The organism is Aquimarina aquimarini (assembly GCF_900299535.1).
Taxonomy (GTDB): Bacteria; Bacteroidota; Bacteroidia; order Flavobacteriales; family Flavobacteriaceae; genus Aquimarina; species Aquimarina aquimarini.
On sequence record NZ_OMKE01000009.1, the window covers coordinates 1 to 230,686 of the forward strand.

At 32.4% G+C, this 230,686-nt stretch carries 185 protein-coding genes and 9 tRNA genes (1 of these 194 cut by a window edge); 82 read left to right on the top strand and 112 right to left on the bottom strand.

Features of this window, described 5'->3' with window-relative positions; genetic code table 11:
• Positions 1 to 2,330: autotransporter outer membrane beta-barrel domain-containing protein (locus DG508_RS03965; protein WP_464115334.1), on the bottom strand; the 2,330-nt coding region annotated here is incomplete at its 3' end.
• 537 nt (positions 2,331 to 2,867) lie between these two features.
• Positions 2,868 to 4,328 carry an aminoacyl-histidine dipeptidase gene (locus tag DG508_RS03970; RefSeq protein ID WP_108866895.1) on the bottom strand — a complete coding sequence of 487 codons (1,461 nt, stop codon included), beginning with the start codon at positions 4,326 to 4,328 and terminating at the stop codon, positions 2,868 to 2,870.
• Positions 4,329 to 4,483: 155 nt separating this feature from the next.
• Between DG508_RS03970 and DG508_RS03975 the strand changes: the two genes are divergently transcribed.
• Entirely contained in the window at positions 4,484 to 5,548 is a 1,065-nt protein-coding gene (locus DG508_RS03975) for a DUF3810 domain-containing protein (protein ID WP_108866896.1), read from the top strand.
• A 3-nt stretch (positions 5,549 to 5,551) separates the two neighbouring features.
• Here the strand turns inward: DG508_RS03975 and DG508_RS03980 are convergent, their stop codons facing one another.
• Together DG508_RS03980 and DG508_RS03985 are read right to left on the bottom strand one after the other, a co-directional pair.
• Positions 5,552 to 6,262: a hypothetical protein gene (locus tag DG508_RS03980; protein WP_108866897.1), complete on the bottom strand. Its 711-nt coding sequence runs from the start codon at positions 6,260 to 6,262 to the stop codon at positions 5,552 to 5,554.
• A gap of 236 nt (positions 6,263 to 6,498) precedes the next feature.
• On the bottom strand, positions 6,499 to 7,182 hold the full coding sequence (locus tag DG508_RS03985) for a hypothetical protein (RefSeq protein ID WP_108866898.1): 684 nt from the start codon (positions 7,180 to 7,182) through the stop codon (positions 6,499 to 6,501).
• Positions 7,183 to 7,338: 156 nt separating this feature from the next.
• Here DG508_RS03985 and DG508_RS03990 point away from each other — a divergent pair, with 156 nt between their 5' ends.
• Complete coding sequence (locus DG508_RS03990; RefSeq protein ID WP_108866899.1) at positions 7,339 to 10,320, top strand: amidohydrolase family protein; 2,982 nt, start codon at positions 7,339 to 7,341, stop codon at positions 10,318 to 10,320.
• A 62-nt stretch (positions 10,321 to 10,382) separates the two neighbouring features.
• The gene (locus tag DG508_RS03995) at positions 10,383 to 11,678 is read left to right on the top strand and encodes an amidohydrolase family protein (RefSeq protein ID WP_108866900.1); all 1,296 of its coding nucleotides are present in this window, start codon (positions 10,383 to 10,385) and stop codon (positions 11,676 to 11,678) included.
• Positions 11,679 to 11,761: 83 nt separating this feature from the next.
• Here DG508_RS03995 and DG508_RS04000 read toward each other — a convergent pair whose 3' ends face one another.
• Both DG508_RS04000 and DG508_RS04005 read right to left on the bottom strand, forming a co-directional pair.
• Entirely contained in the window at positions 11,762 to 13,150 is a 1,389-nt protein-coding gene (locus tag DG508_RS04000) for a RagB/SusD family nutrient uptake outer membrane protein (RefSeq protein WP_108866901.1), read from the bottom strand.
• Positions 13,151 to 13,159: 9 nt separating this feature from the next.
• A complete protein-coding gene (locus tag DG508_RS04005) occupies positions 13,160 to 16,165 on the bottom strand; it encodes a SusC/RagA family TonB-linked outer membrane protein (RefSeq protein WP_108867117.1) in 3,006 nt (1,001 codons plus the stop codon).
• 772 nt (positions 16,166 to 16,937) lie between these two features.
• Between DG508_RS04005 and DG508_RS04010 the strand changes: the two genes are divergently transcribed.
• Both DG508_RS04010 and DG508_RS04015 read left to right on the top strand, forming a co-directional pair.
• On the top strand, positions 16,938 to 18,326 hold the full coding sequence (locus DG508_RS04010; RefSeq protein WP_159090655.1) for an Ig-like domain-containing protein: 1,389 nt from the start codon (positions 16,938 to 16,940) through the stop codon (positions 18,324 to 18,326).
• 33 nt (positions 18,327 to 18,359) lie between these two features.
• Positions 18,360 to 20,039: a hypothetical protein gene (locus DG508_RS04015; protein WP_108866903.1), complete on the top strand. Its 1,680-nt coding sequence runs from the start codon at positions 18,360 to 18,362 to the stop codon at positions 20,037 to 20,039.
• A gap of 240 nt (positions 20,040 to 20,279) precedes the next feature.
• Here DG508_RS04015 and DG508_RS04020 read toward each other — a convergent pair whose 3' ends face one another.
• The 8 genes from DG508_RS04020 to tgt form a co-directional block, all read right to left on the bottom strand.
• Complete coding sequence (locus DG508_RS04020; RefSeq protein ID WP_108866904.1) at positions 20,280 to 21,077, bottom strand: DUF6503 family protein; 798 nt, start codon at positions 21,075 to 21,077, stop codon at positions 20,280 to 20,282.
• 66 nt (positions 21,078 to 21,143) lie between these two features.
• Positions 21,144 to 22,160, bottom strand: a complete 1,017-nt coding sequence (locus tag DG508_RS04025; RefSeq protein ID WP_108866905.1) for a DKNYY domain-containing protein — start codon at positions 22,158 to 22,160, stop codon at positions 21,144 to 21,146.
• A 114-nt stretch (positions 22,161 to 22,274) separates the two neighbouring features.
• Positions 22,275 to 23,459: an asparagine synthetase B gene (locus DG508_RS04030; protein ID WP_108867118.1), complete on the bottom strand. Its 1,185-nt coding sequence runs from the start codon at positions 23,457 to 23,459 to the stop codon at positions 22,275 to 22,277.
• A 115-nt stretch (positions 23,460 to 23,574) separates the two neighbouring features.
• Positions 23,575 to 25,122 carry a replicative DNA helicase gene (dnaB, locus tag DG508_RS04035; protein WP_108866906.1) on the bottom strand — a complete coding sequence of 516 codons (1,548 nt, stop codon included), beginning with the start codon at positions 25,120 to 25,122 and terminating at the stop codon, positions 23,575 to 23,577.
• A gap of 159 nt (positions 25,123 to 25,281) precedes the next feature.
• Positions 25,282 to 26,235, bottom strand: a complete 954-nt coding sequence (locus DG508_RS04040; protein WP_108866907.1) for an acetyl-CoA carboxylase carboxyltransferase subunit alpha — start codon at positions 26,233 to 26,235, stop codon at positions 25,282 to 25,284.
• 73 nt (positions 26,236 to 26,308) lie between these two features.
• On the bottom strand, positions 26,309 to 27,217 hold the full coding sequence (locus tag DG508_RS04045; RefSeq protein WP_108866908.1) for a DMT family transporter: 909 nt from the start codon (positions 27,215 to 27,217) through the stop codon (positions 26,309 to 26,311).
• On the bottom strand, positions 27,204 to 28,274 hold the full coding sequence (locus DG508_RS04050; protein WP_108866909.1) for an LptF/LptG family permease: 1,071 nt from the start codon (positions 28,272 to 28,274) through the stop codon (positions 27,204 to 27,206). The genes DG508_RS04045 and DG508_RS04050 overlap by 14 nt, the downstream gene beginning before the upstream one ends.
• 122 nt (positions 28,275 to 28,396) lie before the next feature.
• The gene (gene tgt, locus DG508_RS04055) at positions 28,397 to 29,527 is read right to left on the bottom strand and encodes a tRNA guanosine(34) transglycosylase Tgt (RefSeq protein ID WP_108866910.1); all 1,131 of its coding nucleotides are present in this window, start codon (positions 29,525 to 29,527) and stop codon (positions 28,397 to 28,399) included.
• A gap of 176 nt (positions 29,528 to 29,703) precedes the next feature.
• Between tgt and DG508_RS04060 the strand changes: the two genes are divergently transcribed.
• The 4 genes from DG508_RS04060 to DG508_RS04075 all read left to right on the top strand — a co-directional run bounded on the left by DG508_RS04060 (position 29,704) and on the right by DG508_RS04075 (position 33,089).
• The gene (locus DG508_RS04060; RefSeq protein WP_108866911.1) at positions 29,704 to 30,549 is read left to right on the top strand and encodes a transketolase; all 846 of its coding nucleotides are present in this window, start codon (positions 29,704 to 29,706) and stop codon (positions 30,547 to 30,549) included.
• A gap of 10 nt (positions 30,550 to 30,559) precedes the next feature.
• Positions 30,560 to 31,267, top strand: coding sequence for a hypothetical protein (locus DG508_RS04065; protein WP_159090657.1), 708 nt, complete (start codon positions 30,560 to 30,562; stop codon positions 31,265 to 31,267).
• Positions 31,264 to 32,217: a transketolase family protein gene (locus DG508_RS04070; protein WP_108866913.1), complete on the top strand. Its 954-nt coding sequence runs from the start codon at positions 31,264 to 31,266 to the stop codon at positions 32,215 to 32,217. Before DG508_RS04065 ends, DG508_RS04070 begins: the two co-directional genes overlap by 4 nt.
• A gap of 290 nt (positions 32,218 to 32,507) precedes the next feature.
• The gene (locus tag DG508_RS04075; RefSeq protein ID WP_108866914.1) at positions 32,508 to 33,089 is read left to right on the top strand and encodes a porin family protein; all 582 of its coding nucleotides are present in this window, start codon (positions 32,508 to 32,510) and stop codon (positions 33,087 to 33,089) included.
• A gap of 90 nt (positions 33,090 to 33,179) precedes the next feature.
• On the opposite strand, the gene DG508_RS04080 is transcribed toward DG508_RS04075, so the two are convergent.
• Complete coding sequence (locus DG508_RS04080; RefSeq protein WP_108866915.1) at positions 33,180 to 34,160, bottom strand: FKBP-type peptidyl-prolyl cis-trans isomerase; 981 nt, start codon at positions 34,158 to 34,160, stop codon at positions 33,180 to 33,182.
• Positions 34,161 to 34,330: 170 nt separating this feature from the next.
• On the opposite strand from DG508_RS04080, the gene DG508_RS04085 reads away from it, so the two are divergent.
• Positions 34,331 to 34,729: an RNA-binding S4 domain-containing protein gene (locus DG508_RS04085; protein ID WP_108866916.1), complete on the top strand. Its 399-nt coding sequence runs from the start codon at positions 34,331 to 34,333 to the stop codon at positions 34,727 to 34,729.
• Positions 34,730 to 34,904: 175 nt separating this feature from the next.
• Positions 34,905 to 35,405 carry a phosphoribosyltransferase family protein gene (locus tag DG508_RS04090; RefSeq protein ID WP_108866917.1) on the top strand — a complete coding sequence of 167 codons (501 nt, stop codon included), beginning with the start codon at positions 34,905 to 34,907 and terminating at the stop codon, positions 35,403 to 35,405.
• Here DG508_RS04090 and DG508_RS04095 read toward each other — a convergent pair.
• Entirely contained in the window at positions 35,397 to 35,918 is a 522-nt protein-coding gene (locus tag DG508_RS04095) for a shikimate kinase (protein WP_108866918.1), read from the bottom strand. The genes DG508_RS04090 and DG508_RS04095 overlap by 9 nt on opposite strands.
• A gap of 135 nt (positions 35,919 to 36,053) precedes the next feature.
• Between DG508_RS04095 and DG508_RS04100 the strand changes: the two genes are divergently transcribed.
• From DG508_RS04100 to DG508_RS04115, 4 genes are all read left to right on the top strand, one after another.
• A tRNA-Lys gene (locus DG508_RS04100) sits at positions 36,054 to 36,126 on the top strand.
• Positions 36,127 to 36,206: 80 nt separating this feature from the next.
• Positions 36,207 to 36,279, top strand: a tRNA-Lys gene (locus DG508_RS04105).
• A 69-nt stretch (positions 36,280 to 36,348) separates the two neighbouring features.
• Positions 36,349 to 36,432: transfer RNA gene (locus DG508_RS04110), tRNA-Leu, on the top strand.
• 368 nt (positions 36,433 to 36,800) lie between these two features.
• On the top strand, positions 36,801 to 40,040 hold the full coding sequence (locus tag DG508_RS04115; RefSeq protein WP_108866919.1) for a VPS10 domain-containing protein: 3,240 nt from the start codon (positions 36,801 to 36,803) through the stop codon (positions 40,038 to 40,040).
• 138 nt (positions 40,041 to 40,178) lie between these two features.
• On the opposite strand, the gene DG508_RS04120 is transcribed toward DG508_RS04115, so the two are convergent.
• Together DG508_RS04120 and DG508_RS04125 are read right to left on the bottom strand one after the other, a co-directional pair.
• On the bottom strand, positions 40,179 to 43,421 hold the full coding sequence (locus DG508_RS04120) for a TonB-dependent receptor domain-containing protein (protein WP_234418170.1): 3,243 nt from the start codon (positions 43,419 to 43,421) through the stop codon (positions 40,179 to 40,181).
• Positions 43,422 to 43,571: 150 nt separating this feature from the next.
• A complete protein-coding gene (locus DG508_RS04125; protein ID WP_108866921.1) occupies positions 43,572 to 44,747 on the bottom strand; it encodes a FecR family protein in 1,176 nt (391 codons plus the stop codon).
• 88 nt (positions 44,748 to 44,835) lie between these two features.
• On the opposite strand from DG508_RS04125, the gene DG508_RS04130 reads away from it, so the two are divergent.
• The 5 genes from DG508_RS04130 to DG508_RS04150 all read left to right on the top strand — a co-directional run bounded on the left by DG508_RS04130 (position 44,836) and on the right by DG508_RS04150 (position 49,316).
• Complete coding sequence (locus tag DG508_RS04130; RefSeq protein ID WP_159090659.1) at positions 44,836 to 45,393, top strand: RNA polymerase sigma factor; 558 nt, start codon at positions 44,836 to 44,838, stop codon at positions 45,391 to 45,393.
• Between the two features lie 165 nt (positions 45,394 to 45,558).
• Positions 45,559 to 46,455 (top strand): MerR family transcriptional regulator, encoded by an 897-nt coding sequence (locus tag DG508_RS04135; protein ID WP_108866923.1) that lies wholly within the window; start codon positions 45,559 to 45,561, stop codon positions 46,453 to 46,455.
• An 18-nt stretch (positions 46,456 to 46,473) separates the two neighbouring features.
• Positions 46,474 to 47,964 carry a phytoene desaturase family protein gene (locus DG508_RS04140; RefSeq protein WP_108866924.1) on the top strand — a complete coding sequence of 497 codons (1,491 nt, stop codon included), beginning with the start codon at positions 46,474 to 46,476 and terminating at the stop codon, positions 47,962 to 47,964.
• Between the two features lie 35 nt (positions 47,965 to 47,999).
• Entirely contained in the window at positions 48,000 to 48,839 is an 840-nt protein-coding gene (locus DG508_RS04145) for a phytoene/squalene synthase family protein (RefSeq protein WP_108866925.1), read from the top strand.
• Positions 48,840 to 48,914: 75 nt separating this feature from the next.
• Positions 48,915 to 49,316, top strand: coding sequence for a sterol desaturase family protein (locus tag DG508_RS04150; RefSeq protein ID WP_416354241.1), 402 nt, complete (start codon positions 48,915 to 48,917; stop codon positions 49,314 to 49,316).
• Here the strand turns inward: DG508_RS04150 and DG508_RS04155 are convergent, their stop codons facing one another.
• The 10 genes from DG508_RS04155 to DG508_RS04200 all read right to left on the bottom strand — a co-directional run bounded on the left by DG508_RS04155 (position 49,317) and on the right by DG508_RS04200 (position 61,288).
• A complete protein-coding gene (locus DG508_RS04155; RefSeq protein ID WP_108866926.1) occupies positions 49,317 to 49,877 on the bottom strand; it encodes a TlpA family protein disulfide reductase in 561 nt (186 codons plus the stop codon). It abuts the gene before it with no gap.
• Positions 49,878 to 50,204: 327 nt separating this feature from the next.
• The gene (locus tag DG508_RS04160; RefSeq protein WP_108866927.1) at positions 50,205 to 51,116 is read right to left on the bottom strand and encodes a hypothetical protein; all 912 of its coding nucleotides are present in this window, start codon (positions 51,114 to 51,116) and stop codon (positions 50,205 to 50,207) included.
• 74 nt (positions 51,117 to 51,190) lie between these two features.
• The gene (locus DG508_RS04165; RefSeq protein WP_108866928.1) at positions 51,191 to 51,859 is read right to left on the bottom strand and encodes a Crp/Fnr family transcriptional regulator; all 669 of its coding nucleotides are present in this window, start codon (positions 51,857 to 51,859) and stop codon (positions 51,191 to 51,193) included.
• A gap of 137 nt (positions 51,860 to 51,996) precedes the next feature.
• Positions 51,997 to 54,261 (bottom strand): aconitate hydratase, encoded by a 2,265-nt coding sequence (locus DG508_RS04170; RefSeq protein ID WP_108866929.1) that lies wholly within the window; start codon positions 54,259 to 54,261, stop codon positions 51,997 to 51,999.
• Positions 54,262 to 54,609: 348 nt separating this feature from the next.
• Positions 54,610 to 55,029, bottom strand: coding sequence for a hypothetical protein (locus DG508_RS04175; RefSeq protein ID WP_108866930.1), 420 nt, complete (start codon positions 55,027 to 55,029; stop codon positions 54,610 to 54,612).
• Between the two features lie 233 nt (positions 55,030 to 55,262).
• Positions 55,263 to 55,730, bottom strand: coding sequence for a lipocalin family protein (locus DG508_RS04180; protein ID WP_108866931.1), 468 nt, complete (start codon positions 55,728 to 55,730; stop codon positions 55,263 to 55,265).
• 179 nt (positions 55,731 to 55,909) lie between these two features.
• Positions 55,910 to 56,866, bottom strand: a complete 957-nt coding sequence (locus tag DG508_RS04185; protein WP_108866932.1) for an AAA family ATPase — start codon at positions 56,864 to 56,866, stop codon at positions 55,910 to 55,912.
• A gap of 6 nt (positions 56,867 to 56,872) precedes the next feature.
• Positions 56,873 to 58,324, bottom strand: coding sequence for a peptidylprolyl isomerase (locus tag DG508_RS04190; protein WP_234418171.1), 1,452 nt, complete (start codon positions 58,322 to 58,324; stop codon positions 56,873 to 56,875).
• Complete coding sequence (locus DG508_RS04195) at positions 58,317 to 59,168, bottom strand: peptidyl-prolyl cis-trans isomerase (RefSeq protein WP_108866934.1); 852 nt, start codon at positions 59,166 to 59,168, stop codon at positions 58,317 to 58,319. The genes DG508_RS04190 and DG508_RS04195 overlap by 8 nt, the downstream gene beginning before the upstream one ends.
• A gap of 164 nt (positions 59,169 to 59,332) precedes the next feature.
• Positions 59,333 to 61,288: a peptidylprolyl isomerase gene (locus DG508_RS04200; protein WP_108866935.1), complete on the bottom strand. Its 1,956-nt coding sequence runs from the start codon at positions 61,286 to 61,288 to the stop codon at positions 59,333 to 59,335.
• A 161-nt stretch (positions 61,289 to 61,449) separates the two neighbouring features.
• On the opposite strand from DG508_RS04200, the gene DG508_RS04205 reads away from it, so the two are divergent.
• From DG508_RS04205 to DG508_RS04215, 3 genes are all read left to right on the top strand, one after another.
• Positions 61,450 to 61,899, top strand: a complete 450-nt coding sequence (locus DG508_RS04205; protein WP_108866936.1) for an SRPBCC family protein — start codon at positions 61,450 to 61,452, stop codon at positions 61,897 to 61,899.
• Positions 61,900 to 62,068: 169 nt separating this feature from the next.
• Complete coding sequence (locus tag DG508_RS04210; protein WP_108866937.1) at positions 62,069 to 62,314, top strand: hypothetical protein; 246 nt, start codon at positions 62,069 to 62,071, stop codon at positions 62,312 to 62,314.
• A gap of 89 nt (positions 62,315 to 62,403) precedes the next feature.
• The gene (locus DG508_RS04215) at positions 62,404 to 62,922 is read left to right on the top strand and encodes an OmpH/Skp family outer membrane protein (RefSeq protein ID WP_108866938.1); all 519 of its coding nucleotides are present in this window, start codon (positions 62,404 to 62,406) and stop codon (positions 62,920 to 62,922) included.
• Between the two features lie 103 nt (positions 62,923 to 63,025).
• Here DG508_RS04215 and guaB read toward each other — a convergent pair whose 3' ends face one another.
• Complete coding sequence (gene guaB, locus DG508_RS04220) at positions 63,026 to 64,498, bottom strand: IMP dehydrogenase (protein WP_108866939.1); 1,473 nt, start codon at positions 64,496 to 64,498, stop codon at positions 63,026 to 63,028.
• 415 nt (positions 64,499 to 64,913) lie between these two features.
• On the opposite strand from guaB, the gene DG508_RS04225 reads away from it, so the two are divergent.
• Positions 64,914 to 65,681, top strand: coding sequence for a phosphatase PAP2 family protein (locus DG508_RS04225; RefSeq protein WP_108866940.1), 768 nt, complete (start codon positions 64,914 to 64,916; stop codon positions 65,679 to 65,681).
• A gap of 221 nt (positions 65,682 to 65,902) precedes the next feature.
• On the opposite strand, the gene DG508_RS04230 is transcribed toward DG508_RS04225, so the two are convergent.
• The 15 genes from DG508_RS04230 to DG508_RS04300 all read right to left on the bottom strand — a co-directional run bounded on the left by DG508_RS04230 (position 65,903) and on the right by DG508_RS04300 (position 84,005).
• The gene (locus tag DG508_RS04230) at positions 65,903 to 66,376 is read right to left on the bottom strand and encodes a hypothetical protein (RefSeq protein ID WP_108866941.1); all 474 of its coding nucleotides are present in this window, start codon (positions 66,374 to 66,376) and stop codon (positions 65,903 to 65,905) included.
• Between the two features lie 434 nt (positions 66,377 to 66,810).
• Entirely contained in the window at positions 66,811 to 68,061 is a 1,251-nt protein-coding gene (locus tag DG508_RS04235) for a DUF3999 family protein (protein WP_108866942.1), read from the bottom strand.
• Complete coding sequence (locus tag DG508_RS04240) at positions 68,045 to 70,414, bottom strand: DUF2339 domain-containing protein (protein ID WP_108866943.1); 2,370 nt, start codon at positions 70,412 to 70,414, stop codon at positions 68,045 to 68,047. Before DG508_RS04240 ends, DG508_RS04235 begins: the two co-directional genes overlap by 17 nt.
• Positions 70,415 to 71,165: 751 nt before the next feature.
• Positions 71,166 to 71,564 (bottom strand): hypothetical protein, encoded by a 399-nt coding sequence (locus DG508_RS04245; RefSeq protein WP_108866944.1) that lies wholly within the window; start codon positions 71,562 to 71,564, stop codon positions 71,166 to 71,168.
• A 265-nt stretch (positions 71,565 to 71,829) separates the two neighbouring features.
• Positions 71,830 to 73,077 (bottom strand): DUF3570 domain-containing protein, encoded by a 1,248-nt coding sequence (locus DG508_RS04250; protein WP_108866945.1) that lies wholly within the window; start codon positions 73,075 to 73,077, stop codon positions 71,830 to 71,832.
• A 64-nt stretch (positions 73,078 to 73,141) separates the two neighbouring features.
• Positions 73,142 to 73,354 carry a DUF4266 domain-containing protein gene (locus DG508_RS04255; protein ID WP_108866946.1) on the bottom strand — a complete coding sequence of 71 codons (213 nt, stop codon included), beginning with the start codon at positions 73,352 to 73,354 and terminating at the stop codon, positions 73,142 to 73,144.
• 24 nt (positions 73,355 to 73,378) lie between these two features.
• Entirely contained in the window at positions 73,379 to 74,311 is a 933-nt protein-coding gene (locus DG508_RS04260) for an FAD:protein FMN transferase (RefSeq protein WP_234418172.1), read from the bottom strand.
• Positions 74,312 to 74,363: 52 nt separating this feature from the next.
• Positions 74,364 to 74,798 carry a thioredoxin family protein gene (locus tag DG508_RS04265; protein ID WP_108866948.1) on the bottom strand — a complete coding sequence of 145 codons (435 nt, stop codon included), beginning with the start codon at positions 74,796 to 74,798 and terminating at the stop codon, positions 74,364 to 74,366.
• Between the two features lie 393 nt (positions 74,799 to 75,191).
• Entirely contained in the window at positions 75,192 to 75,698 is a 507-nt protein-coding gene (locus tag DG508_RS04270; RefSeq protein ID WP_108866949.1) for a ferritin, read from the bottom strand.
• Positions 75,699 to 76,082: 384 nt separating this feature from the next.
• Positions 76,083 to 76,595 carry a PAS domain-containing protein gene (locus tag DG508_RS04275; protein ID WP_159090661.1) on the bottom strand — a complete coding sequence of 171 codons (513 nt, stop codon included), beginning with the start codon at positions 76,593 to 76,595 and terminating at the stop codon, positions 76,083 to 76,085.
• Positions 76,596 to 76,683: 88 nt separating this feature from the next.
• Complete coding sequence (locus DG508_RS04280; RefSeq protein ID WP_108866951.1) at positions 76,684 to 79,152, bottom strand: TonB-dependent receptor domain-containing protein; 2,469 nt, start codon at positions 79,150 to 79,152, stop codon at positions 76,684 to 76,686.
• Positions 79,133 to 80,494, bottom strand: coding sequence for an HTTM domain-containing protein (locus tag DG508_RS04285; protein WP_108866952.1), 1,362 nt, complete (start codon positions 80,492 to 80,494; stop codon positions 79,133 to 79,135). Before DG508_RS04285 ends, DG508_RS04280 begins: the two co-directional genes overlap by 20 nt.
• Before the next feature lie 8 nt (positions 80,495 to 80,502).
• Positions 80,503 to 81,624, bottom strand: a complete 1,122-nt coding sequence (locus DG508_RS04290) for an imelysin family protein (RefSeq protein WP_108866953.1) — start codon at positions 81,622 to 81,624, stop codon at positions 80,503 to 80,505.
• A 110-nt stretch (positions 81,625 to 81,734) separates the two neighbouring features.
• Positions 81,735 to 82,976 (bottom strand): DUF4856 domain-containing protein, encoded by a 1,242-nt coding sequence (locus DG508_RS04295; protein WP_108866954.1) that lies wholly within the window; start codon positions 82,974 to 82,976, stop codon positions 81,735 to 81,737.
• 162 nt (positions 82,977 to 83,138) lie between these two features.
• Complete coding sequence (locus DG508_RS04300; RefSeq protein ID WP_108866955.1) at positions 83,139 to 84,005, bottom strand: hydroxymethylglutaryl-CoA lyase; 867 nt, start codon at positions 84,003 to 84,005, stop codon at positions 83,139 to 83,141.
• 298 nt (positions 84,006 to 84,303) lie between these two features.
• Between DG508_RS04300 and DG508_RS04305 the strand changes: the two genes are divergently transcribed.
• From DG508_RS04305 to DG508_RS21145, 6 genes are all read left to right on the top strand, one after another.
• Entirely contained in the window at positions 84,304 to 87,105 is a 2,802-nt protein-coding gene (locus DG508_RS04305) for an ATP-binding protein (RefSeq protein WP_108866956.1), read from the top strand.
• 165 nt (positions 87,106 to 87,270) lie between these two features.
• Positions 87,271 to 87,450, top strand: a complete 180-nt coding sequence (locus tag DG508_RS04310) for a hypothetical protein (RefSeq protein WP_108866957.1) — start codon at positions 87,271 to 87,273, stop codon at positions 87,448 to 87,450.
• 82 nt (positions 87,451 to 87,532) lie between these two features.
• Positions 87,533 to 87,886, top strand: a complete 354-nt coding sequence (locus DG508_RS04315) for a hypothetical protein (RefSeq protein WP_108866958.1) — start codon at positions 87,533 to 87,535, stop codon at positions 87,884 to 87,886.
• A gap of 32 nt (positions 87,887 to 87,918) precedes the next feature.
• Entirely contained in the window at positions 87,919 to 89,184 is a 1,266-nt protein-coding gene (locus tag DG508_RS20955) for an OmpA family protein (protein WP_159090662.1), read from the top strand.
• 120 nt (positions 89,185 to 89,304) lie between these two features.
• Positions 89,305 to 89,991: a TapB family protein gene (locus tag DG508_RS04330; RefSeq protein ID WP_108866961.1), complete on the top strand. Its 687-nt coding sequence runs from the start codon at positions 89,305 to 89,307 to the stop codon at positions 89,989 to 89,991.
• Between the two features lie 70 nt (positions 89,992 to 90,061).
• Positions 90,062 to 90,640, top strand: a complete 579-nt coding sequence (locus DG508_RS21145; RefSeq protein WP_108866962.1) for a collagen-like protein — start codon at positions 90,062 to 90,064, stop codon at positions 90,638 to 90,640.
• A 54-nt stretch (positions 90,641 to 90,694) separates the two neighbouring features.
• Here DG508_RS21145 and DG508_RS04340 read toward each other — a convergent pair whose 3' ends face one another.
• Positions 90,695 to 91,318: a LysE family translocator gene (locus DG508_RS04340; protein ID WP_108866963.1), complete on the bottom strand. Its 624-nt coding sequence runs from the start codon at positions 91,316 to 91,318 to the stop codon at positions 90,695 to 90,697.
• A 2-nt stretch (positions 91,319 to 91,320) separates the two neighbouring features.
• A complete protein-coding gene (locus DG508_RS04345; protein WP_108866964.1) occupies positions 91,321 to 92,352 on the bottom strand; it encodes a quinone-dependent dihydroorotate dehydrogenase in 1,032 nt (343 codons plus the stop codon).
• A gap of 92 nt (positions 92,353 to 92,444) precedes the next feature.
• Between DG508_RS04345 and pepT the strand changes: the two genes are divergently transcribed.
• Positions 92,445 to 93,680: a peptidase T gene (gene pepT / locus DG508_RS04350; protein WP_108866965.1), complete on the top strand. Its 1,236-nt coding sequence runs from the start codon at positions 92,445 to 92,447 to the stop codon at positions 93,678 to 93,680.
• 127 nt (positions 93,681 to 93,807) lie between these two features.
• Positions 93,808 to 94,689 carry a mechanosensitive ion channel family protein gene (locus DG508_RS04355; protein WP_108866966.1) on the top strand — a complete coding sequence of 294 codons (882 nt, stop codon included), beginning with the start codon at positions 93,808 to 93,810 and terminating at the stop codon, positions 94,687 to 94,689.
• Positions 94,690 to 94,767: 78 nt separating this feature from the next.
• On the opposite strand, the gene yajC is transcribed toward DG508_RS04355, so the two are convergent.
• From yajC to DG508_RS04375, 4 genes are all read right to left on the bottom strand, one after another.
• Positions 94,768 to 95,058 carry a preprotein translocase subunit YajC gene (yajC, locus tag DG508_RS04360; protein WP_108866967.1) on the bottom strand — a complete coding sequence of 97 codons (291 nt, stop codon included), beginning with the start codon at positions 95,056 to 95,058 and terminating at the stop codon, positions 94,768 to 94,770.
• A 4-nt stretch (positions 95,059 to 95,062) separates the two neighbouring features.
• Complete coding sequence (locus DG508_RS04365; protein ID WP_108866968.1) at positions 95,063 to 95,542, bottom strand: DUF1573 domain-containing protein; 480 nt, start codon at positions 95,540 to 95,542, stop codon at positions 95,063 to 95,065.
• 43 nt (positions 95,543 to 95,585) lie between these two features.
• The gene (gene nusB / locus DG508_RS04370; protein WP_328515267.1) at positions 95,586 to 96,497 is read right to left on the bottom strand and encodes a transcription antitermination factor NusB; all 912 of its coding nucleotides are present in this window, start codon (positions 96,495 to 96,497) and stop codon (positions 95,586 to 95,588) included.
• Between the two features lie 268 nt (positions 96,498 to 96,765).
• The gene (locus DG508_RS04375; protein ID WP_108866970.1) at positions 96,766 to 97,863 is read right to left on the bottom strand and encodes a Glu/Leu/Phe/Val family dehydrogenase; all 1,098 of its coding nucleotides are present in this window, start codon (positions 97,861 to 97,863) and stop codon (positions 96,766 to 96,768) included.
• A gap of 140 nt (positions 97,864 to 98,003) precedes the next feature.
• On the opposite strand from DG508_RS04375, the gene DG508_RS04380 reads away from it, so the two are divergent.
• The 4 genes from DG508_RS04380 to DG508_RS04395 all read left to right on the top strand — a co-directional run bounded on the left by DG508_RS04380 (position 98,004) and on the right by DG508_RS04395 (position 103,558).
• Complete coding sequence (locus DG508_RS04380; RefSeq protein WP_108866971.1) at positions 98,004 to 99,761, top strand: ABC transporter ATP-binding protein; 1,758 nt, start codon at positions 98,004 to 98,006, stop codon at positions 99,759 to 99,761.
• A gap of 78 nt (positions 99,762 to 99,839) precedes the next feature.
• Positions 99,840 to 100,232, top strand: a complete 393-nt coding sequence (locus tag DG508_RS04385) for a PUR family DNA/RNA-binding protein (RefSeq protein ID WP_108866972.1) — start codon at positions 99,840 to 99,842, stop codon at positions 100,230 to 100,232.
• Positions 100,233 to 100,350: 118 nt separating this feature from the next.
• On the top strand, positions 100,351 to 102,864 hold the full coding sequence (locus DG508_RS04390) for a M14 family zinc carboxypeptidase (protein ID WP_108866973.1): 2,514 nt from the start codon (positions 100,351 to 100,353) through the stop codon (positions 102,862 to 102,864).
• Positions 102,865 to 103,000: 136 nt separating this feature from the next.
• Positions 103,001 to 103,558, top strand: a complete 558-nt coding sequence (locus DG508_RS04395) for a thioredoxin family protein (protein ID WP_103864541.1) — start codon at positions 103,001 to 103,003, stop codon at positions 103,556 to 103,558.
• 68 nt (positions 103,559 to 103,626) lie between these two features.
• Here the strand turns inward: DG508_RS04395 and DG508_RS04400 are convergent, their stop codons facing one another.
• From DG508_RS04400 to recQ, 4 genes are all read right to left on the bottom strand, one after another.
• On the bottom strand, positions 103,627 to 104,421 hold the full coding sequence (locus DG508_RS04400; RefSeq protein WP_108866974.1) for a hypothetical protein: 795 nt from the start codon (positions 104,419 to 104,421) through the stop codon (positions 103,627 to 103,629).
• Between the two features lie 342 nt (positions 104,422 to 104,763).
• Entirely contained in the window at positions 104,764 to 105,696 is a 933-nt protein-coding gene (locus DG508_RS04405; protein WP_108866975.1) for a peptidylprolyl isomerase, read from the bottom strand.
• Between the two features lie 94 nt (positions 105,697 to 105,790).
• Entirely contained in the window at positions 105,791 to 106,330 is a 540-nt protein-coding gene (locus tag DG508_RS04410; RefSeq protein WP_159090664.1) for a LytS family sensor histidine kinase, read from the bottom strand.
• A gap of 146 nt (positions 106,331 to 106,476) precedes the next feature.
• A complete protein-coding gene (gene recQ / locus DG508_RS04415; RefSeq protein ID WP_108866977.1) occupies positions 106,477 to 108,681 on the bottom strand; it encodes a DNA helicase RecQ in 2,205 nt (734 codons plus the stop codon).
• A gap of 233 nt (positions 108,682 to 108,914) precedes the next feature.
• On the opposite strand from recQ, the gene DG508_RS04420 reads away from it, so the two are divergent.
• The 4 genes from DG508_RS04420 (at position 108,915) to lptB (ending at position 111,886) form a co-directional block, all read left to right on the top strand.
• Positions 108,915 to 109,880 (top strand): KpsF/GutQ family sugar-phosphate isomerase, encoded by a 966-nt coding sequence (locus DG508_RS04420; protein WP_108866978.1) that lies wholly within the window; start codon positions 108,915 to 108,917, stop codon positions 109,878 to 109,880.
• The gene (gene tatC / locus DG508_RS04425; RefSeq protein ID WP_108866979.1) at positions 109,880 to 110,716 is read left to right on the top strand and encodes a twin-arginine translocase subunit TatC; all 837 of its coding nucleotides are present in this window, start codon (positions 109,880 to 109,882) and stop codon (positions 110,714 to 110,716) included. Before DG508_RS04420 ends, tatC begins: the two co-directional genes overlap by 1 nt.
• The gene (locus tag DG508_RS04430; protein WP_108866980.1) at positions 110,713 to 111,063 is read left to right on the top strand and encodes a carboxymuconolactone decarboxylase family protein; all 351 of its coding nucleotides are present in this window, start codon (positions 110,713 to 110,715) and stop codon (positions 111,061 to 111,063) included. The genes tatC and DG508_RS04430 overlap by 4 nt, the downstream gene beginning before the upstream one ends.
• Before the next feature lie 82 nt (positions 111,064 to 111,145).
• On the top strand, positions 111,146 to 111,886 hold the full coding sequence (gene lptB, locus DG508_RS04435; protein ID WP_103864548.1) for an LPS export ABC transporter ATP-binding protein: 741 nt from the start codon (positions 111,146 to 111,148) through the stop codon (positions 111,884 to 111,886).
• A 507-nt stretch (positions 111,887 to 112,393) separates the two neighbouring features.
• Here the strand turns inward: lptB and DG508_RS04440 are convergent.
• Positions 112,394 to 113,149: a CDP-alcohol phosphatidyltransferase family protein gene (locus tag DG508_RS04440; protein WP_108866981.1), complete on the bottom strand. Its 756-nt coding sequence runs from the start codon at positions 113,147 to 113,149 to the stop codon at positions 112,394 to 112,396.
• Positions 113,150 to 113,291: 142 nt separating this feature from the next.
• On the opposite strand from DG508_RS04440, the gene lnt reads away from it, so the two are divergent.
• Positions 113,292 to 114,893 carry an apolipoprotein N-acyltransferase gene (gene lnt / locus DG508_RS04445; RefSeq protein WP_108866982.1) on the top strand — a complete coding sequence of 534 codons (1,602 nt, stop codon included), beginning with the start codon at positions 113,292 to 113,294 and terminating at the stop codon, positions 114,891 to 114,893.
• 2 nt (positions 114,894 to 114,895) lie between these two features.
• On the opposite strand, the gene DG508_RS04450 is transcribed toward lnt, so the two are convergent.
• Positions 114,896 to 116,329, bottom strand: a complete 1,434-nt coding sequence (locus DG508_RS04450; RefSeq protein ID WP_159090666.1) for a C-type lectin-like domain-containing protein — start codon at positions 116,327 to 116,329, stop codon at positions 114,896 to 114,898.
• Positions 116,330 to 116,438: 109 nt separating this feature from the next.
• Between DG508_RS04450 and DG508_RS04455 the strand changes: the two genes are divergently transcribed.
• Both DG508_RS04455 and DG508_RS04460 read left to right on the top strand, forming a co-directional pair.
• Complete coding sequence (locus DG508_RS04455; protein WP_108866984.1) at positions 116,439 to 118,307, top strand: ABC-F family ATP-binding cassette domain-containing protein; 1,869 nt, start codon at positions 116,439 to 116,441, stop codon at positions 118,305 to 118,307.
• A 54-nt stretch (positions 118,308 to 118,361) separates the two neighbouring features.
• Positions 118,362 to 118,940 carry a hypothetical protein gene (locus DG508_RS04460; RefSeq protein WP_108866985.1) on the top strand — a complete coding sequence of 193 codons (579 nt, stop codon included), beginning with the start codon at positions 118,362 to 118,364 and terminating at the stop codon, positions 118,938 to 118,940.
• Positions 118,941 to 119,079: 139 nt separating this feature from the next.
• On the opposite strand, the gene DG508_RS04465 is transcribed toward DG508_RS04460, so the two are convergent.
• Positions 119,080 to 119,673, bottom strand: coding sequence for a PAS domain-containing protein (locus DG508_RS04465; RefSeq protein ID WP_108866986.1), 594 nt, complete (start codon positions 119,671 to 119,673; stop codon positions 119,080 to 119,082).
• 249 nt (positions 119,674 to 119,922) lie between these two features.
• On the opposite strand from DG508_RS04465, the gene DG508_RS04470 reads away from it, so the two are divergent.
• On the top strand, positions 119,923 to 120,609 hold the full coding sequence (locus DG508_RS04470) for an ABC transporter ATP-binding protein (RefSeq protein WP_103864556.1): 687 nt from the start codon (positions 119,923 to 119,925) through the stop codon (positions 120,607 to 120,609).
• A gap of 242 nt (positions 120,610 to 120,851) precedes the next feature.
• A complete protein-coding gene (locus DG508_RS04475) occupies positions 120,852 to 122,369 on the top strand; it encodes a sodium:solute symporter (protein WP_108866987.1) in 1,518 nt (505 codons plus the stop codon).
• On the opposite strand, the gene DG508_RS04480 is transcribed toward DG508_RS04475, so the two are convergent.
• Both DG508_RS04480 and DG508_RS04485 read right to left on the bottom strand, forming a co-directional pair.
• Positions 122,340 to 122,702, bottom strand: coding sequence for a CoA-binding protein (locus DG508_RS04480; protein ID WP_108866988.1), 363 nt, complete (start codon positions 122,700 to 122,702; stop codon positions 122,340 to 122,342). The genes DG508_RS04475 and DG508_RS04480 overlap by 30 nt on opposite strands.
• A gap of 270 nt (positions 122,703 to 122,972) precedes the next feature.
• Positions 122,973 to 125,150: a tetratricopeptide repeat-containing hybrid sensor histidine kinase/response regulator gene (locus DG508_RS04485; RefSeq protein WP_108866989.1), complete on the bottom strand. Its 2,178-nt coding sequence runs from the start codon at positions 125,148 to 125,150 to the stop codon at positions 122,973 to 122,975.
• A 436-nt stretch (positions 125,151 to 125,586) separates the two neighbouring features.
• Between DG508_RS04485 and DG508_RS04490 the strand changes: the two genes are divergently transcribed.
• Positions 125,587 to 127,956, top strand: a complete 2,370-nt coding sequence (locus DG508_RS04490) for a TonB-dependent receptor (RefSeq protein ID WP_108866990.1) — start codon at positions 125,587 to 125,589, stop codon at positions 127,954 to 127,956.
• Positions 127,957 to 128,232: 276 nt separating this feature from the next.
• Here the strand turns inward: DG508_RS04490 and DG508_RS04495 are convergent, their stop codons facing one another.
• Complete coding sequence (locus DG508_RS04495; RefSeq protein ID WP_108866991.1) at positions 128,233 to 129,240, bottom strand: 3-oxoacyl-ACP synthase III family protein; 1,008 nt, start codon at positions 129,238 to 129,240, stop codon at positions 128,233 to 128,235.
• 785 nt (positions 129,241 to 130,025) lie between these two features.
• Between DG508_RS04495 and htpG the strand changes: the two genes are divergently transcribed.
• The 7 genes from htpG (at position 130,026) to DG508_RS04530 (ending at position 137,815) form a co-directional block, all read left to right on the top strand.
• Entirely contained in the window at positions 130,026 to 131,912 is a 1,887-nt protein-coding gene (gene htpG / locus DG508_RS04500; protein WP_108866992.1) for a molecular chaperone HtpG, read from the top strand.
• 135 nt (positions 131,913 to 132,047) lie between these two features.
• Entirely contained in the window at positions 132,048 to 133,037 is a 990-nt protein-coding gene (locus tag DG508_RS21410; RefSeq protein ID WP_108866993.1) for a helix-turn-helix domain-containing protein, read from the top strand.
• An 85-nt stretch (positions 133,038 to 133,122) separates the two neighbouring features.
• Positions 133,123 to 135,441 carry an outer membrane beta-barrel family protein gene (locus DG508_RS04510; protein WP_108866994.1) on the top strand — a complete coding sequence of 773 codons (2,319 nt, stop codon included), beginning with the start codon at positions 133,123 to 133,125 and terminating at the stop codon, positions 135,439 to 135,441.
• 130 nt (positions 135,442 to 135,571) lie between these two features.
• Positions 135,572 to 135,805, top strand: a complete 234-nt coding sequence (locus tag DG508_RS21250) for a thioredoxin family protein (RefSeq protein ID WP_108866995.1) — start codon at positions 135,572 to 135,574, stop codon at positions 135,803 to 135,805.
• A gap of 60 nt (positions 135,806 to 135,865) precedes the next feature.
• Positions 135,866 to 136,129: a DUF2024 family protein gene (locus DG508_RS04520; protein ID WP_103864565.1), complete on the top strand. Its 264-nt coding sequence runs from the start codon at positions 135,866 to 135,868 to the stop codon at positions 136,127 to 136,129.
• Positions 136,130 to 136,385: 256 nt separating this feature from the next.
• Positions 136,386 to 136,526 (top strand): MarR family transcriptional regulator, encoded by a 141-nt coding sequence (locus tag DG508_RS21255; RefSeq protein WP_234418173.1) that lies wholly within the window; start codon positions 136,386 to 136,388, stop codon positions 136,524 to 136,526.
• 428 nt (positions 136,527 to 136,954) lie between these two features.
• Entirely contained in the window at positions 136,955 to 137,815 is an 861-nt protein-coding gene (locus DG508_RS04530; RefSeq protein WP_108866996.1) for a DUF6503 family protein, read from the top strand.
• Between the two features lie 96 nt (positions 137,816 to 137,911).
• On the opposite strand, the gene DG508_RS04535 is transcribed toward DG508_RS04530, so the two are convergent.
• Entirely contained in the window at positions 137,912 to 138,976 is a 1,065-nt protein-coding gene (locus tag DG508_RS04535; protein ID WP_108866997.1) for a M12 family metallopeptidase, read from the bottom strand.
• Between the two features lie 206 nt (positions 138,977 to 139,182).
• Between DG508_RS04535 and DG508_RS04540 the strand changes: the two genes are divergently transcribed.
• On the top strand, positions 139,183 to 139,647 hold the full coding sequence (locus tag DG508_RS04540; RefSeq protein WP_199912756.1) for a hypothetical protein: 465 nt from the start codon (positions 139,183 to 139,185) through the stop codon (positions 139,645 to 139,647).
• Positions 139,648 to 139,789: 142 nt separating this feature from the next.
• Here the strand turns inward: DG508_RS04540 and DG508_RS04545 are convergent, their stop codons facing one another.
• Positions 139,790 to 140,107, bottom strand: coding sequence for a hypothetical protein (locus DG508_RS04545; RefSeq protein ID WP_159090668.1), 318 nt, complete (start codon positions 140,105 to 140,107; stop codon positions 139,790 to 139,792).
• A 307-nt stretch (positions 140,108 to 140,414) separates the two neighbouring features.
• Between DG508_RS04545 and DG508_RS04550 the strand changes: the two genes are divergently transcribed.
• Complete coding sequence (locus tag DG508_RS04550; RefSeq protein WP_108866999.1) at positions 140,415 to 141,275, top strand: AraC family transcriptional regulator; 861 nt, start codon at positions 140,415 to 140,417, stop codon at positions 141,273 to 141,275.
• Here DG508_RS04550 and DG508_RS04555 read toward each other — a convergent pair whose 3' ends face one another.
• Positions 141,276 to 142,058, bottom strand: coding sequence for a S1/P1 nuclease (locus tag DG508_RS04555; RefSeq protein WP_108867000.1), 783 nt, complete (start codon positions 142,056 to 142,058; stop codon positions 141,276 to 141,278).
• A 242-nt stretch (positions 142,059 to 142,300) separates the two neighbouring features.
• Here DG508_RS04555 and DG508_RS04560 point away from each other — a divergent pair, with 242 nt between their 5' ends.
• The 5 genes from DG508_RS04560 to DG508_RS04580 all read left to right on the top strand — a co-directional run bounded on the left by DG508_RS04560 (position 142,301) and on the right by DG508_RS04580 (position 148,275).
• Entirely contained in the window at positions 142,301 to 143,227 is a 927-nt protein-coding gene (locus tag DG508_RS04560; protein WP_108867001.1) for an alpha/beta hydrolase, read from the top strand.
• A gap of 42 nt (positions 143,228 to 143,269) precedes the next feature.
• Entirely contained in the window at positions 143,270 to 144,076 is an 807-nt protein-coding gene (locus DG508_RS04565; RefSeq protein ID WP_108867002.1) for a Cof-type HAD-IIB family hydrolase, read from the top strand.
• Positions 144,077 to 144,078: 2 nt separating this feature from the next.
• Entirely contained in the window at positions 144,079 to 145,980 is a 1,902-nt protein-coding gene (locus tag DG508_RS04570; protein ID WP_234418174.1) for a M61 family metallopeptidase, read from the top strand.
• A 191-nt stretch (positions 145,981 to 146,171) separates the two neighbouring features.
• The gene (locus DG508_RS04575; RefSeq protein WP_108867003.1) at positions 146,172 to 147,476 is read left to right on the top strand and encodes a DUF819 family protein; all 1,305 of its coding nucleotides are present in this window, start codon (positions 146,172 to 146,174) and stop codon (positions 147,474 to 147,476) included.
• An 88-nt stretch (positions 147,477 to 147,564) separates the two neighbouring features.
• A complete protein-coding gene (locus DG508_RS04580) occupies positions 147,565 to 148,275 on the top strand; it encodes a DUF4369 domain-containing protein (protein WP_108867004.1) in 711 nt (236 codons plus the stop codon).
• Between the two features lie 83 nt (positions 148,276 to 148,358).
• Here the strand turns inward: DG508_RS04580 and DG508_RS04585 are convergent, their stop codons facing one another.
• From DG508_RS04585 to DG508_RS04595, 3 genes are all read right to left on the bottom strand, one after another.
• Complete coding sequence (locus DG508_RS04585) at positions 148,359 to 149,867, bottom strand: T9SS type A sorting domain-containing protein (protein ID WP_108867005.1); 1,509 nt, start codon at positions 149,865 to 149,867, stop codon at positions 148,359 to 148,361.
• 564 nt (positions 149,868 to 150,431) lie between these two features.
• Positions 150,432 to 150,505: transfer RNA gene (locus DG508_RS04590), tRNA-Thr, on the bottom strand.
• A 58-nt stretch (positions 150,506 to 150,563) separates the two neighbouring features.
• Positions 150,564 to 150,830 carry a hypothetical protein gene (locus DG508_RS04595; protein WP_108867006.1) on the bottom strand — a complete coding sequence of 89 codons (267 nt, stop codon included), beginning with the start codon at positions 150,828 to 150,830 and terminating at the stop codon, positions 150,564 to 150,566.
• Between the two features lie 176 nt (positions 150,831 to 151,006).
• Between DG508_RS04595 and idi the strand changes: the two genes are divergently transcribed.
• Both idi and DG508_RS04605 read left to right on the top strand, forming a co-directional pair.
• Positions 151,007 to 151,573 (top strand): isopentenyl-diphosphate Delta-isomerase, encoded by a 567-nt coding sequence (gene idi / locus DG508_RS04600; protein WP_234418175.1) that lies wholly within the window; start codon positions 151,007 to 151,009, stop codon positions 151,571 to 151,573.
• Positions 151,570 to 151,980, top strand: coding sequence for a 6-pyruvoyl trahydropterin synthase family protein (locus DG508_RS04605; RefSeq protein ID WP_108867008.1), 411 nt, complete (start codon positions 151,570 to 151,572; stop codon positions 151,978 to 151,980). The genes idi and DG508_RS04605 overlap by 4 nt, the downstream gene beginning before the upstream one ends.
• A gap of 143 nt (positions 151,981 to 152,123) precedes the next feature.
• Here the strand turns inward: DG508_RS04605 and DG508_RS04610 are convergent, their stop codons facing one another.
• The 3 genes from DG508_RS04610 to DG508_RS04620 are packed head-to-tail and all read right to left on the bottom strand — an operon-like array spanning position 152,124 to position 158,607.
• Positions 152,124 to 154,085: an OmpA family protein gene (locus DG508_RS04610; protein ID WP_108867009.1), complete on the bottom strand. Its 1,962-nt coding sequence runs from the start codon at positions 154,083 to 154,085 to the stop codon at positions 152,124 to 152,126.
• A 26-nt stretch (positions 154,086 to 154,111) separates the two neighbouring features.
• Entirely contained in the window at positions 154,112 to 155,068 is a 957-nt protein-coding gene (locus DG508_RS04615) for a PorP/SprF family type IX secretion system membrane protein (RefSeq protein ID WP_108867010.1), read from the bottom strand.
• Between the two features lie 53 nt (positions 155,069 to 155,121).
• Positions 155,122 to 158,607: a T9SS type B sorting domain-containing protein gene (locus tag DG508_RS04620; RefSeq protein ID WP_108867011.1), complete on the bottom strand. Its 3,486-nt coding sequence runs from the start codon at positions 158,605 to 158,607 to the stop codon at positions 155,122 to 155,124.
• Positions 158,608 to 159,192: 585 nt separating this feature from the next.
• On the opposite strand from DG508_RS04620, the gene DG508_RS04625 reads away from it, so the two are divergent.
• Positions 159,193 to 160,779 (top strand): peptide chain release factor 3, encoded by a 1,587-nt coding sequence (locus DG508_RS04625; protein WP_108867012.1) that lies wholly within the window; start codon positions 159,193 to 159,195, stop codon positions 160,777 to 160,779.
• Between the two features lie 127 nt (positions 160,780 to 160,906).
• Here DG508_RS04625 and DG508_RS04630 read toward each other — a convergent pair whose 3' ends face one another.
• The 25 genes from DG508_RS04630 to DG508_RS04750 form a co-directional block, all read right to left on the bottom strand.
• Positions 160,907 to 161,221: a DUF3467 domain-containing protein gene (locus DG508_RS04630; protein ID WP_108867013.1), complete on the bottom strand. Its 315-nt coding sequence runs from the start codon at positions 161,219 to 161,221 to the stop codon at positions 160,907 to 160,909.
• 78 nt (positions 161,222 to 161,299) lie between these two features.
• Complete coding sequence (gene rpoC, locus DG508_RS04635) at positions 161,300 to 165,601, bottom strand: DNA-directed RNA polymerase subunit beta' (RefSeq protein WP_108867014.1); 4,302 nt, start codon at positions 165,599 to 165,601, stop codon at positions 161,300 to 161,302.
• A 107-nt stretch (positions 165,602 to 165,708) separates the two neighbouring features.
• Positions 165,709 to 169,518, bottom strand: a complete 3,810-nt coding sequence (rpoB, locus tag DG508_RS04640) for a DNA-directed RNA polymerase subunit beta (RefSeq protein ID WP_108867015.1) — start codon at positions 169,516 to 169,518, stop codon at positions 165,709 to 165,711.
• Positions 169,519 to 169,649: 131 nt separating this feature from the next.
• Positions 169,650 to 170,024, bottom strand: coding sequence for a 50S ribosomal protein L7/L12 (gene rplL / locus DG508_RS04645; protein ID WP_103863727.1), 375 nt, complete (start codon positions 170,022 to 170,024; stop codon positions 169,650 to 169,652).
• A gap of 68 nt (positions 170,025 to 170,092) precedes the next feature.
• On the bottom strand, positions 170,093 to 170,614 hold the full coding sequence (gene rplJ, locus DG508_RS04650; RefSeq protein WP_108867016.1) for a 50S ribosomal protein L10: 522 nt from the start codon (positions 170,612 to 170,614) through the stop codon (positions 170,093 to 170,095).
• 11 nt (positions 170,615 to 170,625) lie between these two features.
• Positions 170,626 to 171,324, bottom strand: a complete 699-nt coding sequence (rplA, locus tag DG508_RS04655; RefSeq protein WP_108867017.1) for a 50S ribosomal protein L1 — start codon at positions 171,322 to 171,324, stop codon at positions 170,626 to 170,628.
• An 18-nt stretch (positions 171,325 to 171,342) separates the two neighbouring features.
• The gene (gene rplK, locus DG508_RS04660; protein ID WP_108867018.1) at positions 171,343 to 171,780 is read right to left on the bottom strand and encodes a 50S ribosomal protein L11; all 438 of its coding nucleotides are present in this window, start codon (positions 171,778 to 171,780) and stop codon (positions 171,343 to 171,345) included.
• 77 nt (positions 171,781 to 171,857) lie between these two features.
• On the bottom strand, positions 171,858 to 172,412 hold the full coding sequence (gene nusG, locus DG508_RS04665; RefSeq protein ID WP_108867019.1) for a transcription termination/antitermination protein NusG: 555 nt from the start codon (positions 172,410 to 172,412) through the stop codon (positions 171,858 to 171,860).
• A 9-nt stretch (positions 172,413 to 172,421) separates the two neighbouring features.
• Positions 172,422 to 172,619, bottom strand: coding sequence for a preprotein translocase subunit SecE (secE, locus tag DG508_RS04670; protein WP_103863732.1), 198 nt, complete (start codon positions 172,617 to 172,619; stop codon positions 172,422 to 172,424).
• A 209-nt stretch (positions 172,620 to 172,828) separates the two neighbouring features.
• Positions 172,829 to 172,901, bottom strand: a tRNA-Trp gene (locus DG508_RS04675).
• A gap of 54 nt (positions 172,902 to 172,955) precedes the next feature.
• Positions 172,956 to 174,143, bottom strand: coding sequence for an elongation factor Tu (gene tuf / locus DG508_RS04680; protein ID WP_108867020.1), 1,188 nt, complete (start codon positions 174,141 to 174,143; stop codon positions 172,956 to 172,958).
• A gap of 60 nt (positions 174,144 to 174,203) precedes the next feature.
• Positions 174,204 to 174,275: transfer RNA gene (locus DG508_RS04685), tRNA-Thr, on the bottom strand.
• 243 nt (positions 174,276 to 174,518) lie between these two features.
• Positions 174,519 to 174,591: transfer RNA gene (locus tag DG508_RS04690), tRNA-Gly, on the bottom strand.
• A gap of 59 nt (positions 174,592 to 174,650) precedes the next feature.
• Positions 174,651 to 174,732 (bottom strand) — tRNA-Tyr (locus DG508_RS04695).
• Positions 174,733 to 174,863: 131 nt separating this feature from the next.
• Positions 174,864 to 174,937 (bottom strand) — tRNA-Thr (locus DG508_RS04700).
• Positions 174,938 to 175,039: 102 nt separating this feature from the next.
• Entirely contained in the window at positions 175,040 to 175,342 is a 303-nt protein-coding gene (gene hpf / locus DG508_RS04705) for a ribosome hibernation-promoting factor, HPF/YfiA family (RefSeq protein WP_108867021.1), read from the bottom strand.
• A 68-nt stretch (positions 175,343 to 175,410) separates the two neighbouring features.
• Positions 175,411 to 176,301, bottom strand: coding sequence for a tyrosine-type recombinase/integrase (locus tag DG508_RS04710; protein WP_108867022.1), 891 nt, complete (start codon positions 176,299 to 176,301; stop codon positions 175,411 to 175,413).
• A gap of 126 nt (positions 176,302 to 176,427) precedes the next feature.
• Complete coding sequence (gene rpsU, locus DG508_RS04715; protein ID WP_103863736.1) at positions 176,428 to 176,622, bottom strand: 30S ribosomal protein S21; 195 nt, start codon at positions 176,620 to 176,622, stop codon at positions 176,428 to 176,430.
• A gap of 89 nt (positions 176,623 to 176,711) precedes the next feature.
• Complete coding sequence (locus DG508_RS04720; protein ID WP_108867023.1) at positions 176,712 to 178,082, bottom strand: alpha-amylase; 1,371 nt, start codon at positions 178,080 to 178,082, stop codon at positions 176,712 to 176,714.
• A gap of 206 nt (positions 178,083 to 178,288) precedes the next feature.
• On the bottom strand, positions 178,289 to 179,458 hold the full coding sequence (locus DG508_RS04725; protein WP_108867024.1) for an acyl-CoA dehydrogenase family protein: 1,170 nt from the start codon (positions 179,456 to 179,458) through the stop codon (positions 178,289 to 178,291).
• A 137-nt stretch (positions 179,459 to 179,595) separates the two neighbouring features.
• Positions 179,596 to 180,378 (bottom strand): ComEA family DNA-binding protein, encoded by a 783-nt coding sequence (locus DG508_RS04730; RefSeq protein WP_159090670.1) that lies wholly within the window; start codon positions 180,376 to 180,378, stop codon positions 179,596 to 179,598.
• Between the two features lie 98 nt (positions 180,379 to 180,476).
• Complete coding sequence (locus tag DG508_RS04735) at positions 180,477 to 182,096, bottom strand: alanine/glycine:cation symporter family protein (RefSeq protein WP_108867026.1); 1,620 nt, start codon at positions 182,094 to 182,096, stop codon at positions 180,477 to 180,479.
• A 101-nt stretch (positions 182,097 to 182,197) separates the two neighbouring features.
• A complete protein-coding gene (locus tag DG508_RS04740) occupies positions 182,198 to 183,214 on the bottom strand; it encodes a potassium channel family protein (RefSeq protein WP_108867027.1) in 1,017 nt (338 codons plus the stop codon).
• On the bottom strand, positions 183,211 to 183,432 hold the full coding sequence (locus DG508_RS21260; protein ID WP_103863742.1) for a PspC family transcriptional regulator: 222 nt from the start codon (positions 183,430 to 183,432) through the stop codon (positions 183,211 to 183,213). Before DG508_RS21260 ends, DG508_RS04740 begins: the two co-directional genes overlap by 4 nt.
• A gap of 29 nt (positions 183,433 to 183,461) precedes the next feature.
• Positions 183,462 to 184,742, bottom strand: a complete 1,281-nt coding sequence (locus DG508_RS04750; protein ID WP_108867028.1) for a DUF2851 family protein — start codon at positions 184,740 to 184,742, stop codon at positions 183,462 to 183,464.
• 204 nt (positions 184,743 to 184,946) lie between these two features.
• Between DG508_RS04750 and DG508_RS04755 the strand changes: the two genes are divergently transcribed.
• Entirely contained in the window at positions 184,947 to 185,801 is an 855-nt protein-coding gene (locus DG508_RS04755) for a peroxiredoxin family protein (RefSeq protein WP_108867029.1), read from the top strand.
• A 372-nt stretch (positions 185,802 to 186,173) separates the two neighbouring features.
• Here the strand turns inward: DG508_RS04755 and DG508_RS04760 are convergent, their stop codons facing one another.
• The 3 genes from DG508_RS04760 to DG508_RS04770 all read right to left on the bottom strand — a co-directional run bounded on the left by DG508_RS04760 (position 186,174) and on the right by DG508_RS04770 (position 189,994).
• Positions 186,174 to 187,151, bottom strand: a complete 978-nt coding sequence (locus DG508_RS04760) for a helix-turn-helix domain-containing protein (protein WP_108867030.1) — start codon at positions 187,149 to 187,151, stop codon at positions 186,174 to 186,176.
• Positions 187,152 to 187,289: 138 nt separating this feature from the next.
• The gene (locus tag DG508_RS04765; protein ID WP_108867031.1) at positions 187,290 to 188,651 is read right to left on the bottom strand and encodes a pyridoxal-phosphate dependent enzyme; all 1,362 of its coding nucleotides are present in this window, start codon (positions 188,649 to 188,651) and stop codon (positions 187,290 to 187,292) included.
• Positions 188,652 to 188,752: 101 nt separating this feature from the next.
• Positions 188,753 to 189,994: an ABC transporter permease gene (locus DG508_RS04770; RefSeq protein WP_108867032.1), complete on the bottom strand. Its 1,242-nt coding sequence runs from the start codon at positions 189,992 to 189,994 to the stop codon at positions 188,753 to 188,755.
• 8 nt (positions 189,995 to 190,002) lie between these two features.
• On the opposite strand from DG508_RS04770, the gene DG508_RS04775 reads away from it, so the two are divergent.
• The 3 genes from DG508_RS04775 to DG508_RS04785 all read left to right on the top strand — a co-directional run bounded on the left by DG508_RS04775 (position 190,003) and on the right by DG508_RS04785 (position 194,131).
• Positions 190,003 to 191,283 carry an exo-beta-N-acetylmuramidase NamZ family protein gene (locus tag DG508_RS04775; protein ID WP_108867033.1) on the top strand — a complete coding sequence of 427 codons (1,281 nt, stop codon included), beginning with the start codon at positions 190,003 to 190,005 and terminating at the stop codon, positions 191,281 to 191,283.
• Between the two features lie 69 nt (positions 191,284 to 191,352).
• Positions 191,353 to 193,497 carry a tetratricopeptide repeat-containing sensor histidine kinase gene (locus DG508_RS04780; RefSeq protein WP_108867034.1) on the top strand — a complete coding sequence of 715 codons (2,145 nt, stop codon included), beginning with the start codon at positions 191,353 to 191,355 and terminating at the stop codon, positions 193,495 to 193,497.
• On the top strand, positions 193,487 to 194,131 hold the full coding sequence (locus tag DG508_RS04785; protein WP_103863751.1) for a response regulator transcription factor: 645 nt from the start codon (positions 193,487 to 193,489) through the stop codon (positions 194,129 to 194,131). Before DG508_RS04780 ends, DG508_RS04785 begins: the two co-directional genes overlap by 11 nt.
• A 358-nt stretch (positions 194,132 to 194,489) precedes the next feature.
• On the opposite strand, the gene DG508_RS04790 is transcribed toward DG508_RS04785, so the two are convergent.
• From DG508_RS04790 to DG508_RS04800, 3 genes are all read right to left on the bottom strand, one after another.
• Positions 194,490 to 197,273: a T9SS type B sorting domain-containing protein gene (locus DG508_RS04790; protein ID WP_108867035.1), complete on the bottom strand. Its 2,784-nt coding sequence runs from the start codon at positions 197,271 to 197,273 to the stop codon at positions 194,490 to 194,492.
• A gap of 174 nt (positions 197,274 to 197,447) precedes the next feature.
• The gene (locus DG508_RS04795) at positions 197,448 to 198,365 is read right to left on the bottom strand and encodes a PorP/SprF family type IX secretion system membrane protein (protein WP_108867036.1); all 918 of its coding nucleotides are present in this window, start codon (positions 198,363 to 198,365) and stop codon (positions 197,448 to 197,450) included.
• Positions 198,366 to 198,368: 3 nt separating this feature from the next.
• Positions 198,369 to 203,543 (bottom strand): T9SS type B sorting domain-containing protein, encoded by a 5,175-nt coding sequence (locus DG508_RS04800; protein WP_108867037.1) that lies wholly within the window; start codon positions 203,541 to 203,543, stop codon positions 198,369 to 198,371.
• A gap of 496 nt (positions 203,544 to 204,039) precedes the next feature.
• On the opposite strand from DG508_RS04800, the gene DG508_RS04805 reads away from it, so the two are divergent.
• The 8 genes from DG508_RS04805 to DG508_RS04840 all read left to right on the top strand — a co-directional run bounded on the left by DG508_RS04805 (position 204,040) and on the right by DG508_RS04840 (position 210,259).
• Positions 204,040 to 204,459, top strand: a complete 420-nt coding sequence (locus DG508_RS04805; RefSeq protein ID WP_108867038.1) for a hypothetical protein — start codon at positions 204,040 to 204,042, stop codon at positions 204,457 to 204,459.
• Between the two features lie 10 nt (positions 204,460 to 204,469).
• A complete protein-coding gene (locus tag DG508_RS04810) occupies positions 204,470 to 205,084 on the top strand; it encodes an SIMPL domain-containing protein (protein WP_159090672.1) in 615 nt (204 codons plus the stop codon).
• A 36-nt stretch (positions 205,085 to 205,120) separates the two neighbouring features.
• The gene (locus DG508_RS04815) at positions 205,121 to 205,804 is read left to right on the top strand and encodes a Lipl32 family lipoprotein (protein WP_108867040.1); all 684 of its coding nucleotides are present in this window, start codon (positions 205,121 to 205,123) and stop codon (positions 205,802 to 205,804) included.
• A gap of 103 nt (positions 205,805 to 205,907) precedes the next feature.
• A complete protein-coding gene (locus DG508_RS04820; protein WP_108867041.1) occupies positions 205,908 to 206,117 on the top strand; it encodes a hypothetical protein in 210 nt (69 codons plus the stop codon).
• 22 nt (positions 206,118 to 206,139) lie between these two features.
• A complete protein-coding gene (locus DG508_RS04825) occupies positions 206,140 to 206,898 on the top strand; it encodes a hypothetical protein (protein ID WP_108867042.1) in 759 nt (252 codons plus the stop codon).
• 29 nt (positions 206,899 to 206,927) lie between these two features.
• On the top strand, positions 206,928 to 207,977 hold the full coding sequence (locus DG508_RS04830) for an SPFH domain-containing protein (protein WP_108867043.1): 1,050 nt from the start codon (positions 206,928 to 206,930) through the stop codon (positions 207,975 to 207,977).
• Positions 207,978 to 208,008: 31 nt separating this feature from the next.
• Positions 208,009 to 209,085 carry a DUF6620 family protein gene (locus DG508_RS04835; protein ID WP_159090674.1) on the top strand — a complete coding sequence of 359 codons (1,077 nt, stop codon included), beginning with the start codon at positions 208,009 to 208,011 and terminating at the stop codon, positions 209,083 to 209,085.
• Positions 209,086 to 209,572: 487 nt separating this feature from the next.
• On the top strand, positions 209,573 to 210,259 hold the full coding sequence (locus DG508_RS04840; RefSeq protein WP_108867045.1) for a Lipl32 family lipoprotein: 687 nt from the start codon (positions 209,573 to 209,575) through the stop codon (positions 210,257 to 210,259).
• Positions 210,260 to 210,354: 95 nt separating this feature from the next.
• Here the strand turns inward: DG508_RS04840 and DG508_RS04845 are convergent, their stop codons facing one another.
• Positions 210,355 to 210,846: a YkgJ family cysteine cluster protein gene (locus DG508_RS04845; RefSeq protein WP_108867046.1), complete on the bottom strand. Its 492-nt coding sequence runs from the start codon at positions 210,844 to 210,846 to the stop codon at positions 210,355 to 210,357.
• A 120-nt stretch (positions 210,847 to 210,966) separates the two neighbouring features.
• Between DG508_RS04845 and DG508_RS04850 the strand changes: the two genes are divergently transcribed.
• Both DG508_RS04850 and DG508_RS04855 read left to right on the top strand, forming a co-directional pair.
• Entirely contained in the window at positions 210,967 to 211,683 is a 717-nt protein-coding gene (locus DG508_RS04850; protein WP_108867047.1) for a class I SAM-dependent methyltransferase, read from the top strand.
• Between the two features lie 66 nt (positions 211,684 to 211,749).
• A complete protein-coding gene (locus tag DG508_RS04855; protein WP_234418176.1) occupies positions 211,750 to 212,517 on the top strand; it encodes a hypothetical protein in 768 nt (255 codons plus the stop codon).
• Between the two features lie 90 nt (positions 212,518 to 212,607).
• On the opposite strand, the gene DG508_RS04860 is transcribed toward DG508_RS04855, so the two are convergent.
• Positions 212,608 to 212,988 (bottom strand): hypothetical protein, encoded by a 381-nt coding sequence (locus DG508_RS04860; protein ID WP_108867048.1) that lies wholly within the window; start codon positions 212,986 to 212,988, stop codon positions 212,608 to 212,610.
• 108 nt (positions 212,989 to 213,096) lie between these two features.
• Between DG508_RS04860 and DG508_RS04865 the strand changes: the two genes are divergently transcribed.
• Positions 213,097 to 213,768, top strand: a complete 672-nt coding sequence (locus tag DG508_RS04865) for an RNA polymerase sigma factor (RefSeq protein ID WP_108867049.1) — start codon at positions 213,097 to 213,099, stop codon at positions 213,766 to 213,768.
• Here the strand turns inward: DG508_RS04865 and DG508_RS04870 are convergent.
• The 6 genes from DG508_RS04870 to DG508_RS04895 form a co-directional block, all read right to left on the bottom strand.
• Positions 213,765 to 215,387, bottom strand: coding sequence for an amidohydrolase (locus tag DG508_RS04870; protein WP_108867050.1), 1,623 nt, complete (start codon positions 215,385 to 215,387; stop codon positions 213,765 to 213,767). The two genes, DG508_RS04865 and DG508_RS04870, sit on opposite strands and share 4 nt — an antisense overlap.
• 156 nt (positions 215,388 to 215,543) lie before the next feature.
• On the bottom strand, positions 215,544 to 216,701 hold the full coding sequence (locus DG508_RS04875) for a glycosyl hydrolase family 18 protein (RefSeq protein WP_159090675.1): 1,158 nt from the start codon (positions 216,699 to 216,701) through the stop codon (positions 215,544 to 215,546).
• Positions 216,702 to 217,007: 306 nt separating this feature from the next.
• Positions 217,008 to 217,316, bottom strand: a complete 309-nt coding sequence (locus DG508_RS04880; protein ID WP_108867052.1) for a hypothetical protein — start codon at positions 217,314 to 217,316, stop codon at positions 217,008 to 217,010.
• A gap of 242 nt (positions 217,317 to 217,558) precedes the next feature.
• The gene (locus tag DG508_RS04885; RefSeq protein WP_108867053.1) at positions 217,559 to 218,371 is read right to left on the bottom strand and encodes a M23 family metallopeptidase; all 813 of its coding nucleotides are present in this window, start codon (positions 218,369 to 218,371) and stop codon (positions 217,559 to 217,561) included.
• Between the two features lie 225 nt (positions 218,372 to 218,596).
• Positions 218,597 to 220,381, bottom strand: coding sequence for a TonB-dependent receptor (locus DG508_RS04890; protein WP_234418177.1), 1,785 nt, complete (start codon positions 220,379 to 220,381; stop codon positions 218,597 to 218,599).
• Positions 220,382 to 220,404: 23 nt separating this feature from the next.
• Positions 220,405 to 223,419, bottom strand: a complete 3,015-nt coding sequence (locus tag DG508_RS04895; protein ID WP_108867054.1) for a tetratricopeptide repeat protein — start codon at positions 223,417 to 223,419, stop codon at positions 220,405 to 220,407.
• 448 nt (positions 223,420 to 223,867) lie between these two features.
• Here DG508_RS04895 and DG508_RS04900 point away from each other — a divergent pair, with 448 nt between their 5' ends.
• Positions 223,868 to 224,551, top strand: coding sequence for a cell division ATP-binding protein FtsE (locus DG508_RS04900; RefSeq protein ID WP_108867055.1), 684 nt, complete (start codon positions 223,868 to 223,870; stop codon positions 224,549 to 224,551).
• 7 nt (positions 224,552 to 224,558) lie between these two features.
• Here DG508_RS04900 and DG508_RS04905 read toward each other — a convergent pair whose 3' ends face one another.
• The 3 genes from DG508_RS04905 to DG508_RS04915 form a co-directional block, all read right to left on the bottom strand.
• Positions 224,559 to 224,897, bottom strand: coding sequence for a tRNA-binding protein (locus tag DG508_RS04905; RefSeq protein WP_108867056.1), 339 nt, complete (start codon positions 224,895 to 224,897; stop codon positions 224,559 to 224,561).
• 487 nt (positions 224,898 to 225,384) lie between these two features.
• Positions 225,385 to 227,184: a translational GTPase TypA gene (typA, locus tag DG508_RS04910; RefSeq protein WP_108867057.1), complete on the bottom strand. Its 1,800-nt coding sequence runs from the start codon at positions 227,182 to 227,184 to the stop codon at positions 225,385 to 225,387.
• A 148-nt stretch (positions 227,185 to 227,332) separates the two neighbouring features.
• The gene (locus DG508_RS04915; protein WP_159090677.1) at positions 227,333 to 227,869 is read right to left on the bottom strand and encodes a hypothetical protein; all 537 of its coding nucleotides are present in this window, start codon (positions 227,867 to 227,869) and stop codon (positions 227,333 to 227,335) included.
• A gap of 126 nt (positions 227,870 to 227,995) precedes the next feature.
• Here DG508_RS04915 and kdsA point away from each other — a divergent pair, with 126 nt between their 5' ends.
• Positions 227,996 to 228,814, top strand: coding sequence for a 3-deoxy-8-phosphooctulonate synthase (gene kdsA / locus DG508_RS04920; RefSeq protein ID WP_108867059.1), 819 nt, complete (start codon positions 227,996 to 227,998; stop codon positions 228,812 to 228,814).
• Positions 228,815 to 228,831: 17 nt separating this feature from the next.
• Here kdsA and DG508_RS04925 read toward each other — a convergent pair whose 3' ends face one another.
• Positions 228,832 to 229,188 (bottom strand): DUF1801 domain-containing protein, encoded by a 357-nt coding sequence (locus DG508_RS04925; RefSeq protein WP_108867060.1) that lies wholly within the window; start codon positions 229,186 to 229,188, stop codon positions 228,832 to 228,834.
• Between the two features lie 601 nt (positions 229,189 to 229,789).
• On the opposite strand from DG508_RS04925, the gene DG508_RS04930 reads away from it, so the two are divergent.
• The gene (locus tag DG508_RS04930) at positions 229,790 to 230,395 is read left to right on the top strand and encodes a hypothetical protein (RefSeq protein WP_108867061.1); all 606 of its coding nucleotides are present in this window, start codon (positions 229,790 to 229,792) and stop codon (positions 230,393 to 230,395) included.
• Positions 230,396 to 230,433: 38 nt separating this feature from the next.
• Positions 230,434 to 230,686, top strand: the 5' portion of a protein-coding gene (locus DG508_RS04935; RefSeq protein ID WP_103863773.1) for a winged helix-turn-helix domain-containing protein. Its footprint extends 41 nt past the window's final position; the window shows 253 of its 294 coding nt (coding positions 1-253); the start codon lies at positions 230,434 to 230,436; its stop codon lies off the right edge, out of view.

Genomic DNA, 230,686 nt, shown 5'->3' on the forward strand with positions numbered 1-230,686 from the left:
ACATTAGCTACTACTTGATTAGCAACTGTATAATCACATCCATCAGTAGGGTTAGTAGTATCGGTAATTTCTTGTCCGTTAGTTACTCCATCACCATCACAATCTAGTGCGTTCCATGCTGTACTAACATTAGCTATTACTTGATTAGCAACTGTATAATCACATCCATCAGTAGGATTAGTAGTATCGGTAATTTCTTGACCGTTAGTTACGCCATCGCCATCACAATCTAGTGCGTTCCATGCAATACTTGGCGTAGTATCCTGATTGGCGGCTACTAAACTACAATTACCTGTTGGATCTGTAGTATCGGTTATTTCTTGACCGTTAGTCACTCCATCACCATCACAATCTAGTGCGTTCCATGCTGTACTAACATTAGCTACTACTTGATTAGCAACTGTATAATCACATCCATCAGTAGGATTAGTAGTATCGGTAATTTCTTGACCATTGGTTACACCATCACCATCACAATCCAATGCATTCCAAGCTGTACTCACATTGGCTATTACTTGATTGGCAATTGTATAATCACACCCATCATTTGGATTGGTAGTATCGGTAATTTCTTGACTGTTTGTAACACCATCACCATCTGAGTCTCTATCATCGATTGCATCTCTATAATCTACATCTTGTGTAGCAACATCGCTATCGGTATCAGGAAAATTATCTGCTTGAGTATTATCAAAGCTACCATTTACATCAACATAATCATCTCCATTATCATATGCATTATCCAAACCATTTACTCCTTCTGTCCCTGATAAAGTAAGTCCTGCTTCTGTGGTATCATTTCCCCCTTCATTATCTGAATTTAAATCAAGATAATCAGGATTATCGATCATATCTGTATTTTCTGGTGTTACTCCTCCTAAGTAGGCAGAATTCACTCCATTATTAGTAATATAAGTTGCTGCATTATCTGAATTGGGAGCAATATACCCATTTGTAGTCTGCCCCTCTATATTGTCTGGAATACCATCTCCATCTGCATCTAAATCTTCTGGATCAAAAATTCCATCATTATCAAAATCAGTACATGTCAATAACCTAAAAGACCTCCATGCAATCCCAGAAGAAAGTCCTGTTAAATTTAATATCTCAACTTTTGTAACATCATGTAAATCCATTGCTATATCAAAAGGATTTCCTCCTGCATTTCCATTAGGTACACTTATCGAAGATATGGTTCCTATTAATACATCTGCACTGTTATAAAAATTGATTGTTCCTATCGTATTTATTGCTTGCGGGTCTCCTAATAAACTACCTGCATTATTATATATACGAAGTGCCTGTAATCTTGATGAAGGGTATGTATATGTTAAGTCTGTATATCCTCCTGATGGAGCTGCATCTGCAATAAAAGTCCCTAAATTACCATCAGCTGTATTTGCTAATGCTCCTGGGGGATCAGTACCATTATTTGGGTTGTTAAAATCATTATCTGTACTTGTTACGCCTGTAGGATTTACCTCTACGGATTGACATTCTACACTATCTAAAATACCATCATTATCATTATCTAAATCTATATCGTCTGTTACACCATCTCCATCTGTGTCTATGGTTGTTGGTCCTGAACCTCCTGAAAGCCCTGCAGCTATTCCTTCTGCTTCTCCACAATTTGCTGCTATTGCATCACTCAACCCTGCTGGCCACATTGTACATGTTGCCTGAGTTGCATTGGGTCCGCAAAGTGTTGCTCCTCCTTCATTTAAACTACTGATTGTATTCATTGCAATCCAATTCACACTTGCTGATGTCGTTAATATAGACCCTGCTCCCCCACTAACTTGCGCTTTATCAATAAAATAAGCTTTACAACTTCCGTCTCCAGTATATACTACACTTGGATATGTAGTTGATTGTTGTGTAAATGTAGAACATACTTCGACCACAGAGCAATTATTCATTTCTATTGTAGAGCTATGACCTGGGTTAAGGTTTCCAAAAAAGGTAGGGTCATTTTGTGTTAACGAACCATTGATAGAGAAAAAAGAACCAGCTCCTAATCGTAATAAAGAAGTTATTGCCGTTCCAAAAATTCCTATCTCAGAAGACCCTACATAACTAATTCCTGCTCCATCATTAACAATTACTGTACCTTGAATGGTAAGGACTCCATTACCTTTTAATTCAAATCCTGACTCTATATGTAATTCTCCTCCTCCTTGAATTAGTAGGTTACCATTACCGATATCAAAATCCTGACTCAGGCAATAAACCTGACCAGAAGTTATCGTATTAGTAGGATTACTGGCAAAATCAATTGCCCCAACAGGGCATTGTGCATACATTGTTTCTGAAATAAATAAATTCAAAACAATTCCTATACAAAAAAGGTAAAATATCCTTTTTGTAATCTTCAGTTTTTTTAAAATGGTTAAGTAATAATCATCCATGTGTATCAGGCTTTATTTTTTGGCTTTGGGCATAAAAATCTTTTTGAATACAATAATATCTTTCACAAGTGACTTTCATCAACTGTAAAAAACAACTATTCAAAATTCAGTTCAGTTCAAAGGTATTTATATCCTACAACAACCTCTTCTTTATTTCGGTCAAAGAAACCAAAACTATCGACAAAAAGCAAATTAAGTACGACGAAATACATTTAAAATTAAAAATTCGTACTAAATCAAGTAGTAATCATAAAATTTTAACATAAATGTGTTTATTTGTTAATAATTTAATAAATAAATATATCCTCTACAAAAAAACAAAACCACCAATTAGACTTCTTAACCTGTTTTACAGACACTTAAACACAAAATTTATAGACATAAAATAAAAAAAGCTGTCGTTTTTAGACAGCTTCTTTCCTACAATAAAATATTACTCAAAAATTATTTTTATAGTTACTTCTTAGGGATTCTTTTTAAAATTTCTTTTACAAATTTCCAATATTTCTGCACAGACGAGATGCTTGCTCTTTCATCTGGTGAATGCGCTCCTAATATAGTAGGGCCAAAAGAGATCATATCCATATCAGGGTAATTCTGTCCTAATATACCACATTCTAATCCTGCATGACAAGCAGCTACATGAGCTTTTTCTCCATAAAGATTTTCATATAATTCATCCATTACTTGTAGAATTGGAGAATCCATATTTGGTGCCCAGCCTGGATAATCTCCACCAGTAGTAACCTCACAGCCGATTAATTCAAATGTAGCTCTTAATTTATTTACCAGATCCATTTTTGATGACTCTACACTACTTCTAGTAAGACATTCTATTATAACCTCACCATCTACCAGAGTTACTTTGGCTACATTATTAGAAGTTTCTACCAAATCAGGAATTGACGCACTCATAGTATACACACCATTATGTACTGCATATAATGCTTTTAATAAAGCTTCTTGTGCATCTGGATTTATAACTTCTTTTGGTACATCTATAGTATTAATTTCTATTTCCAAATCTGGATCAACTATAGCTAGTTCTTTTTTAACTGTAGATGACAATTCTTTTATTTCAAATTCAAAAGCTTTTGCGTGTACTGCGTCTACAACTACAATAGCAAAACTTTCTCTAGGAATTGCATTGCGTAAACTTCCTCCTTTTAATTCACTGATTTGAAGACCAAAATCATCAAAACCATCAAACAACAATCTATTCATAATTTTATTGGCATTACCCAATCCTTTATGAATATCCATACCTGAATGTCCTCCACTAAGACCTTTGACCGCAATGGTATACCCCAATTTATTATCTCCAACCTCTTCTTTTACATAAGTAGTTTTTGCTGTAACATCAACTCCTCCAGCGCAACCTACACCTATTTCATCATCTTCTTCTGTATCCAGATTCAATAATATATCTCCTTGCAACCATCCTCCTTCTAACCCCATAGCTCCAGTCATTCCAGTCTCTTCATCTATAGTAAACAAAGCTTCAATTGCTGGGTGTTCTATTTTTGTAGATTCTAGAATAGCCATAATAGTAGCAACTCCTAATCCATTATCAGCTCCAAGTGTAGTACCTCTTGCCCTTACCCAATCTTCATCTATGTACATTTCTATACCTTGAGTGTCAAAATCAAAATCAGTATCTGCGTTTTTTTGATGCACCATATCCAAATGTGATTGCATCACTACAGTTTTACAATCTTCCATTCCTGATGTAGCGTTTTTTTTGATTAAAACATTACCTACTTTATCTACTTCTGTTACTAAACCTAGAGATTCTCCAAAATTTTTCATAAACGCTATTACGCGCTCTTCTTTTTTTGAAGGTCGAGGGACAGCATTAAGATCTGCAAATTTATTCCAAAGGCTATTAGGCTCTAAACCTCTTATTTCTGAGTTCATAGGTATAATTTTATTAATTAATGCAAAATTCTATATTTTAAATTAAGTATCAAAGTTTATATGGTTCAAAGTCATAAACTATAAAGGAAAACTAAAGGATACTAAAAATCTCTTAATTTTTATTCTTAATTAAGAATTGTAAATATCTTTACCCTATGCAATCAAAGACAAAATTATATCTTACTCTATTATTTCCTGTCCAAATAATCTTAATCAAGATTATTTCTTTTTTTCCTGAATATATAGAACGGTTTTATAGTAATGGCCTTTTTATTTATATTTCTAAAGCATTACGCTATGTATTTGGATGGCTACCTTTTTCTTTTGGAGATGTTTTATATTGTTTTCTGATTATCATGTTGATACGCTTTTTATTTAAAAAAGTATTTATAAAGCATATTGTCTGGAAAGAGGTATTATTAGATATCGGGGCAACACTATCTATCGTCTATGCATGCTTTCATATTCTTTGGGGAATAAATTATTATAGATTACCGCTACACGAAATATTACAAATAGAAGATGAATACACAGAGGGTGAATTAATTAAAGTTTCTGAAAAGTTAATTCAAAAAGCGAATTATTTACATACACAGTTAGAACAAAATGATTCTTTACTAATACAGATACCATATTCTAAAAACGAAATATTCAAAAAAACAGTTACTGCATACGATCAACTTCAAAAAACATTACCTTCTTTACATTATCACCCTAAAAGTATTAAAACTTCATTATTAAGCGTTCCCCTTACCTATATGGGTTTTAGCGGATACTTGAATCCGATCACTAATGAAGCACAAGTAAATGGACTCATACTTACTTATAAGACCCCTACAACCAGTTGTCATGAAGAGGCACATCAATTAGGTTTTGCTAAAGAAAATGAAGCCAATTTTATAGCAGCACTAGCTACAATGACCTATAACGATAAATATTTCAATTATAGTGGAACTACCTTTGCTCTAAAATTTTGTTTAAATGATCTATATCTTCGTAATGAAGAAAAAGCAATTTGCCTTATTGAAAAACTAAGACCTGGTATACGTAAAAATTACCAAGAAGTAAATACATTCTGGGAATCTTATGAGAATCCTCTAGAGCCTATATTCAAAAGTACTTATGATAGTTATCTAAAGGCCAACAACCAGCCGGATGGCATGGAAACCTACAGCTATGTAGTAGCCTTATTAGTAAACTATTATAAAACCAGGCTTTAAGATTTATATAGATAATGTGTTATAATAGTCTATAATCTTTACCAAATCTGCTTCTTTTTTGAAACTTAATTTTTTTGAAGACGCAAATTCTTTTACTTCATCCTCCTTATCTTTTAAAACAGCAAGAATATTTTTCTTTTTTAATTTGATTTGCTCTAACCCTCCCTTTTTATTTTTAATGTAATAAACATGATTATTAACAAAACTTGGAGGTATATATTGACTATAGCTAGATTCTGGCTCAGTTGCAGCTCTCACTTTCTTTTTTACTTTTAATGCTAAGGATACATTTTTATTTTTGTTAAAAACGATAATATATCCATTATTATCAGATAGTTTATACTCATAATCATCCAAAACTATTCTTACATTTTCTTTTTTCAAAAGAGCAAAAGTCTTATTGTCTTCTAATACTTCTATTTCATCTGCATATGCATTATACTTTATCGCGTATTTATGAATCATTTTATCATTATCATAAATCTTTGCTATTTTATAATCATCTTCATGATACTTACTTCCTGTAATAGATTTTTCATCATATTTTTTTGCTATCGGTCTAGCATATTCATTTAGTATAACAAAAGTATCATTATCATTAATTCCAATATTTTGATGTCTATTAGGTAAATTTGATTCTTCTGCTTCTTGAGCTACTAATTGTAGATTTAAAAATAGAATTACTATAATAACAACTTTTCTTATAACTGACATAATTATTTTATTTATTGTGTTTATTACTGTGCGTCATAACGGAGCAAATTGTTACCTAACTTCCTTAAGAAATCTGCTCTTCTTCACACGTTTTATTAGAATTAACTCCTTTATAATAAAACAAATATATAAAACTTTTTAATTTACGATCAATCAACCTAAAGGAATAGAAATTTACAGCTATATAGTAATTCTAACAATTAATTATTATAAATCCAGATTTTAACAAATCAAATTTATAGCGTAAGCGTATTGTAATATTTTATAATCTTTACTAAATCTGATTCTTTTTTAAAACTTAATTTTCTTGATTTTGCAAATTTTTCAAGCTCTTCTTTTTTACCTAAGGTTTTTAATATTTCCTTTTTCTTAAGTTTTATATCTGTCACTACTTTATCTTTATTGTTTATTATAAAATATTTGTAGTTTTCAATATATCTAGAAGGAGTACTTGATTCATAACTGCTTGTTGCTTGTTTTCCTTCTCTTATTTTCTTAATAGCTAATAAACCTAAAGAAAACATACCTTTATTATATACTAGAAAAAACTTCTTATCACCTTTATGATCAAACAACCTGTAGCTATACTTATTAAGTTTTACCTCCATATCATCTAACTTTAATAGATTATATCTTTTATCTTTTTCGAGATATTCTATTTCTTCATTAAAACCATTATATTTAACCAAACATTTCTTAACTGGTTTACCCTTAATGTACACAGTTGCGATTTGATCCCTTTCCTCATAATACTGATGTCCTTTAATCACTTCATCTGTACTGTTATTTCTCACAATCATTGTAGAACCAAAAGGGCTAATTACATTATTACTTCCAGGATCAGAAACATTTCCTGTAATTTCTTGTGCTATTAACAGAGTACTGTTTAAAATTAAAAATAGAGTAAAAATAGTTTTCATTAAATTAAGAGTTTGGTTATTAAATTTCGCCCAAAAATCTAAAAATCAGTATAACTGACAACCTTATTAATGTTAAAACAATCCTAATTAACAATACCATTTTATCTCAACTCCTATCTTTAAACCGTATTCTAACACTTTACACTGCTAAACATTATGAAAAAACTTCTATTATCACTTACAGTGATATTTGGAATTATGAATTCTTATAGTCAAGATTATTTCCCAAAAAATGACGGAGTAAATACGACAAATTCTAATTACACTGTATTCAAAAATGCAACTATTCATACGACTCCTGATACTGAGATCAAAAATGGTTTTTTAGTTGTTCAGAAAGGACGAATCATCGAGGTTGGAAATGCTGTTTCTATTCCTACCAATAGTGTAGTTATTGATCTCAAAGGAAAACATATCTATGCTTCCTTTATAGATCCATTCACCAATTTTGGTATCAAAAAACCTAAAAGTAAAGGAGGAAGTCCATTTGCTGGTAATCCTCAATATGGTGCTTCGCGAGAAGGTTATTACTGGAATGATCATATACGGCCAGAAACAAATGCTTTATCTCATTTTAAGTATGATACAAAAAAGGCTGACGAATATATAAAACAAGGATATGGAGTACTTAACACACATATGCCAGATGGTATTGTACGAGGTACTGGACTACTTGTAGCTCTAAATAACAAGGGGCCCGAAGGCAGTCGTTTGGTAAGTGATCGATCTTCTCAATTTTTATCTTTTTCCAAAAGTAACCAAAGTAAACAACTCTACCCTACTTCATTGATGGGAGCTATAGCATTATTAAAACAAATGTACCATGATGCTAATTGGTATGCTACAGGTAATTCTACAAATAAAGACCTAGCACTAGAAGCATTGCAAAGGAATAAAAAATTACCTCAGGTTTTTGAAGCTGGAAGCCGAATAAATAGTTTTAGAGCCGATAAAATTGGTGATCAATTCAATACTCAATATATACTTGTAGGAGGAGGGGATGAATATGCTAGAATTGACAAAGTAAAGACGACCAATGCTCAATATATTATCCCTCTTAATTTTCCTGAAGCATATGATGTCTCTGATCCTTTTATGGCAAACCTAGTAAGTCTAGGAGATATGCGCCACTGGAATCAAGCTCCCACAAATCCATCTGTACTAGCAAAAAACAACATCACTTTTTCTTTGACCACTCATAAACTCAAAAATATAGCAGACTTAAAAAATCGTATTGCAAAAGCAATTGAATATGGTCTAGATAAAAAAACTGCTATTGCAGCTTTGACTACAATACCTGCACAAATGCTTGGAAAAAGTGATCTTCTAGGAAGTCTCAAAAAAGGAAGTTATGCTAATTTCTTGATTACAAAAAGTGAATTGTTTTCAAAAGAAAATATTATTTACGAAAACTGGGTACAAGGATATAAAAATGTAATTCATGATATGAATATTACCGATATCAACGGAGAATATGAGGTTGTTATCACTGGTAAAACCTATGACCTATCTATTTCAGGAGAATCATCAAAACCTAAAGCTGAAATTAAAATCGACGAGATCAAACTTGGAACCAAAATTAATTATAAGGATGATTGGGTAACCATTACGTTTACTGATAAAGATACTACCAAAACACAGTACACTAGATTAAGTACAACTATTGGAGATACTCCAAAATTTTGGAAAGGAAAAGCTATTCTACCCAATGGATCTCATACTGCTTTTACTGCAAAAAGAAAAACTGAAAATACATCTCAAAAAAAGAATGATAAAAAACCAGCTATTGATCAAAACGAAGTCTTACCAGTTACCTATCCAAATATAGCTTATGGTAATTCACAATTACCTACTTCTAAATCTATACTATTCAAAAATGCTACGGTATGGACTAATGAAAAAGATGGTATTTTAAATGAGACTGATGTCCTTATAAAAAATGGAAAAATAGCTGCAATTGGTAAAAATCTAAATTCTGGTAATGCTACAGTAATTGATGCTACTGGAAAACATCTTACTTCTGGAATTATTGATGAGCATTCTCACATTGCCGCTGCAGCAATTAATGAGGCTGGTCATAACTCTTCTGCAGAAGTAACTATTGAAGATGTAATATCACCTGATGATATTAACATATATAGAAATCTTGCAGGCGGTGTTACAACTATTCAGATACTTCATGGCTCTGCTAATCCAATAGGAGGCCGCTCTGCAATCATAAAATTAAAATGGGGAGAAAATGCAGATAATCTTATTTATTCAGACACTCCAAAATTCATCAAGTTTGCATTGGGTGAAAATGTAAAGCAAAGTAATTGGCAAAGCTTTAGTCGTTTTCCTCAATCAAGAATGGGAGTCGAACAATTATATATAGATTATTTCTCTCGTGCAAAAGCATATGAAAAACTTAAAAATAGCGGCAAGCCATATCGCAAGGATATCGAAATGGAAACTATTCTGGAAATTGTAAATGGTAAACGCCATATAAGTTGCCATTCTTATGTACAGAGTGAAATCAATATGCTTATGAAAGTGGCTGAAAAATTTAATTTTAAGATTAACACCTTTACTCATATTCTAGAAGGATATAAAGTTGCAGACAAAATGGCTGCTCACGGTGTTGGAGGATCTACCTTCTCTGATTGGTGGGCTTATAAGTATGAGGTGAATGACGCTATTCCTTACAATGCTGCCATCATGCACAAACAAGGAGTTCTTACAGCCATCAATAGTGATGATGCAGAGATGTCTCGTCGCCTTAATCAGGAAGCTGCAAAATCAGTGAAATATGGTGGAGTTAGTGAGGAAGATGCTTTAAAATTTGTAACTCTTAATCCTGCTAAATTATTACATATTGATGATAAAGTTGGTAGTATTAAAATAGGTAAAGATGCTGACTTGGTATTATGGACAGGTCATCCTCTATCTATCTATTCTAAAGCTGAAAAAACAATAATAGAAGGGGCTGTTTATTTTGATCTTGAAAAAGACAAAGCCAAAAGAAACTCTATTGAAAATGAGAAAAATAAGATTTCTACAATGATGCTTAAAGCAAAAAACAGTGGTCTCAAAACGCAACCTGCCAGAAAAAAAGAAAAGCAACATTTTGAATGTGAAACCTTAGAAACTATTCATTAAAAAATATATTTTGAGCACCAGTAATCTGGTAATATCAAACTTGAAATTACAATAAAATAAACATGAAAAAAATAATCTTTATACTGGTTCTATGTACTGTTTTTATCAGACAAATATCTGCACAGCAAACGCCAGCAAAAGCACAAAATGAAACAATATCTATTACTGGTGCTACTGCTCATATTGGAAATGGTACTATCATTAAAAACAGTACTATTGTTTTTGAAAATGGAAAAATAACTGCAATAGGATCTAATCAAAATACTACTGCAAAAGGAACAATCATCAATGCCACAGGAAAACATATCTACCCTGGTTTTATAGCTCCAAATTCTACATTAGGATTAGTAGAAATAGGGGCTGTTCGTGCTACTGATGACGATAGTGAAATTGGTAATTATAATCCTCACATTCGCAGTATTATTGCTTATAACACTGAGAGTAAAATTGTAGAAAGCATGCGCCCTAATGGTATATTACTGGCTCAAATTACCCCTCGTGGGGGTAGAATATCTGGCACTTCATCTATTGTACAATTAGATGCTTGGAATTGGGAAGATGCAGTGATAAAGATAGATGATGGCATTCATATTAACTGGCCTAGTTCGTTTAGCAGAGGACGTTGGTGGCTTGGTGAAGATTCAGGATATAAGCCTAATAAAAAGTATGTAAAGCAATTGAAAGAATTAAATGATTTTATTGCGCAAGCAAAAGCATCTATACAATCGAATGAGTCTGAAAACAACTTACCTTATCATGCTATGAAAGGAATTTTTGATGGAAAAAAAACTATTTTTATTCATCTAGAAACCGAAAAAGAAATTCTGGATGTCCTCTCTCTTTCAAAAGAACATAATTTAAAAAAAATAGTGCTAGTTGGTGCATATGAAGCACATAAAGTAGCACCACAACTAAAACAAAATAATATTGCAGTCCTAGCAACAAGAACACACTCTACTCCTGACCAAGAGGATGATGACTATGATCAACCATATAAAAATGCTAAATTATTAATGGATGCTGGAGTTTTGGTTGCACTGCAAAATAGCGGACAAATGGAACGAGCAAATGCAAGAAACCTCCCTTTTCAAGCAGGAACGGTAGCTGCACATGGTTTAGATAAGGAAAAAGCGGTACAACTCATTACTGGTAATAGTGCAAAAATTCTTGGTATTGATCATACTACAGGAACACTAGAAGTGGGTAAAGACGCTACTTTATTTATTAGTATTGGAGACGCTTTAGACATGCGTACAAATCAATTAGAAAAAGCTTTTATACAAGGGCGAGATATTAGCCTAGAAAGTCATCAAACCAAATTATGGAAACGGTATCGTGATAAGTATATGAATGAATAAATAAGTAAAAAAAGCAAAGTAAAACCAGATGGTTTTACTTTGCTTTTGTAAACAGAATTCTATACAGTTTTTTTAAATATTATTTAATACCCAGGGTTTTGTGGTAAACCATCTGGATTAACATCTCTTTCTCTTTGAGGAATAGGTAGTACTAAAAAATTATCATCATAATTCAATCCTCCTACAGTACCTTCAAGACGTTTAACATCATGTAATGCAAAACCTTCAAAAGCTAATTCACGTTTTCGTTCATCAATAATATCTTGTAATGTTAGAGCTATTAATGGAATAGCACTTACCCTATCTCTTAGTGCATTTATTTCCTCTAAAGGTGTTAAACCTACATTAGTTCCTAATCTAAAATTAGCTTCAGCTCTTATTAAATGCATCTCGGCAATACGTAAAAAAGGAATATTTGCAAACTGAGATTGCCATTTTAGAGAAACACTATTATCATTATAAAAGAATTGATTTCTCTCATCATTTGGATCGTCAAAAATAGTAAAGAAAGAAGGTTCAACTGATACATCTGCACTAGGAGATCTACCTCCAAACTCTCTAGTTGCCCAAAAGGTATTCATATCATTTCCTCCTGTGCCAATACCAGGAGCTACTTCTCCTGGATCTTGGCTAGTGATTTGCCATGCAAAAATATCTTCATCAGAATCTTCATCATTATTAAACGCTGCAGCATATAACTCAGCAAGAGAATGTCCACTATTCTGTAATACATCATTAGCAGCATCTCTTGCAGCTTCATAATTTCCTTGTTGTAAATATACTCTTGCCAATAAGGCTTGTGCTGCATATTTATCAGCAGAAATACCATTGCTTTCAGGAAGTAGATTATACGCCTCACTAAGATCATTAATAATATGTGTATATACTTCTTCTACAGTTTTTCGTTCAGGAAAAGTAACATCACTTGGATCTAAAACTGCTTTTAATATAATAGGGACTCCTAATTGTGTGTTTCCTCCTCCAGCGCTATAGGGTTGTCCAAAAAACCTTACAAGATCAAAATAAACCAATCCTCTTAAGAATTTTGCTTCACCTTCTACTCTATCGCGATCAGACTCTTCTTCAAAAACAGCTAAATTGGCAAGAACTATGTTTGCTTGGTTACTTACTTCATAAGCATTTAACCAATAGTCTCTAACAAATGTATTATCTGGGACCAATTGCTTTTCAATCAATTGAGCTGGCTGCTCAAAAGTTCCATTCCAAGAAAGGTCAGTATCGTTGGCTAAAAGCTCTGATGCCAAATTTAATCGCCCTCCATATGATACATTTTGCCCTGCTTCATCATAAATCCCTGTCAATATATTTTGCACATTCGCAGGATTAGAAGTGGCTATTTCGGGTAATAAACTTTGTTCTGGTTCTAACTCGAGATTATCTTCGCAACCAATAATAAAAATGGTTAATACAATGATGTATAATTGCTGTGGTATATATTTTAATGTTTTCATAACCGTTGTTTAAAAATCAATATTTATTCCTAAAGTATATGTTTTGGCTGGTGGTGCAGAATAAAAAGCTTCTCCTGCCTGGATATCTGTATTCGCATTAAAATCGGCTGTAGATTCTGGATCATAACCATCATAATCTGTAAAGGTTAGCAAATTAAACCCAGTAAAATAAACTCTAACTCTATCCATTTGGAATTTTCTTGTAACATCACCTGGTATTGTATATCCAAGTGTTAAATTTCTTAATCTTATAAAGTCAGAATCTTGTAAATACCTAGTAGAAGCTTGTTGCCCATTGGTAGAAAACAGCCTTGCTTGAGGTACATTGGTAATATCCCCTGGTCTCTGCCATCTATCTAATTGATCTATTGTTTGATTATCAAAAAACCTTGCATTTCCTGATTGAAATCGACCTCCATTATTGTAAATAGAAGCTCCCCACTCTCCTTGAAAAGTAAATGAAAAATCAATTCCTTTAAACGTAATATTATTTGTTAAACCAGCAGTAAGATCAGGATAAGGACTACCCGCTATAATTCTATCAGCTTCATTAAAATTATTTGTAGTACTTCGATCTATAGACCCATCTGCATTTACGGTATTCTTAATAAATAAAGCATCCCCATTAGCTGGATCTGCCCCAGCATATTCAACTAGATAAAATGAAGAAATAGTTTCTCCTTTTCTTACAATATTTCTACCTGATATAATATCACCTCCAGGAAGCTCTACTATTTCATTATCTAGAGTTGCTAGATTAAACGAAGTACTCCAAGTGAGTTTTTCTGTCGTAATATTTCTTGTGTTTATTACAAACTCAAAACCTTTATTCCTAAGTTCTCCCACATTTCTGGTAATTGTAGAAAATCCCGAAGTCCCTGGTATCGGTTCATCTAATAATAAATCTTCTGTATTTTTAACATAATAATCAATTTCTCCAGATATTCTATTATTTAAAAAACCATAATCTAAACCAATATCAACTTGGTTCGTTCTTTCCCATTTTAAACTTGGGTTTCCTAATTGTGTTGGTGCCAAACCTGCTCGTTGATTATATGGCGACCCTTGAAATAAACTAAGGCTTGCAAAGTTTCCAATACCCGCATTACCAGTAACTCCCCAACTTCCTCTAATCTTTAATAAAGAAAGTACTTCTGAATCTTTAAGAAAATCTTCTTCTGATAGTATCCACCCTGCCGATGCTGCTGGAAACCAACCAAATCTATTATCTTCTCCAAATCTAGAAGAGCCATCATAGCGTAAACTTGCATTCAATAGATATTTTCCTGCAATTGTTAATGAAGTTCTACCAAAATATGATAAAAAATTAAATCGCGTTCTACTAGATCCTCCTGCAGTAATTTCAGCGGCACTATTCAATGTTTCTAAATCATCTGACGGAAACCCCTGACCTTGAACCAGCTGCAATCTCCTCACACTATCTTCATAGCTCATTCCAAAAGTTCCTTCTAAATCAAAAATTTCATTAAATATTTTATTATACGTAAAATAGTTATTTAGATTATATTTTTCGGTCTGTACCGCATTAGCTGTCCCAAAACCACCTACCGAAGCCGATTCTGTTAAGCTTCCTGAAAAACGTTCTGCTACTTGAGATAAGAAGTCATACCCCACTTCGGTTCTGAAATTTAATTCTGGAAATATTTGATATTGTAGATAAGAATTTGCTAGTACTCGCCACACATTAGTTTTAAAACTACCATTAAACTCCTCAGTTAAAAAATTATAATATTCTGTAGAATCATTATTAGGAGTTACGCCATCATCCAAATACGCTGGAGATAGTGGAGATTGTGCAATAGCCTGTAATGGAGTAGCAAATGCATTATCATTTGATATTCTGTCAATAATTGTTTTTGAAACTCCAACATTGGTGCCTATCTTAAATTTTTCAGAAATTGAATGATCCAGGTTGGTTCGAAATGAGTATCGTTCTAGTTCATTCCCCCTTATGATACCATCTGTACTATTGTATGATGTCGAAATGAAAAAACGAGTTTTTTCACCTCCTCCAGATACTGAAACTCCAAAATCTTGAACAGAACCATCTACCAAAGCAAATTCTTGCCAATCGGTATCTACTTCTCCATTCCTCCAATCAGTTCCGTTAGACAAACGTTCAAATTCAGACTCTATTTCCGCCAGCGTGAGGCCACTGTTTAAGGCAGATTCTCTAACCAGTTCTATATATTGTCCAGCATTTAGCCAATCTCTGGTATTTGTTGCTTTACTTAAACCATAAGATGAATTCAAAGATACCTTTGTTTTCCCTCGTTTTCCTTGTTTTGTTGTTATAATAATGACTCCATTTGTCCCTCTAGCCCCATAAATCGCAGCAGAGGATGCATCTTTAAGAATATCAATCGACTCTATATCATTAGGGTTTAACGCTACTAATGGATTAATTGGAGAATTATTGATGGATTCATCATCATTGGTAATAGGAATACCATCTACAACATAGAGAGGTTCCTGAGAAGAAGATATTGTTGAGATACCTCTAACTCGTACTTTAATCCCTCCTTCGACTTTACCGTTTAACTGTGTTACCCTTACACCAGCAGCTTTACCAGTTAAGGAACTCTGCAAACTTGGAGTTGGAATTTCATTTATTTGTTCTGAAGAAATAGAAGCTATATTTGCCGTGATTTTTTTTCTAGATTGAGTCCCAAAACCAACCACAACAACTTCTTCTAAAGCACTTACATCTTCCTTTAGATTTACGTTAATTATATTTTGATTAGCTACTGTTATTTCTTGAGAAATAAAGCCCACATATGAATACACTAGTATTTCTCCTTTTTCAACATTTATTGTGTATTCTCCGTCAAAATCTGTCTGCGCCCCTGTAGATTTTCCCTTTACTAAAATATTTACCCCAGGTAATGGCAGTCCATCTTCTCCCTGAACAGTTCCAGAGATTTTTTGTTGTGCACATATCATGCTTGACACAAAAAAAGCAAGCATAAACAATTTGTAATGATGTAATTTCATAATTCCTCTAAAAGATTTAAAATTAAACAATTAGAATCATCACAAAACAAAACCCTCTTTTTCCATCTCGCAACAACCCATTTAAACTATTATCACTTAAACGCATAAAAAAATAAATATTAACCAATTATACATAGGTTAAATTATGATAATGACAAATATAACGATTATATACTGAATAATATTTAAAACAAAATAAGTCAATAAATTACCTGCATAAAAAGAACTTTATTAGAAGGAAATATTAGCTTAAAAAATCATCAAATCAAATTATAGAATTGATACACTAGATAGCGTGTACCTGCAATAATGTAAGAAAAGAAACTCATGCTTACATTTTTTAATTACGGTAGGAGTTTTTATATCTATTATTCTGTATCAGAATATCATCTTTACCCTTTTTTATGGTTCATTCACCATATAAACAACACTCTTCGCCATGTTAATTAAAAAAGATCGGTAGATATCTATATTTTCGTCTTTCGTTTTAATTTAAATCAGGTGGTATAGCACTTACTAATAAACTAATGATAATTATATCTATTTAATTCTAGTAAACACTTAAAAGCTTTTATCATATCTATAAAAAAGTCTCTTCCAATTTTTAGAGTAATAGTTCACCTCTTATACTGGAAAGAGTTGCACAAGAAAATTTTCTATTTTTCAATAGAACGAAAAGTAATAGCATAGCTTCAAAGAACAGTTTATGTCAAAAAATGATACCTATCAAAATTTATCTTCTCTTAAATCTAATAACAAAAACTTTCATAACATGAAAATCAAATTGTTTTTATCGATTCTTTCTCTCGCCCTTATACTCTCTTGTAATAAGGATGATGATTCAGGGCAATCAAATAAAGAAACAAAATTATATATAACTCATAATAATAAAATCATATACGACGGTGGGTTTCTAATCTCAAAAGCAACTACAACACTAAAAAATGATACCTATCAAAATTCATTTGATTTAAAAATAGATCATGATACTCATATTTTTGATGGCACATTCTCCAAAATACCATACGGTGAATATACTTTGGAAACCAAATTTTATGAAAATGATAAAATTCAATTTTATGCAGATACTATTATAAAATTAGACAACCCTGAAAAAACTATTGATAATCTAATCTTTAAAAAAGTTAACCAATCTGACCCTAATGCTATAATCAAAGATCAATTTCTAAGTGTAAACAAAAATAGAAATCTAACAATAACCCTGGGCCCAGATAAAGATACAGACGGAAATTCTATTACCTATATAGTTACCCCTCAAGAAAATTTTACTTGGGAAGGGACAGCATCTATAGTATATAAAAACAATACTGTAGGTAATTATTCATTAGCAGTTACCGCAAAAGAAACAAATAATAAAGAAACATCAGCTACAATTACCATAGCCGTAAAAGAGCCTGTTTTTTTAGAAGCTCCTTCTGATGTTTTATTTGTTGGAAATAGTTTAACTCATCCTTATGGCCCTCGTTGGGGTGGCGGTAATAGCGATAAAGGTGCTGTAAAATATCATTTACAACAAATTTATAATGAGTTAAACCTAGCCAACAATTTTGTAGAAGCTATTAGAGGAGGAGCCAGTCTAAAAAGACATTATGGATATAATAACCCTCCTAACCCTGACACACCAGGTAACACTTATGAAATAGATAGTATAAAAGCACAACATAATATTACTGTGCTTCAACCTAGTTTGGATGAACCTTTTAACGATCTTGAAGACTTTAAAACATATGGTAAAATATTTATTGATCTAATTCGGGCAGAAAATAGCATCCCTATTCTTTTTCACCCCTGGGCTTTAAAAAATCGTCAAAGAACATACGAAGGGAATCTTAGAGAAACTACAAAACTATGCGATGAGTTAGGGGTTCAATTCGTAGATGTCGGCGCAGTAGTACATCAAATATATCTAGATGATACTACACCAGACAAAGCTCTATATCACAGATTATATGCAGGAGATAGTGACAATACTCATCTTTCTATAGAAGGAATGTATATGGTTGGATTGTCTTTTGCTAAATTTTTTACTGGGGTAAATGCTATTGATATTAACTACAGAGTAGAAGAAGCAGATATAGAATATGCAAATATGATCAAGAGAACAGTAGATCAAGTAATTACAAACAGGTATCAGAATTAATAAACTCTAAACCAATAATCTAACCTATTATTTATGAAATATATACTTCAAATATCAGTATTACTGTTATTTTTTTCTTGTAAATCAGATGATCCAATAGAGAACCCAAGTTCTGATTCATATACATTACAAGATCAAACCATCACGGTAAATCAAAGTGAGACTAAAGTAATTGTTCTTGGAAACGAAAAAAATGCTAGTGGTAATACCTTGACTTATACAGTAAGTCCAGATACTCATACTGCATTTACTACTGAAAAAAATAAAATAGAATACACCTCTGATCAATTAGGTATTGAATCTCTTAACATTAGTGCCACAGATGGAGAAAACACTGAAATAACTGCAAAAATAACAGTTAATGTAATAGATCCTAAAGGAGAAATAACATCCAACTATATTACAAGTAGAGAAATCATACAACCAGATTTGGGAACAGCCCCTCCTACAAAAGGAGAGTCTCGTATAGATCCTGTAACAGGCGTAAAAATTACTAGACTTACTGATGCTAGTGAATTTTCTAACTCTAATGATGCCTTGATTGTCTATTCTCGTTATACTCCAGAAAATTCTGACGGAACATTATTTATAGTTCATGGAGCAAATTCCACTACTAGTTGGATTTTGGAGCGAGAATCAGGTAATATTGTTACAGAATTAAAAAATGCTACAGGCCGCTCTATAGGTGAAGACAACGAAATACGATGGGATATATCTGGTAATCATCCATATCGAGTTTATTTCAGATACGATATGGCACTTTATATGATTGACGATGTTAGAAATCAAGAAGGAACAAGAACACTCATTAAAGATTTTTCTGCTGACATACCTAATGCTACTAAACTCTATAATGATGTAGAAGGAGATAGCTCTAATGATAGTGATCATTGGGCGTGGATGGCAGTTCATTATGATGGTAGAACAAATGTTGTTGATGCTTTTATACATTATCAAATTTCTACAAATACCACACATATATTTAAGCCTTCTGACTTAGCAGGCACAAACCTAGATCATCATAAAAACGATGCTACATTTCCTAGGCCAAATATGGTTGAAATATCACCAACTGGTTCTGGAGTAGTATTACATTATGGTAGGTCTTGGGGAGATGCCAGTTATGGTGTAAGACCAGAAGATATTGGCTCTTGGTTTGACGGACCTCATTTATGGCCTTTAGATTTCAACCATACTGCAAAATCTCCAGTGAAGATATCGATAAGTGAATCTCATTCTGGATGGTCATTTGGAGAAAACGGAGAAGAATTATTCATTAGCCAGAATAACCGTACTGACTGGTTAGATGCAATATCAACTATCTCTGGGTATGATAGTAAAATTGAGATTGCAAGTCATAAAGATTTCGGGTGGTCATGTGGTTTTCATTATGGTAAAATGCCTAATAACAAAAAAGGATGGGTTTTTGTAAACACTTATTCTAATATAAACGAAGCAACACATGACACAGATTGGGCTGCTGATCAGTTATTTATGATCCAAATTAAACCCAGTTCAAGTGAACCTATAGTATGGCGAATCGGACATAATTACAACAACTACAGTGGTGATTATAGAGATGAAGCTCCTGCAGCTATCAACTTACTAGGTAACCGAATTTATTTGTCTAATAATTGGGGAGGACAACTTGACCATAGAGAAGTTTTCTTATATGAATTACCCAACAACTGGAATGAAGTACTAAAAAAATAATAGTTTTATAATTCTCTACTTAAAAGAGGCTGGATTCTTTGTAAATAAACATAGAAATCAGCTTCTTTTTATTTTATACTTGCAAAACAATCTAATACCAACTCTCTCTTGAAATTACCTCTTACGTAATAAGAAGGGGGAAATAACAAAAAACCAATACAATTAATCATATTGGTTTTTTATAAATTATACTATCATATATTCACCTCCTCTTCTTGGGGAGATTAAGAATCTAGCAACTTATAAAGATTTCTCTTTCTCTTCTTCTGGTTTTTTGAATATCGAAGGGGAAGGCTTTTCGATACTTGAACTTGCATTTACAAAACGTACTTCATTTTTAACCTCTCCCACTACTCCATCAGCATATGCTCTCCATTTTAAAGTTTCAGGAAGCAATAAACCATCTACATCACTCCAATCTGCATATTCTACCAAGCTTACTTTTTTACTTGCTTCTTTACTGAAATAGGTAACCGTATACCCCAAGAATTTCATTTTGTTTGAGATCTTATCGAAATACAAAAAGTAGTTATCTTTTGGAGAATCTCCTACGCCCTCACCATAGGATATTTTATATCCAAAATATGCAGTGTCATCTACTGTAAGGTCTTCTATTTTTTCATAAGAAATTCCTTCATCACCTAATACAAAAGGCATTGCATAAAAATAAAACATCAAATTATGGTAGAAACGAGGGTTTCCTTCAAAATAAGTAGAATCTTGTGCTACCCATGCTTCATTACCATCATATCCCAAAGCATATGCATCCGTTTCTATACGTGCATGTCTTGTTTTAAGATCAGTAGTGTGTTTTTCATTCCCGTTAGGTTTTACAATTTCAAAAATCAATGTGTTTCTTTTATCAAAAGTATCAATCCCTCCATGGGCTTTAAAAACAGCTGCAATATCTTCAGGAAAATCTTTAGACCTACTTGGTATAATTTCTTCTTTTACCTGAATTTCTTTTTCAGATTTGACTTCTTTCTTACAAGAAATCATCATTGTACATATTGCTATTGGTATCAGTAACCTTTTCATGATGAGAATGTGTTTTAAAATTTTAAAACACCTTAGTCGATTTTACAGCAAATCCTTACAGAAACATTACCATTTTTTAGATTTACCTACAACTTTCCCTCCTTCGTATGTGTGTTTTTTATCAGAAAACGTATAATTATTATCGTTATACTTGAAGGTTTTAGCATCTGCTCCTTCTACTATTTGCCCTAAAAAAAATACGAAACTAGCATCTTTTGAATACCCATATCCAACTTCTTCAAAAGTTAAAGCATCCGCCTCTTCTATGCGTATTCCTTGATAATAAATACTATTATCTATTTTAACAATAGTATTATCATTATAAAACTGTATTTCTTCTGGTTTTTTAAAAGGAATTCTAATTATTGTATCCATATCCTTTGTCTCTACCCCTCTATCTTTGGTATGAATATACACATACTTATCATCACGAATATATGAAGGCACTAGGGCAACCGCTTCAGATATATTGGCATCAATTTTATATAAAGGTTGTTGATACCTTACCAGATACACCCCATTAATGTCTTTACAAAATTGATCACTAATTACCGCAAAAGATTCATGATCTACTTTTGTAAACTTTTCTTCATTTCTAAAAATGAAATTTTTATCCTTTGCAAAATCATAGTTCAACTGTTCATATGTCTCTGGATCAGCATCTTCAAACACTTTAAAACCTTCTCCCTTTTCACCAATATGATAATAATTATCTGTAAGAATATATACGTGATTTTTATCCATTGGAACATAATTGGCCTTTACTCTAAAGGAAGCTACATCTATTCCAAAATCAATTATTTTAGATTTAAAATAAGCATATTCTTTATCTTTTGCATAATCTCTACCTAGCACCTGAAAAGTAGCCATATCTACCTTCATATCATGTTTTCCTAAAGAAAACCAATTTCCCATAGGACTAAATACAATTCCTTCTCCATCTCTAGTATAGAAGTATGAATCAGACAATTCCTCATTCACCAATTTCCCAAATGGGTTTAAAAAACGATACACCCCATACCCACCTAAAGTAATCAGGAGTACAAAAATAGTTGCCAATATCATCAATATCTTTTTTATCATTGGGTTAGAGTTTGTCTTAATTTTTAACCACTCTTAAGACAAAACTATAAAATATAATAGTCAACTATATCCCTGTAAACAGTGAATCATCAAGACATAAACATCTCAAAATGATTACGTTTTCTGCTTTTTCTTTTTTGCAGCTGGAAAAAGCACATTATTCAATATCAAACGATATCCAGGAGAGTTAGGATGTAATTCTAACTCGGTTTTTGGATCACCTACTCGATGTGTATAGTCTTCTGGATCGTGCCCTCCATAAAAAGTAAAAAACCCTTTTCCTTTGATTCCATGTATATAACGGGCCTCTGAATTTGTTCTATTCTCTCCCAACACCAACACATTAGACTTAATCTCATTTGGGTTATACGCAGTAGTTTGCCCCATAAACCCTTTTACCAAAGCAGTATGATTTTGGCAAAGCATTGTTGGAATTGGATCCCATTTGGCCGAAAAGCTCATTAAAGTAAAATAATCAGTAGTTTTAGAAATACGACGATTTCTAGTCATATCTATAGAAGAAAACTCATATACATTTGGGCTACGCTCAAGTGTAAAATTTTTAAAAGCAAAAGTTTTATTAAAATCTATTTTTGATTGATATCCTGGTTCACTAGGGTCTCCATCAAACATAGGTTCACAAATATCTATTCCTTCTGCCGCCAAAGCTATTTCAAAACTATCAGTAGCACTACACATTGCAAACATAAACCCTCCTCCAACAACATAATCTCTAATCTTGAGAACAACCGCCAACTTTTCTTCTGAAACTTTTGAATACCCTAAAGTTTTTGCAAGTTTTTCTGCTGCTTTTTTCTCTCTTATATACCATGGCGCTGCTCTATATGAAGCATAAAACTTACCATATTGTCCTGTAAAATCTTCATGATGCAAATGCAACCAGTCATATAAGATTAAATTATCTTCTAAAACTTCCTTATCATAAATTGTCTCATAAGGAATTTCTGCAAAGGTCAATACCATCGTCACTGCATCATCCCAAGGTTGATTTCCTTTTGGAGAATACACTGCTATTTTAGGGGCTTTCTCTAAAACAACAGCTTCCATATTCTGCGATGGACTACTAATTTCCGCAAGAATATCATTTGTTTCTGCATCACTCAGTACTTCATAAGAAACCCCTCTAATCGTACATTCTTTTCTTATATTATCTACATCTGGCAATAAAAATGATCCTCCTCTGTAGTTCAGCAACCATTTTACTTTGATGTCTTTACTTAGCGTCCAGTACGTAATACCATAAGCTTTTAGGTGGTTTTGCTGGCTTTCTGCATCCATGGGTATCAACACATAAGATGCATATGATTGAAATGTAAATAAAAGAAGAAATATAATTATAAGATATTGAAATCTTCTTTTTGGGTTCAAAGAAGATTTCAATAGTTGTAATATTTTAGAAAGGTACTTCATCGTCATCACTAGAGTCATTTATGCTACTCCCAAAAGCTTCATCAGCACTAGGAAGATGATTTGTACTAAACGGTTCATCTTCTTCTTTACCATCATTCATTTTAGAATGAAACTCAAAAGGAGTACTAAAATCATCTAAGTTATCAAATTTACCTAAGTGACCAATAAATTTTAACCTAATATTTTCTAATCCACCATTACGGTGTTTTGCCACAATAAATTCACCTTGACCTTGAGTAGATGATCTTTCTTCATCATCCCACTCATCAATTTTATAATATTCAGGTCTAAAGATAAAGGCTACAATATCTGCATCCTGCTCAATCGCTCCAGATTCACGAAGGTCACTCAATAATGGTCTTTTACTTCCTCCACGAGTTTCTACAGCCCTTGACAACTGAGATAAAGCAATTACAGGAATATTCAATTCTTTTGCCAAAGCTTTCAGGTTACGAGAAATCGTTGATATTTCTTGTTCACGATTTCCATTTTTACCACTTCCTCCAGCAGTCATTAATTGTAGGTAATCAATCACAATCATTCGTATGCCATGCTGCGATGCCAAACGTCTTGCTTTTGCTCTAAGGTCAAAAATTGATAGTGATGGAGTATCATCAATAAACAATGGTGCTTTTTCTAGATCTTTTACTTTTACATTAAGTTGTTCCCACTCGTGTTTCTCTAACTTACCAGTACGTAATTTCTCTGAAGAAAGACCTGTTTCTGAAGAAATCAAACGTGTAATCAGCTGAACTGACGACATCTCCAGAGAGAAAAAAGCTACAGGAATATTACTTCCAACAGCCATATTTCTTGCCATAGACAATGTTAAAGCGGTTTTACCCATACCTGGACGAGCGGCCACAATGATCAAGTCACTTGGTTGCCAACCAGAAGTTAGCTTATCTAGTTTATCAAAACCAGAAGGAACACCACTCATCCCCTCTTTATTTGAGATCTCTTGTATTTTTTTCTTTGCTTGTATTACAAGACTCTGCGCACTCTCTGTAGATCGTTTAATATTTCCTTGAGTAACCTCATACAATCTGGATTCTGCCATATCCAAAAGATCAAAAACATCAGCAGTTTCATCATAGGATTCTTCAATAATTTCATTCGAAATTTTAATCAAACTTCGTTGTATATATTTCTGAAGAATAATTCTAGCATGAAACTCAATATGGGCAGAAGAGGCTACTTTTTGAGTTAATTGTATTAAGTAATAATCACCTCCTGCCAATTCTAGTTTTGAATCTTTCTTTAATTGAGTCGAAACCGTTAACAAGTCAATAGGCTCAGAGTTTTCAAAGAGTTTAAAAATCGCTTCAAAGATGTACTGATGGGCTTCTCTATAAAAAACATCGGGATTTAATATATCAATAATTTCATCAACCCCTTTTTTATCAATCATCATTGCTCCAAGCACAACTTCCTCTAAATCAACTGCTTGAGGAGGTATTTTTCCTTTTTCAAGCGAAATTACGTTCCCCCGATCGTAATTCATTTGTTTAGTTTGCTTTACTTTTTCCATGGTTACGAATGTAAAAAATTGTACCTAAATATAAAGATACGAATGTCCACTGGTCTTCAACAAATGGACTGTTAATAACTCTATTTTATTGTTAATAAGCATAAAAAAAATCTGAAGTCTACAACTTCAGATTCAGGTAGTAAGTGATTCTTTTGGAGATTAATCTTTAAATACTCCCATATTTGCATATTTCTCCATTCGTTTTCCTACAAGTTCTTCTGGTGATAAGTTTTTTAATTCTTCAAAAGATGCCAAAATTTTATCTCGCACTGTTTTGAACGTTGTTTCTCTATCACTATGAGCTCCACCTAATGGTTCTCTTACAATCTCATCAACTACATTAAGCTTTACACTATCTTTTGCTGTTAACTTCAACGCTTCAGCAGCCAGTTCTTTCTGTTCCCAACTTCTCCATAAAATAGAAGAGCAGTTTTCTGGAGATATTACTGAGTACCATGCGTTTTCTAACATCAACACTTTGTCTCCTACTCCAATACCTAATGCACCTCCACTGGCTCCTTCTCCAATTACAATTACAATCACAGGAACTTTAAGACGTGTCATTTCTAATATATTACGAGCAATTGCTTCTCCTTGTCCACGCTCTTCTGCTTCTAATCCTGGGTATGCTCCAGGAGTATCGATAAAAGTTACGACAGGAAGGTTAAACTTCTCTGCACTTTTCATCAAACGTAAAGCTTTGCGATACCCTTCTGGGTTTGCCATTCCAAAATTACGATACTGTCTAGTCTTGGTATTATAACCTTTTTGTTGACCGACAAACATAAAACTCTGATCACCAATTTTTCCAAGACCACCAATCATTGCTTTATCATCACGAACATTTCGGTCACCGTGTAACTCTAAAAACGATTCTCCACAGATTGCATCTATATAATCCAAGGTATAAGGCCTTGAAGGGTGTCTAGACAACTGAACTCGTTGCCAAGGTGTAAGATTTTTGTATATTTCTTTTTTGGTTTCTTTTAATTTTTTTTCAATTTGCTTACAAGTATCTGTAACATCAACCTCGCTTTCTTCGCCTATGGCGCAAGCTTTTTCAAATTGCTCTTCAAGCTCTTTAATAGGGAGTTCAAAATCTAAATATTCCATATCAAGAATATATTTATATTACTAGGGTTAGCCGACAAATATAAAAACTTTACTTCGTAAAGTAGTGTAAAGTTCATGCTCTTTTTCTTTTTTTAGCATTTTTAAAGATTCCATTCATTATAACCGTACAGAGAATAATAGCTGCTCCGTAGTAAAACTGGGGGTTCATCTTCTCTGCTTCTCCAAAAATTAAAAAAGCCAATATAATACCATATACAGGTTCCATATTAACCGTAAGCATTACTGTATAAGGACTCAAATATTTCATTACCTGCACCGAACCTATAAATGCATATGCTGTGCAAACAGAAGCTAATAATAGCATATACAACCAATCAGAGGTAGATAATTGAAAAAATGAAAGTGTAAATCCTTCTGTCTTTTTTCCAAAAACAGTCATTATTAATAAATAAATTGTTACAACCCCTACTCCACTCAATAATTCATAAAATGAAATCATTGATGGACGGTGTTGCTGTGCAACTTTCCCGTTTATAAGAGAAAAAACTGCTGACAAAAACGCTGAACACAATGCATATATAATCCCTTCTATATAATTCCCTTCTACCTTAAAAATGATATACAATCCTATAATAACCAGAATCCCAAAAAAAACTTCATACCAGATCATTTTTCTCTTATAAAAAATGGGTTCGAGTATAGAAGTAAAAAAAGCTCCTGTTGAAAGCATTGATAATGTTATTGATATATTAGACACTTTGATTGCAGCAAAAAAGGTAATCCAGTGCAAAGCGATAATAATTCCTGCTAAAAAAAGGGTAAAAAATAATCTTCTGGAAATACTTAGAGATATTTTCTTGAAACAAATGAATCCATAAATAAAAACAGAAGCAAGAAGCATCCTATACCAAACTAAAGGAAGCGCATCGATAGAAATCAGCTCTCCTAAAACTGCGGTAAAACCCCATACAAATACTATAAAATGTAAATGAAGGTAATTTTTAAGTTTAACGCTTGGCATTATACAATAGATAAATAGCTAAAATCCCAAAAGATATATTAGGAAACCATACTGCAATTATTGGTGGAAAATCAGATTGATTTGCCAATGTACCTAATACTTTATCAAAAAAGATAAAAACAAATGCCAAAGAAATACCCACCGCAAGATTAACTCCCATTCCTCCTCTTCTCTTCATAGAAGAAACTGCTACACCAATTACTGTAAGAATAAAGGCAGACACAGGGATACTCCATCGCTTATATGCTACCACTTTATATCTATTTATATCTGATGAACCTCTTTTACTTTCTTTTTTTATAAACTTACTTAATTCTGTATAATTCAAGGTTTCTGCCACATAAGTAACTGGCGTAAATTCATCTATATTAAATGGTAGGATGGTATCTTTGGTTTTCGCTTTTTCTATAATATCTTTATCCTCTAAAACTGTACGTTTTACATAATCTTTTAATTCATAAACACTATCCTTAAACACAATATTCCTAGCAGATATCTTAATACGTAATGTGTTTCCATCAAAATATTCTAATGTAAAATTTGTGGCAGACTTCTCTAGAGGTTTAAAATTATTTGCATACAAGAACATACTGTCATTAAGTTGTCTATATACATTTTTTGTTTCTTGTACTTTTTTATTTTTCTTGAGATAAGAATACTTAAATTCATTAAACCCTTGACTAGCTTTGGGAGCCAAAAACAATCCCATTGCCAATGCCCCTATACAAATTATAACAGCTCCTACCATATAGGGTCTAAGAAACCTCCAAAAGGAAACTCCAGAACTTAAAAAAGCAATAATTTCGGTTTTGTTTGCTAGTTTTGAAGTAAACCATATTACTGATAGAAATACAAAAAGAGGAAATAGTAGATTAGCAAAATATATTGTAAAATCAAGATAATACCCTATTACTGCATCAAGGGGTACTTTATGCTCTAGCATATTATCTATTTTTTCTGAAAGATCTACAATAATTCCTATCGGAATAAAAAGCAAGATCATTGTAAAAAATGTCCCCAAATACCTTTTAAGTATGTACCAGTCTAATATTTTCATTAAAATTCTTATAAATTCAAACCTCTATACTTTGTCTTGACAACCTGATTACTGAAGTTTTAAATATCAACAATCGCACTCATATAGAGATTACTCTTTTTTACTTCTTATTACCTCAATCGTTATAATCTTTTATCCATTTGCTTCACCATCATATTCTTCCAAGAATAAAAATCTCCAGCCAATATATGTTTTCTCGCTTCTCGAACCAACCACAGATAAAATCCAAGATTATGTATCGTTGCTATTTGTTTTCCTAATAATTCATTAACCGAAAAAAGATGTTTTAAATATGCTTTTGAATACTCTGTATCTACAAAAGTAATCCCCATCTCATCAATAGGAGAAAAATCATCCTGCCATTTCCTGTTTTTTATATTAATAGTACCGTGTGCTGTAAATAACATTCCATTACGAGCATTACGTGTTGGCATTACACAATCAAACATATCTATCCCTAACGCTATATTCTCAAGAATATTAATAGGAGTCCCTACTCCCATTAGATATCTTGGCTTATCTTCTGGCAAAATCTCAGTAACCACTTCTGTCATTGCATACATTTCTTCTGCGGGTTCTCCTACAGACAATCCTCCTATAGCATTACCAACAGCTCCTGCATTGGCAATATATTCTGCTGATTGCCTTCTAAGATCTTTATAAGTACTCCCTTGTACTATTGGGAAAAAAGCTTGATCATATCCATATTTAACTGGAGTTTTTTCTAAATGTTGCACACAACGATCCAACCACCTATGTGTCATATGCATACTTCTTTTTGCATATCTATAATCACAAGGATAAGGAGTACACTCATCAAAAGCCATAATAATATCTGCTCCAATGGTACGCTGGATTTCCATGACGTTTTCTGGAGTAAACACATGATAAGAACCATCTATATGAGACTTAAACTTTACTCCTTCTTCTTTTATTTTACGATTATCAGACAACGAATATACTTGGTATCCTCCACTATCTGTAAGAATGTTTCTATCCCAATTCATAAACTTATGTAGTCCTCCTGCTTTTTCAAGAATAGGGGTCTGAGGTCTCAAATATAAATGATAGGTATTACCAAGAATAATATCAGGGTTAATATCATTTTTCAATTCTCTCTGATGCACACCTTTTACAGTTCCTACTGTTCCTACTGGCATAAAAATAGGAGTTTCTATCACTCCGTGATCTGTCGTTATTTTTCCTGCCCGAGCACTGCTCTCTGGGTCTTTAGATAAAAGGTCAAATTGCATAATTCCTGTTTGGTAGAGCGCAAAGATAGCTAACTAAAATTACATGGATCTACTTAGGTTTTCTAAAACTTTTTGTTATTAACAATAGTTTCTTAATTAAAAGCAGGCTATACATTTTGTCACCGCATACAAAACCTGTATTTTTGGAGCTTTATTATCAAGAAATCAGCAGTATAATGCCAAAAACAAAACAATTAGAAGATTTTGCAACACAGGTTCGTAGAGATATTTTACGACAAGTACACAAGGTTAATTCTGGTCACCCAGGAGGTTCCTTGGGCTGTACCGAGTTTTTCGTTGCCTTGTATCAAGAAATTTTAGATCGAAAAGATGATTTTGACATGAATGGTATCGATGAAGATATCTTTTTCTTGTCTAATGGCCACATCTCTCCAGTTTATTATAGTGTATTAGCACGAAGTGGATATTTCCCCGTTGAAGAGCTAAATACATTTAGACTAATCAATAGTAGATTACAAGGACACCCAACTACTCATGAAGGGTTACCTGGTATTCGTATTGCTTCGGGATCACTAGGACAAGGAATGTCTGTAGCTTTGGGTGCGGCACAAGCAAAAAAGCTAAACAATGACCCTCATCTTGTCTATAGTTTACATGGTGATGGTGAGCTACAAGAAGGCCAAATATGGGAAGCTGCAATGTATGCTGCTGGAAAAAAAGTAGACAACCTAATTGCTACAATAGATTACAACAAAAAGCAAATTGATGGTGCTACAGACGATGTATTACCTCTAGGAGATCTAAGAGCTAAATTTGAAGCTTTTGGTTGGGATGTTATGGAAATCAAAGAAGGAAATAACATCGCTGCGGTTGTAGAAGGATTAAAAGAAGCAAAAAGTAGAACTGGTAAAGGAAAGCCTGTTTGTATACTGATGCATACAGTAATGGGTAATGGAATAGATTTTATGATGCACACACATGCGTGGCATGGTAAAGCACCTAATGATGAGCAATTAGAAATCGGACTGGCTCAAAACCCAGAAACACTTGGTGATTATTAAAACTCAAGGAATGAAAATGACAAAACTATTATTTTCTATTGCAGTAATAGCATTTGTATCGATTCACTCTTATGGTCAAAAAGTAAAAATTGATTATTCTGTCGATTATGAAATCGAAAAAAGAGGAAAAAAAGATACAATTACTATAGGTTTTAGTAAAAGCGGTGATTATTTATATTCTGATGCTGATTTACTCGGTCAAGGTTTTAAAAATTCAGTTTTTAGACGTCGAAACGCAGATTTTACAAATTCAGAATTACATACTGTTTTTGACATAAAAAATCGATTCGTTTGCTTCTTGATGAGTTTTGATAAAAATGAATTTTTTATGAAAATGAATATTGATGATTTTATTCCCCCAATGAATAACAAATCTTCATTTGATAAAATAACAGAATTTGTTCTTGAAAAAACAGATAAACAGATAGAAATCGAGAATACATCATACGATATTCACAACTTTTATTTTGATAGTGAACCCAATGAAAAAATTGAAATAGCATATGCTAAAGAAATCGAGTTTGATAATTCTGTTCTAATGAATTCTTTATACACTATGCTAACAGGAAAAGATGGGCAATCAAAAATAAAAACACCAATAATCAATGGGGTTATACTCTATATTGCCAGTAAACGTAAAACGTTATTCAAAGCAATAAAAATAGATACAAACCCTAAAACTTTAGACATTAACTTTAGTTATAAAATTACAGAATGAAAAAATATATAGATACAGGAAAAAAAGATACTCGTTCTGGTTTTGGAGCTGGTTTAGAAGAATTAGGTAAAACTAACGAGAACGTAGTTGCACTATGTGCTGATTTGATTGGTTCTTTAAAAATGGATGCTTTTATTGCAAACCACCCAGAGCGCTTTTTTCAAATAGGAATTGCTGAAGCAAATATGATGGGAATTGCTGCTGGACTAACTATTGGTGGTAAAATTCCTTTTACAGGAACTTTTGCTAATTTTTCTACTGGTCGTGTATATGATCAGATACGTCAATCTATAGCGTATAGCGATAAGAATGTAAAAATTTGTGCATCACATGCAGGATTAACCTTGGGTGAAGATGGTGCTACCCACCAAATCCTAGAAGATATTGGTCTTATGAAAATGTTGCCTGGAATGACTGTAATCAACACCTGTGATTACAACCAAACCAAAGCGGCTACCATTGCAATTGCTGATTATGAAGGCCCTGTATATTTACGTTTCGGAAGACCTAAAGTAGCTAATTTTACTGCTGAGGATCAAAAATTTGAAATTGGTAAAGCTGTTTTATTACAAGAAGGAACCGATGTAACTATTGTCGCTACTGGTCACCTTGTTTGGGAAGCTTTGCAAGCTGCAGAATCTTTACATGAACAAGGAATCAGTGCAGAAGTAATCAATATACACACCATCAAACCTCTTGATGATGAAGCTATACTAAACTCTGTAAAGAAAACAGGTTGTGTAGTTACCGCAGAAGAACACAACTTCCTAGGAGGTTTAGGAGAGAGTGTTTCTAGAGTGTTAGCAAAACACCTTCCTTCTCCGCAAGAGTTTATTGCTACAAATGATACTTTTGGAGAAAGCGGAACTCCAGAACAGCTTATGGAGAAATATGGCCTAAATGCCAAATCTATATACGAAGCTGCTCAAAAAGTAGTAAAAAGAAAATAACAACTACTCAAAGTATATCTAAAAAGCCTTCTGAATTATTCAGAAGGCTTTTTTTTTAGCCCACTCCATTCTAAAATAATTTAAAACAACTGTCGTTATCCATATACTAGCCATTTTACCAAAATCATTCAATTTTTTATTAATCTATAATCCACTTTATACTTTAGAGCGTCTGATAACGCAGGTCGAACTATTATAAAAACACATAACATGATAACATGTTTTAAAACAGTTTTACTGCAATAGACTTTCTAATACTTAAAAATGGATTCACGTAAAACTGTTTTATAATGAAAAATATTTTTGTTTGTTTTGTACTATTTAGCTCTTGCATTCTAGCACAAGAAAAAAGAACAACCTTTGGAGTAAAGGCTGGATTTAATTATGGTGACAATGGTAAGATTGAAATTACCGATGCTACCAGAACATCTGCCGATGATCGTGTTGGGTATCATTTAGGAATTTTCCTGAGAGGAAACCTAACTGATAATATATACCTAAAACCAGAACTACAATACACTGTAAACAATAGTATTTATTATCTTGATGGAGCTGATCTTGATTATACTATCAAAAAATTAGACGCACCTATTCTTCTTGGAATTTTTATTTTGAAACCAATACATATTTTTGCAGGGCCAGCTTTGCAATACATCGTAGAAAACGATCTTGAAGATGTGAGGCTTGGTAATGTAAAAAATAAATTTACTGTTGGATTACAATTTGGTGCTGGATTACAACTTGGTCGTCTTAATATTGATGTGCGGTATGAGCGAGGGTTAAACAAAAATAAAGCAAAATCAATAAATGAAGATATTAGAGTTGATTCTAGACCGAATCAACTTATCCTAGGCGCTTCCTTAGATTTATAAAATAAAAAAAAGCGAAACTCTGGTATGATCTACCAGAGTTTCGCTTTTTATCAACCTTTAGAAGGTATATTATCTTTTATTTAAGGACTACTAGTCGTTTTTTTTCTCTCTATCATCAAAATCTAAGTGATTCTTTATCCCGTCCCCATCATCATCATAAAAAGTAATTTCGTCTAGAGTAATCACTCCATCTTCATTTACATCAACAGAGGTTATCTCATCTCTTGTTAGCACCCCATCTCCATCATCATCATTATCTACATAATTTGGGCTTAAATTCTCATCTGTATCATCATCAGCATCTAAAACCAAACGATCTCCATCTAAATCCTCTAAGTACGAAGGAATTCCGTCTGCATCATGATCAGATTGATTTACATCAAACAATTGAATATTAAAAATCAAAGGAGAATATGCTGGGATTCCTGGTTGAGTTCTATTAAAATATCCCAATCCAGAGGGTATAAATAGCACTGCATGACCATAATCATTCTCATATAGAGGAATACCATCATTACTAATTTTTTTAACTCCAGATGCTCCTCTAAAATCTATAAGAGCTTCTCTCCACCCTTCAATAACTGCCCCGCTAGGACTTGCCTGATCAAACCAATGGTATGTTATTGCGCTATCAAATAAGGCATCATCATTATACAGCAATTCACCTCTATATGTTACCAAAGTAGAATCAGCATAGGTAGGCTTATGACTTCCTGCACCTTCATTCAATTTTAGCACATATAACTTATACTCTACTCCATCTCGAGTTATTTTTTTAGTAGTCAATAAATTAGACTCTATAATTGGCATCTCTGCACTGTTATCACCTGCTATAGTATCTAACTTTGCTATCTCATATTCTGCCACCGTATCATTATCCAAAAATACTTTTTCTACTTTATAGAAATGTGTTTTTAGATATTCCTGAAGCATTGCATCATCTGTTTGTTGTTGCTCCCCTCTATCTCTTGGCGGAACTGTTACTACATCTCCCCCATCATCATCTTTTTTACAAGCACATAAAGCCACCAAAGCAAATACTATGGCGTAACTATACTTTCTTATATTCATCTATTTACTTTTTTAAAGGTTGCAAGATACGATTTTCTCGTACTTTTGTTTCATCTGTTTATATTTTTTGTTTTTATAATCAGATCTAGCAGAAAATACTTAATTATAATTAATCGTATTTTGCTATTTTTCTAATTGTTTAATTTTTTTTAAAACGCATTTTATTTCTTATGCGAGTTGATAAATACTTATGGTGTATACGATATTTCAAAACTCGTACTATCGCCACAAAAGCCTGTAAAGATGGTAAAATCCGTGTAAACGGAGATATTGTAAAACCATCAAGAGAAATCTATCCTATGGATAAAATTATGGTTCGCAAAAACCAAGTCAATTATGAACTGGTTGTACTTGATACTCCTGATAGTCGAATCGGTGCCAAACTTGTCGATATCTATCGTAAAGACACTACACCTAAAGAAGCGTTGCAAAAATTAGATCTTTTAAAATATTCAAAGGAGTATTATCGTAAAAAAGGAACAGGAAGACCTACCAAAAAAGATAGGCGTGATATTGATGACTGGTTTACTGGTGACACCACAGATGATGGAGATGATAATGAAGAATAGGTATCTATAAAAGATATTTTTTTTACCTAAGAAAGATCTTCAATTTCCTGATCAAAAAGAACTCTTTTTTATATTTGAAAAATATAACCCTATTTATAAAAACAAAATTTGTTTAAGATTAAAATAATAGGTTGTTTATTTATACTATTGTACTACTAAATCAATATTTCAAGACATGCAAGCTGATCATAACACTATTCTAAATCACGAACAAATACAACATAAAGTAAAACGAATTGCTTATCAGATTTATGAATCCAATGTTAATGAAAAAGAAATTGTCATTGCAGGTATTGCAGAAAATGGATATATTTTTGCTCAACGTTTAGCTTCAATTTTAGAAGACATCTCTGATTGCCAAGTGACTCTTTGCAAAGTTACTATGAATAAAAAATCTCCACACAATACTATTCAAACTTCTATTACTCCAGAGCACTATAAAAACAAATCTTTGGTTCTTGCAGATGATGTACTTAATTCGGGCACTGCTCTTGTTTATGGTGTAAAACATTTTCTTGATGTTCCTCTTACCAGATTTAAAACAGCAGTATTGGTAAATAGAAATCATAAAAAATATCCTGTCAAAGCAGATTTTAAAGGAATTTCTTTATCTACTTCTTTACATGAACATATCGTTGTACAGTTTGGAGACAAGGATGTTGCTATTTTAAAATAACAGCGCTATCACCTCATCATTGATTTGATTTGCTTCTTTATGATCAGTATTTACCTTACAATCGGCTTTATTATAATAAAAAGAGCGTTCAAAAAGATGTTTACGAATAAAGTCTTTCAATTCGTCTAGCGTAGTTGTATGGGCTATTAGTGGACGCTTATACCGTTCTTCAAACAATCTTTTTGTTAATTCGTCTAATGAGGTTTGTAAATAAACACTTTTTACTCCTTCTTTTTGTGTAACAATATCTATGTTTCCAGCAAAACAAGGAGTTCCTCCTCCAAGAGAAATAACTGCATCATCATACGTCTTTAATACCTCTTTAAGATACAAAGATTCCTTTTTTCTAAAATAAATCTCGCCTTGATCTTCAAAAATCTCAGAAATTGATTTTTTTTCTTGATTTTCTATGTAATCATCCAAATCTAAGTACTCAAATTTTATCTTTTCTGATAATTCTTTACCAATCAAAGATTTACCACTACCCATATATCCTAGTAAAACTACATTCATATTATAAAAATTAAATAGATCTTGTCAAAAATAAGTGTCTTTTTAAATAAAATGAAAATTTATATGAATTTCTTCTTGATTAATAAATTAATGATAGTATATTTGCACCCGCATTCAAGGAAAAACAGAATGTATGACCGGGTAGCTCAGTTGGTAGAGCATCTCCCTTTTAAGGAGAGGGTCCTGGGTTCGAGCCCCAGCCCGGTCACTAAAAAAATAAATAATAATCTGAATCTGATACTTATTATTTATTTAGTTCTTAAAAATATCAGATAACACAATTTATATGACCGGGTAGCTCAGTTGGTAGAGCATCTCCCTTTTAAGGAGAGGGTCCTGGGTTCGAGCCCCAGCCCGGTCACTAATTAAAGTATCGTATTTTTTTTACGATACTTTTTTAGTTTTATAGTATATTGTATTCAAATTTATTGCCCAGGTGCTGGAACTGGTAGACAGGCATGGTTGAGGGCCATGTGTCCATTAGGGCGTGCGGGTTCGACTCCCGCTCTGGGCACAATTATCTTCGCTACAAAATGATAATCAGAAAGTAAAAAATATAGTGGTAAGTCTAAACTTATTAACCTTTATTAATTTATATTTCACACCTTTTCAAACTTGGATCAAAATCAAAAGTTGTTTTTATGCAAATATTCTAGTTAATCTAAAAAGAAAGAATTCTAAATTTCTCATACCTCTTTGAACTGTACTCTAAACCCTTTTATTTTTGCATTAAAGGGTTCTGCCGAAACATTTGGTTTAAATTTAATGTGTTAATAAAGAGTTAATCTTAAACTGGATATAACATTTAGTTTCGTTTTTTGTAGATTCACGTCAGCCCTTCATTTAATAGAACTTGACCAATTAATCACATAAAATCTTAAAATGAAAACTACTACCAAGTTAGCTTTGCTCTCTTTACTCACATTCTGCATAACCTTTATTATAAATGCACAAGAAAACCCCCAAAACCCATTAAACGGATTAGAATTTAGAAATATTGGTCCAGCAATGACCTCTGGTAGAATTGCTGATATTGCCATTCATCCTGAAAATGAAAACATTTGGTATGTAGCCGTTGGTTCTGGTGGTGTATGGAAAACTACAAATTCTGGGACTACTTGGAAAGCGCTATTTGATAAACAAAAAGTATATTCAATCGGTTGTGTGACTATTGACCCTAATAACCCTCATACCATATGGGTAGGAACTGGCGAAAATGTCGGAGGAAGACATGTCGGTTTTGGGGATGGTATATACGTAAGTCATGATGATGGTAAGACATGGAAAAATATGGGCTTGAAAAACTCTGAACACTTATCAAAAATCATTGTACATCCAACCAATCCAGATATCATTTGGGCAGCTTCTCAAGGACCACTTTGGAATAAAGGTGGGGAACGTGGGGTTTATAAAACTACAGATGGTGGAAAAACTTGGAAACGTACATTAGGAGACGCGGTATGGGTTGGTGCAACTGATATCCTCATCGATCCTAATAACCCAGATGTATTATATGCAGCTACATGGCAAAGACACAGAACAGTAGCTGGTTATTTAGGTGGTGGACCTGGATCAGGGCTTCACAAAAGTACTGATGGTGGAGAAACATGGAAACCCCTTAAAACTGGCATTCCAAAATCAAATCTTGGTAAAACTGGATTAGCAATGTCACCTTTTAATTCTAATGTGATTTATGCAGCTATTGAGTTAGATAGAAGAAAAGGAGGCGTATACATGACAACAAATGGTGGAGAATCTTGGACAAAACAATCAGATGCAATTGCAGGTGGTACAGGGCCTCATTATTATCAAGAAATAATCGCTTCACCACATCATGAAGGAACACTTTATTTTATGAATAATAGTGCCTTGATTTCAAAAGATCACGGAAAAACATTCACTAATATGAGTAGAACAAATCAGCATAGTGACAGTCATGCTTTGGTCTTTAAGAAATCTGACCCTAATTATTTATTGATTGGTACAGATGGTGGTTTATATGAAAGTTTTGATAATACAAAAAGTTGGAAATATGTGAGAAACTTACCTATTACCCAATATTTTAAAATTGCAGTAGATGACGCTAAACCATTTTACAATATATATGGAGGCACACAAGATAATGGATCACATGGTGGTCCATCAAGAACTATTAGTTCTGATGGCATTGCAAGTGCAGATTGGTGGAAAACGCTTGGAGCAGATGGTGCTCAGACCGCTACAGAACCAGGTAACCCAGACATTACCTACGGAGAATTTCAACAAGGCGTATTATGGAGAATAGACAGTAAAACTAAAGAAAGTGTATTTATCCAACCACAAGCAAGAGAAGGTGATCCTTACGAACGTTTTAATTGGGATGCACCTATTGTAGTAAGTTCACATAATCCTAAAAGATTATATTTTGCTTCGCAACGCGTTTGGAAGTCCGAAAACAGAGGAGATTCCTGGCAACCAATTTCAAGTGACTTAACTTTGAATCAAGAAAGAATGACTTTCCCTTATTATGATCAACCTCAAAGTTGGGATAATGCTTGGGATGTATTTGCCATGTCAAATTATAATACAATTACCTCATTAGCAGAATCACCTAAGAAAGAAGGTTTGATTTACGCTGGTACCGATGATGGGCTCATCCAAGTAACAGAAGATGGTGGAGCTAATTGGAGAAAGTTCTCTCTGAATACCATAAAAGGGGTACCCACCACTCCATTTGTAAATGATGTTCGCGCGGATCTTTTTGATGCTAATATCGTATATGCAGCTTTAGACAATCACAAATATGGAGACTACAAACCCTATATTATCAAAAGTAGTGACAAAGGAAAAACTTGGTCTTTAATTAATGGTGATCTCCCAAATAAGTTATTAATATGGAGATTGGTACAAGATCATATTAAAAAGGACTTATTATTTGCAGCAACAGAATTTGGTGTATATGTTACAATGAATGGAGGGAAAAATTGGATAAAACTAGAAGGTGGAATGCCAACAATTCCAATTCGAGATATTACAATACAAAGACGTGAAAACGATTTAGTTGCTGGATCATTTGGTAGAGGTATATTCATTTTAGACAATATTGCTCCTTTACGTGAATACAATACAAGCTTAAGCGCTACAGAGGCAAAGCTCTTTCCTGTAAAGCCTGTACAATGGTATCAACAATCTAGTAGAGTTGGTAGTCAGGGTGATGCTGAATGGATTGCAAAAAATCCTCCTTTCGGTGCTAATTTCACCTATTTTATGGCAGATAAAATTAAATCTAAAAAAGACATTAGAAAGGAAAAAGAAAAAAAAGGAACTGCTAAATTTCCAGGTTGGGATGCTCTAGAAAAAGAAAACAGACAGGACGCTCCCACAATATTTTTAATAATTAAAGATGCAAATGGGAATGTAATTAATACCGTAAAAGGCACCAATAAAAAAGGGTTTAACCGTGTAAATTGGAATCTAAATTATCCGAGTAAAAGTGGAGAACGATTACAGGTTCCAAAAGCGCAACGTAGATTTGGAAACGCTGATGTAATGGTAACTCCTGGAAATTACACTGTGACTTTAGTAAAACGTATTAATGGCTCAAATACTGTTTTACAAGGTCCTGAATCTTTCAAAGTAGAACCCTTATTTGATGATGTAGCTTTACCAAGAAAATCATTCAAGGAAATGGATGCGTTTAGAGCCGCTACTTTTGCATTCCAACAGGACTTAACAGCAACTACTATTGCATTGTCAACAAGTAAAAAAACTGTTAGCGCTATGCTAAGAGCACTAGATAAGGCCACAACACCTTCTGATGATTTGTATAAACGATTAAATACTACTAAAAACACATTATTAGATATTGAAAAAGAGCTTCAAGGGGATAAAACAAAAAGAGAAATTGGAGAACGTTCAAACCCTACAGCTAGCGATGGAAACTCAATAGCTTGGACATCTTTCGGAAATACATATGGACCAACAGAAGAGCATAAAAATTTCTTAAGCCGTGTGCAAAGTCAACTCAAGAAAGTAAAAGCTAAATTATCACCCATTATCAACTCAACACTTCCTGAACTTGAAAGTGATTTGAAAAAAACTGGAGCACCTTGGGTAGAAGGACAAGGATTAATCAAGAATTAAAACATCTCTAAATTATATAAAAAAGCCTACAAAAAAAAAGCCTGAATAAAATGTTCAGGCTTTTTCTTTTAAACTGTTCTGTCCCAAAATAAGTTGAAATTGAGCCAATCTATTTTAGGACAACTCGACAACTCATTATTATAAGCTAAAATTAATTCTTGCAAACAAAAATCTTCCTGAATATCCAAACTGAGATGTTCTTCTAGAATACACAAATTGATCACCAGCTGTTCCTCCTTCACGGTTATCATCAGGGTACACATCAAGTAAATTATTTGCACCAACGGTGATATTTAGGTTTTCAAAAACCTTTGCTGACACAGAAAGATCAGTAACTATTTTTCCTCCATACACAGCGTCATCGCTCACTAAGGCTCCTTCTACTCTAGCGTCTCCATTAAAGTCATCTGGGTCTGTAACTTCTCCAAAAAACACATTTCTCAACAATACATTATATCGTCCTATAGACAATGCATTGGTAAGACTTAATTTGGTTCTTGGCTGTGCCAACGTCAAAAATGCTTCTTCCTGAGCATCAAAAAAGTTACCACCTTGCCCTGCATTATCGATTTTTTCAGGAACTCTAATCTCCTCTACTTCTGTTTCTGCAAAAGTAGCAGACAAATCACTTTTTAAGGTAGCATCGTTTCCAAAATTAGCTTTATGTGATATTACCACATCTACTCCTTTGGATCTAGTATCAATTGCATTTACAAAAAAACGAGCACTTGTAGCTCCGGCATTATCAAATATACGGCTAAGCTCTGCATTCCCACCATTTCCAAAACTACCACTATATACGATTCTATCATCAATATCGATTAAGTATGCATCTGCTGTAACTGTAAAGTTTTGAATTTTGGTTGTAAAACCTAAACTATAACTATCAGACGTTTCTTCTTTTAATTTAACAATTCCTATCAAGTTTGCTGCTCTACTGTCATTTGTAAAGGTACCTTGCTCAAATGGTTGATTATCTACAAAAACAGTACTGGTTCTACTAAAAAATTGCTGATGTAAAGAAGGTGCTCTAAATCCAGTACTATTTGCTCCTCGTACCGATATGTTTTCTGATATTTTATATCTAGTGGCCAACTTATAATTAAAAGTATCCCCAAAATCAGAGAAATTCTCATACCTAGCTGCTAAGCTTACCAGCCATTGCTCAGTAAAATCAGCTTCAACATCTACATATCCTGCGATACTGTTTCTGTATTTATCGGTTTCATTATTAGGATCATACCCTCTAAATACCTGAGAGCCTCCTCCCAGAGGCGTTCCTGTAAAATTATTGCGTACCAATTGATCATCTGCAGTTGCACTGGTAACAGGGTTCCCATTGACATCATAACTTGTATATGACGCTTCCTCTCCTGCGGTAATACTATAATTTTCTACTTTATACTCTGCCCCCATTGCAACACTCAATCCTTTGAAAATATCTTCATGAAATTTATTGATATCAAGGTTGGTTGTATTTTGCATAAAACTTAGCCCTCCTGCATCAAAAGTTCTTGGAGTTGCAATTCCTAATGTTCCATTACTAGAATTACTAACGGTGATATCAAATATATTAATCCCATAAGTGTTCGAGAAATCAACATTCCAATCTTTAACTTTACCCTTAATTCCTAAAGAGATAGATTTATCTACAATATCGGTTCCTATATTTGGTAAAAAACCATTAGGAAAAGCTAATGTATTTGCTCTACCATCACTTTGAGCAGGTCTTCTATAAAAACCAGACGCCAGTCCTTGCCTGTAACTGATGCCTCCAAAACTATACAGCTCTGCATCATCTCCTAACGGAATCGCCATATTTGCAAAAAACTTACCTTCTCTTAATTTTGCTGTCCCTACTTTAAACCTAAAATCAGCACGTGTTAGTCCTCGTGCTGTTAATTCTGATTCATCAACATCAACATCCAACAAGCTTCTAAAAGTTTCTATATCTGTATCATTGCTAACATCTAAAGCTGCTATTTGATCTCTGGTAGCCTGATCAAGGTATCCAATACCTTGAGCCGCGGTTTGATAATCGGTCAATGTCATTTCTGCTACATTTCCTCCTCCTGCAGCAAAAACACGTTCTGCTCCATGAAACCCTCTAAAAATATCTCCTTGATAATCTCGATTACGCAATGCAGGCTCTCTAGTAGAAAGTGATCCTGTAAAATTGATAAAGCCTCCATTTTCTCCTAAAGCCAATCCGTAATTTGCTTCTAGCTTTACTTTTTCTCCATCACTACCTCCCTCAAACTGGTTAGAGTTTTCACTAAAATTAGCTCCTGTAGTTAATGTCATATCCAATTTTCCTGTTGCTTTTTTAAGCACAATATTGATTACCCCTGCAATAGCATCAGATCCATATTGAGCTGCCGCACCATCTCGCAATACTTCAATACGTTGAATGGCTGCTGTGGGAATGGCATTCATATCTGTACCTACACTACCTGCTCCTACTGTACCATTTACATTTACCAAAGCTGTATTGTGCCTTCTTTTTCCATTAATCAACACCAATACCTGATCGGGTCCTAATCCTCTCAAGGATGCAGGGTCAATATGATCTGTACCATCTGATACTGTTTGAGTTTGAGAAGTAAAAGAAGGGGCTACATAATTTAAAATCTCATTTACCGATGTCTGTGGCCCTTGTGTAGCTATTTGTGTAATATCTATGACATCTATTGGTACTGCTGTTTCTGTAGCTGTACGGCTAGGATTTCTTGACCCTACCAAAACTACATCATCTAATTGTGCCGCGGCATCTTGCAAAGTCACTGATACAAAATCTTTGCCTGACACATCGACTTCTTTAGTCTCAAAGCCAATAAAAGAAATAATCAATGTAGTATTCTCATCTGGTAAGTTAATTGTAAAATTACCTTCAAAATCTGTCTGAGCACCATTTGAAGTACCTTTTACCAATATATTTGCTCCTGGTAATGGGTTTCCAACAGCATCTTTGACACTCCCTTTGACCTCACGTTGCAAATCAACCTTAATATCTAACAGAGATTCTTTTTTTAGTATCACCTGTTTCCCCACAATGGTGTATGAAATCCCTTTATTTTTAAACAAAATTTTTAAAACTTTATCTAGTCCTTGCTTATCAACTTTGATAGTTGCCTTTTGATTTAAGTTTACCTCATCATTGATGTAAAAAAATTTGTACGATGTTTGACTTTTTATCTCCTCTAGAATTTGTGATAGTGGCGTTTTTTCAAAATTAAGTTCTATTTTGCCTTGAGAGAAGCCCGAAGCTGCTATCATTTGAAAGATTGAAAAACAAAAAAGAATTAATGTAAGTTTCATTTTTAATGTAATTGACAGGTATCCCGTGTGTGAAAACGGCATACGATTACCCTTTTTTTTCATATTTTTGAAAAGTTTGATTGTTAAGTACTCAGTTTAATAATAATCGAATAAGTAAGGGAAGTGTAGCAGCACTTCCTTTTTTTTACAAATAGATTATCGTTTCTTATTAAAGAATGATCTTTTATTATCCCAGATCAAATCTTCAATCTTTTATTCTTGATGTATTACTATTGTATTCTTGTTTATCTCATATGTAAATTTTAAAGTTTCTGAAAATATTTTTAAGATCTCCTCGATATTCTCAACATCGAACTCCCCTGTAAATCGTGTATTATTCAACCTATCATTATGACATATAATGGTTACATCATATGCTCGTTCAATCCTAGTTAATACATCTGAAAAAGATTCATTTTGTAATAGTATTTTTTTATCCATCCAAGACGTATACAAAGATGTATTTACCTTTTTTTTGCTTAAAATCTTCACATTTTTATTAAAAACAGCCTGATCATTGGGTTCTAATTGTACTCCAGAAATAGTATTCTTCTGATCTTTTACCAACACCCCGCCTTCTACCAAGGTTGTTTTCACCTCTTTATCCTCTACATATGATGATACATTAAATCTTGTTCCCAGTACCTGAACATCAACTTCTTTGGTTTTTACAATAAATGGTTTTCTTTTATTTTTGGTCACATCAAAAAATGCCTCCCCTTCTAGGTATACGACCCTATTTTCTTCTGAAGCCACAAAATTCTGAGGAAACCTTAAACTACTTCCTGCATTTAACCAAACTTTTGTACTATCAGAAAGAACAAGTTGAAACAACTTTCCTTTTGGAATAACAACTTCTACATACTCAAGAAGGGCTTCTTTATTTTTATCTGGTTGTACAACAAATTGATTTTGCTTTTTTGTCCCCAACAAATTACCATCGGTACTTACAACCTCTTTTTTACCATCAAAATCCATATAAATAACGCTACCATCTGCCTGAATAATTTTGATTTTAGTATCATCTACCAAAAACTCTGACTCTGCCACATTAGGGGATTTCTTGAGTATAGATGTATTTACTGTTGCATAATAATAGCCTCCCAAAAGTACACATACTAGTATTGCAGCATATTTCATAACTTTTTGAAAACGTCCCAGTATGAGTTTTTTAGTTTTATTTTTATCTATCTTATTTATAAAATTAATATACGCTAATTCTGAATCCACAGACTGCTCATTTGCAGACGCATACCACTCCTTCACTTCTTTTTTAAAAAGAATCTTATTGCCCTCATCCTCATTAAGCCACTCTTGCAATAATTCTCTTTCTGAAGCCGAAACGTCCCCCTGAAGGTATCTCTTAATTATTGTTAAATAATTATCCATTATCCTCTTTTTACAAATAAATGATGCAGAAAAAACAGAAATCCCCTACTTTATTTTATTTTTTTTAATTTAGTAGATGATTTTTATCATGAAAAAAAATAATCAACACATAGATGAATTACTAATCAAAGGACTTGAAAAGGGAGACCAAAACAGTTACAAAAAATTGTTTGAACACTATTATCCTTCATTATATAATTATGTTTACAAACTCTCTAGTAATTCTTATGTATCTGAAGATTTGGTTCAAAATGTGTTGCTGAGAATTTGGGAAAAAAAATCTTCCTTAAAAATCACTTCGTCTTTAAGAAATTATTTATTAAGAGCCTGTCATAATGAATTTCTTATGTACTTACGGCAACAAAAAAAAGAATATGATAGTATAGATGAGTTAAAATGGGAAGCTTTATTAGAAATACATAATACCCCTGAAGAAGACCAAACAGAAACAGATTGGTTAAAAATAGAAAGAGCAATCGAGCTACTCCCTAAAAAATGTAGAGAGGTTTTCAAACTTAGTCGCTTAGAACAAAAAAAGCATAAAGAAATAGCTGAAATTTTAGGCATCTCTACCAAAACTGTAGAAATTCATATCAGCAAAGCTTTACGTTTCTTAAAGGCAAACATTTCTGTTTTTTTTCTCTAAAACAAATCACTTATTAAAAAATAAAAACTTATAAACCAAACATTTAAGATAACTGTTTTTAGCAAAAAAAATATTCTTCAACAATTACCATCATTAATTTAATAAGCAGAAAAAAGAAAAGTCTCTTCTTTTTTTGTACTTTTGTTTAACAATATTTAAAAAAAAGTGAACAATATAAAAAAAACATTCAGCATTAAAGATTTAGAAAATCTATGTGGTATCAAAGCTCACACCATAAGGATATGGGAAAAAAGATACAATCTTCTTTCTCCTGATCGCACAGAAACCAACATCAGAACATACAATCTAAAAAGTCTTCAAAAACTACTGAATGTAACTTACCTAGTAAATAGCGGTTATAAAATATCAAGAATCTCTAAACTCAATAACCAAGAAATAAATGAATATGTGAGAAATATCATATCTTATAATGGTATTAAGGATCAGTCTCTCAATTCTTTTAAAATTGCTATGCTCAATTATGACCTTGCTTTATTCTTGAATACTTATGAGCAGTTAGAAAACAAAAAGAATTTTAGAGAAATATTTACTACCATTTTTATTCCTCTCCTCAAAGAAATTGGTTTACTATGGCAAACTAATACTATCACCCCTTCACACGAACGTTTTCTATCTAATTTAATAAAACAAAAACTTTTATTGAATATCGAAAAACTTCAATATTCTAAACCAACCAAAAACGATAAAGCATTTGTTTTATTTCTACCAGAAAATGAGATTCATGAGTTGGGCTTGTTATACATTTATTATGAAATCCTTTTACATGGATATAAAGCCATATATCTAGGAGCCAGCATCCCATTAGACAATCTTCCTCATATTCTTTCTTTACACAAGAAAACAATTTTTGTTTCTTATTTTACTATCAGGCCAGAAAAAGAAAACATCAAAGCATATACCGAGGAGTTTAATAGCATTGTTTGTAATGATACCGTTTATGATTTATGGGTGCTTGGTAAACAGGTTATAAATATCGACATCGACAGTGAAGATAATCACTATTATTTTGAATCTATCAGCTCATTGATTGCTGAGCTCTAACACAATACACTTTTTGTTATGCCAAAAAAAATAATTGTTATCGGTTCTGGTTTTTCTTCTCTATCTGCTTCATGCTATCTAGCACAATTGGGGTATGATGTAACGATTTTTGAAAAAAACGATACTATCGGGGGTAGAGCTAGGCAATTAAAAAAAGAAGGATTTACTTTTGATATTGGCCCTTCTTGGTATTGGATGCCAGATGTGTTTGAAAGCTTTTTTAATGATTTTAACGCTTCTGTTTCTGATTACTATCAATTAGACAAATTAAATCCTGCATACAAAGTTTTTTTTGAAAACAATGAAAGTATCTTAATCAAAGATACGCTAGATAAAATATACAAAGCTTTTGAGAATGAAGAAGAAGGAAGTTCTATTAAACTTAAAAAATTTATAAGAACAGCGCAGAACAACTATGACATTGCTATCAAAAATTTGGTATACAGACCTGGTGTTTCACCATTAGAATTGGTCACCAAAGATACTTTGATGAGGGTAAAACAATTTTTTAGTACCATTTCAAAAGAAGTACGCAAAGAGTTTAAAAATAAAAAGCTAATTCAGATACTTGAATTTCCTGTATTATTTCTAGGAGCAAAACCCAGTGACACTCCTTCTTTTTATAGTTTTATGAATTATGCTGATTTTGGACTAGGAACTTGGCATCCCAGAGGAGGTATGTATCAAGTTATACTCGGCATAAAAAAACTGGCTGAATCTCTAGGGGTAACCATTTGCACAAATTCTAATGTTGAAAAAATCCTAGTCAAACAAGGAAACGCTACTGGAGTTATTGTAAACTCGACTACTATAGCATCAGACATGGTACTGTGTGGTGCTGATTATCATCATGGAGAAACCTTACTACCTCTTGAATACAGGCAATATTCTGAAAAATACTGGGAAAATAAAGTTTTTGCACCATCGGCATTACTTTTTTATGTAGGTTTTAACAAAAAGCTAGATAATGTTCATCACCATAATTTATTTTTTGATACTGATTTTGATCAACATGCTAAAAATATTTATGATCAACCTACATGGCCAGAAGAACCTCTTTTTTATGCTAATTTTACTTCTATAACAGATCCTACATCTGCGCCAGAAGGAAAAGAAAATGGTTTTTTTCTAATTCCATTAGCCCCAGGAATAGAAGATACTGATGCACTTAGAGAACGTTATTTTGAGAAAATAATAACTCGTTTTGAAAAACTTACTAATCAAAATATCAAAAACGCTATAATTTTTAAAGAATCTTTTTGTGTAAAAGACTTTATCAAAGAATATAATTCTTATAAAGGGAATGCTTATGGAATGGCCAACACTCTTTTGCAAACCGCTTTTCTAAGACCTAAACTAAAAAGTAAGAGAGTCAATAAATTATTTTTTACTGGGCAACTTACAGTCCCAGGACCTGGTGTACCCCCTTCTCTTATTTCTGGAAAACTCGTGGCTGGATTAATTGAAGCTCAACAAAACATCAAGAAATCACAATTTATTACAACATAAAAACTCATTGCATTAGACCACTAAACTAATTGATTATGAAATTAATTTTTGATACTGTATCGTATAGTTGTAGCAAGATTGTTACCAACTCATATAGCACTTCATTTTCTCTTGCCTCAAAAATGTTATCTGGCTCAATACGACAAGACATTTATAATATTTACGGATTTGTACGGTTTGCAGATGAAATTGTTGATACTTTTCATGCATATGATAAAGAGCGTTTATTTAACGATTTTGAACAAGATATGTATCGAGGGATCAAAGATAAAATAAGCTTAAATCCAATTATAAATTCTTTTCAAAAAACAGTACACCAATACAATATCACTCCAGATCTATACGAGGCTTTTATGAGCAGCATGAGGTTAGACCTACATAAGACCAAATACCTAACAGATCAAGAGTACAAAAAATATATTTACGGGTCTGCCGATGTAGTGGGCTTAATGTGTTTGAAGGTATTTGTAAACGGAGATCAAGCTAAATACGATGAATTAAAGCAAAGCGCAATGTATTTGGGATCAGCTTTTCAAAAGGTTAATTTCTTACGTGATCTAAAATCCGATCATGAACTTCTGGATAGATCTTATTTTCCTAATATTGATTTAAGTCAATTAAATGAAGGCGCTAAATCAAAAATTATTAAAGAAATAGAAGAAGATTTTGACAATGCTCTAAAAGGAATTCTAAAACTTCCTGTAGAAGCTAAATTTGGAGTTTATATGGCTTATGTATACTATAAAAAACTATTAAACAAGCTTAAAAAAACTCCTTCTCTAGAAATAAAAAACACCCGCATACGAGTTTCTAATTATCAAAAAATTCAGTTACTCGCCAAATCTTATTTTGATTATCAATTAAATCTAATTTAGCCGTATTTTTATATAAAAATCTATCTTGTGAAAATTCTTATTCAGCTTTTAGTTTTTTTTACCACTTTCTGTGTTATGGAGTTTATGGCTTGGTTTACACACAAGTACATAATGCATGGTTTTTTATGGATTCTTCATAAGGATCACCATCATAAGGATCATGGTAACTGGTGGGAACGTAATGATTTATTTTTTATCTTTTATGCTATTGTAAGTATGTCCTGTATTTTATTTCACCACCCACAAACTTTCTGGCTAGGAAGACCTATCGGTTTTGGGATATTGGCATATGGAATTGCTTATTTTGTAGTACATGATATTTTTATACATCAACGCTTTAAATTATTAAAAAAGACTAATAATCGATATGCTAAAGGACTAAGAAGAGCACATAAAATGCATCATAAAAATATAAAAAAGGAAAAAGGAGAATGTTTTGGCATGTTATTCGTTCCTTTTAAATACTTCAAAAAATAACTACTGATTCAACAGGCTATCAATTGTTTCTCTTACTTTGGTAGTATTCCAATCTGCCGCACCTACTTTATCAATAATTATATTTCCTTTTTTATCTATCAAATAAGTTGCAGGTATTGTTTTGCTTATAAAAGGCTTAGGATGCTCAGATAATGACCGATATATTGGGTAGTTATAGTTTTTATTTTTCATAAACTTATTTAATTCTGGATCATCATCTGTAGTAACAAAAAGAAACACAACTTTATCTTGATAATCATTATACAGTTTTTGCAAAGAAGGCATCTCTGCAATACATGGCGGACACCATGTTGCCCAATAATTAATCAAAACAACTTTATCTCTGGCTGTATCAAAATTAATAGAAGGTGTATTCACCCCATGTAGTTTCCAGTCATAAGTTGCTACTTTTTTTCTTTCTTCTACTTCTACTATACTAGGACTAAAAGAAAAAATTCTAGTTAGAAATATTTGCATCATTCCTCTAGTGTTAGGAATAAAAAATAGCACCAATATGATTACAAAAATTATATTAGAAATCTTTTTTTTCTCAAACTTCATTCGTTTGGCTTTTATACTTTACAATTAAACAATTTTTATAACTACTGGTCAATCCTCTAATCAATTTTAAAATTAATTATATAGTCACTTACTCTTTCTATCAATATTTAATAAAATCAGTACCGATAATTCTGTCTTAGAACCTGTATTCTACTTACAAAGTTATATAAATAATTATACCTGCAACGAGATTTACAAAGTCTTACTTACATCATAACAACAAAAAATTAATGGACTAAAGGTTATCAATTTATACTTGACGATAAAAGCGCAATCAAATTTATTGATTGCGCTTAAGAAAAACTAACAAAAATACTAATGAACTAACTATCTAGAGATACTTCCCGTAGGAAATGAATCACTATTAAGTTCAAAAGCATAACTTGTGGGTGCTGTTTCTGTACCTGCTGTTCCTACCAAAGGTTTTAATAAGAATGGTGCTGCGGCATTATCTGGAAAAGGTTCTACCGAAATTACAACGGCTTTCCCTCTAACATCTAATGGAAATGTTACTCCATCTGGTTCATTTCTAAAAAAGTCTTCTCCTGGCAATTGTGGTCCGTTTGAAGCTGTCTCACTAAATCCATCACTAGCACCTGCATTATCGTCTGCAGTATTACCCATTGTAAATGTACCTGTAGAAATTGGCACTCCTTCTGATACTACCCATCCTTCATATTTCCAACCTGCATCAAGAACTGGCAGTGTAAGAGTTGCTACTGGTGGCATTGCTGGGGTTCCAAACCACACTCCATATTCATCATTACCGTTATTAGCAGTCATAGGAGCTTCATCTGTTGGTGTTCTTAAAAAGAAATCCCCTGTCGAGTCTAAGAAATCTCCTTCTGTTATTACCGGACCTAATCCTACGGTCGCAGTATTACTAGTACCAAAATCTCCTTTTAAAAGTTTTGTATCTGCTGGTGCAGGATCTGGATCTGGGGTTGGCTCAATAGTCAATACAAAAGATGTAGCCGCATTCAATGACTCTGTATTTACCGCAAAAGAAGTACTAGATAATTCTCCGTCACTATTTACAGAAAATGTACCTGTAGAAATGGGGTCTCCATTAACAATGATCCATCCTTCATACAAATAATCATTTCCTAAATCTTCTAAACCATTAAGATTAACTGTCAAATTTGATTCGGTAGATACATTACCAGAATCATCATCATCGCTACAAGAAGTGGCAACACATCCCACTACCAAAGCACCTATAATTGCTTTTTTAAACATTACTTTTATTTTTATAATTATTACGATTATAAAAATAAAGACAACTAAGCTCTTAAAATGTTAGCCATCTAACATTAAGCAACATTTTTTAATCGAATCTCTTTTCTATTGAAATCAATGATATTAGATTCTTTCAATTCGTTCAGAATAATGTTTAATGTCGGTCTGGAGGTTCCTATGAGATGGGCGATATCTTTTTGAGTATATGGGTGCTCTATTACCATATCTCCTGTATGAGGACAACAATGCCCATAATCTTCCTTAAGTTCATTCAAGAATTCTAGCAATCTTGTTTTGGTGTCTTTAAACAGAAGTAATTGTAATCTTCTTTCTAAACGCTTGAAACGCATACCTATAAACTTATAGATTCTTAAACTGAAAGATTGATTGTCTTTCATAAGTTCATGCATAGTTTCTACTCCAATGGGGCATATAGAGGTAGTATTATCAAGAGACTGAGCAAACTCTGTTCTTTTATTTTCTCCTAGAATTGCTTTTTCTCCAAAAATTTCTCCTTTGATAAGAATTGCTTTTATTACTTCATGTCCATCTTCTCCATAATATCCTATTTTTACTTTTCCTTTTTCTATAAGATAAATTTTATTAGCAGAATCTTCTTCAAAATAGATATAATCATTCTTTCTATAAGCATCAAAATCATGATCTTTTTTATATTCTTTAAACTTATGCGGACATAATATATTGAAGAGGTTTGCATCCTCAAAGAACCAAATAGTACTCATGACAATGTATGTTTTAAAGTGTTAGTTTACAAAATTAGAACGCAAAACATAGAAATTCCTTACATTATTGATGTAAAAAACTCCTTAAAACTTTGTTTTAAGGAGTTCTTATTTTTTACATAAAAGAGTCTATCTTCTTATGCATTTTCCTTTTTTATAAGGTTTAATGCTGAACCTTCTTTAAACCACTCTATTTGAGAATCATTATAAGTATGATTTAATAAAATTAAGTCCTTGGAATCATCAGAATGAACAACCTCTAGTGTTAATTGTTTTCCTGGGGCAAATTGCTCAAGGTCTATAAAGTTAAAAGTATCGTCTTCTTGTATCAAGTCATAATCATTTTCATTTGCAAAAGTCAATCCAAGCATCCCCTGTTTCTTAAGGTTTGTCTCATGAATACGAGCAAATGATTTTACAATTACAGCGCGTACTCCTAAATGACGTGGCTCCATAGCTGCATGCTCTCTTGATGACCCTTCTCCATAGTTATGGTCTCCCACTACTATGGTAGGCACTCCTGCTGCTTTATAAGTTCGCTGTACATTTGGTACACCATCATACTCGCCATTCAACTGACTTTTTACAAAATTAGTCTTCTTGTTATAAGCATTTACTGCACCGATCAAGCAGTTGTTAGAAATATTATCTAAATGCCCTCTATAACGCAACCATGGTCCTGCCATAGAGATGTGATCTGTAGTACATTTACCAAATGCTTTTATAAGTAGTTTGGCTCCTGTAATATTTTTTCCATCCCAAGCCTTAAACGGGCTTAACAATTCTAATCTTTCTGATTCTGGATTTACTACTATTTCAACTCCAGAACCATCTTCTTGCGGTGCAAGATAACCTGCATCTTCTACATCAAAACCTTTTGGAGGTAATTCCCAACCTGTAGGCTCATCCAACATTACTTCTTCTCCATTCTCATTGATTAGTTTATCTGTAATCGGGTTAAAATCTAACCTTCCTGAGATTGCTACTGCGGCAACCATTTCTGGTGAAGCAACAAAGGCATGTGTATTAGGGTTACCATCTGCTCTTTTTGCGAAGTTTCTATTAAAAGAGTGTATAATCGAATTTTTTTCTTCTTTACTTGCTCCTTCTCTTGCCCATTGACCAATACATGGCCCACATGCATTTGTAAATATTTTTGCGTCTAATTTTTCAAAAATATCAAGTAAACCATCTCTCTCTGCAGTAAATCTTACTTGTTCTGACCCTGGATTGATACCAAATTCAGCTTTAGTTTTTAATCCTTTATCTACTGCTTGTTGCGCTATTGATGCTGCTCTTGATAAATCTTCATAAGATGAGTTGGTACAAGATCCAATTAACCCCCACTCTACTTTAAGTGGCCAATCATTAGATTTTGCTTTATCTGTCATTTCTCCAACTGGTGTAGCTAAATCTGGTGTAAACGGACCATTTACATGAGGTTTCAATTCTGATAAATTAATCTCTATAACTTGATCAAAATATTGTTCTGGATTTGCATATACTTCTGGATCTCCTGTAAGATGTTCTTTTACCTGATTTGCAGCATCTGCTATATCACTACGATCTGTAGCACGTAAATAACGTTCCATAGATTCATCGTATCCAAAGGTAGAAGTTGTTGCTCCTATTTCTGCTCCCATATTACAGATGGTACCTTTACCTGTACAGGACATAGATTCTGCTCCAGGTCCAAAATACTCTACAATAGCTCCAGTACCTCCTTTTACGGTAAGGATACCTGCTACTTTAAGGATAACATCTTTTGGTGCTGTCCAACCGTTAAGTTTTCCAGTTAATTTTACTCCTATCAATTTAGGAAACTTAAGTTCCCATGGCATTCCTGCCATTACATCTACGGCATCTGCTCCACCAACTCCAATAGCAACCATTCCTAATCCTCCTGCATTTACAGTATGTGAATCGGTACCGATCATCATACCTCCTGGGAATGCATAGTTTTCTAATACTACTTGATGAATAATTCCTGCTCCTGGTTTCCAAAATCCAATTCCGTATTTATTGGATACTGATTCTAGAAAATTAAATACTTCATTACTTGTATTTAAGGCTGTTTGTAAATCTTTATCTGCACCTACTTTTGCCTGAATCAAGTGATCACAGTGCACTGTTGTTGGTACTGCTACTTTTGTTTTACCTGCTTGCATAAATTGCAATAATGCCATTTGAGCAGTTGCATCTTGACAAGCGATACGATCTGGTGCAAAGTCTACATAATCTTTACCACGAGTGAACGCTTTCTGGGAGTCATTACCCCACAAATGCGAATACAAAATTTTCTCTGCCAGAGTTAAAGGTGTACCTGTTATTTCACGTGCTGCGTTAACACGATCTGATAACTGATCGTAAACCTTTTTAATCATATCGATATCGAATGCCATATCTATTATTTTTTATATTGAAAAGTTCTGCAAAAATACGAATTTTAAAGGATTTTCTTAAATGAATGCTTCTTATCAGCTCTTTTTGCTTTTTTAAAAAAATATAGGCTTTCATTTATTGATATCCATAAATTTAATTTATGAATTTTACAAAATCAATAAAAATTAAGATAAGAAAATAACTCGCTCTAAAACGAAGTTACGAAAACGTTATAGTTATTCTGTTAAAATTTACTCATTAAGTGAGATTTTAATGCTCTGAAACTTACTCTGAGACAATTTATTTATAAAAAGTATAAGTGAGGTTCTAGAACCTCACTTATACTTTTGTAAGAAAACCTAATTTTATTAGTTTTTCTTCTTTTCATGCCTCTTCTTTTTAAAGCTTTCATACTGCTCTAATTGAACTGCAGTAAGTGTTGCTTTAAACTTTTCATTTTCACTCTTCATTAATTCCCTATGTTTTTTAAGCATCCCTTTTTGCTCTTTATTCCATGTACTTTTCAAGGCTTTTCTTTTTCCTTTTCTTGAGAGGTCTTCATTTTCTACAATTGCCAATTGTTCTTCTGTAAAGCTATCATGCATTACTGCTCGTTGTTTTTTTCTGAGCGTTCTTTTATTATTTAATTGTTCTTTCTGAGTTTCAGACAGGCTTTCATAAAATTCCTTTTTTAGTGCCTTATGTTCTTTACGGCTTACATCAGGTTGTGCAGATACTGTAATAGCACTTATTACTAATGCTATAAAATATATTATACTATTTTTCATTTATTTCTTTTTCAATATTAAACTTATGTATTAATTATCCTGAACGTTCAATACTAAGACTGATACATTCTAAAAAGGTTTAATATTGAAATAAAACAAAAATTAAGAAAAAATTGTTATGCCGTAAACTCTCTATAACCAGTAAGGCACTTCTTTTTAAGAAGTGCCTTACTGGTTATACTTATTATTTTAACTAACTTATACAAAGAGCTACCAATGCTAATAGTAGTTTTTTAACGTATATAGTGGATATAATATGTTTCTGGATTTCCTTGTTCGTCAGTTTGTGAAGCAGATAATATTAAATTGTTCATGTCCAATCGATCAATATTTTCTTCCAATTTTTCTTCAAAATTAGTCCCTTCGAATTTAATTGTTCTTTTAAGTATTTCCCCTTCTATTTTCCAAGTTCCTTTTTCATCTACATTACCATCAACACAGGTATCATTCTCTAAGAAAAAGTCTGATTCATAAAAAGTATTATCCTTAGAAAATTTCATGAAATTCATATCTTCACACCCACTAAGTTGATCGGCTACAAAATTATTATTTACAATCAATCCATATTCTTTTATATTCCAGGTATCAGACACTAAAATCTCTGTTTGAGTCAAATCTACCGAATTATCATCATCACTATTACAAGATACCATTAGACCTAAAGAAATAACAGCTACTAGTTTTAAAAAAGTTTTTTTCATTTTTTTATTTTGGATTTTTATTAATGCTAATTAGACTAACATTGAATATATATGTCAGAACAGAATAAAATGTTACCTTATTTTTGTTCTTTTTTACCTACAAAGAATACGCTTCTATCAATCAAACAGATAGATTACAAAAAAGTTCAAAAGTGTTATGTGGTTTACAAAAATTAGTTTTAGAACAAACTACTAATAATATCTTCTATGCTTATTCCTTCTGCTTCTGCTTTATAATTTTTTATCATACGATGGCGCAAAATCCCCATTGCTACTGCTTGTATATCTTCTATATCAGGAGAGAACTTACCTTTTACAGCGGCATTTGCTTTGGCTGCAAGAATAAGATTCTGAGAAGCTCTTGGACCTGCTCCCCAGTCTATATAATTTTTAACCAAATCGGTTGCCGTTTCTTCATTAGGCCTAGTTTTACCTACCATTTTCACAGCATATTCAATTACATTATCTGCTACAGGAATACGGCGTATCAACTGTTGAAGGTCTATGATTTCTTGTGCTGTAAATAATGAATTAATTGTTTTTGTAGTACCACCTGTAGTGCTTTTTACCACCTCTACTTCCTCTTGAAAACTTGGATACTTTAGTTCTATAGCAAACATAAATCTATCCAATTGTGCTTCTGGAAGTGGGTATGTTCCTTCTTGTTCTATAGGGTTTTGTGTTGCCAATACAAAATACGGAAGGTCTAATTTATAATGGTGTCCTGCTACAGTGACTGATCGTTCTTGCATAGCTTCAAGAAGGGCTGCTTGAGTTTTCGGAGGAGTACGGTTGATTTCATCAGCCAATATAATATTAGAAAATATTGGGCCTTTTATAAATTTAAAATGTCTTGTTTCGTCTAATATTTCACTTCCTAAGATATCACTAGGCATCAAATCTGGTGTAAACTGAATTCTTTTAAAATCCAATCCTAAGGCTTGCGAGATGGTATTAACCATTAGCGTTTTGGCTAATCCTGGAACACCTATTAGCAATGCATGCCCTCCTGAAAAGATCGAAATAAGAATTTGATCGATTACCTTTTCTTGCCCAATAATTACCTTAGAAATTTCTTTTTTAAGTTCTGAATGTTTTTTTACCAGTTTTTCTATAGCCGCTACGTCTTCTGACATATTTTTTTATTTTTTTAACCAGTTACCGCTATATTCACAGTCTCTGTACTCTCCATTAATTTTTATATAAGTATCCATTATTTTCTCATTCTGCCACTTACGAATTGCATCAATTTGTTTTTTCCTCTTTGCTAATTCCTGTATTTTAAGATAATCATTAGCATAATCTGCTATATGCTCATCGTATCTATTAAGGACCGTTATCAACTTAAACTTTTTTCTACCTTGACGATCTTGATCAGGAATTACTAAAGAAACTTCATTGGTTTTTAATTTAGATACTTGATCATACAATATAGGATCAATTTTGGTAAGTTCAAAATGAGTATCCCCTGTTGTTGGATTTAATAATTGTCCTCCATCTTCACGAGTTTCTTTCTCGTCACTAAACTTTCTTGCTGCTTCTTGAAATTTGATAGACCCAGAAACAATACTTGTTCTTACAGAGTCTATTAATCTTTTGGCTTCTGTAACGCTTTCTCTGGTAACATCAGGAATAAGAAGTATATGTCTTACATCTATTTCTTCTCCTCTTATTTTATCTACTTTTACTATATGCCATCCAAAATCAGTTTTGAAAGGTTCACTCACTTCTCCTTCTTGTAAACTAAAAGAAACATCTTTGAATTCTTTTGCAAAATTTGTCTTGCGATCTAATGTATATTTTCCTCCAGTAGATTTTGATCCTGGGTCTTGAGAATATAATACTGCTTTGGTTGCAAAACTACTTCCGTTTTCTACAATATCTTCTCTAAACTGACTTAAACGATCTATTACTTTTTGTTCTTCTTCTTGTGGTATCTCTGGTTCTATTACTATTTGAGCTAATTCAATCTCTGTACCAAAAAGTGGTCTTTCTTCTTCTGGAATATCATCAAAAAATTCTCTGACTTCTTCTGGCGTAATCTCAATACCTTCTATAATCTTAGCTCTCATTTGCTCAGATAGTCTGTTTGATTTATTGATCTCGAAAAGTTCTTTTCTGAAATCTGAGATATTATCTTTTTTATAGAAGCTCAATACTTTCTCTACTGTACCTAATTCATTGGTCATATAAGCCAATTGCTGATCTACCATAGAGTTAACTTCAGCATCTTTTACAATAATACTGTCTTGTACTGCATGATGCGCGTATAATTTACTCTCAAATAAACTACCTGCAAGTTCACAGCGACTTACATCTGATGAAGAAACCCCCTCACTCACTAATTGTTTATATGCAATATCTACATCACTATCTAATAGTACGTTTTCTCCAATTACTGCTGCTACACCATCTATTTTCATTTTCTGAAAAGGTGCTTTCACTGTATCTGTTACTACTGCAATTGTATCATTTGTAGCAATATTTGCTACAGCAGAAGTATCTTGTACTACTCCTTCTATAACATCTTGGGCATAAATCTGCGTACTTATATTAAAGGTAAGTAGTGCACAAAGTGCGGTAGTTTTAATCATAAACTTCAAATTGTTTGTTCTCAACTGCATCTCTTGTAATATCTTTTTCTATTTTTTTTATCAGCTCCAGTTTTCTTTTATTCAATATAATTTGTCTTATCGTGGGTTTTATGTATTCTAGCGGAGCTACCTCACCACGCCTTAACACTTCTTTCATTTTTACCATATACACTCCTGTAGAATCACTAAGTTGTATATATTTCCCCTTTTTTAAGAGCTTTGCTTTATCTTGTTTTTTCAGAATCGGAATTTTGTGTACTACCTGCTCCAACTCTACCCAAACAGAATCATTTAATGAATATGTAAGAAATTCTAGTTTTTTACTCTCTAGTTCTTCAACATCTTCTTCTTTAAAACGATTTAATTGCTGTTGCGTTGCAACAATGTTTTCATAATCTGGTGGCAAATGTAAGTAACGTAATTTTACTATCTCTTGATTAAGATTAAAATTTTTTAAATTTTGATCGTAATAGGATTGAAGATCTTGCTCTGTAATCTCCATATTTATAGATTTTTTGATCACTGCATTTTTATATGCATTGATGTATAACGTGCTTTGGTAGCTTTCTACAAGGTCCTCAAATTCTTTGAGTTCTTCTTCGGTAAGGTTTAATTTTGCTTTATCTATAAACAATTGGCGGGTTGCCCATGTCTTAATATAACTATTTACAATATTTGTACTATCCTGTTCTGAAGCGTTTTTGGGTACTAAATTTTTGATATCCTCTTTATACAAGTACGCATCATTTACTCGGGCAATAGTTTGTTTTTTGGAGTTATTTTTTAATTTCTGACATGAAGTAGCTATAATGAATAATAGCAGTAGTAGTTTGTAGTATTTCATTTTTTTATAATAATCTGAGAATCATAACACATAACCTTTATTCATAAGAATTCAAGGTTATTTTTTGCGTGGGTACTATTATTTTTATGATTTACTCAAGTATTTCAACCTTTATGATGTTACCTATAGTACAGGGGTTTACATTTTTAAATCCCAAAAAACACCTATATAGACAACTCTTTTTTTGCTTTCTTTAATATTTTTTTATTAACCTTTACAGAGTACTTTTCCTTAAGTTCATCCAGCCATTTTTCTTCAATACTTTGTTGGTAATCATTAATAACCTCTCCTCTTATTTCATCAAAAGTTTTAATTCGGGAAGGTAAAATTTCTTTAACCATTATCAAAGTAGTGAAATTTTCTTCCTCCGAAATGGTTATTGCTCCTATTTCTTTAGAAAAATTATTAGAGCCATTACTTCTACCTTTGCTCAATATTTCTTCTGAGAACAAAACTGTCGTACTAGCTTCTTCTATTTCTTTTTTTACTTCTTCTATAGTTTTTTTCTCTTTCAATAACTTCTGAACTTTTAAAATCAAATCATGCTTTGATGACGATGCTTTAAATATTTTATAAGCTTCATTTTGTTTATAGTTATTTTTATGCTTTTCGTAATACTCTTTTATCGCTACAGAATCAGTTTTAGCCGCATTCCATATCTTGGATTCCATAAGATCAAAAAGTAAGAGGCCGTCTCGATACTCTTCTATTACATTTGCAAAATCTACATTATCTTCTTCCAAATGTTCTTCATAATATTGTAATAATGTAGAAGATTCAAACTTGGGATACATTTCATCTATATATGCTGATGGGTTGGTGTATCTACGTATTCCTATCCGATTATTCATTAAAAAATCAATAAAATCCTTATAGGTATACTTTTCCTTTTTGATACTAAAAAGTTCTTTTTCTATCTCTTTATCTTTTTTCAGCATTTCCCATTTTTCTTCAGAGAATGTATCTGGGATATTTTTTTTAAAAAATGTTATAGCTTTTTCGTTTTTGCTAACAGCATATTTCTTTCTTAATGAATTGATAAAAGATTCTGTAATTAATTTTGATCGACTATCTCTTTTTATTCTTTTAGCAAGATTATTTTTTTGTTCTTCAAACGTTCTTGGTTTATGTTTTTCTATAAGCTTAATAATATGCCAACCGTATTGTGTTTTTAATGGTTCAGAAATTTCATTTTTCTTTTGCAAAGCAAATGCCGCTTGTTCGAATTTTTGTGAATTCAATGCCCCTTGTGCAAATCGCTTGAGCATACCTCCTTTTATTGCAGTACTAGGATCCTCACTATATTGTTTTGCTAAGGCAGAAAAAGAGACTCCCTGTGCCAATTGTTGATTGATTTCTATTATTCTTTTTTCTGCTTCTTCAGAAGTACGATTAGCATTTATAGCAACCATTATATGAGCAACTGTAACTTCTCCTAGCTTTTTTTCTCTACTATTTACTTTTACAATATGATATCCAAATTGTGTTCTAAATGGTTTAGACACATCTCTTATTTTTGTTGAATAGGCAGCTTCCTCAAAGGGATAGACCATTCTAAATGCAGAAAACCACCCTAAATTCCCATTATTTTTAGATACAGAAGGGTCTTGACTATATGTTTTGGCTACTATATCAAATGCTTCTCCTTGATCAATTTTCTTTTTTGCTTCTATAATTTTTTGATAGGCTGCAATTGTATCTTTTTCTGATGCATTAGGTTTTAGCATAATCAATATATGACTTGCATTTATCTGTTCTAGAGAACGCTCATAAGCTTGTTTCAACAAAACCTCAGACGCCTTATTATCTGTAAGATACCCTTTAACCAATTGTTCTCTATACCCTTCTAATTCTGAAACATACGCTTCTTTTTTATCAAGCCCTAAATGTTCTGCTTCTTTGAGCTTCAATTTATAGTTTACAAATAGATCAAAATATTTATCTATATTTTTCTGAGAATCGTCTTTAACCAAATCTATATTTTTGAGATATACTCTTTTAAATTCTGAGATATATACTGGAGATTCATCAATGGTAAATAGTATTTCTTTTGATTGTTGCGCATGAGTTTGCATCAAAAAAATACTTCCTAAAAATAATAATAACGCCTTCTTATACATAGTTTCTATATGGTGAAGTCCTTAACTGAACAAAAATAACAATATTAAGATGTTTTACAAGTTCTTCTTCTAACGAAGTAATTGCACTCTATAGTATTGACTTGTAGTTTTTTTATATTATAGACCTAATACAAACTCAAAAAACAAATAGTAATTTTATCATGGAATATACTCTTGACATCGAACTCAAGCTCCCTAGAAACCAAGTAGTTGATTTATTTAAAAATGAAGAAAACATGAAATATTGGCAAAAAGGTTTTGTAAATATGACTCTTCTTAATGGTCAAAAAGGAAAAGCTGGAGCTGTATCAAAATTAACTTACATAATGGGAAAGCGAAAAATTGAAATGGTTGAAACCATTACTCTATTAGATCTTCCTACTGCAATTCATCTTACCTTTGATGCTAAAAACATATACAATATTCAGGAAAATTATTTTGAAGAACTTGCCAACGGGCATACAAAATGGATATCTAAAAATGAATTTAAGTTTAGTGGTTTCATGAAAATTATGGGTTTTTTAATGCCTGGGGCATTCAAAAAACAATCGTATAGTTATATGAAAGATTTTAAAGCCTTTGCAGAAGATGGTAAAAGTGTAAATAATTAATCCTAGTTATGTTCTTTTTACCCTCTTTTACTTATTTACTTATATACTAGACTGATTCTTCTTATCTTTTAAATTAAAGACTACAAAAACTAACTAGTTATTCTTATTGCGCATTCATGATATGCCTCTTTTAACTTAACTTTGGGGTATTCTTAATTTGATATCTATTTTGGAAAAAACGCAAAAATTAAAACTGATTTGGGATTTCAAAGGTCCTGCTGCCAGTAAAACAGCTCAACATCACGAAATTCACCTGAAAGAGTATATTACTATAGAAAAGTTATCTCTTAATATTACAGGATTTCAAGACATCAATGATATGCATAGTATAGCATATATGGTGGTTATGAATTCTGAAATGAAGGCAGTGAGAGATGCTTTAAAACCTCATCGAGGGCAATTGTATCAGGAGTAAGGTTTTTAAAAAAAATAATTCGTGGCATATATATTGTTTCAGACCTTATATATTTGCAAAAATTTAAAAATCAGTAAACAAAAAATAAAATGAAAAAAGTAATCGCATTAATTCTGGTTTTGGTTGCCAGTTTTCAAGTAAACGCTCAATCAAAAACAGGAAGTATTGACACTGAATTTATTCTTTCTCAAATGCCTGAACTTGCTAAGGTTCAAACTGATCTAAAAGCTTACAACACAAAACTTGAAGAAGGGCTAAAGGTAAAGGTTGAAGCTTATCAAGCAAAAGCAAAAGAATATCAGGAAAAAGTTGCTTCTTTTACTGAGCCTATGAAAAAAACAAAGCAGGAAGAGATTATTGCTTTAGAAAATGAAATCGCACAATTTCGTCAAAACGGTGCTAAATTGGTGCAAATAGAACAAAACAGATTATTACAGCCCTTATACCAAAAAATCGGACAGGCTCTAGAAGAAATTGCTAAAACAGAGGGATATACTCAAGTTTTTACAGTGACTACAAGCGGACTAGCTTATATCGATCCTAAGTTTGACGTAACCAAAACAGTGATGACAAAATTAGGTATTGAGATCAAAGAGCCTAAGAAATAATTAGGGTCTACTTCATCATACCATTTGATATAAAAACTGGTAGTATTGTATAAAAAAACGCATCAAATTTGATGCGTTTTTTTATACAATACTTTTAGCTTATCTACCTACTATAATTAGGAGCTTCTTTGGTAATTGTGACATCATGTGGGTGGCTTTCGTGAATACCACTTGCTGTAATTTTCACAAAACGACCATTATTCTGAAGGGTTGCTACATCTTTTGATCCACAATATCCCATTCCTGCACGTAGTCCTCCTATAAACTGATGGATACTTTCTACTAAATCTCCTTTATAAGCTACACGTCCTACTATACCCTCTGGAACTAGTTTTTTGATATCGTCTTCTACATCTTGAAAGTACCTATCTTTTGATCCTTTCTTCATTGCTTCTACAGATCCCATCCCACGATATGTTTTGTATTTTCTTCCTTCGTAAATCACTGTTTCTCCTGGTGATTCTTTGGTTCCTGCCAAAAGAGAGCCTAACATTACTGTATCTGCTCCAGCAGCAATCGCTTTTGGGATATCACCTGTATACCTAATTCCTCCATCAGCAATTACAGGAACTCCTGATCCTTTTATTGCACTTGCTACTTCTAGTACTGCCGAAAACTGCGGGAATCCAACTCCTGCCACTACTCTGGTTGTACATATTGATCCTGGACCTATTCCAACCTTGACAGCATCTGCTCCTGCTTCTACTAAATATTTTGCAGCCTCTGCTGTAGCAATATTACCAACGATTACATCTAATTCAGGAAATTTTGTTTTTACTTCTTTTAATACTGCTACCACTCCTTTTGTATGACCATGTGCAGTATCAATCACCACTGCATCCACACCTGCCTTAACCAATGCATCTGCTCTTTCTACAGCATCACCTGTAACTCCTATTGCAGCAGCTACACGAAGACGACCTAACTTATCTTTATTTGCCATTGGTTTTAGCGTAAGCTTGGTTATATCTCTAAAAGTAATTAAGCCTACAAGTGTATTGTTTTGATCAACTACTGGTAATTTTTCTATTTTGTTTTCTTGTAAAATAACTTCTGCTTGCTGTAGTGATGTTCCTTCTCCTACAGTTACCAAGTTTTCACTGGTCATGATTTCTGATATAGGTCTCTCATCGTTTTTCTCAAACCTAAGATCTCTATTAGTAACGATCCCTATCAATTTATAATTATCATCTACAATTGGGATTCCACCTATACTATGCTCTCGCATATTATTTTTGGCATCGATCACTTTTGCATCGCGAGGTAATGTTACAGGATCTATGATCATGCCACTCTCAGCCCGTTTTACTTTGCGTACTTTGATTGCCTGTTCTTCTATAGTCATGTTTTTATGAAGCACACCTATTCCTCCTTCTTGAGCCATAGCTATTGCCATACGACTTTCTGTAACTGTATCCATTGCTGCAGAAACAATAGGTACATTAAGCGTTATGTTTTTTGTGAATTTAGTTTGAATACTTACCTCTCTGGGTAATACTTCAGAAAATGCTGGAACTAAAAGAACATCGTCATAGGTTAAACCTTCTCCAACGATTTTGGAATCATGTGCTGTCATGGCAATTAAAATTTAATTGCGTGCAAATATATATCTTTTTTAATGAAAACTAAGGGTTCTTTACTTATTTTACCCCTCATTACTAGTTAAATTAACACTTTTATAACCTCTTGTTTTAATATTGCTTCTTCTTTTTTTTAAGATCTGAATAAGCATTAGTTAAGAAATAAAATTTTAAATTAAAATAATCATCATTTTAATAAGTCTCTCTGAAGTTTTATTTCTCATCGTACATCTAGCTTTGATTAAAATAATCAAAACAACTATTTATATATTATCCTTAGTAAATTGTTAATTATTTATTAACAAAACGCAATCAATTAACATATTTTTAATAATTATCCTTTATATTTAACAATGTAACTATACGGTTGTTAGCCCAAAAACACCGATTACACACCCCAAAAACATAATTATGAAAATCCTACTTATACTAGCATTGCTCTGCATTTATACTCCTGCTGTAAATGCTCAACTTACCGACATTTATTTACCTGACTCACATTTCAATACTATCAAACAGAGAGAAATTACTTCAGGAAAAAAATTAATAACAAACAGAATAATTCCAATTGCATTAATTACTACTGGTGTACTATTATCTACAAGTAGTCTAGAGAAATCACTTCAAAAAGATGTAAGAAACATTGTTGGAGACGATTTTTATTTTGGCATGGATGACTATACTCGCTATGCTCCTATTGTTGAAATGTATGTGGCAGATATTCTAGGAGCAAAATCAAGAAGTCACTGGTTTGATCAAACCAAAATTCTTATGTTATCTTCTATTTTGAGTAACGGTACTTCATCTTTACTTAAAAAAGAAATTCATAAATATAGACCAGGAACATCTACTCATCCTAATTCTTTTCCTTCTGGTCATACTACAACTGCATTTACCACAGCAACTGTTTTGTATGAAGAGTTTAAACACACGAATCCTTTATTAGCATATAGCGGTTACATTTTTGCTGTTACTACTGGTGGATTAAGAATGCTTAACAACATGCATTACTTATCTGATGTATTGGTTGGTGCTGGCATAGGTATATTATCTGTAAAATTGGTTTATCATTTTCAGCATCTTATTTCCTGGAATCCCTTTAAGAAGTTAAACGGGGTAGCATTTGCCCCTCATTTTAGCGAAAAATCTGCTGGTGTCTACCTCTCAAAAACTTTTTAATGTTTACCTTACTTATTAATCAGTAAGAATATATATACAAAAAAACGGAGCTTGTTATTAAACTTACTCCGTTTTTAAAAATGGTTTACGTTTAGTTATATAAAATGCAATTATAACTAAGCCGTAAATATAGCTTTTTATAGATGAATTATGTACTAAAACACATAAACAAAATATTGAAATTAACTTCTATCTTATTTAAGTAGTTTTTTTTTAATATTCTAAACTTTTAGTTGTTTCCCATATTCACAATCTCTGATCAAACCTTTTGAGTAACTTGTTTTTGTCATCAAATCCATAACCAAATATACTTTCTCTTTTATAAGAATAGTTACTGTTTTTTGATCCCATAGAACTTTAATATTCTTTTTTTTTAGATTCTTGACATAACAATATTGATTTGCATAAAAAGAAGGTAGTGGTTTATCTTTTATTCCTTTTGCATCATATAAAATTCCTTTTGGTTTTGATGACTCTGGATCGACTACCGAGCATAAAAAACCATCAAAATCTACTTCTTCTTTATTTGGGCTCAAAAGATACGCCCATACAGCATAAGCCTCTTCTTCAATCATCAAAGTTCTGCCCGAACTAGGATGTGTATCTGTCAAAAAAATCTTTGTAACTCCACTAGTTGATTTCTCTGTATTCGTATTTACAAATCTATTAAATAGAGATAATAATTGGTTTTTCATTTATAATTTTATTTTGGGGATTATAAATATATGCTATACTGCTAACCTAATTAAATATCTAAACACTTATCTACGGTTTTCCGTAATGTTATTTATTGATGTAAGGCATCTCATTATTTTATAAATGGATGTATTATTATAGATAAAGAGTAATACGATTTACACATAAAAATTTCGTATATAGTTTGTTTCTTTTGCACTATATCTGTGTTATAAAACTCAACAATAGCTAAGGCTATTCTTTAATTTTATGCCTTAATCTAGCACAAAATAATTCAAGCTCTTTACACGAAATTCTTATCCATAACTCGTATAATACCATATACACTTTGAATTTACCGCAATAAAATTCTCCTTTTACCTATGCTTCAGAATAAACAAAAATAGTTGATTTTCTTTTTACAAAAAATTCAAAGTATGACTGGTATAAGTTTCTATTTTTTTCTCATCATAGATAATGTAAATCCTCCTAATAATAGGATTACAACTCCCATTATCCCCCATAACCAGATTTTATTAGTAAATAAAGGTTGGGGTTCTGAAACCTGTTTATCTGCATTTTTTGTATGATCTACAGATGTTTGTTTCTCTATAGATAGAGGCGTTATATTATCTGGAATTTTAACCGAAAGATAACTTAAATCATACAATGGTTTCTTTGCTTTCTTATTTCCGTATACAAGATAATATGTTGCTGGATCTATCAAACGTGTAACAAGCTCATGCTTATATCCTTTTACTAAAGGTTTACCTACATTCAAAGGCTTATTATCGCTATTATCAATTACTATTCTTATCTTTTTTGTTATCACACTTCTGAAGGTAAATACATTATCTTCTATCGAGTTAAGAATTCCTGAATTGAGTTTTTGGTATCGAAGTATCCAATCCCCTTTTTGATTTTTAATACTATCATTTGCATATTGAATAGAGACAGGACGATAATAATCAAAAGTATCTTTAGTTTTGATATCTAAACAACCAACAGGAACAGAGTTTCTAAGAGTTACATCTATAATTGTTTGCTTATTTTTTTTGGATTCTTTTACTTGGTGGTTAACGATATCATATTCTAGATAATCTGCTTTTTTAACCACTTGCATGGTAACATTTGCTGACTCTAATACAGGCTTTTGAACATCCTTTATGTTAACTCTAAAATATTTATATTTTGCTTCAGGAAATCGTACTGTAGTAAATTGATAATTTGTAAGGTCATTCTGAATTGATAATATACGATAGTCCTCTGTAATAGTATACCATTCTTCAAGGTCTTGACTTCCTTCTAGAGCGATCAACCAATCAAAATTACGTCTTTTAAATTTTAAATAAATCTGATTTACAGGTTCTGTACCAGAAACTTCTAATGTTATATATGCGCCTTTATCGTTGTGTGTAGTATTCAGGGTTTTAAATGGTACTCTTTTGAGTGATACATTTCCAGTTTTTAGTTTCAAGAGGTATGGTGCTTCTACAGTATCCTTCTCTTTGGTTACTCCATAAACTCTAACATCTGATAAATTAGGCAAAACATGACCAAAAACCTCATTGGGTAAATCTATCAAATGCCAATTATCTACTACACCTTGCAATTTATGTTTATATGTATATTGATCCATTTGAGCATAAGTGCTACAACATATCAATAACATTAACTTTATTATACTATTAATTTTCTTGTTCATCTGCAATAATATGTTTGTATTTATTGTATAGGAATGAAATGATTAGTAGGAGGATTCCTAAAGATAAGAATACGATAGTTTTGGCTATAGTACCTAAATGTGAAATATCATAGAAGAATAGCTTGATCAACGTAATTCCAAAAACTATAATAGCCAAAACACGTAAATATTTTTTTCTTTTCCATATTCCTAAAATGATCAGTAGTAATGCATATACTCCCCACAAAATACTTAAGCCTAACTTATAGGTTTCTGTATAATTTGCCAAATCCAACCAATGAACCAATTCACTGCTTACTATCCAGATTAGGGTACAATGCAGTATAATTTCAAAAGCAATTTTAAAGCTTCTACCCAAGAATTTTTGTCGTACATATACATAAAGAGTATAGAGCACACCTGCCGTAAACATAAGAGAAATATATCGTATTACTAGGTGAGAAAATACTCCTGTGCTATACTGTTGGCTTTCTAATTCTAAAAAATTCTCTCTAAATTCACTTAATAAATAAAGGCCTCTAGTTAAAAATCCAAAAACAATAAATAACGTGCATACTATAGTTATATACCCAAGCACCTTATTTTTGATTTTTTTGATGTTTACAAATGATAAAACAATTAAAAAGAATAATGTATAGTTGATCAACCAAATTGCTTTAAAATTATTTATATCTGATAGTACTGTATATTTTGAAGCACCTTCATCCTGAAATGTAAACAAGTGACTTGTTTCTTCGTGTATCTGATACCAATAATTACTTATTTCTACCCAAAAAGTACCATAAGTTGTACCTATAAGTAGTAAAACGATACTTACTGTTAGTAATACATATACTTCTGATTGTTTAGGCCATGGAAAAGATAATTTCTCTTTGCGATGAATCCAAAGGATACTTGCATACGAAGCAATGCAACATATCGAAGTCATTAGATATACATTCAATACAGGTAGCAACCTTGTTTCTGGAAGTTCAGGGATATACCCAAAATACATTTCTACCCAATCGTGTAAAAGACTAAAAAAAGCAAGTCCCCACAATGGATATGACAGCACCTCATAAATAGGTACTTTTTTGGTTCGCCCTATCCAAAAGAGTAATGCAGCTTCTCCTGCCCATAATAGTGTAACCCAGTTACCATCTAATTGTACAGGAAAGGCAATTGTTATAAAAACTAGCACCATTCCTGTTGCAAAATAAAACAAGTTGCGATCAGCTAATTTAAGTTTATGCAAAATAACACTTACCACAAAATGAACCACCGCATTTGCCAAAGTAAACAAACCTAATAGCTCTTTGCCATATTCATGATCACTCAACATAGCGAATCCAATACCATAAAAAATAAATGAATTGGATAACTGCAAAATCACATCTACGATTCCAAATGTTTCTTTTTTTCTGAGCTTGTACCCCAAAAAGATTAGATAGAACGTTAGAAAAAATAAGATTAGAAATACAAAACCAAGGGTAAAGTGAATTTCTATATCATATTTTGCTGCATACCAGGACATAAAAATAATCCATGTGAATATAAATGAAGAGAAATAAAGTGATTTCCAATATTTTTTTAATGCAATAATTAGTATCCCTACATTAATAATAGCCATATAACTGAATAGTATAGCTACTCTACCTGAACCATCACTTAACAAAAATGGCACGGCGTACGCTCCTACAAGCCCTATATGTGCAATAACTTGTCTATTATATTGTATAGCCGCAAAAACGGTAAATGCTGTAAATAACAACATCAATATAAAGGTCATACTTTGTGGTATCAATCCGTATAAGCTATATGCCAAAAATGTAATAAAATACATAATTGCCATAGCTCCGCTTACTAATACTGCGCTGAAGTTTTCATACTTTCTCTTTAACTTCATTCCAACTCCCAAAAGACCTAGTCCAACCAAATACCCTAGGATAATTCGAGTTAACGGTCCTATAAGATCATTTTCTATTGTATATTTTGCTCCAATAGCAACTCCTATTACAATAATCCCTATACCTATCTTATTAATCAGGTTTTCTCCTATAAACTTCTCTAGGTTTGATTTCTTTTTTGGTGTCTTTTTTTGAGGAGCTACCGTTTTTACTTCTACCTTCTTTACTGGTTCTTGTTGTTTTGGTTTTTCTAGAATTGGTTTTACTGTTTCTTCTACAACTTTAGGTATAGGTGAAACTGGTGGTATGACTTTATTTGCTACCTCTGATTGATCTGTAGGTAAGTTTTTTAGTTTATATATTTCCTCTTTAAGACTTTGTATCTGAGTAGAGAAATCCTCTTGTCTTTTCAGCAGAATATCTAGTTTTTCCAGAAGCTGATGTATCTGATCTTGATTGTTCCCCATATTTATTTTTTTACACCCAACTATTAATCAAATAGTTAAAAACACCCTAACAATGTATTGATTTTATACCTAAAAGTAAAAATCAAAAACTTAGAATGATTCTTTATAATAAAGTGAAAAGGTAGTAAGATTTTCTGAGATCAAGGCTATCAAAAGTATTGTTTTGTTCTCTTTTTTAGTTTAAAATACGTGCCATTTTACGAGTAAGAAACTCCTTTTCATGTTTGGATTGAGTGAGCTATATCGCTCTTTTGTAACTTTTTACTGCTTTTGTATTTTGGTCAGTTTTTTGATACATCTCGCCTAATGTGGCATGGTATAAATAATATTTTTATAGTACTTTTTTATTGCTCATAGACTCTAGATCATCTAATGCTTCTTGTGATCCATTAAGCTGAAGAACAACCAAACAACGATTTAAAAATACAATAGGGTCATCTTCTATTTTTAATAAGAGATTATAATACTCTAATATTACTTTCCAGTTTGTATCATTATATTTCTTTGCTTTACAATGTTGGTAGGCAATAGCTGCTTCGATATGATAGGTAGTATTGTGTTTCCAAACGCTGGTTTATTTAAATACTGTTCTCCTAATTGTATCAATTGCTCATCCCATTTTGTACGCGGTCTTGTTGAGAAAGTAAAATCAATGTTCCTTCTGTCGTAATTCGACTATCAATTGTGGCTGTAGCTTTAGTTTAACTAAAATTTTTATCATAAAACCTCTTGTAGTTATTTTTTGAATTATCTAAGGTTTATTAATCTTATTTGATTTTACATAGTACAGTTCCATCTTATTCATTGTTATGACCAATACATTTCCATTGAGAACATAATCTAAACAAATTTCTGTTGCATTTTCTTCTGAGTTAGCTTTTAGACAGAGTTTATCTTCTTTTAATAACCAAAATCGTTCTAATGGTTCTCCTAGGGATTTTTCTATAACAGTACCATCTTGTTTTAACTCAATAAATGTATTTGGATCACCATCCATCACCCATTTACCCACCAGCTCTTCTGGAGTTCCTTGACCTATAAGAACCTTTTCATCTCCTTTATCAACTACTATATCCTTATGGTTACTTGTATAGCTACTAAGCGTGATTATAGCAATTACAAGAACAATAATGTTAATTTTTGATTGCATAATTTACGTATTTAAGCGGGTTAAATTTAACATTTTTTTTGGTTTTATCCTCAATTACCATAATTATTATATAAAATAATTCTTAATAACACACTAATCTTATTGATTTACAGCAGTTTGCCATTTTACTTCACATACACCCCATCTACATTTCTTATTAAACCTTATGTTAAAAACACTCACATCACTAGGAAACGAAATGAAGTCGTTATTTGTTGTGTCTATCCTTTTTTTTTAAATATGTGTTTATTAAATCTAGAAGTTATTAATCTACTACAAAATTAAATCCTCCTGAAAATAAGCTTGACGTAAGCCCTGAATTACGCTCATATTGTCTAAATCTAAAGTCAATACTTTTCAATCCTAATTTCCAGATATGAAATTTCGTAAAAATATCAGTATAACTAATTCCAAAACCATATTGATTGGCATCAAAATCAGATAAATCATAATCAGAAGTATAAAATCTTTGTGTAGATTGATGTTGATTAAATGGAGCAAAGTATGTTGCTGCGGTTTGTGTATAAAAACGATATGATGGATATATTGTAAATCTATCAGTAATTTTTATAGGAACTTCTATACTAGCTGTATGGGAATTAATTTTCCAATCATCGGTATAATATCTATAGAATGTGCGTATGGTAAAAATTTCATTAATATAATAATGAAGCCTTCCTCCCATTGCTATTTTAAATCTAGTGTCAGGTAATCTCTCTATATCATCTGCATAGGTAAATTCTTGAATAACCAAATCTTCTACATCTGCAAATTGCACTCTCTGAAAAGGAGTAGACAATAATCCTTGTTGTTGTATTAAATCTAATGACAATGCTCCTTGTAATGTTTTTGATAAAATTTGAGAAAACCCAATTCCTAAAGCATATGAATTACGAGAGTCATCTTCAAATGCAACAAACGTTGGTTGATCTCTTAGTTCTGATGGGTAAATAGGTTTCCATGTATCAAGAAAAGCATTAGCTTTTATACTGATTTCAGTATTCTTTTCATTAAATAATTTAGTGTAACTTCCTCCAAAACCGAAAGAGAAATAATCATACTCACTTGCTACAGCCATATTGGCTGACCATATTGTATTGCGATCATCACTACTATGGGCATATGCACCAGAAATTGTAGTAAGAATATCGCTTTTTGAAGCTCCTGATGATGCAACAAAAGGGTTTGCAACTGTAGCGCCATCAAAAGGGTTTACATTACTAGACGAAGCTGATGAATAGGCAGATATTCCTGCATCTATGCTTAAAACATCATCATCATTTAATGGAATAGAAAGAACAATTGTTGGTGTGATATCTGTAAGCTCTTCTGTTCCTATTCCTCCTGTTACTGCTGCATTGTCTCCTTCTTGAGTATAGTAACTCATTAAAAAATCTATTTCTGCTGATTCTAGTATTCTTTTTTTATATGTTTTTGAGGAATCTTCGTCCTCTTCTTGTGCGGCTACTACTGATACAGTTAACAACACTATTATATAGAGAAGTTTTTTCAAAGTTTTTGATTTATTCTTTATCCAATTCTATAAACTCTTTAATTATCAAGTATACTACATCATTTTAATTGCATCCACAACCTCCTCCAGTTTTTCCTCCATTGGCTCCAGCAGCAGCTTCTCGATATGCCTGGAAATTAGTTTCGAAACGATCTATTTTTTTGAGAACTAACTCCATATCACGATCATTAATTTGTACTTTTTCATATTCTTTTACAGCTACACATGATTGAAATGAAAATAGTAACATTAAAAATACTGGCAATAATTTAATCATCATATTTTATTTTATAAAACGGCACTAGTGATTATCTATCTTAATATGATCAGAGGTATGAATGTTTCCTTGATCATCGATAATCACACATTCTACTCCTTTCAATTGGTTTATTCTGTTTACTCCTGTTTCTATACCCATTACAAAAATCGATGTCGCCAACGCATCTGCCAACTCTGCTTTTTGCGCAAATACAGTTACACTTATAATCCCTGTAGAAGGGTATCCTGTTCTAGGGTCTATAATATGCGAATAGCGTTTGCCATTTATCAATATAAATTTTTCATAATTCCCTGAAGTTACAACTGCTTTATCTATAACTGGTAATATGGCAAATGCTTTATTTTTATTTAATGGATTGGTAATCGCAACTCTCCATTCATCTCCATTAGGCTGTTTACCCCAGGTACTCATATCCCCAGAAGCATTTATAATCCCAGCCTTAACTCCTTTGCCAATTAAAAGCTCTTTGGCTTTATCTGCTGCATACCCTTTACCAATAGCACCAAATCCTATTTTCATTCCTTTATGACTAAGGGATATAGTTGATTTTTCTTTATCTAATATAATATATTTGTATCCTACTTTGTCTACTGATGCCATAATATCTTCTTCAGGGGGCATCTTATTGACACTACCATCGAATTTCCAAATTCTATCCATTGATGCATAGCTTATATCAAAAGCTCCATCTGTTAAATTTGATATCTGTATAGCTCTTGATATCAAATCAAAAAGTTCTTTATCTACTTTTACTGAGTGAATCCCTGCATTGGTATTAATTAAGGAGGTTTGAGAATTTTTATCCCACGAAGAAATCAATGCTTCTATTCTTTTAATTTCTGTAACCGCACTGCTTATATAATCATCTGCTTCATTCTTATTTTCTGCTACTACTGTAATATCAAAACGACTCCCCATTAATTTTAAAGTACGTTTATAAATCTCTTGTGACAAAGCTATATTACTTATCAATATCCAGATTAAAAATGTATAAAAAAACCTCAAATTACTTACTGATTATTGTATGCAACAATTGTATATATGAGCTTGGTGACCTTTTTTTATATCCTACCTCTCCAAGCTTCTTTCCTTCTTTGTCTAAAACAACAATTAATGGAAAACCGCCGCTTCTATTATATTTTTCTGCTAAGTCTTTATTTTGTTTTTGCAAAGGTTCTGGTAGTTGATTTTTTTTCTTTCTAGGAAAATCAGCTTTTAATAAAATATAATATTGGTTTGCATATTCTAGAAATTCTTGGGTTTCCAGAATTTGTTTTTCTAATTTAATACATGGAGCACACCAATCAGAACCTGAAAACAATAGCATAATATTTTTTTCACACTCTTTTGCGCCTTCTTTAGCTTCTGCAAAGTCTGTTAACCATTCTTGTGCTTGAACTATATTGACAGCCAGAAGTAGTATTAAAACTATATTTTTCATCTATTGAATATGATTAAGTTTTATAGCAATGAGGGTAAATTACATAATATTCATCAAAAAAAAGCAACTATAGTTAATTAACTATAGTTGCTTTTTTATAGAGTAGAAATCAATTTTTAAAATTGATTATTATATTTTTATAGTAATACTACTAAAGCTTAGGACATTTTTTACAATTAGTTTTTCCTTTCTTTTTATACTTCTTACAACATTTTTTCTTTTTTCCTCCACAAACTACTTCACAATTCAAAGCAGGACAAGGAGTATATAACGAAGGGGTAACTAAACTTTGCACTATTTCAATTCTTATTAAATCTAAATAAGGTACAAAAATATAAAAAAAAGATTCTCAAAAAAAAAATCTTTAGTTTATCTACGTTAACTTATTAACAATCACTTAGGCCCCTCTGCTGCTACTTGAAATGTATTAATGTCTCTATCAAATAAATAATGCCCAGATTTATCGTCTCCTATTATTTTGAGTTTGTCTAATAAAGTACGAGCTACAGCTTCTTCTTCTAACTGTTCTGCTACATACCATTGCATAAAATTATGTACATTATAATCCTTATGATTCAGGCATTCAAATATTATATTATTAATTTTTTCTGTAACAAACTCTTCACTCTCTAAAAATATTTCAAAAAGCTCCATCAATGACTTAAAATCATCTCTTGGTTTATCGATTGCAGGAATCACTGCCGTACCACTTCTCTCATTAATAAACTTAACGAGTTTGGTCATATGCACTCGCTCTTCTTCTGATTGTGTGTAAAAAAAATCTGCAATACCATTAAATCCTCTAGTATCAGCCCAACACGCCATTGAGAGGTATTGTGCAGAGGCTTTTGCCTCATATTTTATCTGATCATTTAACAGTTTTTCTATTTCTGATATCATGTGTAATACTATTTTAAAAACGAACCTCTAATGTACACAATTTATTGCGTTTTTAAGAGTCGTAATGTATCTTTTACCCTTTGATTTTTCATTAATCATCACGCAATCCATTTGCTTACAAATATGACTAGTCAAACTCAAGTAGTTTTATTCTAATTAACATCAAGTTACATCATTTTCTTTATGAACTCATCTCACAAGTTCAGCAAAAACGGACGTTACACTGCATTTCTTAGTTTAACCGTAGCAGTACTATATTCAAATTAAGAAAATCCCCCTTTATTATTATACTTTCAAGCTTTATAACAAAGTTCTAATGTATAAATCGGGTTTAATTTTCGAAGTAAAATTCGTAGTATTAAAATCTCAATTAGTGAGTAAAAATTATGCGGCTTTCTCAAAAGCTATATAATTTATCAACTTACCTCGTTTATTACATACAGGAAACCCTTTTATTTTACACATATAGGTTGTGTTATCTTTTCTATAATTAAGTAACGATACTTCAAAAGGAATTTTGCTATCTACAGCGGCTCTAACTATTTTTGAAGTTTTACCACAGGTTTCTTTTCCTTGAAACATTTTTGGTGATTTCCCTATCACCTCATCAGGCATATAACCATTAAGTTGCTGGATATTATGAGAAGCATACACAATTTTAAGAGTAGGATTGGTAATGATTACAACAGATTGTTTTTCTAAAAATTCATTATAATAATCTCTAGTAAATCCCCAGTTTTCTGTAATCTTTTTAAGTGCAATCAAATCTTCTCTGAAACTCTCTAATACAACGTGTTGTTCACTATAGAATTCCCAAGATATAATTGGTAATGTATGGTCAGACATTTTTTTACAATCTGCTGCCATCATTGTATCATAACAAAATAAATCATCCATAATCATTTATTTTTATTTTTATTTTTTTAAAAATATACAATTACAGTATCTATTTTAATTGAACAAAAGTTAATTATTAAATAAAAAATTACCACTTAAACTGTAATGTAGTATACCAAGTTGTAGGATCAGAGGGTATAATCCCAGGGCCTGGATACCCTGTAGCTCTTTGGGTAAAATACTTTTCATTCAATACATTATTGATCCCTGTTTCTAATTTAAACATTTTGTATGTATACGATAAAGAAAGATCTACTATTGAGTACTGAGGGATTTTTCCTAAGGTTCCCTCTTCTTTACTCCCAAAACCTGCTCTATCTGCATTGGTCACTTCTGTAAATTGCTCAGATAAATGAGTGTATTGAATACTTCCTAAAAAGTTCTTATACCCAAAACCAATTCCTGTTTTTAAATTAATCAATGGAATAAATTCTACCTTATTTCCTTCTATCTGTTCTTCTGATTTTGTGTACTCAGAATCAGTTACAGCAAGATTTACAAAAGCATTGAACACATAATTAGAGTTTTCTGGCAAAAATGAATTTGCAATATTCCAATTGGTATAACTTTCTATTCCATAAATAAATGCGTCTCCGATATTACCACGTACTCGTTGCGCTCTATCATTAAACACCTCTCCTATTCTATCATCATACCATAATCCAAATACGCTGGCATCAAAAGTAAGCACATTGCTTATCTTTCCTCTAACTCCCATATCTGCAGTAAACCCTTCTTCATCACCTATATTTGGTCTAATCACAAAGGTTGGATTCACTATTCGTATATCACTAAAGGTTACTGATCTATAGTTTTGTGAAACATTTACATATGCTTCAAAATTATCATTTACCTTGTAGCTAGAACCTAATCCTAGTAGAACAAAGGATCGCTCTAAAGTTCTATTATCAGTTTCGGTTGTATTATTTATAGGGTTACCCGCATTATCAAAGGCCACATTATTATAAGTTCCTTCTGTCTCTGTTTTGATATATTCATATCGTATTCCTGGAGTGATCGAAAACTTATCTGTAATCGTAAAAATATTCTCTCCAAATAATGCAATATTCAGATTCGGAAAATCAAAACTAGATTGATTAGGATATCCTGCAACAGTGCTATTTCTAAAACTAAAATCTGCATCAGACCCAAAACTTCCAGGCCCTTGCCTAGCATCATTATTTGCTTGATAATACTTTGACCCTATCAAAAAGACAGATTCTTTACCTAATATATTATAACGACTTAGCAATCTTGCTTCTGCTCCCCAGTTCTGAAAATTCCCTACAATAAGATCTCTAGGATTCACAAAATTACCAGAAGGATCTACTTCGTCAACTTCTGTAATAGCATTAGAATTAAGATTTGTTTGTATTCCTCTAAAACCTAAGGCTCTCCTTGATGCATCCAAGCCAAAGAAATTAATACTAAAGTCTGTCTTATCAGAAAACTCATGTTCCAATTTTAAAGAAAACAATTTCCAGTCTACTTCAAACCAATTTCTTGTCCTATTACTATAATCAGGTTCAAGATCAAACTGAGTATCTGTTAGACCACCAGGTTGTTGAGCTAAATAATCTAAATAGGTAAACTCTCCTATAAGTTTTGTCTTATCAGAAATTTGGTATCCTAAATGCGCATAGACATTCTTTGATTCAAACTCAGAGTTTGGCCTAAAACCATCTCCTCTTTTATAATTAAAATATGTGTAATAACTAATTTTTCCTACTGTACCACTTAAACTATTAAAACTGGTAAATAAATTAAATGACCCCAAAGATTGACGAGATACGAGTTCTATTTTTTTAGTTGGATTGGGTTGCTTCATTTTGAAATTGATCAATCCTCCAAATTGAGTCCCGTATTGTAATGAGGCTGCTCCACGAACCACTTGTATTTCGCTCAATGCTTCTGCAGGTGGTGTATAATAACTCTCTGGGTAACCCAAAACATCTGCACTCATATCATACCCATTTTGACGTGTATTAAAATTTGCAGTTCTATTAGGATCAAGCCCTCTACCACCAATATTAAGTTGTAACCCTCCTGCACTGTTTTCATAAATATTCAACCCTGCAACCTGAGCATAGATCTGTCTAGCATTATTTGATGCCATATTACCCAAAGCATTATCTAGTAAAACCACTTCACTTTTTTTACCTGCAAATATTGCTGTTCCTTCTACTGGTTTTAATCGTCGTAATCCTGATATACGTTCTCTCCTTTGAGTGATCAAAACCTCAGAAAGTTCTTCCCCGATAGGTTTTAATACAAAATCAAAATGAGTATCAGTATTTATTTTTATTTGTTTTTCAAGAATATCATAATCATAGCTAAACACAGTAATTACGTATACTCCGTTTTTGATATCTACAAATTCAAAACTACCACTCTTCTCTGTGATAACATGTTCTCCTGTATTTTGGTTATACACCTCGGCATTTGCAATAGGTTGGTTATTTTGATCAGTTACTGTTCCTGTTAATTTGTGCTGACCTGTAACCCAACTTGCTACAAATAGTGCTAATAATAGTATACTATAATCCTTTAATTTCATCTTTAAATGGAGTAATCCACGTTTTATGTTTGAATGATTCTTTTTCTTTTACCAGATCTATACTGGGGTCTATATATTGATCACTCAATCTACCATTGAGTGTAACATAACTTTCTACAAAAACCTGTATATTTTTATGTCCTTGTTTTTTAAAATGTTGTTTTAAATAATGTGCATACTGCAAAATAAAATCTGGTTGTGTTGCCATTTGCTTTTGTTGAAAAGCTGTCAAAAAATCATCATTATCTATATAAAACCTACTACCAGATACACTATCTATAATCTTAAAATTTGCATACCCTGCTTTTTCTATCAACATAACCCTCCAAGAGAAACGAAACCCTTCTTCGGTCCAAAATAATTCTCCAGGATACAGTAAATAACGAAACGGCAAAAGTAATTGAATTACAAAAAACAGAGATACCAAAGAGATCAGTATTTTTTTCTGTATGCTACTATATGAGAAGACCTGATTTGTATCAAAATGATTTTTACTTATTTTAAAAATCTTAGATATGCCCGCTAATACTCTATGATGAAAATTATCACTAAAGAAAAGTAATGTGCTTACAATCATTATATAGGGGAACATACCTATAGGAAAAAGTATTCTAGTAAGTATATGGAATACAACAACTAATATAAAGGCAATACCTCTTGTCTTTCTATACAATAATAAAAAAGGGATGGTTAAATCATATATTGCTCCTGTATAACTAAATAGATAATGTACCCATTCATGATGCATTATATCCCCTATAATTGGAATATCATACTTTGAAGGTAACCAAATTTTGAGCGGCATTGCTTTTACCAACCAGTCTGAATTAAGCTTTGCCAATCCTGCATAAAAGTATACTATTCCTAAAAGTAATTTGACTACATCTATAGTCCATTTAGGAATATACTGATATGATACACCTTTTCTCCATGCATCTATAGAATAGTAGGCATTCGCTGGTAAAAAGATCATCAAAAAACTCATTAAACTTATAAAATAATAATGATTAAGATAGGTCGTCTTATCCATTAATTCTATATAAGTAAAACTGAGAAAAAAAATAAGTATAGCTATTCTATATTTATATCCAAGCGCTACAAAAATCGCAGATATACCACAAACAGCAAAAATCACATATGTATATACTCCTAATGGTTTTACCCACTCAAAACCATAATATGTAAAAAAAAACTTAGGTTGTATATAGAGCTTATCAATCCACCCGTAACTCCAGAAACGAATGATGCTCATGCTCATCATGATTCCAAAAAAAATACGAAAGACTGCAAGTGGTGCAGCCTCCGTATTTTTTTCAAAATATTTTGTAGACATCAAATTCATAGGCCTTATTAATCTCCATCAGCATCAACAAAATCCACTCTAATAGAAAGTGCTGATAGCATATCTACTTTCAAGAAAACCACATTTTTCTGAAGTTCTTTATACGCATCTAACATTAAATTATTATTAGTTCGAACCTCAGCAGAAAAATCATCTGCCAAATTAGAGGCTTCAGTTCTTGCAAGATTAAATTGATTATTGATCAACGTGCTCAAATCTTCTTCTTCTTTTATAGTATTTAAAAAATCTAAGTACGTTTTAAGACTTTCTCCTGTTGTAGTACTACCAAAATGTTTTCCATTAAAGAAATCCTGTAATGCAGTCAGGTTTGCATTAAAAAGAGCTTTTGATGCATCTTTTTTATAAAACGCTTCTACTTTTTCATTAAAAGTAGTGTTTGAGAATACTCCAGCAGGAATACCAATTTTACCAGCTCTTAGATGTTTTTCATAATGAAAAAGAAAATCGTTTACCAATTTATCTAATGAACTCGTTGCAGAAGAACCACTATTATTTACAAAAGAATCCCTGTAATCACCTGTCCAATCATTTACAACCTGAGTTGTAAGAGTATCCATACGCTCAACTACGTCAGAAAGGTATGTTTTATATTTTGTTGCATTTACATCACTCGAGTAGAATGCAACAATACCTGTATCAGAGTCTGCTAATCCATTAAGCAAGTAATCTAACGCTCCAAAACCTTGTTCGTCTTGTTTTGATACCGAGTTTAAATCATATCCTCCATCAGTAATATTTTTTTCTATTTCTGTAGTTGTAACAGGGTATACATTCATAAAATTTCTAAAAGAAATCTCTTCTGCTTTTCCTATTTCAAACATACTTACTGATTGCCATGACACATATGCATCTAACCATGCAGTTCTTAGTTTTACAAGATTAGACTCATCTGCTGTGGTAACAAACTCAGAGGTTGCCGTTTTCAGATTTGCCATCTCTTCTTTAAAACTTTTATATGCTGGTATTGCTATATTGTCGGCTATATTCTCTAACAATGCTTTTCTATTAAAAGTGTCTGTTCCCGGATTATCCGAGTTTGTGTCATCACTAGAAGAGCACCCTGCTACAACAAACAAAATAGCGACAAAAAGAAACAATAACTTTTTCATTTTATTTTTATTTATTCTTAATAAATTTTTTTTGCAAATGTAAAAAAAAGAGGAAGAATTATGATTCAATCCTTCCTCTTTTTTACACTTTATCTTGTGTTTTTGTCCTTTTAACTACCTGCTTGCGCTACAGTGAAATTAAATTCGTTTGCAATCGCTTCAGAAATAGCTTGTAAGGTTGCAGGAGTAACATCCCATAATCCATTTGTTCCACCCATAAGTTGACCAATTAGGCCTTGTACTTGTGTTCTGGTAAGGTAAGGGGCATCGCTATTTGGTTTTCTTGTAAACTGTAAGCTATAGATAAATCCATATCCTTCAGAAAGATCATGAAAAGCAGTTGCATGATCAACAGTAGTAGCATCAAGTGCATTTTTACCTTGTTGTAGGTAATATACTGCTCTTACTGCTATTACCTGAGATATTTTTTCTCTAATGATAGCTGCTTGCTCATCTCTTACTGTATATTCTTTGGCAACAATTGCAGCCCTACCTAACTTAAATGCTTGGTAAATATCATCAGCAATTCCTGTAAAATCTGAATCATCATTTACTCTATCAAGGTATTTACTCAAGAATGAATCATCACCTTTCTGGTTACTACCTGATCCTATACTTGCCAAAGGTTTAGCTCCATCTGGTGCTGCTCCAAATAAATATCCATAAGCCTCATCCCACTTATGCTCCATAGTAGTATAGTTTTTTCCTTCTGCTACAACACCATTATTATTATCTTCTACATTATTAGCATCATCAAGAACACTTTTTCCTAAGTAGTTATTCAACGCCTGATCAGCCATTAATGCACCAATCAAACTCTTTGCAAATGCCTGATTATATTCTAATCCTTTTGCATTTACATATCTGGTAGAACCTCCTCCAGCTTCTTGTATAAATCCAGCTACTCCAGCTGTTGCTTCTGTATTCCAGTTAGGGAATACTTCGTTTGCCTGTCCTGCTATCCAGGTATCAAATTCTTCTTTTATCGCACTAGCTTCACCTACATTTACAGAGAAGTAATCTTTTGATGCAGCCGTTTTGCTTCTTACGCTTTTGCTTGATTCATTAAGACCTGTTCCTGTAAAATCATTTGCTCCTTCTTGATGTGCAAACATATTATCAAGAATAGCTTCTGTTTTCTCGCTATTTTTAAATGCATCTATAATTTCTTCTGCCATCGCTATTCTGGTTGTTTGACCACCATAACTTACAGAACTTTTTCCGTCACGTTCAAAAACATAGTTTGTTGGTTCGTCTATTTGAACCCCAGGTGTATCGTCATCATCTGAACAGGAAACTAAAACAAGCCCTGCAGAAAGACAGGTGATTTTAAATAAATTGTTGATTTTCATTGCTTTTTTTATTTAGACTTATTATAATTAATGTCAACAAATATATTCATCAAAAATTATTTAACAAACTTTTATCTTTAGTAAATCTAAATAAATTTAATTTTTTAACATTAAGAAAGTAGGGTAATGAAGTAATACGGCCTTCTTACTTTTTAAAGTACATCAATGATATGTAGAAAATATTTTTGTAGCTTCATTGTGTGACGACTCAAAACTTAAGGTCCTAACATTAGTTTCAGCTTTTACAGTAGTAAAATAAGAGATCATTTTCTCTGTAGGCATATTACCAGTCAACTCATCTTTTGCCATAGGGCATCCGCCAAATCCTTGAATTGCCCCATCAAACCTTCTACAGCCTGCTTTATAAGCTGCATCTACCTTTTCAAACCAAGTGGTTGGCGTAGTATGCAAATGTGCTCCAAACTCAATACCAGGATATGTTGGTATTAAATTTGAGTATAAATATGTGATAATATCTGGTGTAGAAGTTCCAACTGTATCTGATAAAGATAGAATTTTCACTCCCATTTTACTAAGCTTTTCTGTCCATTCACCTACAATTTCAACATTCCATGGATCACCATACGGGTTTCCAAATCCCATAGACAAATAAGCTACTACCTTTTTATTGGCTTTATCTGCGATATTCAATATCTCTTGCAGGGTTGCTACAGATTCTTCAATGGTTTTATGTGTATTACGCATCTGAAAATTCTCTGATATCGAAAAAGGATACCCCAAATAATCAATAGCTTTATGTTGAGATGCATCATTTGCTCCTCTTACATTTGCAATTATTGCCAATAATTTACTCGTTGTATCAGAAAGGTCTAATTGCGATAAAACATCAGCTGTATCAACCATTTGTGGTATTGCTTTTGGCGACACAAAACTACCAAAGTCTATTGTATCAAAGCCACAACGCAATAATGATTGAATGTATTGTACCTTTTTTTCTGTAGGTATAAATTCTTTTATGCCTTGCATCGCATCACGAGGACATTCAATAATTTTTACGTTTTCGGTCATTTTAGAGAGGTAAACTAAGAAAAAATCAATTATGCCTATAAAAGTATGATTATTTTTTAAAATCTAAAGAGTTTCAACCCTACTTCACTCTACAGACTAATAGATTCTTTTTTTTATCGCAAGCAAGAAAATAGTATCATTCAAAAAAAAATAATCAAAACGAGCCTTCTTTTAAGTTCTTTTATTTTGATATACACCTAGACTTAAAACATATGTAACATAAAAATGGTTACATATATTACAGACATAAGTAATTGATTTATTTATAATTGCTATATTTAAAAGTCAAATTAAAAACATGAGAAATTTCTTTGCTCTACTTTTTTTTACTCTTCAACTCTCTACTACTGCTCAACCCCAACCATCTCAGGTAAAACCTATACAAATTACTATCAAGGATAGTATTTATTTTCCTATAGAAGAAGTAAGTATTTATAAAGATTATTCAAAGGAGCTTACTTTTAATCAAACTACATCACAGTTATTCACCCCTATACATCCCTCTCATCTTAAAAATTGCAAACCCAATGCTTTTTACTGGTATCGTTTTATGATCAATCATAAAACCGATGCCAAAATACTCTATTTTCTCACCTTTACAAGTGATGCTTCAGACTTTTATATACCGCATAAAAAAGGCTACAAAAAACATAAAACAGGTACATTTATTAAAAAAGGAAAGATTACCTATGATATAGAACAAGCATCTTCATTAAGCATACCTCTAGATTCTATAGATTTTTCTAAGCCTTTTTATTTTAATAAAAAGCCAATATCGAATGCAGGAAAATTAAGCCTTAAAAACACTTTTGGGGTTATCCTTATTGATCATAAAAATACTATTAGTGATTTAGTAAAAGAGACTTCATTGGTAAAATATCTAGAATTTTACTCAGGAGCTACTTGTATTGCATCCTTACTTTTTCTTGTAAGTTTTTTTATATCTAGAGACAGGAACTTTTTAAACTATAGTCTTTATTTATTTTTTGTAACAGGAATTTTTACTCCTGACACTCCTTTTCTTTTTTCTTTGCTCAATAGCATTCACCCTATGCTTTCACATTATATAAATCAACTAAGTATTATTGGCGCTTCATTTTTCTACTTCTATTTTGTATACGGTATCCTAGAGTTCAAAACAAATCATCCTCGATTGCACAAATTCTCTAACTATCTCTTATCTAGTATTATTCTTTTTGCGATCATCAACTTAATTGTTTCCATTCTTACACCGTACCTAAATTACCGTATCGATATTTTTTTCGCATTCAGAGTCTTTTTTGGGATTACCGCACTAGTGGTTTTTATATATCTGTTCTCTATAAGAAAAGACCTTATATCCAAGGCTGTACTCATAAGTAGTTTTCTACTTATCATTGGCAATATTGCAGCTATAATTACTAGCAACGGTTTGTATTTCTTAAACACCGTATTAATCGAGATTTTAATTTTCTCAGGAATTGTATCATACAATAACAAAAGAAATGTAGCTTCAAGAGTCAAAAGTCAATATGAACTTGATAACGAACGAAAATTAAAAAAAGAACTCATACAATTAGATAAGGCAAAATCTCATTTCTTTTCAAATATATCTCATGAACTTAGAACACCACTTACTTTAATATCTACTCCAATACAAAACAAACTAATGAGTAAAAATCTTAGTGATAAAGATCGTACTGATTTTGAATTGGTTTTAAAAAATAGTAAACGGATTTCTGAGCTGGTCAATCAATTATTAGATATTTCCAAAATTGAGGCTGGAAGCATGACTTTATCTTTACAAAAGGTAAAACCAATTCAACAAATTAATGCTATTATTAAAGATTTTGAATATCTGGCTGACTTAAAAAATATTAATTTCCTGACATATCTCAATAACCATGAAGAAAAAGGATGGTTGGATCAGGATGCGCTATATAAAATAGTCACTAACCTAGTCTCTAACGCTATAAAATACACCCCAGAAAATGGCTCTATTATCTGTAATGCGCATATTAAAAAAAACAATCTTTTTATAAACATAAAAAATACAGGAGAAGGACTTTCTATAGAGCAACAACAATTGGTTTTTAAACGTTTTTACCAAACTCATGACTTTCAATCTGGTTCTGGTATTGGGTTAGCTTTGGTTAATGAACTTGTAAAATTACATCAAGGTACTATCTCTGTAAACAGTAAGCCTAATGAGTGGACAAGTTTTAGTCTAGTCATCTCATTAGATAAAAATGCAATACAAAACGCCACAATTATAGAACAAAACACAGACAACATTACCTCTCATACTGCGTCTAAAAGTACTGACATTCTTACAAATGATTCCAAATTTGATCTCAAAAACAAAGAGCTTCCTATTTTATTAATTATTGAAGATAATAAAGACCTAAACATACTATTACAAGGTATTTTTATTAATCAATATCATATTATTAGTTCTATAGATGGAAAAGAAGGATACGAAATGGCCATAAAGCATATTCCTGATATTATCATTTCTGATATTATGATGCCTAAAAAAGATGGGATAACGCTTACAAAAGAATTAAAAAATGATGAGCGCACTAGCCATATTCCAATCATTTTATTAACCGCAAAAGCTGGAGAGGAAAATGAATTATCAGGACTACAAACTGGTGCTGATGAATATATGGTTAAGCCGTTTAATCAAAAAATACTAGTAACAAAAGTTGACAACCTACTAAACATTAGAAAAAAACTACAACATAGGTATAGTCAGGAAGTATTCTTAACACCCAAAGAGATTGCCGTAACTTCTATTGATGAGAACTTCTTAAACAAGGTGCAAGAAGTATTGGATAAGAAAATAACAGAACCCTCTTTTAATGTTGAAGATTTCAGTAAATCTTTAAGCATGAGCAGAATGCAATTACACAGAAAACTAAAAGCATTAACAGGATTAACCTCTTCAGAATTTATCAGATCTCAACGTCTTAAACTAGCAGCTCAACTACTCAAAAGCTCTGATACAAATGTATCGCAGGTTGGCTATGCTGTAGGTTTTAATGATCATTCATATTTTACTAAATGTTTCAAAGAAGTATATAAGTGTACTCCTTCAGAGTATGTTACAAAAAAATAGATACTTCCTTTTACAATTCACCCCAAAACTCTCCTACAAACACCCCTAAAAACATAGGGAAATTACCCTTTTTCTACAATGTTACATAATTCATAGCCTTTGTTACATACTCCATAACGATCTCCCTAATCATATTCTAGTTTTACCATCGAATCAAAAAAAACAATGTCTGATTTACCCATTGAACATATAGGCATGAGTAAAAACAAAAAATACACAGGCCACCTCAATGATCTCAACTCAACCAATATATATCTAAATATAAATAACCTAAAACCTGGTTTCTATACAGTAAGAATTACATATAAAAACAAAATAATTAAAGAAGTGAAATTCAAAAAGTAAAGAAATAAAATTATTTAAAAAAATTAGAGGCACTACCATTCATCTTATTGATAATCGCCTCATTAACCTATAAAACAAAACAATGAGAACAATACCAATTTTAGCAATAGTCATCACTTTTTTGACTTTGCAGTCGATAAACGCACAAAATAAAGAAGCAAAAAAAACGGATAAAAAAACTGTAAAGAAAGACAACCTTTTGGATATGCAAACCAATGTGCTATCCAGCATTTTTGGAGAGAATATGGATGGAAAATCAAATGGGAAACCAATTAATTTTTTAGAACTATTAGAAAAAATGGATATCTCTTCTGAGCAAAAATTAGAATACAAAAACAGCTATTACCTACAAGCAAAAAAACTTACACAAAAACAAAAAGATTCTTTAGGTAAGGCCATCGAAAAAAAAATACTGGAAGCTCAACCAGATCAATGAAAAACTAATAAAAGGGAGTAAAAATAAAAACGATGAAAACAACAAAAACACTTTGCATTCTTATAGTATTATTAAGCACCACAATAAGTAATGCACAGCTACTAAAGAGATTAGGGAAAAAAGCAGAAGAAGCCGCAAAACGTACTATTGAAAAGCGTATAGAGCAGGAAACAGAAAAAAATACTGATAAAGGCCTTGATGAAGTTTTTGAAAAGAAAAGAAAAAAGCAGAAGAAGAAAAACAAACAGAAAAAGAGCAAGAAGAAAAACCAAACCATTATAGGAAGTTCAACACACTATGAAATCAATCGTGCTTCAGATTTTGAAGCAGGTAATATAATTATTTTTCAAGACCGTTTTACAAACGATACTCAAGGTGATTTCCCCGCTAAATGGGATACAAATGGTTCTGGCGAAATCGTACTCATTAACAGTAAAAAATGGTTACGTCTAGGAGGTAACTCCAAGTATGTTCCTACAACAACAGAAACATTACCTGAGAATTATACAATCGAGTTTGATCTTCTTACTCAAGGATTAGACAACAAAACCAGTTCTCAATCCTGGATTAAACTTTTACTAGAAGATCATACTGGTTTTAATCAACCAAAAAATTGGTGTATGGTAGAACTTTCTCCTTGTCAGTTTATCGGATCTCAAGGAGTTGTAGAAAAGGTAGTAAACGGACAACGCCAAATTCGCAATGCCATAGGAAAAGACTATCGTGCTCAAATAGATGGAAAATCCCACATCTCTATTGCAATCAACAAAACACGAATGCGTGTTTGGATGAATGAAAATAAAATAATAGATATTCCTAGATTAATACCAGAAGGAGCTAATGTATTTAAAATTCACACCAAAGGACTAAGAGATACTAACGGCAAAGACGAAGTATATATTACTGATTTAAAGATCACTAAAAGTGGTAAAGATAATCGAAGTAAACTGATTACCGAAGGACGATTATCTACCAACGCTATTCTTTTTAAAACTGGATCTTCAACCATCACTGGAGGAACAGAAACCATCATAAAGGAGGTTGCTACAGCCCTACAAAACGAATCAAATATGAAAATAAAGATTATAGGTCATACTGATACTGATGGAAATGCCGAAAGCAATAAAAAACTTTCTGAACAACGAGCAAAAGCCGTTAAAATGATACTTGTAGAGCAGTACGATATACAGTATAGTAGAATACAGGTTGAAGGAAAAGGAGAAGCAAATCCCATTGCAGATAACTCCTCTGTATCTGGAAAAGCTAAAAACAGAAGAGTAGAGTTTATCAAAATATAAAAAATTGATCCTAATCAAGAAATCATACCAACAATATTTGATTACTCTAATCTAACTTAGGTGTACCTATAAAACTACCGTACTACTTATCAAAACAAGTAACTGTTAACAAAATAACCTATGAAACATATCTTTTTTTTAATCGCAATACTAACACTATCATCGGTATTTGCTCAAAACAACAATTGCAGTAAATTTTATGCTAGTCAGGAAGGAAAAACATTGACGATACATCAATATGATAAACGAGAACACCTTGAAATCATTAGTCAATATAAGGTCACTAAAGTTGAGAATACTGGTGAGCAAAGCATCATTACTATCACAATGGATTTGACAGATGGCAGAAATAACAAACATATTATCTCTTCATCATTTAAAGCACGTTGTTCTGACAATACTACTCGGTTGGATCCAGAATCTTTTATAGCACCAGGAATACTTGATCAATATAGTGATATGCAATATAGTATTACTGGTGATGATATCTCTATCCCCAACACTCTAAGCATTAATCAGGAGCTACCAGATGCATCTGTACATATGTCTGTAAGTGCTGGAATCATGAATATAAACATGACTACCACTATGCTAAACAGAAAAGTAATTGCCAAAGAACAAATTACTACTCCTGCAGGAATCTTTGATTGTTTTGTGATTACATACACTAACCAATTAACGATGGGAATGACCAAAACACAACATTCTAAACAATGGATCGCAGAAGGTGTAGGGATGGTAAAAGAAGAAACACGCAAAGCAAATGGGAGACTGGTTACCAAAAGTGAACTAGTGGCCATCAATTAAAAAATTCCTCTTTTTCTATGAGTGTAAAACTTTAAACAATTAAAACTTTAAATAATTAAAATTTCACATTATGAAAACAAAAAGATTAAAACTACAGTACTTTTTTTTAGCAATTATTACATTACTAACATTTTCTTGCTCAGATGGAGAGGATGGTGCTGTTGGTCCAACTGGTCCACAAGGAGTTAATGGGCAAGATGGAACTAATGGGCAAAACGGAACTGATGGACAGGATGGTAATGCTAATGTCCAATCTTTCACCTATGATCTCGCTTCTGTATCAGATACTTTTCATGATCAGAATGTACCAGAAATATCTCAAGAAGTTATTGATAATGATGTGGTTTTAGGATATCTAAAACCAGCAGGAACAGATCGATTATACCCTATCCCCAATACTAATTTAACACCATTAAATATAGATGTAAGAGTTTTTATAAACTTAGAGAGATATTCAATGGATTTCTATAATAGAAATGCCAACACTACTTTTTCTATTGCAGCAGGCGAACTCGACGAATTAAGAGTTGTAATCATAGAATCAACAAACAAAAGTAGTGGTCAAAATATTCTATCACAACTAAAATTACAAGGAGTTGATATCAATGATTACTATCAAGTAATGAAGCATTATAACTTAACCTACTAATATTTACCACCCTTTTATCCACATTAGAAGGCTGCCTGAAACGGCAGTCTTTTTTTATTCCGAAATAAGAATAAATACTCCAATCCCTAAAAAAACTATAACCTGAAGCCATTTTAATACAAGTCCAATTTTTGAGTTTTGTTTAAGACGTTCAGAAATAGCTCCTGCCAGAACTGCTATCAATCCAAAAACGATAAATGAAACTGTTATAAAAAGCAATCCTAATACATAAAACTGAGTTATACTACTAATGGTTTTACTAAATAAAAAACCTGGGAAAAATGCGAGAAAAAATATAGATACTTTAGGGTTCAATACATTCATCACAAATCCTTGTTTAAATAATTGCCCTAGACTTTTTTTAGGTATACCATCATCTGTAAGATTTACTGCTGCTTTACTTCTCAACACTTTATACGCAAGAAAGAATAAATACAACGCTCCAAACAACTTAATAGCAAAAAAAAGCATATCACTTTGCTTGATAATAGCAGATACCCCAAAGGCAACCAGAGTAGTATGTATAATACATCCAGACATAAGGCCCGCTACAACAGCCAGCCCATATTTTTTGCCATGTACCACACTCTGCATCAATACAAATATATTATCAGGCCCAGGTGAGATAGCTAATGCCGATGTTGCCAAAACAAAAGTATAGAGGATTTCGTAATTCATCTCTATTTACGAAGTAATGCTTTATTAATATTTTTTATCAACCTAGGTCCTTCATAAATAAAACCAGTATATATCTGTATCAAACTTGCTCCTGCTTCTATTTTTTCTAAAGCATCTTTTGCACTATGAATCCCTCCTACTCCTATAATAGGAAAAGCCTTATTACTCTTTTCTGACAAGTATCGTATAACTTCTGTACTCTTATTTTTTATAGGCTGACCACTCAATCCACCATTTGCAATAGCTTTTATCCTTTCTTCAGAGGTTTTCAACCCATCTCTAGTCACAGAGGTATTACTAGCGATGACACCATCTAAGCTGGTTTCTGCCACCAGCTCTATAATTTCATCCAATTGATTAGGGTTTAAGTCTGGTGCGATTTTTAATACGATAGGCTTTTGTTCTTCAAATGAATTGTTTTGTTGTTGCACCGCCCGTATTAATTCAAGTAAATATTCTTTATCATTTAGCTTTGCATGACTCCCCACATTTGGACAACTTACATTAAGTACAAAATAATCTACATACGGGTGTAGTGCATCAAAACATGCTATATAATCTTTGGTATAATTTTCTGGAACTGTATCGGTATTCTTTCCTATATTTCCACCGATAATTAATTTATTTTTATTCTTTTTAAGTTGGTGTATTACTGCCTGTAATCCTTCATTATTAAACCCCATCCTATTAATAATCCCTTGATCTTCTTTTAGTCTGAACAATCTTTTTTTAGGATTTCCTTCTTGTCCTTTGGGGGTTACTGTTCCTATTTCTATAAAACCAAACCCAAAATTAGCTAACTCATTATACAATACCGCATTTTTATCAAATCCAGCCGCTAGTCCTACTGGATTCTTAAATTTTAATCCAAAAACCTCTCGTTCCAATTCAGTATTTTTTACCTGATATATACCTCTAAAAAGTGATGGTACTAATGGGATTCTGGATAAAAATTTGATCATTCTAAAAGTGAAATGATGTACTTTTTCTGGATCAAAAGAAAATAATATCGGTCGTAATAGAAGCTTATACATTAACTATAGTTTTACTTGTGCAAAAATAAGTCATACAAGGTTCTAATAAAAGTGTATTTTTGAATTCTTCAGATACTAAAATATTATTTGTAATGATTTCAAAACAACATATTATACAACGGTTCATCAGTTATGTAACTATTGATACTGAAAGTGACCCTAACAGCAATACCACTCCCAGTACAGAAAAACAATGGGATCTAGCCAATAAATTGGTAGAAGAATTAAAAGCTATTGGCCTAGAAGATGTCACTATTGATAAAAACGCATATATCATGGCTACATTACCTTCTAATGTAGCACATGAAGTACCTACTATTGGTTTTATTTCGCATTTTGATACGAGCCCAGATTTTACTGGAGCAAATGTAAACCCACAAGTTATAGAGAATTATGATGGGAAGGATATCATGCTTAATGCTTCAGAGAACATCGTTCTTTCTCCTGATTATTTTGAAGACCTAAAACAATACAAAGGACAAACACTTATCACTACAGATGGTACTACCTTACTAGGAGCTGATGATAAGGCAGGAATTACAGAGATCATTACTGCAATGGAGTATATGATACAGCACCCAGAGATTAAGCACGGAAAAATTAGAATTGGTTTCACCCCAGATGAAGAGATCGGTCGTGGGGCACATAAATTTGATGTAGCCACTTTTGGTGCTGATTGGGCATATACCATGGATGGTAGTCAGATCGGAGAACTTGAATACGAAAATTTTAATGCAGCAGGGGCTGTAGTTACCGTAAAAGGAAAAATTGTACATCCTGGGTATGCCAAAGGAAAAATGATAAACAGCATGTATATCGCTCAAGATTTCATTAATGGGTTACCTAGATTAGAAACTCCAGAACATACAACTGGTAGAGAAGGTTTTTTTCATCTACATACTATAAAAGGTGATGTAGAAGAAACTCAACTACAGTATATCATAAGAGATCATGACAAACAACTCTTTGAAGCTAGAAAAGAAACCATGAAAAAACTGGCCGACAAAATTAACGCAGAGCATGACAACGAAGTAATACAACTAGAAATCAAAGATCAATACTACAACATGCGAGAAAAGGTTGAGCCAGTGATGCATATTGTTGATATTGCAGAAGAAGCTATGAAATCTCTAGACATCACTCCTGTAATAAAACCTATTAGAGGAGGAACAGATGGCTCTCAATTAAGCTTCATGGGATTACCTTGTCCTAATATTTTTGCAGGAGGGCATAATTTTCATGGTAGATATGAGTATGTCCCTGTAGAAAGCATGATAAAGGCAGTAGAAGTAATTGTAAAAGTTGCTGAACTTACTGCAAAGAAGTAATACAATTTATCGAGTATTCAGTACTTTAAACGATTTTGTTCATTTTTATCATTTGATCCCACTATGCTGATTTTATGATAGTAGTAGATTTATGTTATAAACTATTTAATCACTTAAAACATAAATCATGCAAATTACAGAAAAGATTACTGACACAACTATAGAAGTCACCTCGAAGGCAAGTGGTACTATTACCGATTCTCTTGGTGGCTTTTTTAACTCTATTCAAGAAGGTGTTGGGCAGTACGGGTTAAAAATTGTTGGTGGTGTTGTTGCTTTAATTATAGGTCTTTGGATTATAAAATTAGTCATGAGAGCTATCAAAAAAACGTTTGACAAGAGCAAAGTTGATCACACATTAAAACCATTTCTTGTTACACTAGTCAATTTCCTGTTAAAAGTACTTTTATTTATTTCTATTGCTGGAATTGTGGGTATTCCAACCGCTACTTTTGCTGCTTTATTAGCCGCGGTAGGTCTCGCTATTGGTGGTGCTTTTAATGGTTCTCTAGGTCATATGGCTGCTGGAGTAATGCTATTAGTATTTCGCCCATTTAAGGTTGGTGACTTGATAGAAACTGGAGGTAAACTGGGATTTGTAAAAGAAATCTCTGTATTTGTTACCGTTCTAGAGACATTTCAAAACAAAACAGAAATCATTCCTAATGGAGCAATCACTGCTGGAACGATCACTAATCTTACTACAATTGGTAATTTGAGAGTGGATATGCCTTTTGGCATTCAATATGGTGCTGATATAGAAAAGGCTAAAAAAATTGTAATGGAGGTGATGACATCTGATAAAAATGTACTACAAAAACCTGCGCCTCGTGTTGCTGTAAATAATCTAGGTGCAAACGGTATAGAGCTACTTGCATTACCTTATTCTACTTGTGATGACTATTGGGATGTATATTGGGATACCAGACAAAAGATCGTAGAGGCTCTAGGTCAAGCTAATTACGATGCCCCATTACCTCAACGAATTGTCACTATGAAGAACTCATAATCAAACATTCTATTAACAAAAAAAGCGCGATAAAATCATTTTAATTTTATCGCGCTTCTAAAATAAGTAGGCTAGTTATTACTTCTTATCTACTGGTTGGTTTAATTTCTGACTCATCTCCAATGAAATTGCAGATCTATCATACGTTAATTTACCAGCTCCTGTTTCAATAATAATAGCATTATTTTTTTCACTGAAATCAAAAATTTTTCCATGAAGACCACTTTTTGTTACTATACGATCTCCTTTTTTTAAGTCCTCAGCAAACTTTTTCTCCTTTTTTGCTTTTTGCATTTGTGGGCGTATCATAAAAAAATACATTACCACAAATATTAATATAAAAGGTAGAAACTGTTGAATTTGATCCATAAATTTATTTGCTTACTGGTGTTCCACTTACAGGTTTAGCTTTTGGAGTTACCGTAGCCTTAATTTTAATAATTTCTTTTCCTGCTTCTGTATTTGCAGTGATAGTCACCTGCTTAGTTTGTTGATTTGGCTTACCGCTAGAGTTAAACTTAACTAGCATTTCTCCTTTTGCTCCTGGAGCAACTGGATCTTTTGGCCATTGTGGAACAGTACAACCACAACTTCCTTTTGCACTTACAATTACTAAAGGTGCTTTACCTGTGTTTGTAAATTCGAATTTGTGTTCTACTACATCCCCTTCATTAATTGTTCCAAAATCATGCTCAGTCTTTGCAAAACTCATTACAGGAAAATCTGTGTTTTTTGCATCACGACCTTCTGCCATTTCTACATTTTCTTCTTTAACTTTTTTTGCCGCATCCTCTTTACAAGACACTAATGTCATAGCAAAAATTCCGGCCAAAATTAAGATTCCTTTTTTCATTACTTAGGTTTTTAATTATTTGAGGGTTAAAAATACTATTTTTTTACATAAGTCCACGACCTACCTTATTTAGTTTGCCGTTTTCTTGGTACTCTTTAGAGATTTTATCCAAAATCCCATTGATAAAAATACTACTTTTAGGTGTACTATATTCCTTTGCAATTTCTAAATATTCGTTAATTGTTACTTTTACTGGTATTGACGGGAACTTCACAAACTCACAAATTGCCATTTTTATAATCGCTTTATCTAATTCTGCGATTCTATCCTGATCCCAATTAGGAGTCTTGCCATCAATCTCTTTAGCATACTCCTCTCCGTTTAATGCTGTCTTTCTAAAAATATCTCTAGCATATTTCTTATCTTCAATATCTTTATATAGCTTAGGTAATACCATAGATTCATCATAAGATGGCTTAATTTTTCTAAGCATTTTTATGATAGAAGTATTTACCAATGGTAAATCATCGATCCATGTTAGTTTTTTATCTTCTATATATTCATAAAGTTTATCATTGGGCGCAACAATCTCCTTAAAAATATCGATTATAAAATCTTTATCTTCTTTAAAAGTGCTTTGCTTAGTATGCATATAATCTTTGTAGAGATCACTTTCTTTAATCTCTTTCCACAATATCGCTACATATTCATCGTCTAACTGCCAACAGTTAATCTTTTTATTCTCGAGTTCTGTATTAAGTTGCTCATTTTTTTCTAGCAACATTAACAACTCATTATTAATAAATTTGGTATTAGGATTTTTCTCTTCTGTGGTGGCTAGATATTTTTTTTGACTCTTGGTCAAAAAATCTGCCGCATGTTTTCTAATTTCTACCAGAAGTTGAAGGTTTATAAGAAATAAATCATACATCTGATCAATACTGAAAAGAAGAAACTTTTCTTCTTTATCAAGATTACCACTTTGCGTCTGCTCCATAGAATAGAGGGACTGCATTACTTTTACTCGGATATGTCTTCTGGTTAACATAGAAAAATTACAAAGAACTTAATATTAAAAAAGGGTAAAAGTGTCTTATCACTTTTACCCTGCAAAAATACTATTATTTTTAATCTACCAACTCAAAATTCCTTTTTTTATAGATAGATTTTATTAAATATTTTTAGTACTGTTTTTAGTTTCATAATAATGTTAAGAAAACACTATTGATTTTTATCAAACAGCACTTTTCATCATTTTATAAAGTAACATTACGCTACACGAATTATTTTTCTTTTTTACGAGCAACAATTCTATCCTCTGCTATACTAATTGCAGCTTCGTTGGTAGTAATATTCATTGCTTTTGCCTTATTCAAAATATCAAGAGTAGTATCATAAATATTTTCAGTTTTAGACATAATTTGATCTCTACCGTATCCAGCTATTTCTGCATATACATTAATAATTCCTCCTGCATTGATTAAGAAATCAGGAGCGTATACAATATCTTTCTTTTGCAATAATGAACCATGAATGTTCTCATTTGCCAATTGATTATTTGCTGCTCCAGCAATGATCTTAACTTTTAATTTATCTATAGTTTCATTATTTACTGTAGCACCAAGAGCACAAGGAGCATAAATATCTGCTGTCTCTTCATACAGATCATTTCCTTTATAGATTTCTACCCCATACTTAGTACTAATTGCAGAAAGTCTCTCTTCATTAATATCACTTATTACTACATTAGCTCCTTCTTCTGAAGCTAAACGTACTAGCTCTTCCCCTACATGTCCAATCCCTTGAACCAAGATTCGTTTTCCTTCTAAAGCATCACTACCGTATGTAAATTTGGTAGCAGCTTTCATTCCCATATATACACCATATGCAGTAACAGGAGAAGGGTTTCCTGCTCCTCCATTGGCTTCAGAAATACCAGTTACATAAGGAGTAACCTTTCGCACGGTATCCATATCAGAAGTCTCCATACCTACATCTTCTGCTGTATAGTACTTACCTCCTAAGGTATGAACAAACTTACCAAAACGTGTCATCAGTTCTGGTGTCTTTAATTTCTTTGGGTCTCCTATGATAACTGCTTTTCCTCCTCCAAGGTTTAATCCTGTAATTGCAGCTTTATAAGTCATTCCTCTTGATAACCTCAATACATCATTAAGTGCATCCCACTCGGTAGCATAGTCATACATTCTTGTCCCTCCTAATGCAGGTCCTAAAATTGTGTTATGTACACCAATTATTGCCTTCAATCCTGTATCTTTGTCCTGACAAAATACAACTTGCTCATGATCATCAAAAGAGAGTTGACCAAATACTGGAGCTTCTTTTTTAAGTTGATTTGCAGTAAACACTTCGGTTATCATGTTGTGATTTTTTTAAACGTTACAATTATATTATACTCAAAATAAGGATGCTAAAATAGTGTATTTTTACTAATATAAAATCAAAAGCTGTTAAATTTTACGAATTCACTAATAGATTCGTTTATAAATATTAATCTTTTATGCGTGCATTACGCCATTTAAACAAATATTTTTTTAAATATAAATTTCGACTCATTATAGGTCTTGTAATCACCATAGTTGCGAGGATATTTGCAACAATGGTTCCTACATTAGTAGGTGATTCTGTAGATGTGGTCGAGCAATATATCAACCATGAGATTACAGATATTGCTGAAGTAAAAAGCGGACTTATTTTTAACATTTCTCTTATTGCTGGGGCTTTACTCATTTCAGCTTTTTTTACTTTTTTAATGCGCCAAACATTTATTGTTGTTTCTAGATTTATTGAATTTGATTTAAAAAACGAAGTATTTCAGCATTATGAGAGATTGTCTCTTAATTTCTACAAAAAAAATAGAACAGGAGATCTCATGAATCGTATCAGTGAGGATGTATCCAAAGTTAGAATGTACGTAGGGCCAGCACTTATGTATAGTGTAAATACAATTACTCTTTTTGTAGTTGTGATTGGATATATGATTAGCATTGCTCCAGAACTTACTTTATACACAATAGCCCCCTTACCTGTTTTATCTATATCTATATATAAATTAAGTGTTGCTATTCATAAACGTAGTACTATTGTGCAAGAATTTTTATCAAAACTAACCACTTTTACTCAAGAGTCTTTTAGTGGTATAACTGTGATCAAAGCGTATGGTATAGAACCGCAGACTCAGAAAAGTTTTACTGAACTCTCTAATAGTAGTAAAGATAAAAACTTGGATTTGGCAAAAGTACAGGCTTTATTTTTTCCGTTGATGGTATTGCTAATAGGTTTTAGCAATATTCTAGTCATCTATATAGGAGGAAAACAATTTATTGAAGGAACTATACAGGATTTAGGAGTGATTGTTGAATTCATTATTTTTGTTAATATGCTCACATGGCCTGTAGCTACTGTAGGCTGGGTAAGTTCTATTGTACAGCAAGCAGAAGCTTCTCAAGTAAGAATAAATGAATTTCTGAGTCAAGTACCAGAAATTATTAATAATGTAACCCAAAAATCAAAAATTAAAGGCAATATTAGTTTTGACAATGTTTCTTTTACTTATGATGATACCAACATTACTGCATTACAAAATATCTCTTTTGATATTAAAAATGGAGAAACTATTGGTATCATCGGAAAAACTGGGTCAGGAAAATCAACAATATTAGACCTGATTGGTAGGTTATACGATGTTTCTTCTGGAGAAATAAAAATTGATAAAATCCCTATAAAAAATCTAAATCTAACCGATCTAAGAGAACATATTGGTTACGTTCCTCAAGATGCTTTTTTATTTAGTGACAGTATCAAAAACAATATAAAATTTGGAAATAAAACAGCTACTGATAGTGAAGTTTATGAGGCTACAAAAAATGCGGTAGTTCATAAAAACATAATCGGTTTCAGTAAAGGTTATGACACTGTCCTTGGTGAACGAGGAATCACTTTATCTGGAGGTCAAAAACAACGTGTTTCTATCGCTCGAGCTATTATTAAAGATCCTGCAATCCTCCTTTTTGATGATTGTTTATCTGCTGTAGATACAGAGACAGAAGAAGAAATACTGAATAACCTTCGTAAAATTTCTAAAAACAAGACAACTTTTATTGTAAGTCATAGAGTATCTACTACAAAAAATGCAAATAAAATCATTGTATTAGAAGATGGCAAAATAACACAGCAAGGCACTCATAATCAACTAATAAACACTGACGGCTATTATAAAAAACTCTATTTAAAACAACTTAGTGAAAAAGAAATTTGAGTTTTTTTTGTCCGATTAACAATTTTTTTGGATTTTTGAAACCATCATAACATATTAATTAATTAATAAATACAGATTATGAGTGATAATGAATTGATGGATAAAGAGGAAATTTTCTCAAAAGTTTTACGTGCAGGTAGAAGAACATATTTCTTTGACGTAAGAGCTACAAAAGCAGGAGATTATTATTTGACGATAACTGAAAGTAAAAAGTTTACTAATGACGATGGATCTTTTCACTATAAGAAACATAAGATTTATCTATACAAGGAAGACTTTATGGGCTTTACAGAGATATTAAACGAGATGACTCACTTCATAGTTGAAGAAAAAGGCGAAGAAGTAATAAGCGAGAGACATCAAAAAGATTTTCAGAAATCATATGAAAGAGATGTAGTTGCAAGTAACAGTACAGAAGAAGTTACTGCCTCTACAGAAAGCTTTACAGATGTAAGCTTTGATGATATCTAAAAAACGCACAAAAAACTTAAGTTAAAGTTATCCAAACCGCCTCATTAACCGAGGCGGTTTTTTTATATTCACATTATATAGAAAATAATCAAAATCAAGATTTACAAAAACAAAACGTATGAAATATATCTTTACCTGTATTATTGCCCTATTAAGTCTTTTTTCTTTCTCACAAAACGATATCTCTTTAGAGTATTACCTTCCAAAAGGAATTAATTATAATCCAGAAATTCCTACTCCACAAAGTATTCTTGGCTATGTTCCTGGGAAATGGCATGCTACCCATGATAAACTTTTGAATTACATGAGAGCCCTTGCTAAAGCCTCTCCCAGAATAACAATACAAGAACGAGGAACAACCTTTGAAGATCGTCCTATAATTCTACTTACTATAACTTCTGAAAAAAATCATACTAATCTTAGTGAGATACAAAAAAAACATGTTGAACTTACTCAGAAAGAAGCTAGTTCAGTTGATATAGAAAATCTGCCTGCAGTTGTATATCAGGGATTTTCTATTCACGGGAATGAGCCTAGTGGTTCTAATGCATCATTAGTTGCAGCATATTATCTTGCCGCAGCTCAAGGGCAGGAAATTAATAATCTTCTGGATAATGTGGTTATACTTTTTGATCCGTCATTAAATCCAGATGGCTTACAGCGTTTTGCATATTGGGCCAATACAAATAAAAGTAAAAATATTAATCCTGACCCTCAGGATCGTGAATACAGTGAGGTATGGCCAGGAGCCAGAACAAATCACTATTGGTTTGATATGAATCGTGATTGGCTACCTGTACAATTGCCCGAATCAAAAGCTAGGATTCAAACTTTTCATCAATGGTATCCAAATATCCTTACTGATCATCATGAAATGGGCTCTAATAGTACTTTCTTTTTTCAACCAGGAATTCAATCTAGAACTCATCCTCTAACCCCTAAATTAAATCAAAAATTAACTAAAGAAATTGCTAATTACCATGCAAAGGCATTAGACAATATTGGGTCATTATATTATACCGAAGAAAATTTTGATGATTTCTATTATGGTAAAGGTTCTACTTTTCCTGATATAAATGGTGGTATAGGAATTCTTTTTGAGCAAGGTAGCTCTCGTGGTCATGCCCAACAAACAGAAAACGGAATACTTACTTTTCCTTTTACTATAAGAAATCAGTTTACAACAGCACTCTCTACTCTAGAAGCGGCACAATCAATGCGTAAAGAACTATTAGAATACAAACGTAGTTTTTATTCTAATGCAAGAAATGAACCCGCTAAAGATGCATATCTTTTTGGTAACGAAAAAGATGCTGCTTCCTCTTACCATCTAGCTGAGATTCTTAAAAAACACCAAGTCAAGCTATATGATCTAAAACAGGATGTATCGATAAAGGGTAATGTTTTTAAAAAAGGATATAGTTATGTTGTTCCCAAAAACCAACGACAAAAAAGATTGTTAAAGGCTATCTTCGAAAAAAGAACTACTTTTCAAGATAGTTTATTTTATGATGTTTCTGCTTGGACTTTTCCTTTGGCTTTTAATTTAGATTATACTGATAATGCTCCTACCTCCTATTTAGGCAATGAAATATCAGAACTCACTCATAAAAAAGAAAACACTGTTATCAAAAGTAAGTATGCATACCTTATGCAATGGCATGAATACTACACGCCAAAAGCTTTATATAGCATTTTATCAAAAGGAATACGTGCTAAAGTGGGCATGAAACCTTTTTCATTAGAAAATAATGATTATGATTATGGAACCATTATGATTCCTGTTCAGAACCAAAGGTTAAACAATGAAGAGCTACATAGATTATTACAACAAGTAGCATTAGAAAACCATATTGACATCACAGGGGTATCTACAGGGCTAACAAAAGGGATTGATTTAGGAAGTAATAAGTTTAAGGCGTTATCACTACCAAGAATAGGTTTAATTACAGGCAAAGGGATCACCTCTTATGACGCTGGAGAGGTTTGGCATCTTATGGATCAACGCTACGACATCCCTATTACTAAATTAACTACTGATAATTTTGGCAAAATCGAACTATCAAAATACACTCATATTATATTACCAAATAGCTGGGGGCAAGCTTTTGACAAACAAGAAATAGAAAAATTAAAAACATGGGTTTATAATGGTGGTACATTGATAGGCTATAGAAATGCTGCTCAGTTTTTTGCCACAAACGAATTTATGAAAATTGAATTTGTAACTCCAGAAAACACTGCAAAGAATATTACTTTTGAGCAAAAACAAGATTTCTATGGCGCACAAGTAATTGGAGGAGCTATTTTTGAAGCAAACATTGATCGATCTCACCCTATTAATTTTGGTTATAAAAACGATAAGATTTCATTATTCAGAAATACAAAGTTATTTATAAAACCTGATAAACAAAGTTATAACAACCCTATTAGATATACCAAAAACCCATTATTGAGTGGTTATATAAGTCAAACAAACCTAGATTCATTATCTGGCACAGTTCCTTTCAGACACCACAATATGGGAAAAGGAAATACTGTTTTATTTACAGATAACACTAATTTTAGAGCTTTCTGGTATGGTACAAATAAGCTTCTTATGAATGCGATATTTTTTAGTAATACAATGTAATTAGACAGAATAGTTTACTACCTCAGAGCAAGTTTATGAGGCATCTGGCAAAAGTCAGTTTTCAGATTTCTAGGTAAATCTCGAAAAATTAAACTCCATCATATGGATTAAATTTTATTTTAAAAGCACAAAAACTATGGCACGTACTCCTTCAAACATGTTACCTCTTGGTACTACTGCACCAGATTTCACTCTTATTGATAGTATTACTAATAAAATGATTAATCTGAATAGCATTAAGGGTGAAAAAGGAACTGTTATTATGTTTATTTGTAATCATTGCCCGTTTGTAATTCATGTAAATGAAGAAATCGTTCGCATTGCAAATGATTATAGAACTCAAGGGTTTGGTTTTGTTGCGATCAGTAGTAATGATATCAAAAAATACCCTCAGGATGCTCCTAAAGAAATGTGGAAAACTGCACAAAAAAACAACTATTCTTTTCCTTATTTATTTGATGAAACTCAAAATATTGCAAAAGCTTATGATGCTGCTTGTACTCCTGATTTTTATTTGTTTGATAATGAATCAAAACTTATTTACAGAGGACAACTTGATGACTCCAGACCTGGAAATGGAATTCCTGTAAATGGTCGCGATCTTCGTCAAGCGCTAGATGCTGTACTTCGTAATTCTAAAGTTTCTGAAAAACAAAAACCAAGTATCGGATGCAATATAAAATGGAAAGAGTAACTTATAAAAAAATAAAAAGGATGCTTTAGTTAAAACATCCTTTTTATTTTTAAAATTGACACAAAAGATTACTCTACTTTGGCATACACAAATTCTTCTTTAGAAAAAAGATCTGTTAATGTAAGTACATCTTCATTTACATTTTCTATTTGATATCTATAGATTTTATCATCCATAGGAAAAAAGCAAATAAGCACATTATCTTCTATTCTTGTTTTTAAGCGATTTGCAAATTTACCGTTGTAAAAATTAAATCGTATAGTTCCTTCAAAAATTATAAAATCCTCGGTATTTTGTATAAAGAGCCATTTTCCTTGCAGAGATTCATACATATCTCTATTGTAAAACTTATTATCTAATAAAGCTTTCATTTTATTAGCATACTTTACATACTCTTCTTCAGTTTCGATATTATCAAGAGCTTCTCCTATTTGTTTTTTCTCTACTTCTTTATCGTCTCTAAAATAATGCTTTGATTCATATTTTGTAAAGGCATTAGAATAATCCAAAATTCTTTGCCCATTATCATTGGTAGTTTCTAAATAGGGTCTTTGTTTATAGTTGACATAAATCAACTGATTATTCCAGAAATAAAATGTAGTTATTATGTCAGCTGTTCTGGTTCCAACTTTTCTTATTATTTTTTTAAGTCGTTCGTGTTCGTAGTATCCATTAAGCTCTGCTCCATGGTCTGCCATTTTATCGAGAAATTCTTCTGGATCCAGATAAAAAGTTTCAAATTCAATATATCCATCTATCACTTCTATTTGATCATTAATATCAACTAGAATTTCTTCTTTTTTTTGCCCTAAAGCACTGTAGGTTATACATAAAGTTAAAAAAGTAATTAGTCCTTGTTTCATATCTTGGGGTATGCAATTTTTGTTCAAAATATAAATAAAAGAGCAGTTAGACACCTATTATCAGTATTTTAACAAAATATTTTTGTTAAAATAAACAGAAAAATTGTTAAAATAATCCAAATTATATGAAAATAAATTTATGATCCTTTAATTCATTTATAAATATGATAATTTACACCTATGATATTCCTCATTTTTTAATAAAAAAATAATTATTAAATGACACCAAATAAGCGCTATTTAACAAATATCATAATATGTAAAAGCCCTTGAATTTTATAAACTCAAGGGCTTTTGTATAGTGTATGTATACTATATATTCTTCTGATACGAGAAATATAATTATTTTACTGCAACCAATTCTACATCAAAAACAAGTGTTGCGTTTGGAGGAATAACACCTCCTGCACCTCTTTCTCCATATCCTAAGTGTGGTGGAATTACAAATCTAGCTTTATCTCCAACTTGTAACAACGCAATTCCTTCATCCCATCCTGAGATTACTTGTCCCATTCCTAATGGGAAATCTATAGGCTGATTACGCTTATAAGAAGAGTCAAATACTGTTCCATCAGTCAAACTTCCTTTATAATGTACAGAAACCGTTTTTCCTTTTTCTGCATTATCTCCATCTCCTTTTTGAATGATTTTATAACGTAAACCGCTTTCAGTTTTATCAAATCCTGCTGCTAATTCTTCTAATAATTCTTCAGATTTTTTCTTTGCTGCTGCTTCTCTCTCTGCCTTAGCTCCATTAAAACCTCTAAAGCTTTCTACCGCATTAAAACTTTCTGCTTCTGTTCCTACTCTCTGAATTTCTATTGAGTCAATTGCATCTCCTTGCTCTATCGTGTTTACAATTTCTTGTCCTTCTACTACTTTACCAAACACTGTATGTTTTCCATCTAACCATGCAGTTTCTATATGAGTAATAAAGAATTGGCTTCCATTTGTTCCTGGTCCTGCGTTAGCCATAGATAACACTCCTGGCCCATCATGTTTTAGATCTGAGTGGATTTCATCATCAAATTGATATCCTGGACCTCCAGCTCCAGTACCTTGAGGATCTCCTCCTTGAATCATAAAATCTTCTATCACCCTATGAAATTTTAAACCATTATAAAATGGTTTTCCTTGAGGAATAGCTTCATTTTCTAAGTTACCTTCGGCAAGCCCAACAAAGTTACCTACTGTTCCTGGTGTTTTTTTATATTCTAAGTTTACAAGGATACTCCCTTTTGTTGTATTAAATTTTGCGTATAATCCTTCTTGCATAGCAATATATGTTTTTAACGTTTTAGTTTTTAAAGTTGCAAAGATAAGTAATTGTTAATGGTTAGTGAATAATAAAAGTAAGAATACCATACAATTACAAATCATAAATATATGGTAAAAATATGTTTACAATTGTACCTCTTTTATTCCCTAAATTACCAAGAGTATATTTAGCTTTTTTATTAAGAGCCTTAGAGTATATCTGTAATCGTTCTTTTAAAATCTCTCCCGAGTAAGATTCATTTTTAGTATTTCCTTTGTTATTGGATTGAGCGGTTTTTAAATACCCTACACCATTATCTATTATCTCGCATTCAATCAATTTATCTATCTCATTAATTTTCAAAGTAACACTTATATCTCCGTTCTCTATACCTCGTATACCATGCTCAATTGAGTTTTCAATAAATGGTTGTATAAACATAGGAGGGATACATATTTCTTCTTTATCAATACTTGGTTCAACAATGATACTATATGTGAATTTTTGAGAAAAATTAGATTGTAACTCAAAATAATCTCCAATACATGTTAATTCATCTTTTAAAGAAACAAACTCCTCTCGTGAATTCTTTAACACCAATCGTATTAAGCTTCCTAATTTGGCAATATAATACAATTCAAATTTACTCAATAAAACCACCTCCTTTTGTTTAATATTTCAAAATAAAACACGACTATAGCCTTCTATCCTTGAATTATTCTAATTTCGGGAATAAAAAAAGGGAATTGTCTTTAAACAATTCCCTTTTTTTTTAAATATTTAATCTGTAAAGCTTTCTAATTTGCTACTTCACTAATAAACTTAATACGATATAAGCGAAGTTCTTCATCATCATAATCTCCATCAAACTCTTCTATTGCTGTATCTATTTTATCATTTTCTGCCTCTATAAAGTATTCATGAATCTCTTCTTGCTGATCTTCATCAAGAATTTCATCAATCCAATATGCTATATTGAGTTTTGTTCCGCTATATACAATTGCTTCCATTTCTTTAATAAAAGCTGTCATATCCATTCCTTTTGCCGCAGCAATATCATCTAATGGCAATTTGCGATCTACATTTTGTATAATATATAGTTTAAGACCACTATTGGCTCCTGTACTTTTTACTACAAAATCATCAGGTCGCATAATATCGTTTTCCTCAACATATTTTTCGATAAGATCAACAAAGGCTTTTCCATACTTTTTTGCCTTTCCTTCTCCTACACCATGAACATTCGCTAGTTCTTCGATATTTACTGGGTATTTCAGTGCCATATCATCGATAGAAGGGTCTTGAAACACAACAAACGGTGGAACTCCTAGCTTTTTGGCTACTGTTTTTCTCAAATTACGAAGCATTCCTGCCAGTTTATCATCACTACCTGCTTTGGCTCCTGATTTTGCTGCAGTTATTATAGAATCATCAGTTGTTTCATCATAGATATGATCTTCTGTCATCATAAAACTTATAGGGTTTTCTATAAAGTCTTTTCCTTCTGCTGTAATTCTAATCACACCATAGGTTTCTATGTCTTTACGCAAATACCCTGCTACCAGCACCTGCCTTACAAGTGCCATCCAATACTTATCATCTTTTGTATTTCCGCTTCCAAAAAAGGATTGTTGGTGGGTTCTATGAGAAATAATTAACGCATTATTTTTTCCGATAAGGATATTCACCAAATCTTTTGATTTATAAATCTCTCCTGTTCTATTTACTACTTCAAGGATCAATTTAACCTCAGCTTTGGCTTCATGCTTTTTCTTTGGATTACGCACATTGTCATCCATATCAGCACCATCACCATTTATATCATCAAATTCTTCTCCGAAATAATGCAATATAAATTTACGCCTAGACATTGAAGTTTCTGCAAAAGCTACAATCTCTTGTAATAAAGCATGTCCTATTTCTTGTTCTGCAACGGGTTTACCGCTCATGAACTTTTCTAGTTTTTCTATATCTTTATATGCATAATACGCAAGACAATGTCCTTCTCCTCCATCACGACCTGCACGACCCGTTTCTTGATAATAGCTCTCTATACTTTTAGGCATGTCATGATGAATAACAAACCGTACATCTGGTTTATCAATCCCCATTCCAAAAGCAATTGTAGCAACTACCACATCGGTATCTTCCATCAAAAACATATCTTGATGTTTAGCTCTCGTCTTGGCATCAAGGCCTGCATGATAAGGTACTGCTTTTACACCATTTACTTCTAATGTTTGCGCAAGCTCTTCTACTCGTTTCCTACTCAAACAGTATACGATTCCGCTCTTTCCACTATTCTGTTTTACAAACCGAATAATATCTGCATCTACATTTTTTGTTTTTGGTCGTATCTCATAAAATAAATTAGGTCTATTAAATGATGCCTTAAAAGTCTCGGCATTACTCATCCCTAAATTTTTAAGAATATCTTCTTGTACCTTTGGTGTTGCTGTAGCAGTAAGACCTATGATAGGAATATCTTCTCCTATTCTTTTTATGATATTACGAAGATTTCTATACTCTGGCCTAAAATCATGCCCCCATTCACTAATACAATGGGCTTCATCTACTGCCAGAAAAGATATTTTCTGGGATTTTAAAAAATCAACATATTCTTCTTTAGTAAGTGACTCTGGTGCTACATATAGTAGTTTTGTAACTCCGTTCACGATATCCTCTTTCACTCTCTTTACTTCAGACTTGTTAAGAGACGAATTAAGTACATGGGCAATACCTTCTACCGATGAGATACTTCGTATAGCATCCACTTGATTTTTCATCAAAGCAATTAAAGGTGAAACCACAATTGCTGTTCCTTCACACATTAATGCTGGTAGTTGATAACATAGGGATTTTCCTCCACCCGTAGGCATTATTACAAACGTATTTTGTTTTTCAAGAATACTTTGTATTACCTTTTCCTGTAGTCCTCTAAATTGACTAAACCCAAAGTGCTTCTTCAATGCACTTTGCAAGTCAGTTCCGTTCAAACTCATTAAATCATTTAACTTTTATATACCAATTAAATAAAGATTAACTAACACTAATCTACTTTCCCCAAATATAGATTAATGGAAATTTCATTATAATTTTAACTTGTCAAAGATAAACAAAGCATAAATTAATATGCTTTTTTTTATGACTATTTAAAATTAATAAGGTATTGTATACCTTTGCGTAAATTAAAGATAATAAAATCTTTAATTATAACGCACAAATTTTTTAAATTTTGAACACCCAAGATACTATAATCTCATATGCCCGAAAAACTATCGCCGAAGAAGCTCGTGCGATTGCTTATTTGGAAGAACTTATTGATACAGAGTTTTCTAACGCTGTAGAAACCATACACAACTCAAAAGGAAGAGTTATCATTACTGGAATTGGTAAGAGCGCTATTATTGCTACCAAAATTGTAGCTACTATGAATTCTACAGGTACTCCTGCTGTATTCATGCATGCAGCAGATGCTATACATGGTGATTTAGGAAATATCCTCGAAGATGATGTTGTTATTTGTATTTCTAAAAGTGGTAACACTCCAGAAATAAAAGTATTGGTTCCTTTTATCAAAAATTTTAAAAACCCTTTGATAGGTATTACGGCTAATAAAGAATCATTCTTAGGTAAAGAAGCTGATTACGTTTTGCATGCCTATGTAGAAAAAGAGGCATGCCCCAACAATTTGGCTCCTACTACCAGCACTACTGCTCAACTCGTAATAGGTGATGCATTGGCTGTTTGCTTATTACATTTGCAAGGTTTTTCTAGTCGTGATTTTGCAAAATATCATCCAGGAGGAGCTCTTGGTAAAAAATTATACCTGAGAGTAAGCGATATTACCTCTCAAAATGAAAAACCCGAAGTATCTCCTGATTCTGATATAAATAGTGTTATTGTAGAAATAACAGAAAAAAGATTGGGTGCTACTGCAGTTACAAAAGATGGGAGTATTCTTGGTATTATAACAGATGGAGATCTACGTAGAATGCTTACTACCAATACTTCTTTTGCTGGGTTGACTGCAAAAGATATTATGTCTTCAAATCCTAAACGAATTGATAATGATGCTATGGCAGTAGATGCTTTGGATAGATTAGAAGAAAACTCAATCACCCAATTACTTGCAGAAAAAGATGGCAAGTATACGGGGTTAATACATATTCATGATCTAATGAGAGAAGGTATTTTATAATGGCGCAAAACAAACAAAAAGACCCCCAGTCTATGTCTTTTCTAGATCATCTAGAAGAATTACGATGGCATTTGATCAGAGCAACAGTAGCCATACTTATTGCTGGTATTGCTGCTTTTATTGCTAAAGAATTTATTTTTGATGTGATCATTTTTGGCCCTAAAAAACCTGATTTCCCTACTTATAAAGGTTTATGTAACTTATCTAAAGCCTTAGGGCTTGATGAAAGTTTATGCTTTAAAGAGTTACCTTTTAGCGTACAAAGTAGAAAAGTTGCTGGACAATTTTCTGTTCATATATGGACATCCATAACTGCAGGTTTCATTTTTGCATTTCCTTATGTTATATATGAATTCTGGAAATTTATCGCCCCTGCAATGTATGACAACGAAAGAAAATACTCTAAAGGATTTATTATCATTTGCTCTTTTTTATTCTTTTTAGGTGTTCTTTTTGGGTATTATATAATTACTCCGTTATCAATTAATTTTTTAGGAGGATACCAAGTAAGTAAAGAAGTACTCAATGAATTTGATATTGATAGCTATATTGCATTAGTAAGAGCATCGGTAATTGCCTGTGGATTAATATTTGAACTACCTATTATTATGTTCTTTCTTACTAAAGTAGGGTTAGTTACTCCTGAATTTTTAAGAAAATACAGAAAATTTGCTTTGGTAATTGTACTCATCCTTTCTGCCATCATTACACCACCAGATATTGCAAGTCAGGTTATTGTAGCTATCCCCGTGTTAATTTTATACGAAGTAAGTATTTTTATTTCTAAAGCTGTCATAAAAAAACAAAATAAGAAATTACAAAAACAATCCAAATGAGTGATATCGTTGACGAATTCAATGCATACAGAGAAAAAATGAATTCTCGTATTCTTGAAGATAATAATAAAGTGATTAAAAGAATTTTTAACCTAGACACCAATGCCTATATGGAAGGTGCTCTAAATGTAAAAACTAAAGAATTATTAGGTTTGGTTGCTTCTGCTGTTTTACGATGTGATGATTGTGTACGCTATCATCTAGAAACCTGTCATAAAGAAGGTTTAACCAAAGAAGAGATAGCTGAAGCCTTAAGTATAGCAACTCTTGTAGGTGGTACTATAGTGATCCCACATTTACGTCGTGCTTATGAATTTTGGGACGCTCTAGAAGCAAAAGCTTCTTAAGTTTAATTACGGTTAAAAAGAATAATGTAAATTTACTCGCTCATTGTAGCAACAACCCTTATACAAAAGAAGTCATTCTAATATGAAGTTAAAAGCAGATAATCTTATAAAGTCTTATAAAGGCAGAAAAGTAGTAAAAGGCATCTCTCTAGAAGTAAATCAGGGAGAAATTGTCGGACTATTAGGCCCTAATGGTGCTGGAAAAACAACTTCTTTTTATATGATTGTTGGTTTGGTAAAACCAAATGGCGGAAAAATCACTTTAGAAAATATTGATATCACAAAATACCCAATGTACAAACGTGCACAAAATGGTATAGGATATCTTGCACAAGAAGCTTCTGTTTTTAGAAAATTAAGTATTGAAGATAATATACTTAGTGTACTACAGCTTACCAAGCTGTCAAAAAAAGAACAGCTACACAAAATGGAAGCTCTGATAGAAGAGTTTGGGCTTGGGCACATTCGTAAAAATCGTGGGGATCTATTAAGTGGAGGAGAACGACGACGTACCGAGATCGCTCGTGCACTAGCTACAGACCCTAATTTCATCCTTCTAGATGAGCCCTTTGCTGGTGTAGACCCTGTAGCTGTAGAAGATATACAACGAATTGTCGCTCAATTAAAAAACAAAAATATTGGTATTCTGATTACTGATCATAATGTACAAGAAACACTTGCTATTACAGATAGAACATATCTGATGTTTGAAGGAAGTATCCTTAAAGCTGGGATTCCTGAGGAACTAGCTGAAGATGAAATGGTACGTAAAGTATACCTAGGACAAAATTTTGAATTGCGTAAAAAGAAGCTAAACTTCTAGAAATTTAGCTTGCCTAGTATTTGTTGTTGTATTTTCAAAAGTCATCAAGACTACACTAACTTTGTTTCTTAAAAAGCTAACAAACAACAACTTACCTTCTTATTTTATTAAAATAAAAATATAATAAGGGAAAAATTATATAATTCATAATTCTTCCTGCAACCTAGGGCTCTATTGACAAAATTCCTGATTTAAAAGTATATCTTTAAAACAATAACAACTTAACTTAAGTATTAATCTCTAAAATTTTAAATTATGTTAAAAAGCATTTTAGAAGTACACAATGTTCAGGTTTTAAAGAAAAAGCAACAACAAAAAATCAAAGCAGGTTCTTGGTTTATAGACTGTAGTCTAAGCCAAAACTTTCAACATCCTTGCTGTATTCTAGGTTCATCTGTATGCAGATAGCCCAAAAAGTATATCTTTTTATTAATAAGCGAGCTTGTCTCGCTTATTTTATATCATTATTCAACAGATACAAATTCAAACTTTTATAAGTAGCTGCAATCATGTTGTTTCTTTAGGAGAAAATACCGACATCAAAATATATAACAATATTACACAAGGTATTGCCATAAATTTTAATGCAATAATCAATACAATAGTTAATAATATATATATATATCGTATTTTATTTTCGGCAAAACCCCAAGTTTTAAATTTTAATGCAAATAATGGTATTTCTGCATTCAACAGATAACAACTCAATATCGTTAACCCAATTAAAAACCATTCATTAAGAATAATTGTTTGTATCCATACCTCTGGTTGAAACCTGATTATCAATGGTAAACTCATAATCAATAGAGTATTTGCAGGTGTAGGCAAGCCTATGAATGATGTTGTTTGTCGTGTATCTATATTGAATTTAGCCAAACGATATGCAGAAGCCAATGTAATCAATAGACCTAGTAAAGACATATACGACATATCAAAACTTACCAAAACTTGTTCAGAATTCCAGGTAGGAGGTGTTGTATAAAAAGGTTTTCCAAAAACCTGAGATAATAACTGGTACATTACAACCCCAGGAGCAACACCGCTGGTAACCATATCTGCTAAAGAATCAAGCTGTAGCCCCAACTCACTTTTTACATCTAGTACTCTAGCCGCAAAACCATCAAAAAAATCAAACCCTATTCCAATCATTACAAACAATGCTGCAAGCTCTAAATGCCCTTGAACAGCAAAAATAACTGCAATACACCCACAAAACAGGTTCAGTAACGTTATACCATTTGGAATTTGCTTTTTGATCCACATATATATATGATTTTATGTAAAAATAGTAAACTATTTAAGTCTATTGATATAGTTTTCAAACTTAACAAAAAAGAAGTATTCAATTTTATTATTTGTAACCAAATAAGTTTAATTTCGTCCTTAGAACCAAGGAAGCTTTTTCATGAGAAATATTATACTATCTATCATTTCAGGACTTTTGCTCTCAATCGGCTGGCCAACATATGGCTTCCCCTTATTTTTATTCTTTGGTTTTATTCCTTTATTGATTGCAGAGTATAATATTCGCTCTGATAAATACAGTAAAACAAAAGTTTTTGGACTTGCTTTTCTCTCACTTTTTATATGGAATATTATTACTACATGGTGGATCTATAATTCTACACCATTCGGGATGTGGTTTGCCGAGATTGTGAATAGTCTAGTAATGGCTCTTGTGTTTTTGATCTATCATATCGTAGCCAAAAGAACCACTTTTACTATTAGTAGTATATTTTTGGTATGTATCTGGATGAGCTTTGAATATCTACACCTACAATGGGAATTTTCTTGGCCTTGGCTAAACCTAGGTAATGGTTTTGCAAATTTCACCTCATGGATTCAATGGTACGAGTATACAGGAACTTTTGGGGGTACACTTTGGATATGGGTTCTCAATATCAGTCTATATAAAAGTATTTTATTATTTATAGAACATAGGGATAAAACCATCTTATACAGGGCGGCTATTCGTAATGGATTATTTATCCTACTCCCTATTTCTTTATCATTTATTATACTAAACACGTATCAAGAAAAAGGAAAAACGATAGAGGTAGTTCTATTACAACCTAATATAAACCCTTATACAGAAAAATATAACACCAATGACATACGTATCAGTAACTTATTAGACTCTCTTACCAAAACAGCAATTACATCTGATACTGATTTTATTATTGCTCCAGAAACTGTATTTGCAGATAATAACAGGCTTCACCGTTTTTCTAATTCTATTGCAAAAAAGACTGCTGTCAAAATACTTAATCAATACCCTAATGCAAATTTTTTATCTGGTATCTCATTAATTGATGTTTTTAATGATCCTTCAAAAATTCATGGGCAAACTAACACATATAAAGAAGGAATATATTATGATGATTACAATTCTGCTTTTTTTGTAAGACCTGATAAGACCTATGAATTATACCACAAAAGCAAACTAGTTGTAGGCGTAGAAAATTTCCCGTACCAAAGCGTCTTAAAGCCTATCCTGGGTGATGCTATGATTGATTTAGGAGGAACGGTCGCAAAAAAAACCACACAACAAGATCGAGAAGTATTTTTTACTAAAGATAGTATTGGTGTAGCTCCTATGATTTGTTATGAGAGTGTATATGGTGAATTTGCTACAGGTTATATAAGAAACAAGGCCAATTTTCTAGCTATCATAACCAATGATGCTTGGTGGGGTAATACACAGGGACACCAACAACATTTGTCGTATGCCAAGCTTAGAGCAATTGAAACAAGAAGAAGTGTTGCTAGAAGTGCCAATACAGGAATTTCTGCCATTATCAACCAAACAGGAAATATTATAACACAATTAGACTACGAGCAACAAGGTGCATTAAAAGGCACTCTTACTATTAATGATAAAATTACCTTTTATGCAAAGGCAGGAAACTATCTAGCTAGAGTTTCTATATTTATTGCTGTTTTTATATTTCTTTTTTCTGTAACTAGAAGAAAACAGATTCTTAATTTCTCTAAAGCAAAAGGTTAAAATTAATTTGTTGTAGTCCTATAGGTTCTTTGTCTGTTGGTAATTACCGAACAACTAATACGCAATCTAGTTACTCCTGATATTTGTAAAGGAGTATCTCCTGGCATACCTCCATACTCAACAATATACCCTTGTGATGCATAAGAACCTCCTATTGCTCCTCCTTGAATTGGTAAATCATTCCATGAATTTGGTGTTCCTATCCCTGGTGCAGTAATGTGAGCATAATCTTCACCACCACAACAGTTATTTGGTTCTCCCCCATTCCAAAACTCAAACTCTCCTGGCACTACAGTTCCCGTTTCATCTCCTATCCAAAATAACGTCCCTGCTTCTGGTCCTGTGGTCCACATCCATTGTCCTTCTGCCGCTTCATCATTTGCTCCTATCCAACCATTTCCTGTAATCTGCGATCCTGCAAAAGCTGCTTCTCCTGGACTAGTCAATGTGGTCAAATATCCTTGTAACCCAAAATAAGTTCTAGTTGCTGCTGCATCTCTAGCATCATCCCATCGAATACCAGCACTAGGTACAAATTCATAAAAATGGCCTGTTTCTGGTAAAAAAAGTGCATTTCCTATAACCACAGAAAATTCTTTTAATTCTGGGGGACTAGCCCCACTGGCAGAGTATACAACAGCAAGAATAGCAGCTTCAAATTCTGCAAAAGTAGCTGGCCCTGTAAGAAACAATCTTCCTTCTGTAGCATTCCACGAATCTGTAATATTAGGGTGAGATCCTGTTAAGGTTAATAAATCTTGACCATTAACATATCCTGTAGATATTTGTATTGATATTTCATCTACCGTAGTATCATCAGGGTCTGTAATTGTCACAGATTGTACAATTTGTTTTGAATTGGTTGCATTAGGGCAAAAAGGTTGATCCCCACTCACTACAATAGAAGGAGGTTGGTCTGGAGTGAAAGCAGCCGATATCTGTACATTATCTGCAAAAAACCTATCATTACCTCGATTCCAATCTGTTCCTACATTCTCAAAACGTATAGTAGTATTAGCAGAAAGGTAAGCAGAGATATCTGTACTATAAAACCCTGATTGGTTCCCACCAAAGGTGGCTAGTGTTGTAAAAGTAGTTCCATTGGTAGAGATTCTAATCGCCATTTCTTCTCCTGCTTCCAAGCTTGAAGTCTCCCAATTAAAGGACAAGGTAGCATTGGCTGCCGCAGATAAATCCGCTCTTCTTTCTATATATTCATTCCAAATAAAATGGAATCTAAGGCGGTTTCCTGTTATTCTAATATAACCATTCCCAGCATTATTGGTATCGTTGACTTCGTTCCAATTAGTAGACCAGTTTTGAGTTCCATCATTATTAGCGTATGAAACTACTTGAAATTCATCTCTATACGTGTCTTGGGCATAAGACAACATACAAAACAGGAAGATAAAGGAGTAAATAAGTAGGTTTCTCATATGTCAAATATAAAAATAAAGGGCAAAATAGACATGCCGAAATATTTAAAATACTTCCTGCCTGAAAATATTAGTAAATCTTTGTTTCTTTGTAACCTAAAACAACAAGGTGAATTACGTATCGGTAGAAAATATTGCCAAGGCATTTGGAGAACGCATTCTTTTTAAAGACATTTCTTTTGGAATCAATGAAGGGCAAAAAATTGGTTTTGTAGCCAAAAACGGAACTGGAAAAACTTCATTACTTAATATAGTTGCTGGAGATGAACAGCCTGACGAAGGACAGGTGGTTTATCGTAAAAATATAAAAGTCTCTTTTTTACCTCAAGAGCCTAACTTAGACCCAAACCTTACTATTGAGCAAACTATTTTTGCTTCTGAAAACGATACGCTAAAAGCAATTAGTACGTATGAAAAAGCATTACAAAATCCTGATGATGCAGAAGCATACCAACTTGCATTTGAACAGATGGATGCTATTAATGCATGGGATTTTGAGACACAATATAAACAAATCTTATTCAAGCTTAAACTTGATGATTTAACAAAAAAGGTACAAGACTTATCGGGGGGGCAAAAAAAACGACTAGCACTTGCCAATATTTTATTAAGTAAACCTGACTTATTATATCTTGATGAGCCTACAAACCATTTGGATTTGGAAATGATCGAATGGCTCGAAGAATATTTTGCTAAAGAAAATTTTACTTTGTTTATGGTTACTCATGATCGCTATTTTCTTGAAAATGTTTGTAATGAGATTGTAGAGTTAGAAAATGGCCAGCTTTATAGCTACAAAGGAAACTATGCATATTATCTCGATAATAAAGAATCTAGAATTGCCAATGAGCAAATAGCAACTGATAAAGCAAAACAATTATATAAAAAAGAACTAGACTGGATGCGTCGCCAGCCAAAAGCACGTACTACCAAGTCTAAATCTAGAATTGATGATTTCTATGAAATCAAAGATCGAGCACATAAACGTCGTAACGATCATGAAGTACAATTAGAAATCAATATGGAACGTATGGGGAGCAAAATTCTAGAGCTTCATAACATTTCTAAAAAATTTGATGATCTTATATTACTAGATAAGTTTGATTATGTTTTCAAAAAAGGAGAACGTATCGGTATTATTGGTAAAAATGGAACGGGTAAATCTACTTTTTTAAATATGATTACTGGAGGCATTACTCCTGATCATGGAAAAATTATTATTGGAGATACTATCAAATTCGGGTATTATACACAAAGTGGTATTACCATCAAAGAAGGGCAAAAAGTTATTGATGTTATTCGAGAATTTGGTGATTATATCCCTTTAAAGAAAGGACGACAAATTTCTGCTCAACAATTATTAGAACGTTTCTTGTTTGATCGTAAAAAACAGTATGATTTTGTAGAAAAACTAAGTGGTGGAGAACGCAAACGTTTATATCTATGTACTGTACTTATTCAAAATCCTAATTTTCTTATTCTAGATGAACCCACTAATGACCTTGATATTGTAACACTTAATGTACTAGAAAATTTCTTATTAGATTTCCCTGGTTGTCTAATGGTGGTATCACATGATCGTTATTTTATGGATAAAATCGTAGATCATTTATTTGTTTTTAGAGGAAATGGGGTTATCCAAGATTTCCCTGGTAATTATACAGATTACCGTATATATGAAAATAGTAAAGAACCGACCGCAAAAATTTCTGAAACCACTGAGGCCAAAACTAAAAATACGTGGAAAAAAGATAACAAGGCTGCTTTATCTTATAATGAGCAAAAAGAATACAATAAAATTGAACGTGAACTGAAAAAACTAGAATTGCAGAAAAAAGATATAGAAAACCTCTTTGTTGATGGCAGTTTGAATGAAGAAGAAATAAATTCTGAATCACAAAAACTTCAAGATATTATACAAAAGATCGAAGAAAACGAACTACGATGGTTTGAGCTTTCTGAAAAACTAGAGGAATAATACTATCCTTATTAATTAACAAATATCTTTTTTTGATTTTTATAAAGTTTAAAAATGCATTTCAAAATAAAAGAATACTTCAAATTTCTTTATTCATCTACAAATCAACACGGTGTACATTCTCCTTTTGTATATAATTTGGTTACCAAATGTTTTTATAATAAAAAACAGACTCCCGCGTATACATCTATAAAATCAATTCTTAAAAGATCAAAAGCATCAGTTACTATTACCTACAAAGTTGCAAAACTTTTAAATCGTACTCTTTCTTATTTTGAATCTAAAAGAGCATTAATTTTGGCAAACTCTGCTGATAGTATATCACAAATATTATCTACAAATAATGACGTCCTTATTGACACAACCGTATCACCAAATAGTAATGAATATGATATGATTTATATGGATATAGATTACTTTGAGTCTCTATCTGACTTGACTTCTCTATATTCAAAAACAAATAACAACAGTGTTATTATAATCAATTCAATACATAACTCTAAAACTAGTTCTATGGTTTGGAAAAAAATAAAAAAAGATTCTCATGTTACTGTAACAATAGATACTTTTTTTCTTGGTTTTGTTTTTATAAGAAAAGAACAAGCTAAAGAAGATTTTATCATCAGAACCTAATGAATATCTTTTTTTCTAGAGGGTTTCTTTCTAAAAAAAGAACTATTTGACAATAAAAAAACCTAAGAAATACTTTTTACAAAGTATTTCTTAGGTTTACAACAGTTAGAAAACTATCTGTTTAATTTCACTCAATAGCTTACCTAAATAACCTTACAAATAAGCCTTTTCGCTTATGGTATTGTAAGTCTTTTAAATCCAAAGGTTTTTTATCTGCAAGACATATATCTTCGATATATTCATCATACGTCATTCCTTTTTCTTCTAAAAAGCCTATAAAATATTTCTCTGCTGTCTCTACACCTCTGGCTTGTTCTATAGATAGAATCTTACTATACAATTTGCTTATCTTTTCTATAGTATTTCTTGGTGGTGCTTTTCTTCTAGCAAAGAAAGAAGCTATTTCTCCAGTATCATCCTGTTTTACTTCAAAATCAGTGATTACCCAATAATATCTTCCATCTTTGGCTAAGTTTTTTACCAAAGCATTGATATTTTGTTTTGACTGTAATCGCTCCCAAAGCCACTTAAATATTACTTTGGGCATATCTGGATGCCGGATCACATTATGAGGCTGGCCTATCAATTCATATTCTTCGTAACCACAGACTTCCATAAAATAGTCATTCGCATACTCTATAATTCCTTTGGAATCAGTTTTGCTCATGATCGTCTCTTTAGGATCCAAAATTATCTCTGCATTGATAGGTTCTGGACGTTTCAGTGCTTTCATATTTATAATTGTTAGTTAATTGATTAGGGCAAAATTAAATTTTACATGGAGTGCAAAGTATGACGAAAATCATAGTATTAGTGGGAGACTATAAGAGACTTACTTTTTAACTTATTTTTAACCTAATTTTTCCCCTATACATACAGTTAAGCCGAATAAAACAACTTTTTATCAGTATGGTGTAACATCTATTTGACTACTGCGTCATATAGTCTAAAATTGTATCTTACAATCTGTAAAAAATACCATATGGGAAATGTTATAGAAATCAGAAGCATCATTAGAAATTTTCAACTAGGACAAGAAACAGTATATGTACTTAAAGGTATTGATCTTGATATCGCTCGTGGAGAATATTTGGCTATAATGGGGCCCTCTGGTTCTGGAAAATCTACCTTAATGAATCTTCTAGGGTGCTTGGATACTCCTACATCTGGAACATACAATCTTAACAGTAATGATGTTAGTAAAATGACAGATAATGAACTAGCAGATATACGTAATAAAGAAATTGGTTTTGTTTTTCAAACATTTAACTTATTGCCTAGAACTACTGCTCTTGATAATGTAGCGTTACCTATGGTATATGCTGGTACTTCTAAAAAGGACAGAACAATAAGAGCCCAAGAAGTACTTACAGATGTTGGCCTTTCTGACCGAATGGATCACAAGCCAAATCAACTTTCAGGAGGACAACGACAACGAGTAGCTGTAGGGCGAGCATTGGTTAACAAACCTTCTATAATACTAGCTGATGAGCCTACAGGAAACCTAGACTCAAAAACCTCTCTAGAAATCATGCAACTTTTTGATAAAATTCATGCTGCGGGCAATACTGTTATTCTGGTAACTCACGAGGAGGAGGTTGCTGAACATGCACATCGTGTTATCCGTTTACGAGATGGTATGATCGAGAGTGATGTACGAAATAGATAAGAGAACTGATTATCCCTCTAGAAATCTAATTCTATTAATAGTTTGAGTTTGATCAACACTTTTAGACAAAACAGATGTGTTTACAGTAATATCTACTACTAAATCTGGTCTGGTATAAGTTTTTTTACCTATATCAAAATTTGTTATTTTCTTTTCTTCAAATTACAAATAAGAACGGTAGTATAGTTTCATGGTTCTTGATAAAAATTGTATTTTGGTGGTTCATTTTTTAAGCATAATTTATGAAACCATTACATATTCTGCTTCTTATTGCAGCTTATTTTGGGGTTCTTCTTCTCATTTCGTATTTCACAGGAAAAAACTCAGACAATGATGCTTTTTTTAAAGCTAATAGACAATCTCCTTGGTACATTGTTGCTTTCGGAATGATTGGAGCTTCTCTGAGTGGTGTTACTTTTATCTCTGTTCCTGGATGGGTTGAGGCTTCACAATTCAGTTATATGCAGGTGGTACTAGGATATGTTATTGGCTACATCGTAATAGGTACTGTATTACTTCCTCTTTATTACAAGCTTAACCTGACCTCTATTTATACGTATCTAGAGGAACGTTTTGGGCGTTATTCATATAAAACTGGCGCTTCTTTCTTTTTATTATCTAGAGTAATCGGCGCAAGTTTCAGATTGTTTTTGGTAGCCAATGTATTACAATCAATTTTATTTGATGCATTGGAGGTTCCTTTTTGGATAACCGTAGTTATAACAATCTTATTGATCTGGTTATATACTTTTAAATCTGGGATCAAAACTATTGTATGGACAGATACTTTACAGACTTTATTTATGTTGCTTGCTGTGGGGGTTGCTATATATTATGTCTCTGATGATCTGGGAATTTGTGAATCAGGTATCTTACAATATGTTACAGAGAGTGATTTTTCTAAAATGTTCTTTTTTGACGATGTAAAAAATGCTAATTATTTCTGGAAACAATTTCTTTCTGGAGCATTCATTGCTATTGTTATGACAGGATTAGATCAAGATATGATGCAGAAAAACCTTACCTGTAGAAGCTTAAAGGATGCACAAAAAAACATGTTTTGGTTTACCATCGTACTTACTATAGTCAACTTTGTTTTTCTTAGCCTTGGACTATTACTTACTCAATATGCTTCTCAATATGGGATTGATGCGCACAAAGACGATCTTTTTCCTGTAATTGCCACACAAAGCGAGCTAGGTTTTGGAATTGCCATCTTTTTTGTCCTTGGTCTTATTGCAGCAGCTTATAGTAGTGCCGATAGTGCATTGACCTCATTGACAACTTCATTTAGCATCGATATTCTTAATATAGAAAAGAACTATAGGGTATCTGATCAGGTAAAAATCAGAAAGGTAACCCATATCCTATTCTCTATAGTATTGATTCTTGTAATATTGATTTTTAAATATATAATTCAAGATGAGAGTGTTATCAAAAAACTATTCAAGTTTGCAGGATTTACCTATGGTCCTTTATTAGGTTTATATGCTTTTGGGCTTTTTACCAAACTAAAAATCAAAGATAAACTCGTTCCTGTCGTTTGTGTTATTTCTGTAATTATTTCAATAATAATAAACCTTATGTCACAATTGTATGTCTATTTTTCTACAGAAAACACTTGGAAAGCTGCTGAAAAAATTGCTAGTGAGTTATACTATCAAGTAGGTTTTGAGATACTTATTATTAATGGAAGTCTTACGTTCTTGGGATTGTTATTTTTATCCTTTTTAGTACTGGTTCGTAGAAAGCAATACTAATGTACAAGCAACCTCAACCTCTATATTTGCCTCTTTAAGTTTTTTGTAAAACTCAGGATTTTCTGTTCCTGGATTAAAAATAACTCTTCTTGGGTTTAATCTTATAATTGCATCATAGTATACCTGTTGCCTCTGGGGGTTCAGATACAAAGTTACAGTATCTATATCCTCTACATTTTCTAGACTAGTTTCTATATGTACCCCAGCAACAACTCCTTTTCTTAGTCCTACTGCAGCAACATTGTGGTGATAACTTGTGAGCTTATGAATAGCTATATTAGAATATCGGTTTGTTTTTAAGGAAGCTCCTAAAACTAGTGTTTTTATACTCATACGTATTATTTGAATTCTAAAATAAACCTGATTAATTTATTAAGTAAATATAAAAAAGTTAAAAATATCTCGAAAAATGTTAAAAACATAGGAAGTTTGTAACACAAAAAGTGGTAGCCCGTCTTACTTATAAAAGAGATTATTTTTCATAAATTTAGTTAGTTAGTTATTTATAATAATCAGATTTTATTCATAGTTGATGGTTAGTGGTACTATTTGATTATTATAAGAAAACCGCCTCTCAAACAGAGGCGGTTTTTAAACAAATTTTTATAATTCTAAATAAAAATGATCTAACTGAAATGGTTTTGAAATTACACCATTCATTCCTGAAGAAGTTATTTTTTCATTATTTTCATTAGGGTCAATTGCTGTAAGAGCAATTATAGGTACCTTCTTATTAAAACTTCTTATTTTTTTTGTTGCTTCATAACCATTCATTTTTGGCATATGAATATCCATTAAGATAATATCAAAATCTCGCTTTTCTACTATTTCAATAGCATCAAATCCATTATCAATTACAACTACATTTGCTTTCTTAGCTTCTAGAATTCGCCTAGTAATCATCTGATTGATATCATTATCATCAACTACCAAAATAGTTTTATTCTTTAGATCGGTATACATTCTGTCAATCTCTTTGGTTTGTACATACTCACTCTTTTCTTCATATTCCAAAGATAATGAGAAAGAAAAATCAGCTCCTTCGTTTGGCTTACTTTTTACAGCTATTTTACTCCCCATAGCCTGCAATAAACGTTTTACAATAGCTAATCCTAAGCCTGCCCCTTCATAATTACGATTGAGCTGTATTGATTCTTGATAAAAATCTTCAAAAATATGAGACTGCATCTGTTTAGAGATACCAACACCATCATCTTTTACACTTATATGCAAAATAACATACCCTTTTTCTTTTGATTCACAATCCGTGCATTTAACATTAAGCCAAACATTTCCATTCAACGTAAATTTCAAGGCATTGCTTACCAGATTTATTATTATCTGTGAAATTTTTACTGAGTCTCCCTTTAATTTTCTTGGGACTCTATGGTCTATTTCTATATGTATTTGATTATTGTTTTCCTTTTGTAGGTATTCTAGTGTTTTCTGTATTCCTTCTATTACCTCTTCTATATTAAATTCTATAACATTAAGTTCGATAACATTTGCATCATATTTATTAATTTGAAGTATGTTATTTATCAAAGAAAACAGATGTTCTCCAGATGATTTTAAAGCATTAAGATAGCCTACTTGTTCTTCTTTTGGGTTTTCATTAATTAAAATATCTGTAATACCAGTAACTGCATATAATGGAGTACGCAATTCATGACTTATCGTCGAAAAAAAGTTATTCTTTAATTGTGATGCATATTCTGTTTTTTCTTTGGTATCCAGAAGTTCTTTATTTTTTGTTTGCAAACTAGTATTCAATCGTAATCGTTTTTTATTGGATCGATATAACAGTACTACTACACTAATTGTAATCGCAAATAGAGTAAGTAGTGCTAAAGTGAATAATTTTATTTTTTTGAGTGATTCTCGCTGGCTTTTATTTAATTCTGTGGTAAGAACCAAGCTACTTTCTTTTTCAAACAAATCTCGTTCTAGTTTATTTTGTTCTTTTAACAAGCTTTGTTGATTTTCGAAGTTTTTTTCCAAATATGTAATCTGGTTTGTCATTGCCTCTATTGCCCTCTTAGGCTCATTCAATGAATCATATAAAACTGTTCGGTGTTTTTCTATCTTAATTAATTCTTTATACACCTTATGTTTTAACGCAATAGCTTCTGCATCTTTCAAACTTTCTAGTGCGCTCTCATATTCTCTTTTATCAGAATAAATAGTTGCTAATAAGATATAAGAATTAACGATTATATCTGGCTGTTGTTCTGTATTAGGCTGATACAGCCTTATAGCTTCCTTCAAATAAAAAAAAGCTTCATCAAAATCCTTGATAGAACACTTGATTAGCGCTATGTTATAAGTTGGCCATAATGCTTTATACTCATCAGTAAGCTTCAAGGCTAAATCTCTGGATTTAAAAAAATTCTTTTCTGCTTTTTTATATTCTTTTTTTGCATAATATAGCTCAGCTACATTATTGTAATGATAAATTAGATACGATTGATACCCTGCTTGCAATAACGCTTCTTTTGATAAGAGATAATTTTTTTCTGCTTTTTCAAAATCGCCAATAGCAAAAAAAATGTTTCCAATACAATTATAAGCCTCTCCTACAATAGAGTCACTAGCATTATTTTTACCATATTCAAGGGCAAAAATAAGTTGTTTATATGCCTTGGTATATTCTCCCTTATTAGAAATAATAAAGGATTCAGAAATTAATTTATTAATACTATCCTTACTTATTTTTTGTGATTGAGCATTACAAATTAAACTACTTATAATACACCCAATAACACATATCGCCCTTTTCATAATTCAATTTTTAGCTAATTATAGATTTAGCAATTCACAAAAATTTCCTTCAAAATAATAACTGTGACACATCTAAATTAGACTACGGTTTTTAAGAGCAATACAATCTATTATGCCTTTGATTTATTTAATTCATAAAATCAATTACGTTATTAAAAATAACAAATTAACTTCTATTTTTCACATACAAGACCATGAAAAAAACATCTTAATATAATACTAACAACTAACTCATTACAGTAAAAAAATCTTGATTCAACCATTTATAAAAGCAAAATTTAATGTAAAAAGTAAAAATTGGATGTAACAAATTTTATCGTTTATCGTCTTACTCTTATACACAATTAATCACTGTGTGATTTTATGGATTATCACGACTACGTATTATGCAATACATAGTACAATTTATAACATACATCAACTAAAAAACGAACATATGAAATCAATCAATCAAAAAATCATTTTACTTCTTTTTTCTTTTTGCTGTCTCTTATCTACAGCACAACCCAGTAATGAAACTGTTACTGGAACCATTCAAGGAACCGTTATTGATAAAAACTTACAACAACCCATTCCTTATGCAACAGTTGCCATACATAATGGTGCGGGTAAAATTATTAGTGGAGGTATCAGTACAGAGGATGGAAATTTTATAATCTCAGATGTTCCCAAAGGTCATTATACTATAAAAATACAATTCATAGGTTATAAAACACATTCTCAACCTATAGAAATTTCTAAACAAAATAGAGATCTTAATCTAGGTACAATATCATTAGAAGAAGAAGCTGAGGCTTTGGATGATGTAATGATAGTAGCAGAGCGAACAACCATAGAGCAAAAAATTGATCGTAAAGTAATCAATATTGGTAAAGATCTAACTACAACAGGAGGAACTGCATCTGAAATTATGAATAATATTCCTTCTGTAAATGTAGATCAGGATGGTAATATTGCTTTGAGAGGGAATCAAAATGTACGTATTCTTATTGATGGTAAACCCACAAATATTGATGCTACCCAATTATTAAAACAAATACCATCTACATCTATAAAAAAGATAGAATTAATTACCAATCCCTCTGCCAAATATAATCCCGAAGGAATGAGTGGTATCATCAATATCATTCTACACAAGAATAGCACTATTGGATTCAATGGTACTATCAACCTTGGACTTAATTTTGACAAAAATGCTAGATTTAATAGCTCTGTTGATTTAAACTACAGAACTGGAAGGTTTAACTTTTATGGTAACTATGGTAACAATATCAATAAAAATCAAAATGGTGGTTTTGTAAATAGAACAGATGAAAATTATAGAACTGATTTTACATTTTTAGATAATAATAAGTCTCATTTGTTTAAAGTAGGTTTAGATTATTTCATCAATGATCACAATACAATATCGGTGTATACAAATCAAAATTTGTTTGATGGATTGACTACTGGTAAAACAGATATCACTTTTGCAGAGAATGCTCAAAATAATGTAACACAAAACTTAGTAAGTAATAGCGAGAACCTAGGTTCTACATATAATTTTGATTACAAACATGATTTCAAAAAAGAAGGTCATAATATAGAATTAGAAATTGATTATAACGTATTTGAAAGCGACAAAGATGATGGTTTTGGCTTTATAGGTAATAATGATTTATTACCAAACTACAACGATCTAATCAATAACGATAGAAAAAACACAACAGTAAACTTGGATTATATCAACCCATTATCAGAAACGACTAAATTAGAGTTAGGGTATGAAACTCGATTAAGAAGAACAGATAATGAATATCAATCAACTCTTTTTCAAAACTCGACATATAGTTATGATAGAGACATACATTCTTTTTATGCTACCTACGGCCAGAAATTTGAAAAATGGGGATATCAATTCGGTGCCCGAATAGAAAACTATGAGGTTGAAGCTATTTTTAATGGAGAAAAAATATTTGAAGATGATATTTTTACTGTATACCCATCTGGATACCTAAGTTATACTCCTGGTGAAAAAAATAGTTACCAGTTGAGTTACAGCAGAAGAATAGATCGTCCAGGGTTGAATCAAATAAATCCTATTAGAGAATGGAGCACTCCTAGAATTATTTCATTTGGAAACCCATCATTAAATCCACAGTTTACGAATTCTATCGAAGCAAATTATACACGAAAATTAGGAAAAGGCTCTATAACTAGTGGTATATTTTATAGAATAATTAATGATGAAATTAGCCAAGTGCTTATAGAAAATCCAGATGTTGAAGAAGGGCAAATACTAACTTTTGATAATTTTAAAAACAACTCTTCCTATGGCTTAGAAGTATCTGCTAATTATAAAACTACCAATTGGTGGAGTGTAAATGCAAGTTTTGATCTCTATGCACAAACGCAAAAAGGAGTGGTAGAAAACACAAATAAAGAGGTTGATGCTTTTATCTATAATTTTAGAGTTAATAATAGTTTTAAAGCAACCAAAAATTTAACCTTCCAAGTATTTGGTTTCTATCGTGGCGAACAAGAAGGGATATTATTCAAAACAAAACCATTTTATTTTATCAATACTGGTGCCAGATATAATTTTATGAAAGGCAAAGGAACAGCTAGTATTAACTTCAATGATGTTTTCAATACGATGCGCTTTAGGTTTAATAGTGATACTCCATACCCACAAAACGGGCAATTCAAAGGAGAAACACAAACTATTTTCTTAGGATTATCATATAGATTTGGAAGTGGAAAAAACAGACAGGTATCTCGAAAAAGAAGAGATAACAATGAAAAATCAGGAGGAGGCCTTTTATAAATAACACATTTCAACCAAAAATGTTAATAATTCAACAAAAACCATCTTTAATTGTTAATTTTAATATAGAATTATCAAAAAACTCATTAAAGTTAAATAATTCTAAAAAAATGATAAAATCTGTAACACTTTAGAATTTCCGGCGTTTAATATAGTATAGTCATTGGTTATGATTTATTTGAATTAGCCTTTAAAAAATTAATAACCGAGTTATTAGATAAAAAAACGCGAAGCTTGATTGCTTCGCGTTTTTGATTTTTTATAGACATCACAATATCACCATTTTATAATAGCACTACCCCAAGTAAAACCACTTCCAAAAGCTGCTAGCACTACCAAATCACCTTCTTTGATTTTACCTTCCTCCCAAGCCTCTGTAAGTGCAATAGGAATAGAAGCTGCTGTAGTATTACCATATTTCTGTATATTATTAAATACTTGATCGTCTGATAATTTAAATTGTTTTTGTACAAACTGAGATATTCTCAGGTTTGCTTGATGAGGAATCAACATGTTTATATCTGCTGCTGTCAAGTTATTGGCTTGTAATCCTTCATTAATTACCTCAGAAAAACGTACTACAGCATTTTTAAAAACAAATTGACCATTCATATATGGATAATAAGGTATATTTTCCTGTGGGTTTTCTGCAATAATCTCTGGCACCCAATGTGCTGTACTAGGCCCTTCTAGTGATAATTCTTTTGCATGTGCTCCTTCACTATGCAAATGAGTAGACAACACGCCAAACCCATCTCTCTCACTCCTTGTCATTACAGCTGCTCCTGCTCCATCACCAAAAATTACAGAAACTCCTCTTCCACGAGTGGTCATATCCAAACCTCCACTATGGTTTTCACTACCAATTACCAAAACATTTTTATACATTCCTGTTTTTATAAATTGATCTGCAACAGATATTGCATATACAAAACCACTACATTGATTACGTATATCCAATGCAGGAATGGTTCTCATATTCATCATTTCCTGAACCTGAACTCCTCCTCCAGGAAAATACATATCTGGGCTTAGGGTTGCAAAAATGATCAAGTCAATAGCATCTGTAGTAAGCTTGGCTCTTTCTAAAGCTATTTTGGCAGCTTTTACCCCCATTACAGAAGTACTATTGCCATCACCTTTTTTGATATGACGTCTTTGTTGTATACCAGTGCGTTCTTGAATCCATTCGTCATTGGTATCCATCTTTTTAGAAAGATCATCATTGGTAACAATATTTTCTGGGACATAATATCCCAATCCCGATATTCTTGAAGTATACATAGAGTTAATTTGTATCTGTTGTGTATTATACTATTATTTGGTAACTAAAAAGTTGACACCAATATATGTATTCTTAACATTTTGATAAAAGAAACCATAACTATATTATATGCACGCATAGTAAACACACTGATACTTAATGACTTTATTCAAACACAAAATTATATTATTTCTATTCTTATGTCATAACAACAGAAAAGGTATAAAAACGAGAAAGATGCACCAACCACAGTGCATCTTTCTTACAACCTAACCAATAAATAAACAAACCTAACCAGTCATACGACTGATTATGGTATTTTAATCCTTATAATTGCTATACTATAATAGCAGATTAGGATATATAAATAATTAAGCAAATAGACTTAATCATTTTTTTCATTTTTATAATAGTACTTAAAATCCTGACGGCGACAGAAAAAACCCATCGCTCTATCAGGATTCTTATTATTTACAATCATAGAGGGTAATATATCTCATAGCAAAGTTTTTCCCGCTTTATATACCTTTATGTATCTAATCAACATTAAAGCACACAAAACATTGATTGCAAATAAATTATGATAGTTATTTTCTTATTTAAGTACAATTTTCATATCACACTACAACGGATCGTACCTGAAAAAAATAAATCATTTGGCAACTTAGTCTAAGAAGAAAACAAATAATTACAACTATTATAAAAAAAATATCTCAATGCCAGTTTGGCAGATACATAGTATTGGTATTTTTTTTGAGTAGAACATCATCACAAAGATGATAATCAAATTAAAAAAAGTATAAAAATGGCAACAGGAAATATTAATGTATCAGTAGAGAATATTTTTCCTTTAATTAAAAAATTCTTGTATTCTGATCACGAGATTTTTTTACGTGAACTTATTTCAAATGCAACAGATGCAACTCTAAAACTAAAACATTTGGCCAATATTGGTGAAGCCAAAATAGAATATGGCAATCCAGTTATTGAAGTAAAAATAGATAAAGACAAAAAGCAATTGCATATTATTGATCAGGGACTCGGTATGACTACAGAGGAAGTGGAAAAATATATCAATGAAGTTGCTTTTTCTGGTGCCGAAGAATTTCTTGAAAAATATAAAGATAGTGCCAAAGATTCTGGAATCATTGGACATTTTGGCCTTGGGTTCTACTCTGCATTTATGGTAGCCAGTAAAGTAGAAATTATTACAAAATCTTATAAAGATGAGCCTGCGGCACATTGGATTTGTGATGGGTCTCCAACATATAGCCTAGAGGCTCATGATAAGACAGAAAGAGGTACTGAAATTATTTTACATATTGGTGAAGATGATACAGAATTTCTTGAAGAGGCTAGAATAAGTGAGTTATTGGTAAAATACAACAAGTTTATGCCAGTATCAATCAAATTTGGTACTAAAACTGAAACTTTACCAAAACCAGAAGATGCAAAAGAAGAAGACCCTGCTCCTACTCAAGAAGTAGATAACATCATTAATAACCCTAATCCTGCTTGGACAAAACAACCTTCCGACCTTAAAGATGAAGATTATAAAAGCTTCTATCGTGAGTTGTACCCAATGCAATTTGAGGAGCCACTATTCAACATACATCTTAATGTAGACTATCCTTTTAACCTTACAGGGATTTTATATTTCCCAAAACTAGGGCAGGATATGAATATGCAAAAAGACAAAATTCAATTATACCAAAATCAAGTATTTGTTACAGATAATGTAGAAGGTATCGTACCAGAATTCCTTACAATGCTTCGTGGTGTAATTGACTCTCCAGATATTCCTCTTAATGTATCTCGTTCTTACTTGCAAGCAGATGGTAATGTAAAAAAGATATCTAGTTATATTACTAAAAAAGTTGCTGATAAACTAAACTCTATGTTTAAAAACAGTAGAGAAGATTTTGAGCAAAAATGGAATGACATTAAAATTGTGATTGAGTATGGAATGCTTTCTGAAGATAAGTTTTTTGAAAAAGCTGACAAATTTGCTCTTTATCCAACAGTAGATGGTTCGTACTTTACTTTTGAAGAATTACAAGAAAAAATCAAAGATACTCAAACCGACAAAGATGATAAACTGGTAATCTTATATGCTTCTGATAAAGATGAGCAACACTCATATATCTCTGCGGCAAAAGAAAAAGGATATGAAGTATTATTACTAGACTCTCCTATTGTATCACATTTAATTCAAAAACTAGAAACTAGCAAAGAAAAAATTTCTTTTGCACGTGTAGATGGAGATCATATTGATAACCTCATCAAAAAAGATGAAGAAACTGTATCTAAATTATCTGACGAGGAAAAAGAAACCCTTAAAGCTGATCTTGAGAAAATAATTCCTACAGATAAATATACTGTACAGCTAGAAGCTATGGATAGTGATGCATCTCCATTTATGATCACTCAGCCAGAATTTATGCGCCGTATGAAAGAAATGCAACAGACTGGTGGCGGCGGAATGAACATGTTTGGTAATATGCCAGAAATGCACAATCTAATTGTAAATACAAACCATGAATTGATCGGTCAAATCAAAGACACCAAGACCGACAAGAAGAAAGAACGTCTGATCAAACAATCATTGGATCTTGCTAGACTTTCTCAAAATTTATTAAAAGGAGAAGAATTAACAAACTTTATCAAACGTAGTTATGATATGATAAAGTAGTCACTAGAAACTGTTAATATTTATAAATATAAAACCGCTTCATTGTTACGATTGAAGCGGTTTTTTTGTATCACACTTTTGTTATGTAACTCAAAACTTTTACATTCGTACAGCTAGCTTCTATATTGTATTATAATGAAGAACATATATTATTTTTTTCTACTTGCATTCCTACTAGGCTCTAACCTATTTGGTCAAAATTGCGTTTCGGGATATGTTGATATTAAAAACCCCAAGAATTGGGAACACCAAGTTTATCTAAGTCAACTCCACCCCAAAGAAAATTCAAATACATTTTACGATACACAAATTGCATCATCACCCATTGCGGCAGATGGTCATTTTACTTTTGATCAAAACTTATTTACTACAAAAGAACATATTTACAAATTACATATTAAGCCTTTATCCCCAAAAGAAAAAGACACACTATCTAAAAAAGTAAAAAACTTTGAATTGTTTATTCTATCAAAAAATGATACTATACATTTTGATAAAAGCGAACAATTATTTGCTAAACATACTAGTAATAACAAAGCAAATCATGAATGGCAAAAACTAAAAAATTTTGAAGCACGATACGAAAATCTAACATCAGATTTTGATCCCAAAAAATATCTTTTGGAAACAAAAGGCTATGTAAAAGATTCACTGCAAATCCTTTTGGTAAAACTCATTGGTATAAAAAGGTTAGACGATCAAGGTCTTTTAGAAAAAGATGCGCAGGCAAACCCAGCATATTATCTAAGTTTGATAAATGAATTAAAATCAAGTGACCTTGACCCTTCTACCTATGTTTATCTAGAAAACAAACTACAAACAATCACTCAAGAAACCACCAACAAAAAATATACAATCAGTTTATGGGGTAATGCCTTTGCAATTTTTATTATCTGTATACTACTTCTGGTCATTATAAAATTCTTAAAGAATCAGAAAAAACAGAAACCAATACCATTGAGTAAACAAGAAAAGGTTATAAAAAACCTTATTATATCGGGCAAAAGCAATAAAGAAATTGCGAATGAACTTTTTATAAGCTTAAGTACTGTAAAAACACATATATCAAACATTTACAGCAAACTAAATATTTCTAGCAGACAAGACTTATTACTCAAAAAATAGAAATCATACCAGTACTAGTACCTTATTCAGCTTGATATCACGGTAATTTTCACCTATTTCATTAGTTATTTGCTTCAAAAAAATAATGAAGCAAACCCTCTATTTTTCATTTTTATTGATCTCGTATCTAGGGTATACACAATCAGTGCATACTGTATCGGGAACTGTTTTTAATCAAAATAATATTTCAATAGAAACAGGAGAAGTTTACTTACTTGATAAAACCTCAACTCTCTTAAAAAATGCAGTGATTAAGGATGGAAAATTTAGTTTTGATAAGCTACAATCAAATCAATATATAATACACATTACCGCTCTTGGCTATATTGATCAATATAAAAAAATTACCATTAGCCAAAACAGTACTTTTATTTTCAATCTCAAAACAAGTTCAGTCAAACTAGATGAAGTAACTATTAAAACTCATAAGAGTTCTATAACAATGTCTAATGGTTCTATAAAAATCGATGTAGAAAACTCCATTTTTGAATCCCTACCATCAACAGTAGATATTTTATCAAAATTACCAGAGATTCAAATAAGCCCAAATCAGGAATCTATTACTATTATAGGAAAAGGAAATCCTTTACTCTATATAGATAATCAAAAAACAACTCTAGATCAACTCAAATCATTATCTGTAGAAGACATAAAAAGTATAGAATTAATACATACGCCTTCTGCAAAATATGAAGCAGAAGGCAGAAGCCTTATTCTAATAACAAGAAAACACAATCTAACAGATGGTTATAAAATTCAATTATCAGAAATAGCATCCGTCAAAAGGAAATTCAATAATTATTTGGCAATACACTCAAACTACACAAGAAACAAACTAGAGTTACGTACAAGCTTTAATTACAACCAATTAGGTTTTTGGGAAGCCGCCGATTCAGATTTCAAAATTTTAAATCCTCCTATTACAACCCAATCTCAGGTAAATGCCATTGGTTTACGACCTCAATTCATTATAGGAGGCGGAGTTTATTATCAAATAGATAAAAATGACTATGTATCAGGACAGGTAAATATCAGAACTCATACTGACAGAATTCCTATAAATTCCAATACTATATACAAACAAGAAAGAACAGAAAATCATATCACCACTATAGGGCTACATCGTGAAAAAAGAAATCACATTAATAGCAACATTAATATTAATAAAAAAATTACCAAAACCTCTTCTCTCTTTTTCGGACTTCAATACTCTAACTACATTAGACATCAGCCAAAAAGTCAAATTTTTAATAACACAAACGAATCAGGTTTTGAATTCTCTCAAAACAGAAATCAAAAATATGAAATCGAGGTATTCTCTGGTAGAATTGATATAGAAAAAGAAATAGGAGCTAATTCAAAAATTGATATTGGTGGTACTTTCTCAGAAGCTAATGCATATGCCTATTCAAATTTTGAATTTCCAAATCCTACAAAAAACAGTCTTTCAGAATATGACTATCAAGAATCTATGTATGGATCATATGCCCAACTATCGGGTCATATACATACATTCAAATATATAACAGGTGTAAGATCAGAAGCTACAATTGTTACAGGTAGTTTTAGAAATGATACTTATCCTGTAATAGACAGGAAACAACTACGTATTTTTCCAAAAATACAATTCAACATACCCATTGACAGTACAAAAAACATCTCTTTAAATTATAATACAGCTATAAATAGACCTGGATATCTTAATGCAAGTTCTATTAGTACTTATATAAATCCTCATTCTGAATTTTCAAGAAATATAAACCTTAAACCTTCTATTATAGAAGAATTATCTGCTACATTTCAATCTAAAAAATATACTTGCGCTTTTAATTACTACCATAAAAAAAATCCTATTTTCTATGATGTAACTTATGATACAGTAAATAATAGAGTTATATCCTCTCCACAAAATTTTGAAGAAGAATCAGGATATCAAATGAAAATAAGCAATACTGCTACCTATAAGTTTTGGCATACTACGAATTCTTTATCACTCATTTATAATAAGATTAAAACTCCAAACACTAGTATTCATGACTCCAAACCTTATCTATATTATTATTCTAATAATGATTTTAAGCTTATCCCAAAAACAACTTTATCTCTTAATTTCTGGGGACTCACACGACAACATCAAGGAGTTTTTGAGAAAAACCCTTTTTTTATACTAAATCTATCTTTTTCAAAAGTATTCTTTAATACTCTAAAAATTAGTGTAAATGCTAATGATATTTTCAGAAACATGGATTACAAAAACAAGTATACCTCTAATCAAATTACAGTTCAGGATAGCTTTTATATTGATAAAAAAGAAATTGCATTTACTATAAAGTACTCCTTTGATAAAGGCAAAAAATCATCTTTTAAAAACAAGGACATTGATGATAACCTGAATAGAATCTAATTCATAAAAACTGATATAATTATTATTTTTTATACCACTATAGTTTTAAAATATAATAAAATACTTGCTTAGTTAGGAGTCCTAACTATATTTGTAATGCAATATCGCATTAACATAAATTTTTATAAAGATGAGTAAATCTATTTTTTATCACGCAGGCTGTCCAGTATGTATCAGCGCAGAACATGACATTGTTAATCTTGTAGGGTCTAGTAATGTTGACATCGTTCATTTAGGAGAAGATCCTTCACAAATACAGGCAGCAGAAAAACATGGAGTAAAATCAGTGCCTGCACTCCTAACTCCAAATGGAAACGTATTACACTTGAACTTTGGTGCTTCTATAGATGACGTAAAGGGATAATTACTCACCAAAAATGAGTCAGCAAAAAACTGTTGACTCATTTTTTTAACTATCAAAAAAATGGAATTAGCAGTTTGGGACACATACCTACAACGTGATAATGGAACAATAATGCATTTTGATATTCTTGCTCCAGAACACATAACAGATAAAAATATCATTCATCAGTTTGGAGAAGATTATTTGAAATCCAAGTATTTTACTACAAAAGGTATTTCTTTAAGTAAATGTAGATTTTGTCATATAACACGTGGATCTACAGAAATGATCCAAGACATCGAAAACAAAGGATATTCAATAATAGAAATGGAAAATTGTAAATAATCAAATGATGAATAATTAGGTTCAATAACTTTACTAATGAGAAAACATGGTTTTCTCATTAGCTACATATATGGATAACAGTATTTTTAACATATCATTCTAGCATAAGGATATCAATTGCAAAATTGTAATTGGCCTAAAACGCATTTCTGAAGTTTTTAAAACTTTATTATGGGAATATGCCAAAAAACAGCCTAAGTCTATATAAATACAGATTATGATTTTTTGTGCCTATCACAAAGAAAATCTATGTACAGTGAGTTATTTAGCAAAAGAATTTAATATTACCAAACCTACTATAAGTGATGCTGTCAAGGTTCTGGAAAAAAAAGAAATGATATTCAAAAATAACACCTCATCAGATCATAGAAGTTACTATATAAGCTTACCTTCTTAAGGTAATAAAGAGTGTTATTCAAACAGAGAATTTTGCAAACCCAATCAAAGAGCAACTTATAAATTTTACGATCAAAGAACAAGAATCGTTAGTACACACCATAAACACCTTGATCTATCAGCTCTATAAAGCTGGTATTATATAAGTGCAAAGAACTTGTTATGCTTGTAAATTCTACAAAAGAAGCAAAAACAATCATTATTGTAATTATATAGAAACAGACCTTAATGACATTGATATAAGATTAGATTGCCCAGGATTTGAATAATAATAACAATAGTAGTATAAAGAATATTGTTTGATGATTATCTTCTGAATTTTATTTTTTTATCTACTTAACTATACTTCTGTTACAGTTTTCCCAAAAATTGTTTTTCGAATACTGCTTTTAGTAATTTTATCCTCAATATAACACAAATCTAATACTCATGAAAAATTTATGGATTTTGATCCTATCAATCACTATTTTAAGCTGTAACAAGAACAAAAAAGAAGCAAATCAAAGTGTTGAGCATAGTACAAATAACAAAATCGAAACAATTCCTGTAGAACCAGATGGAGGAATTGGTGATGGTGCATTATCAATTATTGATCATCACTTAAAAAACATTGAGCAAGCACACCAAAAAGATAATTTCCTAAAACATAAAGCTGTACGCTTTTCTATTGATATTCTTTTTGGAGGTAAACAACATCTTACGGGTGATATCACAATGCTTACCAATGCTACCAAAATAAGAATTGACAAAAAAGATGGTAGTCAATTACTGTACACCAAAGAAAAGGTCTTTTTATCTCCTAAAGAAGCTACAGACAAACAATCTCGTTTTGATATGTTCACATGGACCTATTTTTTAGGGCTTCCTTATAAGTTAAATGATCCAGGAACTCAATGGGAACTTGAGAAAATGCGTCCTTTAAGAGGAGTTGAGCATCAAACTGCTCGACTTACCTTTGATAAAGGTATTGGTGATTCTTCTGATGATTGGTATGTTATTTATTCTGACCCAAAAGATCATCTCCTCAAAGCAGCAGCTTATATTGTTACTTATGGTAGTGATGGAGATATTTCTAAAGCCCAAGAGGATCCACATGCAATATATTATAAAGATTTTAAAACAATAGATGATATCCCGTTTGCTACCAAGTGGGAGTTTTACACTTGGAGAGAAGATAAAGGGGGAATAACCGATAAATTAGGAGAAGCCTCAATCACCAATATAACTTTTTTAGATGAAGAAGGTTCTTTATTTGATATCCCAGAAAATGCTAAAGAAATAAAACAGTAATACCAGTTATAACTATAAAATCCCTCCATATATCTACTGGAGGGATTTTACCATTAACACTTTGTTATACAAATAATAACAAATTAAAATACCATATTAATTCTGCACAATATCATTGAGGTCAAATACATGCTGATTTGGAGCAGATTTTGAACTACCACATGGACCAATACGCCTCCAGCTTCTAGAAGTTCTTTCGTATAAATACCCTCTATATGTCACACGGTCACCAGTACGGTAAGTTTGAGAAGAAGAATAAGGGGCGACACCATCACAGATATCATTACCTCCACCCCCATCACCAGGGTACATAATTTTTATTCCTGCAATATCTCCAGAAGAAAGCCCATTTCTTTGTGCATTGTAGGTAGATCCATTTTTTCTTACAATAGTAGGTTGATTGTTGGCAGAAAAAGCATAAGAACCATACAGCATGATTGAGTTAAAATCTAATGCATTTGTATATTCTGCACCATCAGCTCCTTGTTGGGTATACGTTTGAAAATTAAATGATCTTCCTGATTGTATATTCTGAAAATTGATAGTTATATATTGATCTCTATCTTTTCTACTTTGCTCATGCCATAAACCTACGGCATGACCAATTTCATGAATAGTACTACCTGTAGAACATCCATTAGCCAAATTAATAGTTTGTCTACCTCCTGTACGACCTACAGAAGAAGAACACCCACTACCAACTTGAAAATAAATATAAGCAGATTGATTTGTTCTTCTTACAAATCTAAGACTGGTATTCGCTTCCCAATGTGCAATTGCATCAGTAACTCTAGCTTGATTTGGCAAACTACTCTGTATCGTGTAATACACTGTATTATTTGGCCAACGCCTTCCTGTGCGTCCTACACTCTTACTCTTATTAAGAATAGGATCATTTTTTGCAATAATAATATCACCATCTATAACATACTCATTATCGAATTCCTGAGCAAGCACAGATTCTCCGTTGAGATTAATAGTGACTATTTTTCCTGTTTGTTCAGGGTATGCTTCCTCTGCAAAAAGCCTTTTTTCTACTACCGTTTGATTTTCGAGCTGATCTTGAGGGTTCTCTAACTGATCATTTTCGCAAGAAAAAAAAGTAGTGCACGCAACAAATGCTAAAGCACCTAGCACGGTGCCTTTCAATACTGTTTTCATAATTAAAAAATTTAAGTTTGTGTTACCTTTTTAACTGCCGCTTCTTCTTTTTATTGTTTATCCTTATATAATTTAGGGGTATCCCTTTGCTTTAAAAAGACTATGACTATCAGCACTCTACACAAAAATATTACGACTCACATACTGTATATCAGCTGTTTTTTTTGTATCTTTAAAAGACATCTCTTTCTAAAAACGCTACTCTTATGACACCACTTTTCAAAAAATTACAATTACCAAATCATCTAGATGAGATATTAATCCTTAATGAACCCAAAGGGTTTTGCAAAGAATTAGATTGCTTAAAAGATGTACTGGTTAAAGAATCTCTGATACAAGTATCAGAAGTAGATTTTGCTCTCGTATTTATAACTCAAAAAAGTCAAATCGAAAACCGTATAGAAACCGTATTTCCAAAGCTTGTAGGAGATGCTGTATTATGGTTTGCATATCCAAAAAAAAGTTCTAAAAACTACACCACAGAAATTACAGAAAATCACGGTTGGGGCGTTCTAGGAGATTACAACTTAAGACCTGTCAACAAAATCTCTATTGATAAAGATTGGGATGCTATACGTTTTAGAAAAATAAGCTTTATTCTAAGTTCTACTGGGGACAAAAAATTTGAGCTTAATGGGGTTCTTCATGAAAAATCGACACCGATCAAATAAAAAACATCTATCTCCTGTTTTCAAACATACGCTCGTCTTTTTATATAAAAAATACCCTTGCCGTAGTAGTCACAAGGGTATTATAATCCAAAACAAAACCAATATAAGACCTCTCTGCAAAGAGGTTATTTTTTTCTATAAATTATTGCATTACACCATATGAATCTTTATCATATCTTATTGAACTCAAATCGTACTTCTTTTTTCTTAGTAATATAATTGCCAAGATGCAAAGAAATAAATGTATCAATGCCAAAGGCAAATAACCTGAATCCAAAAAAAACAAAGAACAAAAGCCAAAAAATACGCTACTCGTGAGAAGTGCTTTTCTTGTAAAAATTCCTAAAGTCAAAAACATCCCTATTCCAAACTCTCCAAAAGGAACTAAAGGAGCTAACTCTTCTAAAAGCCCGAAACCAAATACTGTAGTTGTATCAAAATATGTATCAAGTCTATTCAAAAAATCAGAATATTTAATCACATTATACGTACCACACACTATCAAAATTATCCCAAACAAAACCTTTGTTATGTGGTACAAAAAAAATCCAATTCGCATGAGTAATTCGTGTTATTTTTTGAGCGGCAAAAGTAAATCCTGTCTCTCTTATAGCGCTTGTACAATCTCACATATTACTTGTAAAAAAAAGAGTATTTAACCTCCTCGCAAAAGAATCAAATGTTTCGTTTATAAGCACTTGCAAAAAAGAATTACTGTTTTATTAATTTTATTTTTGTAACTTTAAAATGTTAAAAAAAAATTGTTCATGAACCGTTACACACTGCATGAGACTTTTGTTGTGCACCAATATTCTATTGGTGAATGGGAAGCGGAACCTCATAATCATAATTATTTTGAAATAATTTTTATTGAGAAAGGAAATGGATATCATACTATTAATGAAATACGATTTCCATACAAAAAAAATGATATTTTTTTGTTAGCTCCAGAAGACACTCATCATTTTGAAATTGAAAAACGCACTAATTTTACGTATTTCAAATTCACTGAGCTTTTATTTTCTAGTAAAGTCAATCTTCCTGATAGAAAATATTGGTTACAACGAATTGAGCAATTACTTCATCAACCTAATATTATTCCAGGAGATGTAATCTCTCATGAAGAAGACAGGAATATTGTTTGGGATATTCACAATGTAGTATTAGAAGAGTTTAAAAATGAAAAAGTATACTATCAAGAAATTATTTCTAATGCAATAAGTACTATTCTCAGTATAATCGTACGTAATATTGCCGAAAAATATAATTCTAATCAAAAGAATATTCCTGTAACTCATAGCAAAATTGATTTGATACTAAGTCATATTAGGCAGCATGTTTATGACAATGATCTTACCAAAATCAATTATCTCGCTAAGAAGTTTAATATGTCTCAAAGTTCTATTAGCACATATTTCAAAAGAAAAACAGGAGAATCTATTCATCAATATGTTACCAAATACAAAATGAAACTAGTTGAATATCGTTTGCAACATACCGAGTTTACTATTGCAGAAATAGCATACCAATTAGGATATACTGATGAAAGTCACCTTACAAAAACATTCAAAAAACACTTCTCCATGTCACCTAAACAATATCGAAAAGACCTCTCTATTAGTAATTAATTACCCAAAAATATCATTCAAAACTTTGGCCAACCGTATTCCAGATTTATGTAATTGCGACCGCACAATAGAAAAATATTGATACATATATGTATACCCTAATTTTTCGCCCACATTTGCAGAATTATATATCTTTTTAGCCAATTCTTGTGATTCATAAACCCAATCCAAGGCAGTTCCTTTTTGTATATTTCTAATTTGATTCTTTGACAACACATCTGTATTCAAAGACAATTCGGTATAGCTCATCCCGTAATGATTAATCATCTCACTATCCCAAACTCTATGCAAATTAGACCCTTTTTTAAACCAACGTACCTGTATGTCATTGCCGCCCTTATCTTCTTTCTTACCTACATGAAGTGGTTGGTGTAAATCTCCAACAAAATGCACCAACATCTTGAGATAAAAAACCTTATCTTTCTTATTTGTTTCTTTATTTTTCAATACCGATATACAAGTTTCGATCCCATGGATCAAATCACCATAAGTACTCGGTTTTTCTTCGCCATACTTTTTGTCAAAAGAAAAATTGACATAATGCCATGAACCGTATTTCCTATACTGCTCATCGCTTTTGATATCGTCAGCAAAAGTTGATACAAAAGCGAGATTTTGCCCCTCAAGAAGTCGCATTACAGTTCGTTTTGTTTTCTTAGTAAGATACCTTTCTGCTATTTGGCCTGTTACTCTATGCCCTGTTTTGCCCCACTCATAATCTGAAGAAAATCCAGATAAAGAGATTGTGATTATAATAAGTAAGCATCTATATTGAAGTTTCATTTATTTATATTTTGAGACAAAGATAAAAAAGGGTATGTTAGTGATTCATTAAAAACAGATAGTAACCAAAATAAATTCAAAATAACAAACAGTTGTCGCTTGTATCAAATATGCGTCCCTATTTATCGTTTACTTTTTTGTATACCATCATTTTTTAATACCATAAAAATTATATTATAATTTTTTACTGAATACTGGTTTTATTATTTTATCTATACCATACCAACAAATCTATTATTACTATGAAGAATACATTTTATTTATTTATGTGCTTGATAACTACTCTGTGCTTGGCGCAGTCAAAAGAATACAATTCTGCAGTTGTCAAAATCAATAAATATGTAGAGGGTACTTTGGTAACACCATATTCTGATGACTCTGTTCCATTGATTATTTTTATAATGGATGCTGGAGCAATTAATAGAGATGGTAATGATAGAATGTCAAAAAATGATACATTCAAACATCTCGCATATGAGCTTGCAAAATCAGGTATAGCCACATATCGTTATGACAAAAGGCTTTTTAAAATGGATGGCCTTGGAATTCGTGAACATGAAATTTCCTTGGATCATTTTATTGAAGATGCGGTTTCTGTTATAGATTTTTTTAAGAAAAATAAAAAATATAAAAAAATTAGTATTGCTGGTCATGGACAAGGGTCACTCATAGGCATGATTGCTGCCAAAGGGAGAGCCAATAGTTTTATTTCTATAGCAGGAAATGCCATGCCTCTGGATCAGGTGATTATTGAGCAAATTGCCAAACAAGCCCCAGGTCTAGATAAGAGTGCTGCTATAGCTTTTGAACAATTGAAAAAAAGTGGTAGAGCAACAGGATATGATCCTGCTCTCGAATCTATTTTCAGGTACGACCTTCAACCCTTTATGAGGTCATGGCTACAATATAATCCCTCTGAAGAAATAGTAGAATTAGAAATACCCATTTTGATCATATATGGTGATAAAGACCTACAGGTAGAAACAGCTCAGGCAGAAAAACTAAAAGAAGTTGTTCCTCAGGCAGATTTTTTATTTGTTCAAAACATGAATCATATTTTAAAAGAAATCAAAGGAGGTCGATTAGATAATCATAAATCCTATAATGAACCCTTTAGAAAAATAATGCCCGAAATTATAACGGGTATTACTAACTTTGTAAAGCAGTAATTTTACCAAAGAAACTATTTAACTTAAAACCAAAAACGCCTAATGCCACATCGCATTATATTCTCAGATATTGATGGAACATTGCTAAACTCCCAAAGAGAACTTTCTGAGCTTACTATTTCAGAAATTAAGAGGGTGAAGAATACTACGCCAGTTATTCTGATCTCTTCTCGAATGCCAGATGCAATGTATCACTTACAGAATGACCTAGATATAAAAAATCAACCTATAATCTGTTATAACGGAGGATTGATCTTGATAGATCAAAAACCGATTCATTCTACCTTTATACCCCCTGATATTATAGAAAAACTAGATAGCTTTAATACAAATCAAAAAGTACATATAAGCCTATATCATCATAATGATTGGTTTGTACCTGAAATGGATTTTTGGGCAAATAGAGAAGCCAATAATACCAAAGTAACCCCTGTTGTGCGATCTACAAAACAGGTAATACACGAATGGCAAACCGATAACAAAGGAGCACATAAAATTATGTGTATGGGTGAGGAGTCAGACATTGATCAAGCATATTCTTTCTTAGAAAATAATTTTAAGGATACACTTCATTTATACCGCTCTAAACCTACTTATATAGAAATTGCTCATAAGAGTATTTCGAAATTAACAGCTATAGAAATTTTATTAGATACACATTTTAAAATTCCTATTTCTGATGCCGTTGCTTTTGGTGACAACTACAATGATATTGCAATGCTCAAAGCCGTTGGAACAGGAGTAGCAGTAGCAAATGCAAAACCAGAAACATTGCAAATTGCAGATGTTATCACCCTTTCTGGTAAAGAAAACGGGGTGGCCACTTACATTCAAAAAAACATTATATAGCTGTGCAAAAAAACATTCAAACCATACTCATACTATTACTTGCACCCTTAGTGTTATTTTTTCCATCTGGTTGTAAAACCACACAAACAGTTACACACGCAAAGCAACCTTCTCTTGTAAGAGCATTTATAAACCTTGTTAATGTAACAGATGACAAAGTAAAAGTAGAAATCCAGATCAATAACATAAATCAAGATACTCTAAGCTATTATTTACCAAAAATTGTTCCTGGTACCTACCAAAATAATAACTTCGGGAAGTATATAGAGGATTTTAGAGCACTAGACAAAGAAGGAAACTCTCTTACTGTACAAAAAAAGGGTCACAACCAATGGAAAATACAGAACGCAACACAATTAAATAAAATCACCTATTGGGTAAATGACACTTTTGATTCAGAAGAAACTCATGATGTTTTTTCACCAACAGGCTCTAATATTCTTAAAGACAAAAATTTTGTATTGAATCTACATGCTTTTATTGGGTATTTTAATGGGCTAAAAGAAAAAAAATATAACTTATTTATCAAGCACCCATCTAATCTAGAAGCCTCGACGTCTCTTGAAGAAATACTATTTGAAAATACTGATCAGACTACCACTGGCAACGATGTAGATTATTTTTCATTCAAAAGATATGCTGATGTTGTAGACAATCCGATCATGTACTCTGTTCCTGATCAAGTTAGATTTACTGTCAATGATATAGAGATCTTATTAAGTGTGTATTCTGATAACAAAATAAAAAGAGCTTCGAGGATAATGCCTCAGATGGAGCATGTAATCAAAGCTCAAAAAGATTTTCTAGGCAATATCAATTCAACAAAAAAATACAGTATCCTATTGTATCTTTCTTCTTCAAAATCTGATGATGCCAGAGGTTTTGGAGCTCTAGAACACAACACTTCTACTGTTGTAGTATTACCAGAATCTCTTCCAAACGAAAAGCTTAATGAAGCGCTAACCGATGTTGTCTCTCATGAGTTTTTTCATATTGTAACCCCTTTAACGTTACATTCTAAAGAGATTCATGATTTTGATTACAACAACCCAAAAATGTCTGAGCATTTATGGTTATACGAGGGTACGACAGAATATTTTTCGATGTTATTTCAAATTACACAAGGACTGATCTTAAAAGAAGATTTTTTTGAACGGATTGTTGACAAAATCGAAGCCTCTTCTTCATTTGATGATTCTGTCTCTTTTACTACTATGAGTAAAAATATACTGGTCGATCCTTACAAAAAGAACTATAGAAATGTGTATGAAAAAGGCGCATTAATTTCTTTATGCCTTGATATTATTATGAGGGAAAAAAGTAATGGTGCATTAGGAATTTTGGACCTCATCAAAAATTTATCTGAAGAGTTTGGTATAGATGTACCTTTTGAAGACCAAAACCTTATCCCTGCAATAGAAGAAGCATCTTATCCTGAAATAAGTGATTTTTTACAAAAACATGTGGTAGGTAATACCCCTATTGATTATGAATTCTACCTGAATAAAGTTGGAGTATCATATGGTATAAAAAATACACCTTCTTCTTTTTTTATTTTTGAACAAGAACCATTCGTTACAGGGTATGAAGCAACAGATGAAGTTATTTTCACTTCAGATATTCCGTTTAATAGTTTTTTAAAAAATTTAGGTATTGTAGAAGGTGATGTACTACTTAGTATTAATAATAAGCGATATACTCTCAAAAACATATACGACCTTTTTGGAGACTCTAATAAGTGGAAAATTGGAGATAAAATTACCTTTCGCATCAAACGTAATGGTAAAACAATAGAACTCACATCAACTGTAATAAAGCCTACAGTTGAAAAAATAATCCTAACACAAAACCCAAAAGCTTCTGAACAACAAAAAATGCTGTTAAAAAACTGGCTAAATGACTAATATTAAATTACGCATGTCATTTTGTTCTTTTTTTCCCTAAATTCCTTATTCATAAAAATAACGATGTCTTTAATACGCAATTTAATGGTTAATTTGGCATAACACATTCTTCTCTTTTCTGAAGTTGTTTTTGCCTTCTTCAAATTAAATGTATTTTGCAAGTATTATTTTCAAATTAAAGAAAAATATACATGGAGAATGTTCCGTTTTTTACTGATGATACTATTGTTTTTGGTATCCTTCTACTTTGTTTAGGTCTTATTTTTTATACATCATCTTTAGAGAATAAGTTTTGGAAAACATTTTATAAGTATATTCCTGCCATATTACTATGCTATTTACTACCAGCTGTTTTTAATTCTTTAGGAATTATCTCCCCCGAGTGGAAAGAGCTTGATAGTGAGGGAGAACTTATAAAAAAATCTTCTAATGTCTATTATGTTGCCAGTAGATACTTACTCCCAGCAGCACTTGTATTAATGACATTGAGTATTGACCTTAAAAGCATTACTAATCTTGGTCCAAAAGCACTAATTATGTTTTTAACAGGAACAATAGGTGTTATCATAGGAGGGCCTATTGCGGTTCTTCTTATTTCTATGATCTCTCCTGAAACTGTTGGAGGCGCAGGGTTTGATGCCGTATGGCGAGGACTATCTACATTAGCTGGCAGTTGGATTGGTGGTGGTGCGAACCAAGCTGCTATGCTAGAAATATATCAATATAACCCAGAAAAATACACAGGTATGGTATTGGTTGATATTGTCGTTGCCAATATATGGATGGCAATATTATTATTAGGAATAGGTAAAAGTGATAAAATTGATCGTTGGCTAAAGGCTGATAATAGCGCTATTGAAGCGCTAAAACAAAAAGTATCAAGCTATTCAGAAAGTATTACCAGAAATCCATCACTAACAGATTATATGATTTTATTAGCGATCGCATTTACTACCGTAGGAATTGCACATTGGGGTGCAAAAGGGATATCTAATGCTTTATCTGATAATTTTGAAATTTTTAACGACCCTAGCTCGGCCTTATCTTCTTTTACTTCCACCTTTTTTTGGATGGTTACCATTGCTACAGTTATAGGAATTATATTATCCTATACCAAAGCAAAAAAATATGAAGGAGCTGGTGCTAGCAAAATCGGTAGTATTTTTATCTACGTCCTTATTACGACTATTGGAATGAAAATGGATATTGGTAGAATTTTTGAAAATCCAGGGCTTATTGCTATTGGCTTAATCTGGATGGCAATTCATGTCTTACTACTTTTTGTCGTTGCCAAATTAATCAAAGCTCCTTATTTTTTTCTCGCTGTAGGTAGTAAAGCTAATATCGGGGGGGCGGCTTCTGCTCCTGTAGTTGCAGCTGCATTTCACCCTTCACTAGCAACAGTAGGTGTTCTTCTTTCTGTTTTTGGGTATGTGGTAGGGACTTATGGAGCAATTTTATGTACTATATTAATGCAAATTGCATCTGGAAGTTGATAAAAGAGCTTAGATTTTTAAAATCCAGACTTTATTTACAATAAAAACTTGCATATTTGTGACCCAATTAAAAACCAATAATTACAAGATGAAATATTTATCTGCCATATTCTTTCTATTTACGGTATTAATCAGTTGTAATGCTCCAAAAAAAGGAAATGTGACCATTACAACAAATATAAAAGGACTAAAAAAAGGAACCGTATACCTACAAAGAATACAAGATACAGCCTTGGTCAATATAGATTCTATAACTATAGATGGTGATTCTGAATTTATACTTACCTCTCAGGTTCAAGAACCTGAAATTCACTACCTCTATTTAGATAAAAAAGACGGAAAACAATATAATGACCGTATTGATTTTTTTGCCGAACCTGGAGAAATTTCTATTTCTACAAGTTTACTTGATTTTGAAAATGATATAAAAATAAAAGGTGGTAAAAATCAAGAAAAATACATGGAGTATAAAAAAATGCTCAAACGATTTAATGATAGAAACCTAAGGATTATCAAAGAAAATTTTGAAGCCAGTAAGCAAAAAGATGATGAAAAATTGATAGAAAATGATAAAGCTTATAAAAACCTTGTTCGTCAAAAATATTTATATACGATCAACTTTGCTATCAATAACAGAAAACTAGAAGTAGCACCTTATATAACACTAAACGAAGTATTTGATGCCAATATAAAATTTCTAGACACTGTTGCTAGTTCATTAAGTCCTAAGGTAAAAAAATCTGTATATGGCAAGCAATTAATCAAGTATATAAAAGATCGTAAAGCAAAAGAAAAATAGGATTTAATGTTTTATATAAAACAATTTCCCTGTAATGTACAGGGAAATTGCTTTTATTTATTATAATATAACTATCGTACATATTATGATTTAATAAAAGTAGTCGTATTTGAAATTCCTTTATCATCTACAAACTTTAAGATATACATTCCTTTATTAAGACTCTGCACATCTATTTCTTTATTATTTATAACACCTTCTTTTATCAATACTCCTGACACACTATATAATTGATAAGAAACTGGTTTTTGATCTACAGAAAAATTTAGTTTATCAGTTGTAGGATTCGGAAAAATAGTTGGTCTTTTTTTGATATCTTTTTGTTCTATAAAAGGACTCAAGTTTACCGAAGCTTGACAATCTCCAATTTTAACCCATTCATTATTTTGAAGTTCATATAGAACATTATCAAAAACCACTTTATCACCATCATTATAAATCATACCCCAAACATATTGAGGAACTCCATCACAAGGATCTTGACCGCCCCCATTACCATAAACAGCAGCTAAAAAATCTGGAGATGTTACTCTTATTCCAATTTTTTGAGAATTATCACCCCCAACACAAATTGATGCCGAATGAATTCCAATTGCTTTTCCTGTTGCGGCATCAATAATAACAGAACCAGAATTACCACTAGTACTATCTACATTATGGTTAAAAGAAAGATCTGTTAATCCAGATAATTGGTTAGTATGTGTTTGCTGTGTTCCATTTTTTGTAGGTTCATCATCCAACCCATAACCAGTGATTCTAATTCTATTTCCTGGAGTTGATTGCTCCAGCTCAAAATATTTTCTTTGAGCTTGTAATGGTGTTAACCTAGTTTCATTATTAGGATACACCTCAAATACAGCCCAGTCCAGTCCTTCGTATAATTCACCTCCCATAAAAGGAACCCATTTACCTCCTTCTTTAATAGTATTTAAATTTACTATATATTGATCTTCTGGTGGTGAATGAAGAAAAGTTCCATCTGGAGCAGATGGAGGAACATTAAATTCAACCGTTGCTCTATTATCTCTCATAGATCGAACACAATGCCCCGCTGTTATCATTTTTCCATTAGAGACAATCCATGAAGAGCAGACTCCTTTAAGATAAAAAATTCTACCTACAGCCGCATCATTAGAAGCAACTCTCCGGTCATTACCACTACAGAAACCATCTTTGTCTGTTATACTGCTTTTATTTTTTAATCCTTTGTCATAACCACTAATAGTTAGCCCTACATCAGTTCTTTTTTCAGGATTTGTTATTGTAACCGATAAAGTATTCCCATTAAAATAGGCACTACTATTACCCCATTCCTCCATTCTTTTTGAATCTAGAACCTGTGTTCCTCCATCTTTTAAAGATGTAATTGTAATAGAGGCATACTCTGATAATTTGACATCATCAAAATACAAACGAATCCAATTTGCATCTGGTATGGTTAACGTTTTTTGTATTACAGATGCTTTATGAATTGACGAGCCTTTTTCAAAGTATAATTTTTCATTATATATGCTGTATTCTTGTTCAACTTGTCCATATGAATATACTATTGACAATAATAAAACAAAAATGATTTTATAGGTTTTAATCATAATTTCTAATATTTTAAATTAATTCTTTATAACAATATAATTGGCTCGAACCTATTCAAAATTAGATATTTAAATGATTTTCATTTTATTATTTAACCTTTTTAGTACATTTTAATTTTTTATTAAGGATCATAATATTTTTCTTAAATAAGCTTATTTTCAAAAAATGATTATACTCTTATCAAAAGTTGGCTATCCATTAGTTATAGGTATTTTTCAGGATCATTTTTAAAAACGGTGTATGAATTAAGAGTAGAATTTTTGTAGAAACTCAATAATCGAGAAACATTAACTGGTGTAGTCCAAAAGACATTCTGTTTGATAAAAAAGACGAAACTTTTAACCTCCTGATAAAACGATGTGTTAAAATTTGCTAAATGATTGTCAATCATTTAGTCATAGAAGTCTCTAATGAGACCTTGAAAAAAATACTATTGGACTCTTTTTAGATCAACCAAAATATTTTCACAAATACAACAATTAGTCTTTGATCCTATAATAATATTACATCTTTTACCATTTTAAAGCAAAAAAGTCCTGAATTAACATTCAGGACTTTTTAAGAGCCGATAGAGGGACTCGAACCCACGACCTGCTGATTACAAATCAGCTGCTCTAGCCAGCTGAGCTATATCGGCAAAAGCGGTTGCAAATATAATCTCTACAACCATTTTTACAAATATTTTTTAAAAAAAATTATAGTGCATTTACTTTTTTTACCAATTCAGTAGCTGTTTTCTCCAAATCATCACGTAAAGTTTTAAAATGTTTCTTAGCATTTTCTAGTGAACGCTCATTAGCTCTAGCCATAAATCCATCAAATGATGTTATTGCCTCATCAATAATTTCCTCTCCTGATTTGTTATCCTTATCAGGGTTCTCTAACTCCCATAGATAAACTGCTTCTATAATATCTCCTAAAACGTAGTTTATATCTTTCTTAAGGTCTCTCTTGTTTGCCATAATCAAATTTATTTTCTGCAAAATTAGTGTTTTCCATTCAATAATACCTATGTAATATTAATTTACACATAGATTCACATTAACTTTTATTCTGTACAGAATTACTATTTGCTTATATCTCTAAAGTCTTTTATTATTTATGACCATAAATATTACACTGACATGAGATATAGATTATGAATTGCTCGTACGATTTTGTAATTTTGGCGCAATTAAAAATAATGGAAGAAGAAGAAAAAGTTATTCTGGTTAACAAAAATGATGAGCAAATAGGATTAATGCCTAAGCTAGAAGCACACCAAAAAGCTGTATTACATAGAGCTTTTTCTGTATTTGTTATTAATAACAAAAACGAATTGATGCTTCAACAAAGAGCTCTTCATAAATATCATTCTCCTGGTTTATGGACAAATACATGTTGTAGCCATCAAAGAGAAGGAGAAAGCAATATTGAAGCAGGAATGCGACGATTACAAGAAGAAATGGGGTTTACTACTCCTCTCAAAGAATCGGTCTCGTTTATATACAAAGCTCCTTTTGACAACGGACTTACAGAACATGAGTTTGATCATGTATTATTGGGCACCTATGAGAATGCTCCTGTTATCAACCCTGAAGAAGTAGCTAATTGGAAATGGATGCCAATAGAAGTCGTAAAAGAAGATATCCTAAAGCACCCTGAAACGTATACAGAATGGTTTAAAATCATTTTTGAAAAATTTTATTCACACATAACCTTATGAGGATTAAAGCTTGTAGAAAAGCGCATTTTAATGCGGCACATAGATTATACAGGAAAGATTGGAGTGATGAAAAAAACTTTGAGGTATTTGGCAAATGTAACAACCCAAAATATCACGGGCATAACTATGAGCTTATAGTTGCAGTTATAGGAGAAGTTGACCCTGAAACTGGTTTTCTTATGGATCTTAAAATTCTAAAAGAATATATAAAAACTGAAGTAGAAGAATATCTAGATCATAAAAATCTAAATGAAGAAGTTGTAGAATTTGCTGATCTAAATCCTACTGTAGAAAATATTGCAATAGTCATATGGAATAGATTAAGAAATAAGCTACTACCAAAATTTGACCTTGAAATTACTTTGTATGAAACTCCTCGCAATTTTGTAATTTATTCAGGACACTAAACAGTAATTTCTTATACTACCAAAATAATTACCACTATAAAAGATTAATTATTTTCATCATATAAAACTATAAAACAAAGTGCCTTACTAGAAAAGTAAGGCACTTTGTTTTATATCAATAATTTATTTATTATCGCACACAATTATTTTACAATTATAAACTCACTTCTTCTATTTAATTGATGTGCTTCTTTTGTACAGTTGGTATTATCTACACAATCATTAACTGGTTTGGTTTCTCCATACCCTTTTCCTGTTAATCTATCTTTAGATATTCCTTTATCTACAATATAATTTACGGTAGCTTCTGCCCTCTTCTCTGAGAGATATAAATTATACGCATTATCACCATGACTATCTGTATGTGATCGTATATCTATTTTCATTTTAGGATGCTGGTTCATTACCTCGATTACTTTTGCCAACTCTACTTTAGCATCAGAACGTATCTCAAATCCATCAAAACTAAAGTAGATAGGATTAAGAGATAACACTTTTGCTAAATCATCCCCGATATCAGCTGATTTAATTTTCTTTTCTAAACTAAGTGGAGTGTCTTGCACCTGTGTCTCTGCCAACGTATTCACTAGTTTTTCCAATGTTATGTATTCATCTTTTTCAGCTCTTACAAAATATTTGGACTCACAATCTACCAATTGAGTATATGTAGCTTCTTCTCCTATCACTACACTTTGCAGAAGAGTATTGTTACTGTCGTAAACAGAAATTTTGGTTCCAGAAAGTAATTCTCCTGTATCCTTATCTGTAACCAATCCAGCAATTGTAATTTCACAAGGATTTCTCAACTCTTCAATTTCAATAAATCCATATACATCATCACTTCCTTTTCCTCCTGATCTATTTGATGAGAAATATCCTCTTTTAGAACCATGGTTTATTATGAATGCAAAATCATCTTTTGCTCCATTAATTGGGCGTCCTACATTGATTACCTTTTTTTCTTGTTTAGTTTGTGGATTTAGCGATGTAACAAATACATCCAACCCACCTAGTCCCATATGACCATCAGACGAAAAATACAATACATTATCCTCACTTATAAAAGGAAATGTTTCTTTACTTTCTGTATTAATTCTATCTCCAAGGTTTTTTGGTTCTCCAAAATTCCCTTCTTCATCTATACTCACCTCATATATATCAGACAAGCCTTTTCCTCCAGGCATATCCGATGAAAAATATAATGTTTTCTCATCGTTACTTAATGTAGGATGTGCTACAGAATATTCATCACTATTAAATGGTAAACCTTGAGGGGTTGTCCACCCTCCTTGATCAGTTTTATAAGAACGATATATTTTTAGTTTATTAGTCCCTTTTTGATCACGGCCAATTTTTCCATCATTAAAATTATTCCTTGTAAAATAAACTGTCTGCTCATCTTTGGTAAACACAGGTGTAGATTCATGAAACTTTGAATTTATTTTACCACTCAGTCTCTTTACTTTTGAAAAACTATTATTTACAGAGTCATACTCTGTTTCAAAAAGATTTAAAAAAGCTTCATCATTCCATTGATGAACATTTTTGTTTAACCTTAAAGTATCTCGCGAGGAGCTAAAAACAATCTTTTTTCCATAAAAAGCAGCACCAAAATCTGCAAAGATCGAATTTACAGCTAAGTTTTCTACTTCGTATCTTCCTGATTGAAAATCGATTTGTTTCAAATAATCAGGCCCATCTGCAAATAATTTTGCTCGTTGATCATTATTATTAAGGTCTGCAAATTTTTGCATATACTTATCTGCTTCCTCATATTTTTCTACAGATTTTAATGTTTGTGCATATCTAAAATAATATTCAGGTTTCACTTCATCTGGATAAGAATTCACTAACTCCTCATACCATTTTAAGGCATCTTCAAACTGACTATTAAAATAATAACTATCACCTAAGTTCATAAAAAGGTCAGCGCTTTTATACCCTTTTTTTACAATTTTAAGATATGTCTCTTGCGCATCAATATATTGATACTTATCATATTGATTTTTTGCTTTTTGCATTTTCTTTTCTTGTGCAAAAAGAGTATCATTTGCAAAGAATAATGATATAAAGGCTAAAAGCGATATAAGTAAATATTTCTTCATAATTTACTGTTGTGTTAAAGTTTTGATTAAAAGAAACGAGGTGTTAGCATTCTGTTATATTTTTTAAAGAGTTCAAACCTCAACATGACCTCGTAACTACCATCATTAAACTGTGTTTGTCCTAATTCTGTAGTTTCTCTATCATAGGCAAAACCAATCATCATAGAATCTGACACCTGAAAACCTACCATTGCACTTACCGCAGCATCCCAACGATAACCCACCCCTAAAGTCAAGCGATCATACAATAAAAAGTTTGCTGACAAATCTACTTGTAAAGGCGCTCCAAATACTAATTTACCCAGTAATGCTGGTTTAAATTTCACATCATCACTCAAATCAAATACATGTCCTGCAATCAAATAGTAATTGATACGTTCTTCTGCCAGAAAAGTTGTTGCTGTACTACTATCATCTGTAGAGCTCTCATCAAAATGATCTGTTTCTAATAAATTAGGAGTACTTAACCCTACATAAAAACGATCCGTATGATAGTAAAATCCTACTCCAACATTAGGACTGAATTTATTATCTATATTATTTTCGAATAAGCGATCATTGCTTGTAAATTTTGATAATTCATTTAGATCAACATTTAATAAATGTCCTCCTGCTTTTAACCCAAAGCTCAATTTCCCTTGTTCTGACGTAGGAATAGTGTATGAAAAATCAATATCAAAATAAGTTTCATCTGTTGGTCCTATCTGATCATTAACAATTGATACTCCCAAACCAATTCTCTCATTATCTCCGATAGGAGTATTAAGTGTTAAAGTTTGAGTACGGGGTGCTCCATCCAATCCTACCCATTGACTACGGTGTAACCCCATAATACTCAAAACACCACGACTACCTGCATAAGCAGGGTTTACACTTATTGTGTTATACATATATTGAGTATACTGAGCATCTTGCTGAGCATTGACAAAAGTAGTAGTAAAACCTACAATGGCAATTACAAATATTTTCAATAGTTTATCCATAAGTATTTTAATTCGATTTAGGGAATAACAAATATATAATATTCCAAATACATTTATCTATTTATATACAGGTAACCCGCTTTAGACCTAGCGATTCCACTGGTATTTTCATATTCTAATACATAATAATATGTTCCTACAGGTAATCTTTTTTCACTATTTATTGTAGCCCTTCCATTACTAACTCCTTCAAAAAATCTAGCCCCTGGTTGTTCATATGCATCTTCTTCAAAAACCATAACTCCCCAACGATTAAATATTCTCAAAGTATTATTAGAAAAATTATGTAACCCTATGATTCTAAACTGATCATTAACCCCATCTCCATTTGGCGAAATTCCTGTATAAATCTCTACCTCATCACTAGGCTCAATGAGCAATACGGTAATATCTTCAAAATCCCCATCTCCATCAATATCAACATTGGTTTCATCAAAGGGATCATCTGATATATCAGTTATATCATTCCCATCTGAATCCAAACCTGTAACAGTTGCTTGATTAGATACACTCCCTCTAAGTAGGTCTTCTTCTGTCAAAACATAAGTAGCTGTAAAACTATCTGTGTCTTGTTCTCCTACTTCCAGATCGATGGGGCCTCCTATTACCTCAATTCCTGGCAATGGATCACTAAGTAATATGTTTGTAATAGTTAGATTTCCAGTATTTTCTACAGTAAAACTGTAATGTATTTCATCGCCTGCATTAATAGCGTTATCATTATTTGCATCTACATACACTCCTGTTTTAATAAGCTCCATATTGGCTACTCCTATTACTTCAACTGTTACTGTAGCATCATCACATATCAATGGATCAACGATACTACACAAAGTGTAAGTAAATATATAATCACCTGGGGAAGTATTTGGAAGTACAATCACTTCTCCTGTAATGGGGTCTATACTAACTCCATCTCCAAGGTCTGAATCAGTTACAGTCATAGTTACATCTGTTCCCAAGATAGCTCCGTTTCCATTAATAGTATCATTATCATCTACTATATTAATAGAATTACCTCCTGTTTCACCATCTATCACCAAATGATCATCATTGGCCTCAATATTACATATTGGTGTGTTTACAGTAATTGTTTTTTCACAAGTTGTCACAATATTTACTGTAATATCTGTATCAGTCCCCAAAGGAATTTCTGATATACTCCATAAATTACCAGAAACGTTTGTCACTATACCAGAGGTGCTGGTAACTACTCCTGCGCTTACAGTTACTTCTAATGAATATGTCATCATATCTATAGAGCACGATGGTAAACTAGTTACAGAAATAGTAGGCAAAGCATTTACTGTAAGTATCTTTACATCAGAAATCTGAGTTGCACACAAATATGATGAGTTAGATAAAACTACTCTATATTGATTACCATTATCGGTTATCGAGGCGTTCGTAATCGTTAACACATTTGTGGTTGTAGTGCTATAGATACCTGTATCTGTAAGATCATCCCATGTAGTACCATTAAACAATTGCCATTGATAAGTATTGACATCTGTAGCTGTTACTTCAAATGTTGTATCTGTATTTGCACAAATTATTGAGTTTGATGGTTGTACTGTTATTACAGGAGGTGCTCCTGCGGTGGTAACATTAGTATTCGTACCCGTATACCCATCGCTTCTAGAGGTCACTCTTCCATTTGCATCAACAGTAAGTCCAACTCCAAATGTACCAATCCCTAAATATCCATTGGTATCTCCATCTGTATATCCAGCTTCAATTACATCATCACAGCCATCATCATCACTATCTGAGTCAATAAAATCAGGAACTCCATCGGGAGTAACTTCTGAATCCGCAATACTATAATCTACAACTCCACTATTTGCTCCACTGGTGCCTTGTACCAGATCAGGAATACCATCTGTTCCAAAAGTTCCATCTACAACACCATTTGTATGTGGTTGCATATGCCCTGCTTCTTCTGCATCATAAATACCATCATTATCACTATCTAAATCCAGATAATTAGGAACTCCATCATTATCACTATCTAAGTTATTACAAACAGATAATATGATCTCTACTTTATCTTTTCCAAAAGCATTTATACCTGATTGTACAAACTGTAGTCTCACTGTAGATACATTTCCGTGTACTCGCAAAGAACCTGCCGCACTACCGTCTGCATCATTTTCTGTACTTTCTCCTGTAGCTCCTGTAGGAGGTATAATTTCTACTCCCCCATCTCTTACTGTAGTTGGTCTTGTTCTAAAATCTGATGTTCCTTCTAATGGAGCCCAGGTTAATCCATCTAATAATGTTATCTCTGCAGAGTTTTGATGTGTCCCAAATACTCCTCCTATACGATCAAAATGTAAAATAGGATTTGTAACTTGAATCGGATTACCTAATGCATCTTCAAAATTAATAGTCAATATCGAATCCCAATGATACTCATTTTCTAATGATACATTACCGCCTAAATTTTCTGACCAAAAACCTGCTCCTAAAGGATTAAAATCTGCCAACACAAATGGATCAGGGTTTGTGGTTGTAAGCTTTGCAATGACACCATTTCCAAAGTCATAGGTTGCTGTAGTTCCAGCAATCGTCCAACTGCCAGATTCAATAAGTTGGCATGCTCCTTCATCTATATCTAAAATCCCATCATTATCATCATCAAGATCACAACCATCGGCAACATTATCATTATCTATATCAATATCATCTTCATACCCCATACATATATCTGACACATCTGGTATACCATCATTGTCTGTATCAGCTGTAGTACATACTTCTAACATGAATTCTATATCATCATTACCAAATCCAGCCACACCAGCTTGTACAAATTGTAATGTAAACGATGTTATTACACCGTTAATCCTTAAAGAACCAGCCGCTGAGCCATCATCATCATTCAAACTACTTTCTAAACCTGGAGTACTACCAACAGGGGTTCCTGCTCCAGCATCTCTAACTGTTGTAGTTGTAGCTTGAAAATCATTGGTCCCTCCTAAAAAAGTCCATGTCAATCCACCTTGCAGTGTAACTTCTGCAGAATTTTGTTGTGTTCCAAATAATCCTCCTAAACGATCAATATGCAATATAGGATCCTCTATATTTACTGGATTACCAAAACCATCTTCAAAACTTACTGTTAGTGTCGAATCCCAAGTAAATATATTTTCTATAGACACATCCCCTTCTATACCATTGGACCAAAACCCAGTTCCTGCAGGATTAAAATTACCAGAAATAAAAGGGTTTGCTGTTGTAGTGGTTATTCTAGCTATTACTCCATCCCCAAAATCATATAATGCTGTGGTACCAGAAATACTCCAAAAACCTGATTGTTGAATAGAGCACATTACTAATGGAGCTTTATAAACTGTTTCTATACCTGAACCATCTTTACTATGCCCATTAATAAAGTTTTTTTTATTTATACCTGCTCCTTTTAGCGTTTCGACATGTAGTGTAGAAAATAATAAAAGTAATACCAAAAAAAATTGCTTCCAGAAATTACTATACTCGTATTTTGCCCCTTTTTTAAGAAATGTGTTTTTTCTCATACTGTTCTATCTTTTAAAATAATACAAAACAACCCGCAACAAAAACCATTGTGTTGTTACGTGAAAACCATAAATATAGGGGGAGTGCAAATGTTATGATATTTTTTCAGTATTTAATAAAATATTCCTGTAAAAATTATGTTTTTCGTTAACAAACATTTTTTTTAGACAAAAAACACATCATTTCCTACATTATCCTCACATTCTGATATTTTTGATTAGCTTATTGATATATCTATATACTATTCTTATAAAGTTGTACAACAGATTCCATAGCAACAATTAGTTTTCATTTTAAAAAACAAAGTAAAATGACCCTCTTTTTATTAAGGGAACTCAAATTAAAAATGGTACTGTTCAATATAATTAAGCTTAGTACATGAGTATTTATATTTTATAATAAGCAATTATAATTGCGTATATAACTATGTTATTTTAATACTATATTTGCATCCTTGTTTAATAATCTAATAACTACTATAGTTAATAGATTTTGATAGGTTTAGCTATTTTATTAAAATTCTTTATAGCTCAGGCCTAAAAGATGATTATCACCATATTTATAGAATACTAAAGTAGTACCAGATGAAATTTACTGATGAAATAGGAAGAAGAAGAACTTTTGGAATTATCTCTCATCCCGATGCAGGTAAGACAACACTAACAGAGAAATTGTTACTTTTTGGGGGGGCTATTCAAGAAGCTGGAGCTGTAAAATCTAATAAAATAAAAAAAGGAGCCACTAGTGACTTCATGGAAATTGAGCGTCAAAGGGGTATCTCTGTAGCTACTTCTGTATTAGCCTTTGAGTATGAAGGTATCAAAATCAATATTTTGGATACTCCAGGGCATAAAGATTTTGCGGAAGATACATTCAGAACCTTGACAGCTGTAGATAGTGTAATTGTAGTAATCGATGTTGCAAAAGGAGTTGAGGAACAAACAGAAAAACTGGTTTCTGTATGTAGAATGAGAAATATCCCTATGATTGTGTTTATCAATAAACTGGATCGAGAAGGAAAAGATGCTTTTGAATTGCTGGATGAAATCGAACAAAAACTGGGGCTTAAGGTTACTCCCCTTAGTTTTCCTATAGGAATGGGCTATGATTTTAAAGGTATTTATAATATCTGGGAAAAAAACATTAATCTCTTTAGTGGAGATAGTAGAAAAAACATAGAAGAAACTATAGAGATATCTGATCTATCATCAAGTGAACTTAATGACACTATAGGAGATGATGCTGCAGACACATTGCGTGAAGAATTAGAGCTAGTTGAGGGTATCTATCCAAAATTTGAACAAAATGAGTATCAAAATGGTAGTTTACAACCAGTGTTTTTTGGCTCTGCATTAAACAATTTTGGTGTTAGAGAGTTACTAGATTGCTTTATTACTATTGCTCCCCCTCCACGACCAAAAGAAAGTGACATTCGAGTTGTACATCCTGAAGAACAAGATTTTACTGGTTTTGTATTTAAAATTCATGCCAATATGGATCCTAAACATAGAGATCGATTGGCTTTTATAAAAATTGTTTCTGGAACTTTTGAAAGAAACGTACCTTACTTACACACCAGACATAATAAAAAATTAAAATTCTCTAGTCCTAATGCTTTTTTTGCCGAAAAAAAGGAAATTGTAGATATTTCATACCCTGGTGATATTGTAGGGTTACATGATACAGGAAATTTTAAAATCGGAGATACTCTTACCAAAGGTGAAATCCTTAATTATAAAGGAATTCCAAGTTTTTCACCTGAGCATTTTAGGTATATTAATAATGCCGATCCTATGAAATCTAAACAATTGGCAAAAGGAATTGATCAATTGATGGATGAAGGGGTTGCACAGCTTTTTACGCTCGAAATGAACGGAAGAAAAGTTATTGGTACTGTAGGAGCATTACAATACGAAGTAATTCAATACAGACTAGAGCATGAATATGGAGCAAAATGTACATATGAAAACTTAAATGTACATAAGGCTTGTTGGGTAGAGACCGAAGATGAGAATAGTGATGAGTTTAAAGATTTTAAACGAGTAAAAAGTAAATTTCTTGCAAAAGATAAACAAGGGCAATTGGTATTTTTTGCAGATTCATCTTTTAGTCTACAAATGACTCAACAAAAATATCCATCTATACAATTTCATTATACATCAGAATTTTAGCCCCTAATTTCCAAGACGGGACAATACATACAAAAAAACCTCATAAAATTAATTATGAGGTTTTTTTGTATTTCACATGATCCTTATAAAGATCTTTTCTTGTTGCAATAATAGTTTTACAATTATCCTAAGCTTCTCCTGTAGGTCCAAAATTCATAGGAATAGGTGGTTGATCATAATCTTTGATCTCTCCATTAGCTTTTTCAAATCGGTTTACATTGTCACTAAGTGCTTTTAATAACCTTTTGGCATGTTGCGGAGTTAATATTATTCTGCTTTTCACTTTGCTTTTAGGTCTACCCGGCATAATATTTACAAAATCAACTACAAATTCAGAAACAGAATGATTTATAATTGCAAGGTTACTATAGGTTCCATCTGCAATATCCTCATCTAATTCTATATTCAATTGATTTTGGTTCTGATTTTTATTATCTGCCATATCTAATTTTATTTTAGAATATCTTTTTTTATTCAAAAAAAGAAAGCCTGCCTAAAAAGGCAGGCTGTTCATATTATATTAGTTATAATTAACTTCTTGTCGCTGTTCCATTCTTTCTTCAAACTCATCGTTTGAACCAACAATGATACTTTCGTAATCTCTCATTCCTGTTCCTGCTGGTATTCTATGTCCAACAATTACATTTTCTTTAAGACCTTCAAGTGTATCAATTTTACCGCTTACCGCAGCTTCGTTTAATACTTTTGTTGTTTCCTGGAATGATGCTGCAGAAATAAATGACTTCGTTTGTAGTGAAGCTCTTGTAATACCTTGCAGTATTGGCGTAGCCGTAGCAGGAGAAACTTCTCTTGCTGTCACTAAATTCTTATCATCTCTACGTAATGAAGAGTTCTCGTCTCTCAATTCTCTAGGAGAAATAATCTGACCTGCTTTAAGGTTTTCACTATCTCCTGCATCTTCAACTACTTTCATTCCAAAAATTTCATCATTTTCTTCGATAAAATCAGACTTATGGACTAATTGGTTCTCTAAGAAAATAGTATCTCCTGGATCTTGAATTCTTACTTTACGCATCATCTGGCGTACAACAACCTCAAAGTGTTTATCATTAATTTTCACACCTTGTAATCGGTATACTTCCTGTACTTCATTAACCAAATATTGCTGTACAGCAGAAGGCCCTTTAATCTTAAGGATATCTTCTGGTGTAGTAGAACCATCAGATAATGGCATTCCTGCACGTACATAATCATTTTCCTGAACAAGAATCTGATTAGAAAGTTTTACAAGATATTTCTTTATCTCTCCGATTCGTGATTCAACAATAATCTCACGGTTACCACGCTTGATTTTCCCAAAGGATACTACACCATCAATCTCACTAACTACAGCTGGGTTTGATGGGTTACGTGCTTCAAATAATTCAGTTACTCTTGGAAGACCCCCTGTAATATCACCCGCTTTTGCAGATTTACGTGGAATCTTTACAAGAATTTTCCCTACTTTAATCTTATCACTATCATCTACCATAAGGTGAGCTCCTACTGGTAAGTTGTATGAACGTAATACTTCGTCTCCTTTTCCTAATATATGTAAAGTTGGAATCTTTTTCTTATCACGAGATTCAGAAATTACTTTTTCTTGGAATCCTGTTTGTTCATCAATTTCTACTTGATAGGTAATACCTTGTTCGATATTTTCATATCTTACTTTACCTGCAAATTCTGAAATAATAACACCATTATACGGGTCCCATTGACAGATTACTTGATCTGCATCTAATTTATCTCCATCAGCAATAAACAATTGAGATCCATAAGGAATTAAGTTTGTACTTAAAACAATCTTAGTTTTTGGATCTATAATTTTCACCTCTGATGTACGAGAGATTACTACATCAATTTCATTTCCTTCGTTATCTTCTCCTTTTACAGTTTTAAGCTCTTCTATTTCAGCTTTACCTGCAAATTTAGATTTTAATTGATTTTCTTCAGAAATGTTACCTGCAATACCTCCCACGTGGAAAGTACGTAGTGTAAGCTGTGTTCCTGGTTCTCCAATAGACTGAGCCGCTACAACACCTACGGCTTCACCTATCTGAACAGTTTTTCCTGTAGCTAGGTTACGTCCGTAACATTTTACACAAATTCCTTTTTTAGCTTCACAAGTAAGTGCAGAACGTACTTCTACAGATTCTACAGGAGAATTCTCTATAATCTTAGCAGTTGCATCATCTATCTCTGTTCCTGCTTCTACAAGCACTTCCTGAGTCAATGGATTTACTACATCAACCAATGAAGTTCTACCTACTATCCTTGCAGCTAGTCCTTCTATTATTTCTTCATTTTTCTTTAATGGAGTTACTTCAACACCTCGTAATGTACCACAATCTTCTATGTTAACGATTACATCTTGAGCTACATCTACCAAACGTCTTGTTAAGTATCCTGCATCTGCCGTTTTAAGTGCCGTATCTGCAAGACCTTTACGAGCCCCGTGAGTTGATATAAAGTATTCTAAGATTGATAGTCCTTCTTTAAAGTTAGAAAGAATCGGGTTTTCGATAATTTCTCCACCAGCAGAACTTGCTTTTTTAGGCTTCGCCATCAATCCACGCATACCTGTCAACTGTCTAATCTGCTCTTTTGACCCCCTTGCTCCAGAATCAAGCATCATATACACCGAGTTAAACCCTTGTTGATCTTCTCTAATACGTTTCATTGACAATTCTGTCAACTCTGCATTGGTTGAAGTCCAAATATCAATCACCTGATTATAACGTTCGTTATTGGTGATCAATCCCATGTTATAGTTTGCTACGATGTTATCTACTTGCGTATTGGCATCAGCAATCATGGTATGCTTCTCTGCAGGAATAATTATATCTCCTAAACTAAATGATAATCCTCCTTGAAATGCAAAATTATATCCTAATGTCTTAATCTCATCAAGGAAAGCTGCAGTTTCAGGTACACTTGTAACTTTCAAAATCCCTCCGATAATATCTCTAAGCGATTTTTTTGTCAATACCTCATTGATATATCCAGCTCTTTCAGGAACTTTCTCGTTAAATAAAACTCTTCCTGTAGTAGTTTCGATTATCTTAGTAACGATCTCTCCTTCTTCATCAATATCATTTGTACGTACTTTGATATTTGCATTAATATCTAATTGCTTTTCGTTATACGCAATGATTACTTCTTCTGGTGAATAGAAAGTAAGATCTTCTCCTTTTATTATTAATTCTGGAGTTGATCTACGAGACTTAGTCATATAATACAGTCCCAATACCATATCCTGAGAAGGTACAGTTACTGGCGATCCATTTGCAGGGTTTAGAATGTTATGTGATGCTAACATCAATAACTGAGCTTCTAAAATTGCTTCTGGCCCTAATGGTAAATGTACTGCCATTTGATCTCCATCAAAATCGGCATTAAATGCTGTACATACCAATGGGTGTAATTGTATTGCTTTACCTTCTATAAGTTTTGGCTGGAATGCCTGTATACCAAGACGGTGAAGCGTAGGAGCACGGTTTAATAATACAGGATGTCCTTTTAAGACATTCTCTAAGATATCCCATACAACAGGCTCTTTTCTATCTATTATTTTCTTTGCTGATTTTACAGTTTTTACAATACCACGTTCTATCAGTTTTCTGATCACAAATGGTTTGTAAAGTTCTGCTGCCATATTTTTAGGAAGACCACATTCAAACAACTTCAATTCTGGTCCTACAACAATTACAGAACGTGCTGAATAATCCACACGCTTACCAAGTAAGTTCTGACGGAAACGTCCTTGCTTACCTTTTAATGAATCAGAAAGTGATTTTAACGGTCTGTTAGAATCAGTTTTTACGGCAGATGCTTTTCTTGTATTATCAAATAAAGAATCTACTGATTCCTGAAGCATACGTTTTTCATTACGTAAAATCACTTCAGGAGCTTTGATTTCCATTAATCTTTTCAAACGATTATTACGTATAATTACTCTACGATATAAATCATTTAAATCAGAAGTTGCAAAACGACCTCCATCTAATGGTACTAACGGACGTAATTCTGGCGGAATTACCGGTACTACTTTTAGTACCATCCACTCTGGATTGTTTTCTCTATTCTTATTTGCATCACGGAAAGACTCTACAACTTGAAGACGCTTTAATGCTTCTGTTTTACGTTGTTTAGAGGTTTCGTTATTTGCTTTATGTCTTAATTCATAAGATAGCGCATCCAAATCAATTCTTCTCAGAATTTCGATAAGGCATTCTGCACCCATCTTAGCGATAAATTTATTAGGATCTGTATCATCCAAATATAGATTTTCTTGAGGAAGACTATCTAATATATTAAGATATTCTTCTTCTGTAAGGAAATCCATTTTCTGTACAGGTTCTCCTTCTTCATTCTTGGCAATACCTGGCTGAATTACTACATAACGCTCGTAGTAAATAATCATATCCAGCTTCTTAGAAGGAAGTCCTAATAAATATCCTATTTTATTTGGTAAAGAACGAAAATACCAGATATGTGCTACTGGTACAACTAGGTTAATATGTCCTACTCGGTCTCTACGTACTTTTTTCTCGGTTACTTCTACACCACATCGATCACAAACGATTCCTTTGTATCGAATTCTTTTATATTTACCACAAGCACATTCAAAGTCCTTTACAGGTCCAAAAATACGCTCACAGAACAAACCATCTCGTTCAGGTTTGTGTGTACGATAATTGATAGTTTCGGGTTTAAGTACTTCTCCTTGAGATGCTGCTAAAATCGACTCAGGAGAGGCTAAACCTATAGAGATCTTATTAAATCTCTTTACTGCATTCTTATCATTATTTCTTGCCATAATATATGGTTACTAAAGAATTATTGTATTTTAAAATTGAATAGTATTTTGATATACAAACTGCTTCCTTGGATACTATCTCAGGAGGCAGTTTGCTAATTTTAATTCTATTCTTCTAATCTGATATCTAATCCCAGACCTTTTAGTTCATGCATTAATACATTAAACGATTCTGGTAATCCAGGTTCTGGCATTGGTTCCCCTTTAACAATACTTTCGTACGTCTTAGCTCTTCCTATAACATCATCAGATTTTACCGTCAATATCTCACGTAAAGTAGCAGAAGCTCCATAAGCTTCTAATGCCCATACTTCCATCTCTCCAAAACGCTGACCACCAAATTGTGCTTTACCACCAAGTGGTTGCTGTGTAATCAATGAGTATGGACCTATAGAACGTGCGTGCATCTTATCATCTACCATGTGACCAAGTTTAAGCATATAAATCACACCTACGGTTGCTGGTTGATCAAAACGATCTCCAGTTCCTCCGTCATACAAATAGGTATGCCCAAATCTAGGGATTCCAGCTTCATCTGTAAATCCATTAATTTGATCCAATGAAGCTCCATCAAAGATCGGAGTAGCAAACTTTCTGTTAAGTTTTTGCCCTGCCCATCCTAATACAGTTTCATAAATCTGACCAATATTCATACGAGAAGGTACCCCCAATGGATTCAATACAATATCAACTGGTGTTCCATCTTCTAAGAAAGGCATATCCTCTTCTCTTACAATACGTGCAACAATACCTTTGTTACCGTGACGACCTGCCATTTTATCACCTACTTTAAGTTTACGTTTCTTAGCAATATAAACTTTAGCAAGTTTTATAATTCCAGAAGGTAATTCATCTCCTACAGAGATTGTAAACTTCTCTCTTCTTAAATTTCCTTGTAGATCATTTTCTTTAATCTTATAGTTGTGAATAAGGTCAGCAACCATACTATTAAGATCATCATCTGTAGTCCAAGTTCCTTTAGTAAGATGTGTATAATCATCAACACTATTTAGCATTTTCTGACTATACTTTTTACCTTTTGGTAGTACTTCTTCTCCTAGATCATTAATAACACCTTGAGATGTTTTACCTCCTACTATTGCAAACAGTTTGTCTACCAATTCAGATTTCAACAACTCAAATTTTACGTCATACGATCTTTCAAGAGCTTCTATATCTTCTTTATCTTGCGAACGTTTTCTCTTATCTTTTATAGCACGTGCAAATAATTTTTTATCAATTACCACACCGTGTAATGAAGGAGATGCTTTTAATGAGGCATCCTTTACATCACCTGCTTTGTCTCCAAAAATTGCTCTTAATAGTTTTTCTTCTGGAGTAGGATCACTTTCTCCTTTTGGAGTAATTTTTCCTATAAGAATATCTCCTGGTTTGATTTCTGCACCTACGCGAATCATTCCATTCTCATCAAGATCTTTTGTTGCCTCTTCAGAAACATTAGGGATATCATTAGTTAATTCTTCATTACCTAATTTAGTATCTCTTACTTCTAGAGAGTATTCATCAATATGTATTGATGTAAAGATATCTTCTCTTACAACTTTCTCAGAAATCACGATTGCATCCTCAAAGTTATACCCTTTCCAAGGCATAAAGGCTACTTTCATATTTCTACCAAGTGCAAGCTCTCCTTTTTCTGTTGCGTATCCTTGACATAACACCTGACCTTTTTTTACACGGTCACCAACATTTACAATCGGCTTAAGGTTTATGTTTGTTCCTTGATTGGTTTTTCTAAACTTTATAAGTTCATAAGTTTTAGAATCACTATCAAAGCTTACCATTCTTTCTTCTTCTGTTCTATCGTACTTAATGGTAATTTTTTGTGCATCTACATATTCTACAACTCCTTCTCCTTCTGAGTTAATCAATACTCTAGAATCTGAAGCCACTTGACGCTCTAATCCTGTACCTACGATAGGTGCATCTACTCTCAATAATGGTACTGCCTGACGCATCATGTTTGATCCCATCAATGCACGGTTGGCATCATCATGTTCTAAGAAAGGAATTAATGATGCTGATATTGATGCTATCTGGTTTGGTGCTACATCGGCATAATTTACGTTTGTTGGATCAATCACTGGGAAATCACCTTCCATACGTGCAATTACCTTATCTGCAGTAATATCCCCTTCATCTGTCTGTGGTATATTAGCCTGAGCAATTAACTTCTCCTCTTCTTCCTCTGCACTTAGGTATCTAAATTCATTAACATCTACTTTACCATCTGTTACTTTACGGTAAGGAGTTTCTAAGAATCCCATTGAATTTACCTTGGCAAAAACTGCTAATGAAGAAATCAAACCAATATTTGGTCCTTCAGGTGTTTCAATAGGGCATAAACGTCCATAATGTGTATAGTGAACATCACGTACCTCAAAACCAGCTCTTTCTCTTGATAATCCACCAGGTCCTAATGCAGAAAGTCTACGCTTATGTGTAATCTCTGCTAATGGATTCGTTTGATCCATAAACTGAGATAACTGGTTTGTTCCAAAGAATGAATTAATTACAGAAGATAAGGTCTTTGCATTAATCAAATCGATTGGTGTAAATACCTCATTATCTCTAACATTCATTCGCTCGCGTATTGTACGAGCCATACGAGCTAATCCTACTCCAAACTGTTGTGATAATTGCTCCCCTACAGTTCTAACACGACGATTAGAAAGGTGATCAATATCATCTATCTCTGCTTTAGAGTTAATTAATTCGATTAAGTATTTTATAATGGTAATAATATCTTCTTTGGTAAGCACTTGCTTATCCATTTCAATATTAAGTCCCAATTTTTTATTCATTCTATAACGCCCTACTTCACCAAGATTGTAACGTTGATCAGAAAAGAATAACTTATCTATAATACCTCTTGCCGTTTCTTCATCAGGCGGTTCAGCATTACGTAATTGACGGTAGATATGTTCTACTGCTTCTTTTTCTGAGTTGGTAGGATCTTTCTGTAGTGTATTATGAATAATTGCATAATCTCCTTTTTGATTATCTTCTTTGTGCAACAAAATTGTCTTTGCACCAGAGTCTATAATCTCATCAAGATGATCTTTATCCAAAATAGTATCACGATCCAGAACGATTTCATTACGTTCGATAGATACTACTTCTCCTGTATCTTCATCAACGAAGTCTTCATGCCATGTATTTAATACACGAGCAGCTAACTTACGTCCTAAAACTTTTTTCAATCCAGATTTAGAAACTTTTACTTCTTCTGCAAGATCAAATATTTCTAAAATATCTTTATCACGTTCAAATCCAATTGCACGGAAAAGTGTTGTTACTGGTAATTTTTTCTTTCTATCGATATATGCGTACATAACGCTATTAATATCGGTAGCAAATTCTATCCAAGACCCTTTAAAAGGAATTACTCTTGCAGAATATAGTTTGGTTCCATTGGCATGGAATGATTGTCCAAAGAATACACCAGGTGATCGGTGTAATTGAGATACAACAACTCGTTCTGCACCATTGATACAAAACGTACCACTAGGTGTCATATACGGGATAGTACCTAAATATACGTCCTGAACAATTGTCTCAAAATCTTCGTGTTCCGGATCTGTACAGAATAATTTAAGACGTGCTTTTAAAGGTACGCTGTACGTAAGACCTCTTTCTATACACTCCTGAAGATCATATCTGGGAGGATCAACAAAGTAATCTAAAAATTCTAGTACAAATTGATTACGTGTGTCTGTAATCGGGAAGTTTTCCATGAAGGTATTGTATAAACCTTCGTTTCCTCTTTCATCTGATTTTGTTTCTAGTTGAAAGAAATCCTGAAAGGATTTGATCTGAATATCCAAAAAATCAGGGTAATCAGGTCTGTTCTTTACAGAAGAGAAATTTAATCTTTCAGTTTGTGTTGCTAACATCAATGGACGGAATTAAATTAAAATTTTAAAAAAACGCATATTTTAACACTTATTGTTTATATACGCAAAAATGGTTTAGACCTCAGAGAACATTCTCCGGGTCTAAACCTATATTTCAGTATACGGTAAGCTTATTTAAGCTCAACCTCTGCTCCAGCCTCTTCTAATTGAGCTTTAAGAGCTTCTGCTTCATCTTTAGCAATTCCTTCTTTGATTGCTTTAGGAGCTTCATCTACTAATCCTTTAGCATCCTTAAGACCAAGACCAGTAAGTTCTTTAACTAGTTTTACAACTGCTAATTTAGAACCACCTGCAGCTTTAAGAATTACATCAAATTCAGTTTGCTCTTCAGCAGCGTCTCCACCACCTGCAGCAGCTCCAGCAACTGCTACAGCAGCAGCAGCAGGCTCGATACCATACTCTTCTTTTAATATATCTGCTAATTCATTAACTTCTTTTACTGTTAAGTTAACTAATTGCTCTGCGAAATCTTTTAAATCTGCCATTTTCTATCGTTTTAAATAATTTTTTTAATGAAAATATAATTGTTAAAAAGTGCGTACACTACTGGTTATTATCCTTCTTTCTCAGATAATGTTTTAAGAATACCGGCTATTGTTCCTCCTCCTGATTTTAATGCAGAAACTACATTCTTAGCAGGTGATTGTAATAGACCTATAATATCTCCGATAACCTCTTCTTTAGATTTGATATTAACTAAAGTTTCAAGGCTTTCATCTCCAACAAAGATTGCTTCTGCTATAAATGCTCCTTTTAATACAGGTTTTTCTGATTTCTTACGAAATTCTTTAATAACCTTTGCTGGCGCATTACCAGTTTCTGCAAACATAATTGAAGTATTACCTTTTAATGTACTTGGTAATTCTCCAAAATCTTTATCAGACTTCTCCATTGCTTTTGCAAGGAGTGTATTCTTAACTACTTTTAATGATACATTAGCTTTAAAACAAGCTCTACGTAAGTTTGAAGTTGTTCCTGCATCTAATCCTGAAATATCAGCTAAATAGATATTAGCATTATCAGCCAACTGAGCAGTTAAGTCTTCAATTACTAGTGATTTTTCTTCTCTTGTCATAATCGTTTATCTTAATTACCTGCGTAGTTTTTAGAATCAACCTCAATTCCTGGACTCATTGTTGAAGATATATAAATAGATTTTATATAAACTCCTTTTGCCGCTTGTGGTTTTAACTTTACTAATGTTGTTAATAATTCTTTTGCATTACCTTCAATTTTGTCGGCATCGAAAGAAGACTTACCTATTGCCGCATGAACGATTCCAGTTTTATCAACTTTAAAATCAATCTTACCAGCTTTTACATCAGAAACAGCTTTTGCTACATCCATCGTTACCGTTCCTGTTTTTGGGTTAGGCATTAATCCACGAGGTCCTAACACTCTACCTAATGGTCCTAATTTACCCATAACACTTGGCATTGTTATAATCACATCAACATCTGTCCAACCACCTTTGATCTTATCAAGGTATTCATCAAGACCAACATAATCAGCTCCAGCTTCTTTTGCTTCGGCTTCTTTATCTGGTGTTACTAATGCTAATACTTTTACATCTTTCCCTGTTCCGTGAGGTAATGTTACCACACCACGTACCATTTGATTTGCTTTACGAGGATCTACGTTCAAACGAACTGCCAGATCTATAGAAGCATCAAAATTTACGTTTGTTATTTCTTTTACTAAAGCAGAAGCTTCATCTAATGAATACGCTTTGTTTTTATCAACTTTTGCGTTAGCTTCCTTTTGCTTTTTGGTTACTTTTGCCATTTTGTAAACTTTTTTGGATTAAAAAGGAGCTTGTCCTTTTACAGTTACACCCATTGAACGAGCAGTACCAGCAATCATCTTCATAGCAGATTCTATAGTAAATGCATTTAAATCCTGCATTTTATCTTCTGCAATTGTACGAACTTGATCCCAAGTAACACTTGCCACTTTTTTACGATTAGGCTCTCCAGAACCTTTTTTCTGTTTTGCTGCTTCCAGTATTTGAACCGCTGCTGGTGGAGTTTTAATAACAAAGTCAAAAGACTTGTCTGTGTACACATTTATAACAACTGGCAATACTTTACCAGCCTTATCCTGTGTTCTACCATTGAATTGCTTACAGAATTCCATGATATTTACTCCGGCAGCACCTAAAGCAGGTCCAACTGGTGGGGACGGGTTTGCCGCTCCTCCACGCACTTGTAATTTTACTACTTTACCTATCTCTTTAGCCATTTTTCTAATTTTAAATTAGAATTGTTCTGTTATGTGGAAGCAAAAAGAACAATTCTGGATCTATAATGTAACAATTATTATATCTTTTCTACTTGCATATAACTAAGTTCTAATGGTGTCTTTCTTCCGAAAATCTTAACCATTACCTCCAGTTTACGCTTCTCTTCATTTACTTTTTCAACAGAGCCATTGAACCCATTAAATGGGCCATCTATAACTTTTACTGTTTCTCCTACTGTGTATGGTATAGCAACGTTATCAGTTTTTACTGCCAATTCATCTACTTTACCTAACATTCTATTAATTTCAGATTTTCTTAGCGGCACAGGATCTCCTCCTTTTACCTCTCCAAGAAACCCTATAACTCCATTAATAGATTTAATAATATGAGGAATTTCTCCTGAAAGGTTTGCTTCTATCATAACATACCCAGGAAAATATACTCTTTCTTTGTTTATTTTTTTTCCGTTACGAATCTGTATTACTTTTTCTGTAGGAACAAGGATTTGAGAAACATAATCTTCTAATCCCATATGAGCGATTTCTCGTTCGATATAGTCTTTTACTTTATTTTCTTGACCACTTACTGCTCTTACTACGTACCATTTTTTGGTATTATCTACTTCAGCCATTTTAATTATTTAAGATTTAACTAAAGCAAAGTAATACTCTATCATATTACTAAATACAGTATCAATACCCCAGATCACCAAAGAAAAAACAACCGAAAAAATGATCACAACCAAAGTTAGCTTCTGTGCTTCTGCCCAAGGAGTCCAAGTCACATGATTCTTTAACTCATTATATGATTCTGCAATGTAATTTATTAATCCAGCCATCTTATTTATTTTTTAAACACTTCAAAATTCAATACTAAATCTTGACATTGTTATAAAACTTTTACACGAATAACCAGTATAGTGCAAAAAGCTACATACTGGTTTGCGATTTGAACAAGTTTTCACTTGACCCTATACTCTATCTATAAGAATACATCGCTTATATTTTCTTCAAAAGTGTTTTCTTAAAAAAGAAAACACTTAATAAGCACGGGTTGAGAGACTCGAACTCCCGACACCTGGTTTTGGAGACCAGTGCTCTACCAACTGAGCTAAACCCGTAACATAAGTTAAGGCATTCGTTTTGCGAACACCTTAACTTTATATTTAGTTGTATTAGTCTAAAATTTCAGTTACCTGACCAGCACCTACTGTTCTACCACCTTCACGGATCGCAAAACGAAGACCTACATTCATTGCAATTGTTTGGATTAACTCTACAGTAATTGTTAAGTTATCTCCAGGCATTACCATCTCTACTCCATCAGGTAAAGCAATATTACCAGTTACATCAGTTGTACGTACATAAAACTGTGGACGGTAGTTATTATGGAATGGAGTGTGACGTCCACCTTCTTCTTTCTTAAGGATATAAACCTCAGCTTTGAATTTTTTATGTGGAGTTACAGATCCTGGCTTAGTAATTACCATTCCACGAGAGATTTGAGTTTTCTCAATACCTCTTAATAGGATACCTGCATTATCTCCAGCCTCACCTCTATCAAGAATCTGACGGAACATTTCAATACCAGTAATAGTAGAAGTTAACTTCTCAGCTCCCATACCGATAATCTCTACAGCATCTCCTGTGTTTGCGATACCAGTCTCAATACGACCAGTTGCAACAGTACCACGACCTGTAATAGAGAATACATCTTCGATTGGCATTAAGAAATCTTTATCGATCTCACGTAATGGCTCTTCAATCCAAGCATCTACTTCTTTCATTAATTCTAACACAGTATCAACCCACTTTTGCTCTCCGTTAAGAGCTCCAAGAGCTGAACCAGAAACAACAGGTCCATTATCTCCATCATACTCATAAAAAGAAAGAAGATCTCTTACTTCCATTTCTACAAGCTCTAACAACTCCTCATCATCAACCATATCCACTTTATTAAGGAATACAACGATTCTAGGAATACCTACCTGACGTCCTAAAAGGATGTGCTCACGTGTTTGTGGCATTGGACCATCTGTAGCAGCAACTACCAAGATCGCACCGTCCATTTGAGCAGCACCAGTTACCATGTTCTTTACGTAATCCGCGTGACCTGGACAGTCAACATGCGCATAGTGACGGTTAGCTGTCTGATACTCTACGTGAGATGTATTAATTGTAATACCTCTTTCTTTTTCTTCAGGAGCATTATCGATAGTATCGAAATCTCTCGCTTCAGATAGACCAGCATCTGCTAATACTTTTGTAATTGCAGCAGTTAAAGTTGTTTTACCGTGATCAACGTGTCCAATAGTACCAATATTTAAGTGCGGTTTGGAACGATCAAAAGTTTCCTTTGCCATAATTAATTTATTTAATCTTAGTTATATATTAGTGTTCAATTTATAAAATCCTGAACCTAGAGCCAATGACGAGATTTGAACTCGTGACCTCTTCCTTACCAAGGAAACGCTCTACCCCTGAGCTACACCGGCTTTTTAATGAGTACAATGAAAAATCAGAGCACTTTCGTTGTTTATGAAGAAAGAAATCTGATCAATCATTACATCTATGTTAAAAATCCAATCTCAACCAGAAATAATCAAGATTTGCTCTATTTTTAGAACTGAAAAATGAATCCATATAAGAATTCATTTAACACAAGTTTTATACCTGTTCCTTAATAAATCACATAACTTACAAAACACATTACATGACACATTAAAGGAAATTCCTAGAGCGGGAGACCGGGTTCGAACCGGCGACATTCAGCTTGGAAGGCTGACGCTCTACCAACTGAGCTACTCCCGCATTTTAAAGTTTAAAAAACACACTTTATTTTCAGCATATTTTAACTTTAAAATTTTTAGTGGGGAGAGCAGGATTCGAACCTGCGAAGACATAGTCAGCAGATTTACAGTCTGCCCTCGTTGGCCGCTTGAGTATCTCCCCAAAATGATAAATTCAATATTTTACTTGATGAACATTTTCTGAATTTGAGACCGCAAAAATAGTCATTTATTTTACAATTCAAAATTCTATTTAAAAAGTTTCAAAATTATTTCATTTTTAAACTTTTTAAGAGCCGATGGAGGGACTCGAACCCACGACCTGCTGATTACAAATCAGCTGCTCTAGCCAGCTGAGCTACATCGGCTTTTCATCATGTTTTAGAACATAAAAAAGTCCGCTATTTCTAACGGACTGCAAATGTATATAATCTTATTTGTTTCACAAAACTATTTTTGAAAAAAAATAATCAAAAATGTGCATTTAATTTTTCTTTACGTTTCCTCAACTGCCTCTCTAATGAACTAACACACTCATCCACACCTTCTTCAAAAGATTTATTGATTTTTTTAATCATAAACTCATCTCCAGGCACGCTTAATAAAATTTCTGTAATTTTATTCTCTTTACCACTTGTATTCATAACTTTTAAAAATACATCAGCATGAATTATTCGATCAAAATGGTTTTCTAACTTGTCTAATTTAGTCTGGATAAAACCCACCAACTTCTGGTCTACATTAAAATTTACGGATTGCAAGTTCACTTTCATAGGTTGTCATTTTAATTTATTGAACAAAATTTTAAGCTATAAGAGACAAATAATTCTAATACATAGATCTACTTTTTATTCCTTGGATGCGATTGCTTATACACTTTTGTTAATTGCGCCATACTATGATGCGTATATATTTGCGTAGCAGCTAAGCTAGAATGACCAAGCAATTCTTTTACAGCATTAAGATTTGCACCTTCATTAAGCAAATGCGTTGCAAAAGAATGCCTTAGTATATGTGGACTCTTTTTTACTTTTGAAGATGCCTTACTAAAATAACTATTTACAATACGATACACAAGTGTTTCATAGATTTTAACTCCTTTTTTTGTCAAAAGCAAAAAACTAGTATCACCACCATTAACAACGTCAGATCTCACAAGCAAATACCTCTTTAATGTATCACAAACTGTAGCTAAAAGTGGCAAAAATCTCTCTTTATTGCGTTTACCTAAGACTTTTATCTGCTTCCCCTCTATATCAATATCACTAATCTTAAGATCTACCAACTCTATTCTACGGATACCGGTAGCATAAAAAAGCTCAACAATCAACCTATCTCTTATACTTTCAAAATCTTGATGATCAGTCAATGCATCTAAAACACTTTCCACTTCTTCTTCAGAAAAAGGTATTTGAAGTTTTTTTGACACCTTTAGCGCTTGATGTTTTGCCAAAGGGTTTTTTTCTATCTGCTCTGTTTTCAACAGAAACTTATAATATGTCTTAAGCGAAGATACTTTCCTATTGATCGTTCTATTTGAAACCCCTTTATCAACAAGATAAACGATCCAAGGTCTAATCTGAACATAATTAGCTTTTACTATATCAGAAACACTATATTCTTTTTCATAGAAATCTAAAAAAGACAACAAATCAGCCTTATACGCAGTAACAGTATGTGTAGAGTATTTTTTCTCTAAAAGCAAGTATTCAATAAATTCAGATATAAACATAAAAAAACCGTTAGAAAACAAAAATATAAAACTTTTGTTACCCTAACGGTTAAAATTTATACTGAAAAACGGTATCTCGTTCTTTATTTACATAAAGAAACTCTAAAAAGACATCGTTATTTACTTTTAAATTTCTTCTTGATCTCTTAAGTGCTGAATATATTGCGCTTTTTGAACTTGAGCTCTTCTTTCAACAGAAGGCTTTGAAAATGCTTGTCGCTTACGCAACTGACGCATTGTTCCTGTTCGATCAAATTTACGTTTAAAGCGTTTTAACGCTCTATCTATATTTTCTCCGTCTTTAACTGGTATAATTAACATAGTGGCACCTCCTTTCTTTAGAAATAATTAGGGTGCAAATATAGTACAAAACTATTACCCACAAAGCTTTCCTTTAATAATATTTATTTTTATTTGAGAGACCATACAGAATACCCTCTTGGTGGTGCTTGAATTTTAACCCACTTACCTGCTTGTGTTGTTGGTTGCCAGCTGGAATGTCCTGTATAATCTTTGATAACCTTGCTAGACCAATTTGTTTGAATCCACCTTTCTTGCCATAAATCTGAATTATTTATGTACACTACAAGCCCATTACTGCCTCCTACCCCATTTCTTCTTGCTATATATTCATCATTATCTGTCCACAGGTTTGTTGTGTTTCCTTCTGCCAGATTATTATGAATCCAAATTAGGTTATTCATCTTACTTTTATCCAACCAATGCTCATAATCTCTATAAAAAATCGCTGGATATCCTTCATGAGTAAGAATATAAGCGTATGCTAAGATTTTGTTACTAATTATTTCATCTGTATCATGATTTGCTACAAAAGTAACAGCTCTGGTTGCATTTCTTTTCCATAACATATCATCACTAAGTGCATTTAGGTTATTTCCAGTAAATGCATCTTTCATTCTATAATAGCATGCAAAATCAAATGCTGACATTTGAGCTTCTTTGGTCCACCACGCTAATGTATTTACATTACTATCCCAATATTCTCCAACCGCAAATCCCCCTACTGCTTGATTAAATTCTTTTGCCACCCAAGGCTCAAAGCCTTTGACATAATCAAATCTCCAACCATCAAACTTCATTGTATTTTTATAATACTTGGCTACAGAGTTTGGTTTTTTCCATAACCAATCCTGAACATAGCTTTTACGATGAGACAAATCTGCAAATCCTCCAAAAACACCAGTATCGTTTGTATAAAGATCATTTGGATGAAAATCATATTGACTTCTTTCAAACAATCCAGACATTGGGTTATAATCTGTGTAGGTATTGGTTCCTGTAAAAATATTCATCTCTAAATCACCACCGCTATTATGATTAATGACAATATCAGCAATTACACTCAATCTATTATTATGGGCAGCGGTCACTAATGCTTCTAATTCTGACTTTGAACCAAATCGGGTTTCAATACTTCCCATTTGATCATACTCTCCAAAATCATAATAATCAAACGGATCATATCCCATAGAAAAGGGTCCGTTTTGTGCCTTGCTAACTGGAGGTAACCAGATTGCATCAATTCCCACATTACTCCAATCATCAACTTTTCCTTTAACAACATTCCACCATGTACCTCCTGCAGGAACATCCCAATAAAAAGCTTGCATCATCACTCCTGTTCCTATTTGTTTTAATGCTTTTGAAGAAATTTCTTTTTGCTGATCTCTTACCCCTTGACCTACTACTTCATCTCTGCTACAACTTGCTAGTAAAAAAACAATCACAAGTAATCTATAAAAATTTGTGCTACTTCTCATAATTAATGTTTACGTTATTTTTATAACAAATTAGGTATTTTGAAAACATCCAAAATACCTAAGATAACACGCAAACGTTTGCGTGTTAATAAAACTGTAAACATTATTGTTTTTTACTAGTAAAAAACAATATTTAATTATCTACCAACTAAAAGTTCATATAGATTCATCGATCATTATAGTATTACACGAAATTAAAAAACACATTACTTGGTCGCTGCTTTGTATTCTTTTTTGTCAATTATTATTTTGGCAATAATCTCTCTTAATATTTCAGAAGTACCTCCTCCTATTGGCCCAAGTCTACTATCTCTAAGTAATCTTGCCATAGGATATTCTTCCATATAACCATAACCTCCAAGCAACTGAAGGCATTTATATATAGCCTCATCTGCAATTTTGGTAGAAAGTAATTTTGACATACTTGCTTCTTTAACTACATATTGTCCTTGATCAAGGCGTTTTGCCACAGAATAATTAAATTCTTTACACATTTCTACTTCACTTGCTATATCTGCAACGGTATGTCTTAATACTTGAAATTTATCTATGGTTTTTCCAAATGCTTCTCTTTCTGAGATATATTGTATTGCATATTCTAATGCATATTCAGTACGTGCGTGGGCATTTACCCCCATTATCAATCTCTCGAGGGCAAAATGTTGCATAATATATGAAAAGCCTTTATTTTCTTCTCCCATCAAATTATGGGCAGGAATTTTTACATTATCAAAAGCAATTTCTCCTGTATCAGAAGCTTTCCACCCAAGTTTTTCTAATTTGGTAGCAGAAACTCCTGGGGTATCTCTATCTATTACAAAAATACTTATCCCTTTATTTCCTAGTTCTGGGTTTGTTTTTGCTGCAATAACCAAATAATCACTATACACCCCATTGGTTATAAATGTTTTTGATCCATTAATTATATAGTGATCTCCTTCTTTTACCGCGGTAGTTCTCATTCCCGCAACGTCAGAACCTCCAAAGGGCTCTGTTATCCCTAAACAACCAATTTTATCTCCAGATATACTAGGTCTTAAATACTCTTCTTTAATCCTGTGATCTCCTTCTTTATTAAGGTGAGTCATCGCTAAATATGCATGTGCCCACATCGCAGCTGCAAAGCCTCCTGAATTAATCCTCTGTAATTCTTCTAGAAATATAACAGTATAAAAAAGATCTAATTCAAGTCCTCCATAAGCTTCGGGATATGCAATCCCAAAATATCCCATTTCACCAAACTTCTTCCAAATAAATCGATCGATATCTCCAGTCTTCTCCCATTTATCTATATGTGGAGTGACTTCTTTTTTCAGAAATTCTCTAAGGCTTTGTCTAAATAATTCGTGTTCTTCTGTAAAATACATACTATTCATATGATAACTCAACGTTTTTTAGTTAACATATCACTGTGTACAATGATTATTCAAACCATATAACAAACCTACTTCTAATTAAAGTAAGAATCATTAAGTAAAGGGTTATCAGAATTCACAGCAATTTTTTCCAATTCTTAATTTAATGTCAAATATAACTCTATTCTATTTATCTTTTCTAAAGAAAAACCTTTGATTTCTCCTAATTCCTCAAAATTTGAAATTTCTCCTTTTTTTTCTATAAAGTCTCTGATATCCAATGCCATCTCAAAATCAAAGTATGGCACAGCTACCAGTTCTTTTATCGAGGCTTTATTAATATTTATCTTTTTTATATTTTGTGGTGTTTTGACTGTATACATAGACAAAATCTTATGCTTTTGTGATGTGTATACTTTAACATCTTGCAATTGCATATCATCAATAAACCCTCCTAATTTATCTCTATAACGAATAATTTTTATTGCTACAAAATCAGGTAACTTAATATCTTCTATCAATTCTTCTACAGAAACATTATTCAAATCCTTTTTTTGTCTATATGAAAGACTCTTATATTTCTTTTTAGTATTCTTCTTAAACTTATTATTAATCTTCTTTTTAGGAAACTTAAATAATGGAGCAATAGCAACGAGTGTCGAATCAGGAATTAGTGTTACTTTTTTAAAATCAGAAATAGAATTAATCCATTTATTTTTATTTCTATATGCATGAAGCCTATCTATTTCTATTGTGGTAAGTCCAAGTGCATATCCTTTATAATCTGAAATAAAATTTGGGTTAAAAGGGTATACTTGATATTCCTTTTTTTGTTGGACTGCCTTACCTCTCAGAGACTCTACTTGTAATCTATATACTCCTAACTCAGTAAAATCATGCTTCGCATTAAACATCATTGTATAAAAAAAATACCCTGACATACTTACTAGTAATACCAGGGCTAAAACAAAAATTCCATTTCGAAATCGTGAATGTATTTCGAAATGGAATTTCTGAGAATTCATAAAAAATATAATTCTTATTTTCCAGATGCTTTTATCGCATCAAAATATCGTCCTAATTGTTTCTTTACTATAGGAAAAAGGAAGATTAATCCTACCATATTTGGGAACACCATTGCAAATATCATGGCATCAGAAAAAGCCCAAATAGATCCCATACTGGCAGCTGCTCCTATTACTACAAATGTTAGAAACAATAATTTATAAACCAAGTCAGCCGCTTTACCTCTACCAAATAAGAATTTCCATGATTGCAAACCGTAGTATGACCATGAAATCATAGTAGACACTGCAAATAGCACTACTGCTATTGTTAAAAATATATTTGAATAAGGGATGTATTGCGCAAATGCTTTTGAAGTAATCCCTGCTCCTTGTACAACCTCATTTCCTATCAATACAGCACCACTACCGTCTGCACTAACATCTGCTCCGTACTCAAAAAAGCCTCCGAAATTAAAGATAATAATCACCAATGCTGTCATGGTACAAATTACTACAGTATCGATAAAAGGTTCTAGTAAAGCAACCAACCCTTCACTAGCTGAATATTTGGTTTTTACTGCAGAGTGTGCTATCGACGCAGAACCTGCACCTGCTTCGTTAGAAAATGCGGCTCTTTTAAAACCAACTAACAAAACTCCTATAATACTTCCGACTCCGATTGCTGTTGGATTAAAAGCTTCAGAAATAATCAATCCTATTGCATCATCTACCAATGAGAAATTACCAAAGATTATATACAAACATGCAATTATATACATTACTGCCATAAAAGGAACTACTTTCTCTGTTACAGAAGCAATACGTTTAATTCCTCCTATAATAATAATTCCTACAAGAATTGCCAGAATTATACCTATCCAAAAACCTGCTCCCGTACTTTCAATCTCTAAAAGTTCTTTTAAAACTACAGTTGCTTGATTGGATTGTGCGGCATTTCCTCCTCCAAACGAACCTCCTATACAAAAAATGGCAAATATTACTGCTGTAACTTTACCTAGAACTTTAAAACCTTTTTCTTTTAATCCTTTGCTTAGGTAATACATTGGCCCTCCATATATAGTACCGTCTTCTCCTACATCTCTATATTGAACTCCTAAAGTACACTCTACAAACTTGGTTGACATCCCTAGTAATCCGCAAACAATCATCCAAAATGTTGCTCCTGGCCCTCCTAATGCAATTGCTAGAGCTACTCCAGCTATATTACCATTACCAACAGTACCAGAAACCGCAGTTGCCAATGCTTGAAAATGAGAAACCTCTCCTTCTTTAGACTCGTCTCTTATTGTATCTCTTATATCACCATCTACTATATTGACCTCTGGTTTTCCTTCTACGCCATGCCCTTCTACATCATCGTATTTTCCTCTTACTACATTAATTGCCTTGGCAAAATATCTAATATTAGGAAAACCGAAATAGATTGTAAAGAATAAGGCACTAAGTACTAACAAGATAATAACAAATGGTGCTCCTTTAAAAACTTCAAAGAAGATAACACTTGAGAAAAAATCAGAAATTGGCTTAAAAGCTTCGTCTATTTTCTGGTCAAGACCTTTTTCTGTAGCTTCTTGTGCGAATGTTAGTAATGGGGTGATGAGTGCTAAAAATGAAAGAAGAATTCTCTTCATGATGTTTTGAGTTAATTGAATTTAAAATTGTTAAGAAGTGAGCAAGATGCTAAAAAAAACACTCGTTTACAATTTTTAAAAGGTTAAATGTTTTCTATCTTCTAAATATCGAACTCTTTATTCAATAGGTTTATTTGTTCTGGGCGACCTAAAACTACCACTTTAGAGCCTGGTCGCAACAGCGTGTCAGCTTCAGGATTTACTATATATTCACCTTCTGGAGATTTGTATCCTATAATAGTACATCCTGTCCTAGATCTCATATCTATTGTTCGAATTGTTCTATCTTTTTTATCATCAAACATATCTTCGAAAGAAATTTCTTCAATATTTATTGATTTTCTTCCTACAATAGAAAGATTATCTAAAAATTCTATTAAATCAGGAACAACTACTAATGATGCCATATGATCACCTCCTATACGGTCTGGCATAATAACATTATCTGCCCCTGCCAATCGTATTTTTTTATAAGATGCATCCTGAGAAGCCCTACTAATTATTTTAAGTTTCTTATTAATTTGCCTTGCAGATAGTACAATAAATAAGTTATCTGCATCTTCTGGAAGTGTACATATCAAACAAACAGCTTTCTTTACGCCCGCTTTTATCAAGACATCATCTTCTGTTGCATTTCCTTTGAGAAAAAATAATTTTTCATCCTGATACCTTTCTATTACTTCTTCATCTTTTTCGATAATAATAAATGGTTTGTTATAGGCAAGTAGTTTGGCTGCTGCTTGTCTTCCATTACGACCATATCCTATTATTATAATATGATCTTCTATCTTATGTATCATTTTTTGTATTTTTCGATATTGAACTCTTCTGGGATCATTTTTACTTACAATATATTCTGTGATTACAGATACGGAATATGCAAATATTGCTACACTAGTTGAAATCAAAAATACTGTAAACAACTTTGCATTATCATCTAGAGGTGCTACTTCTCCAAACCCAACGGTAGACAAAGTAATAACCGTCATATATAATGCATCTACCCATGAGTAATCAGAAAAAAAACGAAATCCTAATACTCCAATAGCTACTACTATTATTAATAGAATCAAAGCAATGTATATTTTGGGTATTTTTCCTTTGTAAATCCCTATCATAGATCAAATACTGAGGTTCGTTTAGTATACACCAAGTCCTTTAATTTTAACCAAAAAGCTAAATTAAGGTATAAGACAAAGCCTAATCCAACTGTTGCAAATGTGAGGTAAATAAAAAATAAACGCACGTTTTTGGCTCTCATACCAAGTCTATCTGCTAGCCTTGATGAGACATAAAACCCATTGCGTTCTAAAAATTGTCTTAGGTTATAAAGCATATTGCAAAATAAATATATTATCCTAAATTCTATCCACCATTTAGTAAATAATTACCTATTGCACATTTTAAACATGCTTTTTGATTACAATACATAGTCTTGAGTTGAATCATGGCCTGAGAATGCATAGCGTTTTCTACTGGTACTTTTAGTGTTATAAAATTATCTATGATCTTATTTTTTTCATAGGATAACTGCGAGATTAATTTAAAAACCTCTTCCTCTGGGGATTTACCAAGGCTTTTAGCATACACAAATTTGACAGGAATAATTGTGTTTATCAATAGCAAGTCTACAAAAGACTTGGTCAGTCTTTTGGTTTTAGCTTTTGATTTTTTTTCAAAAGTATAATGGTTTTCCCAAAACCCATTAAGGCTTACATTAAAAAAATCATAAAACTCTTTTACCGTCTGTGCACGAATTATTGTATCAAAAAAGTGATGATTTCTGAAATATAACATTGCTAATTGTGCCAATCGTATCGTAGGGAAATTGGATGGTCTCAATCTAAAAAAATGAAAAGGCAACACTCCTTCTCTATTGATTTTAAATTTATTCTGTAAAAACGAATACTCTCTTCTTAGTATTTGCAGATATTCTTCTTCTGAATCATTCTCTAAAAGGCCAGCTTGTCCAAAAAATAAAGCTTCAATACTACTGAGGCTATTTGTACATTTTCTAACTATTGAAAAATCTACTGAATTAGCCAAACTCAAAAAAGCTTCTCCGTTTATTTGAAGTCCAAAATTTTTTGCTAGAAGTTTAAAGAAAACTGCTTCCCAATCATTCTCAGATTTTTTAAGAAGCTCTAAAATCAAAATAGATTTCTTCTCTAGCCGCTCTACAAACAACCTTTCTTGCCAATTGGTAATTATAAAATCTGACACTGCAGGCAATTGCTTACTACATTTAATCCATTGCGTATTATTTGTTTGGATAATTTTCCTATAACGAGTTAACACTTTCTGATCTGTATAATCTTTAAGCTGTAATGTAGGTATGACTGAGTTATCTTTTCTATAAATATCCATATCATCTTCCCAAACCACATGAAGAATTACGTTATCATACATAGGATCACACTCATGGTTATGCACATACCAATCACTTGATTTGATATGAACTTCAACATTACCTGCCCATTTTTGCTCCTTAATAATAAGTCTGGCATTAAAAAAATCTGGCCCTGATTGCCTTGTATTATGTAATCCTACCTGTTGAAGTATTAGTTCTTCTCCTTTTGTTGTTTTAAGATCAGTAAGCTCTAGCTTTTTATGTTTCCAGAGATACTGAAGAAAATCCTCAGTCATGTTATTTCAAATATTTTTTACTATTATTTTAGATTGAACCTATCTGTTTTACACAAACAGATGAAATATGCTATTATACATTTTGGGTAGGATAGAAAATGACAATAACATTGCTAAAAAGCAGGTTATGAATGTACTAAAATTTTATACGACTTTTGTAAGTCTTATAAATTAATATTGACCAAATAAAAAATAAACCTATAGATGAATTCAATCATTAAATCCATTTTTATATCTGCTCTACCTGTAATTTCTATTTATTTTGCGGTTGATAGTATTGTCTATTTAAGCAATTATGGCATATCCTATCATTATACAGGTAGACTTCTTATTTCTGGCACTATTGCAATACTTTTTGTTTCATTTTTCATAAAACCAGTTGCCCGAACTACTGCTGGTTTAAAAACTCATACTCTAATAATTGCTATTGGTTTTTTGATAAGTATTACCACAGGAGTTTTTATAGAAAAAAACATCAACAGATCACTCCCCTCTACTGGCTTATTTCTAGGGTGGGTATTATATCTAAAATGGTATTCTGTTTTTAATAACAGAAAAAACAATTCTATACTTAGAGTTGGGAATCTATTACCCGATCTAGAACTACAAGACTTTAAAAAAAACAATATCAACACATCTAGTTTTATAGGCCAGCCTTCTATTTTTTTATTTTATCGGGGAAACTGGTGTCCTTTATGTATGGCTCAGATTAAAGAGATCGCTTCATTATATAAAGAACTTGAGAAAAGAAAAATAAATGTAATACTAATCAGTCCCCAACCTCATCAACACACCAAAGCTCTCGCTAAAAAGTTTTCTCTAAATTTTAATTATCTCATTGATCAAAACAACAAAGTAGCAAATCAGCTACAAATCCTGTCTAAAAATGGGTTACCTATGGGATTACAAACACTGGGCTACAATAAAGATACTGTTATGCCCACAGTAATCATTACTGATAAACAAGGTAAAATAATTTATGCGGACCTTACCGATAACTATAGAGTAAGACCAGAACCAGAAATATTTATAAAAATTATTGATGATCAACTTTTCTAGTTAAAAAACAACCTATCCTTTATGAATTATTAACAAAAAAAAATTCCTTAAGACGCTTAAAACAAACTAACAATACTTCAATAGTACGATTATCACTCTTTACTTCTAAAAACTTGTTAATTTGATACAGAAATGTACTATTGGTAATATTTTATGTATTAATGGAAAACTTAACAACGAATTCATTTCTTTACTTTGTTCAAGAATTAAAGGGAAAACTAATTCTTTTTACAATATAAAGATTGCAAAACCCTAAGCTAAGTTGAGTTTGTGTTAGGTTATTGATGGTTGCCAATTGGCAACCATCTTTATTTTATGGCTTTTTTTTAAAAAGTTTTTTTTAGGCTATATTTTAACTTATAATAACATCTACTAATTGACATCTGGATACATATCGAATTTATTATAAAATGCTTTTCTAAATTTTGAAGAATTAGAATAATTTAGCGTATCCATTACTTCTTTTATGGATATCCCTTCTCCTATTATCATATTATATGATACTTCGAGTCTTTTATTATTAAAGAACTCTAGTGGAGTCTGATTATGAATCTCCTTAAACATATTGAAAAAGTTTGTACGACTCATATGTGCCATTGCTGCTAGTTGATCTACACCAATAAAAGGTTCTTTAAGGTTATTTCTAAGATAATCACTTACTTTATATATACCTCCTACTTGCCCACTATTAATATTAAAGGGGTCATTTTCTGTTTCCCATTTTAATACATCTTTCCAAAATGTTTCTAGTAGTCTAATTCCTCGAGACACAAAGTACAAGTGATTTTCTATTTTATCCGCATCTGGCTGTACTATCTGGTCAAAAAGGTTGGATTGTTTATAAGAAAGGTAGAATTTATGCATGTGTTGATGAGAATGGCGAACATAATAATCCAGACGTTCTGCCATATCTCTTTTTTTAATAAAAAAGGGTTCTGTATATGAGCTTTTCAACACAACCATAGTAGATCTTACCATTGCTCCTTTGGGTATAAAAACATGTTCCCCCATTCTTGCATCCAAGCATCTCATATTACCTGGAGTATAGCAATCAGAATACCTACTTATGATCTGGTTCTTTTCTAATTCATGATTCAAAGCATATTTCCTAAAATGAAGGATAATGTCTTTCTCTTCTATAGGTTTTCTAAAATATTCTATATCTACATTTGCTTTGTAATTATTGATCAATAAAAAGACTTCTGGTGATATTTTATAATACAATAAATATCCTTCTCCCACTTCTGGTGGGAAATAAATTCGTTCAGAAGAACTTCCTGGACTCAGTTCTGATCTAAAATAATCTCTTAATTTATCAATATCAGCAAAATCAAACAGATATTTACGCATATACTAGTATCGTTTTTATAACCCCTTTATTTATAGAAATAAATAAAAGAAGGTTAACAACATATAAAAACAACCCCTTTATCAACTTTTCACAAAGTCAATAGAGGGGGTGGAAATTATTACTTAAATATAAAGAATTTATTTAATATGGCTTATTACATCATATTTTGTAATGATATGATGTTTACCATTTTCTAAAGCAACTAAAACTGCTGGGTTACCATTTTTGATGAGTTTAGATATCTCATCAAGTGATGTTTTGACATTAACAATAGGAAAAGGCTCTTTCATTACATCCTTAATAGGAGTGCTGTCCATATCCTTATTGTCAATAAATGCAGTAAAAAGCGCACTTTCGTCTATAGATCCTACAAACCCTTCGCTATCAACTACTGGTATTTGTGAAATCTTAAATTTACGCATACGTTCTATTGCATGAGAGACCAATTCTTCAGTTTTTACGGTAATCAAAGGTTGATCAATATGGCTTTTTACCAAGTCATCTGCTGTATATACTTCTTCTTCAAGAAAACCACGTTCTCTCATCCAATCGTCATTAAACATCTTACCAACATATCTACTACCATGATCATGATACAACACTACTACAACATCATCTTTGGTAAAGTGTTCTTGTAACTGAAGTAGTCCTTTTATTGCTGCACCCGCGCTATTACCTAAAAACATACCTTCTTCCTTGGCCAATTTCTGAGTATAAACTGCAGCATCCTTATCGGTCACTTTGGTAAACCCATCGATAACAGAGAAATCTACATTTTTAGGAAGAATATCTTCTCCTATACCTTCTGTGATATATGAATAAATTTCATTTTCATCAAAAATCCCAGTTTCATGATATTTTTTAAATACAGAACCATAGGTGTCTACTCCCCAAATTTTGATATTTGGATTCTTTTCTTTTAGATATTTTCCTACTCCAGATATGGTTCCTCCTGTTCCTACACCAACAATAAAATGCGTAATCTTACCATCTGTTTGTTCCCATATTTCTGGCCCAGTACTTTCATAATGGGCTTGTGCATTTGAAGGGTTATCATATTGATTTACATACCAAGAGTTTGGTGTTTCTTTTGCCAATCGTTTAGATACAGAATAATAAGATCTAGGGTCTTCTGGCTCTACATTTGTTGGGCACACCATCACTTTTGCTCCTACCGCTCTAAGGATATCCATTTTCTCTTTGGATTGCTTATCTGCCATCACACAAATTAGCTTATACCCTTTTATAATAGCTACCAGAGCAAGTCCCATTCCTGTATTTCCAGAAGTACCTTCTATAATAGTTCCTCCTGGTTTTAAACGACCATCTGCTTCTGCATCTTCAATCATTTTTAAGGCCATTCTATCTTTTACCGAATTACCTGGGTTAAATGTCTCATATTTAGCTAATACCAAAGCATCTATATCTTTTACTAGAGTATTCATCTTTACCAAAGGTGTATCACCAATGGTTTCAAGTATATTTTTTGCGTATTTCACAAGTATATTTTTAACAACCTAATTTGACATGTATTTTATTCTTGTAAAGATACAATCTAGATTATCGATTGGCAATTTTTTAAAGAGAGAATAACTTGTTATTATTGAAAACGGATAGATTTTGTAGGTGCTATTTTTGCTATGATATATGATGGAACCAATAGCATTAATAAGCATAAAACCATAGTTCCTAGATTAAGCAACAACACAAAACTGACATCTATATACACAGGAGCCGTACTTACATAATATGTTTCAGGATTAAGCTCTAACACTCCATATTTTTGTTGTACAAAAAGCACTCCTATCCCTAAAAGATTACCCCAAAACAAACCAATCAAAATTAGATATGCAGCATTGTACAAAAACACTTTTCTAATACTCCAATCATTAGATCCTAAAGCTTTTAAAATACCAATCATCGGTGTTTTTTCTAAAATCAAAACTAATAGAGCTGTAATCATATTAATACCTGCTACCAGAATAATAATACCTATGATACCAATAACATTAAGATCAAATAGTTTTAACCACTCAAAAATAGTCATGTATTTTAATGTAATCGTTTGACTATCTAATGTAGAAGGGATTCTTTCATAAATTATTTGCCCTTGTTGATCAATCTCATCAAAATTATCAATAAACACCTCAAAGCTACCAACCTCATCAGGACTCCATTTATTCATTTTTATCACATGCCTGATATCTGCAAAAAGAAAAGTCTTATCAAATTCTAAAAATCCAGAATTATAGATTCCTACAATTTTGAAAGCTCTGATAAATGGTTTAGAGTTAGATACTGCATTTTTTTTCAAAAAATAAGTGATTGCCTTATCTCCTATTGTTAATCCCAAACGATTTGCAATATGAGAAGACAATAAAACCTCTTCGTTAAGCTTTCCTTCATAATTAGGCAATCGCCCTTCTACAAGATATTCTTTAAAATAGTTCCAATTATAATCTTTACCTACACCTTTGACTACGATTCCTTCAAAATCTGATTCGGTGCGTATAAGCCCCATTTTGGTGGCAACTCCTTGTATATGCTCTACTCCTTCTAGGTCTTCTATATCAGAATAGAAATTCTTATCTAGAGATATCGGCACAAGTGATTCTACACTACTATTATTATCAAAACTAGAAATTAACACATGACCATTGAAAGCCGCTACTTTTTCTCTTATCTTACGCTGTAATCCTACGCTTGTAGCTACTGTAATTAACATCATGACCATACCAATTGCAATTGCAAAAATTGCAATTTTTACTATTGGAGTCGAAATACTACTCTTATCTTCCTTACCTTTGACAAGGCGTTTAGCAATAAAATACTCGAAATTCAAGCTTACTTATGGTTTTTGTTAGAAATGCATTCAAAAATACATTTTTATTCCTTTGCATAATTTTTATTTCTTGTGTAAATAGAATAAAAACTACTTCTTCCTCTTCTTCTCAAGAAACAGAAAACTCATTATCTGCAACTGATATTGCTCAAAATTTAATAAAAAATGAAAAATTTATTCTTATTGGTGCTAATCAAACAGATAGTTACCTTTCTTTTTTAGAAAACAAAAAAGTAGCTATCGTAGGTAATCAAACATCAGTTATTTTTAAAGATAGTATAACCAATGAGAACTACATACATCTTGTTGACTCACTAGTATCAAGAAATATTAATATTAAAAAAGTATTTGCCCCAGAGCATGGTTTTAGAGGCAAAGTTGATGCAGGAGAATTGGTAGCTGATGGTAAAGATATCAAAACAGGAATCCCTATTGTTTCACTTTATGCTAAGAATAAAAAACCATCTAAAGAGGCTTTATCTGATATAGATATTGTTGTTTTTGATATTCAGGATGTTGGCGCTCGATTTTACACGTACATCTCTACATTACATTATGTAATGCAAGCATGTGCAGAAAATAACATCCCTGTTTTGATACTAGATCGCCCCAATCCTAATTCACATTATGTTGATGGCCCTACACTAGAGCCAGAACATACTAGTTTTGTAGGTGTACACCCTATACCGCTAGTTCATGGTATGACTATAGGAGAATACACAAAAATGGTCAATGGTGAAGGGTGGTTAGGAAAAAATATGACTTGTGATATTACTATAGTTCCTGTCAAAAACTATACACATGATTCTTTATATAGCTTACCAATAAGGCCTTCTCCTAATTTACCTAATGATATATCTATTAATCTATATCCTAGTCTTGGTTTTTTTGAAGGTACTACCATCAATGCAGGTCGAGGTACAGAAACACAATTTCAAATCTTTGGTTCTCCCGACTTAACAAAAGAAAAATATGACTATGCTTACACTCCACACCCAAATTTTGGCTCTAAACACCCCAAACATGACGGAAAAATATGCTACGGGAAAAATCTAAGGAAAAATAAGAGATTAAGTGCTATTCATCTAGATTGGCTAATTAATGCTTATAAAAATAGTAGAAATAAAACACAGTTTTTTAAAACCGAATCATTTACTATCCACGCAGGAACAAAAAAATTACAACAACAAATCAAACAAGGGCTATCCTCTAATGAAATACGAAGTACCTGGACAGAAGATCTTAAGAGATTTAAACTGAAAAGAAAGCAATATTTAATATACCCATAATATAGTTACAGCATATAAAACCCCTATTTTCAGGGATGTTAGTATCTCTTATAATTAATACATTTGCTTATGCTTAAAATTCTACATTTTCTTTTTGCTTATGGATTACTAGTACTTCCTTTTACTATAAAAGCGCAAGTAAATAAGGTAACTCCATCTCAATCAGCAAAAGTTACTTCTTTAGAAGAGCAAGAAAAAAAAGAAGTTGCAGAAGCATACAAATTGTATAATATTGGTAGTAAAGACGTAAAAAAAGTAGTTCACAGATTACTCAAAACTTTAAAAACAAAAAAATCTCTTACCAATGCCAATTTACTTTTAGCCTATTATTTTCAAAACAAAGCGCTGGTTGACTCTTCTATATATTATGTAAACAAATCATTACAGTATGAATTAGCTGATGATTCTACACAAGCCAAAAAAACATCTCTAGCTTACAACATATTAGCTATTAATTATAAAAACAAAGGCCTATTACAAGAGAGCAAAAAATGGCATCTAAAAGGAATAGAATTTGCAGAAAAATTCAATGAAGAAGACCTGTATTACACTCATATACATGGACTTGCTAACACCTATAGTGAACTAGGTGATTTAAAAAAATCTCTAGAACTTTTTAAAGAGTGCCTTCAATACAAAGATGACAAAGAAATTATATATGGCAGTTACATTAACATAGCCATTATTTATTCAGAGATTAAAGATTTTGAATCTTCTGATATGTACCTCAAAAAAGGACTTGATCTTGCAAACAAAAACAATGATATCAGAGCATCTGCTTTTATTAATCATAGCTTAGCAGGAAATGCACAAGAACAAGGAAAACTTGATTTAGCTATATCTCTTTATAATAAAACTATTGAAGCTGCAAAAGAGTTCAACCTTAACCAACTTGGTTTAACCGCAAAAATAGATATAGGGAACTTATTAGTCTCTTCCAAAAAATACAAAGAAGCTGAAATCATATTCACCGCTGCATTAAATGATGCTATCAAACTTGGTTATTTAGGGCATTTGTCTACTATTTATGAAAATCTTCAAAGAATCTCAAGACAACAAGAGAACTATAAAAATGCTTTATATTTTGCTACCAAAAATTTTAGTATCAAAGACTCTATTAATAAGCTGCAAAAGGACAAAGAAATTAATGAGCTAGAAGTAAGATATCAAACGCTACAAAAAGAAAAAGAAATTAAATTTTTGCAGATTGAAAATGCCAATCGCTCCCTAGATGTAAAACATCAACAAGAAACCATCAAAAACCTACAATTACTACAGGAAGTACAGAAAAAAGAAAATGAAAACAGGATTTTGTCATATCATAATGCTGCAGAAAAAAAACGTAATGAAATTACTTTATTAAAAAAAGATCAAGAGATTCAAGAATCTAATCTAGAAAGACAAAAAAGTATCAAAAATATTATCCTTTATTCTTTTTTAATTCTACTTGTACCAGTTATTGGGTTATTATTTACTTACTATCAAAAATTACAGGCTCAAAGTGAACTTAATAAAAAGCAAGAAGAAATAAACAAACAAAAAATATCAAGTTTATTAAAAGATCAAGAATTAAAACTTATAAAAGCTTCTATAAAAGGACAAGACAAAGAAAGAAAACGTATTGCACTAGAGTTACATGATAGCATTGGAGGAAACCTAGCTGCTATAAAACTACAGCTTAATAATACTTTAATTAATGGCAACAAACAACCTCTAAAAATTATTAACTCTCAAATTGATGACACATATCAACAGGTTCGAAATTTATCTCATAATTTAGTCCCTAAGAAATTTAGTAAAAATAATTTTTGCGATGTTCTAGAAGAGTATTTAAATAATATAGGAGGAGCAACTAGCTTAACCACTTCGTTTGGCGTATACCCCAGAAAAGAAATAGATGTTTTGAATGAGGTATTACAGAGTGAGATTTTTAAAATTATTCAAGAATTGATTACTAATACAATCAAACATGCCAAAGCATCTTCTATAGAATTACAATTAAATTTGGTTGAAAACGTATTAAATGTATTATTTGAAGATAATGGAGTAGGTTTTAACACAAAAAACAATGATTCTGGAATTGGTTTTGAAAATATAAAGAGTAGATTAAAAAAAGTATCTGGATCCTTACATATCGATTCTAGAATTGATAGAGGTACTATAATAGATATAGAAATACCAACATTAATAACAATTAATAATAATGAAATATAACCTGATAATAGCCGATGACCATAAAATGTTTTTAGATGGTCTACTAAGTATTCTAAATTCTGAAAAAGATTATAACATCTTACTAACTGCCAAAGATGGTAAACATATTGCAAAATATCTAGAGATCAACCCTGATGAAAAAATAGATCTCATTATAACAGATATCTCTATGCCTGAAATGGATGGAATATCTCTGAATAAGATAGTAAAAGAACGAAACAAGAGTACAAAAACCCTAGTAGTTAGTATGCACACTGATGCAGAAATGATTGATAACCTTATTGAGCACGATGTTGATGGCTATGTTCCTAAAAATGCTGAAAAAGAAGAACTTTTAAAAGCGATAAAGACGATATTAGGCGGTGAGAAATATTTTTCTAAAGAAATAAAGAACATATATCTCGAAAATAAATTTTCTAAAAAGAAACAAGAAGAAATCAAATTAACACAACGAGAAATAGATGTTATTACACTTATAGCTCAAGAATTTACTACGCAAGAAATTGCTGATCAGTTATTCTTAAGTAAACATACAATAGAGAGTTATAGAAAGAATCTAATCGCCAAACTTAATGTAAGGAACCTTGCAGGATTGACTAAATATGCAATAAAAATGAAATACATAAAGTCATAAAAAGACTATCACTTTTTGGTACATTCATCGCGCTTTTTATAAAAAAAGCTTGCAAACATAAGCTGTTTCTTAAAAAAGGCATAGTTTTCAGAGACAGAAAATCTATTGTATTATCAAGTGATTAGAAGTTTCTTTGTTTATGTAAAAAAGTTCTTTTTTCTTTCTCTTCTATTTTTCATTAATATCTCTAACTAAAAATGTGAGTTTAATGTAAATATAGAGAACTAAAAAAAAGACTGTCTTTTCAGACAGTCTTTATTACTACATTGCAACTATAGTGTTCTATAACTAATAGGCATACCAAATATCGTCATAAAACCTCTTTAATAGTATTAACTATTACGCATACTTTCATGCTTTATCGTTTTAAAACCAAAAAACCTGTTTCTTTTTTCAAGTTATGTGGACCATTTATTTTTATATTAAAAAAATAGGTTCCCTCTGGCAATTTATCTCCACCTAAACTTCTTTTTCTATTTGCTATCCCTCTAAAAACTTTTGAGGTATTATTATATCCTTCTATCTCATATACCAAATCTCCCCAACGATTATAAATTAAGACTCTATTATTAGGATAGTTTTCAATACCATAAATCTCCCAGTATTCATTAATCCCGTCACCATCTGGAGAAAACCCATATCTTGTCTTATCTTCTGGTCGAGGTGTTACATAAACTGTAATAGAATCTTCTGCAACGCACCCTTGGTTATTGGTAAATACGACCGTATACGTTATCGTCTGATTTGGGTTTGCCATTGGGTTTGCGATATCAGAAGCACTTAATCCTATAGATGGGCTCCAACTATATACACCTGCAGAAGTCCCCTCTGCATGTAACTGTATTGTTTCTCCCTCTCTAATATCCTGATCTTCTCCTGCTTCTACAGTTTCTTCTTGTTGATATACTCTAAATATACAATTTGAGCTATTATCATTGGCATCGGTTGCTGTAATGGTTATCTGCATTCCATCTACGATAGGACTTCCTGCCATTGGTTCTTGGGTAATTACTGGAATTGGATCTACATTATCAGTCACTTCAACCAATTCTGTATAATCAGGAACAAGAAGGGCTTCACAAATTAATTCTTGCTCACTTATACAACTTATCCTTGGTGGTTCAGTATCTGGATCAGGATTGGTTACTTCATAAGGCACAATAGCAAATTGAGGAGAACTTGTATAATCTTGTTTTGGTAATCTGCTTAAATAACGTGCCCATGCATCAAAGGCTCCATCAGTTTCTGCATCTACAGAAGCAGCTAATGCAGGTTGCATATTAGCTCCATATCCTGTAGGGCTTTCTGGATAGCCATTCATCTCTAACCCTTCACATTTATCTGCACTACTATAGTTTAAATCATACAATTCACTAAAGTTTTCTGCCTCTCTGCCCGATGCATCAACATAATCAAAAGTATAACTACTAGATTTTAGCCAACAAAAAGGAGGAGTCATAATTCCGACAGGGAAAACAGTTTTCCACCTTAAAACTGACAATGCATTATTATAGCCCAATCCATTGATATACCCCATTGTCCATGTAAAAAAATTATCTTGCCATGGTGATAACAACACCTCATCAGTAGGATTGATAACATGCAATGTATTGCTATTTACATTATCCACATATTGTCTTTTGTATTCTCTCAAATTATTATTCAGTTTTTCTTCAAAATATTTTTTTAATGTATGATTATCCGGTGTTATATACGCTGTTTGACCTAAGGTCCTCATGTTCCATGCTTGTCCTCTTACCTGACCCTTATTATACAACCCTTTTGACATACCTCTATAGCCTACAGCCAAATTCATAAAATTGTATGTTGTCCAAAATTGTAATTCTTCTAAATAAAAATAATCACCAGTTATCAAGTATGGCAAATAAGCTATAGAAGGCTGATGATCACTATCTGGTGTATGCCTACTTAACCCATTAGTAATAGCATAAAAACCTACACCTTGATTTGCAGGTACTTCATACTTTCCTGTAGATGGATTGCGTGTATCCGAAATCCTACGTATTCCTATATAAGGATAATCATCTATAGAAACAGGTAAATCAGTATTTTTATCTCGAAAATGTATTTGATATGCCCCTCCTGAGTTTCCGTTTGCCAATGTATTAAAATAAGCCCTTGAATCCATTGTCAACATATATCTAGCCCCATAATCAGGAAGAGGTCCGATATCAGCATGCTGTCCAGTTCTAGGCATATAACTAGTTAAATTACCATTATCCATGGGTTCAAAAGAATCTTCCATACCAGCTAAAGCTGTTTCTGAAATTATAATACTTTGATCATAATTGGGTATTGCACGTGTTTCTAAAAAATAAGAAATATTATAATCAACATGAACGTTATTTTTATCTCCCCACCAAAAAACTTTTCTCCACCTAGCATGATGCGTATGACTTAACCCTTTTTTACTATAAAGAATGTTTGAGTTTGATTTAATCTCTACCTCATACAAAAAGCCTTTTGGATCCGCCACATACGTCCAATTATTTTCTATAACAACATCTGTTCGAACCTTATCAAGTTCATAAGCACGAATATAAAATCGTGCTGTTAGATGAGGATGTATACCTCCATTACCATTCTCTATAGGTGCAGAAACATGCCATTCGGTAACTAACTTACCTTCTAACCATTTTTTTTCTTCTTGAATTGCAAATGATTTTTGCAAAAGTTCTTTCGCAGAACTAGTATATAACTGTCCCTCCAATGTTATATGTATTGAAGTATCGTATCCAGTTTCTAAAAGTTTCTGTAGTGTTATTCCAGTATTTGCATCAACTTGTCCTTGATTGGATAAAATGATTACTACGCTTTCTTTAGCAGCTAAAAATGGTATTTCACAAGTTATAACTGCATGACGCAAGGAACCGTCCTTATGAGTTGCCTTTACATCTACTTGTAAATCTATCACTTCTCCTGCACTTAATTTCGCCTGCAAATAGCTTCCTTGCGGAACGTCTCCTTCTTTAAAAACATGTCCAAAGGTCGCTAATACATTATTCCGTGATACATTACTTACATCAACTATTCTTATTGTTGTTATTTGGTCAGGAGGATTTGCTTTACTATTCCAATAAAAGGTCAAAAAAAATAAAGTAATTAAAAAACATTTTTTCATAAAGGTTAAATTTAGTCATACCACACACAAGAACTAGTATTACTAAAAACCTATTCCTTATATGTTTTATGCGTGTTACATTCATTTACCCTTATGATGATTTATAAAACATACTTTATAATCTATGTTACAAAGCTAATATCTATCTTTTGATCAAGACATATTCATTATTTCCTATTTTCCAAATCCGTCTCCCATACGATAACTCAAAACAATACCATGTGTATTATTAATAGGAGTATCTCGTAGCGTACGATTATAATTATAAAGTAGTCGCAAATGGTTTGACACATAAAACCCTGCTAGAAAATTCATTGATGTACTCGTTCTGTATCCAGCCCCTACTTCTATTTTGTTTTTGTAATTTATCGTTGTATTAAAATCAGCTTGAACGGGAGCTCCTGATACATGTTTGATCAAGATGCTTGGAGTGATCAAAACCTCTTCAAAACGAGTCGCAAAAAAACGATATCCCGCATATGCATAAAAAGGGCTTTTGATATTAATATTATTCTCTGAAGATAATGAACCTCCCAATAAATTAGGAGCAGAAATACCTACATAGAGATGCTCTCTATTATATAAAACGCCAGCTCCCAAAGTAGGAACAACTGTATTAATATTATTTGCAAAATTAGGATCATTCTGAATACCTAATTCTAGTAAATTCTCATCATAAAGCATCACTCCTCCCGTAATCCCAAAAGAAAGAACATTAGGGTTGTAAGACCACCATCTTGCTTTATTATAATTATGATCAAAAACCAACTTATATGAATATGATGCAAACAGACTTGTAGCCGTAGTAACTCCCACTTGATCACTAACAACCCCTGCTCCTAATCCCATATTACTAGAGTTTAACGATGAATTAAATGTCAATCCTATATTTCTAGGGCTACCTTCAATATGGTTTAAATATCCTCTATTGGTTATAGTAATATCAGCATCTGGATAAAACCCTGCATGAGCTGGATTTATCACGACTGTATTGTAATTATAATTTGCAAAGACAGGTGTTTGCTGCCCAAAGATTGGACATAAGAACCCCGTTAATAGCGTTACTGCTATTATTACATACACTTTTTTCATCAGTTATCGTTTTAAAACCAGAAACCCTGTTTCTTTTCTCAAGTTATGTGAACCATTTATTTTTATATCGAAGAAATAGGTTCCTTCTGGCAATTCATCTCCTCCTAAACTTCTTTTCCTATTTGCTATTCCTTTAAAGGTTTTTGCATTATTATCATATCCTTCTGTTTCATATACCAAATCTCCCCATCGATTATAAATTGATACTTTATTATCTGGATATTCCTCAATACCATAAATTTCCCAGTATTCATTAATCCCATCACCATCTGGAGAAAACCCATACCTGGTCTGATCTTCTGGTCGAGACGCTACAGAAACCGTAATAGAATCTTCTGTAACACACCCCTGATTATTGGTAAACACTACAGTATAAATTACTGTCTGATTTGGGTTTGCTATTGGATTTGCGATATCAGAAGCACTTAGCCCTATAGACGGACTCCAACTATATGTACCTGCAGAAGTTCCTTCTGCCCGTAATTGTACTGTTTCTCCCTCTCTAATATCCTGATCTTCTCCTGCTTCTACGGTTTCTTCTTGTTGATATACTCTAAACACACAATCTGAACTATTATCACTTGCATCGGTTGCCGTAATGGTTATCTGCATTCCATCTACAATAGGACTTCCTGCGCGAGGAGTTTGTATAATTATTGGATTAGGATCTATAGTATCTACCACAGTAAGTAACCCACGGTAATCAGGAACAGAAAATGCATCACAAGAAAGTTCCTGATCTGTAAGACATCCTGATATTGCAGGTCCATCGATATCTACAATCGTTGTTGTGATTATAAAACTACATTGATTACTATTTCCAGACGTATCTGTTACAGTCATCTCTACTGTCATTCCATCTACAAACGGTGATCCTTCTACAGGCGATTGAGTTACTACTGGTGAATTATCACAATTATCCAAAACAGTCACTAAACTAGTGTAATCAGGCAATACAGCTCCACTATCCAGAGATTGATTGCTCAAACAATCTATTGTTGGTCGTTCTGTATCTGAAATGGTAATAGTTTGCACCACATCAATACTATTTCCTGCACCATCGGTTACACTATAGGTGCGCAATACTGTATTGCTAGTTGTCACATCATCAACAAATGCAACCACGGGTGAACCACAATTATCACCTGCATCAGTAACTACTGCAATATCAGGAGTAGGTACATCTGTAGTACAACTTACTGTAATTGCAGATGGGATACTTGCCGTAGGGTTTACAGCATCATTAATCGTAATTGTCTGAGTGACATTTATACTATTCCCTGCACCATCTGTTACACTATATCTACGTAAAACTATAGTTCCTGTCGTGGTATCATCAACAAATGCAACCACAGGAGAACCACAATTATCAGCCGCATCAGTAACTACTGCAATATCAGGAGCAGGTATATCTGTAGCACAACTTACTGTAATTGCAGATGGATTACTTGCTGTTGGATTTAAAGTATCATTAATCGTAATGGTTTGAATAACATTTATACTGTTCCCAGCATCATCAGTCACACTGTAGGTTCTTGTGATAACCTCCGGATTACTCCCTCCATCACTCACATCACTTACAAAAGCAACAGTTGGGATAGCACCACTATTATCTGCCTCATCTGTAACTACCAATGGATCTGGTGTTGGAACATCTGCTATGCATTGCACATTAATTGATACTGGATTACTAGCTGTTGGGTCTTCTGTATCGACACCAGGTATCGTTACCTCAAAATTACATAGAGTTTCTTTTCCACTATTATCTCTAACAGTAATTGTAATTGTTGTATTTGCTGTAAACAAAGTTCCTACATCTGGGCTTTGAGTAATCTCAAGATTCGTATCACAATCATCTGTAGCAACTACAGAACCTCTATAATCTGGTAAATTAGAACCTGAGACTAATGTTTGATTACTTGGGCATGTAGTAATCTGTGGAGCCTCAATATCTGGGATGTTTTTCCCTAAAATAACATGAGCAAACCCAGGATCACTATTCACTAAATAGTTATACGCATATCGACGGTATCTCCCTATAATAAGATCATCGATTCCATCATTATTAACATCTCCAGCATAAGCTCCAGCCCCCTTTATTGAATAACTTGAAAATTCATTTATCCCAAATCCATACGTATGAGCTCCAAAACTTGCAGGAACAGTAGCTTCCCAAGTAGCTTTACCATAAAGAACTCCTCCTGTAGAAGAGCTACCTTTAATGATTAAATCCTGATATCCATCATTATTAAAATCTCCTATATGATTAAGCAGATTTAAATTTGAAGAAAATGAAAAACCGTTAGTTCCATCAAGAGTTGCTAAATCTAGCTCAGCAGAAAAAGTATTTTTCCCAAACAAAACAAATTGATTTCTAAAAGATATATCTTTAAAACCATCATTATTTATATCATCTGTTGCACCTACTTCTGCATAGGTTATATCAACAACAGAATGTGTCACTGCAAAACCATTAGCACCATTTAAATCTTCCACATTTAGTGTTGCAGGGTAATTTGATGATCTTCCAAATACAACATGTTTTCTATTGGTGTTACCTCCAATTACTATATCATTGATCCCATCTCCATTTGCATCTCCAACATTAGCTACAGAACGGCCTACTACATGCAAAGACGTTCCACTATTTGTAATAACGCACCCATTAACTCCATTAATTTCATCTGTTTTAATACTAGCAGGAAAACCCGATCCTGATCCATATACAATAAAACATTTTCCTTTTATATTACGTGAATCATTAGAGCTATTTGCGATAATTACATCATCAATTCCATCCCCGTTTACATCTCCTAAATTATCTAGATCAATTCCTAAAAATTCTTGATTTATCCCTTTTATCACAAAACCATTTGTACCATCAATAGTTGATAAATCTACTATTGGTGTAAACCCTGATGACGAGCCAAAAATAACATATACAGCTCCTGCTCTATACCCACCACTATCACTTCTACGAAAGGGCTCACTCAATATAATATCGTCTATACCATCATTATTAACATCTCCTGCAGTATCTGCTTTATAAAAATGATTATCACTACCTGTTTTAACATAAGGGATTAATTCATTACTTATTTTAAAACCATCTGAACCATTCAAATCCTTTAAAAATATGTTTGAAGGAAACCCAGAAGTTGTTCCAAATACTATATAAACACCTCCAATAACATTAATATGATATCCTCTATATGGGCCAGTAAAATTAACAACATCTCCTTTTGCTACTACTATAAAATCATCAATCCCATCGTTATTAACATCTCCCGCAGTATTCACATCATAACCAGTCTCACTATGGGGTCCTTCTCCATATAACGTAAAACCATTTGTACCATTAAGGTTACTGATAGAAAAATTTGTGGTGCTACAATCTATTTCTTCTGAACTGGTTTTTAGATTTACTGTAAATGAGCAAAAGCCTGTATTACCAGATCTGTCTGTTACTGTTATGGTGACACTTGTATTTGAGGTAAATAAAGTTCCTTCTGGAGGAGTTTGCGTATATACCATATCTGTGTTATAGCTACAATTATCTGTTGCTGATGCTAAAAACTGTATATAATTAGGTAAAGGCGTATTTGTATATAATTCTTGAACACCACTTGGGCAGTTTATTATTGGATCTTCTGTATCAATAACATCTAGTGTATTGCCAAAAAAAACATGAAATGCACCTTTTGTTCTATATGTATCGCTATTATTTAGTTTTTCTCCTACAATAAAATCATTAACCCCATCATTATTAAAATCTCCTGCATTACTTACAGAGTGGCCAAACCCCTTATAACTATACCTTTGATCGTCAAAAATCTGATATCCGTTGGTTCCCTTAAGCTCTAAACTTTGTAATTTATTAGGAAGTGCAGTTCCCCCGTATAATATATAAGCTCCTCCGCTTCTTGCATACCCATCCCAATGAGGAACAGACACTATTAAATCTGTAATCCCATCACTATTAACATCTGATAATCCATCTAAATCAGAAATTCTATATGGATACAAATACCACCCTGCTTCAAAAACAAATTTGTCTCCATCAGGCAAATCCGATAATCTAAACGAAGTAGAGAAAGTAGTATTTTTACCGTATAGCACATATGCTTTTCTAGAACTTGCAATAGCAAGATCATCAATCCCATCATTATTAAAATCTTTTGCTGGAGCTACAGAATTACCTAAGGACTCATATTCTATATCTTCTGTTATATAAAAGCCATTAGTTCCATTTAAAGTAGACAACTCAAAAGTTGCTGCAAAATTGGTGTTTCTCCCAAAAATAATGGCTACTCTTCCTGCTGCCCTAGTTGCACCTTCATTATACCTTGGAAACCCCAAAACCAAATCTTCTACTCCATCATTATTTATATCTCCTGCATTACTTACCTGTATACCATCCCATCTAAAACTTCCAGAAAATCCCTGTATAACAAATCCATTTGTACCATCTAAATCTGCACTATTTATGTTCCCAATAGTCGGACTTCCATACACAACATAAGCTTTACCAGAAGTAGATAAAGCACCTCCAATTATAATATCATCAATTCCATCCCTATTTACATCTCCTGCATTACTTACATTTTGATGTGAATTAGTATCTTCTACAAGAATACCATTTACACCATCAATATCTGATCTTGTGTAAAGTGGCAAAAAACCAGTAGTGCTACCAAATATAATGATCACATCATTAGAGTAGGTACCTATTAAAACATCTTCCAGTCCATCATTGTTAATATCTCCCGCCCTACTTACACTATATCCTAATCGTTCACCAGTAACAATACCCCTTACCACAAAACCATTCGTACCATCTAGCGTATTAATGTCGACAGAAGCAGAAGTAATACCAGTACCCCCAAAAACAACATAAGCCTCACCTATATTCTCTACAGTACCATCATCAACTCCAGGGGCTCCTACAATAATATCTGAGATCCCATCTCCATTTACATCCCCTAACTCACTAACAGATTCTCCCATATCATCTGTTTCATTTTTCCCTTCCTTACTAAAACGATGCGTGTCATTTGTGTCTGATATTTGCACATCTGGACACCCCTGCCCAAATGACACAAAAGAACTACAAAACAATAGAAAACATATCGTCTGTATTTTTGAATTAATCCCGAAATTACATCTCACCCAAGTCATGTTAATTATATTTTGGGGCAAAACTATACCGCTTTCTTTTAATAAAAATCACTGAAAACAGTGATTTAAATAAATCATACAAATAATATTTTAATCAATAAATAAGAACTATGAATAACATCATTAATCTTCTTCTTTTTTCACTTTACAACCTCTTTATTTCAATTAAGAATTGGTATTATATTCCTTTATTATAAAATCACATTATAAACTTGTTATAAATTACCTCCTCTACAGATAGAAATACAATATTTCAGAAAAACAACCTAAACAAATAACAACCAACACCTTAACAAGAAACCCTATACATAATCCATCAAACAACCCCCTGTTTTCAGGGTAGTACATTTCACTATAAAAGGTGTTTTCCTCGGGTGACTTCTCCTGCATCTTTGCACTGTGATTATTAGTCATCAAAACAAGTATCAAAAAAACAGATATATGAAGACTATCACATCACAAAAAAATAAATACTAACCCTTAAAAACCAAAAATCATGACTTGGGGAATCACATTAATTTTATTAAGTATTATAGCAGTACCATCTTTATTGTTATCAAAAAAGCCAAATGCAAAAGAACTTCTTGAAAAAATCGAACCTTACCAAGGGTGGATCGGACTAGTATTCTGTTTCTGGGGAATATGGGGAGTAATCAGTTCTATTTTAGGCCTAGGTTGGTTTGCTTCATTTCCTGTACGATGGACTGTTTATTTAGCTGGAAACGCAGTTGAAGCAATATTAGGATTTATGTTAGGTTTTGGAATGATCAACAAGCTTGTATTATCTAAAAATGAAGCTGCTAAAGAAAAAGCGATCGCTCTAAGAGAAAAAATAGCTCCAAAACAAGGAAAATTAGGAGTTTTAGGATTAATTATAGGAGCATTAATGATTGTATTATCATTCTTACCTTACTAAAAACAAAACAATGAAAAAGCTAGTTTTTATACTCTTACTTACAGTCACTTCTGTATTTTCTCAAGAAAATAGCAAAACGCTAACTATTGTAGGAGAAGCAGGCAAACAGGTAGAAATTGAGAATTATTTCCTTACCATTTCGCTAAAACAAATTGTTGCTGATGGTTATCAACAACTAGAGCCCAAAAGCTTATCAGAAGTAGAACAATTATATGCAGATAAATTAAAAGCTATAGGAGTTGATTTCAGTAAGTTTAGTAAAAACACGCTTTATCAGCTATACTCATCTTATTCTCAGGTAAACGATGTATCCTATTACAATTATTCAACATCCTCTGAAGAAGAAATGATTAAAATTATTGGGCAAAAAATGAATGGGTTGACAATTACACAAGTAGAAGCTATAGCCAAAGAAAAAACAAATACAGAATTGGTTGCTCTTACACAAACTGCAATTGAAGACGCAAAGAAAAAAGCTCAAAAAATAGCTGAAAATCTCAATACAAAGTTGGGAGATATTATAAAAATTGAAGATTCTAGTAATAAAATGCAGTACATCAATATGTATAAACCACAAGAGGTTCAAAAACAATTTGTAACGGTTACTTTTAAACTAGAACAATAAAACAGTTAATTAACAATTAATATATAAATTCGAATAATGAAAACAAAAATTGTAATCCTAGCCGTAATCTTAGCTTTCGGAAGTAGTTTTAATAGCCAAGCGCAAAAGCTAAAGAAGTTTGGTAGCTCTATCGAAAAAAAGATAGGACCAAAAACGATAAAAGTACCTTACACAGATGTAGTATCTTATTTAGGATATGCATCTCCAGGTAACGAGGATGAAGTAAAAGATGATAAAAAATTCTATTACATCTATGTATGGGTTCCTGCTGTTGCTCCAGAATTAGGTATCAGAATGATGTCTCCTGTAGGAAAAACTAAAATCAAAAAAGCTATAAAATCAGCTGCATATACAGAAAATGCTAAATCTTCTGAGTACTTTGATACTTACATTACATTAGAGCGTTCTGATATCATCAGCAAAGATAAAATTAGTGACGACGCTGTAAAAAGTGCTAATTGGGTAACTTTAGAGCGTAATGATGATAGTAGTGAGATGCCAAAACAACCAAGCGGAAGCAGCTATAACTCATTATTAAGATACAAAAGTGAAGCTGGTAACCCTACCAAAGCACTTACTGTTGGACTATACCGTATAGGTTTTACTACATACAAAAGAGGTGTGGTAAAAGGTACTTTCTTAGCAGAAGTTGCAGCTCCTATCAAACTACCTGGAGTAGTAATGGCTAAGACTATCAGTGAGTTAAAAAAAGGACTATAAAATTATAGTTGAATAGTTTTGCCCCCAATGGTTATTCCTATATTTTTTTTAGCTTTAAAATATAGGAATAACCTATTTTTATTCTACATATTAAAACCAAAAAATGGAGGAAAACAACAACAAAAACTCTAAAAAAGAAGATACTCAAAAAGATTTTCTTGATGATATTTTAGCCAATGCCTTGTCTTCCACAAAAAAACATAAAGAAGCTAATGCAGGTCTAGAAACCAAGAAATGTAAAAGCTGTGGTGCTGCAAGACCAGAAGATACTAATCTCCAATATTGTGACTTCTGTGGAAACCAATTTTATTAAAATATAATTCTTTTTTTACGATATGTCTTTTGATGAAACACAAAATAGATGGGACACTTTCTTAAACAAAATCACAAAACGATTTGAAGAAATATTAGACAAAGCAGAAGTAGCATTGCCCTTAGTATTTGAAGCAACAGATTTAGAAGTCAATACATTTTTAAATGCATGGCAAGGGATATACTCACAAGCTAGTGACCTTATCTATAAAATAGAAGATACCTGGTATGAAAAAGTTCAAGAAACTTTTGAAAATGTAGGTATAGAATTTGGTTCTAAACCATTAAACCAAGAACGAAATAAAGGACTCTTGATCAAATTTGATCTCGAACAAAAACTAAAGTCCTATGAAGTAAAAATATTTTCTAATGTTGCCAACACATTATTAGTTGCTGTAAAAGACATATTATCAAAAGATTTTTGTTGCACTCAATGTCAGGCCAAACTGCCTGTAAAAGACAATTTTTTCAGATCATATTATTGTACCTGCGAATATTGTCAAACTGTAAACACATTTGAGCCAGGAACCAAAGCCCGTAATGTAGAACACTTTACCCTAGATGCTTTGGGAGAAGAAGCCGCTCTACAACATTATCTTCAATACGAGCACTACAAGTTTCAAAACTACCTGCATAACAAAAAGGTTTATAAAAAAGAAGAATTGACTTCTGAATATCAAAAATATGTAGAAGCTTTCTTGAAAAAAAGAATTGAGATCATCCCAGAATACAATGATCGTTATGAAAAAGACTTAATTGCCAAAATGGCTCTTATAGATTAGTTTTTATTAATACTCATAAACCCAAAAACATGTTAGATTCACTTAAAAGTCAATTACGTTCTATAATAGAATGGAAAAACCCTGCCCCAGAAACTCTCTTTGAAAAATGGACAGAAAATGGGGATGAAATAAAAAATGCTTCTAAATTAATTATAGGCCCAGGACAAGGATGCCTTTTTGTTTATGAAGGTAAGGTAGAGGGCTATTTTGACCAAGAAGGTATGTATGATCTTAAAACAGACAACATCCCTTTCTGGACAACGATCAAACATATTATGTATTCTTTTGAATCTCGCCATAAAGTTGGTATTTTCTTTTACAGAAAAGCAGAGATGCAAAACATCCGCTGGGGAACCCCTTCACCTATTACTTATAAAGACCCTATTTATAATTTCCCTGTGGGATTAGGAGCTTTTGGTAATTTCTCTTTCAAGATTACAAAACCTGTAGAGTTTTTTACTAATGTAATTGCTGGTATTGATTACTACCCCGTAAAAGCAATACAAAAAGTAATTCTATCAAGAATCACACAACCTATAAGTGATTATCTGGCAAATGCTTCATTTAGTTATACCGAAATTGACAAGAACCGAAATGAGATTGCTTCGTTTAGTCAAAATGCAAGTATTCAGATTTTTGAAGAACTAGGTTTTGAACTACTCGATTTTAGAATAGAAGGCACCAATTTTGATGAAGAAACCAATACTCGAATTGGTCGAATTGCTGATATGAGTGCAGAAGCACAAGCTATGAAAGAATTAGGAGTAAGCTACCAAGATTACCAACAACTCGAAGCTTTAAAAAACATGGCAAAAAATGAAGGAGGTGGTAATATAGGAATGCAAATGGGTGCTGGGTTAGGAATGGGACAAGTGCTGGGCAATATGATAAATCCACAACAAAATCAGACACAACAGCAACAAAACACCCCTCAACAACAAAACACTCCCCCTCCTGCTCAACCCGCTAGTGATGACCCTATTCAAAAACTTGAAAAATTGAAAAAAATATTTGATGCTGGATTGATCGATGAACAAGAGTATAAGCAGAAAAAGCAAGAAATATTATCTCAATTATAACAACAAAATCAATTTAAATAAACAAAACAATATGAATACCATTAACGAACTATATCAAGATGTTTCTGGGCAACAAAAAGAAGACTACAGAGATTACATCTTAACTATTTCTCGTATGGACTGGGAAAATTATGATTTTAATACTTGGCCTGGAGCAGATCTTTCTTACCCTGATCTTGATGAAGATGTAAATTATGATGTATGGCCTTTTAAACCTAATTTAGATGAACCTCACTGGATTAACTTAAATGATATTGCTTCAGGTATTTCCAGATACGGATACGCCAATAGGCTTGAAATGCCAGATGAAATTGTCGGACTTGATCATGAAGAGGCTAAGAAAATATTTGAAGGAATCAAAGGCATACAGAATAGTCACCCAGAGGAATTCAGTACTCAAATCAATACGTATGGCTTTACAGATGAGAATCATTTTTTATGGGCAACCCTAGCCCTAGAATCATCTGAAGAGCAAGCATATGAAGCTGCTGATGCTTTACTTAGAGAAGCAACTGATAAACTCAATGCCGAGATGGATGCTCAAATAGAAGCCGCAGAATCTGGTGGTTTATTAGATCCAATAAGCGGAATAGATATGCAAACATGGGCCGCCGCCAATGCAAAAATCGCTGGTGGTATGGATCTTGAGGAGGTACTTAAAATTATAGGTACAGAAAAACCAATCTGGGATGAAGTATCTGCAGAGTGGAATGCTCGAATGTCTCAGGATACTACATATGCTATTGTAAAAGTATATGGAGATGCCTTTACTAATTCTGATATAGGCTTATTTGCTCAGACCAATGCAGACCAACAAACTTCTACTGATGCTATAACTGGCGACAGTGCATTAGATAAAGTAAAAGAAGATTTTGAACTCTATATCAAAATCATGTGTCATCAAAGTATGGGATCTACTCAAGGTAAAGATGCTGCTTCAATCCTACAAGAATACGGACTTAGTGTGAGTGATTGGGGAATGGTTGGAGCACACTGGACTCCAAAAATGGCAACAGATACCCGCATGGCTCAAAAAATGGGAGAATATATGGAAAAATACAATGCAGAATTTGCTTCTGCAAAAGCAGGAGATGATATAGATTTCTAACAAAACCATTCATGATTGCGGATGACCCGGGACTCACCAGAAATCCCATAACACTATAATACTAGTATGGTGATAACGGGTCATCTTATATGAATATAATTACTTTTCTAAGGTAAAGAAATCAAATATCCCCTCAATACCCACTATCAGATAGTATCTCTAATATCCTTCTTCAAAAAAAAACATTGACATACTATACTTACAGGATATACGTTGTTACTCTTTCAAACAACTAATTTACCTATAAACATATGCCATTTTTCATCTTTTGTCCTCCATCTGCATCAGTCACATTTGTAATATACTGAAATACAGAACTCATCATTAATATTGAAGTACTTATTCTAGTAAACTACTTTATTTTAACAATAAAGCCTCATATTTGTAGGAAGTTTATAGTTTCATAAAAAAATAAACTTTTACATAACAACTAATCTATTTTGAATATAAAAATGTGTGCCATTTTATTTAAACTAAATCAATTATTATGAAAACAAGAATCTTAATTTTATTAAGTATTTTATTCGCCTTAGGAACTTCTATTGATTCTCAAGCACAAAAATTAAAGAAGTTTGGTGGTTTAACAGAAAAAAAAATAGGGCCAAAAACTATAAAAGTACCTTATACTGATATAGTAACCTATTTAGGATATGCATCACCAGGTAATGAAGACGAAGTAGTAGATAATAAGAAATTTTACTACATCTATGTATGGGTACCTGCTATTGCTCCAGAATTAGGAGTAAGAATGATGTCTCCAGTAGGAAAAAACAAAGTTAAAGGAGCAACTATGTCTAAGGCTTATGAAGACAATGCTAGCTCAAGTGACTTTTTTGACACTTACATTACTTTAGAGCGTTCTGATATAATAAGCAAAGACAAAATTACAGCAGAAGGTGTAAAGTCTGCAAAATGGGTTACACTAGAGCGTAATGATGACAGTAGTGAAATGCCTAAGCAACCAAGTGGTAGCAGCTATAACTCTTTATTAAGATATAAGAGTGATGCTGGTAACCCTGCAAAAGCATTAACTGTTGGATTATACCGTATCGGTTTTACTACCTATAAAACTGGTGAAGTAAAAGGTACTTTCTTAGCTCAAGTAGCAGCTCCTATCAAATTACCAGGAGTTGTAATGGCTAAAACTATTGAAGACTTAAAAAAAGGTTTATAATATTTAACCACAATTCACATTAAGCACACATTTATAATTATTCCTACACTTCTTTTTATAAAAAGTGTAGGAATTTTTATTTAACATCCTTTTTATCAAAGCATTTGGGCTTTCATTTTTTCTACGATATTATAAGCAGCAGGGCAAATTGCCACATTTTTAATAGTTAAATTAGATATTTTCTGAATTTTTTTACGATCTGTATGTGGGTATTCTCGACAAGCTTTAGGTCTAACCTCATAGATAGAGCAATAATTATCTGCTCCAAGAAAAGTACACGGTGTTTGCTGTAAAACCAAATCTCCATCTTCATCTGTTTGCAAATATTGATCTTCAAACTGTCTAGGCTTCATCCTAAAAAACTTTGCTATGCGTTCTACATCCTTACCTGTAAATAAGGGCCCCGTTGTTTTACAACAATTTGCACATTGTAAACAATCTGTAGTAGTGAATTCATCATTATGTAGCTCTTGCATTATATGATCTAACTTCTTAGGAGGTTTTTTTTTAAGCTTGGCAAAGAACTTTTTGTTCTCGTTATATTTATCTTTGGCCAGTTGTGGTAATTGATCTATGAATTCTTGCATACTGCAAAAATAAAACTTTTGATAGTTATGAATAGTAATTACCTATATATTCCATTTTAATTGAGATCAATTTAATATCAGTAAATACTTTAAATAATACCTGAATATATTTTACATATCATGAATAAAGACATTTTTGGAACTGCAATCAAAGATTTTTACAATAAAAAATACACAGAAGATATCACTGTACTTGCTGATGATTTTGATGATGATCACATTCCTATTCCGTACTTATTCAGAGCGTATACTGAGATGCCAAAAATAGAACAAAAAGCATTGGATCTCTCCTATGGAAAAGTACTTGATGTTGGTAGTGGTGCAGGTAGTCATAGCCTATTTCTTCAAAATGAAAAAAAATTAGATGTAACAGCTTTAGATATCTCTGATGGTGCAATCCAGATTTGTAAAGAACGAGGAATAAAACAAGCCATAGTTCAGGATATATTTAATCATTCCTCTACTACCTATGATACGATACTTTTTTTAATGAATGGTAGTGGTATTATTGGCTCTCTAGATCGTATTGACTTATTTTTTACACATATCAAGACATTACTTTCTAAAAATGGACAGGTTTTAATAGACTCATCAGATATTTCTTATCTTTTTCAGGATGACGATGGTAGTTTCTGGGTAGATATTTCTGCTGGATATTATGGCGAAATGCAATATAAACTCAAATACAAGAATCAAGAATCAGAACAATTTGATTGGTTATACATAGACTATAATACGTTACAAAATGCCGCAAATACCAATGGTTTTATTTCTGAATTAATTGTAGAGGGAGAAAACAACGATTATTTGGCCAAATTTACGTTGGCAATTGATTAACTCTCTTTTTTAGTTACAGAGGTGGTACAATATTTGTGACTAAAAAATATTTAAAAATTAAATCGTGTGCAATTAATAAAATTTTTGAGCTATCTACTCATCGCTTCTTTCATCCTTATCGGGTGTTCAGATGATGATAACAGTATTGCCAATAGTGTATTACAAGCTAGTAATAGACAACCTCTAGGAAGTTCAGCAAATGATCTCTTAAGTGATACAAATTATAATAGTCTTACTATAGAGATTGTTGCAGTACAAGGTTTTGAACCCACCAGAGGTGCAATTGAAGGATTTAGAGATTTTTTGCAAGACCGATTATTTAAACCCAACGGAATTACTATAACACAACGTTCTATACCATCTTCTGGTAAAGCTCCGTTTGCAATTGAAGAAATTGCAGAGATAGAAAATACCAACAGAACTTTATTTAATAAAGAAGATGATATTACAGTATATATCTATTTTGCCGATGGTCACAGAGAAGGGGATACTAGTGAGCAGGTTACATTGGGGTCTGCTTACTTAAACACTTCTATCGTAATTTATAAAGAAACATTACTTCAATTAAGTATAAGAACTGGCTCTCCTGCACTAAGCGCAATAGAAACTGCCACTTTAAATCACGAATTCGCCCATTTAATGGGACTTGTGAATTTAGGAACCCCTTTACAATCTCAACATGAAGATAGTGAAGAGCATAATCATTGTAATGTCTCTGGATGCCTTATGGAGTCTGCTATAAAATTTGGAATGGGAATGATGAGTATTGGTGATATGATTCCTCAATTAGATCAGCAGTGTATTGCTGATCTAAGAGCCAATGGTGGTAAATAAAAAAGCACCATCTTCTACCATTTCTCATTTAAAATGTTTTTTTGATGATGCTTTTTTGAGAAAAAATCACACTCTCTCTTTCACTCTTCTCTAATGATTTTTTTGACCTACAAAAGGTACTAATTTCACTAATAAAAATGCTCCTATAGCCATTACTACATCTCGCACTGCTACATCAATATAATGTCCATTTCCTATAAGCAACAAAGCAATAGCTAATAACCACCCCATCACTACATATCCTCCCACTTGAGGGCGATAAAGCACCAAAATACCAGCAACAACTTCTACAACTCCAATTATTGCCATAAAAACTCCTATCTCAAAAGGCAACATCTCAACCATTCCAATAGCTACATATTGCTCCCAGTTTGTAAGTATATTCATAAATTTATCTAGCCCTGCTACTATAGGCACCAAACCATAGGTGTATTTTAATACCGTAACAACTTGTCTAATCTGTAAATTCATAACTTCATTTATTTTATTATTTGATTTTTAGATAAAAAACAGTTCATTTAGTTACAAAGTTTTGTAACTTTTTGTACTGCTTTTGATCTAAGTACTAAACAAGATGCTATGGAGCCTATAAAAATTAATGAATACAAAACTCATAAAATATCTGATGTAGATGTCATTTACAGAATCAATGCTGGAGAAAAGGAATTATATGAGATTTTATTAAGACGAAATAATCAAAAGCTATTTCGAGTAATCAGAAGCTATATCAATGATTATGAAGAGATTCAAGATATTATGCAAAATACATACCTCAAAGCATATGAAAAATTACACCAGTTTAAAAACAACTCACAATTCTCAACTTGGTTAATACGGATTGGCATCAACGAAACATTGGCTCGATTAAGAACCAAAGGAAAACACCATAACCTTTATGTTTCTGAAAACGATAGTAATCATAAACAAATTATTGAGATACCTGACAATCATCTGTTAAATCCCGAAAAAAAAATGATTCGACAAGAAGCAAAACAAATCTTAGAAAAAACCATTGATCTATTGGATGTAAAATACCGCACTGTTTATATTATGCGAGAAGTTGAAGGTATGAGTATTGCAGAGATTGCTGATTTTATGGGATTAACTATATCTAATGTAAAAGTACGGTTACATCGTGCTAAAGGTATGATGAAAACAGAGCTTTATGAACTATCAAAACATCCTGATATATTTGAATTTGGTTATAGTAAATGTGATCTTCTTGTCAATAAAGTAATGAATCGTATCTAATATACTTTTTTACCATTGATATAAGTAGCTTTTACTTTTATATTTGGAATTTGATCTTCATGAATCTCCATAATATTGTCTTCTAGAATTACAAAGTCAGCAAATTTTCCCTTTGCAATACTTCCTTTCTCATGCTCTTCAAAATTACTATACGCTGCCCATAGTGTCATTCCTTTTAGGGTTTCTTCTCTGGTAAGTGCATCTTTTTTCTGAAAACCTTCTTTGGGATATTGCTTCAAATCTTTTCTAGCTATCGCAGCATAAAATGTATAAAAAGGGCTTACATGCTCTACTGGGTAATCTGTACCCAATGCTATTCTTCCTGTTTTTTGCAATAGTGTTTTATAAGCATATGCTCCTTTTATACGTTTATCACCCAATCGCTCACCTGCCCAATACATATCACTAGTAGCATGGGTTGGCTGTACACTCATTACCAAATTATCATCAAGCATCTCAAACTCTTCAGGCGCCACAACCTGAGCATGCTCTACTCGCCATCTTCTATCTGATTTACCTTCTAGAGCCTTATAATACGTTTTTATAACTACCGCATTGGCAGAATCCCCGATAGCATGTGTATTCATTTGAAATGGAGATGCCGCTAATCGTTTCGCTAATTTTTTAAACGCATCTGTACCTAAAACCATAGCTCCATAATGATTTTCCTGATCAGAATAAGGCTGTTTTAGTACTGCCCCTCTTGATCCTAACGCTCCATCTGCATATATTTTGAAAGAAGACACATGTAACTTGTCTGTTTTATAGATTCCTTTTTTTAGATAATAATCTACATATTCTGGTGTATTACTTACCATAGCATACATCCTTATTTTGAGTTCATCTATTTTTTGTAAACTATCTACCAAGTCAATTACACGAGGGCTCAATCCTGCATCATCAACAGTAGTCAATCCATACCCAAAATTGATCTTCTCTGCATCTTTCAAAGCCTGTATCTGTTCTTGTTTAGTTGGTTCTGGAATAATATTCTGTATCAACTCCATAGGGTTATCAATAAGCACCCCCGTAAGTTGCCCGTTTTTTTGTAGAATCTCTCCTCCTTCTATTTTGGTTTCTATGGTAATCTTAGCAAGGTCTAATGCTTTCTGATTGGCTATCATAGCATGACCATCTACTCGTGTTATTGCTACAGGAGTATCAGGAAAGATACTGTCTAATTTCTCTTTTGTAGGAAACTCTTTGACCTCCCAGTCGTTTTGATCCCATCCTCTACCCGTAATAAAAGATACTTTTTTTTCTTTTTGAAATGCTATAATACGTGCTAACACCTCATCATAACTCTTTGTTCCTGTAAGATCTACTTTTTGCTGTTGCAACCCCAAACCATAAAAATGACAATGTGCATCAATCAATCCTGGCACTATGGTTTTTCCTTCTGCATCAATAGTAGTATGCGCTGTATACTCCTGTAGCAAAGTAGTAGTACTACCTACAGCGATAAACTTACCATCTTTTATTGCAAACGCTTCTGCCTTTGGCTTTGCATTTTCTACGGTATACACATTTGCATTAATAACCAATACATCAACCTCTGTTGGCTGTTGACATGAATATAAAAAAAAGGTTAAGGCTATAAGTAAGAATGAACTTTTCATTTAGAGTTGTGTTTGTTTGAAGCCTAAATGTAAAAATATCTAATTCGTAGCATGGTTAATTTTTTCTTAATATCTAAAATCATACATGTACACCTATTTATTTTGACACTCTTTTATATACTGAAATTATTTTCTCTTTGAAAACGTTATTTGTTATTAAAAATTTTCAGCTGTATTTATAGCTTCCGTTGTAGAAGATCCGTTAAGTACTTTACTCGCTACATTTAGATATCCGTATGCAGATTTGTTTTCTTTTTCCAAAAGTAACTGCCATATCATTACTCCATCTGAATTATCTTTTGATGCTATATGCGCAAAAAGTGTTGCTACATTCTCATAGGTATAGGTATAATAAGGCCCCCAAGGTTCATCAGGAAAATGTATTCCCGCAGCAATATCAAATCCATAACGATCTCCGTAATACTTATATGCATCATACATGATCTTTCTGTTTGACGCTGCTCCTGTATTATACCCTTGATAGGCTATTAAGTCTATTTTATCACCCACGGCTTCTAGCACAGGGATCATATGCCCTGTTGTAGAAAAACCGTATAAACTAATTCCTTCATTAGGTTCTGTAGCTTTGTACAGATTTGTATCTGATTCTCCTGTGACTGTATTTCTTTTGGAGTAGCTATATGGTGAACTTATATCGTCATTTTTTTCTCCCCCCAAAGCCCCTACTCCAGCAGGAGCACATGCTAATATATATTCTCCTTTAGGCATAATAGCTCTGGATTCATTAAAGAATGCAATAAAACGTTCTACATTTATGGCATCACCAATGGTTTGAAAACTTCCATTGGGTTCAAAATCCCAATCGATTCCTTCAAATCCCATATCATCTACTAGATCTTTTATTTGTTGGTAATTGATATTATAAGCTTCTTCTGTACCCCAATAAGTTTCTCCGCCTACCGATAATATCACTTTGGTTCCTTTCTTTTTTAATACCGCTACAGATTCTTTGAGAGTTTGACCATCATACGGAGTTTGGATTCCTGTCTTAGAAATATCTAATGATCCCTTGATATACACTAAATTCGGTTTTGCAAATGCCAAAAACACATGGGTAACATGCGATGGAATATCTCTTAGTTTTGATCCTTGATCTGGTGAAGAAACCCAATTTTCTGACCAAGAAGGAAAATACCCTAAAATAATAGGCTTTTTTGTTTGATTACCATCTCCTCCAGTATCACCACCTGTATCTGTATCACCTCCACCATTACCATCTCCTCCAACAGTATCAATAGGATCCTTATCATTCACAGTATCATCACTACTACATGAGGTAATAAAAAGGGTCATACATAAACATAGTATGTTTATGATAAAAAAAATTCTTTTCATAGTTTAATTGTTAGATTGTAAGTTTGCTTGTATTCATTTTTCCAACTAACTAAACTGCATATCTCACTAATTATTGTCTAAAAAATAAACCCCACATGTTTATGATAAACACATGAGGTTCGATGTATAGTACATATCATGTTCTTAATAAGATATATTCCCCAATATATTTCTCTTATTAGATAACTACACGATATCTATTGATGTACTACTTCAGTATTTTAAATTAATCACCTACTTACAGAAGGTCGTTTTAGTTTTTAATTATGCTTTGATTACTATTCTTGTCAAGCTTTTTAAACCAGAAATAAAACGTTCAAAAGCAAGAGAATACAATAGTACGTTCAAAATTACTCCTCCTAGAAGACCATACATACCTTTTACTAATCCTGAATACCCGATAGCATCTGTTGGAAATCTAAAAACAGAATGCACCTTCATCAAAAACTCTGTTACTGGAGTAAAAACCAAAGTTCCTTGATCATTGGCATATCCTATCAAACTGCATATTGCTGCCAAAACAAAAAGTAAAATAAATGTGATAAAGTAAGTGTGTATGTTAATCTTTTTCATCTGTATGTGAGTATTATAAGTTGTAAATAAAATGATCTCTAATACTGCGCAAGATATAGCGGTTTTGACACCTGCAAAACACGGTAAACGATGAAAATTAGTACACTGAAAACAGGGATACAGTAAAAAAGCAGAAGTAAATCATTTTTCACACCTCACAAAAACACCTTGTAATCAGAAGTATACACAAGGTAGACTAATATTTGAAGCTATTGATTTTTTTTAAGCACCCTATAAATCTATCAATACTCACGTATATATTTCTCTCTTTCTATAAGAGAAATTGCCTGTTTTCCTTTTCCTGTTAAGAATTTTGTTTTTAAAGTAACTCTATCTGTTAATCTTTGAAAAAACACAATAAAATGTAAATGTGGTCCAGTAGCCCAACCTACATCTCCACTGTATCCGATAAATTGGCCTATCTTTATCTGATCCCCTATTACTACCGATGCTCCATTCTTCTTAATATGGGTATACTCTGCAAAAGTACCATCCTCATGATAAATCAATATATAATTATTGTATTTGGCACATTCTGCTGTGGTACAACTTTTACTATAGCTCTCTTCTACATCAACAACTACACCTCCTCTAGCTGCATAAATTTTGGTTCCCACTGGCATTTTAAAGTCTAATGCATTCTCATTTTGATGAGAAATCTTACCATTGTATCCCTGAGACAACCAATACTCATCTCCTTTTTGGAATGGTAGATAATAGTTAAAATCATTATCGTATTCCTTTTGAGTATGATCTCCATAATTATACGTTGACTCATACCCTAGTTTTATTTGATTTTTTCTATCAACTACTTGTAAGTCGGTAATTATATGCCTAGTAGTTCTTGCTGGTACTATAAAAACCTTATTGTTACCATTGGTAGAAGTAAGGTTTTCTAACCTGAAATCCATTTTTGCAGAAACTGGACTATATTCATTATTATCTGCCAAAATCATAAACCCATTTTCTGTCTCTTCATAATAAAGTTTAAAATTATCTTGAGAGAAGATGGTAATAGAAGAAATAAAAAAAAAGAATCGTAGAGTTGTTTTCATCTGTTTTTATTTAGAAGTCATTTGAACTTTTAATTCTTATTGAAGTTTATAAGTTACCAAAAAAAACTGAACCTCAATCAATTTGGAATCTATAATGGATATTCAACCTACCTTGAAACAACAAATCAATCCTATAGAAAATCCATATAAGTTTATGCAATTACAATAAGGTTATAGAGTTCCTATCTCTAAATAAACAATAAAATCACCTGATATCAACTCTTACTAGTAATCAAATTTATAGGTAACCCCTCCTAATACTTGTACTCCTTGAACTGGAAAATTCACCCAGCGTTGATAGCTTTCTCCTGCAAGATTGTTTCCTTTAATAAAGAAAGATAATTGATCGTTGAGCCTATATCCTAAGTTTACATTGGCATCAAAATAAGAACCTAAAGTAACTACTGCTTCTGGCTGTGTTGGTAATGAAGCAATGGCAGTATTAATATCTTTTCGCTCTCCCACATAAAACAATTGTGCTCCAGCATACCATTGGCTATTGATCTGATAGTCTATTAGTGCAGAAGCTTTAATCTCAGGAAGATTCCATGCTTCTTGCTCATCTTCTGTATTGTAATTAAAGTATTCTATAGAAGTTCCTAATTTAAACTTTTTATTAATTTCAAAATTAAGCTCTCCATATCCTATTAAAGTACTAACATCATCATAACGATAGGAGAATGAGTTACCATAATCGTATCCTTCTAATTGCAATATAGGTCTGGTATTATTGACAAATAAGGTTTTTTCTGATTCTGAAATATAGCTTCCTCTAAAATTATAACTTACCACATCTGATAGTTGTCCTTTTAATCCTACATATGCATCATATAGCATGCTCGTAGGTTCTATAAGTAATGTAGGAGATACAAATGGATTTTTTTGCACTGCATTTCGATAGGTATTTTGTTGTAAATCACCTTCTAACCCTCCATAGGCAATCACCGCTTCTTCTAGTAGCCTATAGGAAGCCGTTACCTTAGGGTAAATAAATAAATCATTATCGCTATTTTTTGTATCTATACTATAATATACAGCGGCTCCTAAATTAACCGTAAGATTATCTCTCAATATTACCAAACTTGGATTCACTCCTAAATTCAACACCCCATATTCATTGGGTGTTTGTGTTTGAAAATCAAGACTACGGTCAAAATTTCCACTTACATAATCTACTATGAAATTGGTTGCGATCAGGTTATCTCCCATTTCAAACTCAAAAGTTGGTTTTGCTATTACATGATGTTCTACAGATCCCATGGCATCTCCAAAAAAGCGATATTTCAAAGTTGCTTTTTTGAAATACAAATCATCAAATTGCAGTTTTCCTCCTAATTTTACACCAAAATAACTTTGTTGAGGATCAATTGCATTTATCTGTTCCTGCGTAAGCTGTGGAGATTCTGGCAATCCATACCAATTATATAACTGATGTTCTGCTCCCGCTTCTATCCCAAATGTATAATCCCGTGTACGAGATGTGTAATTAAGGTCTAAAAATGTATTATAAAATTTATCGTCTAATTGCACCTCATCAATCCCTCCTTGTGAAGAGTTATGATGCAGGTATATTCCCATATTGTCTGATCTGTTTAACTGGAAATTACTATAAAACTCTGCTAAAACAGAAGTAAAATTACCAAATCCTAATGTTGCATAGTTATCATAGATATCTATTGGTTTTGGTCTATCAATATTTGCCGCTCGTCCTTTTGCAGGCGTATAGGTAGAAGCTACAGGAACCGAAAAAATGCTATATCGTAGTTTCTTTTTTTGTTGCGTAATAGAATCATTAAGAGTAGGTATGGATTTAATTTTAAAAGCATCACTGATAGTTGGTGTATATGCTTTTACAATTACGACACGCTCAGTTTCTAGATTTTCTGTTTCCTGTGCAAAACCAATCTGACCTAGCAAAACAAAAGCACTGGCAAAAAGTGAAATTCTTGAACCGAATCTATAAGGTTCTTTGATAAAAAAAGGATTGATCTTCTTAAAATACATAGACATACAATACAACATTTGATAACTGATTACTGTTCGGTTTGGATAGATGAATTTGTTTTTGCTTCTTCGGCTTTAATTTTTCTAAGCTCGGTTTTTGCCTCATCAATTACCTCAGGGTAATCGGTAAAATTTTTGATCACACTCTCTAATATGTAAGTGGCTTGATATGCATCATTGAGGCCGTAGAAATTTTTGGCCATCAATACAAGTCCTTTTGCCCCATATAACCTATATCCCGAATAGTTTTTGGATAATCGTTGTATCGTTTGATTAGAGTTTTTATAATCACCTTCTATATTTTTGAAATATGCTTCATAATACAGAGCTTCTGCGGCTAGCTCTCCTGTTGCTATTTTTTGCACTTCTGCATAAGCACCTTTGGCACGTTGCATATCAACTGTTTTAAATGCTGCTCTAGCAGTAAAAATAGTAGCATCACTTTTTACATCATTCTGGATTTTTGGATTAGCCAAGACTTTGTCTGCATACTCAATCGTTTTTTGATAATTGAGTAATTGATAATATGATTTCATCAAATTAGATTGTGCAAATATGACATTTTGCGGGTAATCTGCATCGGTTTCTAATCGCTCTAATACAGGAAGTGCTTTTTCATATGCTCTATTTTCCAGATATACCTGTGATAACCTTGCTAATGCTTGTTCGGTAAATTCTGTACGATCTTGCTTAAGTACATATTCATAATGTGGAATTGTTGTTTCTCTTTCTCCTTTTTTAAAGTATAGTTGTGCTAGGTGAAAATGACTTTTTAAAGCATGTAATCCATTAGGAAATTGAGTAAGGTATTTCTGAAAACCGTTTATTGCTCCAGTATCATTGTTTTCTAAAAACTGCTTTTCTGCTGCTTCAAAAGAAGTATTATCTAGATCTGCATCACTTACTTCTATAAAGCTTAATCCTTTTACCCAAGATGCATATTCATCTGTTTTACCAAGATCTACATAGATCAACCGCGCAGTATTTACTGCTTGTATTGCTTCTTCTGTTCCTGGATATTCTGCAACTACTTTCTTAAATTTAGACAATGCTCTATCTCCTTCATTTTTATTATAATACACCAAACCTTGTTTTAGCAATGCTTTTGGCACATATGAACTTCTAGGTATATCTTTAATAAGGCGATCATATGAAGCAACACCTTTCTGTATTTTATTTTGAGACACATATACATCTCCCAATGCAAACATAGCATCATCTCTATAGGTTGATTTTGGGTATTTTTTCAAAAACATCTCAAGATCACTAATCTTCTTGTTATACTTTTTTACAAATCCATAGCTTATTGCTTTTTGATAATGTGCATAATCAGAATCTGGGCCATTTTTTTTGATTGCCAGATTATATGCTTCCATAGCAGGCCAATATTTTCTGGATATAAAATGACTATCTCCCAATCTAAGATACGTATCTGTTTGTCTTGCCTCATCTTCTTTATTTACTTTGGAGTAAGCATCAAAATGTGCTGCCGCTGCAGGATATTGTTTTAGTTTAAAATAAGTATAGCCCAAATTATAATTTATATGATTGTATTCACTTGTAGTAGATGCTCCTGTACTTCCTTCAAATTGTTTAAAGCCTATCAAAGCGTCATCAAAATTAGTAAGTAAGTAATCGCTTTCTGCTTTCCAATAAATTGCTCTTGCTGTAAAATCAGGAGCTACCTGTCCGTTTAGTGATTTATCAAAATATACTATTGCTTCTGAGTAATTACCTTCTGTATACAACTCAACACCACGATAAAAAGCTACTTTTTGATATACTTCTTTATCTGCAAAATTTCTACTTCCTTCTAGCAAATCCATAGCTTCCTTATACGCTTTAGAGGTAATATAAGAGCTAATCAATAACTCTTTTATTTCATCTTCAAACTCAGTATTAGGGTATTGATCGAGATAGGATAACAAAATCTTCGGAGTACTCTCAAAAGAATTCCCTATCTCATAACTCAATTTTGCGTAATTATAAGTTGCATCTTCTTTGATTTTTGATTCAAAATCCATTTCCGATGCATTTTTAAAAGCATTTAATGCTTGTTGTTTTTGATCTGTTTTCAGGTATGATTCTGCAAGATGATAATATGCATTTTGTGCTGTTGCATTGCGGCCATCTACAATTTTATTAAACTCTGAAATGGCATTTTGATATTCTCCTTGCTTATAGTAAGCATATCCCAGCAAGTAATAATCAGTATTATTCCATTTTCCTTTTCTGCCTTTATATTCTTTGAGATATGGTATTGCTTTTTTATATTCTCCTAGGTTAAAATAACTTTCTCCTATAATTTTATTCAGCTCTGATTTTTCTGAGGGTTTAGATTTTGGTAATTGCACCAATCCTTCATTGATCGCTTCTTGAAAATTACCTGACTTAAAATTCATATCACTCTGAAAATAAGACAGGTTTTTATTATATTGATCTAAATCTTTTACTTCATCAAATAACTTATCTGCTTCTTTATAGTTATCTCCTTCATACGCTATAAATCCTAAATAATACTTTGCTTTGGCGCTATACTCAGGAGAATCTTCTACTTTATTTAAAAATTTCTTTGCTTCATTAAATCTTTGAATTTTAAAATAAGCATATCCATTATTAAAATTATATTTATCTATTTCTCTTTGTGGAAGACTTCGTTCATCTACCTTATCATACCATTTACGAGCATATGCATATTTTCCATTATCAAAATAATAGGTAGCTGCATCAAGATACGCTGCATTTCGTTTTATACTGGTAGGATACTGAACTACAAAGTCCTCTAAAAGCTGATTGGCTTCTTTTTGATTCAACCAAACAGCACAATTAGCAATATAATAGGTGCAATTGGCATCAATATTCTCATCATATGAAGCATCTTTGACTTTATCAAACAGGTTTTGCGCTGCTAAAAATTGTTTGTTATTGTATAACTCCAATGCCTGATTATACAGTACTAATTCATTGGTATAAATTGCGGATTGTTGTGCAGATACATATGTAGATATCCCAATCACAAAAAGCATCGAAGTGATGTATTTCATAAAACAAACTTTAGTGTATTAAACCTATATTGACCATTATTGGCAAAATAATTTGATGAATTCATCAAAAACACATGCTACCAAAGTCTAGTCTATAGATTCTATACGTCTTGATTCTTAAAAAAGTAAATATCGTTTCCCGTGAATAAATTTTGTGTTAAAGATAGCCTAATCTTCAATTTAATAACGAAAGATTTGATAGATAATTACATCATAAATTGAGAATTATGATTTCTTTATGTTTCACTAAATAAACATACACCTATATTACCACAATACAAATTACTGATTATAAAAAACTTACCCATTATATCTTATTTTACTTTATAAAGAATAAAAATATATGTCTCAAAAATCTGTTATTTATTTAAAAACTATTTCTGTACCTTATTTTATTAGCCGAAACTTTTTACTTTTACAACATCTATTAATTTCTGAATCATAAACTATGTCCAACACGGTATTAAACCTTAAAGATGCTTCTATCTATCAACGAGAAAATCTTATTTTATCTGATGTTAATGTTGAAGTAAACAAAGGCGATTTTGTATATCTTATTGGTAAAACTGGTACAGGAAAGAGTAGTTTTATGAAAACTCTTTATGGAGACCTACCTTTATTAGAAGGAGAAGGTAGCATTGTAAATTTTGATCTCCCTACCTTACAAGAAAAGCAAATTCCATATTTACGCAGAAAATTAGGAATTGTATTTCAAGATTTCAAATTACTAAATGATAGAACTGTAAAAGGCAATCTTCTTTTTGTCTTAAAAGCTACAGGATGGACTGATGAAAAAGGTATGGATAGTAAAATTGATGATGTATTAGACAAGGTGGGTATGAAGACCAAAGATTTTAAATATCCTTATCAACTATCTGGGGGAGAACAACAGCGTGTAGCTATTGCCAGAGCATTACTTAATGACCCTGAACTAATATTAGCTGATGAGCCTACAGGAAATCTGGATCCACAAACTTCTGTTGAAGTTATGGAGGTGTTACGGGATATTAATAAAAATGGTAATACTATCCTTATGGCAACACATGATTATGCATTGTTACTTAAATATCCTTCTAAAACATTAAAATGTGATGGAAATAAAGTTTTTGAAGTAGTACAAAGAAAAGGTTAGAACTACATCAACCTATTCTCAATCCATTTTTCACTTGTAAATCAGGAGTTAATAAAGTTACTTCTTTACCCTCTCCTATTGCTCCCATAATCAAACATTCACTCATCATGTTAGCTATCTGTTTTGGCGGAAAGTTAACAACAGCTATTACCTGCTTACCGATAAGGTCTTCTGGTTGATATAGGGTTGTGATTTGTGCAGATGTTTTTCGTTCTCCCAAGTCTCCAAAATCAACAATTATTTTATATGCAGGGTTTCTTGCCTCTTCAAATACCTCTGCATGTAATATGGTGCCCACCCTCATATCTACATTCATAAACTCTTTCCATTGTAAGTTCTTTTCCATTATTTGATTTTTTAAAAAAAATTAGATGTATCCTATCCAAAATCTATTTTGACTTTGCTTAAGAATTACATAAAGTGATTTCCAAAAATAACGAAATGTATTAAAAATCATTTTTCTCGTATTTATTAAAAAACAAGCAATACAAAAACCGTATTAAAGCAAGGCTTTTTACGCACTTTACCTGATTTTAATGTATTTTACCGATAATTTAACACTTTTTACAAGTTTTGTTACCAGAATTTTCCTTACATTTGTATCAAACAACTACTAATAGCTTATATGGCAATTCGCCCCAAAATATTGAATTAGCCCCATTTGTACCCCCAAATAATACCCCAAAATATCGACGCAAAAACCCGAGTTTACTCGGGTTTTTTGATTTTGATTCTTTACTATAAAGAAATATCCTTTTTTTAAACAAAATAACCCTTCGTGAGATAAATCTCACGAAGGGTTATTTTCTATTATATATAACTAAGTTTTTCTCTTATACGATCTTATTTCGCTTACGCTCAACCTCGGTAAGATATATCTTACGTAGCCTCAAATGATTTGGGGTAACTTCTACATATTCATCTTTTTGAATGTATTCTAAAGCTTCTTCTAATGAAAACTTGATTGCTGGTACGATCTTAGCTTTATCATCTGCTCCAGAAGAACGTACATTTGATAGTTTTTTGGTTTTAGTGATATTTACAGACATATCATCGCCTCTAGAATTCTCACCAATTACTTGTCCTTCATAAATATCTTCTCCTGGGTCTACAAAAAACTTACCTCTATCTTGTAATTTATCAATAGAGTAAGGAATCGCTGATCCTTTTTCCATAGATACCAATGATCCATTTATACGTCCAGGGATATCACCTCTAAGTGGCTGATACTCCTTAAAACGGTGTGCCATAATTGCTTCTCCTGCAGTTGCAGTTAGTAGTTGATTACGCAATCCTATAATTCCTCTAGAAGGTATCATAAATTCACACACCATACGGTCACCTTTGGCTTCCATACTAAGCATTTCTCCTTTACGCATTGTTACCATTTCTACCGCTTTACCAGAAACACTTTCTGGCAAATCAATAGTAAGCTCTTCTATTGGCTCACATTTTACGCCATCAATCTCTTTAATGATAACCTGTGGTTGCCCTATTTGCAATTCATATCCTTCACGACGCATCGTTTCTATCAATACTGATAAATGCAATACACCTCGACCAAATACTAAAAACTTATCTGCACTATCAGTGTCATTCACTCTAAGTGCTAAGTTTTTCTCTAGTTCTTTTGCCAGTCTTTCTTTAATATGCCTTGAGGTTACAAACTTTCCATCTTTACCAAAGAAAGGTGAATCATTAATTGTAAATAACATACTCATGGTAGGCTCATCGATAGCTATTGTTTTTAATCCTTCAGGATTTTCTATATCTGCTACAGTATCTCCGATTTCAAAACCTTCTAGCCCTACCAATGCACAAATATCACCAGCTTCTACCTTCTCAACCTTCATTCTTCCTAATCCCTCAAAAGTATGAAGTTCTTTTATTCTTGATTTTTTAATACTACCATCACGTTTTACCAAAGAAACTTGCATTCCTTCTGTCAAGGTTCCTCTTTGTAAACGTCCTATTGCAATACGCCCTGTAAATGATGAAAAGTCTAATGATGTTATCAACATTTGTGGTGTACCTTCTTCTATTTTTGGAGAAGGGATATGCTCGATTACCATATCTAATAATGGCTCGATATTATCAGTTTCATTCTTCCAATCTTCACTCATCCAGTTATTCTTGGCTGAACCATATACTGTTGGGAAATCAAGTTGCCATTCTTCTGCTCCCAGTTCAAACATCAAATCAAATACTTTCTCATGTACTTCATCTGGTGTACAATTTTCTTTATCTACTTTGTTTACAACAACACAAGGCTTCAATCCAAGATCAATTGCCTTTTGTAATACAAAACGTGTTTGTGGCATTGGCCCTTCAAAAGCATCAACCAACAGCAACACTCCATCAGCCATATTTAACACACGCTCTACTTCACCTCCAAAATCGGCGTGACCAGGAGTATCAATAATATTGATTTTGGTTCCTTTGTATAATACAGAAACATTTTTTGAAGTAATTGTAATTCCTCTTTCACGTTCCAGATCATTATTATCAAGAATTAAATCACCTGTATTTTCATTTTCGCGAAACAATTGACAATGGTACATAATTTTATCTACCAACGTAGTTTTCCCGTGATCTACGTGTGCAATTATTGCAATGTTTTTTATAGCTGTCATAAACGCCTCATTTTTAAGGGTGCAAATGTACGAGATATTTTTGACACGTTACGTATGAAAAGTTAAATATTAAAAAAGCTTCATCTCTCATTTTATCCACACAACACACCAAACCCTTTGATACTGGTAACTAATCATTTAATAACCATTATTTACCAAACGCCCAACCTAATCTAAAATTGAATATAGGTACTATAGATTTATCGGTATCACTAAAATCATACCCCAACCCTAATTCTAATCCTAAATTAAGCCCATAACGATACGTACGCTGAAAACCCCAAACTGGGCCAACTTGTCCTACAAAGTCTATATTTGTATCTAGATTACCTATTATAGGCTCTGTATGCGCAAAATAAGTAGTCATTGCTAGATAGTTTGCTGAATTTCTTGTGGTATTTTTTCCTTTTCTCAGTCGTTTTTCAAAATTGTAATAATACCTATATGCTCCCTCGAATGTAAGAAATATGCCATAATCACGATCTCTTGTAGTTCTTACATAGCGTAATCCCGTTCCTATTCTAAAATCAGCAGTGGTATTTTTGGTGAGTCCTACTTCATACTCTATTCCAGGGGTTAGTAATAAATTGACTTTAAACAAGTGGCTTTCTACATGATAATTCATATCCTGAGCATTGATAAACATACAACTCAGAACAAAAATTGTTGTAATGATTTTTTTCATTGATTCCTTATTTTTGTTTCGTTGGGTTGACTTTTATCAAACTTCTTGCCATACACCACTTTTATAAATAATTCTTTGCATAAAACATAAAAGAGTTAGTTATCTTTGCATCTTTAAATAAATTATATGGATCTTTCTGAAATCAAAAACATAAAAAACCTTGATGCTAATAACTTTTTCTTATTAGCTGGGCCTTGTGCCATAGAGGGTGAAGAAATGGCACTACGCATTGCTGAAAAAGTAGTAACTATTACTTCTAAACTTAAAATTCCTTATGTTTTCAAAGGTTCTTTCAAAAAAGCAAATCGTAGTCGAATTGATAGTTTTACTGGAATTGGAAATGAAAAGGCTTTAAAAATTCTCCGTAAAGTAGGAGAAACGTTTGACATTCCTACGGTTACCGATATTCATGAAAACGAAGATGCTGCACTTGCTGCTGAATATGTAGATATCTTACAGATTCCTGCATTTTTGGTGCGCCAGACAGACTTAGTTGTTGCTGCTGCAAAAACTGGCAAAACTGTCAATCTAAAAAAAGGGCAATTTATGAGCCCAGAAGCGATGCAACATGCTGTAAAAAAAGTAACAGATAGTGGTAATACCAAAGCAATGATTACTGATAGAGGAACTATGTTTGGTTATCAAGATATGATTGTTGATTTTAGAGGTATTCCTACTATGAAACAATATGGAACTACTGTTCTTGATGTAACACATTCGTTACAACAACCCAACCAATCTAGTGGTGTTACTGGAGGTAGGCCTGATATGATCGAAACGATTGCTCGAGCAGGTATTGTTACTGGAGTAGATGGTTTATTTATGGAAACTCATTTTGACCCTGCCAATGCCAAGAGTGATGGTGCTAATATGTTGCATATTGATCATCTAGAAAAGTTATTGAGTAACCTAGTCACCATTAGACAAACGGTAAATACTTTGTAAACAAAGAAGGGTATTTTTTAAGACTTCTTATCCTTTACGACGCTATAGGCATCTTGTAATACTTCTATCAAAATGGTTGAATTTATATCCTCAACCTTCTTGTAGCGTAGAGATTTCATAACTTTACGTCCAGCTGTTGTCATATGCTCAATATGCATAGTAATACGTTGAGCATTCCAAAACCCTACGTCTACATATCCTTTGGTTGCATTCAGATAACAAAACGGTCTGTTTTCTATATAATAAAAAGGTATCTTATACCTAAATAATAATTCTGCAGAAGGAATCGTAGATTCAATCAAAAGCTGTAATTCTAATAATATACTTTTATAAGGTTCCTCTTGTCTTAAAATATATTCTTCTGCTGGATTCATTTGATCAATAATCTGATCAACAAGATATCTATTTTTTTTAATATAAATCTATAAAACATTTTGACAGAGCTATCTTTTAAACAATTAAAGAAATTGATAACTATATATCATTTTCTATTAAATAAAAAGCACCAGATTCCTTGGGGTCGAATTGGTGCTTCTTTTACTAGATAAAATTTAAAAAGTTATCTGGTTTTTATTTTTATAATTAGCAGATTAACAAAATTATACGTATAACCATACTTATTTTAGAGTGATTAATAATAAGTTGCGCCTATTATTAATTTATCGGCAAATGTATAATCCCTACACTCCTCTTTACACCAACATCTTGTTAAATTATTTTGACCTAATTTGTTAAAAAAATCACAATATATTTAAGTAAAAGCAATACTTTATTTTAGTAAACTATTGATATCATAAAGCTAGACATCACAACATCACCAATCGATCCTATAAAGGTCAAAAATGTGTTATCAATACATTAACACAAGAAAGTACTTTCTTACATTTTTCTTTGACAAATAATTCTTATTTAGAGAAATGAAATTTGTGTAATTCAAAATTTTACATTTACTTTGTATTTCAAAGTACTTTAACAATGAGCAAAGAAGAATACTTAAAAGACATTACCGAGATCAAGGATATGATGAATAAATCATCTCGTTTTTTCTCACTGAGTGGGCTATCTGGTATATTGGCAGGTATTTATGCTATTATTGGCGCAGCAGTAGCTTACTACTTAGTTAGTACTAGCGGTAGAGACTACCTATTACTTAATGGCAAAATATTTAGATATATATTAATCGATCTAGTAGTGGTTGCTTTATTAAGTATTATAACAGCAGTTATATTAAGCACCAGAAAAGCTAGTAGAAATAACGAAACATTATGGAATAGCGCTTCAAGAAGATTACTTGTTGCCTTCTTGATTCCACTAGTAACTGGAGGTATCTATATTATTATAAAAATCACCAGTCACCACTATGGTCTTACTGGTTCATTGATGCTTATTTTTTATGGCCTGGCATTAATAAATGCTTCAAAATATACAATTGGTAATGTTAGATACCTTGGCTATGCAGAAATCATATTAGGGTTGATTTGTGCTATCTTTCCTGGGTATGGTTTTTGGTTTTGGGTAGCAGGGTTCGGAGTCATGCATATTATATATGGTAGTCTTATATATCTAAATCACGACAGATAACCAATTGATTTTTATATTTGACCAAAAAAGAATAGCGAATGAGCAGTATAATCAATAATATAAACAAAGCCTTTGATCACCGTATCCGACTAGGAATCATGTCTATATTAATGGTTAATGAATATGCAGATTTCAAAATGTTAAAAGAATTACTAGGGGCAACAGATGGCAACCTTGCTAGTCACACCAAAGCTCTAGAAAAAGAAGAGTACATAAAAGTAGAAAAGTCATTTATTGGCAGAAAACCGAACACCAGATATAACGCTACAAAAAAAGGAAGAGAAGCTTTTA

Excerpts from the sequence above, each read along its gene's own strand:
- DG508_RS03970 (WP_108866895.1), bottom strand. The coding sequence starts at position 4,328 with ATGAACTCAGAAATAAGAGGTTTAGAGCCTAATAGCCTTTGGAATAAA.
- DG508_RS03975 (WP_108866896.1), top strand. The coding sequence starts at position 4,484 with ATGCAATCAAAGACAAAATTATATCTTACTCTATTATTTCCTGTCCAA.
- DG508_RS03980 (WP_108866897.1), bottom strand. The coding sequence starts at position 6,262 with ATGTCAGTTATAAGAAAAGTTGTTATTATAGTAATTCTATTTTTAAAT.
- DG508_RS03985 (WP_108866898.1), bottom strand. The coding sequence starts at position 7,182 with ATGAAAACTATTTTTACTCTATTTTTAATTTTAAACAGTACTCTGTTA.
- DG508_RS03990 (WP_108866899.1), top strand. The coding sequence starts at position 7,339 with ATGAAAAAACTTCTATTATCACTTACAGTGATATTTGGAATTATGAAT.
- DG508_RS03995 (WP_108866900.1), top strand. The coding sequence starts at position 10,383 with ATGAAAAAAATAATCTTTATACTGGTTCTATGTACTGTTTTTATCAGA.
- DG508_RS04000 (WP_108866901.1), bottom strand. The coding sequence starts at position 13,150 with ATGAAAACATTAAAATATATACCACAGCAATTATACATCATTGTATTA.
- DG508_RS04005 (WP_108867117.1), bottom strand. The coding sequence starts at position 16,165 with ATGAAATTACATCATTACAAATTGTTTATGCTTGCTTTTTTTGTGTCA.
- DG508_RS04010 (WP_159090655.1), top strand. The coding sequence starts at position 16,938 with ATGAAAATCAAATTGTTTTTATCGATTCTTTCTCTCGCCCTTATACTC.
- DG508_RS04015 (WP_108866903.1), top strand. The coding sequence starts at position 18,360 with ATGAAATATATACTTCAAATATCAGTATTACTGTTATTTTTTTCTTGT.
- DG508_RS04020 (WP_108866904.1), bottom strand. The coding sequence starts at position 21,077 with ATGAAAAGGTTACTGATACCAATAGCAATATGTACAATGATGATTTCT.
- DG508_RS04025 (WP_108866905.1), bottom strand. The coding sequence starts at position 22,160 with ATGATAAAAAAGATATTGATGATATTGGCAACTATTTTTGTACTCCTG.
- DG508_RS04030 (WP_108867118.1), bottom strand. The coding sequence starts at position 23,459 with ATGGATGCAGAAAGCCAGCAAAACCACCTAAAAGCTTATGGTATTACG.
- dnaB (WP_108866906.1), bottom strand. The coding sequence starts at position 25,122 with ATGGAAAAAGTAAAGCAAACTAAACAAATGAATTACGATCGGGGGAAC.
- DG508_RS04040 (WP_108866907.1), bottom strand. The coding sequence starts at position 26,235 with ATGGAATATTTAGATTTTGAACTCCCTATTAAAGAGCTTGAAGAGCAA.
- DG508_RS04045 (WP_108866908.1), bottom strand. The coding sequence starts at position 27,217 with ATGCCAAGCGTTAAACTTAAAAATTACCTTCATTTACATTTTATAGTA.
- DG508_RS04050 (WP_108866909.1), bottom strand. The coding sequence starts at position 28,274 with ATGAAAATATTAGACTGGTACATACTTAAAAGGTATTTGGGGACATTT.
- tgt (WP_108866910.1), bottom strand. The coding sequence starts at position 29,527 with ATGCAATTTGACCTTTTATCTAAAGACCCAGAGAGCAGTGCTCGGGCA.
- DG508_RS04060 (WP_108866911.1), top strand. The coding sequence starts at position 29,704 with ATGCCAAAAACAAAACAATTAGAAGATTTTGCAACACAGGTTCGTAGA.
- DG508_RS04065 (WP_159090657.1), top strand. The coding sequence starts at position 30,560 with ATGAAAATGACAAAACTATTATTTTCTATTGCAGTAATAGCATTTGTA.
- DG508_RS04070 (WP_108866913.1), top strand. The coding sequence starts at position 31,264 with ATGAAAAAATATATAGATACAGGAAAAAAAGATACTCGTTCTGGTTTT.
- DG508_RS04075 (WP_108866914.1), top strand. The coding sequence starts at position 32,508 with ATGAAAAATATTTTTGTTTGTTTTGTACTATTTAGCTCTTGCATTCTA.
- DG508_RS04080 (WP_108866915.1), bottom strand. The coding sequence starts at position 34,160 with ATGAATATAAGAAAGTATAGTTACGCCATAGTATTTGCTTTGGTGGCT.
- DG508_RS04085 (WP_108866916.1), top strand. The coding sequence starts at position 34,331 with ATGCGAGTTGATAAATACTTATGGTGTATACGATATTTCAAAACTCGT.
- DG508_RS04090 (WP_108866917.1), top strand. The coding sequence starts at position 34,905 with ATGCAAGCTGATCATAACACTATTCTAAATCACGAACAAATACAACAT.
- DG508_RS04095 (WP_108866918.1), bottom strand. The coding sequence starts at position 35,918 with ATGAATGTAGTTTTACTAGGATATATGGGTAGTGGTAAATCTTTGATT.
- DG508_RS04115 (WP_108866919.1), top strand. The coding sequence starts at position 36,801 with ATGAAAACTACTACCAAGTTAGCTTTGCTCTCTTTACTCACATTCTGC.
- DG508_RS04120 (WP_234418170.1), bottom strand. The coding sequence starts at position 43,421 with ATGAAAAAAAAGGGTAATCGTATGCCGTTTTCACACACGGGATACCTG.
- DG508_RS04125 (WP_108866921.1), bottom strand. The coding sequence starts at position 44,747 with ATGGATAATTATTTAACAATAATTAAGAGATACCTTCAGGGGGACGTT.
- DG508_RS04130 (WP_159090659.1), top strand. The coding sequence starts at position 44,836 with ATGAAAAAAAATAATCAACACATAGATGAATTACTAATCAAAGGACTT.
- DG508_RS04140 (WP_108866924.1), top strand. The coding sequence starts at position 46,474 with ATGCCAAAAAAAATAATTGTTATCGGTTCTGGTTTTTCTTCTCTATCT.
- DG508_RS04145 (WP_108866925.1), top strand. The coding sequence starts at position 48,000 with ATGAAATTAATTTTTGATACTGTATCGTATAGTTGTAGCAAGATTGTT.
- DG508_RS04150 (WP_416354241.1), top strand. The coding sequence starts at position 48,915 with ATGGAGTTTATGGCTTGGTTTACACACAAGTACATAATGCATGGTTTT.
- DG508_RS04155 (WP_108866926.1), bottom strand. The coding sequence starts at position 49,877 with ATGAAGTTTGAGAAAAAAAAGATTTCTAATATAATTTTTGTAATCATA.
- DG508_RS04160 (WP_108866927.1), bottom strand. The coding sequence starts at position 51,116 with ATGTTTAAAAAAGCAATTATAGGTGCTTTGGTAGTGGGATGTGTTGCC.
- DG508_RS04165 (WP_108866928.1), bottom strand. The coding sequence starts at position 51,859 with ATGAGTACTATTTGGTTCTTTGAGGATGCAAACCTCTTCAATATATTA.
- DG508_RS04170 (WP_108866929.1), bottom strand. The coding sequence starts at position 54,261 with ATGGCATTCGATATCGATATGATTAAAAAGGTTTACGATCAGTTATCA.
- DG508_RS04175 (WP_108866930.1), bottom strand. The coding sequence starts at position 55,029 with ATGAAAAATAGTATAATATATTTTATAGCATTAGTAATAAGTGCTATT.
- DG508_RS04180 (WP_108866931.1), bottom strand. The coding sequence starts at position 55,730 with ATGAAAAAAACTTTTTTAAAACTAGTAGCTGTTATTTCTTTAGGTCTA.
- DG508_RS04185 (WP_108866932.1), bottom strand. The coding sequence starts at position 56,866 with ATGTCAGAAGACGTAGCGGCTATAGAAAAACTGGTAAAAAAACATTCA.
- DG508_RS04190 (WP_234418171.1), bottom strand. The coding sequence starts at position 58,324 with ATGATTAAAACTACCGCACTTTGTGCACTACTTACCTTTAATATAAGT.
- DG508_RS04195 (WP_108866934.1), bottom strand. The coding sequence starts at position 59,168 with ATGAAATACTACAAACTACTACTGCTATTATTCATTATAGCTACTTCA.
- DG508_RS04200 (WP_108866935.1), bottom strand. The coding sequence starts at position 61,288 with ATGTATAAGAAGGCGTTATTATTATTTTTAGGAAGTATTTTTTTGATG.
- DG508_RS04205 (WP_108866936.1), top strand. The coding sequence starts at position 61,450 with ATGGAATATACTCTTGACATCGAACTCAAGCTCCCTAGAAACCAAGTA.
- DG508_RS04215 (WP_108866938.1), top strand. The coding sequence starts at position 62,404 with ATGAAAAAAGTAATCGCATTAATTCTGGTTTTGGTTGCCAGTTTTCAA.
- guaB (WP_108866939.1), bottom strand. The coding sequence starts at position 64,498 with ATGACAGCACATGATTCCAAAATCGTTGGAGAAGGTTTAACCTATGAC.
- DG508_RS04225 (WP_108866940.1), top strand. The coding sequence starts at position 64,914 with ATGAAAATCCTACTTATACTAGCATTGCTCTGCATTTATACTCCTGCT.
- DG508_RS04230 (WP_108866941.1), bottom strand. The coding sequence starts at position 66,376 with ATGAAAAACCAATTATTATCTCTATTTAATAGATTTGTAAATACGAAT.
- DG508_RS04235 (WP_108866942.1), bottom strand. The coding sequence starts at position 68,061 with ATGAACAAGAAAATTAATAGTATAATAAAGTTAATGTTATTGATATGT.
- DG508_RS04240 (WP_108866943.1), bottom strand. The coding sequence starts at position 70,414 with ATGGGGAACAATCAAGATCAGATACATCAGCTTCTGGAAAAACTAGAT.
- DG508_RS04245 (WP_108866944.1), bottom strand. The coding sequence starts at position 71,564 with ATGCAATCAAAAATTAACATTATTGTTCTTGTAATTGCTATAATCACG.
- DG508_RS04255 (WP_108866946.1), bottom strand. The coding sequence starts at position 73,354 with ATGATTAAATTATTGCCAGTATTTTTAATGTTACTATTTTCATTTCAA.
- DG508_RS04265 (WP_108866948.1), bottom strand. The coding sequence starts at position 74,798 with ATGAAAAATATAGTTTTAATACTACTTCTGGCTGTCAATATAGTTCAA.
- DG508_RS04270 (WP_108866949.1), bottom strand. The coding sequence starts at position 75,698 with ATGATATCAGAAATAGAAAAACTGTTAAATGATCAGATAAAATATGAG.
- DG508_RS04275 (WP_159090661.1), bottom strand. The coding sequence starts at position 76,595 with ATGGATGATTTATTTTGTTATGATACAATGATGGCAGCAGATTGTAAA.
- DG508_RS04280 (WP_108866951.1), bottom strand. The coding sequence starts at position 79,152 with ATGAAATTAAAGGATTATAGTATACTATTATTAGCACTATTTGTAGCA.
- DG508_RS04285 (WP_108866952.1), bottom strand. The coding sequence starts at position 80,494 with ATGAATTTGATGTCTACAAAATATTTTGAAAAAAATACGGAGGCTGCA.
- DG508_RS04290 (WP_108866953.1), bottom strand. The coding sequence starts at position 81,624 with ATGAAAAAGTTATTGTTTCTTTTTGTCGCTATTTTGTTTGTTGTAGCA.
- DG508_RS04295 (WP_108866954.1), bottom strand. The coding sequence starts at position 82,976 with ATGAAAATCAACAATTTATTTAAAATCACCTGTCTTTCTGCAGGGCTT.
- DG508_RS04300 (WP_108866955.1), bottom strand. The coding sequence starts at position 84,005 with ATGACCGAAAACGTAAAAATTATTGAATGTCCTCGTGATGCGATGCAA.
- DG508_RS04305 (WP_108866956.1), top strand. The coding sequence starts at position 84,304 with ATGAGAAATTTCTTTGCTCTACTTTTTTTTACTCTTCAACTCTCTACT.
- DG508_RS04310 (WP_108866957.1), top strand. The coding sequence starts at position 87,271 with ATGTCTGATTTACCCATTGAACATATAGGCATGAGTAAAAACAAAAAA.
- DG508_RS04315 (WP_108866958.1), top strand. The coding sequence starts at position 87,533 with ATGAGAACAATACCAATTTTAGCAATAGTCATCACTTTTTTGACTTTG.
- DG508_RS20955 (WP_159090662.1), top strand. The coding sequence starts at position 87,919 with ATGAAAACAACAAAAACACTTTGCATTCTTATAGTATTATTAAGCACC.
- DG508_RS04330 (WP_108866961.1), top strand. The coding sequence starts at position 89,305 with ATGAAACATATCTTTTTTTTAATCGCAATACTAACACTATCATCGGTA.
- DG508_RS21145 (WP_108866962.1), top strand. The coding sequence starts at position 90,062 with ATGAAAACAAAAAGATTAAAACTACAGTACTTTTTTTTAGCAATTATT.
- DG508_RS04340 (WP_108866963.1), bottom strand. The coding sequence starts at position 91,318 with ATGAATTACGAAATCCTCTATACTTTTGTTTTGGCAACATCGGCATTA.
- DG508_RS04345 (WP_108866964.1), bottom strand. The coding sequence starts at position 92,352 with ATGTATAAGCTTCTATTACGACCGATATTATTTTCTTTTGATCCAGAA.
- pepT (WP_108866965.1), top strand. The coding sequence starts at position 92,445 with ATGATTTCAAAACAACATATTATACAACGGTTCATCAGTTATGTAACT.
- DG508_RS04355 (WP_108866966.1), top strand. The coding sequence starts at position 93,808 with ATGCAAATTACAGAAAAGATTACTGACACAACTATAGAAGTCACCTCG.
- yajC (WP_108866967.1), bottom strand. The coding sequence starts at position 95,058 with ATGGATCAAATTCAACAGTTTCTACCTTTTATATTAATATTTGTGGTA.
- DG508_RS04365 (WP_108866968.1), bottom strand. The coding sequence starts at position 95,542 with ATGAAAAAAGGAATCTTAATTTTGGCCGGAATTTTTGCTATGACATTA.
- nusB (WP_328515267.1), bottom strand. The coding sequence starts at position 96,497 with ATGCAGTCCCTCTATTCTATGGAGCAGACGCAAAGTGGTAATCTTGAT.
- DG508_RS04375 (WP_108866970.1), bottom strand. The coding sequence starts at position 97,863 with ATGATAACCGAAGTGTTTACTGCAAATCAACTTAAAAAAGAAGCTCCA.
- DG508_RS04380 (WP_108866971.1), top strand. The coding sequence starts at position 98,004 with ATGCGTGCATTACGCCATTTAAACAAATATTTTTTTAAATATAAATTT.
- DG508_RS04385 (WP_108866972.1), top strand. The coding sequence starts at position 99,840 with ATGAGTGATAATGAATTGATGGATAAAGAGGAAATTTTCTCAAAAGTT.
- DG508_RS04390 (WP_108866973.1), top strand. The coding sequence starts at position 100,351 with ATGAAATATATCTTTACCTGTATTATTGCCCTATTAAGTCTTTTTTCT.
- DG508_RS04395 (WP_103864541.1), top strand. The coding sequence starts at position 103,001 with ATGGCACGTACTCCTTCAAACATGTTACCTCTTGGTACTACTGCACCA.
- DG508_RS04400 (WP_108866974.1), bottom strand. The coding sequence starts at position 104,421 with ATGAAACAAGGACTAATTACTTTTTTAACTTTATGTATAACCTACAGT.
- DG508_RS04405 (WP_108866975.1), bottom strand. The coding sequence starts at position 105,696 with ATGCAAGAAGGATTATACGCAAAATTTAATACAACAAAAGGGAGTATC.
- recQ (WP_108866977.1), bottom strand. The coding sequence starts at position 108,681 with ATGAGTTTGAACGGAACTGACTTGCAAAGTGCATTGAAGAAGCACTTT.
- tatC (WP_108866979.1), top strand. The coding sequence starts at position 109,880 with ATGGCGCAAAACAAACAAAAAGACCCCCAGTCTATGTCTTTTCTAGAT.
- DG508_RS04430 (WP_108866980.1), top strand. The coding sequence starts at position 110,713 with ATGAGTGATATCGTTGACGAATTCAATGCATACAGAGAAAAAATGAAT.
- lptB (WP_103864548.1), top strand. The coding sequence starts at position 111,146 with ATGAAGTTAAAAGCAGATAATCTTATAAAGTCTTATAAAGGCAGAAAA.
- DG508_RS04440 (WP_108866981.1), bottom strand. The coding sequence starts at position 113,149 with ATGTGGATCAAAAAGCAAATTCCAAATGGTATAACGTTACTGAACCTG.
- lnt (WP_108866982.1), top strand. The coding sequence starts at position 113,292 with ATGAGAAATATTATACTATCTATCATTTCAGGACTTTTGCTCTCAATC.
- DG508_RS04450 (WP_159090666.1), bottom strand. The coding sequence starts at position 116,329 with ATGAGAAACCTACTTATTTACTCCTTTATCTTCCTGTTTTGTATGTTG.
- DG508_RS04460 (WP_108866985.1), top strand. The coding sequence starts at position 118,362 with ATGCATTTCAAAATAAAAGAATACTTCAAATTTCTTTATTCATCTACA.
- DG508_RS04465 (WP_108866986.1), bottom strand. The coding sequence starts at position 119,673 with ATGAAAGCACTGAAACGTCCAGAACCTATCAATGCAGAGATAATTTTG.
- DG508_RS04470 (WP_103864556.1), top strand. The coding sequence starts at position 119,923 with ATGGGAAATGTTATAGAAATCAGAAGCATCATTAGAAATTTTCAACTA.
- DG508_RS04475 (WP_108866987.1), top strand. The coding sequence starts at position 120,852 with ATGAAACCATTACATATTCTGCTTCTTATTGCAGCTTATTTTGGGGTT.
- DG508_RS04480 (WP_108866988.1), bottom strand. The coding sequence starts at position 122,702 with ATGAGTATAAAAACACTAGTTTTAGGAGCTTCCTTAAAAACAAACCGA.
- DG508_RS04485 (WP_108866989.1), bottom strand. The coding sequence starts at position 125,150 with ATGAAAAGGGCGATATGTGTTATTGGGTGTATTATAAGTAGTTTAATT.
- DG508_RS04490 (WP_108866990.1), top strand. The coding sequence starts at position 125,587 with ATGAAATCAATCAATCAAAAAATCATTTTACTTCTTTTTTCTTTTTGC.
- DG508_RS04495 (WP_108866991.1), bottom strand. The coding sequence starts at position 129,240 with ATGTATACTTCAAGAATATCGGGATTGGGATATTATGTCCCAGAAAAT.
- htpG (WP_108866992.1), top strand. The coding sequence starts at position 130,026 with ATGGCAACAGGAAATATTAATGTATCAGTAGAGAATATTTTTCCTTTA.
- DG508_RS21410 (WP_108866993.1), top strand. The coding sequence starts at position 132,048 with ATGAAGAACATATATTATTTTTTTCTACTTGCATTCCTACTAGGCTCT.
- DG508_RS04510 (WP_108866994.1), top strand. The coding sequence starts at position 133,123 with ATGAAGCAAACCCTCTATTTTTCATTTTTATTGATCTCGTATCTAGGG.
- DG508_RS21250 (WP_108866995.1), top strand. The coding sequence starts at position 135,572 with ATGAGTAAATCTATTTTTTATCACGCAGGCTGTCCAGTATGTATCAGC.
- DG508_RS04520 (WP_103864565.1), top strand. The coding sequence starts at position 135,866 with ATGGAATTAGCAGTTTGGGACACATACCTACAACGTGATAATGGAACA.
- DG508_RS04530 (WP_108866996.1), top strand. The coding sequence starts at position 136,955 with ATGAAAAATTTATGGATTTTGATCCTATCAATCACTATTTTAAGCTGT.
- DG508_RS04535 (WP_108866997.1), bottom strand. The coding sequence starts at position 138,976 with ATGAAAACAGTATTGAAAGGCACCGTGCTAGGTGCTTTAGCATTTGTT.
- DG508_RS04540 (WP_199912756.1), top strand. The coding sequence starts at position 139,183 with ATGACACCACTTTTCAAAAAATTACAATTACCAAATCATCTAGATGAG.
- DG508_RS04550 (WP_108866999.1), top strand. The coding sequence starts at position 140,415 with ATGAACCGTTACACACTGCATGAGACTTTTGTTGTGCACCAATATTCT.
- DG508_RS04555 (WP_108867000.1), bottom strand. The coding sequence starts at position 142,058 with ATGAAACTTCAATATAGATGCTTACTTATTATAATCACAATCTCTTTA.
- DG508_RS04560 (WP_108867001.1), top strand. The coding sequence starts at position 142,301 with ATGAAGAATACATTTTATTTATTTATGTGCTTGATAACTACTCTGTGC.
- DG508_RS04565 (WP_108867002.1), top strand. The coding sequence starts at position 143,270 with ATGCCACATCGCATTATATTCTCAGATATTGATGGAACATTGCTAAAC.
- DG508_RS04575 (WP_108867003.1), top strand. The coding sequence starts at position 146,172 with ATGGAGAATGTTCCGTTTTTTACTGATGATACTATTGTTTTTGGTATC.
- DG508_RS04580 (WP_108867004.1), top strand. The coding sequence starts at position 147,565 with ATGAAATATTTATCTGCCATATTCTTTCTATTTACGGTATTAATCAGT.
- DG508_RS04585 (WP_108867005.1), bottom strand. The coding sequence starts at position 149,867 with ATGATTAAAACCTATAAAATCATTTTTGTTTTATTATTGTCAATAGTA.
- DG508_RS04595 (WP_108867006.1), bottom strand. The coding sequence starts at position 150,830 with ATGGCAAACAAGAGAGACCTTAAGAAAGATATAAACTACGTTTTAGGA.
- idi (WP_234418175.1), top strand. The coding sequence starts at position 151,007 with ATGAATTGCTCGTACGATTTTGTAATTTTGGCGCAATTAAAAATAATG.
- DG508_RS04605 (WP_108867008.1), top strand. The coding sequence starts at position 151,570 with ATGAGGATTAAAGCTTGTAGAAAAGCGCATTTTAATGCGGCACATAGA.
- DG508_RS04610 (WP_108867009.1), bottom strand. The coding sequence starts at position 154,085 with ATGAAGAAATATTTACTTATATCGCTTTTAGCCTTTATATCATTATTC.
- DG508_RS04615 (WP_108867010.1), bottom strand. The coding sequence starts at position 155,068 with ATGGATAAACTATTGAAAATATTTGTAATTGCCATTGTAGGTTTTACT.
- DG508_RS04620 (WP_108867011.1), bottom strand. The coding sequence starts at position 158,607 with ATGAGAAAAAACACATTTCTTAAAAAAGGGGCAAAATACGAGTATAGT.
- DG508_RS04625 (WP_108867012.1), top strand. The coding sequence starts at position 159,193 with ATGAAATTTACTGATGAAATAGGAAGAAGAAGAACTTTTGGAATTATC.
- DG508_RS04630 (WP_108867013.1), bottom strand. The coding sequence starts at position 161,221 with ATGGCAGATAATAAAAATCAGAACCAAAATCAATTGAATATAGAATTA.
- rpoC (WP_108867014.1), bottom strand. The coding sequence starts at position 165,601 with ATGGCAAGAAATAATGATAAGAATGCAGTAAAGAGATTTAATAAGATC.
- rpoB (WP_108867015.1), bottom strand. The coding sequence starts at position 169,518 with ATGTTAGCAACACAAACTGAAAGATTAAATTTCTCTTCTGTAAAGAAC.
- rplL (WP_103863727.1), bottom strand. The coding sequence starts at position 170,024 with ATGGCAGATTTAAAAGATTTCGCAGAGCAATTAGTTAACTTAACAGTA.
- rplJ (WP_108867016.1), bottom strand. The coding sequence starts at position 170,614 with ATGACAAGAGAAGAAAAATCACTAGTAATTGAAGACTTAACTGCTCAG.
- rplA (WP_108867017.1), bottom strand. The coding sequence starts at position 171,324 with ATGGCAAAAGTAACCAAAAAGCAAAAGGAAGCTAACGCAAAAGTTGAT.
- rplK (WP_108867018.1), bottom strand. The coding sequence starts at position 171,780 with ATGGCTAAAGAGATAGGTAAAGTAGTAAAATTACAAGTGCGTGGAGGA.
- nusG (WP_108867019.1), bottom strand. The coding sequence starts at position 172,412 with ATGGCTGAAGTAGATAATACCAAAAAATGGTACGTAGTAAGAGCAGTA.
- secE (WP_103863732.1), bottom strand. The coding sequence starts at position 172,619 with ATGGCTGGATTAATAAATTACATTGCAGAATCATATAATGAGTTAAAG.
- tuf (WP_108867020.1), bottom strand. The coding sequence starts at position 174,143 with ATGGCAAAGGAAACTTTTGATCGTTCCAAACCGCACTTAAATATTGGT.
- hpf (WP_108867021.1), bottom strand. The coding sequence starts at position 175,342 with ATGAAAGTGAACTTGCAATCCGTAAATTTTAATGTAGACCAGAAGTTG.
- DG508_RS04710 (WP_108867022.1), bottom strand. The coding sequence starts at position 176,301 with ATGTTTATATCTGAATTTATTGAATACTTGCTTTTAGAGAAAAAATAC.
- rpsU (WP_103863736.1), bottom strand. The coding sequence starts at position 176,622 with ATGTTAATTATACCAGTTAAAGACGGAGAAAATATAGATAGAGCGTTA.
- DG508_RS04720 (WP_108867023.1), bottom strand. The coding sequence starts at position 178,082 with ATGAGAAGTAGCACAAATTTTTATAGATTACTTGTGATTGTTTTTTTA.
- DG508_RS04725 (WP_108867024.1), bottom strand. The coding sequence starts at position 179,458 with ATGAATAGTATGTATTTTACAGAAGAACACGAATTATTTAGACAAAGC.
- DG508_RS04730 (WP_159090670.1), bottom strand. The coding sequence starts at position 180,378 with ATGTCAGGGTATTTTTTTTATACAATGATGTTTAATGCGAAGCATGAT.
- DG508_RS04735 (WP_108867026.1), bottom strand. The coding sequence starts at position 182,096 with ATGAAGAGAATTCTTCTTTCATTTTTAGCACTCATCACCCCATTACTA.
- DG508_RS04740 (WP_108867027.1), bottom strand. The coding sequence starts at position 183,214 with ATGATAGGGATTTACAAAGGAAAAATACCCAAAATATACATTGCTTTG.
- DG508_RS21260 (WP_103863742.1), bottom strand. The coding sequence starts at position 183,432 with ATGCTTTATAACCTAAGACAATTTTTAGAACGCAATGGGTTTTATGTC.
- DG508_RS04750 (WP_108867028.1), bottom strand. The coding sequence starts at position 184,742 with ATGACTGAGGATTTTCTTCAGTATCTCTGGAAACATAAAAAGCTAGAG.
- DG508_RS04755 (WP_108867029.1), top strand. The coding sequence starts at position 184,947 with ATGAATTCAATCATTAAATCCATTTTTATATCTGCTCTACCTGTAATT.
- DG508_RS04760 (WP_108867030.1), bottom strand. The coding sequence starts at position 187,151 with ATGCGTAAATATCTGTTTGATTTTGCTGATATTGATAAATTAAGAGAT.
- DG508_RS04775 (WP_108867033.1), top strand. The coding sequence starts at position 190,003 with ATGGTTTTTGTTAGAAATGCATTCAAAAATACATTTTTATTCCTTTGC.
- DG508_RS04780 (WP_108867034.1), top strand. The coding sequence starts at position 191,353 with ATGCTTAAAATTCTACATTTTCTTTTTGCTTATGGATTACTAGTACTT.
- DG508_RS04785 (WP_103863751.1), top strand. The coding sequence starts at position 193,487 with ATGAAATATAACCTGATAATAGCCGATGACCATAAAATGTTTTTAGAT.
- DG508_RS04790 (WP_108867035.1), bottom strand. The coding sequence starts at position 197,273 with ATGAAAAAATGTTTTTTAATTACTTTATTTTTTTTGACCTTTTATTGG.
- DG508_RS04795 (WP_108867036.1), bottom strand. The coding sequence starts at position 198,365 with ATGAAAAAAGTGTATGTAATAATAGCAGTAACGCTATTAACGGGGTTC.
- DG508_RS04800 (WP_108867037.1), bottom strand. The coding sequence starts at position 203,543 with ATGACTTGGGTGAGATGTAATTTCGGGATTAATTCAAAAATACAGACG.
- DG508_RS04805 (WP_108867038.1), top strand. The coding sequence starts at position 204,040 with ATGACTTGGGGAATCACATTAATTTTATTAAGTATTATAGCAGTACCA.
- DG508_RS04810 (WP_159090672.1), top strand. The coding sequence starts at position 204,470 with ATGAAAAAGCTAGTTTTTATACTCTTACTTACAGTCACTTCTGTATTT.
- DG508_RS04815 (WP_108867040.1), top strand. The coding sequence starts at position 205,121 with ATGAAAACAAAAATTGTAATCCTAGCCGTAATCTTAGCTTTCGGAAGT.
- DG508_RS04820 (WP_108867041.1), top strand. The coding sequence starts at position 205,908 with ATGGAGGAAAACAACAACAAAAACTCTAAAAAAGAAGATACTCAAAAA.
- DG508_RS04825 (WP_108867042.1), top strand. The coding sequence starts at position 206,140 with ATGTCTTTTGATGAAACACAAAATAGATGGGACACTTTCTTAAACAAA.
- DG508_RS04830 (WP_108867043.1), top strand. The coding sequence starts at position 206,928 with ATGTTAGATTCACTTAAAAGTCAATTACGTTCTATAATAGAATGGAAA.
- DG508_RS04835 (WP_159090674.1), top strand. The coding sequence starts at position 208,009 with ATGAATACCATTAACGAACTATATCAAGATGTTTCTGGGCAACAAAAA.
- DG508_RS04840 (WP_108867045.1), top strand. The coding sequence starts at position 209,573 with ATGAAAACAAGAATCTTAATTTTATTAAGTATTTTATTCGCCTTAGGA.
- DG508_RS04845 (WP_108867046.1), bottom strand. The coding sequence starts at position 210,846 with ATGCAAGAATTCATAGATCAATTACCACAACTGGCCAAAGATAAATAT.
- DG508_RS04850 (WP_108867047.1), top strand. The coding sequence starts at position 210,967 with ATGAATAAAGACATTTTTGGAACTGCAATCAAAGATTTTTACAATAAA.
- DG508_RS04860 (WP_108867048.1), bottom strand. The coding sequence starts at position 212,988 with ATGAATTTACAGATTAGACAAGTTGTTACGGTATTAAAATACACCTAT.
- DG508_RS04865 (WP_108867049.1), top strand. The coding sequence starts at position 213,097 with ATGGAGCCTATAAAAATTAATGAATACAAAACTCATAAAATATCTGAT.
- DG508_RS04870 (WP_108867050.1), bottom strand. The coding sequence starts at position 215,387 with ATGAAAAGTTCATTCTTACTTATAGCCTTAACCTTTTTTTTATATTCA.
- DG508_RS04875 (WP_159090675.1), bottom strand. The coding sequence starts at position 216,701 with ATGACCCTTTTTATTACCTCATGTAGTAGTGATGATACTGTGAATGAT.
- DG508_RS04880 (WP_108867052.1), bottom strand. The coding sequence starts at position 217,316 with ATGAAAAAGATTAACATACACACTTACTTTATCACATTTATTTTACTT.
- DG508_RS04885 (WP_108867053.1), bottom strand. The coding sequence starts at position 218,371 with ATGAAAACAACTCTACGATTCTTTTTTTTTATTTCTTCTATTACCATC.
- DG508_RS04890 (WP_234418177.1), bottom strand. The coding sequence starts at position 220,381 with ATGTCTATGTATTTTAAGAAGATCAATCCTTTTTTTATCAAAGAACCT.
- DG508_RS04895 (WP_108867054.1), bottom strand. The coding sequence starts at position 223,419 with ATGAAATACATCACTTCGATGCTTTTTGTGATTGGGATATCTACATAT.
- DG508_RS04900 (WP_108867055.1), top strand. The coding sequence starts at position 223,868 with ATGTCCAACACGGTATTAAACCTTAAAGATGCTTCTATCTATCAACGA.
- DG508_RS04905 (WP_108867056.1), bottom strand. The coding sequence starts at position 224,897 with ATGGAAAAGAACTTACAATGGAAAGAGTTTATGAATGTAGATATGAGG.
- typA (WP_108867057.1), bottom strand. The coding sequence starts at position 227,184 with ATGACAGCTATAAAAAACATTGCAATAATTGCACACGTAGATCACGGG.
- DG508_RS04915 (WP_159090677.1), bottom strand. The coding sequence starts at position 227,869 with ATGAAAAAAATCATTACAACAATTTTTGTTCTGAGTTGTATGTTTATC.
- kdsA (WP_108867059.1), top strand. The coding sequence starts at position 227,996 with ATGGATCTTTCTGAAATCAAAAACATAAAAAACCTTGATGCTAATAAC.
- DG508_RS04925 (WP_108867060.1), bottom strand. The coding sequence starts at position 229,188 with ATGAATCCAGCAGAAGAATATATTTTAAGACAAGAGGAACCTTATAAA.
- DG508_RS04930 (WP_108867061.1), top strand. The coding sequence starts at position 229,790 with ATGAGCAAAGAAGAATACTTAAAAGACATTACCGAGATCAAGGATATG.